Source organism: Avibacterium paragallinarum, from assembly GCF_900450705.1.
GTDB classification, from domain to species: domain Bacteria; phylum Pseudomonadota; class Gammaproteobacteria; order Enterobacterales; family Pasteurellaceae; genus Avibacterium; species Avibacterium paragallinarum.
This window is the reverse complement of record NZ_UGHK01000002.1, coordinates 1,484,654-1,713,511: the sequence shown is the minus strand read 5'-3', so window position 1 is coordinate 1,713,511 and position 228,858 is coordinate 1,484,654. Positions and strand designations below refer to the sequence as shown.

Annotated in this window: 240 protein-coding genes, 7 tRNA genes and 9 pseudogenes (2 of these 256 only partly in view); 178 read left to right on the top strand and 78 right to left on the bottom strand. The window is 40.8% G+C overall.

Annotated features, from left to right (window positions below; translation table 11 throughout):
• The 8 genes from hflC to srmB form a co-directional block, all read right to left on the bottom strand.
• A protein-coding gene (hflC, locus tag DXZ23_RS13395) for a protease modulator HflC (protein WP_017805135.1) crosses the window boundary here: on the bottom strand, nt 1-554 show its 5' portion. The gene continues 334 nt to the left of window position 1, outside the view; the window shows 554 of its 888 coding nt (coding positions 1-554); its start codon is at nt 552-554; its stop codon lies off the left edge, out of view.
• Entirely contained in the window at nt 554-1,798 is a 1,245-nt protein-coding gene (gene hflK, locus DXZ23_RS13390; protein WP_103846712.1) for an FtsH protease activity modulator HflK, read from the bottom strand. The genes hflC and hflK overlap by 1 nt, the downstream gene beginning before the upstream one ends.
• Nucleotides 1,799-1,843: 45 nt before the next feature.
• The gene (locus DXZ23_RS13385; protein WP_017805137.1) at nt 1,844-2,578 is read right to left on the bottom strand and encodes a 4'-phosphopantetheinyl transferase family protein; all 735 of its coding nucleotides are present in this window, start codon (nt 2,576-2,578) and stop codon (nt 1,844-1,846) included.
• A gap of 39 nt (nt 2,579-2,617) precedes the next feature.
• Nucleotides 2,618-2,872, bottom strand: a complete 255-nt coding sequence (locus DXZ23_RS13380) for a hypothetical protein (RefSeq protein ID WP_017805138.1) — start codon at nt 2,870-2,872, stop codon at nt 2,618-2,620.
• 68 nt (nt 2,873-2,940) lie between these two features.
• Nucleotides 2,941-4,824: a molecular chaperone HtpG gene (htpG, locus tag DXZ23_RS13375; RefSeq protein ID WP_021723894.1), complete on the bottom strand. Its 1,884-nt coding sequence runs from the start codon at nt 4,822-4,824 to the stop codon at nt 2,941-2,943.
• 144 nt (nt 4,825-4,968) lie between these two features.
• A protein-coding gene (locus DXZ23_RS13370; RefSeq protein ID WP_114995542.1) for an IS3 family transposase occupies nt 4,969-6,308 on the bottom strand; the annotation gives its coding sequence in 2 pieces (ribosomal slippage) (nt 4,969-5,858 and nt 5,858-6,308; 1,341 coding nt in all).
• A gap of 65 nt (nt 6,309-6,373) precedes the next feature.
• Nucleotides 6,374-7,489: an aspartate-semialdehyde dehydrogenase gene (gene asd, locus DXZ23_RS13365; protein WP_017805142.1), complete on the bottom strand. Its 1,116-nt coding sequence runs from the start codon at nt 7,487-7,489 to the stop codon at nt 6,374-6,376.
• Between the two features lie 231 nt (nt 7,490-7,720).
• Complete coding sequence (gene srmB / locus DXZ23_RS13360) at nt 7,721-9,037, bottom strand: ATP-dependent RNA helicase SrmB (RefSeq protein ID WP_017805143.1); 1,317 nt, start codon at nt 9,035-9,037, stop codon at nt 7,721-7,723.
• A gap of 82 nt (nt 9,038-9,119) precedes the next feature.
• Here srmB and DXZ23_RS13355 point away from each other — a divergent pair, with 82 nt between their 5' ends.
• A complete protein-coding gene (locus DXZ23_RS13355) occupies nt 9,120-9,833 on the top strand; it encodes a tRNA1(Val) (adenine(37)-N6)-methyltransferase (protein ID WP_017805144.1) in 714 nt (237 codons plus the stop codon).
• A gap of 37 nt (nt 9,834-9,870) precedes the next feature.
• Here the strand turns inward: DXZ23_RS13355 and DXZ23_RS13350 are convergent, their stop codons facing one another.
• From DXZ23_RS13350 to suhB, 3 genes are all read right to left on the bottom strand, one after another.
• Entirely contained in the window at nt 9,871-10,788 is a 918-nt protein-coding gene (locus DXZ23_RS13350) for a Dyp-type peroxidase (protein WP_017805145.1), read from the bottom strand.
• Between the two features lie 31 nt (nt 10,789-10,819).
• Nucleotides 10,820-11,638 (bottom strand): Cof-type HAD-IIB family hydrolase, encoded by an 819-nt coding sequence (locus DXZ23_RS13345; protein ID WP_017805146.1) that lies wholly within the window; start codon nt 11,636-11,638, stop codon nt 10,820-10,822.
• Between the two features lie 268 nt (nt 11,639-11,906).
• Nucleotides 11,907-12,713: an inositol-1-monophosphatase gene (suhB, locus tag DXZ23_RS13340; protein WP_035695630.1), complete on the bottom strand. Its 807-nt coding sequence runs from the start codon at nt 12,711-12,713 to the stop codon at nt 11,907-11,909.
• A 173-nt stretch (nt 12,714-12,886) separates the two neighbouring features.
• On the opposite strand from suhB, the gene trmJ reads away from it, so the two are divergent.
• The 12 genes from trmJ (at nt 12,887) to DXZ23_RS13280 (ending at nt 25,197) form a co-directional block, all read left to right on the top strand.
• Nucleotides 12,887-13,633 (top strand): tRNA (cytosine(32)/uridine(32)-2'-O)-methyltransferase TrmJ, encoded by a 747-nt coding sequence (gene trmJ, locus DXZ23_RS13335; RefSeq protein ID WP_017805149.1) that lies wholly within the window; start codon nt 12,887-12,889, stop codon nt 13,631-13,633.
• Nucleotides 13,634-13,685: 52 nt separating this feature from the next.
• Nucleotides 13,686-14,147 (top strand): Fe-S cluster assembly transcriptional regulator IscR, encoded by a 462-nt coding sequence (gene iscR / locus DXZ23_RS13330; protein ID WP_017805150.1) that lies wholly within the window; start codon nt 13,686-13,688, stop codon nt 14,145-14,147.
• Between the two features lie 67 nt (nt 14,148-14,214).
• A complete protein-coding gene (locus DXZ23_RS13325) occupies nt 14,215-15,429 on the top strand; it encodes an IscS subfamily cysteine desulfurase (protein WP_017805151.1) in 1,215 nt (404 codons plus the stop codon).
• 21 nt (nt 15,430-15,450) lie between these two features.
• Nucleotides 15,451-15,834: a Fe-S cluster assembly scaffold IscU gene (gene iscU / locus DXZ23_RS13320; RefSeq protein WP_017805152.1), complete on the top strand. Its 384-nt coding sequence runs from the start codon at nt 15,451-15,453 to the stop codon at nt 15,832-15,834.
• A gap of 62 nt (nt 15,835-15,896) precedes the next feature.
• Complete coding sequence (gene iscA / locus DXZ23_RS13315; protein WP_017805153.1) at nt 15,897-16,220, top strand: iron-sulfur cluster assembly protein IscA; 324 nt, start codon at nt 15,897-15,899, stop codon at nt 16,218-16,220.
• Between the two features lie 12 nt (nt 16,221-16,232).
• The gene (hscB, locus tag DXZ23_RS13310) at nt 16,233-16,751 is read left to right on the top strand and encodes a Fe-S protein assembly co-chaperone HscB (RefSeq protein ID WP_017805154.1); all 519 of its coding nucleotides are present in this window, start codon (nt 16,233-16,235) and stop codon (nt 16,749-16,751) included.
• Nucleotides 16,752-16,762: 11 nt separating this feature from the next.
• A complete protein-coding gene (gene hscA / locus DXZ23_RS13305; RefSeq protein WP_017805155.1) occupies nt 16,763-18,628 on the top strand; it encodes a Fe-S protein assembly chaperone HscA in 1,866 nt (621 codons plus the stop codon).
• A gap of 5 nt (nt 18,629-18,633) precedes the next feature.
• On the top strand, nt 18,634-18,972 hold the full coding sequence (fdx, locus tag DXZ23_RS13300) for an ISC system 2Fe-2S type ferredoxin (RefSeq protein WP_017805156.1): 339 nt from the start codon (nt 18,634-18,636) through the stop codon (nt 18,970-18,972).
• A 193-nt stretch (nt 18,973-19,165) separates the two neighbouring features.
• Nucleotides 19,166-21,442 carry a bifunctional glutamate--cysteine ligase GshA/glutathione synthetase GshB gene (gshAB, locus tag DXZ23_RS13295; RefSeq protein WP_017805157.1) on the top strand — a complete coding sequence of 759 codons (2,277 nt, stop codon included), beginning with the start codon at nt 19,166-19,168 and terminating at the stop codon, nt 21,440-21,442.
• Nucleotides 21,443-21,640: 198 nt separating this feature from the next.
• Nucleotides 21,641-23,554, top strand: coding sequence for an HsdM family class I SAM-dependent methyltransferase (locus tag DXZ23_RS13290; protein ID WP_017805158.1), 1,914 nt, complete (start codon nt 21,641-21,643; stop codon nt 23,552-23,554).
• Nucleotides 23,555-23,558: 4 nt separating this feature from the next.
• Nucleotides 23,559-24,677, top strand: coding sequence for a restriction endonuclease subunit S (locus DXZ23_RS13285; RefSeq protein WP_114995540.1), 1,119 nt, complete (start codon nt 23,559-23,561; stop codon nt 24,675-24,677).
• Nucleotides 24,637-25,197 carry a restriction endonuclease subunit S gene (locus DXZ23_RS13280; RefSeq protein WP_114995538.1) on the top strand — a complete coding sequence of 187 codons (561 nt, stop codon included), beginning with the start codon at nt 24,637-24,639 and terminating at the stop codon, nt 25,195-25,197. The genes DXZ23_RS13285 and DXZ23_RS13280 overlap by 41 nt, the downstream gene beginning before the upstream one ends.
• 78 nt (nt 25,198-25,275) lie before the next feature.
• Here DXZ23_RS13280 and DXZ23_RS13275 read toward each other — a convergent pair whose 3' ends face one another.
• From DXZ23_RS13275 to DXZ23_RS13260, 4 genes are all read right to left on the bottom strand, one after another.
• Nucleotides 25,276-25,656: a hypothetical protein gene (locus DXZ23_RS13275; RefSeq protein WP_017805161.1), complete on the bottom strand. Its 381-nt coding sequence runs from the start codon at nt 25,654-25,656 to the stop codon at nt 25,276-25,278.
• 73 nt (nt 25,657-25,729) lie between these two features.
• Nucleotides 25,730-26,560 (bottom strand): PTS mannose transporter subunit IID, encoded by an 831-nt coding sequence (manZ, locus tag DXZ23_RS13270; RefSeq protein WP_017805162.1) that lies wholly within the window; start codon nt 26,558-26,560, stop codon nt 25,730-25,732.
• Nucleotides 26,561-26,575: 15 nt separating this feature from the next.
• Complete coding sequence (locus DXZ23_RS13265; RefSeq protein WP_017805163.1) at nt 26,576-27,373, bottom strand: PTS mannose/fructose/sorbose transporter subunit IIC; 798 nt, start codon at nt 27,371-27,373, stop codon at nt 26,576-26,578.
• 16 nt (nt 27,374-27,389) lie between these two features.
• Nucleotides 27,390-28,364 (bottom strand): mannose/fructose/sorbose PTS transporter subunit IIB, encoded by a 975-nt coding sequence (locus DXZ23_RS13260; RefSeq protein WP_017805164.1) that lies wholly within the window; start codon nt 28,362-28,364, stop codon nt 27,390-27,392.
• 241 nt (nt 28,365-28,605) lie between these two features.
• Between DXZ23_RS13260 and DXZ23_RS13255 the strand changes: the two are divergent.
• Together DXZ23_RS13255 and DXZ23_RS13250 are read left to right on the top strand one after the other, a co-directional pair.
• Nucleotides 28,606-29,386 (top strand): annotated as a pseudogene (locus DXZ23_RS13255) (Cof-type HAD-IIB family hydrolase).
• A 102-nt stretch (nt 29,387-29,488) separates the two neighbouring features.
• Nucleotides 29,489-30,244, top strand: coding sequence for a glycosyltransferase family 2 protein (locus DXZ23_RS13250; RefSeq protein WP_017805165.1), 756 nt, complete (start codon nt 29,489-29,491; stop codon nt 30,242-30,244).
• A gap of 58 nt (nt 30,245-30,302) precedes the next feature.
• On the opposite strand, the gene DXZ23_RS13245 is transcribed toward DXZ23_RS13250, so the two are convergent.
• Nucleotides 30,303-31,322 carry a glycosyltransferase family 9 protein gene (locus DXZ23_RS13245; RefSeq protein ID WP_017805166.1) on the bottom strand — a complete coding sequence of 340 codons (1,020 nt, stop codon included), beginning with the start codon at nt 31,320-31,322 and terminating at the stop codon, nt 30,303-30,305.
• A 234-nt stretch (nt 31,323-31,556) separates the two neighbouring features.
• Between DXZ23_RS13245 and rpsP the strand changes: the two genes are divergently transcribed.
• The 5 genes from rpsP to DXZ23_RS13220 all read left to right on the top strand — a co-directional run bounded on the left by rpsP (nt 31,557) and on the right by DXZ23_RS13220 (nt 35,792).
• The gene (rpsP, locus tag DXZ23_RS13240; RefSeq protein ID WP_017805167.1) at nt 31,557-31,805 is read left to right on the top strand and encodes a 30S ribosomal protein S16; all 249 of its coding nucleotides are present in this window, start codon (nt 31,557-31,559) and stop codon (nt 31,803-31,805) included.
• 31 nt (nt 31,806-31,836) lie between these two features.
• Nucleotides 31,837-32,364 carry a ribosome maturation factor RimM gene (gene rimM / locus DXZ23_RS13235; RefSeq protein WP_017805168.1) on the top strand — a complete coding sequence of 176 codons (528 nt, stop codon included), beginning with the start codon at nt 31,837-31,839 and terminating at the stop codon, nt 32,362-32,364.
• Nucleotides 32,365-32,426: 62 nt separating this feature from the next.
• A complete protein-coding gene (gene trmD, locus DXZ23_RS13230) occupies nt 32,427-33,179 on the top strand; it encodes a tRNA (guanosine(37)-N1)-methyltransferase TrmD (protein ID WP_017805169.1) in 753 nt (250 codons plus the stop codon).
• A gap of 65 nt (nt 33,180-33,244) precedes the next feature.
• On the top strand, nt 33,245-33,595 hold the full coding sequence (gene rplS, locus DXZ23_RS13225) for a 50S ribosomal protein L19 (RefSeq protein ID WP_017805170.1): 351 nt from the start codon (nt 33,245-33,247) through the stop codon (nt 33,593-33,595).
• A gap of 250 nt (nt 33,596-33,845) precedes the next feature.
• On the top strand, nt 33,846-35,792 hold the full coding sequence (locus DXZ23_RS13220; protein WP_017805171.1) for an LTA synthase family protein: 1,947 nt from the start codon (nt 33,846-33,848) through the stop codon (nt 35,790-35,792).
• Nucleotides 35,793-36,067: 275 nt separating this feature from the next.
• On the opposite strand, the gene sodA is transcribed toward DXZ23_RS13220, so the two are convergent.
• Complete coding sequence (sodA, locus tag DXZ23_RS13215) at nt 36,068-36,694, bottom strand: superoxide dismutase [Mn] (protein ID WP_017805172.1); 627 nt, start codon at nt 36,692-36,694, stop codon at nt 36,068-36,070.
• Nucleotides 36,695-36,850: 156 nt separating this feature from the next.
• Between sodA and DXZ23_RS13210 the strand changes: the two are divergent.
• Together DXZ23_RS13210 and pnuC are read left to right on the top strand one after the other, a co-directional pair.
• Nucleotides 36,851-37,501 (top strand): annotated as a pseudogene (locus tag DXZ23_RS13210) (IS1595-like element ISHpa1 family transposase).
• 111 nt (nt 37,502-37,612) lie between these two features.
• Nucleotides 37,613-38,293, top strand: a complete 681-nt coding sequence (pnuC, locus tag DXZ23_RS13205) for a nicotinamide riboside transporter PnuC (protein WP_017805174.1) — start codon at nt 37,613-37,615, stop codon at nt 38,291-38,293.
• Nucleotides 38,294-38,395: 102 nt separating this feature from the next.
• Here the strand turns inward: pnuC and DXZ23_RS13200 are convergent, their stop codons facing one another.
• Entirely contained in the window at nt 38,396-39,532 is a 1,137-nt protein-coding gene (locus DXZ23_RS13200) for a Gfo/Idh/MocA family protein (protein WP_017805175.1), read from the bottom strand.
• 60 nt (nt 39,533-39,592) lie between these two features.
• A complete protein-coding gene (locus DXZ23_RS13195; RefSeq protein WP_021723879.1) occupies nt 39,593-41,101 on the bottom strand; it encodes a CoA-acylating methylmalonate-semialdehyde dehydrogenase in 1,509 nt (502 codons plus the stop codon).
• 233 nt (nt 41,102-41,334) lie between these two features.
• Here DXZ23_RS13195 and iolB point away from each other — a divergent pair, with 233 nt between their 5' ends.
• On the top strand, nt 41,335-42,174 hold the full coding sequence (gene iolB, locus DXZ23_RS13190) for a 5-deoxy-glucuronate isomerase (protein ID WP_017805177.1): 840 nt from the start codon (nt 41,335-41,337) through the stop codon (nt 42,172-42,174).
• Nucleotides 42,175-42,258: 84 nt separating this feature from the next.
• On the opposite strand, the gene DXZ23_RS13185 is transcribed toward iolB, so the two are convergent.
• Complete coding sequence (locus tag DXZ23_RS13185; protein ID WP_238544394.1) at nt 42,259-43,239, bottom strand: ROK family protein; 981 nt, start codon at nt 43,237-43,239, stop codon at nt 42,259-42,261.
• 182 nt (nt 43,240-43,421) lie between these two features.
• The gene (tpiA, locus tag DXZ23_RS13180) at nt 43,422-44,189 is read right to left on the bottom strand and encodes a triose-phosphate isomerase (protein ID WP_017805179.1); all 768 of its coding nucleotides are present in this window, start codon (nt 44,187-44,189) and stop codon (nt 43,422-43,424) included.
• A 167-nt stretch (nt 44,190-44,356) separates the two neighbouring features.
• Between tpiA and DXZ23_RS13175 the strand changes: the two genes are divergently transcribed.
• The 6 genes from DXZ23_RS13175 (at nt 44,357) to DXZ23_RS13150 (ending at nt 53,160) form a co-directional block, all read left to right on the top strand.
• Nucleotides 44,357-44,791, top strand: coding sequence for a GNAT family N-acetyltransferase (locus DXZ23_RS13175; protein ID WP_017805180.1), 435 nt, complete (start codon nt 44,357-44,359; stop codon nt 44,789-44,791).
• A gap of 181 nt (nt 44,792-44,972) precedes the next feature.
• Nucleotides 44,973-46,010, top strand: a complete 1,038-nt coding sequence (locus tag DXZ23_RS13170; protein WP_147277877.1) for a putative outer membrane beta-barrel protein — start codon at nt 44,973-44,975, stop codon at nt 46,008-46,010.
• 23 nt (nt 46,011-46,033) lie between these two features.
• Nucleotides 46,034-48,163: an autotransporter outer membrane beta-barrel domain-containing protein gene (locus tag DXZ23_RS13165; RefSeq protein WP_017805182.1), complete on the top strand. Its 2,130-nt coding sequence runs from the start codon at nt 46,034-46,036 to the stop codon at nt 48,161-48,163.
• 11 nt (nt 48,164-48,174) lie between these two features.
• Nucleotides 48,175-51,273, top strand: coding sequence for a chondroitinase family polysaccharide lyase (locus tag DXZ23_RS13160; protein WP_017805183.1), 3,099 nt, complete (start codon nt 48,175-48,177; stop codon nt 51,271-51,273).
• A gap of 146 nt (nt 51,274-51,419) precedes the next feature.
• Entirely contained in the window at nt 51,420-52,571 is a 1,152-nt protein-coding gene (locus DXZ23_RS13155; RefSeq protein ID WP_017805184.1) for a hypothetical protein, read from the top strand.
• Nucleotides 52,519-53,160 carry an autotransporter outer membrane beta-barrel domain-containing protein gene (locus DXZ23_RS13150; RefSeq protein WP_081603106.1) on the top strand — a complete coding sequence of 214 codons (642 nt, stop codon included), beginning with the start codon at nt 52,519-52,521 and terminating at the stop codon, nt 53,158-53,160. The genes DXZ23_RS13155 and DXZ23_RS13150 overlap by 53 nt, the downstream gene beginning before the upstream one ends.
• Nucleotides 53,161-53,245: 85 nt before the next feature.
• Here DXZ23_RS13150 and fucP read toward each other — a convergent pair whose 3' ends face one another.
• The 7 genes from fucP to deoC form a co-directional block, all read right to left on the bottom strand.
• On the bottom strand, nt 53,246-54,532 hold the full coding sequence (gene fucP, locus DXZ23_RS13145) for an L-fucose:H+ symporter permease (protein WP_017805186.1): 1,287 nt from the start codon (nt 54,530-54,532) through the stop codon (nt 53,246-53,248).
• Between the two features lie 76 nt (nt 54,533-54,608).
• On the bottom strand, nt 54,609-55,256 hold the full coding sequence (gene fucA, locus DXZ23_RS13140) for an L-fuculose-phosphate aldolase (RefSeq protein WP_017805187.1): 648 nt from the start codon (nt 55,254-55,256) through the stop codon (nt 54,609-54,611).
• A gap of 16 nt (nt 55,257-55,272) precedes the next feature.
• The gene (fucU, locus tag DXZ23_RS13135; protein WP_017805188.1) at nt 55,273-55,731 is read right to left on the bottom strand and encodes an L-fucose mutarotase; all 459 of its coding nucleotides are present in this window, start codon (nt 55,729-55,731) and stop codon (nt 55,273-55,275) included.
• A 12-nt stretch (nt 55,732-55,743) separates the two neighbouring features.
• Nucleotides 55,744-57,201: an L-fuculokinase gene (gene fucK / locus DXZ23_RS13130; protein WP_021723874.1), complete on the bottom strand. Its 1,458-nt coding sequence runs from the start codon at nt 57,199-57,201 to the stop codon at nt 55,744-55,746.
• Between the two features lie 51 nt (nt 57,202-57,252).
• The gene (gene fucI / locus DXZ23_RS13125) at nt 57,253-59,019 is read right to left on the bottom strand and encodes an L-fucose isomerase (RefSeq protein WP_017805190.1); all 1,767 of its coding nucleotides are present in this window, start codon (nt 59,017-59,019) and stop codon (nt 57,253-57,255) included.
• Between the two features lie 384 nt (nt 59,020-59,403).
• A complete protein-coding gene (locus DXZ23_RS13120; RefSeq protein WP_017805191.1) occupies nt 59,404-60,153 on the bottom strand; it encodes a DeoR/GlpR family DNA-binding transcription regulator in 750 nt (249 codons plus the stop codon).
• Between the two features lie 43 nt (nt 60,154-60,196).
• Nucleotides 60,197-60,871 carry a deoxyribose-phosphate aldolase gene (gene deoC / locus DXZ23_RS13115; protein WP_017805192.1) on the bottom strand — a complete coding sequence of 225 codons (675 nt, stop codon included), beginning with the start codon at nt 60,869-60,871 and terminating at the stop codon, nt 60,197-60,199.
• Nucleotides 60,872-61,008: 137 nt separating this feature from the next.
• On the opposite strand from deoC, the gene rfaD reads away from it, so the two are divergent.
• The 3 genes from rfaD to rfaC all read left to right on the top strand — a co-directional run bounded on the left by rfaD (nt 61,009) and on the right by rfaC (nt 64,165).
• Complete coding sequence (gene rfaD / locus DXZ23_RS13110; protein ID WP_017805193.1) at nt 61,009-61,932, top strand: ADP-glyceromanno-heptose 6-epimerase; 924 nt, start codon at nt 61,009-61,011, stop codon at nt 61,930-61,932.
• A gap of 204 nt (nt 61,933-62,136) precedes the next feature.
• Nucleotides 62,137-63,183, top strand: a complete 1,047-nt coding sequence (gene waaF, locus DXZ23_RS13105) for a lipopolysaccharide heptosyltransferase II (RefSeq protein WP_017805194.1) — start codon at nt 62,137-62,139, stop codon at nt 63,181-63,183.
• 19 nt (nt 63,184-63,202) lie between these two features.
• Nucleotides 63,203-64,165 (top strand): lipopolysaccharide heptosyltransferase RfaC, encoded by a 963-nt coding sequence (gene rfaC / locus DXZ23_RS13100; protein ID WP_017805195.1) that lies wholly within the window; start codon nt 63,203-63,205, stop codon nt 64,163-64,165.
• On the opposite strand, the gene murQ is transcribed toward rfaC, so the two are convergent.
• The 4 genes from murQ to tsaD form a co-directional block, all read right to left on the bottom strand.
• The gene (gene murQ / locus DXZ23_RS13095; protein WP_017805196.1) at nt 64,162-65,079 is read right to left on the bottom strand and encodes an N-acetylmuramic acid 6-phosphate etherase; all 918 of its coding nucleotides are present in this window, start codon (nt 65,077-65,079) and stop codon (nt 64,162-64,164) included. The genes rfaC and murQ overlap by 4 nt on opposite strands.
• Before the next feature lie 264 nt (nt 65,080-65,343).
• Nucleotides 65,344-65,925 (bottom strand): thymidine kinase, encoded by a 582-nt coding sequence (locus DXZ23_RS13090; protein ID WP_017805197.1) that lies wholly within the window; start codon nt 65,923-65,925, stop codon nt 65,344-65,346.
• Nucleotides 65,926-65,938: 13 nt separating this feature from the next.
• Nucleotides 65,939-66,172: a hypothetical protein gene (locus DXZ23_RS13085; protein ID WP_017805198.1), complete on the bottom strand. Its 234-nt coding sequence runs from the start codon at nt 66,170-66,172 to the stop codon at nt 65,939-65,941.
• 12 nt (nt 66,173-66,184) lie between these two features.
• Nucleotides 66,185-67,219 carry a tRNA (adenosine(37)-N6)-threonylcarbamoyltransferase complex transferase subunit TsaD gene (tsaD, locus tag DXZ23_RS13080; RefSeq protein ID WP_017805199.1) on the bottom strand — a complete coding sequence of 345 codons (1,035 nt, stop codon included), beginning with the start codon at nt 67,217-67,219 and terminating at the stop codon, nt 66,185-66,187.
• 252 nt (nt 67,220-67,471) lie between these two features.
• On the opposite strand from tsaD, the gene rpsU reads away from it, so the two are divergent.
• From rpsU to DXZ23_RS13060, 4 genes are all read left to right on the top strand, one after another.
• A complete protein-coding gene (gene rpsU / locus DXZ23_RS13075; protein WP_017805200.1) occupies nt 67,472-67,687 on the top strand; it encodes a 30S ribosomal protein S21 in 216 nt (71 codons plus the stop codon).
• Between the two features lie 164 nt (nt 67,688-67,851).
• Nucleotides 67,852-69,612: a DNA primase gene (gene dnaG, locus DXZ23_RS13070; RefSeq protein WP_017805201.1), complete on the top strand. Its 1,761-nt coding sequence runs from the start codon at nt 67,852-67,854 to the stop codon at nt 69,610-69,612.
• An 80-nt stretch (nt 69,613-69,692) separates the two neighbouring features.
• Nucleotides 69,693-71,555, top strand: a complete 1,863-nt coding sequence (gene rpoD / locus DXZ23_RS13065; protein WP_026138433.1) for an RNA polymerase sigma factor RpoD — start codon at nt 69,693-69,695, stop codon at nt 71,553-71,555.
• Between the two features lie 114 nt (nt 71,556-71,669).
• Nucleotides 71,670-71,745, top strand: a tRNA-Ile gene (locus tag DXZ23_RS13060).
• A 65-nt stretch (nt 71,746-71,810) separates the two neighbouring features.
• Here DXZ23_RS13060 and DXZ23_RS13055 read toward each other — a convergent pair.
• The 9 genes from DXZ23_RS13055 to DXZ23_RS13015 form a co-directional block, all read right to left on the bottom strand.
• The gene (locus DXZ23_RS13055) at nt 71,811-74,129 is read right to left on the bottom strand and encodes an autotransporter domain-containing protein (protein ID WP_017805203.1); all 2,319 of its coding nucleotides are present in this window, start codon (nt 74,127-74,129) and stop codon (nt 71,811-71,813) included.
• Between the two features lie 354 nt (nt 74,130-74,483).
• Entirely contained in the window at nt 74,484-74,768 is a 285-nt protein-coding gene (locus tag DXZ23_RS13050; protein ID WP_017805204.1) for a YfcZ/YiiS family protein, read from the bottom strand.
• Nucleotides 74,769-74,872: 104 nt separating this feature from the next.
• Nucleotides 74,873-76,327 (bottom strand): decarboxylating NADP(+)-dependent phosphogluconate dehydrogenase, encoded by a 1,455-nt coding sequence (gnd, locus tag DXZ23_RS13045; protein ID WP_021723867.1) that lies wholly within the window; start codon nt 76,325-76,327, stop codon nt 74,873-74,875.
• A gap of 50 nt (nt 76,328-76,377) precedes the next feature.
• Nucleotides 76,378-76,689 carry a nucleotidyltransferase family protein gene (locus tag DXZ23_RS13040; protein ID WP_017805205.1) on the bottom strand — a complete coding sequence of 104 codons (312 nt, stop codon included), beginning with the start codon at nt 76,687-76,689 and terminating at the stop codon, nt 76,378-76,380.
• Entirely contained in the window at nt 76,682-77,116 is a 435-nt protein-coding gene (locus tag DXZ23_RS13035) for a nucleotidyltransferase substrate binding protein (protein ID WP_021723865.1), read from the bottom strand. Before DXZ23_RS13035 ends, DXZ23_RS13040 begins: the two co-directional genes overlap by 8 nt.
• 47 nt (nt 77,117-77,163) lie before the next feature.
• Entirely contained in the window at nt 77,164-77,862 is a 699-nt protein-coding gene (pgl, locus tag DXZ23_RS13030) for a 6-phosphogluconolactonase (protein ID WP_017805207.1), read from the bottom strand.
• A gap of 69 nt (nt 77,863-77,931) precedes the next feature.
• On the bottom strand, nt 77,932-79,425 hold the full coding sequence (gene zwf / locus DXZ23_RS13025) for a glucose-6-phosphate dehydrogenase (RefSeq protein ID WP_017805208.1): 1,494 nt from the start codon (nt 79,423-79,425) through the stop codon (nt 77,932-77,934).
• Between the two features lie 72 nt (nt 79,426-79,497).
• A complete protein-coding gene (cysQ, locus tag DXZ23_RS13020; protein ID WP_017805209.1) occupies nt 79,498-80,304 on the bottom strand; it encodes a 3'(2'),5'-bisphosphate nucleotidase CysQ in 807 nt (268 codons plus the stop codon).
• Nucleotides 80,305-80,581: 277 nt separating this feature from the next.
• A complete protein-coding gene (locus DXZ23_RS13015; RefSeq protein WP_021723863.1) occupies nt 80,582-82,606 on the bottom strand; it encodes an OPT family oligopeptide transporter in 2,025 nt (674 codons plus the stop codon).
• A gap of 139 nt (nt 82,607-82,745) precedes the next feature.
• On the opposite strand from DXZ23_RS13015, the gene hslR reads away from it, so the two are divergent.
• The 3 genes and pseudogenes from hslR to hslO all read left to right on the top strand — a co-directional run bounded on the left by hslR (nt 82,746) and on the right by hslO (nt 84,909).
• Nucleotides 82,746-83,168: a ribosome-associated heat shock protein Hsp15 gene (gene hslR, locus DXZ23_RS13010; protein ID WP_017805211.1), complete on the top strand. Its 423-nt coding sequence runs from the start codon at nt 82,746-82,748 to the stop codon at nt 83,166-83,168.
• Between the two features lie 34 nt (nt 83,169-83,202).
• Nucleotides 83,203-83,853, top strand: a pseudogene (locus DXZ23_RS13005) (IS1595-like element ISHpa1 family transposase).
• 186 nt (nt 83,854-84,039) lie between these two features.
• Nucleotides 84,040-84,909 (top strand): Hsp33 family molecular chaperone HslO, encoded by an 870-nt coding sequence (gene hslO / locus DXZ23_RS13000; RefSeq protein WP_017805212.1) that lies wholly within the window; start codon nt 84,040-84,042, stop codon nt 84,907-84,909.
• 50 nt (nt 84,910-84,959) lie between these two features.
• Here the strand turns inward: hslO and DXZ23_RS12995 are convergent, their stop codons facing one another.
• On the bottom strand, nt 84,960-85,946 hold the full coding sequence (locus DXZ23_RS12995; RefSeq protein ID WP_017805213.1) for a LacI family DNA-binding transcriptional regulator: 987 nt from the start codon (nt 85,944-85,946) through the stop codon (nt 84,960-84,962).
• Nucleotides 85,946-86,500 carry a D-lyxose/D-mannose family sugar isomerase gene (locus DXZ23_RS12990; RefSeq protein WP_021723862.1) on the bottom strand — a complete coding sequence of 185 codons (555 nt, stop codon included), beginning with the start codon at nt 86,498-86,500 and terminating at the stop codon, nt 85,946-85,948. The genes DXZ23_RS12995 and DXZ23_RS12990 overlap by 1 nt, the downstream gene beginning before the upstream one ends.
• A 217-nt stretch (nt 86,501-86,717) precedes the next feature.
• Here DXZ23_RS12990 and DXZ23_RS12985 point away from each other — a divergent pair, with 217 nt between their 5' ends.
• The 25 genes from DXZ23_RS12985 to DXZ23_RS12870 all read left to right on the top strand — a co-directional run bounded on the left by DXZ23_RS12985 (nt 86,718) and on the right by DXZ23_RS12870 (nt 104,960).
• Entirely contained in the window at nt 86,718-87,749 is a 1,032-nt protein-coding gene (locus tag DXZ23_RS12985; RefSeq protein WP_017805215.1) for an NAD(P)-dependent alcohol dehydrogenase, read from the top strand.
• Between the two features lie 10 nt (nt 87,750-87,759).
• Nucleotides 87,760-89,265 carry a xylulokinase gene (gene xylB / locus DXZ23_RS12980; RefSeq protein ID WP_207219577.1) on the top strand — a complete coding sequence of 502 codons (1,506 nt, stop codon included), beginning with the start codon at nt 87,760-87,762 and terminating at the stop codon, nt 89,263-89,265.
• Nucleotides 89,265-90,755 carry a sugar ABC transporter ATP-binding protein gene (locus DXZ23_RS12975; protein WP_017805217.1) on the top strand — a complete coding sequence of 497 codons (1,491 nt, stop codon included), beginning with the start codon at nt 89,265-89,267 and terminating at the stop codon, nt 90,753-90,755. Before xylB ends, DXZ23_RS12975 begins: the two co-directional genes overlap by 1 nt.
• Nucleotides 90,756-90,767: 12 nt before the next feature.
• A complete protein-coding gene (locus DXZ23_RS12970; RefSeq protein ID WP_017805218.1) occupies nt 90,768-91,781 on the top strand; it encodes an ABC transporter permease in 1,014 nt (337 codons plus the stop codon).
• A gap of 26 nt (nt 91,782-91,807) precedes the next feature.
• A complete protein-coding gene (locus DXZ23_RS12965) occupies nt 91,808-92,803 on the top strand; it encodes a substrate-binding domain-containing protein (RefSeq protein ID WP_017805219.1) in 996 nt (331 codons plus the stop codon).
• A 232-nt stretch (nt 92,804-93,035) separates the two neighbouring features.
• Nucleotides 93,036-94,652: a phosphoenolpyruvate carboxykinase (ATP) gene (pckA, locus tag DXZ23_RS12960; protein WP_021723860.1), complete on the top strand. Its 1,617-nt coding sequence runs from the start codon at nt 93,036-93,038 to the stop codon at nt 94,650-94,652.
• A 195-nt stretch (nt 94,653-94,847) separates the two neighbouring features.
• Nucleotides 94,848-95,165, top strand: coding sequence for a met regulon transcriptional regulator MetJ (metJ, locus tag DXZ23_RS12955; RefSeq protein WP_017805221.1), 318 nt, complete (start codon nt 94,848-94,850; stop codon nt 95,163-95,165).
• 244 nt (nt 95,166-95,409) lie between these two features.
• Nucleotides 95,410-95,721 carry a 30S ribosomal protein S10 gene (gene rpsJ, locus DXZ23_RS12950; protein WP_001181005.1) on the top strand — a complete coding sequence of 104 codons (312 nt, stop codon included), beginning with the start codon at nt 95,410-95,412 and terminating at the stop codon, nt 95,719-95,721.
• A 17-nt stretch (nt 95,722-95,738) separates the two neighbouring features.
• Nucleotides 95,739-96,368 carry a 50S ribosomal protein L3 gene (gene rplC / locus DXZ23_RS12945; protein ID WP_017805223.1) on the top strand — a complete coding sequence of 210 codons (630 nt, stop codon included), beginning with the start codon at nt 95,739-95,741 and terminating at the stop codon, nt 96,366-96,368.
• A 15-nt stretch (nt 96,369-96,383) separates the two neighbouring features.
• Nucleotides 96,384-96,986: a 50S ribosomal protein L4 gene (gene rplD / locus DXZ23_RS12940; protein ID WP_017805224.1), complete on the top strand. Its 603-nt coding sequence runs from the start codon at nt 96,384-96,386 to the stop codon at nt 96,984-96,986.
• Nucleotides 96,983-97,285 carry a 50S ribosomal protein L23 gene (rplW, locus tag DXZ23_RS12935; RefSeq protein WP_017805225.1) on the top strand — a complete coding sequence of 101 codons (303 nt, stop codon included), beginning with the start codon at nt 96,983-96,985 and terminating at the stop codon, nt 97,283-97,285. Before rplD ends, rplW begins: the two co-directional genes overlap by 4 nt.
• Before the next feature lie 21 nt (nt 97,286-97,306).
• On the top strand, nt 97,307-98,128 hold the full coding sequence (gene rplB, locus DXZ23_RS12930; RefSeq protein ID WP_017805226.1) for a 50S ribosomal protein L2: 822 nt from the start codon (nt 97,307-97,309) through the stop codon (nt 98,126-98,128).
• A gap of 26 nt (nt 98,129-98,154) precedes the next feature.
• Entirely contained in the window at nt 98,155-98,430 is a 276-nt protein-coding gene (rpsS, locus tag DXZ23_RS12925; RefSeq protein WP_005539416.1) for a 30S ribosomal protein S19, read from the top strand.
• Nucleotides 98,431-98,440: 10 nt separating this feature from the next.
• The gene (gene rplV / locus DXZ23_RS12920) at nt 98,441-98,773 is read left to right on the top strand and encodes a 50S ribosomal protein L22 (protein WP_017805227.1); all 333 of its coding nucleotides are present in this window, start codon (nt 98,441-98,443) and stop codon (nt 98,771-98,773) included.
• Nucleotides 98,774-98,791: 18 nt separating this feature from the next.
• Nucleotides 98,792-99,496 (top strand): 30S ribosomal protein S3, encoded by a 705-nt coding sequence (gene rpsC / locus DXZ23_RS12915; protein WP_017805228.1) that lies wholly within the window; start codon nt 98,792-98,794, stop codon nt 99,494-99,496.
• A 13-nt stretch (nt 99,497-99,509) separates the two neighbouring features.
• Nucleotides 99,510-99,920, top strand: coding sequence for a 50S ribosomal protein L16 (rplP, locus tag DXZ23_RS12910; RefSeq protein WP_017805229.1), 411 nt, complete (start codon nt 99,510-99,512; stop codon nt 99,918-99,920).
• Nucleotides 99,920-100,111: a 50S ribosomal protein L29 gene (rpmC, locus tag DXZ23_RS12905; RefSeq protein WP_017805230.1), complete on the top strand. Its 192-nt coding sequence runs from the start codon at nt 99,920-99,922 to the stop codon at nt 100,109-100,111. Before rplP ends, rpmC begins: the two co-directional genes overlap by 1 nt.
• Nucleotides 100,111-100,365 carry a 30S ribosomal protein S17 gene (rpsQ, locus tag DXZ23_RS12900; RefSeq protein WP_017805231.1) on the top strand — a complete coding sequence of 85 codons (255 nt, stop codon included), beginning with the start codon at nt 100,111-100,113 and terminating at the stop codon, nt 100,363-100,365. Before rpmC ends, rpsQ begins: the two co-directional genes overlap by 1 nt.
• A 120-nt stretch (nt 100,366-100,485) precedes the next feature.
• Nucleotides 100,486-100,580, top strand: a tRNA-Sec gene (locus tag DXZ23_RS15555).
• 305 nt (nt 100,581-100,885) lie between these two features.
• The gene (locus tag DXZ23_RS12895) at nt 100,886-102,136 is read left to right on the top strand and encodes a tyrosine-type recombinase/integrase (RefSeq protein WP_017805232.1); all 1,251 of its coding nucleotides are present in this window, start codon (nt 100,886-100,888) and stop codon (nt 102,134-102,136) included.
• Between the two features lie 348 nt (nt 102,137-102,484).
• Nucleotides 102,485-102,697 (top strand): BrnA antitoxin family protein, encoded by a 213-nt coding sequence (locus DXZ23_RS12890; protein WP_017805233.1) that lies wholly within the window; start codon nt 102,485-102,487, stop codon nt 102,695-102,697.
• 424 nt (nt 102,698-103,121) lie between these two features.
• Entirely contained in the window at nt 103,122-103,421 is a 300-nt protein-coding gene (locus tag DXZ23_RS12885; protein WP_017805234.1) for a type II toxin-antitoxin system HigB family toxin, read from the top strand.
• Between the two features lie 11 nt (nt 103,422-103,432).
• Nucleotides 103,433-103,792, top strand: a complete 360-nt coding sequence (locus tag DXZ23_RS12880) for a helix-turn-helix domain-containing protein (protein ID WP_017805235.1) — start codon at nt 103,433-103,435, stop codon at nt 103,790-103,792.
• 168 nt (nt 103,793-103,960) lie between these two features.
• Nucleotides 103,961-104,590 (top strand): Panacea domain-containing protein, encoded by a 630-nt coding sequence (locus DXZ23_RS12875; RefSeq protein ID WP_103846720.1) that lies wholly within the window; start codon nt 103,961-103,963, stop codon nt 104,588-104,590.
• Nucleotides 104,583-104,960: a hypothetical protein gene (locus DXZ23_RS12870; RefSeq protein WP_017805237.1), complete on the top strand. Its 378-nt coding sequence runs from the start codon at nt 104,583-104,585 to the stop codon at nt 104,958-104,960. The genes DXZ23_RS12875 and DXZ23_RS12870 overlap by 8 nt, the downstream gene beginning before the upstream one ends.
• A 34-nt stretch (nt 104,961-104,994) precedes the next feature.
• On the opposite strand, the gene DXZ23_RS12865 is transcribed toward DXZ23_RS12870, so the two are convergent.
• Nucleotides 104,995-105,210 (bottom strand): hypothetical protein, encoded by a 216-nt coding sequence (locus tag DXZ23_RS12865; protein ID WP_017805238.1) that lies wholly within the window; start codon nt 105,208-105,210, stop codon nt 104,995-104,997.
• A 468-nt stretch (nt 105,211-105,678) separates the two neighbouring features.
• Between DXZ23_RS12865 and DXZ23_RS12860 the strand changes: the two genes are divergently transcribed.
• From DXZ23_RS12860 to DXZ23_RS12785, 16 genes and pseudogenes are all read left to right on the top strand, one after another.
• Nucleotides 105,679-107,010 carry a Fic family protein gene (locus DXZ23_RS12860; RefSeq protein ID WP_017805239.1) on the top strand — a complete coding sequence of 444 codons (1,332 nt, stop codon included), beginning with the start codon at nt 105,679-105,681 and terminating at the stop codon, nt 107,008-107,010.
• 220 nt (nt 107,011-107,230) lie between these two features.
• A complete protein-coding gene (locus DXZ23_RS12855) occupies nt 107,231-108,331 on the top strand; it encodes an AAA family ATPase (RefSeq protein ID WP_017805240.1) in 1,101 nt (366 codons plus the stop codon).
• A 134-nt stretch (nt 108,332-108,465) separates the two neighbouring features.
• Nucleotides 108,466-108,723: a hypothetical protein gene (locus DXZ23_RS12850; RefSeq protein ID WP_017805241.1), complete on the top strand. Its 258-nt coding sequence runs from the start codon at nt 108,466-108,468 to the stop codon at nt 108,721-108,723.
• 11 nt (nt 108,724-108,734) lie between these two features.
• A complete protein-coding gene (locus DXZ23_RS12845) occupies nt 108,735-109,661 on the top strand; it encodes a hypothetical protein (RefSeq protein ID WP_017805242.1) in 927 nt (308 codons plus the stop codon).
• 194 nt (nt 109,662-109,855) lie between these two features.
• Nucleotides 109,856-110,038: a helix-turn-helix transcriptional regulator gene (locus DXZ23_RS12840; protein WP_017805243.1), complete on the top strand. Its 183-nt coding sequence runs from the start codon at nt 109,856-109,858 to the stop codon at nt 110,036-110,038.
• A gap of 62 nt (nt 110,039-110,100) precedes the next feature.
• A complete protein-coding gene (locus DXZ23_RS12835) occupies nt 110,101-110,343 on the top strand; it encodes a helix-turn-helix domain-containing protein (RefSeq protein WP_017805244.1) in 243 nt (80 codons plus the stop codon).
• A 4-nt stretch (nt 110,344-110,347) separates the two neighbouring features.
• A complete protein-coding gene (locus tag DXZ23_RS12830; RefSeq protein WP_017805245.1) occupies nt 110,348-110,734 on the top strand; it encodes a hypothetical protein in 387 nt (128 codons plus the stop codon).
• A gap of 2 nt (nt 110,735-110,736) precedes the next feature.
• Nucleotides 110,737-111,405 carry a Rha family transcriptional regulator gene (locus tag DXZ23_RS12825; RefSeq protein ID WP_017805246.1) on the top strand — a complete coding sequence of 223 codons (669 nt, stop codon included), beginning with the start codon at nt 110,737-110,739 and terminating at the stop codon, nt 111,403-111,405.
• 9 nt (nt 111,406-111,414) lie between these two features.
• The gene (locus DXZ23_RS12820) at nt 111,415-111,717 is read left to right on the top strand and encodes a hypothetical protein (protein WP_017805247.1); all 303 of its coding nucleotides are present in this window, start codon (nt 111,415-111,417) and stop codon (nt 111,715-111,717) included.
• Entirely contained in the window at nt 111,714-111,998 is a 285-nt protein-coding gene (locus DXZ23_RS12815; RefSeq protein ID WP_017805248.1) for a hypothetical protein, read from the top strand. The genes DXZ23_RS12820 and DXZ23_RS12815 overlap by 4 nt, the downstream gene beginning before the upstream one ends.
• Nucleotides 111,995-112,726 (top strand): phage antirepressor Ant, encoded by a 732-nt coding sequence (locus DXZ23_RS12810; protein ID WP_017805249.1) that lies wholly within the window; start codon nt 111,995-111,997, stop codon nt 112,724-112,726. The genes DXZ23_RS12815 and DXZ23_RS12810 overlap by 4 nt, the downstream gene beginning before the upstream one ends.
• A 138-nt stretch (nt 112,727-112,864) precedes the next feature.
• Entirely contained in the window at nt 112,865-113,056 is a 192-nt protein-coding gene (locus DXZ23_RS12805) for a hypothetical protein (protein ID WP_017805250.1), read from the top strand.
• Nucleotides 113,057-113,075: 19 nt separating this feature from the next.
• Nucleotides 113,076-113,612: pseudogene (locus DXZ23_RS12800) on the top strand (terminase small subunit).
• A gap of 218 nt (nt 113,613-113,830) precedes the next feature.
• Nucleotides 113,831-114,229, top strand: a complete 399-nt coding sequence (locus DXZ23_RS12795; protein ID WP_017805253.1) for a hypothetical protein — start codon at nt 113,831-113,833, stop codon at nt 114,227-114,229.
• Nucleotides 114,230-114,276: 47 nt separating this feature from the next.
• On the top strand, nt 114,277-115,374 hold the full coding sequence (locus DXZ23_RS12790) for a hypothetical protein (RefSeq protein WP_021723850.1): 1,098 nt from the start codon (nt 114,277-114,279) through the stop codon (nt 115,372-115,374).
• 322 nt (nt 115,375-115,696) lie between these two features.
• Complete coding sequence (locus DXZ23_RS12785; RefSeq protein WP_081603107.1) at nt 115,697-116,044, top strand: ash family protein; 348 nt, start codon at nt 115,697-115,699, stop codon at nt 116,042-116,044.
• Here DXZ23_RS12785 and DXZ23_RS12780 read toward each other — a convergent pair.
• Nucleotides 116,045-116,695, bottom strand: a pseudogene (locus DXZ23_RS12780) (IS1595-like element ISHpa1 family transposase).
• Nucleotides 116,696-116,726: 31 nt separating this feature from the next.
• Between DXZ23_RS12780 and DXZ23_RS12775 the strand changes: the two are divergent.
• From DXZ23_RS12775 to DXZ23_RS16230, 8 genes and pseudogenes are all read left to right on the top strand, one after another.
• Nucleotides 116,727-117,272 (top strand): ash family protein, encoded by a 546-nt coding sequence (locus DXZ23_RS12775; protein ID WP_017805257.1) that lies wholly within the window; start codon nt 116,727-116,729, stop codon nt 117,270-117,272.
• The gene (locus DXZ23_RS16020) at nt 117,265-117,648 is read left to right on the top strand and encodes a hypothetical protein (protein ID WP_017805258.1); all 384 of its coding nucleotides are present in this window, start codon (nt 117,265-117,267) and stop codon (nt 117,646-117,648) included. The genes DXZ23_RS12775 and DXZ23_RS16020 overlap by 8 nt, the downstream gene beginning before the upstream one ends.
• Nucleotides 117,641-117,871: a hypothetical protein gene (locus DXZ23_RS12765; RefSeq protein ID WP_017805259.1), complete on the top strand. Its 231-nt coding sequence runs from the start codon at nt 117,641-117,643 to the stop codon at nt 117,869-117,871. The genes DXZ23_RS16020 and DXZ23_RS12765 overlap by 8 nt, the downstream gene beginning before the upstream one ends.
• On the top strand, nt 117,871-118,221 hold the full coding sequence (locus tag DXZ23_RS12760; protein ID WP_017805260.1) for a hypothetical protein: 351 nt from the start codon (nt 117,871-117,873) through the stop codon (nt 118,219-118,221). The genes DXZ23_RS12765 and DXZ23_RS12760 overlap by 1 nt, the downstream gene beginning before the upstream one ends.
• Complete coding sequence (locus tag DXZ23_RS12755) at nt 118,218-118,640, top strand: hypothetical protein (protein ID WP_017805261.1); 423 nt, start codon at nt 118,218-118,220, stop codon at nt 118,638-118,640. The genes DXZ23_RS12760 and DXZ23_RS12755 overlap by 4 nt, the downstream gene beginning before the upstream one ends.
• Nucleotides 118,624-120,849 (top strand): DUF927 domain-containing protein, encoded by a 2,226-nt coding sequence (locus DXZ23_RS12750; RefSeq protein ID WP_017805262.1) that lies wholly within the window; start codon nt 118,624-118,626, stop codon nt 120,847-120,849. The genes DXZ23_RS12755 and DXZ23_RS12750 overlap by 17 nt, the downstream gene beginning before the upstream one ends.
• 456 nt (nt 120,850-121,305) lie before the next feature.
• The gene (locus tag DXZ23_RS12740; RefSeq protein WP_017805263.1) at nt 121,306-121,701 is read left to right on the top strand and encodes a helix-turn-helix domain-containing protein; all 396 of its coding nucleotides are present in this window, start codon (nt 121,306-121,308) and stop codon (nt 121,699-121,701) included.
• Nucleotides 121,702-122,837: 1,136 nt separating this feature from the next.
• Nucleotides 122,838-123,379 (top strand): annotated as a pseudogene (locus DXZ23_RS16230) (tyrosine-type recombinase/integrase); the annotation flags it as partial.
• A gap of 30 nt (nt 123,380-123,409) precedes the next feature.
• Here DXZ23_RS16230 and yidC read toward each other — a convergent pair.
• Genes yidC through rpmH form a run of 4 tightly spaced genes read right to left on the bottom strand, consistent with a single transcriptional unit; the run spans nt 123,410 to nt 125,755 of the window.
• A complete protein-coding gene (yidC, locus tag DXZ23_RS12730) occupies nt 123,410-125,023 on the bottom strand; it encodes a membrane protein insertase YidC (protein ID WP_017805264.1) in 1,614 nt (537 codons plus the stop codon).
• Nucleotides 125,023-125,283, bottom strand: a complete 261-nt coding sequence (gene yidD, locus DXZ23_RS12725) for a membrane protein insertion efficiency factor YidD (protein WP_081603108.1) — start codon at nt 125,281-125,283, stop codon at nt 125,023-125,025. Before yidD ends, yidC begins: the two co-directional genes overlap by 1 nt.
• Nucleotides 125,247-125,606: a ribonuclease P protein component gene (rnpA, locus tag DXZ23_RS12720; protein ID WP_017805265.1), complete on the bottom strand. Its 360-nt coding sequence runs from the start codon at nt 125,604-125,606 to the stop codon at nt 125,247-125,249. Before rnpA ends, yidD begins: the two co-directional genes overlap by 37 nt.
• Before the next feature lie 14 nt (nt 125,607-125,620).
• Nucleotides 125,621-125,755: a 50S ribosomal protein L34 gene (rpmH, locus tag DXZ23_RS12715; RefSeq protein WP_005539760.1), complete on the bottom strand. Its 135-nt coding sequence runs from the start codon at nt 125,753-125,755 to the stop codon at nt 125,621-125,623.
• Nucleotides 125,756-126,108: 353 nt separating this feature from the next.
• Between rpmH and dnaA the strand changes: the two genes are divergently transcribed.
• From dnaA to recF, 3 genes are read left to right on the top strand one after another with little or no spacing between them, the layout of a single operon-like run.
• On the top strand, nt 126,109-127,479 hold the full coding sequence (gene dnaA, locus DXZ23_RS12710; protein ID WP_035659531.1) for a chromosomal replication initiator protein DnaA: 1,371 nt from the start codon (nt 126,109-126,111) through the stop codon (nt 127,477-127,479).
• An 11-nt stretch (nt 127,480-127,490) separates the two neighbouring features.
• Nucleotides 127,491-128,591, top strand: coding sequence for a DNA polymerase III subunit beta (gene dnaN, locus DXZ23_RS12705; RefSeq protein ID WP_017805267.1), 1,101 nt, complete (start codon nt 127,491-127,493; stop codon nt 128,589-128,591).
• A gap of 11 nt (nt 128,592-128,602) precedes the next feature.
• Complete coding sequence (recF, locus tag DXZ23_RS12700; protein WP_017805268.1) at nt 128,603-129,679, top strand: DNA replication/repair protein RecF; 1,077 nt, start codon at nt 128,603-128,605, stop codon at nt 129,677-129,679.
• Between the two features lie 13 nt (nt 129,680-129,692).
• On the opposite strand, the gene DXZ23_RS12695 is transcribed toward recF, so the two are convergent.
• Nucleotides 129,693-130,385, bottom strand: coding sequence for a 7-cyano-7-deazaguanine/7-aminomethyl-7-deazaguanine transporter (locus tag DXZ23_RS12695; RefSeq protein WP_021723842.1), 693 nt, complete (start codon nt 130,383-130,385; stop codon nt 129,693-129,695).
• A 243-nt stretch (nt 130,386-130,628) separates the two neighbouring features.
• Here DXZ23_RS12695 and recO point away from each other — a divergent pair, with 243 nt between their 5' ends.
• The 4 genes from recO (at nt 130,629) to DXZ23_RS12675 (ending at nt 135,354) form a co-directional block, all read left to right on the top strand.
• On the top strand, nt 130,629-131,339 hold the full coding sequence (gene recO / locus DXZ23_RS12690; RefSeq protein WP_035659534.1) for a DNA repair protein RecO: 711 nt from the start codon (nt 130,629-130,631) through the stop codon (nt 131,337-131,339).
• Between the two features lie 3 nt (nt 131,340-131,342).
• Entirely contained in the window at nt 131,343-132,656 is a 1,314-nt protein-coding gene (rlmD, locus tag DXZ23_RS12685; RefSeq protein WP_017805270.1) for a 23S rRNA (uracil(1939)-C(5))-methyltransferase RlmD, read from the top strand.
• Between the two features lie 13 nt (nt 132,657-132,669).
• Nucleotides 132,670-134,901, top strand: a complete 2,232-nt coding sequence (gene relA, locus DXZ23_RS12680; RefSeq protein WP_021723838.1) for a GTP diphosphokinase — start codon at nt 132,670-132,672, stop codon at nt 134,899-134,901.
• 96 nt (nt 134,902-134,997) lie between these two features.
• Nucleotides 134,998-135,354, top strand: coding sequence for a diacylglycerol kinase (locus DXZ23_RS12675; RefSeq protein ID WP_026138439.1), 357 nt, complete (start codon nt 134,998-135,000; stop codon nt 135,352-135,354).
• A 141-nt stretch (nt 135,355-135,495) separates the two neighbouring features.
• Here the strand turns inward: DXZ23_RS12675 and DXZ23_RS12670 are convergent, their stop codons facing one another.
• The 3 genes from DXZ23_RS12670 to folB form a co-directional block, all read right to left on the bottom strand.
• Nucleotides 135,496-136,464: an asparaginase gene (locus DXZ23_RS12670; protein WP_021723837.1), complete on the bottom strand. Its 969-nt coding sequence runs from the start codon at nt 136,462-136,464 to the stop codon at nt 135,496-135,498.
• Nucleotides 136,465-136,653: 189 nt separating this feature from the next.
• Entirely contained in the window at nt 136,654-137,547 is an 894-nt protein-coding gene (locus DXZ23_RS12665; protein ID WP_017805275.1) for a DMT family transporter, read from the bottom strand.
• The gene (gene folB, locus DXZ23_RS12660; protein WP_017805276.1) at nt 137,544-137,900 is read right to left on the bottom strand and encodes a dihydroneopterin aldolase; all 357 of its coding nucleotides are present in this window, start codon (nt 137,898-137,900) and stop codon (nt 137,544-137,546) included. Before folB ends, DXZ23_RS12665 begins: the two co-directional genes overlap by 4 nt.
• A gap of 98 nt (nt 137,901-137,998) precedes the next feature.
• On the opposite strand from folB, the gene plsY reads away from it, so the two are divergent.
• Nucleotides 137,999-138,601, top strand: coding sequence for a glycerol-3-phosphate 1-O-acyltransferase PlsY (plsY, locus tag DXZ23_RS12655; protein ID WP_017805277.1), 603 nt, complete (start codon nt 137,999-138,001; stop codon nt 138,599-138,601).
• A gap of 250 nt (nt 138,602-138,851) precedes the next feature.
• On the opposite strand, the gene def is transcribed toward plsY, so the two are convergent.
• From def to DXZ23_RS12640, 3 genes are all read right to left on the bottom strand, one after another.
• Nucleotides 138,852-139,358 carry a peptide deformylase gene (gene def / locus DXZ23_RS12650; protein WP_017805278.1) on the bottom strand — a complete coding sequence of 169 codons (507 nt, stop codon included), beginning with the start codon at nt 139,356-139,358 and terminating at the stop codon, nt 138,852-138,854.
• 360 nt (nt 139,359-139,718) lie between these two features.
• Nucleotides 139,719-140,201, bottom strand: a complete 483-nt coding sequence (locus DXZ23_RS12645; protein ID WP_017805279.1) for a DUF5384 family protein — start codon at nt 140,199-140,201, stop codon at nt 139,719-139,721.
• Nucleotides 140,202-140,213: 12 nt separating this feature from the next.
• Complete coding sequence (locus DXZ23_RS12640; RefSeq protein WP_051185293.1) at nt 140,214-140,711, bottom strand: hypothetical protein; 498 nt, start codon at nt 140,709-140,711, stop codon at nt 140,214-140,216.
• Between the two features lie 320 nt (nt 140,712-141,031).
• Between DXZ23_RS12640 and iolD the strand changes: the two genes are divergently transcribed.
• The 3 genes from iolD to iolG are packed head-to-tail and all read left to right on the top strand — an operon-like array spanning nt 141,032 to nt 144,906.
• Nucleotides 141,032-142,972 (top strand): 3D-(3,5/4)-trihydroxycyclohexane-1,2-dione acylhydrolase (decyclizing), encoded by a 1,941-nt coding sequence (gene iolD / locus DXZ23_RS12635; protein WP_017805281.1) that lies wholly within the window; start codon nt 141,032-141,034, stop codon nt 142,970-142,972.
• Between the two features lie 28 nt (nt 142,973-143,000).
• Nucleotides 143,001-143,897 (top strand): myo-inosose-2 dehydratase, encoded by an 897-nt coding sequence (iolE, locus tag DXZ23_RS12630; protein ID WP_017805282.1) that lies wholly within the window; start codon nt 143,001-143,003, stop codon nt 143,895-143,897.
• A gap of 1 nt (nt 143,898) precedes the next feature.
• Nucleotides 143,899-144,906 (top strand): inositol 2-dehydrogenase, encoded by a 1,008-nt coding sequence (gene iolG / locus DXZ23_RS12625; protein WP_017805283.1) that lies wholly within the window; start codon nt 143,899-143,901, stop codon nt 144,904-144,906.
• A gap of 120 nt (nt 144,907-145,026) precedes the next feature.
• Here iolG and DXZ23_RS12620 read toward each other — a convergent pair whose 3' ends face one another.
• From DXZ23_RS12620 to DXZ23_RS12575, 10 genes are all read right to left on the bottom strand, one after another.
• Nucleotides 145,027-145,923: a pirin family protein gene (locus DXZ23_RS12620; protein WP_017805284.1), complete on the bottom strand. Its 897-nt coding sequence runs from the start codon at nt 145,921-145,923 to the stop codon at nt 145,027-145,029.
• A gap of 29 nt (nt 145,924-145,952) precedes the next feature.
• Entirely contained in the window at nt 145,953-146,489 is a 537-nt protein-coding gene (locus DXZ23_RS12615) for an NADPH-dependent FMN reductase (RefSeq protein ID WP_017805285.1), read from the bottom strand.
• A gap of 147 nt (nt 146,490-146,636) precedes the next feature.
• Nucleotides 146,637-150,530, bottom strand: coding sequence for a phosphoribosylformylglycinamidine synthase (gene purL / locus DXZ23_RS12610; protein ID WP_017805286.1), 3,894 nt, complete (start codon nt 150,528-150,530; stop codon nt 146,637-146,639).
• 391 nt (nt 150,531-150,921) lie between these two features.
• Nucleotides 150,922-152,028, bottom strand: a complete 1,107-nt coding sequence (gene proB, locus DXZ23_RS12605) for a glutamate 5-kinase (RefSeq protein ID WP_017805287.1) — start codon at nt 152,026-152,028, stop codon at nt 150,922-150,924.
• Nucleotides 152,029-152,322: 294 nt separating this feature from the next.
• Nucleotides 152,323-153,312, bottom strand: coding sequence for a glycosyltransferase family 2 protein (locus DXZ23_RS12600; RefSeq protein WP_017805288.1), 990 nt, complete (start codon nt 153,310-153,312; stop codon nt 152,323-152,325).
• 21 nt (nt 153,313-153,333) lie between these two features.
• Nucleotides 153,334-154,575: an O-antigen ligase family protein gene (locus tag DXZ23_RS12595; protein WP_017805289.1), complete on the bottom strand. Its 1,242-nt coding sequence runs from the start codon at nt 154,573-154,575 to the stop codon at nt 153,334-153,336.
• A gap of 43 nt (nt 154,576-154,618) precedes the next feature.
• Nucleotides 154,619-155,233 carry a YfgM family protein gene (locus DXZ23_RS12590; protein ID WP_017805290.1) on the bottom strand — a complete coding sequence of 205 codons (615 nt, stop codon included), beginning with the start codon at nt 155,231-155,233 and terminating at the stop codon, nt 154,619-154,621.
• A 9-nt stretch (nt 155,234-155,242) separates the two neighbouring features.
• Complete coding sequence (gene hisS / locus DXZ23_RS12585) at nt 155,243-156,514, bottom strand: histidine--tRNA ligase (RefSeq protein WP_017805291.1); 1,272 nt, start codon at nt 156,512-156,514, stop codon at nt 155,243-155,245.
• Nucleotides 156,515-156,524: 10 nt separating this feature from the next.
• On the bottom strand, nt 156,525-157,631 hold the full coding sequence (gene ispG / locus DXZ23_RS12580; RefSeq protein WP_017805292.1) for a flavodoxin-dependent (E)-4-hydroxy-3-methylbut-2-enyl-diphosphate synthase: 1,107 nt from the start codon (nt 157,629-157,631) through the stop codon (nt 156,525-156,527).
• Between the two features lie 15 nt (nt 157,632-157,646).
• A complete protein-coding gene (locus DXZ23_RS12575) occupies nt 157,647-158,597 on the bottom strand; it encodes a RodZ domain-containing protein (protein ID WP_017805293.1) in 951 nt (316 codons plus the stop codon).
• 277 nt (nt 158,598-158,874) lie between these two features.
• Here DXZ23_RS12575 and DXZ23_RS12570 point away from each other — a divergent pair, with 277 nt between their 5' ends.
• The 10 genes from DXZ23_RS12570 (at nt 158,875) to dprA (ending at nt 168,474) form a co-directional block, all read left to right on the top strand.
• Entirely contained in the window at nt 158,875-160,728 is a 1,854-nt protein-coding gene (locus DXZ23_RS12570) for an SLC13 family permease (protein WP_017805294.1), read from the top strand.
• A gap of 9 nt (nt 160,729-160,737) precedes the next feature.
• Complete coding sequence (locus DXZ23_RS12565) at nt 160,738-161,406, top strand: CDP-alcohol phosphatidyltransferase family protein (RefSeq protein ID WP_017805295.1); 669 nt, start codon at nt 160,738-160,740, stop codon at nt 161,404-161,406.
• 46 nt (nt 161,407-161,452) lie between these two features.
• Entirely contained in the window at nt 161,453-162,082 is a 630-nt protein-coding gene (locus DXZ23_RS12560) for a lysophospholipid acyltransferase family protein (RefSeq protein WP_017805296.1), read from the top strand.
• Between the two features lies 1 nt (nt 162,083).
• Entirely contained in the window at nt 162,084-163,013 is a 930-nt protein-coding gene (locus DXZ23_RS12555; protein WP_017805297.1) for a phosphatidate cytidylyltransferase, read from the top strand.
• 18 nt (nt 163,014-163,031) lie between these two features.
• Entirely contained in the window at nt 163,032-163,610 is a 579-nt protein-coding gene (mog, locus tag DXZ23_RS12550) for a molybdopterin adenylyltransferase (protein ID WP_017805298.1), read from the top strand.
• 28 nt (nt 163,611-163,638) lie between these two features.
• Nucleotides 163,639-163,977, top strand: coding sequence for a nitrogen regulatory protein P-II (gene glnB, locus DXZ23_RS12545; protein ID WP_017805299.1), 339 nt, complete (start codon nt 163,639-163,641; stop codon nt 163,975-163,977).
• A 2-nt stretch (nt 163,978-163,979) separates the two neighbouring features.
• The gene (locus tag DXZ23_RS12540; protein WP_017805300.1) at nt 163,980-165,032 is read left to right on the top strand and encodes an AI-2E family transporter; all 1,053 of its coding nucleotides are present in this window, start codon (nt 163,980-163,982) and stop codon (nt 165,030-165,032) included.
• 451 nt (nt 165,033-165,483) lie between these two features.
• Nucleotides 165,484-166,653, top strand: coding sequence for a dual-specificity RNA methyltransferase RlmN (rlmN, locus tag DXZ23_RS12535; protein ID WP_017805301.1), 1,170 nt, complete (start codon nt 165,484-165,486; stop codon nt 166,651-166,653).
• Nucleotides 166,654-166,686: 33 nt separating this feature from the next.
• Nucleotides 166,687-167,229 carry a type IV pilus biogenesis/stability protein PilW gene (gene pilW, locus DXZ23_RS12530; RefSeq protein WP_017805302.1) on the top strand — a complete coding sequence of 181 codons (543 nt, stop codon included), beginning with the start codon at nt 166,687-166,689 and terminating at the stop codon, nt 167,227-167,229.
• A gap of 144 nt (nt 167,230-167,373) precedes the next feature.
• Complete coding sequence (gene dprA / locus DXZ23_RS12525) at nt 167,374-168,474, top strand: DNA-processing protein DprA (protein ID WP_017805303.1); 1,101 nt, start codon at nt 167,374-167,376, stop codon at nt 168,472-168,474.
• Here dprA and rsmD read toward each other — a convergent pair.
• Complete coding sequence (gene rsmD, locus DXZ23_RS12520) at nt 168,471-169,079, bottom strand: 16S rRNA (guanine(966)-N(2))-methyltransferase RsmD (RefSeq protein WP_017805304.1); 609 nt, start codon at nt 169,077-169,079, stop codon at nt 168,471-168,473. The two genes, dprA and rsmD, sit on opposite strands and share 4 nt — an antisense overlap.
• Nucleotides 169,080-169,234: 155 nt before the next feature.
• On the opposite strand from rsmD, the gene ftsY reads away from it, so the two are divergent.
• Together ftsY and DXZ23_RS12510 are read left to right on the top strand one after the other, a co-directional pair.
• Nucleotides 169,235-170,728, top strand: a complete 1,494-nt coding sequence (gene ftsY / locus DXZ23_RS12515) for a signal recognition particle-docking protein FtsY (protein WP_021723822.1) — start codon at nt 169,235-169,237, stop codon at nt 170,726-170,728.
• A 501-nt stretch (nt 170,729-171,229) separates the two neighbouring features.
• Nucleotides 171,230-171,880: pseudogene (locus DXZ23_RS12510) on the top strand (IS1595-like element ISHpa1 family transposase).
• A 177-nt stretch (nt 171,881-172,057) separates the two neighbouring features.
• Here the strand turns inward: DXZ23_RS12510 and DXZ23_RS15550 are convergent.
• On the bottom strand, nt 172,058-172,201 hold the full coding sequence (locus DXZ23_RS15550) for a hypothetical protein (protein WP_017807492.1): 144 nt from the start codon (nt 172,199-172,201) through the stop codon (nt 172,058-172,060).
• A 108-nt stretch (nt 172,202-172,309) separates the two neighbouring features.
• Nucleotides 172,310-172,498, bottom strand: a complete 189-nt coding sequence (locus DXZ23_RS12505) for a ribbon-helix-helix protein, CopG family (RefSeq protein WP_021723821.1) — start codon at nt 172,496-172,498, stop codon at nt 172,310-172,312.
• Nucleotides 172,499-172,874: 376 nt separating this feature from the next.
• On the opposite strand from DXZ23_RS12505, the gene DXZ23_RS12500 reads away from it, so the two are divergent.
• The 19 genes from DXZ23_RS12500 (at nt 172,875) to DXZ23_RS12405 (ending at nt 183,948) form a co-directional block, all read left to right on the top strand.
• Nucleotides 172,875-173,369, top strand: coding sequence for a hypothetical protein (locus tag DXZ23_RS12500; protein WP_021723820.1), 495 nt, complete (start codon nt 172,875-172,877; stop codon nt 173,367-173,369).
• 315 nt (nt 173,370-173,684) lie between these two features.
• A complete protein-coding gene (locus DXZ23_RS12495) occupies nt 173,685-174,359 on the top strand; it encodes a P22AR C-terminal domain-containing protein (protein WP_051185297.1) in 675 nt (224 codons plus the stop codon).
• 91 nt (nt 174,360-174,450) lie between these two features.
• Nucleotides 174,451-174,789, top strand: a complete 339-nt coding sequence (locus tag DXZ23_RS12490) for a hypothetical protein (protein WP_035688048.1) — start codon at nt 174,451-174,453, stop codon at nt 174,787-174,789.
• Nucleotides 174,790-175,008: 219 nt separating this feature from the next.
• A complete protein-coding gene (locus tag DXZ23_RS12480; protein ID WP_130261476.1) occupies nt 175,009-175,284 on the top strand; it encodes a hypothetical protein in 276 nt (91 codons plus the stop codon).
• Nucleotides 175,274-175,909, top strand: coding sequence for a hypothetical protein (locus tag DXZ23_RS12475; protein WP_114995533.1), 636 nt, complete (start codon nt 175,274-175,276; stop codon nt 175,907-175,909). The genes DXZ23_RS12480 and DXZ23_RS12475 overlap by 11 nt, the downstream gene beginning before the upstream one ends.
• On the top strand, nt 175,878-176,159 hold the full coding sequence (locus DXZ23_RS12470) for a hypothetical protein (RefSeq protein ID WP_017806852.1): 282 nt from the start codon (nt 175,878-175,880) through the stop codon (nt 176,157-176,159). The genes DXZ23_RS12475 and DXZ23_RS12470 overlap by 32 nt, the downstream gene beginning before the upstream one ends.
• A complete protein-coding gene (locus DXZ23_RS12465; protein ID WP_017806851.1) occupies nt 176,156-177,169 on the top strand; it encodes a recombinase RecT in 1,014 nt (337 codons plus the stop codon). Before DXZ23_RS12470 ends, DXZ23_RS12465 begins: the two co-directional genes overlap by 4 nt.
• A gap of 2 nt (nt 177,170-177,171) precedes the next feature.
• The gene (locus DXZ23_RS12460) at nt 177,172-177,819 is read left to right on the top strand and encodes a translocation protein TolB precursor (RefSeq protein ID WP_017806850.1); all 648 of its coding nucleotides are present in this window, start codon (nt 177,172-177,174) and stop codon (nt 177,817-177,819) included.
• Nucleotides 177,820-178,299, top strand: a complete 480-nt coding sequence (ssb, locus tag DXZ23_RS12455) for a single-stranded DNA-binding protein (RefSeq protein WP_017806849.1) — start codon at nt 177,820-177,822, stop codon at nt 178,297-178,299.
• Between the two features lie 155 nt (nt 178,300-178,454).
• The gene (locus DXZ23_RS12450; protein WP_021723812.1) at nt 178,455-178,772 is read left to right on the top strand and encodes a hypothetical protein; all 318 of its coding nucleotides are present in this window, start codon (nt 178,455-178,457) and stop codon (nt 178,770-178,772) included.
• Entirely contained in the window at nt 178,769-179,164 is a 396-nt protein-coding gene (locus DXZ23_RS12445; protein WP_051185287.1) for a hypothetical protein, read from the top strand. Before DXZ23_RS12450 ends, DXZ23_RS12445 begins: the two co-directional genes overlap by 4 nt.
• A gap of 54 nt (nt 179,165-179,218) precedes the next feature.
• Nucleotides 179,219-179,476, top strand: a complete 258-nt coding sequence (locus DXZ23_RS12440) for a hypothetical protein (protein ID WP_017806845.1) — start codon at nt 179,219-179,221, stop codon at nt 179,474-179,476.
• On the top strand, nt 179,466-179,810 hold the full coding sequence (locus tag DXZ23_RS12435; protein ID WP_017807489.1) for a hypothetical protein: 345 nt from the start codon (nt 179,466-179,468) through the stop codon (nt 179,808-179,810). Before DXZ23_RS12440 ends, DXZ23_RS12435 begins: the two co-directional genes overlap by 11 nt.
• 1 nt (nt 179,811) lies before the next feature.
• Complete coding sequence (locus DXZ23_RS12430) at nt 179,812-180,129, top strand: Y16D family protein (protein ID WP_017807488.1); 318 nt, start codon at nt 179,812-179,814, stop codon at nt 180,127-180,129.
• 14 nt (nt 180,130-180,143) lie between these two features.
• The gene (locus DXZ23_RS12425) at nt 180,144-180,869 is read left to right on the top strand and encodes an HP1-YO09 family phage-derived protein (RefSeq protein ID WP_021723810.1); all 726 of its coding nucleotides are present in this window, start codon (nt 180,144-180,146) and stop codon (nt 180,867-180,869) included.
• Nucleotides 180,870-181,214: 345 nt separating this feature from the next.
• Complete coding sequence (locus tag DXZ23_RS12420; protein WP_021723809.1) at nt 181,215-181,862, top strand: P22AR C-terminal domain-containing protein; 648 nt, start codon at nt 181,215-181,217, stop codon at nt 181,860-181,862.
• A gap of 242 nt (nt 181,863-182,104) precedes the next feature.
• Complete coding sequence (locus DXZ23_RS12415) at nt 182,105-182,701, top strand: N-6 DNA methylase (protein ID WP_017806842.1); 597 nt, start codon at nt 182,105-182,107, stop codon at nt 182,699-182,701.
• A 30-nt stretch (nt 182,702-182,731) separates the two neighbouring features.
• Complete coding sequence (locus DXZ23_RS12410) at nt 182,732-183,055, top strand: helix-turn-helix domain-containing protein (RefSeq protein ID WP_081603153.1); 324 nt, start codon at nt 182,732-182,734, stop codon at nt 183,053-183,055.
• On the top strand, nt 182,941-183,948 hold the full coding sequence (locus DXZ23_RS12405) for a tyrosine-type recombinase/integrase (protein WP_502243674.1): 1,008 nt from the start codon (nt 182,941-182,943) through the stop codon (nt 183,946-183,948). Before DXZ23_RS12410 ends, DXZ23_RS12405 begins: the two co-directional genes overlap by 115 nt.
• A 49-nt stretch (nt 183,949-183,997) precedes the next feature.
• Here DXZ23_RS12405 and DXZ23_RS12400 read toward each other — a convergent pair.
• Nucleotides 183,998-184,073: transfer RNA gene (locus tag DXZ23_RS12400), tRNA-Ala, on the bottom strand.
• Nucleotides 184,074-184,153: 80 nt separating this feature from the next.
• Nucleotides 184,154-185,596, bottom strand: a complete 1,443-nt coding sequence (gltX, locus tag DXZ23_RS12395) for a glutamate--tRNA ligase (protein ID WP_017806841.1) — start codon at nt 185,594-185,596, stop codon at nt 184,154-184,156.
• Between the two features lie 169 nt (nt 185,597-185,765).
• Between gltX and DXZ23_RS12390 the strand changes: the two genes are divergently transcribed.
• The 9 genes from DXZ23_RS12390 (at nt 185,766) to glyS (ending at nt 193,047) form a co-directional block, all read left to right on the top strand.
• A tRNA-Val gene (locus tag DXZ23_RS12390) sits at nt 185,766-185,841 on the top strand.
• Between the two features lie 39 nt (nt 185,842-185,880).
• Nucleotides 185,881-185,956: transfer RNA gene (locus tag DXZ23_RS12385), tRNA-Val, on the top strand.
• A 69-nt stretch (nt 185,957-186,025) separates the two neighbouring features.
• Nucleotides 186,026-186,101: transfer RNA gene (locus tag DXZ23_RS12380), tRNA-Val, on the top strand.
• 193 nt (nt 186,102-186,294) lie between these two features.
• Nucleotides 186,295-187,203 carry a glycine--tRNA ligase subunit alpha gene (glyQ, locus tag DXZ23_RS12375; RefSeq protein WP_017806840.1) on the top strand — a complete coding sequence of 303 codons (909 nt, stop codon included), beginning with the start codon at nt 186,295-186,297 and terminating at the stop codon, nt 187,201-187,203.
• Between the two features lie 32 nt (nt 187,204-187,235).
• Nucleotides 187,236-187,907: a hypothetical protein gene (locus DXZ23_RS12370; RefSeq protein WP_021723806.1), complete on the top strand. Its 672-nt coding sequence runs from the start codon at nt 187,236-187,238 to the stop codon at nt 187,905-187,907.
• A gap of 28 nt (nt 187,908-187,935) precedes the next feature.
• On the top strand, nt 187,936-188,199 hold the full coding sequence (locus DXZ23_RS12365) for a hypothetical protein (RefSeq protein WP_017806837.1): 264 nt from the start codon (nt 187,936-187,938) through the stop codon (nt 188,197-188,199).
• Nucleotides 188,200-188,214: 15 nt separating this feature from the next.
• A complete protein-coding gene (locus tag DXZ23_RS12360; RefSeq protein ID WP_017806836.1) occupies nt 188,215-188,838 on the top strand; it encodes a glutathione S-transferase N-terminal domain-containing protein in 624 nt (207 codons plus the stop codon).
• Nucleotides 188,839-189,089: 251 nt separating this feature from the next.
• A complete protein-coding gene (locus DXZ23_RS12355) occupies nt 189,090-190,955 on the top strand; it encodes an ATP-binding protein (RefSeq protein WP_017806835.1) in 1,866 nt (621 codons plus the stop codon).
• A 28-nt stretch (nt 190,956-190,983) separates the two neighbouring features.
• On the top strand, nt 190,984-193,047 hold the full coding sequence (gene glyS, locus DXZ23_RS12350) for a glycine--tRNA ligase subunit beta (protein WP_017806834.1): 2,064 nt from the start codon (nt 190,984-190,986) through the stop codon (nt 193,045-193,047).
• A 118-nt stretch (nt 193,048-193,165) separates the two neighbouring features.
• Here the strand turns inward: glyS and DXZ23_RS12345 are convergent, their stop codons facing one another.
• On the bottom strand, nt 193,166-193,594 hold the full coding sequence (locus tag DXZ23_RS12345) for an RrF2 family transcriptional regulator (RefSeq protein ID WP_017806833.1): 429 nt from the start codon (nt 193,592-193,594) through the stop codon (nt 193,166-193,168).
• Nucleotides 193,595-193,732: 138 nt separating this feature from the next.
• Between DXZ23_RS12345 and hmpA the strand changes: the two genes are divergently transcribed.
• The gene (gene hmpA / locus DXZ23_RS12340) at nt 193,733-194,932 is read left to right on the top strand and encodes an NO-inducible flavohemoprotein (RefSeq protein WP_021723803.1); all 1,200 of its coding nucleotides are present in this window, start codon (nt 193,733-193,735) and stop codon (nt 194,930-194,932) included.
• A 243-nt stretch (nt 194,933-195,175) separates the two neighbouring features.
• On the opposite strand, the pseudogene DXZ23_RS12335 reads toward hmpA, so the two are convergent.
• Together DXZ23_RS12335 and DXZ23_RS12330 are read right to left on the bottom strand one after the other, a co-directional pair.
• A pseudogene (locus tag DXZ23_RS12335) lies at nt 195,176-195,835 on the bottom strand (IS1595 family transposase).
• A 266-nt stretch (nt 195,836-196,101) separates the two neighbouring features.
• Nucleotides 196,102-198,651: a penicillin-binding protein 1A gene (locus DXZ23_RS12330; protein ID WP_021723802.1), complete on the bottom strand. Its 2,550-nt coding sequence runs from the start codon at nt 198,649-198,651 to the stop codon at nt 196,102-196,104.
• Between the two features lie 158 nt (nt 198,652-198,809).
• On the opposite strand from DXZ23_RS12330, the gene DXZ23_RS12325 reads away from it, so the two are divergent.
• The 8 genes from DXZ23_RS12325 (at nt 198,810) to DXZ23_RS12290 (ending at nt 205,085) form a co-directional block, all read left to right on the top strand.
• A complete protein-coding gene (locus tag DXZ23_RS12325) occupies nt 198,810-199,577 on the top strand; it encodes a type IV pilus biogenesis protein PilM (RefSeq protein WP_017806831.1) in 768 nt (255 codons plus the stop codon).
• 29 nt (nt 199,578-199,606) lie between these two features.
• A complete protein-coding gene (locus DXZ23_RS12320; protein WP_017806830.1) occupies nt 199,607-200,119 on the top strand; it encodes a PilN domain-containing protein in 513 nt (170 codons plus the stop codon).
• The gene (locus DXZ23_RS12315) at nt 200,106-200,633 is read left to right on the top strand and encodes a hypothetical protein (RefSeq protein WP_017806829.1); all 528 of its coding nucleotides are present in this window, start codon (nt 200,106-200,108) and stop codon (nt 200,631-200,633) included. Before DXZ23_RS12320 ends, DXZ23_RS12315 begins: the two co-directional genes overlap by 14 nt.
• Nucleotides 200,633-200,992 (top strand): hypothetical protein, encoded by a 360-nt coding sequence (locus DXZ23_RS12310; protein WP_017806828.1) that lies wholly within the window; start codon nt 200,633-200,635, stop codon nt 200,990-200,992. The genes DXZ23_RS12315 and DXZ23_RS12310 overlap by 1 nt, the downstream gene beginning before the upstream one ends.
• An 8-nt stretch (nt 200,993-201,000) precedes the next feature.
• A complete protein-coding gene (locus DXZ23_RS12305) occupies nt 201,001-202,323 on the top strand; it encodes a type IV pilus secretin PilQ (protein ID WP_017806827.1) in 1,323 nt (440 codons plus the stop codon).
• Between the two features lie 200 nt (nt 202,324-202,523).
• Nucleotides 202,524-203,084: a shikimate kinase AroK gene (aroK, locus tag DXZ23_RS12300; protein ID WP_277986766.1), complete on the top strand. Its 561-nt coding sequence runs from the start codon at nt 202,524-202,526 to the stop codon at nt 203,082-203,084.
• Between the two features lie 16 nt (nt 203,085-203,100).
• Nucleotides 203,101-204,189 (top strand): 3-dehydroquinate synthase, encoded by a 1,089-nt coding sequence (aroB, locus tag DXZ23_RS12295; protein WP_021723800.1) that lies wholly within the window; start codon nt 203,101-203,103, stop codon nt 204,187-204,189.
• 5 nt (nt 204,190-204,194) lie between these two features.
• Nucleotides 204,195-205,085 carry a Dam family site-specific DNA-(adenine-N6)-methyltransferase gene (locus DXZ23_RS12290; RefSeq protein WP_017806825.1) on the top strand — a complete coding sequence of 297 codons (891 nt, stop codon included), beginning with the start codon at nt 204,195-204,197 and terminating at the stop codon, nt 205,083-205,085.
• On the opposite strand, the gene DXZ23_RS12285 is transcribed toward DXZ23_RS12290, so the two are convergent.
• A complete protein-coding gene (locus DXZ23_RS12285) occupies nt 205,057-205,362 on the bottom strand; it encodes a DciA family protein (RefSeq protein WP_026138578.1) in 306 nt (101 codons plus the stop codon). The genes DXZ23_RS12290 and DXZ23_RS12285 overlap by 29 nt on opposite strands.
• A gap of 104 nt (nt 205,363-205,466) precedes the next feature.
• Between DXZ23_RS12285 and secM the strand changes: the two genes are divergently transcribed.
• From secM to mfd, 4 genes are all read left to right on the top strand, one after another.
• Entirely contained in the window at nt 205,467-205,778 is a 312-nt protein-coding gene (gene secM / locus DXZ23_RS12280) for a secA translation cis-regulator SecM (protein ID WP_026138577.1), read from the top strand.
• Between the two features lie 88 nt (nt 205,779-205,866).
• Entirely contained in the window at nt 205,867-208,572 is a 2,706-nt protein-coding gene (gene secA / locus DXZ23_RS12275) for a preprotein translocase subunit SecA (RefSeq protein WP_017806822.1), read from the top strand.
• 74 nt (nt 208,573-208,646) lie between these two features.
• On the top strand, nt 208,647-209,042 hold the full coding sequence (gene mutT, locus DXZ23_RS12270; protein ID WP_017806821.1) for an 8-oxo-dGTP diphosphatase MutT: 396 nt from the start codon (nt 208,647-208,649) through the stop codon (nt 209,040-209,042).
• 46 nt (nt 209,043-209,088) lie between these two features.
• Nucleotides 209,089-212,526 carry a transcription-repair coupling factor gene (gene mfd / locus DXZ23_RS12265; RefSeq protein ID WP_017806820.1) on the top strand — a complete coding sequence of 1,146 codons (3,438 nt, stop codon included), beginning with the start codon at nt 209,089-209,091 and terminating at the stop codon, nt 212,524-212,526.
• A 21-nt stretch (nt 212,527-212,547) separates the two neighbouring features.
• On the opposite strand, the gene DXZ23_RS15545 is transcribed toward mfd, so the two are convergent.
• Complete coding sequence (locus tag DXZ23_RS15545; RefSeq protein WP_158528924.1) at nt 212,548-212,712, bottom strand: hypothetical protein; 165 nt, start codon at nt 212,710-212,712, stop codon at nt 212,548-212,550.
• A 71-nt stretch (nt 212,713-212,783) separates the two neighbouring features.
• Here DXZ23_RS15545 and lpcA point away from each other — a divergent pair, with 71 nt between their 5' ends.
• From lpcA to groL, 6 genes are all read left to right on the top strand, one after another.
• Nucleotides 212,784-213,365: a D-sedoheptulose 7-phosphate isomerase gene (gene lpcA / locus DXZ23_RS12260; RefSeq protein ID WP_017806819.1), complete on the top strand. Its 582-nt coding sequence runs from the start codon at nt 212,784-212,786 to the stop codon at nt 213,363-213,365.
• An 89-nt stretch (nt 213,366-213,454) separates the two neighbouring features.
• Nucleotides 213,455-214,861 carry a membrane-bound lytic murein transglycosylase MltF gene (gene mltF, locus DXZ23_RS12255; protein WP_021723798.1) on the top strand — a complete coding sequence of 469 codons (1,407 nt, stop codon included), beginning with the start codon at nt 213,455-213,457 and terminating at the stop codon, nt 214,859-214,861.
• Between the two features lie 61 nt (nt 214,862-214,922).
• Complete coding sequence (locus DXZ23_RS16225; protein ID WP_168977192.1) at nt 214,923-215,081, top strand: hypothetical protein; 159 nt, start codon at nt 214,923-214,925, stop codon at nt 215,079-215,081.
• 347 nt (nt 215,082-215,428) lie between these two features.
• Nucleotides 215,429-215,518: transfer RNA gene (locus DXZ23_RS12250), tRNA-Ser, on the top strand.
• Nucleotides 215,519-215,971: 453 nt separating this feature from the next.
• The gene (locus DXZ23_RS12245; protein WP_017806817.1) at nt 215,972-216,262 is read left to right on the top strand and encodes a co-chaperone GroES; all 291 of its coding nucleotides are present in this window, start codon (nt 215,972-215,974) and stop codon (nt 216,260-216,262) included.
• 78 nt (nt 216,263-216,340) lie between these two features.
• Complete coding sequence (gene groL, locus DXZ23_RS12240) at nt 216,341-217,984, top strand: chaperonin GroEL (RefSeq protein WP_017806816.1); 1,644 nt, start codon at nt 216,341-216,343, stop codon at nt 217,982-217,984.
• A 713-nt stretch (nt 217,985-218,697) separates the two neighbouring features.
• Here the strand turns inward: groL and DXZ23_RS12230 are convergent.
• Nucleotides 218,698-219,225 (bottom strand): helix-turn-helix domain-containing protein, encoded by a 528-nt coding sequence (locus DXZ23_RS12230; protein WP_017806815.1) that lies wholly within the window; start codon nt 219,223-219,225, stop codon nt 218,698-218,700.
• Nucleotides 219,226-219,360: 135 nt separating this feature from the next.
• Between DXZ23_RS12230 and DXZ23_RS12225 the strand changes: the two genes are divergently transcribed.
• The 20 genes from DXZ23_RS12225 to DXZ23_RS12140 all read left to right on the top strand — a co-directional run bounded on the left by DXZ23_RS12225 (nt 219,361) and on the right by DXZ23_RS12140 (nt 228,344).
• Complete coding sequence (locus DXZ23_RS12225) at nt 219,361-219,549, top strand: helix-turn-helix domain-containing protein (protein ID WP_017806814.1); 189 nt, start codon at nt 219,361-219,363, stop codon at nt 219,547-219,549.
• Nucleotides 219,550-219,557: 8 nt separating this feature from the next.
• The gene (locus DXZ23_RS12220; RefSeq protein WP_035695902.1) at nt 219,558-221,540 is read left to right on the top strand and encodes a Mu transposase C-terminal domain-containing protein; all 1,983 of its coding nucleotides are present in this window, start codon (nt 219,558-219,560) and stop codon (nt 221,538-221,540) included.
• Between the two features lie 3 nt (nt 221,541-221,543).
• The gene (locus DXZ23_RS12215; RefSeq protein WP_017805659.1) at nt 221,544-222,419 is read left to right on the top strand and encodes an AAA family ATPase; all 876 of its coding nucleotides are present in this window, start codon (nt 221,544-221,546) and stop codon (nt 222,417-222,419) included.
• A gap of 7 nt (nt 222,420-222,426) precedes the next feature.
• Nucleotides 222,427-222,720 (top strand): hypothetical protein, encoded by a 294-nt coding sequence (locus tag DXZ23_RS12210; RefSeq protein ID WP_123797017.1) that lies wholly within the window; start codon nt 222,427-222,429, stop codon nt 222,718-222,720.
• A gap of 19 nt (nt 222,721-222,739) precedes the next feature.
• The gene (locus DXZ23_RS12205) at nt 222,740-222,955 is read left to right on the top strand and encodes a Kil protein family (protein WP_021724467.1); all 216 of its coding nucleotides are present in this window, start codon (nt 222,740-222,742) and stop codon (nt 222,953-222,955) included.
• 8 nt (nt 222,956-222,963) lie between these two features.
• Nucleotides 222,964-223,158 (top strand): helix-turn-helix domain-containing protein, encoded by a 195-nt coding sequence (locus DXZ23_RS12200; protein ID WP_017805656.1) that lies wholly within the window; start codon nt 222,964-222,966, stop codon nt 223,156-223,158.
• Nucleotides 223,155-223,355, top strand: coding sequence for a hypothetical protein (locus DXZ23_RS12195; protein WP_017805655.1), 201 nt, complete (start codon nt 223,155-223,157; stop codon nt 223,353-223,355). The genes DXZ23_RS12200 and DXZ23_RS12195 overlap by 4 nt, the downstream gene beginning before the upstream one ends.
• A 9-nt stretch (nt 223,356-223,364) precedes the next feature.
• Complete coding sequence (locus DXZ23_RS12190; protein WP_017805654.1) at nt 223,365-223,985, top strand: DUF3164 family protein; 621 nt, start codon at nt 223,365-223,367, stop codon at nt 223,983-223,985.
• Nucleotides 223,986-224,164: 179 nt separating this feature from the next.
• The gene (locus DXZ23_RS12185; protein ID WP_017806858.1) at nt 224,165-224,365 is read left to right on the top strand and encodes an ANR family transcriptional regulator; all 201 of its coding nucleotides are present in this window, start codon (nt 224,165-224,167) and stop codon (nt 224,363-224,365) included.
• Nucleotides 224,355-224,522, top strand: a complete 168-nt coding sequence (locus DXZ23_RS15540) for a hypothetical protein (RefSeq protein WP_172457183.1) — start codon at nt 224,355-224,357, stop codon at nt 224,520-224,522. The genes DXZ23_RS12185 and DXZ23_RS15540 overlap by 11 nt, the downstream gene beginning before the upstream one ends.
• Entirely contained in the window at nt 224,519-224,686 is a 168-nt protein-coding gene (locus DXZ23_RS15535; RefSeq protein ID WP_165381627.1) for a hypothetical protein, read from the top strand. The genes DXZ23_RS15540 and DXZ23_RS15535 overlap by 4 nt, the downstream gene beginning before the upstream one ends.
• 2 nt (nt 224,687-224,688) lie before the next feature.
• Complete coding sequence (locus DXZ23_RS12180) at nt 224,689-225,000, top strand: hypothetical protein (RefSeq protein WP_017806810.1); 312 nt, start codon at nt 224,689-224,691, stop codon at nt 224,998-225,000.
• Nucleotides 224,997-225,236 (top strand): hypothetical protein, encoded by a 240-nt coding sequence (locus DXZ23_RS12175; protein ID WP_017806809.1) that lies wholly within the window; start codon nt 224,997-224,999, stop codon nt 225,234-225,236. Before DXZ23_RS12180 ends, DXZ23_RS12175 begins: the two co-directional genes overlap by 4 nt.
• An 18-nt stretch (nt 225,237-225,254) precedes the next feature.
• Nucleotides 225,255-225,575, top strand: coding sequence for a hypothetical protein (locus tag DXZ23_RS12170; RefSeq protein WP_017806808.1), 321 nt, complete (start codon nt 225,255-225,257; stop codon nt 225,573-225,575).
• 73 nt (nt 225,576-225,648) lie between these two features.
• Entirely contained in the window at nt 225,649-226,137 is a 489-nt protein-coding gene (locus DXZ23_RS12165; RefSeq protein WP_017806807.1) for an HI_1489 N-terminal domain-containing protein, read from the top strand.
• Nucleotides 226,127-226,498, top strand: a complete 372-nt coding sequence (locus DXZ23_RS12160; protein ID WP_017806806.1) for a hypothetical protein — start codon at nt 226,127-226,129, stop codon at nt 226,496-226,498. Before DXZ23_RS12165 ends, DXZ23_RS12160 begins: the two co-directional genes overlap by 11 nt.
• Complete coding sequence (locus tag DXZ23_RS12155; protein ID WP_017806805.1) at nt 226,488-226,895, top strand: gp16 family protein; 408 nt, start codon at nt 226,488-226,490, stop codon at nt 226,893-226,895. Before DXZ23_RS12160 ends, DXZ23_RS12155 begins: the two co-directional genes overlap by 11 nt.
• Before the next feature lie 306 nt (nt 226,896-227,201).
• Nucleotides 227,202-227,876 carry an antA/AntB antirepressor family protein gene (locus tag DXZ23_RS12150; protein ID WP_021724228.1) on the top strand — a complete coding sequence of 225 codons (675 nt, stop codon included), beginning with the start codon at nt 227,202-227,204 and terminating at the stop codon, nt 227,874-227,876.
• On the top strand, nt 227,863-228,069 hold the full coding sequence (locus DXZ23_RS12145; RefSeq protein WP_017807587.1) for a hypothetical protein: 207 nt from the start codon (nt 227,863-227,865) through the stop codon (nt 228,067-228,069). Before DXZ23_RS12150 ends, DXZ23_RS12145 begins: the two co-directional genes overlap by 14 nt.
• Before the next feature lie 53 nt (nt 228,070-228,122).
• The gene (locus DXZ23_RS12140) at nt 228,123-228,344 is read left to right on the top strand and encodes a hypothetical protein (RefSeq protein WP_017807588.1); all 222 of its coding nucleotides are present in this window, start codon (nt 228,123-228,125) and stop codon (nt 228,342-228,344) included.
• On the opposite strand, the pseudogene DXZ23_RS12135 reads toward DXZ23_RS12140, so the two are convergent.
• Nucleotides 228,341-228,858: pseudogene (locus DXZ23_RS12135) on the bottom strand (IS1595-like element ISHpa1 family transposase); it runs 133 nt beyond the window's last position. The gene DXZ23_RS12140 and the pseudogene DXZ23_RS12135 overlap by 4 nt on opposite strands.

The window sequence follows — 228,858 nt, the reverse complement described above, 5'->3', positions numbered from 1 at the left end:
GAGGACACTTCATCAGGCAAGTTGATTTGTTTTACCCGAACATCAACCACTTCAATCCCTAGCTCTGAGGTGCTATCTTGCCCAGTATTCAAGGCTTTTCTCGCCCCAACCATCAGCTCGCCACGCGTGCCAGACACAATGTCTTTAATAGTGCGAGAACCCACTTCAGAACGTAAGCGGTCGTTTACTTTACGACGTAATAAATTCGAGGCTTGGGTGTAATCGCCACCGCCCGTTGCAGTGAAGAAGCGTCCAAAATCGCTGATCCGCCATTTCACATAAGAATCCACCAAGAGATCTTTTTTCTCAACGGTTACAAAGCGATCTGGTGCGCCGTCTAGCGTGCGAATACGTGCGTCTAGCACTTTCATTGAGTCAATGAATGGGATTTTGAAGTGCAAACCCGGTTCGTACACCACCACTTTATTCTCCACATCACGGTGAACCTTGCCAAAACGCAACATTATGCCGCGTGAACCCTCATTCACCACCACAAGGCTTGAGTAAATCACCAAAATAGCGATCAGCAAAATAGGGGTTAAAATTTTACGCATTAGTTAAATCTCCCTTGACGATTTTCTGATGATTCCAAATAACTCTCGCTCGCAGTTTTATTGCCAGAACTGCGGTTGTCAGAAAAAACGGCTTTATTATTGACCGCACTTTGATTTGGCGATGAGCTGGTTTGCCCCGCTTTCGCCGCGTTATTTTGCGAAAGTATTTTATCTAACGGCAATACGCTCAAATTATTTCCATTACTATCCAACAAGACTTTCGGCGTGTTCGACATCACTTTTTCCATTGTTTGAATGTATAAACGCTCACGCAACAGTTGCGGGGCAGCTTTAAACTCAGGTAAGAGTTGTTGGAAACGCTCCACTTCCCCTTTCGCATTTAACACCACTTGCTCTTTATAAGCAGTGGCTTCTTCAATGATGCGTTGTGCGTTCCCCCGTGCAATCGGCTCTTGCTCGCGGGCATAGGCTTCGGCTTCACGGATATAACGTTGCTCATCTTCTTGGGCTTTGATCGCATCATCAAAGGCGGCTTTCACTTCTTCTGGTGGACGTGCAGATTGGAAGTTCACATCAAGCACTTCTAACCCCATATCATAAGGCTGGATAATGCTATTCAAGGCTTTCCAAGTGTCTTCACGCACAATAGAACGTCCTGTGGTTAAAATGTCGTCCATAGACATATGGCCGATCACATAACGCAACGCACTGTCGGTGGCTTGGTTTAAGCTGTCATCGGCATTGGTAACGCTGAACAAGTATTTCGCGGGATCACTCACGCGATATTGTACGGTCATTTCCACTTTCACCATATTTTCATCGCGGGTGAGCATTGCCCCTTGGGTTTTCAGCTCTTTCACTTGTTCCACATTCACGGGGATCATTTTATCTACAAAAGTCGGTTTCCAGTTCAACCCAGGTTGCACGATTTTTTCTAGCTCGCCGAAACGCAACACCACGCCACGCTCTGCTTCTTTCACCGTGTAAAAACCGCTCACACCCCAAATAATCGCCCCAATCACCGCAGCAATAGGGAGCAGTTTGCCAAAGCCCATTGATAGCCCTTTGCCGCCATTGTGATTGCCACCGTTTTGGCTTCCACCGAGCTTTTTCAATAGGTTACTGAACACTTCCTCAAGGTCTGGGGGCGTTTGTTCTTTCTTCTTTGCGGGATCATTCCATTGATGATTAGGATCGGATTTGTTACCAGCCTGATTGCTGTTACTCCCTGGCTTTGCCCAAGGATCTTGATCTGAGCCGTTAAAGGACATTTTATTCTCCATTTGTTAAAAGATAGTTACCAGTCTAAACAAAATAGCGAATGAAGTCTAGGGCAGTTTTACCACTTTGTGGTAGGTTTGATAGGATATTTTTTGTCGCAATTGGCTGGGTTGCAAGGCTTCGCCATTCCAGCAAAAAGTGTGATTTGGCTCAAGGCGGTCATTAGCGAAGCAAGCCAGATAAAAAGGCAATTCTGCGGTGAAGAATGCTTCGCCCTGTGGTGCGTGGAGGGTGTGCAAACGGTATTCATCGGCGAGATGCTCCACTTCCGATAATTTCGCAATGCCCACGCCCTGTGATTTCAACAAGGCTTCGCGTAAGCACCAAATTTGATAGAACGCTGTTTTCTTATCAGGCTGTTGGCTGAACCATTGCTGTTCTTGTGGGGAAGCAAAATGGGCGAGCAAGGCGGTATAGTCCCGTTCTCGCTGTGGAAATTCGATGTCAATTCCCACCGCACTTTCTTTTGTGCCTTCCCCGACTTTCAAGATCACGGCTACCCACTCGCCAGAATGACTGAGATTAAAATCAATATTCGGTGTTGCAAAGTGCGGTCGTTGCGTTGAGCTGTATTGGATGTCCGCTAAAAGTGCGGTAGGAATTTTCGCCATTTTTGCTAATTGCCATAATAGAAAATGTGCCACCCAACGACAGCAATAACGTTGTTGCAAACGCGGTTGAGCGGGCGGGGCTTGACGCAATTTTTCCGTTAATAATTCAGCGGGAAGATGTGGGAAAGGGTAAGACTGTTGGCTATTTCCCCACGCAATAAAAATACTCATTCGGATATGACTCTGTCTTTGGATTACGCGGGGAAAGCCCTATTGCAGAAAACGGGTTAAACGTGAGCGGCAAAACTGTTCTTGTTTTTCTAAAGAACGTCCTGTAAATTCTTTTTGATATTGAAAAAAATCTTGTTGCAATGCTTGCAATTTTTCCGCTGGTAAGCTAGCAGTGGCAACATTTACGTCTAAAATCTGAAAATACGTTTGGCAGCTATTCGCCAATTTCGGCTGATTAACCACTGAGCTACACGCCGATAACAATAAGCTGATGACGACAATAAATTTTTTCATACCCTTCCTTCTTTGAATAAAAAATAAGCGTTGCCCACAGACAACGCTTTCTATTCTAACTGAATTTATTAAGATAACAACTCATTTACACGCTTAATAAAGGCGGTTGGGTTTTCTAAGGAACCTCGCTCTGCTAACATCGCCTGCTCCAACAGAAGCTCAATCCAGTTGGCAAACTGATCTTCATCTGCCATATCTGCCACTTTTTTCACCAATGGGTGGTTTGGATTGAGTTCAAAGGTGTATTTCACCTCAGGCACAGGCTGTCCGCTCATCGCGAATAATTTCGCCATTTGCGTAGTCATTTGATCGTTATCCGTTGAAACCACCGCTGGTGTATCCGTTAAACGATGAGTTAAACGCACTGCTTTCACTCGCTCACCGAGCAAACTGCTTACGCGTTCAATGAATGAGCCAAAGGCTTCATCTTGTGCTTTTTGCTCTTCTTCCGCTTCTTTGTCCGCTAAGTCGCCTAAATCTAGATCGGACTTGGTGATAGGCTGCAATGGTTTGCCATCAAATTCGCTGAGATAGCTCAACATCCATTCATCAATACGATCAGAAAGCAACAATACCTCGATACCTTTCTTATTAAATAGCTCTAAGTGCGGACTGTTTTTCGCCGCAATGTAGCTGTCTGCGGTGATGTAATAAATAGCTTTTTGCCCCTCTTTCATTCGTGCCACATAGTCTGCCAATGAAACGGTTTGTTCACTGCTGTCCGTATGAGTTGAGGCGAAACGATACAAGCCCGCAATTTGTTCACGGTTCGCGAAATCTTCTCCAACGCCCTCTTTCAACGCCAAGCCAAATTCTTTCCAGAATTGTAAATATTGCTCTGGATTGTCTTTGGCTAATTTTTCCAACATTTGCAACGAACGTTTGGTTAAGGCTTTACGCAACGCCGCAGTAACTTTGTTATCTTGCAAAATTTCACGCGAAACATTGAGCGGTAAATCATTGCTATCAATTAAACCACGCATAAAACGCAGATAATTCGGCATAAACTGCTCGGCATCGTCCATAATAAACACGCGTTGCACATAGAGTTTTAAGCCTTTTTTGTGATCGCGGTTAAACAGATCCCAAGGGGCTTTTGACGGTACATAAAGCAAGCTGGTATATTCTTGATTTCCTTCCACTTTATTGTGTGCCCACAGTAGCGGATCAGCAAAATCGTGGCTTAAATGTTTGTAAAACTCTTTATATTCTTCATCAGAAATTTCGCCTTTTGAACGCGTCCACAGGGCTTGGGCTTTATTAATTTTTTCCCATTTCACGCCTGTTTCTTTGCCCTCATCATCGTATTCCTTGCTCAAAATTTCTACTGGCAAGCCAATATGATCGGAATATTTGCTGATGATTTCACGCAAACGCCACGCGTTGGCAAATTCTTTTTCCTCATCACGCAAATGCAAGGTGATTTCTGTACCACGATCTTTCTTCTCAATATCGGCTACGGTATATTCACCATCGCCATTAGATTCCCACAACACGCCTTGATCGGCTGGCACACCAGCCGCACGGGTTTTCACCGTAACTTTATCCGCCACAATAAAAGCGGAATAAAAGCCCACCCCAAACTGCCCGATAAGATGGCTGTCTTTCGCTTGCTCCGCCCCAAGTGCGGTCAAAAATTCTTTTGTTCCTGATTTCGCAATCGTCCCTAAATGATCGATCACCTGCTCACGCGTCATACCAATGCCATTATCACTGATGGTGATTGTGCCTTTTTCTTCATCAAAACTGATGCGAACTTTTAAATCCCCATCACCCTCATACAATTCAGGGACAGAAAGGGCTTTAAAACGTAATTTATCAGCTGCGTCAGAAGCATTAGAAATTAGCTCACGCAAAAAGATTTCTTTGTTGGAATAAAGGGAATGGATCATTAATTGAAGCAACTGCTTTACTTCAGACTGAAAACCACGGGTTTCTTGATTTTTGTTCATATTCTTGTCCTCTTAATTTAGATGAAATGTTATATAGGAATTAAATTTGAAATTTCAACAGAGGAAAAACGCATTATTAAATAAAAATGCAAATTTTTTTCATAAAAAAAGTGCGGTTGAATGATCTGCCCCCAAAAAGTTAGACTATATTCTAATTTCATTCAAGGACTGAGTTCTGTATTCCACAGGGCTTAGTCCTTTGAGCTTCACTTGAATACGCTCATTGTTGTAGTAATGAATGTACTCGTGAATCACTTTTTCAAGCTGTTCAAAGGTTTCAAACCGCTTGCCAAAGTAACATTCCGTCTTCAATCGCCCGAAAAATCTTTCCATCGCACCATTATCAAGGCAATTGCCTTTTCTCGACATACTTTGCGTAATACCGTGTTTTTTCAATATCTCTCGATAACCCATCATTTGATACTGCCACCCTTGGTCGGAATGCAGTATCGGTTTTTCCCCCGCTAATCGGTTCACCGCCTGGGTCAACATTCTGGTTATCTGCTCAAAATTCGGACTTCTCGCCACATCATAAGCAATAATTTCGTTATTAAACAAGTCTTTAATCGGCGATAAATACACTTTGCCTTCCGCACATTTGAACTCGGTGATATCCGTTACCCACTTCTCATTCGGCATCGTTGCCGTAAAATCCCGTTGCAACAGATTATCGGCAATGTGTCCCACTTTGCCTTGGTAAGAACGATATTTTTTCTGCTTACTTTTTCCTTTTAACCCCAAACGTTGCATTATCGCTTGCCCCCTTTTGTGGTTGATAATCAAGTATTTCCTTAATTCCAAGGTAATTCGACGATAACCATAATTTTCGTCATTTTTGCGATAAATTTCCTCTATTTTCTGTGAAATCGCTACATTTTTATCCGACTTTGGCTTGAGATGATAAAAGAACGAACTGCGTGCCAATCCGATTAGCCTGAGTAACAATTCCAACGGGAAACGCGAGCGTAAGGCATTTACGATGACGGCTTTTTCTGCATTTTTTGTTGGTTGAGTTCCTGCAACTTTTTTAGCATTGCATTCTCCGCTTCTAATTCCAAAATTCGGTAACGCAAGCGTTCTTCTTCTGTTTTGGGCGTTGGTGGCATTTTAGGTGAGTTGAGTTTCATACTTGGACGACCTTTAGGTTTGAGTAATAACCCATCTATACCTTGTTTTTCAAAGCGTTGCAACCATTGACTAATTATCCCTGAACTGGGGATATCAAAGCGAAAGCAGGCGGCTTCAGCGGAGCACTGGCCTTTTTTGATAGCTTGAATAACCTTTAATTTAAACTCAACAGAATAACATCGTTTTTTACCTAACACAGCTAATCCATTGATTCCATTATGATTAAATTTCGCAATCCAACGTGCTAACGTGCTTTGGGGAAGCTGAAAATACTGGCGAGTAAGCGAACGGTTTTTTCCATTTTGATGATAAAAGTCGAGCACTTGTTGTTTGAAACGTTGAGTATATTTAGTCATAAAAAATCTGCACCTTAATCAGTTGGTTATTTAGTCCAACTTTTGGGGTGCAGATCACTTTTTTATTATGCGGTTAATTGTTTTAAAATACGGCGTACTGGCTCAGCCGCACCCCACAATAATTGATCACCTACAGTAAAGGCTGCGAGATATTCAGGTCCCATCGCTAATTTGCGTAAACGCCCTACTGGCACGCTTAATGTGCCTGTTACTTTAGCAGGCGTTAATTCACGTAAGGTGGTTTCTTTATCATTTGGAATCACTTTCACCCATTCGTTGTGAGAAGCCAAAATTTGCTCAATTTCGTCTAATGGTAAATCTTTTTTCAACTTAATAGTGAAAGCTTGGCTGTGGCAACGTAATGCACCGATACGCACGCATAAACCGTCCACTGGGATTGGATTGTCGCTTAAACCTAAAATTTTGTTGGTTTCTGCGTAGCCTTTCCGTTCCTCTTTGGTTTGCCCTGTTTCTGGCAATAATTTGTCAATCCAAGGGATTAAGCTACCAGCAAGTGGGGTGCCAAAGTTATCGATTGGGAAAGAAGCATCACGCATTTTTGCTGTTACTTTGCGTTCAATGTCTAAAATTGATGAGGCAGGGTTGCTCAATTCAGCGTTTACAGACGCTTCCAATTCGCCCATTTGCACCAATAATTCACGCATATTTTTCGCACCTGCACCTGATGCGGCTTGGTAAGTTGCAACGGACACCCATTCCACTAAATCACGCTCAAATAAGCCACCCAATGCCATTAACATTAAGCTAACGGTGCAGTTACCGCCAACGAAGGTTTTCACGCCATTTTTTAGCCCTTCGCTAATCACATTTTGGTTTACGGGGTCAAGCACGATGATCGCGTCTTTATCCATACGCAATGCAGAAGCAGCATCTATCCAATAGCCATTCCAGCCTGTGGCTTTTAATTTTGGATAGACTTCGTTGGTGTAATCACCACCTTGACAGGTAACGATAATATCTAATTTTTGTAATTCAGCGATGTCAAAGGCATCTTTTAACACGCCAGCATCTTTACCAGCAAATACAGGCGCTTTTTGACCTGCTTGTGAAGTGGTGAAAAAGATAGGGTTGATGTTAGCGAAATCATTTTCTTGTTGCATACGATCCATTAGCACTGAGCCAACCATTCCACGCCAACCGATAAAACCTACGTTTTGCATAAATTTTTCCTTATAGATAATGTTGTGTTGAAAAGAGAATACTGGTGAAATGAGGTGAGCAATTTTATGATTAATGATGCTCACTTGCTAGCTCATTACACCAACTATTCGCAAAGGATTTATTACGTTAAATCGTAGGAAAAAACCTACAAGATAGCTTCTCCAAAAGCAAGCCTTTTTCTAAAAAAAGTTGAGTGATATTGATCTTTTTATAAAAATAGGATATTTCATCTACAATTTATTCTTTGGTTGGCGACGTTTTCCAATATTTTTTTGATCTTTATGACGTAGTTTAGCTTTTTTCTGTTGTTCATTTTTTTTCTTATCATCGCGTATTTTTTTGAGACGAGCTTTTTGCTTTTTACTCACTTTTTTTACTTCACCGTCTTTAGGGGCTTTTGTTCTTGGTTCTAAGCCTTCAATAATGCGAGGTTTAAGCAATTCCTCAGTATAACGCTTAATTTTGCCGAGCAGTTTATAATCGTGGGCTTCTACGAAAGACACCGCCACCCCTTTTTTGCCAGCGCGGGCGGTGCGTCCGATGCGGTGTAAATAAGTGTCTGCGCTGTAAGGCAAATCCATATTCATCACGTGGCTGATGTCATCAATATCAATCCCACGCGCCGCCACATCGGTGGCAACTAGCACGGTTACCACACCGTTTTTGAGTTTATCAATAGCATTATTGCGTTGCGTTTGTGCCATTTCCCCTTCTAAATAGGTACTGCGAATGCCACGTTTACGCAAGATGTCGGAAAGCTCTCGCACGGTTTCACGGCGGCGAACGAAAATGATGCCCTTGCTCACCTTTTCCTGCTCAATAAAACGAGCGAGCAATTTCACTTTATGCTCATCGCTGTCTGCGTGATAGTACCATTGTTGGATTTTTTTACGCTCACGGCGACTTGGCTCTGCATCAATTTGCACAGGGTCATTGAGTAATCGCCCTGCAAAATCCATTAGCAATTCCCCTTCCAATGTGGCAGAAAACAGCAAGGTCTGTTTACGCCAGCGCGTTTCGGCAGCGATTTTTTCCGCATCTTGCCCAAAGCCCATTTGCAGCATACGATCCGCTTCGTCAAAAATCAGAATTTCTACCGCGCGACAATCAAAATTTTCTTCTTGAATATATTGCAGCAAACGCCCCGGCGTGGCGACCACTAAATCTTGGTTGCTGTTAAACACTTCACCGTGGTTTTGATAGGCCACACCGCCTGTGATGGTGGTAATATCAAGGTTGGTAAATTGCGCTAATTGCTCCGCTTGCTCCGCCACTTGCATCGCTAACTCACGGGTTGGGGTGAGAACCAACACTCTTGGCGTACCGAGTTTACGGCGTGGATTATCTAGCAAATGTTGCAAGGCAGGCAATAAGAAAGCGGCGGTTTTCCCCGTACCCGTTGGGGCTGAACCTAGCACATCTCGCTCCGCCATTGCCGCTGGAATGCTTTCCAACTGAATGGCGGTGGGGCGTTGGTAGCCTTTTTTCGCTAAGGCTTTTAATAATTCTGGGGCGAGATCCAATTCTTCAAATTGTGCTAAGTTCATATTTATTGTTACTATTAGGAAAAAATTAGTGCAGATTATACCGCACTTTGAGGGCAAAGTGCGGTCAATTTTTGGGAAGTTTATGGCAAAGAAAAATCAAGGCTTTCACTTTAAGCAGTTTCAGGTTAATCATCATCGCTGTGCGATGAAAGTGGGAACAGATGGCATTTTGCTTGGCGCTTGGGCAGATATTCAAGGGGCAAAAAACCTTTTGGATCTCGGCACTGGCACGAGGTTAATTGCGTTAATGTTGGCACAACGCACGGCACAAGATTGCCATATTAGTGCGGTAGAACTTGATAATGCCGCGGCAGAACAGGCGCAAGAAAATATTCAGGCTTCCCCTTGGGCTGAGAAAATCTCGCTATATCAAATGGACATCGAAAAATTCGCACAAAATCCACCGCACTTTTTTGATTTAATTGTGGCTAATCCGCCCTATTTTGAACCTGCACAGGCTTGCAAAAACGCACAACGTGATCTGGCGCGCTATACCCTTGAACAAAGCCATAATGACTGGCTCAATGTGGCAGCACAATGCTTAAATGAACAGGGTAAAATTCAATTTATCCTGCCTTATGAAGCTGGAAAAATCTTGCAAAAAACCACCGCACTTTATTGCACGGAGCAATGCGATGTGATCACAAAAATTGGCAAGCCACCACAACGAATGTTACTCACTTTTCGTAAACTAGCTGAACCTATGCAATATTCACAACTGATTATTTATGACGAAAATAATCAATATCACCCTGACTTTGTGGCACTGACGAAAGGGTTTTATTTGAAGTTTTGAATAAAAAACCTAGCACAAACGTGCTAGGTTGGAGAGATTACTCCGCAAATTCGTCCAACATATCTAAGGTTGGGACGAAGAAAAGCGTGCCGGTGCGGGTGCGGCTGAAATCAAGCAAGCGGTCGTAATTGCCTGCTGGATTGCCGATAAACATATTATTTAACATTGCTTGCACGGTGCTAAAGGTGTTGGAATAGGCAATGAAATAAGTTCCCACTTCGCCGTTAGCAGAAAATGGCATATTGTCGCGAATGACTTTACGATCATCGCCCACATTGGCTAAGGCACTGTGGCTGTTAGCTGGCTTGGTGTCGTCGTCCATTTCAATGTCATCTGCTTTAGAGCGGCCGAACACTTTTTCTTGCTCGCTTAATGGCAGCGCGCGCCACGCTTGCATATCGTGAACATATTTTTGTACGAATAAATAGCTACCGCCTTGGTAAGCTGGGTCTTCTTCCCCTACAGTACCGAATAAGATGCGGTCTTCTGGATCGTGCGGATTTTCTGTGCCGTCCACAAAGCCAAGAATACTGCGTCCGTCCCAGTAGCGGAAGCCTTGAATATCCACCACACATTTTGCCACATCGTGTAATACATCGGTGATGTTTTGTGCAATATCAAAGCAGTAGCTTGGTTGATCGCAACGGATATGGAAATGCAAATCGCCACGGGTTGCCACAGCAGTATATTTTGCCCCTTTAATTGGCTCAAAAGGGGCAAGCTCTTTTGGCAACGGCTGTGGTAAATCAAGGCGTAACCACGCATCGTGTCCAATGCCCATTACTACGCTGGCTTTGGCATCAGGAAAACGGGTTTTTGCTGAGTTATTAAGATTGCCAATTAATCCGCAAAGTTGTTGGAATACGGGTTTTACGTCGATATTATCGTGAAAATTCCACACCATAAAAATGGTGTTTTTGTTTGGTTCATCAAGAACATTTTGTAAAGCAGCCATAATATTTCCTTTCTATTTGTTGAGAGTGTGTTTATTTGTTATCTATAAGTTTTGATTTTATAAGAAAATTATAAATACCATCTTCCTCTATACGATCGGTAATGTGAGAGGCGACCTTTTTCAATGAGGTATGTCCATTTCCCATTGCAACGCCAACACCTACTGAATTTAACATTTCTATATCGTTAAGACCATCACCAAAAGCCATAACATTTTCCATTGTTAAACCTAAGTGATGAATAATTGCTTTAATTCCTCTGGCTTTTGAGCCTTCAGAATCAAAAATATCTACGGAGTTAGGATGCCAGCGTACAGTTTTTAAATTATCTAAGATATGTGCATTCTCAATAAGGTTATCTTGAGTATTAGAATAGAATGCTAAAATTTGGAAGACTTCATTGTTTTTAAAATAATCTTTTTCTACGTGATAATTCGTTGTAATGGGATCGAGAGCTTCTTTTAACTCAGATGTAATGTCTGATACACAAATTTTATTATTCGATACAAAAGCATAAACAATGTTATTTTTTTCAAGAAAATGCGTTAAATTTTGTATTTTTGCTGTAGAAATGGGATGTTTTTCAATGAGTTGATTTTGATATTCGACATATTGCCCATTCATTGTAATAAAAGTATTAAGGTTTTCTAACTTTATAAGTTTATTAATTTTTTCTGGGAAACTACAGCGGGCTCTTCCTGTTGCTATACCAACTAATATATTGTTTTCTCGGAGTTTTTTTATCGCAAGTTGGGTGCTTTCGGGAAGATAATTCGTATTTTTTGAAAATAGCGTTTCGTCAATATCAAAAAATACGGCTTTTATCTGTTGTTGATAGTTTGGGATAGACATTTAATTGCCTCGCATTCATATTCTTATGTTATAAAAAGTTAAATAATTTCTTGTATAGATTAATTGAATTTACTATGAGCTAAGCTATCTTCATTTTTCCAGTTTATCATACCTGACTATCTACTACAGCCACAATGTTTTTATGATGAGAGAATCAAAGCCTCTCTGAATGGTTTTTTATACTTTTAGATATGGCTTAAAGTAAAATAGGCAAGCAATTAGCTCACCTACGTTCCAATTTAGTAATTAAACGATAAAAGGTTTTTATTTAACGAGAAATATCTAAACAAGGCTGAATTTTATTTAGCATTTCTTTCACTAAACGTGCAGGAGCGGCGACCACGTTGCCTGAAGTTAAATAGCTGTGTCCGCCTTCAAAATCAGTGACTAAACAACCTGCTTCGCGGGCGATAAGATCACCTGCTGCAATATCCCAAGCTTTCACGCCCATTTCAAAGTAGCCATCAACACGGTTGGCTGCCACATAGCACATATCTAACGCTGCTGAACCTGTGCGGCGGAAATCAGCGACACCCCCTTCACTCACTAAGGTGTTCATAATAGCAAATTGGGTTGGCATTGCGGTTGTTTTTTTGAATGGGAAACCAGTGGCTAAGATTATGCCTTGTAATTCACGCTTGATGTTTTCTGCACGCAGGCGAAGCTCGTTAATTTTCGCACCCTGTCCGCGTGATGCGGTGAACAGTTCGTTGCGGATAGGATCATACACCACGCCCACTTCTGTTCTGCCTTTCACACGAACGGCAATAGACACAGCAAAGTGCGGTAACCCTTTCACGAAGTTTGTCGTACCATCTAGTGGATCAATCACCCATTGTACATCACTATCTTTGCCCTCTAATGCCCCACTTTCTTCGGTAATAATCGTATGGTCGGGGTAGGCTTTTCTAATCACATCGATAATCGCCGCTTCTGAGGCTTTATCAATATTAGTAACAAAATCATTGGTACTTTTTGCGACAGTTTGAATATCATCACGGCGTTCATAGCCTTTAACAATAATATTGCCCGCTTTTCGTGCCGCACGAATAGCGATATTTAACATTGGATTCATATTTCCACCAGATTTTAAAGAACATCATTTAAGGGCGGGAATTATAGTGATTTTTTAAGCAAAAAGCGAGAAAAACCCTGTTAGGCGTGAAAAATTTTCCTATTTCTGACCGCACCTTGTGGGTATTGTGTTAGAATATCCACAATTTATAGTCAGTTAATTTAGAAGATAAGATGTTAGATCGTTTTCGCATTGTGCTAATCGAAACTTCTCACAGTGGAAATATCGGTTCAGCCGCACGAGCAATGAAAACAATGGGGCTAAATCGGCTCTATTTGGTTTCACCAAAACAAGGCATTGATGAGCAGGCACTTGCCCTTGCCGCGGGGGCGGATGATGTGGTGAACAATGCGGTAATCGTAGAAAGTTTTGATGAAGCGGTAGCAGATTGCGAATTAGTTATCGGCACAAGCGCCCGTTTACGCCATTTGCAAAATACTTTGCTTGAGCCGCGTGCCTGTGCGGAAAAAGCGATGAGCTACGCGACGGCACAACGTCAAGTTGCTATCGTTTTCGGGCGTGAACGTATTGGGTTAACCAACGATGAATTATTAAAATGCCACTATCATTTAACCATTCCTGCTAATCCTGATTATTCTTCGCTGAACTTAGCAATGGCAGTGCAATTGATATGCTATGAATTGCGGATGGCTTGGTTGGAAGAACATAAAAAAGACGTGGATTTATCACTTTCATCAATAGAAAGCACCTATCCAACTGCACAGGAATTAGAATACTTTTTTACCCATACAGAACTCCTCTATCAGCAACTAGGATTTATTCAAAATCAAGGTGTTATGCAAAAATTAAGACGTTTATATCTGCGTGCCGAAGTGGAAAAAAATGAATTAAATATCCTACGCGGAATGCTAAGTGCGGTAGAAAAAAAGTTCGGATCTGAGCGTGGAATAGTTGACTAATTTAGATGGTTATGTAAGATAGCCCCATTATTTTTTGACAAGGAAAAGGAAGATGAAATTAACATCAAAAGGGCGTTATGCGGTTACTGCGATTTTAGACATTGCATTAAACGCGGAAAATGGCCCCGTTAGCCTCGCCGATATTTCGGAAAGACAACATATTTCCCTTTCCTATTTAGAGCAATTATTCGCCAAGCTCCGCCGCCACGGTTTAGTTAAAAGTGTACGAGGACCGGGTGGGGGTTATCAGCTTGGGCAACCCAGCAGTCAAATTTCCATTGCGATGATCATTGCCGCCGTGAATGAAAATATCACCGTTACCCGTTGCCTTGGCCAAGCAGATTGCAAAGGTGGCAAAGAATGTTTGACCCACTCTTTATGGGAAGAACTAAGCAATCGAATTGAAGATTTTCTAAATGAGATCACTATTGCCGAGCTTGTTGAAAAACATCATAAACGGCATCATCGCCATAAAGATTTCGACAATTTAGTGATGCTGAATGACAAACTATAACGCAAGATTTGCCGCTGATGGCAATCAAAGTGCGGTATAAATTTTATGTATTTTTTAGGAGTGTAGAATGAAATTACCTATTTATTTGGATTATGCGGCAACTTGCCCTGTGGACGAGCGTGTCGCGAAAAAAATGATGGAATTTTTAACCATCGAAGGCACCTTTGGGAACCCCGCGTCCCGTTCTCATAAATTCGGCTGGCAAGCAGAAGAAGCCGTTGATGTGGCGCGTAATCACATTGCGGATTTAATCGGTGCGGATAGCCGTGAAATCGTGTTTACGTCAGGCGCAACAGAAGCCGACAACCTTGCCATTAAAGGGGCTGCCCATTTTTATCAAACCAAAGGCAAACACATTATCACTTGCAAAACCGAGCATAAAGCGGTGTTGGATACTTGCCGTCAATTAGACCGTGAAGGCTTTGAAGTTACCTACTTAACACCAAAATCAGACGGTTTAATCAACTTAGAAGAATTAAAAAATGCAATGCGTGATGACACCATTTTAGTGTCGATTATGCACGTGAATAATGAAATCGGCGTGATCCAAGATATTAAAGCCATTGGCGATCTATGCCGTGAACGCAAAATTATTTTCCACACTGATGCCACCCAAAGCGTAGGTAAATTACCGATCAATTTAGCGGAACTGAACGTGGATTTAATGTCAATGTCGAGCCACAAACTTTACGGGCCAAAAGGTATCGGGGCATTATATGTTCGCCGTAAACCGCGTGTGCGTTTAGAAGCGATCATTCACGGTGGTGGCCACGAACGTGGTATGCGTTCAGGTACATTGCCTGTTCACCAAATCGTGGGAATGGGCGAAGCCTATCGCATTTGTAAAGAAGAAATGGCAACTGAAATGCCACGCTTAAAAGCATTGCGTGATCGTTTGTATAACGGCTTAAAAGATATTGAAGAAACCTATGTGAACGGTTCAATGGAACACCGTGTGGACAACAACCTAAACATCAGCTTCAACTATGTGGAAGGTGAAAGTTTAATGATGGCATTGCGTGATATTGCTGTTTCATCAGGTTCAGCTTGTACTTCAGCCAGCCTTGAGCCGTCTTATGTGTTGCGTGCTTTAGGATTAAACGATGAGCTTGCACACAGCTCAATCCGCTTTACTGTGGGACGTTACACCACTGAAGAAGAAATTGATTACACCATCAATCTGGTGAAAGGTGCGGTGGAAAAATTAAGAGCATTATCGCCATTATGGGATATGTTCAAAGAAGGCATTGATCTTAACTCCATTGAGTGGACTCACCATTAATTTAGCAAAAGGAACAAAAAAATGGCATATAGCGAAAAAGTAATTGATCATTATGAAAACCCTCGCAACGTGGGTTCGTTTGACAAAAAAGATCCCACCGTTGGCAGCGGAATGGTGGGTGCGCCTGCTTGTGGCGATGTAATGCAACTGCAAATCAAAGTAAACGATGACGGCATTATTGAAGATGCCAAATTCAAAACTTACGGCTGCGGTTCAGCCATTGCTTCAAGCTCACTTATCACTGAATGGGTGAAAGGCAAATCTCTTGATGAAGCCCAAGCCATCAAAAATAGCCAAATTGCGGAAGAATTAGAGTTGCCGCCAGTGAAAGTGCATTGCTCAATTTTGGCAGAAGATGCCATTAAAGCCGCCATCACCGACTACAAAGCCAAACGCGGCGAATAATTTAGGCAAATAAAAGTGCGGTAAAAGCTGACCGCACTTTTCATCATTTTGTGGAGAAAGTTATGGGCGTAACATTAACAGAAAGTGCAGCCAATCGGGTGAAAACCTTTTTAGCCAATCGTGGAAAAGGTATTGGTTTACGGTTAGGTATCAAAACTTCAGGCTGTTCAGGCTTAGCTTATGTTCTTGAATTTGTCGATACTCTCAACGAAGACGATCAGGTGTTTGAAGATCACGGTGTAAAAGTGATCGTTGATGCCAAAAGTTTAGTTTATCTCGAGGGAACGCAGTTGGATTTCGTCAAAGAAGGATTAAATGAAGGCTTTAAATTCAGCAATCCGAACGTTAAAGATGAATGTGGCTGTGGCGAAAGTTTCAACGTTTAAGAGAAGCCAGCAATGAATAATCCTTTTGCACTCTTTGATTTGCCTGTGGCATTTTCTCTCGATCAAGCCCAACTGAATACCCGTTATTTGGCATTGCAAAAATCTTTGCACCCCGATAATTTTGCTCATCGTTCCACACAAGAACAGCGTTTGGCAATGCAAAAATCGGCGGAAGTGAACGATGCCTTGCAGATCTTAAAAGATCCTATCGCCCGTGCTGACTGCATTATCGCCCTCCATTTGGGCAACCAAAATGGGGAAGAAAAAACCAATCAGGATATGGCATTTCTAATGCAACAAATGCAATGGCGAGAGCAACTTGAAGACATCGAGCAAGCCCAAAACACCACCGAGCTTGAAGCCTTTCGCGATGAGATCGAACAACATCAGCGTGAAATTCTGGCTCAATTAAGCACCGCACTTTCCGATCAAAATTGGGAACAGGCACAACAGCTCACCGATCGACTGCGTTTTATCAAAAAATTATTGCTTGAAGTGGAACGCATTGAAGATAACTTAATGGATTTTTAAAGAGAAAGAGAATGGCATTATTACAAATTGCTGAGCCGGGGCAAAGTGCCGCACCGCACCAACATAAATTAGCCGTAGGAATTGATCTTGGCACGACCAATTCACTGGTTGCCACCGTACGAAGCGGAATGGCAGAAATTTTGCTTGACGAAAAAGAGCGTGCCTTAACCCCCTCTATCGTGCATTTTCCCGCCAATCAGCCTGTTATCGTAGGTTATGAAGCGGGGGAACTTGCTAGCCTTGATCCACAAAATACTATTATTTCGGTGAAACGTTTAATCGGGCGATCCTTAGCAGATGTGCAACATCGCTACCCGAATTTGCCCTACCGCTTTCAGCAAAGTGAAAACGGCTTACCCGTGTTTGAAACCGCACAGGGGTTGCGTAGCCCCATTGAAGTTTCAAGCGAAATTCTGAAAAAACTGACCGCACTTGCAGAAAAACGTCTTGGCGGTGAATTACAAGGGGCGGTGATTACCGTTCCCGCTTACTTTGACGATGCTCAACGCCAAAGCACCAAAGATGCGGCAGCCCTCGCGGGCTTAAACGTGTTGCGTTTACTCAACGAACCCACTGCCGCTGCTATTGCTTATGGCTTGGATAGCGAACAAGAGGGCGTGATCGCGGTGTATGATTTGGGCGGCGGCACGTTCGATATTTCCATTTTGCGTTTATCCAAAGGTGTGTTTGAAGTGCTGGCAACAGGCGGCGATACCGCACTGGGTGGTGATGATTTCGATCATTTGCTTGCTGATTGGATCGTGGCACAGTCTGGTATTAGTCCACAAAACGATCAGCAAACTCGCGAGCTTTGGCAGTTAGCAAAACAGGCAAAAACCCATTTATCTGATGAGCCAAGTACGGCTATTCAATATCAAAATTGGCAAGGGGAACTCAGTCGTGATGAATTTAATCAGCTGATTGAGCCGTTGCTCAAACGCTCTTTAATGGCGTGTCGCCGTGCCTTAAAAGACGCAGGCATCAGCCCGCAAGAGGTGCGAGAAGTGGTGATGGTTGGCGGCTCAACCCGTGTGCCGTTTGTGCGTGAAAAAGTGGGCGAATTTTTCCAACGTGAGCCATTAACCTCTATCGATCCCGATAAAGTGGTGGCACTGGGGGCAGCAATTCAAGCGGATATTTTAGTCGGCAATAAGCCTGATAGCGAAATGTTGCTACTTGATGTAATTCCGCTCTCTTTAGGCATTGAAACAATGGGCGGTTTGGTGGAAAAAATCATTCCACGCAACACCACAATCCCTGTGGCAAGAGCGCAAGAATTTACCACCTTTAAAGACGGGCAAACCGCGATGAGCGTGCATATCGTACAAGGGGAGCGTGAAATGGTGGCAGATTGTCGTTCGCTCGCTCGTTTCACCTTGCGAGGCATTCCCCCAATGGCAGCAGGGGCAGCACATATTCGCGTTACCTATCAAGTGGACGCGGACGGTCTGCTTAGCGTTACTGCAATGGAAAAATCTACGGGTGTGCAATCTTCCATTCAGGTGAAGCCGTCCTATGGCTTGAGCGATGAAGAAATTGCCGCGATGCTAAAAGCCTCAATGGAAAACGCCAAAGAAGACATTCAAGCGCGTTTATTAGCGGAACAGCGCGTGGAAGCAACCCGTGTGATTGAAAGCGTGCATTCTGCCTTGCAACAGGACGAAAGTCTGCTGAATGATGAAGAATTAAGTGCGGTGAAAAATGCGTTAATTTCGCTGCAAGAATTAGTACAACAAGAAGATAGCCTTGCCATTAAGCAAGGCATTAAAGCCTTGGATCGTGCCACGCAAGAATTTGCCGCACGCCGTATGGATAAATCCATCAGAACGGCACTTTCAGGGCATTCTATTGATGAAATTGAGAATTTTAAGGAATAGTGATTATGGCTAAAGTGATTTTTTTACCTCACGAAACCCTTTGTCCGGAAGGAATGGTGGTGGACGCTGCCGAAGGGGATAATTTATTAGATGTGGCATTAGATGCAGGCATCGAAATTGAACACGCTTGCGATAAATCCTGTGCTTGCACCACTTGCCACGTGATTATTCGCGAAGGCTTTGATAGTTTAAATGAAAGCAGCGAAGCGGAAGACGATATGCTAGATAAGGCTTGGGGCTTAGAAGTAGATAGCCGTTTAAGCTGCCAATGCCAAATTGGTAATGAAGATCTTGTGGTGGAAATTCCAAAATACAGCTTAAACCATGCAAGAGAAGAGCATTAAGCATCGCTAAGCAAAAACTAACTAAGGTTCTAATTGGGGCGGAGTAAAATCCGCCTATCTATTTTATGGTGAAATATGTCGTGATTTGTTTAAGATCAAATCGCTATAACTCATAAAGATTTAGTTTTTGCCTTTTTAGTAATGAGCTTAGATAATAGTCAGCATTGTCCTGACCTTGAATAGAAGGAAAAATATGAAAATCCAACAAACCATTAAGCAAAACCATCTTGGGCTGTTATTCCAACAAGGCTCATTTGGGATTGAAAAAGAGAGCCAGCGTGTACACGCAGACGGTTCTATCGTAACCACTGAACACCCTAAGGTTTTTGGCAATCGATCGTATCACCCTTATATTCAAACGGATTTTGCTGAAAGCCAAGTGGAAATGATCACCCCGCCACAGCATAAATTGGAAGATAGCCTGCGTTGGCTTTCTGCCATTCATCAAGTGGTGTTACGTTCCATTCCTGAAGATGAATATTTGTTTCCGCTAAGTATGCCAGCAGGGTTGCCGCCTGAAGATAAAATTCAGGTCGCTCAATTAGATAACCCCGAAGATGTGGCATATCGTGAGCATTTGGTGAAATCTTACGGCAAAAATAAGCAAATGGTGAGTGGCATTCACTACAACTTCCAGCTTGATCCTGAATTTATTCAGGCCCTGTTTAAGTTGCAAGACAAAGAACAAAGTGCGGTCAGATTTCAGAACGATTTATACCTCAAAATGGCGAAAAATTTCCTTCGCTATCAATGGGTTCTGCTCTATCTACTAGCAGCTACGCCAACGGTGCAAGATAATTATTTCAAACAAGGCAACCCATTAAAAGCGGGGCAATATGTGCGAAGCCTGCGTTCGAGCCAATATGGCTATGTGAATGCTCCTGAAATCAAAGTGTCTTTCGACAGCATTGAGCAATATGTAGAAAGCCTTGAGCATTGGGTAAACAGCGGAAAGCTGATCGCCGAAAAAGAGTTTTATTCCAATGTGCGTTTGCGTGGTGCGAAAAAAGCTCGCGAATTGCTCAACAACGGTATTCAATATTTAGAGTTTCGCTTGTTCGATCTTAACCCGTTCGAGCAATACGGTATCACCCTCAGCGATGCGAAATTTATCCATTATTTCGTCTTATTAATGATTTGGCTTGATGAAACAGTGGATCAAAATGGTGTGGAACTCGGTAAAGCCAGATTGGCTGAAGTGGCATTAGAAAATCCGCTTTCACCAACCCAATATCGCCAAGAGGGAGAAGCCCTGCTCCATCAACTGCTTGCAATGTTGGAAGAAATTCACGCACCGCAAGAAATCAGTGAAATCGTGCAGCAAAAATTACAACAGTTTGCTGATCCGGCTTTAACCCTTGGCGGACGTTTAGTGCAAGCCATTGAAAAAGCGGGCGATTATCAACGCTTAGGGGCGAAGTTAGCACAACAATATAAAGCTAATGCTTTTGAGCGTTTTTATGCATTGGAAGCCTTCGATAATATGGAATTATCCACCCAAGCGTTATTGTTTGATTTGATCCAAAAAGGGATCAAAACGGAAATTTTGGACGAGCAAGATCAGTTCCTTTGCTTGCAAGTGGGCGATCATATTGAGTATGTGAAAAACGGCAATATGACCTCAAAAGACAGCTACATTTCACCATTAATTATGGAAAACAAAGTGGTAACCAAAAAAGTGTTGCACAAAGCAGGCTTTAACGTGCCACAGAGTATGGAATTTACCTCCGCCGAACAAGCGGTGGCGAACTACGGTTTATTTGAAGGGCGTGCGGTGGTAATTAAACCCAAATCCACCAATTACGGCTTAGGCATTACTATTTTCCAACAAGGCGTCAGCAACCGTGAAGATTTTGCCAAAGCCATTGAAATTGCTTTCCGTGAAGATAAAGAAGTGATGGTGGAAGATTATTTAAGTGGTACGGAATATCGTTTCTTTGTGTTGGGTGAAGAAACACTTGCCGTATTATTGCGTGTGTCAGCGAATGTGGTGGGTGATGGCAAACACAGCGTTGCAGAATTAGTCGCGGCAAAAAACGATCACCCATTGCGTGGCGACGGCAGCCGTACCCCACTGAAAAAAATCGCTCTTGGCGATATTGAAAAACTCCAGCTCAAAGAGCAAGGTTTAACCGTGGACAGCATTCCCGATGCGGGGCGTATCGTGCAACTGCGTGCCAATTCAAACATCAGCACAGGCGGCGATAGTATTGATATGACAGATGAAATGCACCCGAGCTATAAAGCCCTCGCGGTGGGCATCACCAAAGCAATGGGGGCTGCGGTGTGTGGCGTGGATCTCATCATTCCAGATCTCCACAAACCTGCTGAACCAAGCCTACAATCTTGGGGCGTGATCGAAGCCAACTTTAATCCAATGATGATGATGCACATTTTCCCTTACTCAGGAAAATCACGCCGTCTCACTTTGGACGTGATTAAAATGTTATTCCCAGAATTACCAAACTAAAAGTGCGGTGCTTTTTTCTAAATTTTAATAAAAATAGGCTTAAATTTTTTAAGCCTATTATTTTATCCTCTAATTAGCTAAGTTAATTACACTTTTAGAAATTATCCTTGCTTATATCAATTCTTGAAACTTGCTATTCCTAATAATCACTATACAATCACTACATTCTTATCACTCTAAATACTTCCAAATTGAAAAATGGCAAAAAAAGAAATAAAAACAGATTTATGGGTTCATAGTCAGCTTACAGAAGCAGGATTAAACCTATCAGCACAAGGCAGTGAAATCAAAGAGATTGATGATGCCTTAAAAACCGCTTCAAAATCAAGGACAGGCAATGTCGGTTATCCAGAGTTTTGTGGTGTTGTAAAAGATTTTTTAATCGTGATTGAAGATAAAGCAGACATCGCAAAGCATAGCAAAAAAGACGAAAATGGCTTAATCGCGCAAGATACAGCAAGTATTAAAGATTATGCGGTTAATGGTGCCTTGCATTATGGCTTACACCTTGCCAAACATACCAGCTATAAAAAAATTATTGCTATTGGGGTTTCTGGTGATGAAAAACGCCACAAAATTACACCGCTCTTTATTAATGAATGTGGCGAATATAAAGAACTAGAAAATTTAGAAACCTTTACTTTGTTTAGTGCAGATAATATTGATGAATATTATTTTAGAAATATTTTAAAAGAACCCACTAATGAAGATAAGACTACCGAAGAAATATTAAAAGATGCTAAGCAGCTGCACGAAGATTTACGCAACTACGGCAGTATTCAAGATAAAGATAAGCCACTCATTGTTTCAGGGATTTTACTTGCTTTAAGAGAAATTGATTTTAAAAACTTCTCACTTGATAACTTAAATGGAGATGATTTAGTTACTGATGGTGATAAAATTTATAAAGCGATACAAGATAATTTAAATCGCGCCCAAGTTCAGCCAGAAGTTAAAAAAGATAAGTTACTCAGTCAATTTTCAGTCATTAAAGATACAAAAGTGATTAATGAAATCAATGAAAATCTGGGAAAAACCCCACTTAAACATTACGCAGAATTTATTGATAAACATATTTATCACAATATTAAATATATTCAGTCTGCAGAAGATTATTTAGGGCGTTTTTACGGCGAATTTATGTCTTACTCGGGTGGTGATGGGCAAACCTTAGGCATTGTTTTAACACCAAAGCATATTGTAGAACTTTTTTGTGATTTAGCAGATTTGAAGCCACAAGATAAGGTCTTTGATCCTTGCTGCGGCACAGGTGGCTTTTTAATTGCCGCCATGCACCATATGCTACAGCAAGCAGACAGTGACGCACAGAAACGAAAAATCAAAAAAGAACAATTACATGGCATTGAATTACAGCCTTATATGTTCACCATCGCCACAACCAATATGATTTTACGCGGTGATGGAAAGAGTAATTTAGAGCAAGAGGACTTCATTAAACAAAATCCTGCACAGCTACAACTTAAAGGCTGTAATGTCGGAATGATGAATCCACCTTATTCACAAGGCTCAAAAACCAATCCTAATCTTTATGAAATTGCCTTTACTGAACAATTATTAGATAGCATTGTAGAAGATGGAAAAGCTATCGTAATTGTTCCTCAATCTTCTATGACAGGCAAAAGCAAAGAAGAGCAGGCAATAAAAACTAATATCTTAAAAAATCATACTTTAGAAGGTGTTATTACTCTTAATAAAAATACTTTTTATGGAGTGGGTACTAATCCTTGTATTGCAATTTTTACTACAGGCGTTCCACATAATAAAGATAAAATTGTGAAATTTATCAATTTTGAAAATGATGGTTTTGAAGTACAAAAGCATATTGGCTTGGTAGAAACCCCTTATGCTAAAGATAAAAAGAGCCATCTTTTAGATGTATGGTTTGATCGCATTGAAGCAGAAAATAAATTCTGTGTAAAAACTACCATTGAAGCCGAAGATGAATGGCTGCATTCTTTTTATTATTTCAATGATGAAATCCCTAGTGAAGTAGATTTTGAGAAAACCATTGCGGATTATCTCACTTTTGAAGTAAATATGATTACCCATGGGCGAGGATATTTATTTGGCTTAAAAGAAAATGAGGAATAATAAAATGGCAAAGTTAAAATTAACGGATAGAGAGTGGGCTAGCTTCTTTATTGGTGGTGAAAATGGAATTTTTAATATAGAAGCAACTCAAAGTGGAATTGATAAGAACAAATTAAAAACAGCCAAAGATGGAAAAACACCTTATATCACAAGAAGTGAGACAGATAATGGTATAAATCTATTTGTTCCTGATGAACAAATGAGAAAATATAAAAAAGACGATGGTAATGTTATTACTATTGGATTAGATACTCAAACAGTGTTTTATCAAAAAAATAGTTTCTGGACGGGGCAAAATATTCAAATATTGAAAAATGATAATTTGAATTACTGGGTCGCAATGTTTCTTATTCCGTTATTAAAAATACAAATGGAAAAATTTTCTTGGGGAGGGAATGGTGCTACATTAGGCAGGCTAAATAGAACCCAAATAATGCTTCCAATCTATTCAGATTATCAACCAGACTGGCAATTTATGGAAGACTATATAAAGCAAAAAGAGGAAGAGAAAATAAAACAGCTTATTGATTACTATACCCAACAAGCGACCGACATTCTAATACAAACGGCTTCCATTACCGATAGAGAATGGAAAGCCTTTCCTTTTAATGAAATTTTTGAAGAAATTCAAAGGGGAAAACGCCTAACAAAAAGTAATCAAATAGAGGGAGATATTCCCTATATTTCTTCATCAGCAACACAAAATGGCGTAGACAATTTTATTAGTAATGAAAAAAATGTCAGGAAATTTGGAAATTGTTTAACTATCGCGAATAGTGGCAGTGTAGGCGCTACCTTTTTTCATCATTATCAATTTATTGCTAGTGACCATGTTACTGAATTAAAACTTGAACGACCTAATAAATATGTTTATCTCTTTTTAGCAAGTATCATTAAAAGATTAGAAGAAAAATACTCTTTCAATCGCGAAATTAATGATAAACGCATTCAGCGAGAAAAAATATTATTGCCCATAAATGATAATACCGAGCCCGACTGGCAATTTATGGAAGATTTTATACGTCAGTTAGAAAAAAATAAGATTGAAACCATATTAAAATACTATAACACTATGATAAATAATGAAAAATCCGAGCGGGGGGGGGGTGGCACACCTTCTTAAAGATTACAAGTGGTCTGCGTTTAAAATTTCTGATATATGTGAGATTTTTTCAGGTGTTCGCTTAACTAAACAAGATATGAATGAAGGGGAAACCCCTTTTATTGGTGCAAGCGATTCTAATAATGGGGTAACCGCTTTTATTAATAACCATAATGCTAGTGTGGATAGCGATGTTTTAGGGGTAAATTATAATGGTAGTGTGGTAGAAAATTTCTATCACCCCTATCAAGCTTTATTTTCAGATGATGTAAAACGCGTAAAAATCAAGAACTATCAGGGTAAATATGCTTATTTATTTTTAAAAACTGCCATTTTAAAACAGAAGAAAAAGTATCAATATGGTTATAAATTTAATGCCACTAGAATGGCTAAACAAAAAATTCTACTTCCAGTAAATCATCTAAATCAACCAGATTGGGAAGGAATGGAAATTTATATGCAACGATTGGAATTACAAAAAATTACCCAATATATAAAAAGTTTGCATAATCCTAAATCAAGAATTTTGACAAATAACTAAAAGCGCGGTACTTTTTTTCTAAATTTTAATAAAAATAGGCTTAAAAATTTAAGCCTATTTTTTATACTTGAAATAATTTTATTGGCGCTTTGCTAAGGCTGAAGTGGCGTATTGTTGCAATGCGTTTAATTCTTGCTTTCCTTTTTCCGATAACACTTTATTATCTTGTAAAATTTGGCTTGAACGGGCGACAATAAATTCTAAATAGGTTTTATTGCCCAGTTTTTCAAATTGTTCTTTGGCAAAATACATATCGGCAAAATCTTTATTAATTTGTGAAAGTAATAATTTTTGTCCGACTAATATCATCAGAGCAATCACAAGGGCAATCACCGTGCCGTAGCCTTTGGTTGGATAGTAGGCAATTCCGCCAATAATAAAAAGTGCAGTAATTAATTTGGAGCTATTTTTTAAGTACCCTTCACTTTCGGGGGCTTTGATCAGATCTTTAAACTTCATTAAATATTCCTTCTTTTGCTCTCTTGCCAACTGATAATAAAAAAGCGGTTTATTCACTAAACCGCCCGATAAATTAAGCTAAGATACCAAAATAATATCCTACGATGCCAACACCGAATAAGGCAAAAATAATGTACATTGCGTTCACTTTTTTCTGTAATAAGTACATACACAAGAAAGTTAAACCTAATGCGGCAAGCCCCGGAAGCAATTCATTTAACACGCTTTGTACTGTTGTTACCACTTCTTGCCCTTGCGAGTTGACATAGCGCGAGAGTTCAAGTGGAATATTGATGGTTGTCCATTTGGATACCAGCGCCCCCATTACAAATAACCCCAAAATAGAGGCCCCTTGGGTTAATTTTTGTAAGCGACCACCGCCCATATCTTGCACGATTTCCGTGCCTTTTGCATAACCATAATGGAAACCATACCAACGGGTTAAAGCACGGAAAATGTTAATGCCGATAAAGAATAGCAATGGCCCTAATAGGCTTCCGCTAATGGCTAACCCTGCCCCTAAGGCTGCAAGAACGGGGCGTAATGTTCCCCAGAAAATTGGATCGCCAACGCCAGCTAATGGCCCCATTAACCCCACTTTTACACCACTAATCGCCGCATCATCAATGTCTGTCGCACCGTTAGCACGCTCTTGCTCCATTGCAGCGGTTACACCAATGATTGATGATGCAACCCAAGGCTGGGTATTAAAAAATTCAAGGTGGCGTTTTAATGCATCGGCTTGATCTTCTTTTTTGCTATATAAGCGTTTGATTGCGGGGATCATCGATACACAAAAACCCATTGCTTGCATACGCTCAAAGTTAAATGAGCCTAATAAAAATGTCGAACGCCAGTAAGTGCTACGAATATCGGCTTTCGTTAATTGTTTTTTCTCTGACATAATCAATTCCTTCTCTTATAGACCTTCAAGTTCATCATCGGCAAGTTCTTTTTTCGCACTTGCAGCAGGCAAGGTTGCCTGATTAAAACGTGGGTTTAATTGAATATAAATTAATGCTAAACAAGCCCCTAATAAACCTAAGCCAACAAGGTTATAGTTAGAGAATGAAGCAATCACAAAGCCCACGAAGAAGAACGGCATTAATGCGCCAGCACGCATCATATTAATCACCATTGCATAACCCACAACCACGATGAAGCCCCCTGCAATTTGCAAGCCACGAGTTACCACTTCAGGAATCGCATTTAAAGCTGTGGTTACGGTATCTGTGCCTGCCACTAATGCCACGAAGAAAGTTGGAATAGCCACCCTTAACGCTTGTAAGGCTAGTCCTGAAAAATGGCACAATTCAATACCTCTGAAATTCGCCTGTTTAGCAAAATCATTGGCTTTATGTTGTAAGAAAATCGTGAGGGTTCGTACAAAAATGGTTAGCACCTGCCCTGCCGCTGCCACAGGAATAGCGATAGCGATCGCCGTGCCTTTATCTTGCCCACCTTTGATCACCAAAATAGCTGCGATCACCGAGGCTAAGGCTGCATCAGGCGCCATTGCTGCCCCAACGTTCATCCAGCCAAGGGCAAGCATTTCAAGCGTACCGCCAATAATAATGCCAGAAGTAATATCACCTAGCACTAAACCAATCAGCGTACAAGCCACTAGTGGACGGTGAGTTTGTCTTTCATCTAACACGCTCCCCATACCGCAAATCGCAGCAACAAGGGTTACGAGGATAATTTCCATCGTTGTCATAAATAAGTCCTCTTAATTAAAATTTTAATGCGTCAAGTTTTTGTTTGGTTAATGGCTCTTTCGGACTGCTTGCTACTTGTTGCAAGCTCAGATCAACCCCTAAATCTAATAATTTGCGGAAGGCTTCCACATCTTGTTGATTAACCGTAACCGCTTGTGAAAGCTGTTGATTGCCTTCTTTATAAGTCATACCGCCTACATTCACTTTATCCACTTTCACGCCCCCTTCAATTAGGCGAACAATATCTGTTGGATTGGTTACTAGCCACAGAATATTCTTCCCTGCGTATTTCGGATTGTGGTAAACCTTAATGGCTTTTTCTACGGGGATCACATAGGATTTCAAATGTTCTGGCGCAACTTGCAAGAGCAAATCACGGCGGATTGGATCTTCAGACACTTCATCACTCACCGCAAAAATCGCTTCGCACTTCACCGCTTTTGCCCAAGAGGTCGCCACCTGACCGTGGATTAAACGGCTATCAATGCGTAATAAAGAAATATTCATATTTCCAGTAAGTGCGGTGCTTTTTTCTGAGGTTTTTGGTGTTTCTGAAGTGGTAGCCTGAACGGGTGCTGCCTGTTTTGTTGTGCTTTTCTCAGGCTGGAACGAACGCACTGCCGCCACGCCCACTTCTTTTGCCGTACTCACTAATTCTGCGAGAGAAGCGTCGTCTTTAGCATCTAACACTTCAAGCAACATTGGCAAATTCACCCCCGTTACAATATCTGTATTTTCCCCACGCATTGTGGCAACACGGCTTGCCGCGTTATAAGGGCTACCACCAAATAAATCCACCAAAAATAAAACAGGTTCATTCTCTGGTAATTGGGCAATAATCGCCTGATATTTCTCAACTAAATGCTCACCACCCTCACCCGGTAAAAAGGTTACAACGTGGGTATTTTCATCTTCGCCGTAAACCATTGCCGCTGAATTTACCAGTTCTTCTGAAAATTTACCGTGCGTTGCAACAATAATATGGGTCATATAACCTCCAAATTTGTTTGAAAAAACGTTTCAGCAAAATAAGTAAAGCAATGCAATCGATTGCAATGCTAAGAAAGTGTAATCCTAATTTTTTGTAGATTAAACGTCTTTTTGCTGAAAATATGATCTGTATCATAAAAAGAAACAAAGGAAATTAGCAGGAATTTTTCGAACCTTTACTTTTCACGGTGGGATTCTTAGAATGAAAAATACAAATGGGCTAGATAAAGGCGTAAATCGAATGGCATATAAAATGGTTTTCTCAGATATGGACGGTACATTACTCAATAGCCAACATCAAATTACCCCCGCAACGGTGCAGTCCATACAACGCATTATGCAAAAAGGCATTCCTTTTATTCCTGTTTCCGCTCGCCCTCCTTACGCCATTTTGCCTTAGTATGGAACAACTTCATAATGAAAATGAGATTATCTGTTATAGTGGTGCATTAATTTTGGACAAAAATCTCACCGCACTTTATTCCATCACCTTAGAAAATACGCTTTTGCCTCAGCTGGAGCAGATCTTAGCCCACCACCCTACGCTTTCAGTGAGCTATTATTCTCATCTTGATTGGTTTACCACAGATTTAGACAGTCATTGGATTAAGCAAGAAAGCGAAATCACAGGGCTAACAGCAAAAGAAAAACCGCAATATTTAAGCAATGTACACAAAATCTTATTAATGGGAGAAGCGACACAGATTGAGCAAATTGAACCTTTGCTCAAACAACAATTTCCACAGCTTTCTATCCACCGTTCCAAAAAAGAATATTTAGAAATAATGAATAAAGCGGCGACCAAAGCTAATGCCATTCAATTTATGGCACAGCGAGCAGCCGTAGATAAAGCAGACATTATTGCCTTTGGTGATAATTTTAATGATCTTGATATGTTGGAATATGTGGGCTTAGGCATTGCAATGGGAAATTCGCCAGAGGAAATTAAACGCATTGCTAAACAAATCACTGTAAGTAATGACAAAGATGGAATCGCTTTTTCCTTAAATAAACTTTTTTAAATGCTAAGCAATAGCTATTATTTCAATGTTGCTATACTAGCTTTTTTTCCATTAACAATGTATAAAAATATAATAAAAAACCTATGTAATAAGGACGGTATTATGCCAACACTAAGTGTCGCGATGATTGTTAAAAATGAGAGCCAATATTTAGCTCAATGTTTAGACAGCGTGAAAGATTGGGTTGATGAAATTGTTATTTTGGATTCGGGCAGTACCGATAATACAAAAGAAATCGCTTTGCAATATGGGGCAAAATTTTATCAACATACCGATTGGCAAGGCTTTGGCAAACAACGCCAACTTGCCCAGCAATATGTTACGTCTGATTATGTGTTATGGCTAGACGCTGATGAGCGGGTAACCGATGAGTTACGGGAAAATATTCAGCAAGCGGTGGCAAACAATTTGCCTAATGTAGTGTATGATATTCCACGCATTAGTGAAGTGTTCGGACGTTTAATTCGTCATTCAGGCTGGTATCCCGATTATGTCGTACGCCTCTACTCAACCCAATATGCGGGCTACAATGATGCCTTAGTTCACGAAAAAGTGGTGTATCCAGCTAATACAAAAGTAGAAAAATTGTCGGGTAACTTGCTGCATTATCCTTATAAAAATTTGCATCATTACTTGGTGAAATCGGCTAACTATGCACAAGCTTGGGCAGAACAACGACAAAGACAAGGAAAAAAAGCCTCGCTGTTACAAGGTGTTACCCACGCCATAGGCTGTTTTGTCAAAATGTACTTGGTAAAAGCGGGCTTCTTAGACGGCAAACAAGGATTTCTGTTGGCGGTGTTGTCGGCTCATTCCACCTTTGTCAAATATGCGGATTTGTGGATCAGAACAAAGTAAAAATAAATAAAGTGCGGTATAAAAAACACCGATTTTTCTGACTGCACTTTACTTGAGCTTAACGCCACTGTTCGCGAATAAAATCTTGAATTTGCGGGAAGATTTGTGCGATTTGAATAGTCGTAAGCGTTTTCTCTTCATTTTGTGGACAAAATGCCAAATGGCGTGCGGGGTCGTTAATCGGCTGCCAGCGTAACGGTGTTGCGGAGCGGTGGCTCGGGTAAAAGCCAATGGTTGGTACATTCAATGCTCCGCAAATATGCAGTGGGCCTGTTGAACCCGCAATAAAGAGATCCGCACAAGCTAAAGAGGCGGTGAAATCTGCTAAACCCTCATTTTTATCATAAATCACCACGCGTTCATTATTGACAAGCTGGGCGAGTTGCTGAGCTTTTTCGCTTTCATTTGGCCCCGCGGTCAAAATAATATCCGCCTGAAATTGTTGCAACAATGAGGTGATCAACTCGGCATATTGGGCTAAAGAGAGATTATTGGCGGAGCCACCTGTACCACTATGTACAAAAATCCACTTTTTATTTTCTGCGATGCCTAGCTGGGTTTTCAATTTGTTTTTTTGGGCTAGCAAGGTTTCTTGCGGAAAGGTTAAATAAGGCGGTTGAGGCTCAATAATCTGCCACTGCTGATCGCGTAAAAACGCACGGGCTAAATCCAAATTATATTCAAATTCAGGTTTCAAGGAACGCGAACGGCGTTGGGTTAGGCGATGATTATAGGCGATTTGAGCGAATTTAGTGGCTGGGGCAAGGCGGTATTTGATACCACTTAGCCACACTAATTTTGCATTATGCCAATTTGAGAAGAAGCTAATCACGCCATCAAAATGTTGGGCTTTGATCGCTTGTAAAACCTGCTTAAATTGGGCTTTACTTTTTTTATCTTGCACATCAATGATGATCTTATCAATATCAGGGCAAAGCTGTGCCATTGGTGCGGTATATTGTGGAACCAGTGCGGTTATGTGGAGTTGTGGATTGGCTTTTTTTAATAATGCCAATGCGGGGAAAATCAGGACGAAATCGCCTAATTTATCATTGCGAATAACGAGTAATTTTTGCATAGTAATTCTGTGGCTGTGCTGAAAAATACGAATGGGGCATTGTAACAAAGAAGTGCGTGGGTTGTCGCTAATTTATCCGCCTTTCGTGTAAAAGTGCGGTGATATTTTCTTGCATTTTTTGCAAATAAGAGTACAATCCACAGGCTTTTTGTCTATATATACAGAGAAAAAAGTAAGCATTCCCACTCCTTCGATGTGGGTTTTCTTTTCGTAATTATTAATTAGAGGAAGGTTATGGTAACCATTCGTTTATCTCGTGGCGGTTCTAAAAAACGCCCATTTTACCAAATTGTAGTTGCTGACAGCCGTTGCCCACGCGATGGTCGTTTTATTGAGCGTGTTGGCTTTTTCAACCCATTAGCCGCTGGTAAAGCTGAGCGTCTTCGTATCGATCTTGAGCGTGTTAATGCTTGGGTTGAAAAAGGGGCGAGTTTATCTGATCGCGTAACTTCTTTGGTAAAAGAAGCGAAAAAAGCTGCATAATTGCAGATTTTGAGATTTATAGGTGAATAAAATGACGCAACAAAGAATCGAAGTGGTTGGCAAATTAGGCTCGACATATGGTATTCGCGGTTGGTTACGCATTTATTCATCAACAGAACAAGCGGAAAGCATTTTTGATTATCAGCCTTGGTTTTTAAAAATCAAAGGACAATGGCAACCCACTGAGCTTGAAAGCTGGAAACATCATAATCACGAACTGATCGTTAAATTGAAAAATATTGATGATCGTGAGATAGCACAAACCCTCACCAATGTTGAAATTGGGGTGGATTTATCTGTATTCCCTGAACTTGAAGATGGGGATTATTATTGGCACGATTTAATTGGCTGCCAAGTGGTGAATCTGCAAGGTTACAATATGGGAACGGTGGCGGAAATGATGGAGACGGGCTCAAATGATGTGCTGGTTGTGCGGGCGAGTCAAAAAGATGCTTTCGGCAAACAAGAGCGGTTAATTCCGTTTTTGTATGAACAAGTAGTTAAAAGAGTAGATCTCACCACCAAGACTATTGAAGTGGATTGGGACGCTGGTTTCTAAACTCAGGCATACAGTAAGCTTTAGGCTGTAGCATTTCGAGCCTACAAATTAGGAAAATAACAATGTGGATTGGTCTTGTTTCATTGTTCCCCGAAATGTTTAAAGCGATTACAGAGTATGGGGTAACAGGCAGAGCCGTAAAACAAAATCTCTTGCAAATACAGTGTTGGAATCCGCGTGATTTCACCACGGATAAACATAAAACCGTTGATGATCGCCCTTATGGCGGCGGGCCTGGAATGTTAATGATGGTGCAACCATTGCGTGAGGCAATCCAAGCGGCTAAAACGGCAGCAGGAGAAAGGGCAAAGGTAATTTATCTTTCTCCACAAGGACGGAAACTCGATCAATGCGGCGTAACAGAGCTGGCAAAAAATCAGAAATTGATTTTCGTCTGCGGGCGTTATGAAGGCATTGATGAGCGAGTAATCCAAACTGAAATTGATGAAGAATGGTCAGTGGGTGATTACGTTCTTACGGGGGGAGAGCTGCCAGCAATGACATTAATTGATGCCGTTGCAAGGTTTATTCCAAGAGTGCTAGGCAAGCAAGCCTCTGCAGAAGAAGATTCTTTTGCTGACGGTTTATTAGATTGCCCGCACTATACTCGGCCAGAGGTGCTAGACGGAATGTCAGTGCCTGCGGTGTTGATGTCGGGTAACCACGCAGAAATTCGTAAATGGCGGTTAAAACAATCGCTATTAAGAACGTGGTTAAGACGCCCTGAGCTATTGGAAAGCCTAGCTCTGACTGACGAACAACGGAAACTGCTGGCGCAAGTCAAACTTGAACAGCAAGCAAATAAAGTTGATTAGTTGATTGCGAGTTTAACCATTCGCAAAATCATCAGTTAATACTAGGATCTTAGAAGGATTACACAATGAGTAACATCATTAAACAAATTGAACAAGAACAATTAAAACAAAACGTACCTAGCTTCCGCCCAGGTGATACTTTAGAAGTTAAAGTATGGGTTGTTGAAGGTAGTAAACGTCGTCTGCAAGCATTCGAAGGCGTGGTTATTGCAATTCGTAACCGTGGCTTGCACAGTGCATTCACTTTACGTAAAATTTCTAACGGTGTAGGCGTTGAGCGTGTATTCCAAACTCACTCACCAGTTATCGACAGCATCGCCGTGAAACGTAAAGGTGCAGTGCGTAAAGCGAAACTTTACTACTTACGCGAACGTTCAGGTAAATCTGCACGTATTAAAGAGCGTCTTGGTGATTAATTCTCTTTCTGTCTAAGAGAATGAAATGAAGAGGGCTGGTAGCAAAATGAAGCAAACCAGTCCTTTTTTATATTCGATGGCATTACTGTTTGAGTTAAAAATAATTTTCTGTTACTTCATTGTTGCTATGCCATCTACATCTAGTACTTGTTGCCTTATTTTAAATTTACGCAATGATAAATCGTGTAGGACAGAACTTTTATTTGTCAAAACTAGTCTAATAAGCATATTCAATTAATGTAGAACCTCTATGAATTTTTTAAGATCCTCTTTTAGTTTTTTATCCCCTATTTTTAGTTTTTTCTTGGCAAATCTTGCTTTATTATCAGTAAGCCGTTTATTACTTGCTATTTGGCAAAATGAACGAATTTCTGCCGTAAATGGATGGGTATCGCTTTTTCTACAAGGAATTAGAATTGATATTGTAAGTTTATGTTGGTTGTTTTCCGTACCAATTTTACTGACTTGTTTTTTTGCCAATAAAACCAGTTTGGGAACGGCGGTAAATCATTTTGTCCGCGTCTGGCTTGTTGCAAGTACGGTATTTATTCTATTTATGGAATTTGCTACACCCGCATTTATTGAGACCTATGATTTCCGCCCAAACCGCTTGTTTGTGGAATATTTAGTTAATCCAAAAGAAGTGTTCACAATGTTGGCAAACGGGCATCTTGTGGCATTAATTTTAACCCCAATTCTGACCGCACTTTCTGTTTATGGCGTGTGGAAATTCTCTGCTCATTTATGGGACGATTTAGTGTACCCTCAGTGGCAATGGCGACCTGTGATTTTCTTGGTCGTCGGGCTACTGACCTTTATTGGTGCACGTTCTAGTTTTCAACATCGTGGCATTAACCCAGCAATGGTAGCGTTTTCCTCTGATCCATTGGTTAATTCTTTAGTATTAAACTCGGGTTATTCTGTTATCTTTGCGATTCAACAGTTTAAAGATGAAAGTAACTCCTCAGAAATTTATGGCAAGATGCCTCTTGAAGAAGTGGTGGAAACCTTGAAACAGGTGCGTGGTCGCCCTGAGAGCGATTATATTTCTGCGGATTTCCCAACGCTCACACACAACAAGCCAACCTATAACGGAAAGCCAAAAAATTTGGTGATTATTTTGGAAGAAAGTTTAGGTGCACAATTTATTGGTACACTAGGCGGCAAACCGCTTTCCCCGCATTTTGACGAGCTTGCTAAACAAGGCTGGTTATTTGAAAATCTCTATGCCACAGGTACACGTTCCGTTCGCGGAATAGAAGCGGTTACTGCAGGTTTCACGCCAACACCTGCTCGCTCAGTGGTGAAATTGGCAGGAGCACAAAATGGCTTTTTTACCATTGCATCTTTGCTCGGACAACAAGGTTATCACACTTCCTTTATTTATGGTGGGGAAAAACATTTTGATAATATGGCTAGCTTTTTCTACGGCAATGGTTTCCAAAAAATTATCGATCAATCTGAATATAAAGAACCAAAATTTACGGGAACTTGGGGAGTGAGCGATGAAGATTTATTTGATAAAGCCAACGCGGAATTTACCGAATTACACCGCACTGGTCAGCCTTTCTTCAGTCTTGTGTTTACTTCAAGCAACCACGATCCATTTGAGTTTCCTGATGGCAAGATTGATCTTTATGAGCAGCCAAAACAAACCCGCAATAATGCGGCGAAATATGCGGATCACGCATTAGGACATTTTTTCCAATTAGCGAAAAATTCAGATTATTGGAAAGACACAGTTTTTCTTGTGATTGCAGATCACGATTCCCGCGTGGGAGGTGCATCGCTTGTGCCAATTAAACATTTCCATATCCCAGCATTAATTTTAGGCGAAGGTATTGAACCACGCCGTGATAACCGCTTGGTAAGCCAAATTGATATGCCAACCACCTTGCTTTCCTTGATTGGAGTAGGTGGCGACTATCCAATGTTAGGTTATGATTTAACCCAGCCAGTCGATCCAAACCGTGCATTAATGCAATTTGACCGCACAATGGCATTCCGCCGTGGTGATGATGTCGCCATTTTACAACAAGGGCAGCCCGTACAAGGTTTCCACTATGATGAAAAAAGTGGGCAGCTTACTCCAAATGATATTGCACCATCATTACAAAAAGAAGCTTTAGCTTATGCTTTATGGGGTAGCTATGCCTATAAACAAAAATTGTTTCAGGGGAAAAAGTCAAAAGAGTGATGTAAATTTATAGGAAGCCAATAGATGGATATTGCGATTTCTAACTAAATGTTAGTGAGTGTTCGTGAGTAATGAAGTATAGTTTATTACCAATTTTTCATACCGCTCTATTATGGAACGGTATGACTTTTAATGAATAAAAGTATCTTCAAGCAAATAACGATATAAATATCAATTTATATACCGTTTATTTTCGTACTCAAAATAATAAGGATTACTATCCCGAAAGAAAAAATCCCGCTTTATTAAGCGAGATTTTTTCTTAAATTAGTAAATTAAAGATTCACTTTTTTTTCAAAACGCTCTGCGGCGTAATCCCAGTTTACTACGTTCCTGAATTCTTTAATGTAGTCTGGGCGACGGTTTTGGAATTTTAAGTAGTAAGCGTGTTCCCAAACATCTAAACCGAAAATTGGGTAGCCTTCGCAACCTGCGATTTCTTTACCCATTAATGGGCTGTCTTGGTTTGCAGTGGAAACTACTTCTAATTTACCGTTGTTTAACACTAACCACGCCCAGCCAGAACCGAAACGGGTTGCTGCAGCTTTTTCAAATTCTGCTTGGAATGCTTCCACAGAACCGAAATCACGGATAATGGCGTCTTTTAACGCGCCTTGTAAGGTAGTGCCTTTTTTCAAGCTTTTCCAGAACAAGCTATGATTAACGTGGCCACCAGCATTGTTGCGTAAACCTGTGCGTTTATCTGCTGGCACTTCTGCTAACTTGGTGATTAACTCACCCGGGCAAAGCTCAGCAAATTGCGGTAACGTTTCTAAAATGGCGTTGGCGTTGTTCACATAAGCTTGGTGATGTTTGCTGTAGTGAATTTCCATTGTTTGTGCATCGAAATGTGGTTCTAATGCATCGTAGGCATAGCCTAGTTCAGGTAGAGTGTAAGCCATAAAATTTTCCTTCTTAAAATAATCATTAGGTACTAAATTCTTGTGTATTCTAGCAAGAAACTTGATTAAGATCATTAAAAGTTTAAATTTCTAGCGAAAAATAAAGGGGCTGTCCTAGATAACAACTAAAAAATCTATTTAGGTTAGAATGAACCAATGAGAAAAAGTCGTCTAAGTCAGCACAAACAAAATAAACTCATTGAGCTATTTGTTGCAGGTGTTACTGCAAGGACAGCAGCAGAGTTAGTCAATGTAAACAAAACGACTGCCGCATATTACTTTCATCGTTTATGCCAACTCATCTATCAAAACAGCCTTCACTTAGAGATGTTTGAAGGTGAAATTGAAGCCGATGAAAGTTATTTTGGCGGTGCTCGCAAAGGCAAACGTGGTCGTGGTGCGGCAGGGAAAATTGCGGTATTCGGGCTTCTCAAGCGCAATGGCAAGGTTTATACCGTTGCGGTTCCAAATACGCAATCTGCCACCTTGTTACCCATTATTCGGGAGCAGGTAAAGCCTGATAGTATTGTTTACACCGATAATTATCGTAGTTATGACGTGCTTGATGTGAGTGAATTTAGTCATTTTCGTATCAATCACAGCACACATTTTGCTGAAAATCATAACCACATTAACGGAATTGAGAATTTTTGAAGCCAAGCAAAACGCCATTTACGCAAATTTAATGGTATCCCAAAAGCGCATTTTGAGCTTTATTTAAAGGAATGTGAATGGCGTTTTAATTACAGCAACATAAAAAGTCAAATTTCTATTTTAAAACAATTGGTTAAAGGGAGTTTAGTCTAGTTATCTAGGACAGCCCCAATTATAAAATAAAATGTAGCTTATCCTTGACTTTGGGGAAGTGCGGTGTAAAAATCGCAAGGTTTTTTCATCTAACCTATTAAGGATAATGTAATGAATCTTTCACAAACACTTAAAAATGAATTTTTTGGCGGCTGGAAACCCTTTGAAGTGGTATGGCTTTTCCTCTTTATCGCGGCACAAGTTTTCGCCTATGTGCAATCTCCCGTGTCTTGGCTAGAAGCATTGGCAGGCATTTCAGGCATTTTATGCGTTGTTTTTGTCGGCAAAGGAAAAATCAGTAACTACTTATTCGGCTTGATTTTTGCTTATAGCTATTTTTATGTTTCTCTCGACAACAAATTCTATGGCGAAATGACTACCACCCTTTATGTTTACATCCCCGCACAATTTATCGGTTATTTCTTGTGGAAAGAAAATATGCGTAACAATGTGGCACAAAGCGAAACTGTCATTGCGAAATTCCTCACCGCTAAAGGCTGGACAACCTTAATTGCCCTTGTATCATTGGGCTCTATCGCGTTCATCAGTATTCTTAAAACCACTGACGGCAATTCCATCGGGCTTGATGGCGTTACCACCGTGCTGGTTATCGCCGCTCAACTACTGATGATCTTGCGTTACAGCGAACAGTGGATTTTATGGATCATCATCAACATTCTTTCCGTGATCCTTTGGGCTGAAACCCCAGCGATGTATTTAATGTACGGTGCTTATTTGCTTAACTCCTTATATGGGTATTATAACTGGTCGAAATTGGCGAAAAATGCGTAAAAAAACGACCGCACTTAGTAAAATAAAAAACTTGGCTAGATTGCCAAGTTTTTTTATTGATGGAACAACTGTAAGTTGATTTTAACGTAACGAGCCGCAATGTTATGCAACTTCTTCAACATCAACCCAACGTTTTTCTTGGTAAGATTTTGCAATCGCATCAAGAACACGGGAAACTTTAAAGCCTTCTTCAAAATCGGGATACATTGGCGTGTCGTTTGCAATGCCATTAATCAAATCACGAATTTCCACCGTTTTTTGATCATTAAAACCAATTCCGTGTCCAGCACTGACACAAAAATGTTTGTAATCTGGGTGAAGCGGACCCGTAAGCAAGGTTTTAAATCCTTGTCGTGTGGGATCATCAGTATGTAAGTAGAGCTTTAATTCTGCCATTCGTTCTTGGGTGTAACTGATCGTCCCTTTCGTCCCCGTAATCACGTAACTTAATCCCATTTTTCGCCCGCAAGCAATACGAGAGGTTTCAATTGTTCCCATACAACCATTTGCAAAACGTACCATTGCAGTGGCTTGATCTTCATTTTCTACGGGCAGTTGTTCTGATAAATTTTGCGGATTTGGACGGGTCTTAATTACGGTTTGCATATCGCCAATCACCGTTTTAATTTCGCTTCCTACCAAGTATTGCGACATTTGAACAATATGAGCAGCAAGATCACCTAACGCCCCTAAGCCAGCTTTTTCCTTGATACAATGCCAATTCCGCGGCGTATTAGGATTAGCTAAATAATCTTCATTATGTGTGCCATAAAAATGCACAATTTCACCGATTTCTCCACGCTCAATAATTTCTTTAGCAAGTTGTGTGGTGGGGTTTTTGATGTAATTAAATCCCACAAGGGTTTTTACGCCCGCCTTTTTCGCGGCTTGAAACATTAATTTTGCCTCTTCAGCCGTTAAAGCCAGCGGTTTTTCTGAATAAACGTGTTTGCCTTGTCCAATTGCAGCTAATGCAATTTCTTTATGTAGAAAGTTTGGCGTACAAATATCTACTACATCAATATCGGGATCTTGCACCACATCACGCCAATCTCCTGTAGAACGCTTAAAGCCAAATTCTTTAGCTTTTTGGGCAGCTAACTCAGGTGTGATTTCTGCAAGATAATTGCATTCTAGCTCGGCTTCTAACGGAAAAACCGTTGGGGCTTGTGCATAAGCAATTGCGTGGCATCGTCCAATATAGCCCGTGCCGATTAATCCAATTTTTACTTTTTTCATTTCTTTTTCCTTATGCAAGAAAAAAGAGATTTCCATCACGAAAATCTCTTTTATTTTTTATTATAAGGTTGGCATACTGAATGCGGCTTGAGAATCCATATTTTGTTCTGGCCAACGTGTTGTTACCGTTTTCATTTTAGTATAAAAACGCACACCATCTGGACCATATACATTTAATGCCCCAAATGCCGAATCTTTCCACCCACCAAAACAGTGGAACGCCATTGGCACAGGGATTGGAATATTCACCCCAACCATTCCTGCTTGTACACGGTAGGAAAATTCTCTTGCGGCAGCTCCGCTATTGGTGAAAATCGCCGCACCATTACCAAATTGGTGGTCATTGATTAAACGCATTGCATCTTCAAAATTTTTCGCACGAACAATACCAAGTACAGGACCAAAAATTTCTTCTTTGTAAATCACCATATCTTCAGTAACGTGATCAAATAACGTACCTCCGATAAAGAAACCCTCTTCATAGCCAGCTGGTTTTTTATTACGTCCATCCACGACTAAAGTAGCACCCTCTTCCACACCTTTATCAATATATTTCGTGACATTGTTTAAGTGTTGTTGGGTAATGAGCGGTCCAAAATCCATTTCTTTTTCGCCTTCTTTTGGAATACCTGGTCCATAACGTAAGGCTTCTACTTTTGGTTTTAACGCAGCTACTAATTTATCCGCGGTTTCATCATCAATGGTTACTGCAATCGGTAATGCCATACAACGCTCACCCGCTGCACCAAATGCAGCACCGAGTAAGGCATCGGCAGTGGAATTAATATCCACATCAGGCATTACTAAACCGTGATTTTTTGCCGCACCAAGTGCTTGTACACGTTTACCATATTCCGATCCTACTTTATGTACATATTCTGCAGCAGTGGTTGAACCAACAAAGCTGACCGCTTTAACGCGAGGATCGCGAAGTAAAATTTCATTATCGTGACGATCGCCATGCACTACATTAAACACACCATCTGGCAAACCTGCTTCTTTTAATAATTCAGCAAGACGAATAGAAAGTGAAGGGTCAGTTTTCGCAGGCTTCAAAATAAAGGTATTTCCGCAAGCTAATGCAACAGGGAACATCCACATTGGGACCATTGCGGGGAAGTTAAACGGCGTGATCCCAACACAAACCCCCAAAGGTTGCATTGTCGAATGAATATCAATGCCCCGCCCTGCTTGCTCTGAAAATTCGCCCTTAAGTAAATGCGGAATACCACAAGCAAACTCTACCACTTCTAAACCGCGAGCTAATTCTCCACAAGAATCAGAGTAAACTTTGCCGTGTTCCTCTGTAATTAGGCGAGCTAAACTATCCCAATCACGTTGCAGTAATTCTTTAAATTTAAATAATATTCTTGCTCGACGTAATGGCGAAGTTGCTGCCCATTCAGGAAAAGCACGTTGTGCCACATCAACAGCTTCTAGCACTTCTGCTTCAGTACTCATACTCACTTGGCGAATTTGTTTTCCTGTTGCGGGGTTAAAAATTGGCCATACTTTTTCGCCTTTACTTTCAACAAGTTTTCCATTAATAAAATTTAAAACGGTTTCCATTCTTTGCTCCTTAACTTAAAAGTGAATCAATATCGGCTTATTGCGTAGATTTAAGTCTGCGTTAGCTTAGAATAATGAAATGGATTTTTCAATTCGCTTTTTCTTTTAATGAAATAATTATTTTATTTTTGTGATCTAGGTTGGATATTTGACAAATTTTTATGACAGAATTACGCCCGTTGATCTATGATTTGGATGAAAACTCACCTAATTATCTAAGATGAGAGGTTAATATGAGCTATTTATTATCGAAATCCGCAAAACAAAATCCAGCACCTAATGGCTTAGTGCAAAAAATCACACCTGAAAGTGCTGGTTGGGAATATGTTGGCTTTGAGTGCTATCATCTCCAATCCAATCAATCTTTATATTTTGATACAGAAGGCACGGAAGTTTGTTTTGTGGTTATCGCAGGAAAATGTACGTTTTCCACAAACGGACAAACATTTAAACATATCGGCAATCGCCAATCACCTTTTGACCGCATTCCGCCTTATTCTCTCTATGTTCCTCACCATCACCAAGTTGAAATTCAAGCCGAGACTTATTTGGAATTAGCGGTTTGTCGTGCACCTAGTGAAGGCAATTTACCTGTGCGTTTAATTACGCCTCAAGAAGTGGGCGTTGAGCAACGTGGGTTTGGTAATAATAAACGCCTTGTGCATAATATTCTGCCTGAAACAGAACCCGCTGATGCCTTATTAGTTGTGGAAGTATTTACTGATGAGGGCAACACCAGTTCATACCCAAGTCATAAACACGATCAAAAAAATAGCGAGATGGAAACTTATTTAGAAGAAACCTACTATCATCGCTTTGAGCTGGCACAAGGCTTTTGCTTACAACGTGTTTATACGGATGACCGCAGCTTAGATGAATGTATGGCGGTTTATGATGGTGATGTGGTTAAAGTGCCGAAAGGCTATCACCCCGTCGCGACGATTGCGGGTTATAATAATTATTACCTTAATGTGATGGCAGGTCCTGTACGCAAATGGCGGTTTACTTGGGAAAAAGATCACCAATGGATCAACAGCACAGACTACCAAAACAAATTTACGCACTTACGATAATTTATCAATGTATTGATCTTGGCTATAGCATTTTTCAGCCAAGTTCAATACCCATTCTTTGCAACATAAGCATAAAAAATTAAATCATCTTGCTTTTTCTTTGATTACTAATGCGGCTGCACCTTTCACACCTGCAGAATCAAGCAGTTGGCTTGGTTTGATTTGCAGATTTTGTAGGGATACGCCTAAGGCATAGTGCGGTAGGAATTTTTGTATTTTTTCGATGATGAAATCGGCGGATTTTGCAACTCCACCAGCCAGCACAATAAGTTCAGGGTTAAAAATATTAATCAGCACGCCTAAACCGTAAGTCAAATATTTTGCGAAACTATCCACCACTTGCAGTGCGAGATGATCGCCTTTTTTGGCGTATTCAAAAATATGATGTGCTTGTAGAGAATCTAAATCCGTGGAAAAACGTTGGAAAAACTCACCGCACTTTTGTTTATCCGTTTCAGGTGCGGAAAGACGTTTTTTGGCTTCCCGCACTAATCCCGGGGCGGAAGTATAAGTTTCCAAGCAGCCTGTTAAACCGCAGCCGCATTTCATTCCTTGTTCATTCACCATAATATGGCCAAATTCGCCCGCACAGCCGCCTGAACCAGACAACACCTTGCCGTTTAGCAAAATGCCTGAAGCAATGCCCGTGCCAATCGGCACAACAATGAGATTCGCCACGCCTTGTCCTGCACCGAATAAATGTTCTCCCAAGGTAATGGCTCGCACATCGTTTTCCACCACCACATTTTTATGAGAGATTTCTTCCATTAATTGCTTGGCATTGAAATCATTGCCCCAAGAAAAATTAGCCGCGATTTTAACGATCGCTTGATCCACCACAGGGCCTGGAATTCCCAAGCCGATGCCTGCTAATTGTGCTTCTGAAAGCTGATGTTGTGCAAGCAAATCCAAAATGGTCTGCCAAATGCGAGAAAAAGTGGATCTTGCCCCTTGCTGAGATAAAGTCGGAATGCTCTGTTCTGCAAGAATATTAAAATGGTTGTCTAAAATGCCGATTTTTGTATTTGTGCCGCCAATGTCCACGCCTGCGTAATATTTCATCATCAACTCTATTTATTTTGATAATCTTAAATTTCAACATAACTGATTTAGCCAACTCAGACTATGATAAATATCATAGTTTTGTCGTGATAAAGATCACAATTTAATAAAATAACAAGGGATTCACATTTAGAGATAAAAAAATCTGCTCATAATGAGCAGATTTTATAGGAATGGAACTAAAATTAGTTTTTCGCCGCAGCTGCCGCTTTCACGATCACCGCGAATGCTGGCGCTTTTAATGAAGCACCGCCTACTAATGCACCGTCAATGTCTGGCTGAGTGAATAATTCTGCGGCGTTTGCATCATTGACTGAGCCGCCGTATTGAATGATCACTTGATCTGCCACCGCTTGAGATTTCGCTGCGATATGGCCACGAATAAAGGCGTGAACCGCTTGTGCTTGCGCTGGAGTCGCTGATTTTCCTGTGCCGATTGCCCAGATTGGCTCATAAGCAATCACCGCACCATTGAACGCTTCTACGCCCAACGCATTGATGACCGCATCAATTTGGCGTGCGCACACTTCTTCTGTTTTACCCGCTTCGTTTTCTGCTTCAGATTCACCAATACATAACACAGGTACTAAGCCCGCTTCTTTCAGTGCGGCGAATTTTTTGGCAATAAATTCATCGCTTTCTTTATGATAAGTGCGACGTTCAGAATGCCCGATGATGATATATTTCGCACCAAAATCTTTTAACATTGCCGTTGAAATATCACCAGTGAACGCACCTTGTACGTTTACATCAACGTTTTGTGCGCCTAAGGCAATTTGGCTGCCTGCAAGTGCTGCTTCAGCTTCTGCTAAATACATCACTGGCGGTGCGATCGCCACATCACAACCGTTTACGCCGGCTAATTCCGCTTTTAAGCCTTCGATTAGCTCTTTGGTAAACGCTTTGCTACCGTTTAACTTCCAGTTACCCATAACTAAAGGACGACGTGCCATAATTTTTCTCCATAGTAATTAACAAAAAATAACCGCATTACTATATCAAATTTTTGCTCTGCATCCGTTGATTTTAGGCAAATTTGAAAAATTTTTTTGTGAAAAGATGATTATTTTGCATTAAAAAGCTACAATCTACTGTATAGATTTCACAAAAAATCATCAATATGAAAATTTTTAAAGCTGAACAATGGAATTTAGAGCTGTTGCTGCCCCTTTTTGAACAATATCGCCTTTCACAAGGAATGGCAGAAAATCCTGACCGCACCTTAACCTTTCTCACCAACCGTATTCGCTTTAGTGAAAGCATTTTTTTCCTTGCGGTAGACACTCAAAACCAAGCGCTTGGTTTTATTCAGCTTTATCCTCGCCTTTCATCCTTGCAACTGCAACGCTATTGGCAACTGACGGATATTTTTGTGCTGCCTCAACAAAATTCTACAGAAATTTACACCGCACTTATCGCCAAAGCGAAAGAATTTGTGCGTTATACGCAATCATCCCGTCTTGTTATTGAGCAACGTACACAGCAAGAAGATTGGCTTGAGATGGCGGGTTTTAGGGCGAATACGAAAAAACAAATTTTTGAATTACGTTTATAGCTATAGCATTTCTTCATCTCGTTCAGATCTTTCTCACTTCTCCTTCATAAATGCTTTGTCATACAAAGCATTCATTTTGTGATCTACTTCAAATAATCAAAATTTTGCTGTTTCAATTTCGTTTTTTTTTTGTGATTATAGTGAAATAGAGTTTCATATTTTTTTGTATTGTTTGGAGATTATGAGTATGAAAATGATAAAACCTCTCTTATTCGCCTCTACAGTTTCTGCATTTGCCTTACAAGTTCAAGCGGCAAATGTGAATGCTATTCTTAGCTGGGAGGATGTGCGTTATAACGATGAATATAATAAAACGGGTGATAATACGGGGCAGGCTCGCAATTATCACGGTTATCGTTTAGATACTACGATTTCACCGGATAATTCAAATTGGACGTTTAGTTTTGGTATTCGCCAAAATCGTTCTAAAGGCTATACACGAACTGTTAATGATACCAATCCCGCTTATAGCAGTGCTTCGTCTAAACCACAAATTGAACAGTTAATCGGGCAACGTGATTATCAACGTATGGATTTTGGCGTGGGTTATCGCTATCGTTTTTCTAATGGCTGGGTTCAGCCTTCAATTAATATTCGACAAGATAAAACGATCAATATCAATGGGAATAATGACACCTTTGATTTCTATAATATGGATATTACCTATAACTATAATATTACAGAGCAACTTGTTTGGAATGGGCGTTTTAAACCAGAACTGATTAAATATGAATATAAACGCAATAAAGCCAGTTCTAATAACTCGAAAGAGCAGCAGCTTCACCAACGTGCAACGCGTTTAGGTTATGAATTAGAACAAGGATTACGCTATCTCATTACGCCAAATTGGAATATGGAAATTGCGTATAATGATATTCGTAACCGTCGAGATGACAATGCCCAATGGGAAAATTCTACATTAACAGAAAGTAACCCTCAACTTCGCCTTTATATGACTTATAAAACCAACTTTGGTCTTACGCTTTCCCCTTATGTTCGTAAATCGCTCCTTGGAAAAATTAAAGTGAAAAATGAAAGCAGTGGTTCTGTAGAGAAACGCGATCTCACGCGTTATGCAATGCGTGTTCAATATCAAGTGAATAATAATTTCACTTTATTAGGGGAATTTTATCGGGAAAATGTGAAATTCACTAATAACCCAGATAAAGCAACGTCAAAACAAAATTACTTGCGTTTAGGTATGAGAGTTACGTTCTAATTTCTGTTTAATTGGAGGTTCAAATGAAAAAGCTACAACGATTACCTTTGGCTGTTTTAATCAGTATTGGACTATATGGAATACCAACAGAGAGTTTTGCTGCTTGTACAGCTTCAGGCAATACTATAACGATTGATAATAATGCATGTGAAATTAGTGCGACAGAGCCATCTGGTTTAACTACCTCGCAAACTGTTTCATTAAAATCTTCAAAGGATAAACAACAGCAAGGACAAATTAAGGTAAATACTGATCTCAGCGGTAGTAATAACGCTCTTATATTAGAAGATTCGTTAGGATTAAGGTACACCGTCCAAGTTGGTGAGAGTAAAGCCGTTACTATTCAAAGTGATGGAACTGCAATTCTTTATAATGGCTCTGAATTAAGGGCAAATGGTGATGGTATTAACATTAAAAATAGAAGTACCGTTAAGGGAACGAACTATTCTATCCAAGCCCCTAATTTAGCAAAAAATAATATGAAAATTACAGTAGATAATAGTACTGTAGAAGGAAACATTGCTATTAAGGAATTTGATAAGTCTGGTCACCAAATTGAGGTTAAAGGCGAAAGTACATTAAAAGGCGATATTAGCGGCATAACCAATATTAATGTAACGAGTGGCACATTAAATGTTAAAAGTGGGCAAACTGGAGCTAACTATAATAAAGCTTATCTTCAAATGAAAAAAGATACTAGCTTAAACCTTATTCTTGAAGATAAAAATGCTGATACACTTTTGACAACAGCTAAAATTATTTTTAATGATAATAGCACAGTGAAATTGACACTTGGCGAGAATGTTACCGCTGATGATATTGATGGTAAGCAACTTACATTATTGAAGATCACGGAGCAAGCTCAAAAAATACCGACCGCTGAAATCCATATTTTTAATAAAGATGGCACGGACATTACAGACACTTTAAAATCTAGCCGTGATTTACCTAAGCAAGACGATGAGTGGGTGGAATTAGTTGAGCAAGGCGGGAGTATCAAAAACCGTACCGAGGGGAATAATTTAGTCTTCGAATACAAAAAATCCAATGAAATTAAAATAAAGGAAAATAGTATTCAGAACTTCTTAGATAAGACTTCTGAACAATCTGATTTTATTGGTTATATTTTAAAAAATTCTATAGGGGTGGGTAATGAGGAGAGAGAAACATTTCTCAAACAATTCCCTAAAACGACTCAAATTGTTTCTTTATCCCGCCAATTCTTACCCGATTTAAGCGGTGCAGATATCCAATCGGCTTGGGTGTGGAGCGAGCAAATGCGAAGTCATATTGAACAACGCACTCTCGCCTATCGACACCAATTACCAAGCTATGAGCGTGAAGATGGGTGGAATCTTTGGGCAAGTTCTTCTTTTGCTAAAGGAAAAAATTCAACCGCTTATGACTATAGCTTAAATCGTTATGGTGTGCATATTGGTATGGATCGTCAAATTAATGATAAGGCATTGCTTGGATTTTCCTTTGGTGTAAATCGTAGTACGCTCAGTAACAGCAATGTGAATAAGAATCTAACTTATATTACATTTATGCCTTATATGGAATGGAAAGATGATTTTTATTTTGCTGAAGCTAATCTCATCGGCGGATCTTATTCTGTAGATAGTACGCGTTCTATTGGTAATACTACGGCAACAGGGGATTACTCAGGATTCCAAGTGGGCTATCAAGTTACAGGGGGAATCGATACTGAATTTAGAGGAGTATCTTTACGTCCATTTATGAGTTTGAAACAACAATGGTTCAGTAATTCAGGCTGGAAAGAAACAGGTTCACCATTTGCACTGGAATCTGATACTCAAACCTATAATGCTCGTCATATTGGTGCGGGGATTTCGCTCTGGAAACGCTTTGATTTAAGTATTGGGAAGTTTGTACCAAGCTTTGATCTGCAATATTACAAGCAATTTGGTTCATCTCAGCTAAATGGTCATTATCGTTTAGCTGGCGATACAACCACGCCGCAAGAGGGGATTTTGACGATGAATGCGGTGGGTGGAAATCAATTTACTACAAAATTTAATGCGAGTTTAGATATTACTGAAACGTTGAATGTATCAAGTTCATTGTCTTACAACAAATTTGGTAAATATAACGAAGCAGCATTTGGTGTAAGTTTAAGTAGCACATTCTAAGGAGTTGGGCAATGTTAGGAAAAATGAAAAAAAGCCGTCTTTCAGTCCTTGCACTTGCCCTGTCTGCGGCGTTGGCGGCAGGCAGTAGCATTGCAAAGGATACCAATGATCCCCATCAGATAATGCAAGCGAAAATAGAGCCTTTTGTAACTAGTGCGGTGTTAAAAGATTTCACCGTCGGTAAAGGCAGCCAGCTTTCGCTCAGTTCATTACGTTCTATTACGGGCAAAACTTCATTAGAATGGAATTGGCAATCAGGGAGTAGCATTGTTTTTCATCGTGATTATTATGTGCCGACAGATGCAGAATCTTTCCAAGCTTTAGGGCGGAAAGCGACGCCGCTCTTTTCATTTTTTATTTATAATGAAACGCCGATTGATGATTATTTAGTTGTTGATTTAGGACAAGGGGTAACAGCATATAATTCGGGCGATGCGGGCTTGCGTGTTAAGCTAAATTTTAAAGGGTGGCGTGCAATAGGGGTTTCACTCAATAATGATATGGAATACCGTGAAATGGCTGGAGCAGGCACAGCAGGTGGAACACAAGACGGTAGTGGCACGGGGGGCGATGGCCCTGCTTTTTCTCTCGCACGTGGTATTGGAAGCAACATTGATTCCGTTCGCTTTACTGCACCAAGTGCGGTTAAAAAAGGACGCTTTTTTATCGACCATATTATGCTTTCCGTTGATGATGCACGTTATCAGTGGTCTGATTATCACGTTAAAACTCGCATCACTGAGCCTGAGGTAAAATATAAATATTCACCACTTCCAAACGTTTCTTCGGCACAATTACACCAAGATCTTAATACGGTTGAACAGCGTTTTAAACAGTTTTTATTAACGGAAAATGATCCTCGCTTTAAAGAAAATATCGATTTCAAAGCTCTCCAAAAAATCTTTACTTCATTTAATATTCAAAAGAATGCTGATGGGGTAATTACGGGGCGGCATGTGCTTACAGGCAAACAGAAAAACCGTTATCAAGTTGGGCATATGCGTGCTGAGGATAAAAAATACTTTGATGAGTACATTGATTTAGCTGATTATTCAACCTTAATGTATAACATCAGTCTTGCCTATAATAAGAGCCATAATAATAAAGAACGCCAGCAGTTGGCAAAAATGTATGTGCTACTAAGTGAGCATCTTATCGATCAAGGGTTCTATAAGGGCAGTGGGTTAATTACTACGCACCACTGGGGGTATAGTTCAAGATGGTGGTATTTATCGGCATTTCTGATGAAAGATGTGCTTGCTGATGCAGGATTGCAATCTACCATTTATGATGCCCTTTTGTGGTATGCCAGAGAGTTTAAAGATAGTTTTGATATGGTACTGACGCCAGACAGCTCAGATTTGGATTACTACAATACCTTAGCTCGTCAGCATTTTGCGTTACTCTTTTTAGAGAACAATATTGAAGAACGTGGACGTTTAATCTCGTCATTTGCAAATTATATCTCAGGTTCACTTTCGCAAACGGTTCCAGGGACAAAAGACGGGTTGCGACCAGATGGCACAGCTTGGCGGCATAATGGGAATTATCCAGGCTATTCTTTCCCAGCATTTCCTAATATGGCAGCCTTAGCGTATTTATTTAGTGGCACTGCCTTTGCGTTGAAGGACGCTGCCTATCAAAATTTGAAAAAAGCGTTAGTTTCTGCTTGGATCTATAGTAATCCATATACGGGGATCGCGTTGGGCGGACGTCACCCTTTTAAAACGGAATCGCTTTATACAATCGTTGATGCTTATCGTTGGCTTGCTTTAGCCAATAACGGTAAGGTCGATACAGAATTAGCCAGTATTTATTTGACGATTAGTGGGAAAACCGCAAAACAAAGTGCGGTGATTTTTAATCAAGAAATTTTACCCGCTAAATTGCCTCAAGGCTTTTGGGCATTTAATGGTGGGGCATTTGGTATCCATCGCTTTAACGACAAAATGGTTACACTGAAAACCTATAACAGTAATGTATGGTCATCAGAAATCTATTTTGAAGAAAATCGTTATGGCCGTTATCAAAGTAATGGATCGGCACAAATTCTTTCGCATAAAAAACCTGATGAACAAGGCTTTATCGAAAATGGTTGGGATTGGAATAGATTGCCTGGTACAACAGCCATTCATCTTTCATTAGATAAACTGAATAGCCCGATTGTACACACATTAATGTTAAGAGGCGAAACACCTTATAATGGTACTTCTTCTTTATTGCAAAAATATGGAATGATGGCATCTCATTTATTGTCCCCATCAAGACTTCAACATTTTGACCCTAGTTTTACCGCGAAAAAAACCGTGCTTGCCGCAGATGATCATTTGATTATGGTAGGAACGGATATTCGTAGTGGAAATAACAATCAAAATGTGGAAACCACCTTGTTTCAGCTTTCTAATGTAAGTAGTGGTAATGCAATATTTAACGGAAAGAATGTAACAAGTGCGACACCGCAAAGTTTTAAAACTGGTGATTGGCTTATTGATGGTGATGGTAATGGCTATTTAATCACTAATGCCCCTCTCGGTTATGTGGTTAAACAGAAACAGCACTCTATACAGGGCGAACCTGATGTTCGCTATGTGGGAATGGAGCGGAAAAAAACAGAGGGCGTATTTAGTTCGGCGTGGCTGGATCACAGCAAGCAAGGGAATAATGCTGGTTATGAATACCTTGTGGTACTTGATGCGAATCCAAGCAAAATGCAGGTCTTAGCGAATGCGTTGAAAAAAGGTGAAAAACCTTATCATTTCCAAGCACAAAGCAATGCCCATATTGTGAAAGATAAACTTTCGGGGGTAAATGGCTATGCGTTCTATTCTTCGGGTAGCATTGACGATGATTTGGTAAGCTCGGTAAATATGCCTGCTATCGTAATGGCGAAACAGGAAGGCAACCAACTTACCCTCAGCGGTGTGACCACCAAGCTAAATATCGCCAATGAAAAACGCCCAAAACCTTTGTTGGTGAAAGTTAGCCTAAAAGATGCGTGGAAAGTGAAACAATCGAATCCTAACGTAAAAGTCACTACTTCAGCGACAAATACAGAGGTGGTTTTCAGCAGTTTCTTTGGGATTCCGCAAGAAGTTATTTTGCAGAAGTAATGTTTGAGAAATAATCCTTGAAAAATAAACCGCACTTTATAAAGTGCGGTTTATTTTATGGGCTGTTTTTGCTTAAGACTAATTCGGTATATAATGGATTGGACTTTAAAATAAAGTCTATCGATTAAGTCTGAAAGGAGTTTCTAATGAATATACATTCACTTTATAAAAAGCATAAAATATTTTTGTTTGTGACGGGTTTATTTGTTCCTGTTTCTTCTTTGGCGGTTAGTACGACATCAGATGGAACGCCTAAAGGTGAGTACAAGACGAAGATTAAAGGACGATATTTTCTTTCAGCAGGTACCTATGTTAATTTAGGTCGTAATACGTTATTACAACCTAAAGGAACTATTGAAGCTGGAATGGGGGTGAATGTTAACGGCAATCTCATGCTTGAAGATGATCCTGATAATCAAACTGGAGAAAGAGGCGGACTTTATGTAACACGTAAAAAAGCCACACCAATTACAATTAATGTTACAGGCAACTGGTTTGGCGAAAATGTAAAATCTGAGACTAATCCTACAACGCTTTATCTCGCTTCCCAATGGGAAACGGGTACGGATACAGAGACAAATACGGGTTTAATTTCAGATATGGTGACGATTGGGGGCAATGTATATGGTTATACTTTAGTTAAAGTAATAAAACCTCAAAGTAGTAACTATGAAGAACCCGATGCTTCTACAAACACCATTACCGACCTTAACAAAACCTTTTATGCTATTCAAGATGGTAAACCACTGATTACTATCGGTGGGAAGATCGAACATGAAAATTCTTTTTATGGTTTCCTTCCTTTAGCTGATGGAACACAAGTTCAGCTTGTGCCTTATGAAAAAGATGGCGTGAAAGGCTTTACTTGGGGATGGGTGAAAAATCCTAATAATGGTGGCACAGATAGTATTTCTGATGAAAATGCCACGATACGCACAAGTTATCATACACTACGTTTTGCGGCTAATGCACTTTCATCGTCTTGGCGTGAACGTGAAGGGGAAACTTATCGGATTAGTGAGTCTGAACAATGCCCTGTTTACCTCCGAATTCTCCACGCACGGCAAAAATTTAGCGATAATCAGCAATTAGAGGTTTCAAATAAAGTGTCGGGTATTGAAATGGGAATTGGCTTATCTCATAAGCCAGGCACAACAGCGAAAACCTACACAGAAGATACAAAACTGATTTTGGGTTATGCGAATTTTCATTCAATATCTTATGATAATGCGCATATTGCAATGAATATTCAACCCGCTGGGGGGGAGGTATGTACTCACTTCCAAACAAACGGGTGATACGCGGGGGAATTTAAAACAGTTTGGCTTTTCTCACACAGCTTATAACCCAAATACAGGAAATTATTTTGATACTGTGGTGCGTTATTTATGGGGAAATCTAAATAACTCAACAGAAAATAGCTCTGCTCGCACTCACGTTAAAGGTTGGGGAGCGTCTTTCGAAACAGGTACTATCCTTGTTCAAAACCGACATCTTGCCTTATTTAGTGATGTTCAACTCACTTATCAGCAACTTCATACCAACGGTTATAAAATGGATGTTGTTAATGTTGCCTCCAATGTTGATAGAAGTTTCATTGGACGACTAGCACTGCGTATTGCCCCTGCATTGCACACAGCACGAACACTTTCGCCTTATCTCACAGTGAATTTTTCTCACGAATTTTTACCAACACAAAAAATTGATTTCGGTGAGAAACGTTGGGATAGCACTTGGCAGAAAAATTGGATAACGCTGGGTGTTGGTGCGACGCATCAACTTAATCAAAATCTGTATTGGTATGGCTCTGTAGATTATGCCAAAAATTTAACCTCAAATTCTTCTTATTCGGTAAAAGGGAATTTAGGTATTGAATATCGATTTTAAGAGCAAAAATGACCGCACTTTATAACGTGCGGTCTAAACGCTATTGAAAGATCCCAAAATTGGGATCTTTTATTTCTTTAAGATATTATTCCAATACTTTCCACGTGCGATAACCATAAATTGCAATGGCGACAAAGCAGATAAGTGGGAGGACGAAAGAGGCATTTACTGCGGGCATTCCAAAAATTTCGCCTTGGTCAATAAGAATGCCTTGCAATGGTGGCATTAACGCACCGCCGACAATCGCCATTACCAAGCCCGCTGCGCCTAAAGTGGCTTCTTCTTTTAAGCCATAAAGTGCAATGCCGTAAATGGTTGGGAACATTAGGGACATAAAGGCTGAAGTGAGAATTAAGCAATATAACCCTCCCACGCCGTCAATAAAGATCACGCCAAGAATGCTGAAAAATCCACCTAAAGCAAACAGGAATAGCATTAATTCTGCTTTGAGATATTTCATAATGCTGGTGCTGATAAAACGGCTGACGATGAAAATACCCATTGCGATAATGTTATAGTTTTGGGCTTCCGCTTTGGTGAAGCCTAAGCGTTCGGCATATTGGATAATGAATGTCCAGCACATAATTTGTACACCCACATAGAACACTTGTGCAATCACCCCTTCGCGATATTTGGCTTTTGCAATTAAGCGATTGAAAGCTTCACGGAAAGAGAGTTTAGTGCCTTGTTCCATTTTGGTGGCGGGCATTTTGTATAAACCAATCACCAGCATTATGACCACGACAACCAACCCTACCACTAAATAAGGATTGCGGATAATTTCGAGATCGTGGGTACGCACGGCGGCTTTTTCGGCGGCGGATAAGGTGTTAAAAATCAAATCGCCTGCCGCATCACGTTTGTCTGATTCTAAATTGACTAACACAATTTGCGAGGCAACGAACATTCCCGTAATTGAGCCGAGCGGATTAAAAGATTGGGCTAAATTTAAACGGCGTGTGGCAGTTTGTGGATCGCCCATTGATAAAATATAAGGATTGGCAGTGGTTTCTAAGAACGCCAAGCCAAAGGTTAAGATATAGAGCGAGAATAAAAAGAAGGTAAATTGTTCATAGCGTGCGGCAGGATAGAATAAAAATGCACCGACTGCATAAAGGGCTAAACCCAGTAATACCCCCGATTTATAGTTATAACGGCTAACAAATAATGCGGCAGGAATTGCCATTGTGCCGTAACCACCATAGAAAGCAAACTGCACTAATGCCGCTTCTGAAGCAGGAATTTCCATTACTGTTTGGAATACGGCAACCATTGGGTTGGTGATGTCATTGGCAAATCCCCATAGTGCAAATAATGTCGTGATTAAAATGAAGGGGACGACAAATTGTTTTTCAAGAATTTTAGCACTCATAATGTTCTCCTTGTGTGAGAAACAAACTCATTGCATTTTCAAAACAACCGATAGAAAAATGAGCTTATTTAATTAACTATTCTTCAATACGTAATCCATAAGATTTAAATTTTTCTAACACTTCTGCCATTTGCGTTTCTGATAAAAGCGGAATGTCAAGGCCTGTTGCGAGCAATTTCATATACCACTGTGCCAATACTTCCACTTCGTGTGCGAGCCAAAGTGCTTTATCAAGATTTTGTTCTGCAGCAATTAAACCGTGATGAGCGAGTAAAATTGCTTTTGAGGTTTTAATGCCTTGTGCCACATATTCCGCCAATTGGTGTGTACCGAATGTGGCATAAGGGACACAAGGAATATGATCTGTCCCGCCAACAGCAATCATATAATGGAAAGGGGGAATGGGTTTTTCGAGAATTGAAACGGCAGCACAATTCACCGCGTGATTATGCACCACGGCATTAACATCAGAGCGAGCTTGATATACCGCTAAATGGAAATGCCATTCGCTGGAAGGTAATTTTCCTTTTTCATAATGGCCTTGTTTATCCACATAAACAATACTGTCTGATGTCATTTGTTCGTAAGGCGTTCCCGTGGGGGTAATTAACATTCCGTCTTGATAACGAACGCTAACGTTGCTGGCGGTGCCTTGATTTAAACCTAATCTCGTCATTTCAAGGCAAGTATCAATAATTTTTTGTGAGAGCTGTTGTCTGTTCATTTTTATTTCCTTACTACTATTGGATCGAAATCGGGGTAACCCCTTTTTTCAAAATAATATTGCCGTATTTGGCACATTCCCCTGTTACCACAATGGCATAGGCTTGCTTCGCACGCTCATAAAAATCAAAACGATCGATACGGCTTAATTTAGGCAAATTTTGCACCGCACTTTGGTTTTCTGATGCCTGTGCGATCGCATTGAGATAACGCATTTCTACGTTGGGATCGAGGCTGTCGCCACTGACCGCCTGCATCATAATGAGCGGGGCGTCCACATAAGCATCAAACTCAAACAACGGCGTGATGCCACTTAGCAAGGTGGCAATGCCAACACCGTCTGCTCGAAGCACGCGTGAATGCAGTTGATGAGCGGGAAAGTGAGCATCAGCGAGAACGATTTCATCGCCGTGCCCCATTTCGGCAAGGATTTTTAATAAGTCTGGTGAAAGACTGGGGTGAATACCTTTTAACATTGCAAATCCTCCCTATGTTGTTGGTAAAGCTGTTGATAAAGTGCGGTGTTGATTTGAAGGCAAAATTCGCTGTTTGCGGGGTTGCATTTGTTGTTGAGCTTGTACCACGTTGTCATACACACCAACGCCTGCGAGAGTAAACATCGCTGCTCCTAACACTGTACTTTCCGCTACGTCCACCACATCTATAGGCAGATTTAATACATCGGCACGAATCTGATTCCACAAGGCATTTTTAGAACCGCCACCGACACAAATTAGGCTTTCAGCGTTGAAATGGCTAACTTGTTGCAAAATGTCCAAACCCGCTTTCAGGCGATAGGCGAGATGTTCCAACACCGCACGATAAATTTCCCCTCGCTGACTGTGCATTGAAAGCCCCGAAATTTGCCCGAAGCCTTGCCCGTTATCCGCAGGGTTAAACTTGCCACTAAAGCGAATGCCTTGTGATCCCACGGGTGCAACCTCCGCCTCATTCATCATCGTGGTGTAATATTGTGCTGATCCTCTGACATCGGCAAAAAAGGTTTTTCCCACCCATTCCAACACGCCAGAACCGAGCCATTGCACCGCGGGATTAAAACAAAATGGCAGGGCATCAAATTCTGTGGTTAGCCCTTGAGCGATAAATTCAAAGCGGGGATTGGCTTGTTCGGTGCGAGCCATTAGGATTTCCCAAGTGCCAGAACTGAGAACGGGTTGATTAATGCCAGCCCCTGAACCAAATACCGCAAATTGGGTATCGTGTCCGCAGGAAATCACAGGGATTGGATTTAAGCCCAACTGCTGACAAAGTGCGGTGCTTAAATTGCCGATTTTTTCCCCTGCATTGACCATTGGCGGAAAATGCGAGGTTTGTAACCCCAGCACCTTCAGCACTTCGCTATCCCAAGTTTGGCTTTGCAGATCCGTCATCATTGATGTGCCTGCCATTGTGCGATCGGTGCTGAACACGCCCGTTAAACGCTGGGTAATCATTGAGGAAATGAACAGGAATTTGTCCATTTGTTGAAAAATGTCTGGCTCGTTTTCTTTCAACCACAGTAGCTTAAACAGCGTGTTGAAGCTATATTGTCCTATACCGTTGCGTTGATAGAGGGATTGCTCATCAAGGTAGTGCGACAGCCGTTCCATTACGGGAATGGTGCGAGGGCATTGCCACGAAATAATGGGATATAGCGGTTTGCCTTGTGCGTCAAAAGCCGTGCCGTCCACGCCAAAGGTGGTGACGCCAATGCCGACAACCTCCGCTAAAGAATGGGATTGTTTTAGCTGAGTTAAGGTTTGCTCGGCACAAAAGAGCAATTTTTGCCAGATTTCGTCCATATCCCAAATGTAAAAATGCGGATAGTGCGGATCGGGCTGGGTGCGATTGGGTTGGTGATGAGCGGCTAACATTTTTCCATTTTGATCTATCGCAATGGTGCGTAAATTGGTTGCCCCGCAATCAAAAATCAGTGCGATTGTCATAGAACCTCCTTAAAAGTGCGGTCAAAAAACACCGCACTTTTTTCTTCAGGATTATTTGTAAAGCGGTCCAAAGTTGGCACAAGCACGGTAATCTTGCCCTTCTTTGTCTTGTCCGAAGCCATTCCACGCACTTGGGCGGAAAATATTTTTCTCTTCCACATTGTGCATACACACAGGAATACGCAACATTGAAGCCAACGTGATGAGATCTGCACCGATATGCCCGTAAGTGGCGACGCAGTGGTTCGCACCCCAATTTGCCATTACGGAATACACATCGGTAAACGCCCCCGTTCCCGTTAAACGAGGCACAAACCAAGTGCAAGGCCAAGTTTCATTGGTGCGTTGCATTAGGGTTTGGTGAACCTCCTCAGGCAGATCAATCGACCAGCCTTCGGCAATTTGTAGTACTGGGCCAATGCCTCGAATGAGATTCAAGCGGTGCATTGTAAACGGCATTCCGCCTTTGGTGAGAAATTGTGAGGAATAGCCACCGCCACGGAAATACTCATATATAGCTGGACACCAGCGGGTGTTTTCTACACAGCGTTTGCCGTCTTCTTCGCTAACCTCCCAAACAGGTTTGATCACAGGATTGCCTTGTGCATCGGTATGTTGCCCTGTGCCGTCAAGTGCTGCCGATCCTGAATTGATCAAATGGATAAAACCGCTTTCAGGGCGGAAGCCAGTAGCACGCTCTACCGCTTCTTCACTCCAATAAGTACGAACATCGGCGAAGATTTGGGCTTGCCCTGTAAGCTGGTTGCCAAGTAGCATACATACGCCGTTGAGTGAGTCGTTTTCGGTGGCGAGGATATAAGGTGGACGCACGCCGTTCCAGTCATAAGTAGAGTTGAGGATCGCTTCCATAAAATCCCCATTTGGCATATGATCTGTCCAGTGGCGTTGCCCTTGGAAACCTGCGGCAATGGCATTATGCCCGAGGGCTTCTTCGCCATAATTCAAGGTGGCAAGTTTTTCATTGCCTACCATTAAATCACGGGTGATGATCGTCATTTTCACCACAGTTTCCCACAACTTCGCTTTTTGTTCAGGGCTGTCTTGCTGATCAGGATGGTTCACATCAACGCCTTCCTTGCAATAGTCTTTCACCCACTGTAATGCCAATGCCACTTCTTCCTCATCATAGATTTTGCGATCAAGACGGCGTTTGATTTCGCTCATATCCACATATTCATTCCGCATACCAAGATATTCTTGGAAGAATTGTTGATCCACGATTGAGCCTGCGATCCCCATCGACACTGAACCGATAGAAAGATAGGATTTGCCTCGAATGGTGGCAACGGTTAGTGCCGCACGGGCGAAGCGGAGCAGTTTTTCTTTGACATCCTCAGGAATGCGAGTGTCTTGAGCCTCTTGTACTTCCGTGCCATAAATGGAAAATGCCGGCAAGCCCATTTGTGAATGTCCTGCCAATGCAGCGGCAAGATAAACCGCCCCTGGGCGTTCTGTGCCGTTAAAGCCCCAAATCGCTTTTGGCATATGCGGATCCATATCAATGGTTTCCGAGCCATAGCACCAGCAAGGGGTTACAGTGATCACCGCCCCTACATTCTCTAGTTTAAATTTCTCCGCACAGGCGGCGGCTTCCGTTACGCCACCAATGCAACTATCCGCAATCACACATTCCACAAATGAGCCATCGGAATGGCGGATATGGCTTTCAAGCAACTGAGCGACCGATTTTGCCATCGCCATTGTTTGATCTTCTAACGATTCACGCACGCCCATACGGCGACCATTAATGGTTGGGCGGATACCGATTTTAATCGGTGAGGATTTGAATACAGTCATTTTGTTTCCCCCTTTCTTGGTTGAAAAATATCGTCGTTTGATTTCAAAATAATACGGCGTTAGTTTGCCTTGCTGTACTGCCTATAGAGCAAAGTTTTGTCTTACGTTGAATTGAAACGACTATATGGCAGATTTCAAACAGCATTTTGTTTTCTTCTTAGATTGAGCATATCAACGACAAAATAAGTGCTAGAAAAGCAAAATGGTTTGGTAATCGAAATTGCACTAGATTTATTTTTCAGTAGATGGGAAAAAATGAACAGCTTTTTAGAAATCTTATGTCATTTTTGCGAAAGAGATCACAAAAAATGCCCGATTTAGGGAAATTAAAATGCCCGTTTTTGGTTTTAAAAAAAAATCGGGCATTGAAACGAAAAAGTGCGGTCAAAAAGCAAGATGAATTTCTTGCTCTTTACAATAGTTTTGTAAACCTTCATTGGGGGCTTGATCGGTAAATAAAATATCCAGTTGAGAAAGCTCACCGAGTTTGATTAAATTTTTCCGCTCAAATTTAGAGCTATCAAGCAGTAAAAATTTCTGCCTAGAGGCGTCGATCATTTTGCGTTTAATGGACGCGTTCAGCTCGTTGGATTCCCAAATGCTGCCATTGCTATCAACGCCCGTACAAGAAAACACGCAAAGATCAATATGCAAGCGGAGCAATAATTGCTCAGAGAGCGGCCCATAAAAAGCGGCATATTTGGCAGAATAAACCCCGCCGGTGGCAATGGTTTTTACATTGGGTTTATTAACTAAGGCATTGATATTGTGCATAGAATTGGTTACCACGGTGCAAGGAATATCAGGAATAAGCTGAGCAAAATGCCAGCTACTGGAACTGGCATCAAGCCCGATCACCGCCCCTTCAAACACATATTCTACCGCTTGTTGTGCGATGTATTTTTTCGCTTCAGAATTTAACCGTTGTCTTGCTTGAAAGGAACGCCCAATGTCTTTAGACTGGCAACTCATCGCCCCGCCGTGAACGCGATGCAATAAGCCTTTTTGATTTAACGCTCGCAGATCACGGCGAATGGTTTCGACCGATACACCAAATTGCTCGGCGAGGGCATTGACATTCACTTTTCCAGACGCATTCACTAGCTGTAAAATTTGCGATGTTCTACTTGGCATTTTTCCTCCAAACGGTCAAAACAGGCATTAAACCCACAAAAATTTAATAGCCATTTCCTTGCACTTTCTCACCCTGTACAATAGCAACTCCCGCACTTACGCCTAATCGGGTTGCTCCTGCTTCAAGCATTGCCAGTGCGGTGGCAGTGTTGCGAATGCCGCCAGAGGCTTTTACCTCCACCGCATCGTCAACGGTTTGTTTCATCAAGGCGACATCTTCAACGGTTGCTCCGCCTTTATTAAACCCAGTGGAGGTTTTGACAAAGGCAACGCCCAGTTTTTTACAGATTTCGCAGGCTTTCACGATCTCTTCTTTGCTGAGCAGGCAGGTTTCTAAAATTACTTTTAGGGTTTTGCCTTGACAAGCGGTAAGCACTTCGGCGATGTCTTGCTCTACGGCTTTCCATTGTTGTGCTTTCACAAGTCCTAGGTTAATCACCATATCAATTTCATCAGCCCCTTGCTTAATGGCTTCTGAGGCTTCAAAGGCTTTGACACTGCTCAAATTCGCCCCAAGCGGAAAGCCAACAACGGTGCAAATTTTCACCGCACTTTGTGCGAGGGCTTGCTTGGCAAGGGGAATGTAGGCGGAATTAATGCACACGGAGCAAAATTGATGTGCCATCGCTTCTTGGCACAAGTTTAGAATATCTTGCGGGGTTTTCTCCGCCGTGAGGGCGGTGTGATCAATGTATTTCGCGATTTCTTTAGGTTGCATAGGCTCTCCTTAATCATCAGTCAATTTGGGCTATATCATAACCTAAAAGCGGGAACAGGGGCGAAATTTCTTTAGCCCTTACCGCGAAAATCCTTTAGAATAAGCCCCAATATTGACCGTCAAATGAGGATTGAAAAATGATTATTGTAACAGGTGGTGCTGGCTTTATTGGAAGCAACATTGTCAAAGCGTTGAACGAAATGGGACGCACAGATATTTTAGTGGTGGACGATTTAAAAGACGGCACGAAATTTGTGAACCTAGTGGATTTGGATATTGCGGATTATTGCGATAAAGATGATTTCATCGCGTCCATTATGGCTGGTGATGATTTAGGCGAGATTGATGTGATCTTCCACGAGGGGGCGTGTTCTGCCACCACGGAATGGGACGGCAAATTCGTGATGGAAAACAATTATGAATATTCCAAAGAGCTATTACATTATTGTTTAGATCGCCAAATTCCTTTCTACTATGCTTCCAGTGCCGCCACCTACGGCGACAGCGACACCTTTGTGGAAGCCCGTGAGTTTGAGAAACCGTTGAATGTGTATGGCTACTCAAAATTCTTGTTCGATGAATATGTGCGTAAGATTTTACCAGAGGCACAATCGCCCGTCTGCGGTTTCAAATATTTCAATGTGTACGGGCCAAGAGAGCAGCATAAAGGCAGTATGGCAAGCGTAGCATTCCACCTCAACAATCAAATTTTGAAAGGGGAAAACCCAAAACTGTTCGCTGGTAGCGAGCATTTCTTGCGTGATTTCGTTTATGTCGGCGATGTGGCAGCGGTAAATATTTGGTGCTGGCAACAGGGTATTTCGGGCATTCACAATTGCGGAACGGGCAAAGCGGAAAGTTTTGAAGCCGTGGCTCAAGCTGTCCTAAAATTCCACGGCAAAGGGCAAATTGAAACCATTCCATTCCCAGAACATTTAAAAAGCCGTTACCAAGAATACACCCAAGCGGATCTCACCAAACTGCGCGCCACGGGCTATGACAAGCCATTCAAAAACGTCGCCGAAGGCGTGGCGGAATATATGGCGTGGTTGAATAAATAACATAACTACGCAATTAAATCAGATGTAGGGGCGAACCTATGTGTTCGCCCAAAATAAACGGGATGAATCGTAAAAAATTAGCAAAAATCCCACCGCACTTTTATTTTTAACCAAATAGAAGAGTGCTGGAAAAGCGTGATTTTTAAGTGGGCATAGCGTTCCCCCGACAATTGATATAATTCACACATTAATGAGAACCGCAGAATGAACATCTTAATAATCGGCCCATCTTGGGTTGGCGATATGATGATGTCGCACAGTTTATACCAATGCTTAAAACAGCAATATCCAAATTGCCAAATTGATGTGCTTGCGCCAAATTGGTGTAAACCTTTGCTGGATAGAATGCCTGAGGTGCGTCAGGCTCTCACAATGCCGATTGGGCACGGTACCTTTGGTTTAAGCCAGCGTTATCAAATTGGAAAAACATTGCGAAATCAATATGATATGGCGATTGTATTGCCAAACTCGATCAAATCTGCGTTTATTCCTGTGTTTGCCAAAATTGCTCGCCGCCGTGGTTGGAAAGGGGAGAGCCGTTATTTTTTCCTTAATGATCTGCGGAAGAATAAAGCGGATTATCCAATGATGGTGCAGCGTTATGTGGCATTGGCATATGAAAAAAATGCTGTGCCGACTGCAAAGCAAATGAACATTCCTTACCCTTATCTACAAGTGAACGAGGCAGAAATCGAGCAAACCAAAAGCCATTTTCACGCTCAGCTTGATCAGGCGGAAAATCGCCCCGCGGTAGGGTTCGGCCCAGGGGCTGAATTTGGCCCTGCGAAGCGTTGGCCGCATTATCATTATGCGACGCTTGCTCAACATCTCATCGAACAAGGCTATAGCATTCGCATTTTTGGTTCGGCGAAAGATGAAGCCGTGGGGGAGGAAATCCGTGCGAGCTTGCCCGAACCTTTGCAGCCTTATTGCTTAAATTTAGCAGGGCAAACCACGCTCAATCAAGCGGTGGATTTAATCGCGGATTGTCAAGGCATTGTAACCAATGATAGTGGATTGATGCACGTTGCCTCTGCGGTACAGCGTCCGTTGGTGGCACTTTATGGCCCAACTAGCCCGCAATATACGCCACCGCTGGCAAAAGATGCGGTGATTATCCGCTTACAACAGGGCGGTTTAGAAAAAATCCGCAAAGGCAAAGACAGTGCGGAAGGCTATCATCAAAGCCTAATCGACATCACCCCTGCAATGGTAATGGAAAAATTGCACCAAATTTTGACCGCACTTTAAGGGGGCGAAAGAGGAAATTATGCGAATTTGCTTGGTGAAAACCTCTTCAATGGGTGATGTGATTCACGCGCTACCCGCATTGACGGACGCTCAAAAGGCATTTCCTGATTTGCAGGTGGATTGGGTGGTGGAAGAAAATTTCGCGGAAATTCCCACTTGGCATTCGGCGGTCAATCAGGTGATCCCCATCGCTATACGCCGTTGGAGTAAGCAATTATGGCAGGGGAAAACGTGGCAGGAATGGCGGGCTTATCGTCAATTATTGCAACAAAATCAATATGATGCAGTGATTGATGCACAAGGCTTGGTAAAAAGTGCTTTGTTCGCTGCTCGCCTTGCCAAAGGGGAAAAATATGGCTATGACAAACATTGTGCGAGAGAACCCCTTGCCGCGTGGTTTTATGATCATCGTTTTTCCATTGATTATCATCAGCACGCCGTTGAACGTATTCGTCAGTTATTTGCCCTCACACTTGGCTACCCCGTGCCGCAAACGCAGGGAGATTATGGTATTGCACATCATTTTTCTCAGTCGTTTTCTAGGCAAAAAATAAGCCCGCCTTATCTTGTCTTTATTCACGCCACCACGCGAGCGGATAAGCATTGGCGAAATGAAGAATGGAAAAAACTTGCCCGAGAAACGACCGCACTTGGCTTTGCCGTGCATTTGCCTTGGGGCAATAAAAAAGAAAAGCAATCCGCTGAGTGGATCGCTCAAGGCATTGAAAATGCAGTGGTTTTACCTAAGCTATCCCTCACCGAACTAGCCCAACATATCGCCAATGCCCAAGCAGTGGTTTCCGTAGATACAGGATTGGCACATCTCACCGCTGCGTTGGATAAACCTAATATCACGCTTTATGGCACGACCAACCCTGATTTAATCGGCACTTATGGGAAAAATCAGTTTCACTTGCAAGCCGCAACAATGGCACAGATTTCTGCCGAAGCGGTATTGCAACGCTTACGCCCTTTGCTTTAATTTGATTTCAACGCCCCTTGCAAACGACCTTTATTTTCGCTCAATAATTGCACCGCACTTGGATAATCCAGATCTGCCAGCAACATTAAGATGGCCACTTTGGCGTTATTGTGGGCGGCAGTGAGGGCTTGTTGGGCTTGTTCTGCAGTGCAATCGGTGGCTTGCATGACAATGCGAGTAGCACGAGCAACGAGTTTTTGATTGCTGGCTTGCACGTCCACCATTAAATTTTGGTAGCATTTGCCCATTAGCACAAAACTTGCGGTGGTGAGCATATTCAGCACCAATTTTTGTGCTGTGCCAGATTTTAAACGGCTTGAACCCGTCAGCACTTCCGCACCGACAACAGGAGTAATGGCAATATCCGCCACCTGAGTCATCGGTGAATTGGCGTTGCTAGCAATGGCGACCGTGGTTGCCCCTAAGGATTTCGCATAATCTAAACCGCCTAGCACATAAGGTGTACGACCACTGGCAGCAATACCAACTAAAATATCTTTCGTATTAAAATCAATGTCTTGCAAATTCTCCACCGCACTTTGTGGATTATCTTCTGCCCCTTCAATGGGGTGACGCAAAGCACGTTCGCCGCCCGCAATAATGCCTTTCACCATTTCGGGGCAAACGCCAAAAGTGGGCGGGCATTCTGACGCATCAAGCACGCCCAAACGCCCGCTTGTTCCCGCACCGAGATAAACCAGCCGACCGCCGTGCTGAAAGGCGTGGACGATTTTCTCCACCGCCGTGGCAATTTGTGGCAAGCATTTTTCGATAGCCAACGGCACGTTTTTGTCCTCCGCATTCATTAGTTGCACGATTTCTAAGGCAGAAAGCTCATCCAAATTCATTGAGTTTGGATTACGTTGTTCCGTGCTAAGTTGCGACAGTTGATTGAGTAATTGGTTGTCTTTCATTTTTTATCTCTTTAGTTTCAGCGAACCCATAGGAGCCTCTAGGGGAAGTGCGGTAAGAAAGTTGCCTATTTTTTCCTATAATTATTTTCAAAACATCTAAAGTGACTTGTTTTTTACCAACCTCAGATTATTTTGACATAATGCAAAAAGTATTTAGCTTTGAGGTTGGGAGAGTATCTACGAGTGATTGGATAATTTCGTCTTATGAAAATGTGATATCAAAGATATTCCAATAATAAAAGAGCGGTAAAAAATAACACTTTTTTACACTTTTTCGATCTTCTCTTTGTAATGCTGACGGCATACGGATACATAGTGGTTATTGCCGCCGATTTGAATTTGGCTGCCTTCTTTCACCACTTCGCCTTGGTCATTTAAACGCAAGACAAAATTGGCTTTGCGGCCGCAGTGGCAGATGGTTTTGAGTTCTTCCAGTTGATCCGCCCACGCCAGTAAATATTGGCTGCCTTCAAATAATTCTGCTTGAAAATCGGTGCGTAAGCCGTAGCACAGTACGGGGATATGCAATTTGTCCACGACATCGCTAAGTTGGTAAACCTGTGCTTTGGTGAGGAATTGGGCTTCATCGACCAAAATACAATGCAGCTTTTCTTGCTCCAAATGGTCAGCGATGTCAAGGAAGAGATCCGTTTCTTTGTGGAACAGTTTAGCTTGTTGGCTAATGCCGATCCTTGAGGTTACTTTGCCGACACCAAAGCGGTCGTCAATAGCTGCGGTGTAAACCAGCGTGTTCATTTGACGCTCGCGGTAGTTGTAGTCGGATTGTAGCAAGGTGGTGGACTTGCCCGCGTTCATTGTTGAATAATAAAAATACAGTTTTGCCATAATTAAAGTGCGGTTATTTTGTGAGCCATTTCCAGATGAAATAAAAAAGTAATGCGGTGAGCGACGGTAAAGCGGCGAGCATAAAAATGCCGACCGTTGTGCCTTGCCCCACCCATTCGCCCGCAAGGGTTAGGTAATCCACGATTTGCGATGAGGGGAGGGTAAATAAGGCAATGGCAATGAGGAGCAGCATTAAGGCACAGCCGATCCCTGCGGCACGAATGGCAGAAGAATGAGATTGTTGCATAATTTTTCCTTTTTAAATGTGAATTTCAGTTAAATCCGTCATTGCCCAACGGGGTTTCACTTCGATTTCTAGCGGTGAACTTTCCCCTTGTTTGAGGCGTAAAAAACCTGTGTAGGCAATCATTGCCCCGTTATCGGTGCAAAATTGCGGTTGTGGATAGAACACTTCGCCGCCCAGTTGTGTCATTAATTCGGCGAGAGATTGGCGTAGTTGCTGATTGGCACTTACGCCGCCCGCTATCACAAGGCGTTTAAAGCCCGTTTCTTTTAAGGCTCGGCGACATTTTATTGCAAGGGTTTCCACCACTGCTTGTTGGAATGCGTAGGCAATATCCGCTTTGGTTTGTGCGGTTAGTTCGCCCTCTTCTTTGATCGCTTGCTGAATGGTGTTGGCGGCAAAGGTTTTTAAGCCAGAGAAGCTGAAATCTAGCCCTGGGCGATCAGTCATTGGGCGTGGAAAGATAAAGCGATTTGGCGTGCCTTGTTGAGCAAGACGGGCTAAGGCTGCCCCTCCAGGGTAATCTAAACCAAGCAATTTTGCGGTTTTGTCGAAGGCTTCACCTGCCGCGTCGTCAATGCTTTCGCCCAACACTTCATAGCTGCCAACGCCATCAACACGGACAAGCTGAGTATGCCCGCCCGAAACCAATAAGGCGACAAAAGGAAAGTGCGGTGCGTTTTCTTCCAACATTGGGGCGAGCAAATGCCCCTCCATATGGTGTACGCCGATAGCTGGCACATTCCACGCATAAGCCAAAGAGCGAGCAATGGTTGAGCCAACCAATAATGCCCCCACCAAGCCTGGCCCGCAGGTGTAGGCGATACCATCGATGTCTTCAGGGCTGAGATTGGCTTCTTGCAATGCCGCTTGAATTAACGGCGTGGTTTTGCGGATATGATCGCGTGAGGCTAGCTCTGGCACAACGCCGCCGTAATCGGCGTGTAAGGCAATTTGGGTGTAAAGCTGGTTGGCGATTAAGCCTTTTTCTTCGTCATAAATCGCCACGCCCGTTTCATCACAGGAGGTTTCAATGCCTAAAATTCGCATTCTGTTCTCTACTCAAACTAAAAAATGTGGCGGAGATTTTACCCTGTTTAGCCCATTTTCACCAGTTACCGCCAAGATTATCCCCCTTTTCTCCCTAAATTTCTCGCTTTGTGAGGAAAAAAATCGGATCTTTTCTTTGCTTTTGCGATAAATTTAGATTAAAATTCCGACCCTTATTTATTTGAATAAGCCGTTTGATCGAAACGGTTACTAAATTTTGCAAAATATTAATCAATATTGAGGTGATGGCTTATGCCTGTAATTAAAGTTCGTGAAAATGAATCCTTTGACGTAGCATTACGTCGTTTTAAACGCTCTTGCGAAAAAGCAGGAATTTTAGCGGAAGTTCGTAGCCGTGAATTCTACGAAAAACCAACCACAATTCGTAAACGTGAAAACGCAACCCGTGCAAAACGCCACGCAAAACGTGTTGCTCGTGAAAATGCACGCAATGTACGTTTATACTAATTAAAAATTTTTTAATTAAACTCGAGTTAAGCAAGCCGTGAAACCTGTTGGAATCACGGTTTTGTTGTTTTAATCTCTCATCATCATTGCAAAAAAACACCACAAAAATACACCGCACTTTTGTGAAAGTGTGTAAGGGTTATCAAACAAAGCGAGGGAGCAAGATGGCAAATCATATTCCACGTTCATTTATTGATGATGTTTTAGCCAGAACCGATATTGTTGAGTTGATCAACTCACGCGTCAAACTGAAAAAAGCGGGGCGTGAATATCAGGCTTGTTGCCCATTTCATCACGAGAAAACCCCCTCCTTCACCGTTAGTCCGAAAAAGCAGTTTTACCATTGTTTTGGCTGCCACGCACACGGCAATGCGATCAGCTTTTTGATGGAATATGACAAACTTGAGTTTATTGAGGCGGTGGAAGAACTGGCAGCAATGCAGGGCTTAGAAATTCCTTACGAAAAATCACCGCACTTTAATGGCAAAGATCACAACACGCAGAGCAATTATCGGAGCAAAAAAGATCTGTTCCAATTAATGCAGGAAATCGCCCAGTTTTATCATCAGCAACTGCCCTCGCATCTGCCTGCTCAAGCTTATTTACAGCAACGCGGTTTGTCGGCAGAGGTGATCGATCGTTTTCAAATTGGCTTCGCCCCAAATCAATTTAATGCGGTGCTAAAACAATTTGGGCGTAATGCGGAAGAACGGCAGAAATTGTTTGATGTGGGAATGCTTTCCCGCAATGAAAAGCAGGACGTTTACGATCGCTTTCGTAACCGCGTGATGTTCCCCATTCGTGATCGGCGTGGACGCACTATCGCTTTTGGCGGACGGGTGCTGAATGATGAAAAGCCGAAGTATCTCAACTCGCCTGAAAGCCACACTTACCACAAAGGCAACCAGCTTTACGGGCTGTTTGAGGCGTTGCAGGTGAATGATAGCCCTGACACCTTGCTGATTGTGGAGGGCTATATGGACGTGGTGGCACTGGCACAATTCGGCATTGATTATGCGGTGGCTTCTCTAGGCACGGCGACCACGCCCGAGCAAATTCAGCTCGCGTTTCGCTCAACGGAACAGATCATTTGTTGTTATGATGCGGATCGTGCGGGGCGTGATGCGGCGTGGCGAGCCTTAGAAAATGCCTTGCCTTTCTTAGAAGATGGGCGGCAAATGAAGTTTATTTTTTTGCCTGACGGTGAAGATCCCGATACCTTCATTCGCCAATATGGCAAAGAGGGCTTTGAAAATTACATCAGCCAAGCTCAATCTCTGAGCGAATTTATGTTTTCCACCCTGAGTACGCAAGTGGATTTTTCTTCCAAAGAGGGGAAAACAAAACTGGCGGCGTTGGCTGTGCCGTTGATCAATCGTATTGCGGGCGAAATGCTCCGTTTATCCTTGCGGAAAACCTTAGCCCAGAAATTAGGGGTGTTTGATCAAACTCAGTTAGAACAGTTGATCCCAACCAAATTGGAAAATGCCACCACGCACAATCCACCGCCGATGAAAAAAACGCCAATGCGTTTGCTCATCGCCCTTTTGGTGCAAAACCCTGAGTTGAGCCAATTTGTGCCAAATCTAGAAGCATTAAAAACCTTGCAAGAGCCAGGCTTAAATTTGTTTGAAAAACTGACCGCACTTTGTCGCGAAAAGGTGGGCATCACCACAGGGCAAATTTTGGAATATTGGCGAGATACAGAACATTTTCGCCCCCTTGAAATTTTGGCGACGTGGGATCATTTAGTTGATGAGGAAAAAATCGGGGAAACTTTTCGCGAAACCTTAAAATTCTTCTTTCTTCAAGTGATCGATAAAAATATTGAGGGCTTGATCGCCAAAGAACGAACCGAGGGGCTTACCCCACAAGAAAAACACACGCTGGCTCAATTATTACAGAAAAAGCAGCAAAATAAATAGTTAATCAGTACCAACAGTGATAAAATCAAGCGTATTTTATCTTCCATAATTACACATCGAGGCGGATACATTATATGGATATGGAGCAAAATCCACAATCTCAGTTAAAATTGTTAATCGCACAGGGGAAAGAGCAAGGCTATTTAACCTATGCCGAAGTGAACGACCACTTGCCAGAAGAACTTGTTGATGCGGATCAGATCGAAGATATTATTCAGATGATCAATGATATGGGTATTCAAGTGCTGGAAACTGCACCTGATGCCGATGATTTGATGCTAAATGAAAATATTACCGATGAAGATGCAGTAGAAGAAGCGACTCAAGTATTATCAAGCGTAGAAGCAGAAATCGGGCGAACTACCGACCCTGTGCGTATGTATATGCGTGAAATGGGCAGTGTGGAGCTTTTAACCCGAGAAGGTGAAATTGATATTGCAAAGCGGATCGAAGAAGGAATTAATGAAGTTCAAACGGCGATTGCAGCTTACCCAGAAGCATTGAATGATTTACTTAGACAATATGCACTGGTTGAAGAAGGGGGAATGCGTCTGGCTGACATCATCACTGGATTTGTTGACCCTAACGCAGTAGTTGAAGAAACAACAGATGAAACTGATGTGCTGTCTGAGGACGATGAAGAAAGCGTGGTTTCTACCTCAATTGAAGAAGAGGAAGAAGACGAAGAAGGCGATGATAGTGGCACTTCCGATGATAGTGATACAGACAATGCGATTGATCCTGAAGTGGCACGGGAAAAATTTACCGCATTAAAAATGCAACATCAAAAAACCTTAGAGGCGATTGTTAAACACGGTCGTCATAAAAAACAAGCTCGCGATCAAATCCAAGTGTTGGCTGAGATTTTCACTCAATTCCGCTTAGTGCCGAAACAATTTGATGTGCTTGTGCTAGCAATGCGTAATATGATGAAGCGAGTTCGTCAGCAAGAACGCCATATTCAAAAAATGGCAGTTGATAATGCTAGAATGCCAAAAGGAATGTTTCAAAAAGAATTTATTGGGCACGAAACCAAAGAGGCTTGGTTAGACAAAGCTCTCAATGCAGGTAAAGGCTGGTCAGAAAAATTAGCTCAATATGAAGTACAAATTCGCCAATCTATCGAAAATTTGATTCAAATTGAACAAGAAACAGGGCTAACTATCGCACAAATTCGCGATATTTGTGATGCGGTTTCACAAGGGGAATTAAAAGCTCGCCGTGCGAAAAAAGAAATGGTTGAGGCGAACTTGCGTTTGGTGATTTCTATTGCGAAAAAATATACCAACCGCGGTTTGCAATTCTTAGATTTGATCCAAGAAGGGAATATTGGATTGATGAAAGCGGTGGATAAATTTGAATATCGCCGTGGATATAAATTCTCCACCTATGCCACTTGGTGGATTCGTCAAGCAATTACCCGTTCAATTGCCGACCAAGCAAGAACCATTCGTATCCCAGTGCATATGATTGAAACGATTAATAAGTTGAATCGTATTTCTCGTCAAATGTTGCAAGAAATGGGACGCGAAGCCTCGCCTGAAGAGCTGGCGGAAAGAATGGGAATGCCTGAGGAAAAAATCCGTAAAGTCCTCAAAATCGCCAAAGAGCCGATTTCAATGGAAACCCCAATCGGTGATGACGACGATTCCCATTTAGGCGATTTTATTGAAGATAACACCCTTGAATTACCGTTAGATTCAGCTACGGTACAAAGCCTAAAAGCGGCTACCCACGAAGTCCTAGAAGGTTTAACCCCACGCGAGGCGAAGGTGCTAAGAATGCGTTTTGGGATTGATATGAACACCGACCATACACTTGAAGAGGTAGGTAAACAATTTGATGTAACTCGTGAACGTATCCGTCAAATTGAAGCTAAAGCTTTGCGTAAATTACGCCACCCAAGTCGCTCAGAAACCCTGCGGAGTTTCTTAGACGAATAGTTATCATAAAAAAGCTCGGTTAAATGATCGGGCTTTTTTGTTCAAATTTAAATCGTATAAATTTACTAATTCTAGACTTTGTAAATTTATTTCACTATAATCAACTTCGTTTTAGCCCCCATAGCTCAGCGGTCAGAGCAGACGACTCATAATCGTTTGGTCGCTGGTTCAATCCCAGCTGGGGGCACCACTTTTCCACTTAGTTAGTTTTCAAATTTTACTCACCTTAGTATTTTTTTAAAAATAGCATTTCTCTCAAAATAAATAGCTGATATTTGTTGCTAGGTATATTTCTTTCCAATGATGTTTACCGAAATGGTATGCTGTTCTTAATTGAATATTCCAATGTTTTGAAGGACTATTTGTTAACATTAATGCGAATTCTTTAGTATTTTTTCCACCTGCAATTTTATAATTTTTATTTTCTGAAGTAAGGTATGAATTATTAAACTTGTGAAACCAGTTAAATTCTAAATATGATTGAAGATTTAATGTTTGAATGACGTAGTTTAATTTTATACCTAATCTATTTTTTAGCTGATTTTTATGTTTTATCTCTTTTATCCATAAAGGCATCTTTAAATGAGAGTAAATCAGTTGCTCCTCTATTTGAATATTTAGTGCATTATTTAAGATAGGGTAATGAATTCCATATTCTAGAGAAAATTGTATATTTTTGCTTTTATAGTGAGTATTTTCCTCATTAGTAGAAAGCTTATGAGTAAATTGATTCATCACTAAGTAACTATCAAAATAGTGATTTTCTTTCAAATAATTGGCATATAAACCTAATCCAAGTCCAGTAGTTTTTATAGTTGTAATAGTTTCATTAAATACTTTACTTTTTTGTGAGCCTATATTCAAAATCAATCCAAAATTTATACCATAATTTTTTCCGTTATAGTGGAGTAATTGATTGGCCATTTGTAAAGTATTTTTGTTCGTATTAATATGTCCTTCGGCTTGCTCAATAGAGTAATGTCCTTGCTTATTTGTATACATTACCCGAAATTTCTGTTTGGGTGTATTAATTAGAGAAAGATAACGATCCGAGAATTTGAAAAAGAATAGATTCTGATTTGCATCTAAATTAGCAAGATGACTAAGTATATGGGCTGGTATTATGCTGTCTTGAATCAAATACCAATTATTCCCCGTATTTTCATTAACTAATTTAAGGCGGTATTTATTTTTCCTACACGGAGAAAGATAGAAACTATCATTTGTTGACTTACTTGTTTGAATGAGTTTTAAAGGGGATTTTAAGGTAGAGTTTGGTGGTGTCTTTAAAATAATACTTGTTGTTCCGCGAGCGTCTCCTCGAATAATCATTCGACTTTGATCTGTATAATTGATGATAGGAATATCTATTTCGATGTTTCCATTTTCACCCGTATAATGCCCACTGATTTCAAGAGCGGAATTGTTATTAAGTTCAGATTGTTTTAGAACTAATGTTCCTTGGTTAATTAAATTTCCTTCTAAGGTAGTATTTCTATAAGTAATCAAGTTTGCTGATGAATGAACAGTGATATCTTTAAATTGCCAATTTTTTGCGGTTAATTCCCAGCTTCCATAAATATCTAAATATTCAAAGTTATTATATTTATCAGAAGATAACACTTTGTTTTGATCAAATAATATTAATCGGGAACTATCGCTTTGAATATTAATATTTCCTGTTATTTCATTTTCATCACTTAACAGTATAGTGATAGTAGAAGCGGTTGCACTTAGGTTTCCCTCGAGTTTTCCTTTTTGTAAGTCGATATTCGAAACTCCCTGTGAGGTTAGGATAACGTCACTTTTGATTTTGCCGATATTTTTAAAATCTAACTTATTCTGAGCTATTATATTGATATTTTGACCGGATATATTCCCTTTATTCTCAAATTTAATATTCTCACCCCTTAAATTTAATGCGGTAGCTTTGCCAATAATTTCTCCTCCTTCTAAATTTAGAAAAATCATATTTTTTGCTGACTGTGCATAGATTGCTCCGTTGAAATTATGGCTTTCGATATGCCCACTATTGTTAAAGATGACTGTGTCAGATGCCAAGATATTTATTGGTGCAGGGGAATGTTCGGTATTGATAATTTGGCCTGTATTCTGCAAAAAGAAATTACTACTTCTGCTCCAAATACCATATTCATTATAATGTGTACCTTTATTTAATAATGTCCCCATATTTTCAATATATACTAAGCCAGTGGTAGGCTTCCAAAAACCAGAAAAAATATTCGAGCGGCTTGATAAATGTCCAGAGTTTCTGATGCGTATGTTTTTTATGGGGGCATTCGAATAGATAATGTACTCTCTATGATCAATGGTGGCTGAGTTAGTATAGCTTGTACTTTTATCAGCTACTGTTCCAGCTCGTTTAGGAGAATCTACCGTGCTAATGATTTCTTGATCATAATGAATAGCATTTTCCATTCTTTTGAGTTCTTGTATTTTTTCAAGAATTTCTTCATCAAGCGAAGAGGCATGCAGTGAGTAAGGCGTTAACAAGAGTAAGCTTAGAGAAATAGCAAGAGAAGCATAGAAAATAAATTTATCTTGAATGTACATAATGATATCTCCTTAAGATAATTTCAATAATTACCAATTTGGAGGTATTGCATTGGTATATGATGAATTTAGCATTCAATTCAATTCAATTCAATTTAATTCAATTGGCTATTTCTAGAACAATAGTCGTTTAAGTTTAAAATAAAACAAGGGGAATTTACATACGGTATTGAAGTAATCCAGCGTTATTGCTATTTATTGTGAGATTGCCTTGTTTTATTTTAAACTTAAACGACTATAGTTGATCATAAAACAATCAATGAATTGTAGGTAGGTAGGATAAATAGAGAAGGGTACAAAGCTTGAGCAAGAAAAACCGCCTTGGCTTTAACTAACCTAAGGCGGTTTAGAAAATTAACGTAACCCTAGCTCAAAGATCAATGATTCAGCTTGGCAGCTAAAGGTGAAATCAGCAGTGAGGAGGAAGCCCTGTTCTACAGGTGTAATTTGAGACTGAATTTCACAAGGCTCTGTTGCCGCATTTTGGGCTTTTTCGCTAAATTGTGCTAAAGCAGTTTGTGCTTCTGCTTCTGTGGCATAAACACGTTCAACGTGGCTGGTGCAGTTGCTGTTGTCGATAATGGTGCCAACATCAAAGGTGTTGCAGCCTACGCATTCTACGGGATTCTCTTTTTTCATTTTATGACTCCTATTTTTTATAAATGGAAAAAGTGCGAAATTTTACACCGCACTTTATTTTATGCAAAAAGAGCGATAGGCAGCCCCATCGCTCGTCATATTAATTATACATCATAAGTGGTTGATGCAGTGTTACCGCCGCGTCCTGTCCAGTTTGTATGGAAGAACTCACCGCGTGGTTTGTCTTTGCGTTCATAAGTGTGTGCACCGAAGTAATCACGCTGTGCTTGTAGCAAGTTGGCTGGTAAGTCAGCGGAAGTGTAACCATCTAAGAAAGTGATTGCAGATGCCATACAAGGCATTGGGATACCCACTTCGATAGATTTTGCGACCACTTTACGCCAGTCGCCTAAAGCATTTTCTAAGATGTTTTTGAAGTATGGATCTGAGCCTAAGAAAATCAGATCTGTGTTGGCTTCATAGGCATCACGAATATTACCTAAGAAACGGCTACGAATGATACAACCTTCACGCCATAATAAGGCCGTTGCGCCGTAGTTAATGTTCCAACCGAAGTTTTCTGAGGCCTCACGGATCAGCATAAAGCCTTGTGCGTATGAAATAATTTTTGATGCAAGCAGGGCTTTGCGTACCGCTTCGATCCAAACTTGTTTATCGCCTTCCACTGGTTGAATGGTTTTGTGGAATAATTTTGCTGCGGCAACACGTTGATCTTTAAATGAAGACACGCAACGGGCAAACACAGATTCGGTGATTAAGGTTAATGGAATACCAAAATCAAGAGCGTTGATCCCCGTCCATTTACCTGTGCCTTTTTGTCCTGCGGTGTCTAAGATTTTTTCTACTAATGGCTCGCCATCGGCATCTTTATAACCAAGAATATCGGTGGTGATGTCGATTAAATAGCTATCCAGCTCGGTTTTTTTCCATTCAGCGAAGATTTTTTGCATTTCGTCATAGCTTAAGCCTAAGCCGTCTTTTAAGAATTGATAGGCTTCGCAGATAAGTTGCATATCGCCGTATTCAATGCCGTTATGCACCATTTTCACGAAATGGCCCGCACCTTCTTGACCAACCCAATCACAGCAAGGTTCGCCTTTGTCTGTTTTGGCAGAGATCGCTTGTAGGATAGGTTTTACATAAGGCCAAGCTTCTGCGTTACCGCCTGGCATAATAGAAGGCCCGTGGCGCGCGCCTTCTTCACCGCCAGATACGCCAGCACCCACAAAGCGAATGCCTTTTTCCGCTAATTCTTCCACGCGACGGTTGGTGTCTGGATAGTTTGAGTTGCCGCCATCAATGATGATGTCGCCCTCTTCTAAATAAGGCAGTAAGGCGTTGATGAATTGATCCACCACTTCGCCCGCGCGCACCATTAGCATAACTTTGCGAGGTTTTTCTAATTTGTTTGCCAGATCTTCTAAGGAATAAGCACCGATAATATTTGTGCCTTTCGCTGGCCCTTCTAAGAACTCGTCCACTTTTGATGTGGTACGGTTATACGCCACCACTTTAAAGCCGTGGTCGTTCATATTTAAAATTAAGTTTTGTCCCATTACCGCTAAACCGATAACGCCGATATCGCCTTTTTGACTCATAACTTTACTTTCTCCTGTTTCGTTATAATCTGTTGCTTTGCCTTTTTAGGCTAGGTTGATGAAATCTGTTGTTGAATCACAACAGATTTCTGCAAAATAATTTGCTGAAATTCTGCTGATGTTGCCGCCCAATCCACAATATCCACTTGCCAAGGTAAATCACTTTCTGAAAACGCATTTTCGACTTCGCATAGCGTTCTTAAAGAAAGGGGCTGTGTTGTCATTACCACCAAATCAAGATCTGAAAAAGGGCGAGCCGTGCCTTTTACTCTTGAGCCAAAAGCACGCACTTCATATTCACCCAAATAAGTGCGGAGGATTTTTTCCACAATTTCAAGATGTTGGGGTTGAATATCAATCATCGTTATTACGCTGTTGTAATTGGCTAAGCAAGTTTCTGGCAGAAGCTAGAAAGCCGATCATTTGCTCATAAATTTCCTGAGCCTTATTTTGATCATAAGTGTGCGAGGTGATGTTTCGCATTTTACGATAGAGCAGCCAATCTTCCACTTGCTCAATCAAGCCTGCTTTGGCACTCAAACGCAAAATATCACGGAAATCTGCACTGTCAATTTCATCGGGAGCTTCGGCAATCAGCTTTAATTGGCGTTTCATCATCTTAATGCTTAGCTCATAAACAAATTCAAATTTTTGAATACAGCCCGCGATAAGGGTGTCTTGCACAATGTTTTCTTGTGCTGCGAACCATTGTTTATCCGCCAGTTTGGCTAAGGTCATTTCAAGTGAGTGAAACGCTTTTTCTAACGCTGAGAGATCAAGTTGCTCCATTTGTTTTCCCAATAAAAATTTCCTAAAAAATCACCGCACTTTATATCTTACAACAACTTCGCAGCGTCTTTATCCAAATACCATTCCGTTACGCCATTTTTTGCTTTGATTTTCGCCGCGGGGTAAGGCAGATTTTCCGCAGGGGTACTTTGGATTTCTTTTAAAATTTCCGCTTTTGCCGCACCGGTTACCAAATAGGTAATGCGTTTAGCTTGCTCAAGTAATTTAGCCGTTTTGGAAATTCGCACTTGTCCTGTTTCTGGGTGTTTGGCAATCACCGCTAAATTCTCGTCATCAAAATTGGTTTGATGTGGGAATAATGAGGCGGTATGCCCGTCTGCCCCCATTCCTAAAATAATCCAATCAAACTCGCCGTTCGGCACGACTTCTGCCAGTTCATTTTGGAAGCGCACGAGTTCCTGCTCCACAGGGGCTTCCCCACGAATGCGGTGAATGTTTTCCGCAGGAATAGCAATATGATCGAACAATAACTTTTGCACTTCGCCATAGTTGCTTTCAGGCTCAGAGGGATCAACCATTCGATCATCGCCCCACCAAAAATGCAGGTTTTGCCATTGAATGGCTTGGTTGTATGGGGCTGCTGCCAAGGTTTTAAACAAGAGTTTTGGCGTGCTGCCGCCTGAAAGGGAAATATGCACGGGGCGACCCTCAAGGCTGTATTGTTTAAGCTCGTCAGCGATTTTTTCTACCGCACATTGTGCATTGTCAAAAATAACGGTGTTCATTGTATTCTCCAAAATTTTCCCACTGCTCCCCGCCACGAAGAGCAATGGGAGTAATGATGAGAAACGGGGTTAAACTTTTTTCTTCATTAAACCGCTCGGTTTACGCCAAACTCGTCCTGTGCGGGCAATGAGTTTGTCTGCTTCTGTCGGCCCCCAAGTTCCCGCTTCGTATTCATAAATACGACCGCGTTCTGCTTTGTAATCTAAAATTGGCTGCACAAATTTCCAGCAGGCGTGTACGGTGTCCGTACGCGCAAAGAGGGTGGCATCACCTTTCATTGCGTCTAGCAACAAGCGATCGTACGCACTTAATAAACTTGGTTGAGCCAAATCTGCGTAGCGGAAATCCATTGACACTTCTTTGGCTTCAAAGCCTGCACCCGGTTTTTTCAAACCGAATCGCATTGAAATGCCCTCGTCAGGCTGAATGCGGATAATTAATTTATTTTCAGGTGCGTTTTGGCTAAACACCGGGTGTGGCGTGGTTTTGAAATGGATCACCACTTCCGTAACTCGTGCAGGCAAGCGTTTTCCGCTACGAACATAAAACGGCACACCTGCCCAACGCCAGTTGTCGATTTCGCAACGCAACGCCAAATAGGTTTCGGTGGTAGAATCAGGCGGCACGCCTTTTTCTTCAAGGTAGCCTTTCACTTCTTTGCCATCAATAAAACCACGGGTGTATTGACCTAGCACTAAGTTATTTTTCACATCTTCTTCGCTTAATGGGTGTAGGCAGTGCAACACTTTCGCCACTTCATCACGCATAGAATCCGCATTAATAATCGCAGGGGGTTCCATTGCAATCATCGCCAACACTTGCAAGAGGTGGTTTTGGAACATATCACGCATCGCACCAGAGCCATCATAATAGCCACCACGTTCTTCCACGCCGAGTTGCTCCGCCCCAGTGATTTCCACATAATCAATAAAATTGCGGTTCCATAACGGTTCAAACAAGCCATTAGAAAAACGCAATACGAGCAAATTTTGCACCGTTTCTTTGCCGAGATAATGGTCGATACGGTAAATTTGATGCTCTTCAAAGAAGCGGTGAATTTGAATATCTAAGGTTTTCGCGGTTTTGATGTCGTAACCAAATGGTTTTTCTACGATCAAACGTTTCCAGCCGTATTCTTCCGTATTCAGCCCGTGAGCGGCAAGGCATTCAGGGATCACGCCATATAAACTTGGCGGGGTGGACATATAATAAAGCGTGTTGCCAGCGGTTTGATATTTATCGTGTAATTCATCAAGGCGTGGCACGAGTTTGCCGTAGTCGGCAGCGTCAGAGGTGTTTAAGGCTTGATAGTAAAGATGGCTACAAAATTCATCAAGTTGCTCACCGCTTGCTTTTTCGCTTTTGACTAGTGCTTGACGCATTTTTTCGCGAAATTCTTCGTCTGTCATCACCGTTCTTGCCACCCCAAGCACGGAAAAATGTTGGTCTAAACGGCCTAATTTATACAAATTGTAAAGGGCGGGGATTAATTTGCGGTGCGTGAGATCGCCCGATGCCCCAAAAATCACGATACAATTTCGTTCTGCATTCAGATTATTCATAATGTTCCTACATCTGTTAAAAATTGTTGCTCAATAATATGCCTAAATAGGCGAAATTACCAATAGTTCTGATTAATTAAATTGAAAGACATCGTGCCAGTTTCGCTGACGATTTGCCACCATCACGAAATCAGGATTGACTAAGGTTTCCCGCTGATTATAAGTGAGTGGCTGGAAATGGCGATCAAAAATACCACCGCCCATTTCCGCTAAAATAATTTCTGCCGCTGCCGTATCCCACTCGCCTGTTTCGCCTAACCGAACGTAACAATCCGCCGATCCCTCCGCCACTAACGCACTTTTAATCCCGCTTGAGCCGATGATATGGAAATCATAAGAAAAAACAGGGTTCAAAACAGACCGTACTTTCTTCGCAGCCGAGTGTGAACCAACAGCAATGCGGATCGGCTGTGTAAAATCAAGGGCTTGCGGTAAAAGTGCGGTGGTTTTATGCGAGGTTTTTTTATACGCTCCGCCACCTTGCGTCGCGTAATACGTGCTTTGCGATTGCGGGGAATGAATCACCCCAAGCACAGGGCGGTTGTGATGCACCAAGGCAATCAACACCGAAAAATTGTCCGTGCGATTAAGAAATTGCTGCGTGCCGTCCAACGGATCAACCAGCCAATAAGTCTGCCATTGTTGACGTTCAGCAAAAGTCATCTTGCAACTTTCTTCTGACAACACGGGAAGCCGAGGGGTAAGTGTGGTCAGTTTTTCGATCAAAAATTGGCTCACAAACAAATCTGCTTCCGTTACGGGCGTATTGTCCGCCTTGAGTTCCGACTGAAGATTTTTGCTATAAAAATGATTGAGGTGATCGCCTGCCTGTTCGGCAAGCATTAATACCGATTGCAACAAAGAAGAATGAAGTAACACAACAGCGACCTAAACAATGAAACCATAGGGAGAGTATAACAAAGGGGCTAGCAAAGGGCAAAAGTGGGGGAGGGCAGTCTATAGTGGCTTGACCTTATGATGGCGGCGTATGTGATACGCCCCAGCAGTTGGTTGAATAATTCTTGTTTTATAAAAATAAAAAAAATAGTGCGGTGCTTTTTAACGCTATTTTTTCTTAATTTTCTCAATACAAAAATAACGGTAAAAAACACCGCACTTTCGTTTTACTTTCAACATTCAAAGTGCGGTGGGATTTTTATGTATTTTTCGCACGTAGGACGCGCAGGGCGTAGATGATCACGCCGAGAATGAAAACGGCTAATCCGAGCCATTCTGCGGTGCTGTCCCAGTTTTCTAATGAAAGTGCAAGCGGTGCATCTGAACCGCCAGAAGTAACAGAAGCGGCGATGATAAAGGCGAGAATCACGCCAATTAAGCTTTCCCCCACAATCAAACCTGCGGCGAATAAGGTGCCGTAGCGTTCTGCTTTTTTCTTCACATCATTAAGATTTTTACCGTTGCGTTGTGCATAAGCCATTAAGTGTCGGTTGATAAACCAAGCTAGCACCGCACCAATGACGATAGGCATATTTACAACTGGAGGTAAATAAATCCCCATTCCTACAGCGAGGGCAGGCAGGGCAAAGCGATTTTGGCTGGCTTTTTTCAATAGCGTATCAATGATGATGAGGGCTAAGCCTAATCCGATCCCCATAAAGATATAACGCCATTCTAAATTGCTCGAGAAAATGCCCGTTGCGATGGTAGTCATTAAAGTGGCTTGTGGGGCGGAAAGGGCTTGGCTTGGATCCATATCCGCACGTGGTAATGCCCCTGTGAAGCCGTAGGCGTGGTAGAGAATTTCTAGCACGGGGGCGATGACGAACGCACCTACCACACAGCCGATAATTAATGCCACTTGTTGACGCCAAGGGGTGGCTTGCACCAACAACCCAGTTTTGAGATCTTGCAGGTTGTCGTTAGAAATCGCCGCAGTGGTGATGACGATTGAGCCAGTAAAAATGGTCAATGCAGTGAGAAATTTCATTCCCTCTGGCGAGTCGATTAAGCCCGTCATTTTACCGAGTAAGAATAAGGTGAGGGAAGTGATGACCACGGAAATAATCCCAATACCTGAGATTGGGCTAGATGATGATCCCACAAGCCCTGCCATATAACCACAGGCTGCGGCAACGAAAAAGCCGATAAACACCGCTAAGAAGGTACACACAATAACAAATAATAAGGCATATTCTGTGGCAATCGGTGCTTGTGCAATGAAGTGGTGAAGTGCCACCATAATCAAGGCGATTGCGGCGATTGTAATATAAATCATTGATTTAGGGGATAAATCAAGTTGTGTGCGATCATTGGTTTGTGCGGAAGGATCTTTTAACGCACGGAAAGATTGTGCCATTCCTTGGATCATCGGTTTCATTAACACCAGCAATGTCCAAATTGCCGCAATGCCGATGGTTCCCACACCTATAAAACGCACTTTGCTTTTCCAAATACCCATCGCATAGCCCACCATATCCGCGTCCACAGGCATTGATGAGGTGCTGGTGAAATAAGGTACAGCAACGCCCCAAGTGAGGAAAATTCCCACTAAAATGGCGATACCGCCCACAATTCCTACTAAATAACCAGCACCTAATAAGGCGAGGGAGAAGCCCATAGGCACTTGGAAAACGGCATTTCCCCCTTTAAACCACAGACTTGCACCATCGGCAATCAAGCGTAATCCATTGGTAGCAAAGCTCACCACGGCGGCAATTACACCACCTGCTGCGATCTCTTTAATGCCGCTATCGCCTTTTCCTTCTTCGTGGTTGCCCGCTTTGAGAATTTCTGCAGCGGCAACGCCTTCTGGATAAGGTAAATCACTTTTCGCCACCATCACTTGGCGTAATGGCACGGTGAAAATCACCCCTAAAATCCCCCCAGCAGCACAAATTAATAAGGTTTGCCAGAAAGGGAAATCTTGCCAATATCCCATCATCAACAATCCTGGGATGACGAAAATCACTGAAGAAAGCGTACCTGCAGCTGAGGCTTGGGTTTGTACCATATTATTTTCTAAGATATTTGAACCTGAAAACATTTTCAGCACCGCCATTGATATTACTGCGGCAGGGATTGATGAGGCGAACGTCAGCCCCACTTTTAGCCCAAGATAAACATTTGATGCGGTGAAAATCACCGTAATTAACGCCCCTAAGAACATTCCGCGAAAGGTTAGCTCTTTTAAACTGGGCGAATTTGGCATTGGTGTTTGCATAATTTTCCTCAATTTAGTTATGAAAATGTTTTATTCTATCTGAATTTTATTAGTTCGGATCAAATTTTTGTCTAAATCTTGTCTTATGGCATAAAATACGGAAAAAACACCGCACTTTAAAAATAAGGGGAAAAGCAAAATGGCAAAAAATTCTGCAAAGCAACGGGATAATCAAGAAGATAACGAGGTTCGTTTAGACAAATGGCTGTGGGCGGCACGTTTTTATAAAACTCGCACCATTGCGAAAGAAATGATTGACGGCGGTAAGGTGCATTATAACAATCAGCGTACCAAGCCGAATAAAACCGTGGAAGTGGGGGCATTGATTAAATTACGCCAAGGCAATGAGGAAAAAGAAGTGCAAGTGCTTGCCCTTTCCAACCAACGCCGAGGCGCACCAGAAGCGCAACTGTTGTATCAAGAAACGGCGCAAAGTGTGGAGAAACGAGAAAAGTTAGCACTGGCGCGTAAAAACAATGCCCTTTCAATGCCAAATCCTGAACGCCGTCCAAATAAAAAAGAGCGGCGAGATTTGCTTAAGTTTAGGGGCTGTCCTAGATAACAACTAAAAAATCTATTTAGGTTAGAATGAACCAATGAGAAAAAGTCGTCTAAGTCAGCACAAACAAAATAAACTCATTGAGCTATTTGTTGCAGGTGTTACTGCAAGGACAGCAGCAGAGTTAGTCAATGTAAACAAAACGACTGCCGCATATTACTTTCATCGTTTACGCCAACTCATCTATCAAAACAGCCTTCACTTAGAGATGTTTGAAGGTGAAATTGAAGCCGATGAAAGTTATTTTGGCGGTGCTCGCAAAGGCAAACGTGGTCGTGGTGCGGCAGGGAAAATTGCGGTATTCGGGCTTCTCAAGCGCAATGGCAAGGTTTATACCGTTGCGGTTCCAAATACGCAATCTGCCACCTTGTTACCCATTATTCGGGAGCAGGTAAAGCCTGATAGTATTGTTTACACCGATAATTATCGTAGTTATGACGTGCTTGATGTGAGTGAATTTAGTCATTTTCGTATCAATCACAGCACACATTTTGCTGAAAATCATAACCACATTAACGGAATTGAGAATTTTTGAAGCCAAGCAAAACGCCATTTACGCAAATTTAATGGTATCCCAAAAGCGCATTTTGAGCTTTATTTAAAGGAATGTGAATGGCGTTTTAATTACAGCAACATAAAAAGTCAAATTTCTATTTTAAAACAATTGGTTAAAGGGAGTTTAGTCTAGTTATCTAGGACAGCCCCTAAGTTTAAATATCAGGATTGATCTTGTGATCGGCAAAATCGTCCCAATATTAAGCCCATTGCCAAGTTGAGTGTGAGCATCGTGGGGAGCATATTCCTAAAGGTGAAATCTATTCTTTTCTTAATGCACTCAGCAAATGGTACAACCTAAAGATTTATTGAGGACAAAATGACATATCAAGCAGACAACGACAAACTTTACCGTTATCTATTTAAAAACCGTGCTGTACGCGGTGAATGGGTACGCTTAAACCAAAGTTTTAAAGACACCTTAAACACTCATCATTATCCGAAAGTGGTGCAAAATTTATTGGGCGAAATGATGGTGGCGACCAGTCTTTTAACCGCAACGCTAAAATTTAACGGCAGCATTACCGTGCAAATTCAAGGGGACGGCCCGCTCTCTTTGGCTTTAGTGAATGGTTCAGACGATCAAAAAATGCGTGCGTTGGCACGTTTGCAAGGCGAAGTGCGTGATGAAATGAGCCTAAGCGAGCTTATCGGCAAAGGCGTGTTGGTCATCACCATTACACCTAATGAGGGTGAACGTTATCAAGGGGTTATCAGCCTTGACAAGCCGACAATCACGGAATGTTTAGAAGATTATTTTGTGCGTTCAGAGCAGTTGCAAACCCAGCTTATTATCCGTACTGGTGAATTTAATGGTGAGCCTGTAGCAGCGGGAATGTTATTGCAAGTGATGCCTGATGGCGTGGGCGAAGAGGGGGATTTTGAACACCTTGCTACCCTCACCGCTACCGTGAAAGACGAGGAAATTTTCGGGCTAACTGCGGAAGAAATGCTTTATCGTTTATATCACGAAGAAACCGTAGAAATTTACCCTGCTCAGCAAGTTAGCTTTTTCTGTGGCTGCTCACCAGAGCGTTCGGGCGGGGCATTATTGCTCTTGCCAGAGGCAGAAATTGACGAAATCCTCGCTGAACACAACGGCAGCATTGATATGCAATGCGAATGTTGTGGAACGCATTATTTCTTTAATAAAGAAGCCATTGAAAAATTGCGAAATGTAGCGGAATAAGACGGTGGAATAAGGAAAAAAGCACGAATTGGGTTCGTGCTTTTTCTTTTTTACAAACAAACATCACCGCGGATAATAATCCTTGAGGGCTTTTCATTTGATGACAGCGTTCGCATTGCAAGCTGGATTGCCTGATAGGCGATTTCATAGAGATTGTGCGAAATGCAAGGAATATGAAAACCAAAGACTTCCGCGTAAGGCACATTATCAATGCTAAAAAGATCGAAATCTTTTTTGAAAACTAATTGTTTTTCAATACAGGCTTTTAAGATCCCGAGTGAAATTTGGTTGTTTAAGCCTAAAAAAGCTAAAGGGCGGTGGTTTTTTTCTAAATAATTTTTGGCGACGGTATAGGCTTCGTCCATAAAAAAATCGGCGTGCGACAGGCTTAATTTTTTATCGGCGGATAAGGTGGAGATGAAGCCCGAAATTCGCTCCGAAGACACTCTTGATGAGGCAGGCCCTGCAATGACGACAATATCCTCATAGGCACTTTGGTTAAAATAATTTGCGGCTTCTACACCACAATGGAGGTTGTCGATATAAATGCCGTTGTATTTTCCATCGCCAATTTCGCGATCTAATAGGATCACGGGAATATTGAGTTCGTCAAGTTGTTGCAAGTAGCTTGGCTGATAATGACGATCGGAGGAAATGGTTGATAAAATAATGGCATCTGCCCCATATTCGATCAATTTTTGGATCGATTGTTGCTCAATTTGAGCCGATTCATAGGAATCAAACATCAAAATATCATAGTTCAATTCTACGGAAATTTTCGTCATTAACTGGGCTAAACGACCAAAAAAGGGATTTTGCATATTGGGATTGATGATCCCAATGAGTTTATTGTGTTTACGCACATTGTTACTGTGCGGGGAAAAATACCCCATTTTTTGTGCAGCACTCAGGATTTTGTTTCTTGTTTCAGGTTTTACTTTGCTTGGATTAGACAAGGTGCGTGAAACCGTGATCTTGCTTACCCCGCAAGCCAAGGCGATATGCTCTAATTTAACCTTTTTATGATTTGTTGCCATTAACTTATTCTAATAACCTCTGGATCGGTGAAAATATCAAATTCATCACGGCTTTCACTTGAATATTCCGCAATAATTGCACCTTGATCACCCGCTTGAAACCAATGTTTGGTATTCGGTGGAATGGTGAATTGATCGCCTGCTTTTAAGATTAAGCCTTGCTTTGCAGTGTACCATTTTTTTCGATGTTCTGGCGGCAAAATTTGTTTGCAAAGTGCGGTCAGATTTTGAGGCATATTTTGTTGAGCTTCGACGAATAAATACACTTCACCGAATAAACAACGGAATGTTTCTTGCTTACCGATGCTGCCTTCAAAAGGCGGGTGGCGGTGTTCAGGGCAGTTTTGCTGAGGGAAAAGCACCAATAATTTAGCACAATAACGCACGTTATTGACTAAGGTGATAAGCTGTAAGCCAATTTTCTCCCACTCATTCAAAGCAAAATCGGTAACCTCAACATTTGCCCTATCCTTTTCTGATAACGCAATATGTTGTGCTTGTAAAAATGCAATGGTGCGTTCTTGTGCTTTTTGTTTTTCATATTGATTCATCATTTTCTCCCTCGCGGTGCGTTGCTGATCTCATTGTTACTATAGCGAATTTCTGCCAAAAATTTTTTGTGAATGTTTAGATTTGTGAGATCGATCACGTACAAAATCATTTTTATGATATATCATTTCATTAAATGATAATAAATTATCATAAAAAGATAATCTTTATGTCATCTTTTCCTTAACCCAACCTTAATCAATCTTAAAAAGGAGCATAGAAATGAAAGCACTCTACTTAGATAACGGCAAATTAGCTATTCGTGATAAAAATGATGATCTTGTTTTAGGTGATGATGATGTGGAAATCAAGATCCATACGGTGGGGATTTGTGGGAGTGATGTACATTATTACCAGCACGGTCGCATCGGGCCTTTTGTGGTGAAAGCATCAATGGTGCTAGGACATGAAGCGTCAGGCATTGTTACGGCGATAGGAAAAAACGTTCGTCATTTACGCATTGGCGATCGCGTTTGTATGGAACTGGGCATTCCGAATTTGGCTTCTCATCAATCCCGTTCGGGGTTTTATAACTTAGATCCTGAAGTACGTTTTTGGGCGACACCGCCAGTTGATGGTTGCCTTTGTGAAAAAGTGATCCACCCCGCTGCCTTTACGTTCAAGCTGCCTGATAACGTGAGTTTCCGCGAGGGGGCGATGGTTGAGCCACTGGCGATTGGAATGCAATCTGCCACGAAAGCAGGCATTAAACCAGGGGATATTGCCTTAGTGATCGGGGCTGGAACGATCGGCGTGCTGACCGCATTATCTGCCTTAGCGGGGGGCTGTGCTGAAGTCATTATTTGTGATGTGGTTGATGAAAAACTTCAAGTTGCCAAACATTATCAAAGGCTGCACCCAGTGAATAGCCGAACAGGGGATTTACTGGTGAAAGTGAATGAGCTAACCAATGAAATGGGGGTTGATGTGTTGTTTGAATGTAGTGGTGCGGCAGCAGCGATTGCGGAATTAACACAGTATATGGCACCAGGTGCAACAGCGGTTTTGGTAGGAATGCCAATTACCCCTGCCCCAATAGACATTGTTTCCGCTCAAGCGAAAGAGATCACGTTTAAAACGATTTTCCGCTACGTCAATATGTATCCCCGTACTATTCGGCTTCTTGCTTCGGGAAAATTGGATCTCACGCCGTTGATCTCCGCAGTGTATAAATTCCCTCAATCCATTGAAGCCTTTGAGCGAGCAGCGTCGGCGAATCCAAATGACATCAAATTAATGATCGAAATGGAGTAACACAATGGCAATTTACGCAGGCATTGATTGTGGAACACAAAGCACGAAAGTGCTGCTCATTGATACGGAGAAAGGTTGCATTTTGGCAGAAGGAAATGCACCGCATCATCTCATCAGTGAAGCAACAGGTAAGCGAGAGCAACAGCCGCAATGGTGGATTGATGCCTTAGTCATCGCATTCAAGCAAGCGATAGCAAAGTGCGGTATTAATTCACAGCAAATTTCGGGTATGAGTGTTTCTGGGCAACAGCACGGCTTCGTGCCGTTGGATAGGGCGGGTAAGGGGCTACACCCCGCAAAACTTTGGTGTGATACGGAAACTGTGCAAGAAAATCAAGAACTCGTGCGGCAGCTTGGCGGCGAAAAGGCTTGCTTGGAGGCGATTGGCTTGAATTTGGCAACGGGTTACATGGCATCAAAAATTTTGTGGTTTAAAAAATACTATCCTGAGTTATATCAACAACTTGCCTGCGTATTATTACCACACAACTATATTAATTATTGGCTTACAGGCATTCAAAAAATGGAGTTCGGCGATGCCTCGGGAACGGGATTATTCGATATTGTTGAACGCCGTTGGAATACGCAGATCCTTAATCGGATTGATGACTCGGGGATTTTGCAACGGGCTTTACCGCCACTCAGTGAAAACACGCCTATTTTAGGCGTAGTTACCCCCGAAGTGGCGAAATTGCTTGATTTATCCCCCTCGACATTTGTCGCTAATGGCAGTGGGGACAATATGATGAGTGCGATCGGCACAGGCAATATTCAAGCGGGCATTATTACAATGAGTTTAGGCACATCGGGAACACTTTTTGCTTATTCGGACACGCCAATTCGCCCCGCATCAAAACTCATTGCCAATTTCTGTTCAGCAAATGGCGGGTGGCTGCCGTTGATTTGTACGATGAATATCACCTCTGCCACAAGCCATATTCAAAAGTGTTTGAAGCAAGATTTAACCTTGTTTAATCAGGCTTTAGCAAAAAGTGAGATCGGGGCGAATGGCATTGTGATTTTGCCTTTCTTCAACGGGGAACGCGTGCCAGATTTGCCCCAAGCGAAAGCCAGTATCCATAATTTAGATAGTTCAAATTTCACTGATGAAAATTTGTGCCGAGCGATTGTTGAAAGTGCAACCTATACATTGCGTTATGGCTTGGATTTATTCCGCCAAGCGGGGATACAGCCTCGTCAAATTCGCCTGATCGGTGGGGGAGCGAAAAGCCATCATTGGCGGCAGATTGTGGCTGATGTAACAAATTGCGAGGTGATTACCTTAAAACATCAAGAAGCTGCTGCATTAGGGGCCGCAATTCAAGCGGCTTGGGCGGAGCGGGCAACACAGCTATCTAAAGCAGAGGCGGACGCAGCTCTTCGCTCATTGTGTGAGCAATTTGTTGTGCTTGAAGAAGAAAATACGCATTTCCCACAGCCTGAAAATGTGCGGCACTATGCCAAGTTCTATCAAGATTACCTTGATGTGTTAAATAAAATGTATGCGGAGGCTTGATGATGGCAGAGCAAAATCTTTTAGAAGTCAAAGGGTTAAAAAAAGCGTTTGGTGATGTCATCGCCTTAAAAGACGCGAGGTTTACACTGAAAAAGGGCTCAATTCACGCCCTATGCGGTGGCAATGGGGCGGGGAAATCCACTTTTCTCAGCTTGCTAATGGGATTTATCCAGCCTGATGAAGGAGAGATTTTAATTAAAGGCAAGGCTTTTCATTTCTCTCACCCGAAACAAGCGATCGACGCGGGCATTGCGATTGTGCAACAAGAATTAAGTGTGATCCCCGATCTTTCCGTCGCGGAAAATATTTATTTAGGCAGTGAACCAAGAAAAATGGGCTTTATTGATTTCAAAACCTTGCATAAAAAGACCCGCACTTTATTAGACAGCCTTGGCTTTACGGATATTTCTGAAAGCGAAAAAATGCGAAATCTCAGCGTTGCCGAACAGCAATTGGTGGAAATTGCGAAAGCGTTATCTCACGCCAATGCGGAAATTATTATTTTAGATGAACCGACTTCCGCGATCAGCGAAGAAGATACGCAAAAACTTTTTTCGGCAATTCGTCATTTAACCCATCAAGGAAAAGGCATTATTTATGTTTCGCATCGTTTATCTGAAATTTTAACCATTGCGGATAGTTACACCATATTTAGAGATGGTTGTTATATCACGCAAGGAAAAATCGCAGAAATAACAAGAGAAATGTTAATTAAACATATTATCGGCTCAGAATTAAACGAGGAATTTGCGAAATATAATCAACCAGAGAAAAGCCTTTTATTTGAAGCGAAAAATATTTGTTGGAAGGATAAATTACATAATATCAGCTTCCAATTACATAAAGGTGAAATTCTCGGAATTTATGGTTTGGTGGATTCGGGGAGGAGTGAATTGTTTGATTTAATTTTTGGTATCCATTACCCCGACGAGGGGGAATTTTATTTACACCAGCATTTATTATCGAACCATTCACCAAAGCAAGCGATCGAAGCAGGTATTGCCTATGTTACGGAAGATCGGCGTGATACGGGGCTGATTCTTTGTCGTTCAATTAATGAGAATATCAATATTACCCATTGGTCAGCCTTAACGAAATATGCCTTTATTAAAGAGCGGTTAGGAAATGCCAGTGCAGAGGAAATGATAAAAAAATTTAATATTAAAACGTCTAACGCACAGCAAAAAGTCATTAATTTAAGTGGAGGTAATCAACAAAAAGTGATTTTAGGCAAATGGGCATTAACCAATCCAGATTTAATGTTATTAGATGAACCCACAAGAGGGATTGATATTGGTGCGAAAAAAGAAATTTATCATTTTATGTCGCAATTTGCTCAGCAAGGAAAAGGCATTTTGCTGGTTTCTTCAGAACTTTCCGAAATTATTAGAATGAGCGACAGAATATTAGTTTTCAAAGAGGGAAAAATCAATGGCATTTTAACCCGAAATGAATTTTCGCAGACGAAATTAATGCAATTAGCTTCATAATTGGAGGACGCAATGCGTAATCACGTTTTTTATACCCAAAAAATAAAACCGCACTTTGAGCAATATGGCATCATTTTTGCCTTTATTTTTCTTTGTTTAACCATTGCGGTAGCGGGCGAAATTGCCGTTGCCAATGGAGCTTGGACGGATAATTATTTTCTCAGTCAAAATAATGCCCTGATTATTTTGCGTCAAGTGTCAATTAACGGCATTTTAGCCATAGGAATGACTTTCGTCATTATTACGGCTGGCGTGGATCTTTCCGTTGGGGCAGTATTAGCCCTCGCTGGCATTTTAGCGGCACGTTTCGCGACATCAGGGAGCTTATTAATTGGTGATGTACAAAATGGGTTTTGGTTGCCGATTTTTGTTGCCCTCGCCATTGGTGCGATTTGCGGTTTTATTAATGGCACAGTCATTGCCCGTTTCAATTTACAGCCTTTTATCGTTACGATGGGAATGCTTTCTGTAGCAAGGGGATTAACGCTTCTTTCCACGAATGGCAACCCAGTTTCTCAGCTCAACAATGATTTCCGTTGGCTCGGCAATGGGTATCTTTTTGACACGATTCCCATTCCTGTCGTCATTTTCCTTGTGATCTTTATTCTCGCTTGGGTTGTGTTAAATAAAATGCCCTTTGGACGTTATGTCTATGCCGTGGGTGGTAATGAAAAAAGCACAAGAACATCAGGGATCAATGTCATTCAAATTAAAGTTGCCGTTTATACCTTATGTGGTGTTCTCGCCGCAATCGCAGGGTTAATTCTGACCGCAAGAACAGGTTCAGCCCAAACTAATGCGGGAAATGCTTATGAGCTTGATGCCATTGCCGCGGTGGTGATTGGCGGAACGAGTATGATCGGCGGTGTGGGTACATTAATGGGAACATTTTTCGGCATTCTAATCATCGGAGTTTTAAACAACGGATTAGATTTGCTCGGTGTGCAATCTTATTATCAACAATTAATTAAAGGGATCTTAATTGTTGGTGCGGTAATGCTTGATCCCTCTCGTAAACGTCGTTAATTCACAACATTATGAGGTATTTAACTATGAAATATCACAAACTCTTTTTAGCAATGAGTACATTAGCCGTTGCAACGACAACTTATGCAACTCAACCTGTCAAAATCGCCATTTTAATGTATGGAATGAAAGCCGAATTTGTGCAATTAATGGAAAAATCTGCCAAAGAACACCCTGCCGTGCAACAAGGGCCGGCTAAATTAACCATTTACGATGGTCGCTATGATCCCCTTGTGCAGAATAACCAAGCTGAAACAGCAATCCAAACTAAAACAGATGCCATTATTATCAACCCGATGGATTTTGAAGCCAATATTGATGTGGTTACGATGGCGAATAATGCCAAGATCCCTGTGATTGTAACCAATGCTCGCTTGAACACGGATAAAATGACCAGTGAAGTAGTTTCTGATGACGTTGAAGGAGGTTATTTAGAAGCCAAAGCCGTACTTGAAAAAATGGGCTGTAAAGGTAATGTGGTGATTATTGAAGGTCCTAAAGGTGGCTCGGGAGAAATTCAACGCGGGCAAGGCAATGAAAAAGCGATCGCAGAATGTGGGGCGGGCAATATCAAAATTTTAGAAAGAAAAACAGCGAATTGGTCGCGTTCTGAAGCGATTTCCCTAATGGAAAACTGGTTACAAAAGCATAAAGGTAAAATTAATGGCATTATTGCTCAAAATGATGAAATGGCATTAGGAGCAATCGAAGCGATTCAAAGTGCGGGGTTAAATGTGAACGATTTTGCGATTGCTGGCGTTGATGGCATTACTGACGCCATTTATGCCGTGAAAGCGGGAAAAATGACCTCTATTTTACAAGATGCGAGAGGGCAAATTCAGGGTTCGATTGATGTCGCGATGAAAGCGGTTTTAGGCGAAAAATATCAGCCAATGTCGGATATTTGGCAGCAATATCAGGCAGATCTAGATTGGAATGGCGGCAATGCTAAACGCTACAACATTCCTTGGACAAAAATCACAGCAGAAAATGCCGATGAATTGTTAAATCGCAGAAAGTAACCTAATACTTTTAAGATAAAAACCTGCTAACACGAAGAAGTTTAAGGCAGGTTTTTTTTAATGAAATCAACAAGGGCATTCGAGCTTTTTTGATTTAGGTCATAAGTGAGAATGATTTTGCTTGAACAACAAAAATTTTTCCAATTTTGCGATCCAGCTAACATTTTTCCTTCTGCATTTAACGTAGAATAGATAATAATCTATTTAAATTAAACATTAATTGAGGTGTTTTATGACTGATGTAACTAAATTAGTAGCAGAACTCGGTGAATTAGGGATCTACGATGTGAAAGAAGTGGTTTATAACCCAAGTTATGAGCAACTTTTTATCGAAGAAACTAAGGAAGGTTTGGAAGGCTTTGAGAAAGGAACGGTTACCCAATCTGGTGCGGTTGCGGTAGATACAGGGATTTTCACCGGGCGTTCTCCGAAAGATAAATACATCGTATTAGATGAGAAGACCAAAGATACCGTGTGGTGGACAAGCGATGCGGCGAAAAACGATAACAAACCGATGAACCAAGCCACTTGGCAAAGTCTAAAAGATTTGGTTACCAAACAACTTTCAGGCAAACGTCTATTTGTGGTGGACGCATTCTGTGGTGCAAATCCAGATACTCGTTTAGCGGTGAGAATTGTTACTGAAGTGGCGTGGCAAGCTCACTTTGTAACCAATATGTTTATCCGTCCGTCAGCGGCAGAATTAGAAAACTTCAAACCTGATTTTGTGGTAATGAATGGTTCAAAAGTAACCAATCCAAATTGGAAAGAACAAGGCTTAAATTCTGAAAACTTTGTGGCGTTTAACATCACAGAAGGTATTCAATTAATCGGTGGTACTTGGTACGGCGGTGAAATGAAAAAAGGTATGTTCTCAATGATGAACTATTTCCTTCCGCTTAAAGGTATTGCGTCAATGCACTGTTCTGCTAACGTGGGTGAAGATGGCGATGTTGCGGTGTTCTTCGGTTTATCAGGTACTGGTAAAACCACCCTTTCAACGGATCCAAAACGCCAATTAATTGGTGATGATGAACACGGTTGGGACGATGACGGGGTATTTAACTACGAAGGTGGTTGCTATGCGAAAACCATTAAACTTTCAGAAGAAAGCGAGCCGGATATTTATCGTGCGATTAAACGTGATGCCTTGTTAGAAAATGTGGTGGTGCGTTCTGATGGTTCAGTGGATTATGATGATGGCTCAAAAACGGAAAATACTCGCGTTTCTTACCCAATCTATCACATTGAAAACATTGTAAAACCAGTTTCTAAAGCAGGCCACGCGAAAAAAGTGATCTTCTTAACTGCTGATGCGTTCGGTGTGTTACCGCCAGTGGCAAAATTAACGCCAGAGCAAACGAAATACTACTTCTTATCTGGTTTCACCGCAAAATTAGCGGGAACAGAACGTGGTATCACTGAGCCAACGCCAACTTTCTCAGCCTGTTTTGGTGCAGCATTCTTATCACTTCACCCAACGCAATATGCGGAAGTGTTAGTGAAACGTATGGAAGCCGCGGGTGCAGAAGCCTATCTTGTGAATACAGGTTGGAATGGCACAGGTAAACGTATCTCAATTAAAGATACCCGTGGCATTATTGACGCAATTTTAGATGGCTCAATTGATAAAGCGGAAATGTCCGAATTACCAATCTTCAACTTAGCCATTCCAAAAGCCTTGCCGAGCGTTGATCCAGCGATTTTAGATCCGCGTGATACCTATGTAGACAAGGCACAATGGCAAGCAAAAGCGGAAGACTTAGCAAACCGCTTTGTGAAAAACTTTGAAAAATATGCCACAAATGAAGAAGGCAAAGCCTTAATCGCAGCAGGGCCAAAAGCATAATGGCATAAAAAAACATCACTAAAATCCGACCGCACTTTAATTGGGACGTAAAAGGGAAATAAAAGTGCGGTCGTTTTTTTCGCTGTTTTTTATCGTCGTTGTCTGGCTATCTAGAAGTCTTAATGTCTAGATTGTGATCTGTTTGATTTTTCATTAGAATAAGCACAATTTTTGTGGAGAATTAAGGGATAACTTATGGCGAATTGGGACGGAAAATATATCAGCCCTTATGCTGAACACGGAAAAAAAAGTGAGCAAGTTAAAAAGATTACGGTATCCATTCCCATTAAAGTGTTGGAAATTTTGACTAATGAGCGGACTAGACGGCAGATCAAAAATTTACGCCACGCGACAAATAGCGAGCTACTTTGTGAAGCGTTTTTACACGCGTTTACAGGGCAGCCCTTGCCGACAGATTTTGATTTGTTGAAAGAACGCCACGATGAAATTCCAGAACAGGCGAAAGAAGTGATGCGTGAGTTGGGGATTAATCCAGAGGAGTGGGAATATTAAATCGCCATTTTGTTGAAACGGTTGTTGCAATCGTTGAGGATTTTCAGTATAATCCACAGGCTTTTTTAACGAAGCCCTTTAATGTAATCATTTATTAAAGGCGTGTTACAGATTTTGTAATACATAAAATGTTCCCGATTGGGGGACTATAATATTAGGTTACTGCACTTCCCTTTCAATGAAGTTTATGAAAGGTGATGGTGTCAGTTTTATTTTAGCTAAAATTTATTGGAGCTCTGGTCTAATGCAGAACCAAAGAATCCGTATCCGCTTAAAAGCATTTGATCATCGTTTGATCGATCAATCTACTGCGGAGATCGTAGAAACAGCTAAACGTACTGGTGCACAAGTTCGTGGTCCAATTCCTTTACCAACGCGTAAAGAGCGTTTTACCGTGTTGATTTCTCCACACGTTAATAAAGACGCACGTGATCAATACGAAATTCGTACACACAAACGTTTAGTAGATATCGTAGAACCAACAGAAAAAACTGTTGATGCATTAATGCGTTTAGATTTGGCTGCCGGCGTTGACGTGCAGATCAGCCTAGGTTAATTTAAGAGGTTATGACAATGATTGGTTTAGTCGGTCGTAAAGTGGGTATGACGCGTATCTTCAATGAAGATGGTGTGTCAGTTCCCGTTACTGTTATCGAAATCCAAGCAAACCGTGTAACTCAAGTTAAAACTCTTGAAAACGATGGCTATACTGCAATTCAAGTTACTACAGGTTCTAAAAAAGCGAGCCGTGTAACTAAGCCTGAAGCAGGTCATTTCGTGAAAGCAGGTGTTGAAGCTGGTCGCGGTTTATGGGAATTTCGTACAACTGAAGGTGAAGAATTCACTTTAGGTCAAGAAATTAATGTTGACATCTTTGCTGATGTTAAGAAAGTTGATGTTACTGGTACATCTAAAGGTGAAGGTTTCCAAGGTGGTGTTAAACGTTGGAATTTCCGTACTCAAGATGCAACTCACGGTAACTCTTTATCACATCGTGTGCTTGGTTCTATTGGTCAAAACCAAACTCCAGGTCGTGTGTTTAAAGGCAAAAAAATGGCTGGACACTTAGGTGCTGAGCGTGTAACCGTTCAATCACTTGAAGTTGTTCGTGTGGATGCTGAGCGTAATTTATTATTAGTTAAAGGTTCTGTACCTGGTGCAACTAATAGTGATGTTATCGTGAAACCAGCAGTTAAAGCATAAGTCAGGAGATAGATGATGGAATTACAAGTAGTAGGTGCAAACGTACTAACTGTTTCTGAAACTACCTTCGGACGTGAGTTTAATGAAGCGTTAATCCACCAAGTAGTTGTTGCTTATGCAGCAGGTGCTCGTCAAGGTTCTCGTGCACAAAAAACTCGTGCTGAAGTGTCTGGTTCAGGTAAAAAACCTTGGCGTCAAAAAGGTACAGGTCGTGCACGTGCTGGTGATATTAAATCACCAATTTGGCGTTCTGGTGGTGTAACTTTCGCAGCAAAACCACAAGATCACAGCCAAAAAGTGAACAAAAAAATGTACCGTGGTGCAATCAAGAGCATTCTATCCGAGCTTGTTCGTCAAGATCGTTTAGTGGTTGTTGAAAAATTTGAAATTGACGCACCAAAAACCAAAGTTTTAGTTCAAAAATTAAAAGATATGGCGTTAACAGACGCTTTAATTATCACTGTAAGCTTAGATGAGAATTTATTCTTAGCAGCACGCAACTTATACAAAATTGATGTGCGTGATGTACAAGGTATTGATCCAGTAAGCTTAATCGCTTTTGATAAAGTGGTTATGACTGTTGATGCAGTGAAACAAATTGAGGAGATGTTAGCATGATTCAACAAGAACGTTTGCTAAAAGTGTTAAAAGCACCTTACGTCTCTGAGAAAGCAACAAATAACGCTGAGAAGTCAAATACCATCGTTTTCAAAGTCGCTTTAGATGCCAACAAAGCTGAAATTGCAAAAGCTGTTGCAGAATTATTTGAAGTGAAAGTTGATTCTGTTCGTACTGTTGTTGTTAAAGGTAAAACTAAACGTCGTGGTACGAAGATGGGACATCGCAGTGACTGGAAAAAAGCTTATGTAACTCTTCAAGAAGGTCAATCACTTGACTTCGTTGAAGGTGCAGAGTAATTACGGAGGAGAAAGAAATAAATGGCTATCGTAAAATGTAAGCCGACCTCCGCTGGTCGTCGTCACGTTGTTAAAATCGTAAACCCTGAATTACATAAAGGGAAACCTTACGCACCGTTGTTAGATACAAAATCTAAAACTGGTGGTCGTAATAATTTAGGACGTATCACTACTCGCCATATTGGTGGTGGTCACAAACAACATTACCGTTTAATCGATTTCAAACGTAACAAGTTAGATATCCCAGCGGTTGTTGAGCGTCTTGAATATGATCCAAATCGCAGTGCAAATATCGCTTTAGTGCTTTATAAAGACGGTGAACGCCGTTATATCTTAGCACCTAAAGGTTTAAGTGCAGGCGATCAAATCCAAGCAGGCGTAAATGCACCAATTAAAGTTGGTAATGCGTTACCAATGCGTAATATTCCTGTTGGTTCAACTGTACATAACGTTGAATTAAAACCTGGTAAAGGCGGGCAAATTGCTCGTTCTGCAGGTAGCTATGTACAAATTATTGCTCGTGAAGGAAATTATGTAACCTTACGTCTTCGCTCAGGTGAAATGCGTAAAGTTCTAGCTGAATGTTCTGCCACCATCGGTGAAGTAGGCAATTCAGAGCATATGCTTCGCGTTCTTGGTAAAGCAGGTGCTAACCGCTGGAGAGGCGTACGCCCAACAGTTCGTGGTACTGCAATGAACCCTGTTGATCACCCACACGGTGGTGGTGAAGGTCGTAACTTCGGTAAACACCCTGTTACACCTTGGGGCGTTCAAACCAAAGGTAAGAAAACTCGCCACAACAAACGTACTGATAAATATATCGTACGTCGTCGTGGTAAATAATATTCATTAAATAAAGAGGATTAGCCATGCCACGTTCTCTCAAGAAGGGTCCTTTCCTTGACCTACACTTGTTGAAGAAGGTAGAGAAGGCGGTGGAAAGCGGGGATAAAAAACCAATTAAAACTTGGTCCCGTCGTTCAATGATCATTCCGTCAATGATCGGATTGACCATCGCAGTCCATAATGGTCGTCAGCACGTTCCAGTTTATGTATCGGACGAAATGATTGGTCATAAACTCGGTGAATTTGCACCGACTCGTACTTACCGCGGACACGCTGCGGATAAGAAAGCTAAGAAGTAAGGGGTAAAAGATGGAAACTATCGCAAAACATCGTTACGCTCGCACTTCAGCGCAAAAAGCTCGCTTAGTTGCGGATTTAATCCGTGGTAAAAAAGTAGATCAAGCGTTAGAAATTTTAACTTTCACTAACAAAAAAGCGGCATCGCTTGTTAAGAAAGTGCTTGAGTCTGCGATTGCCAATGCAGAGCATAATGATGGTGCAGATATCGATGATCTTAAAGTGACTAAGATTTTCGTAGATGAAGGTCCTAGTATGAAACGTGTTATGCCACGTGCTAAAGGTCGTGCAGATCGTATTTTAAAACGTACAAGCCACATCACAGTGGTTGTGTCAGATCGTTAATTTAGTAGAGGAATAGCAATGGGTCAAAAAGTCCATCCAAATGGTATTCGCCTAGGTATTGTTAAGCCTTGGAGCTCTACTTGGTTTGCGAATACACAAGATTTCGCGTCTAACTTAGATGGCGATTTCAAAGTACGTCAATTCTTGAAAAAAGAATTAGCGAATGCTTCAGTTTCACGCATCACAATTGAGCGTCCAGCAAAAAGCATTCGTGTAACAATTCACACAGCTCGCCCAGGTATCGTTATCGGTAAAAAAGGCGAAGATGTTGAAAAATTGCGTAACGCTGTTGCGGCAATCGCGGGTGTTCCAGCACAAATCAACATTGCTGAAGTGAAAAAACCTGAATTAGACGCAAAATTAGTTGCAGATAGCATCGCTTCTCAACTTGAACGCCGTGTAATGTTCCGCCGTGCAATGAAAAAAGCCGTGCAGAACGCAATGCGTTTAGGTGCTAAAGGTATCAAAGTTGAAGTAAGTGGTCGTTTAGGTGGTGCAGAGATTGCTCGCTCAGAATGGTATCGTGAAGGTCGCGTACCATTGCATACACTGCGTGCGGACATCGATTATAACACTGCAGAAGCACATACAACATACGGCGTAATCGGCGTTAAAGTATGGATCTTCAAAGGTGAAATTCTTGGTGGAATGGCTGCAATTGCACAACAACCAGAACAACAACCTGCTGCGCCTAAAAAGCCGCGTGGTAAAGGTCGTAAGTAAGGAGAATTGCTAAATGTTGCAACCAAAACGTACAAAATTCCGTAAAGTCCAAAAAGGTCGTAATCGTGGAATTGCAGGTGGTACAGAAGTTAGCTTCGGTACCTTCGGTTTGAAAGCAGTTGGTCGTGGTCGTTTAACCGCTCGCCAAATTGAGGCGGCTCGTCGTGCAATGACACGTGCGATTAAACGTCAAGGTAAAATCTGGATTCGTGTATTCCCAGATAAACCAATTACTGAAAAACCATTAGAGGTCCGTATGGGTAAAGGTAAAGGTAACGTTGAATACTGGGTAGCTTTAATCCAGCCGGGTAAAGTACTTTATGAAATGGATGGTGTGTCTGAAGAAATTGCAAGAAACGCATTTGCACTTGCAGCGGCGAAATTGCCAATTAAGACCACATTCGTAACTAAAACGGTGATGTAATGAAAGCTCAAGAACTACGTACAAAAACTGTTGAAGAGCTGAATGCTGAATTGGTTAACTTGTTAGGTGAGCAATTCAAATTGCGTATGCAAGCAGCCACCGGTCAGCTTCAACAAACCCATCAGTTAAAACAAGTGCGTCGTAGTATTGCACAAGTGAAAACTGTATTAACCGAAAAGGCAGGTGAGTAATGACTGATAATATTCGTAGCGTACAAGGTAAAGTTGTTAGCGATAAAATGGATAAATCTTTTGTTGTTGCTATTGAACGTAAGGTAAAACATCCGTTATACGGTAAATTTATCCGTCGTACAACAAAACTACATGTACACGATGAAAACAACGAAGCGAAATTAGGTGATGTCGTAGAAGTTCGCGAATGTCGCCCAATTTCAAAAACTAAGTCTTGGACTTTAGTTCGTGTTGTAGAAAAAGCTGTAATCTAACTTTAGTTATTGCTTTAAAAATAAAAGAAGAGCCGATGGCAAATGCCATTGGCTTTTTGAAATTAGATGGATAATAAGATATTGTCTAATTTACTATATAATAAGTCTTTACACTTATAGGGAAGACAGACGTTTCCGGTGAAACGGTAGGACTTCAAATCCTGTTAAGGTTGCCAGCAATCTTGGGTGGGTTCAACTCCCACTGTCTTCCGCCAATCCACTGCTCTACACGTTTCTACATAAATCCTACTGCTTCAAAAATCCTTGTAAAATCTAGCCTTTGGCGATATGGTATGCGTCTGATTGCGTCTTCGTAAATCTCTGTAACGCAATATAATTGTACCAAGAATTGTACCAAGATTTTAAAATTCCGCTACGTTACTCCCAAAGGTAATGATTTAGGCAATAAAAATCTTGGTACAATTATCCAAAAAGCCATTTATTTTTAGATAGTTACATTATGCTGCTAGGTGGCGGATTGGTTGTTTTTTCTTGGTACAATTTTTTAAAGGTTGATACTATGGCAAGAAAAACACAGCAACTAACAGACACACAGATTAGAAAAGCGAAAGCTGACAATAAAGAAATTACCTTAAGCGATGGTAACGGGCTTTTTATTGTGGTGGCATTGTCCCAGTCTAAGATATGGCATTTTAAATATACTAATCCACGTACTAAGAAGCGAACCAAAAAGACTATAGGACGTTACCCCACTATCACACTTGCACAAGCACGGGCTAAGCGTGATGAATATCAATTCTTATTAGCACAAGGCATCGATCCAAAAGACTATGAGCAACAGCAAAGCCAGCAACAAGCCAATGCGTTAAATAACACCTTTGAGAAAGTGGCGTTAAACTGGTTTGAAGACAGGAAGCTGAAGCCCGATTTTTCAGAACGTACCGCACAAGATACGTGGAAGCGGTTTAAACGCCATATCTTCCCGACGTTGGGCAATCACCCCATACAAGCGATCACGCCTTTAATGGCAATCAATGCCCTTAAACCCTTGGAATTGGCGGGCAAATACACAGAGTTATCCAAGGTGGTCACTAAGATTAACGAAGTGATGACTTATGCACTTCACCGTGGGATTATCCCCACTAATAACCTTGCTAAGATTGGCAAAGAGTTCACCAAGCCGACACCGCAAGGAATGAACACCATAGAGCCGCAAGAGCTAGAGAGCTTTATAACAGCATTTTACCAAGCTAAAGAAAACAATCACTTTAGTCCGCTTTCGTTCTATGCGGTGCTATTAGTGCTTTTGACAGGCGGGCGACCGTCAGAGATAGCGGGGGCGAAGTGGGAAGATATAGATTTCAGTGAGAACCTTTGGACGTATCACGTGCAGAAAGGCAATAAGAACTTAAAGGGCGGGCGGTTGCATATTGTTACCCTATCACGGCAAGCGGTGGCGGTATTGCGAAAAATGCGGGAAATTAGTACCGCACTTAATCTAAGTAGTGATTTTGTCTTTCCTAGTGTTACAGCGAAATCGGGGCATATTACAATCGAGGCAATGCGAAAGGCAATAATTAAAACCTTAGGCAAAGGGAAGCTAACCACGCACGGAATAAGGCATTTGATTAGCACTTCTTTGAATGAGCGTGATTACAATGCGGATTGGATAGAGAAAGCCTTATCGCATAAGGGAAAAGACCGCATAAGGGACATTTACAATAAAGCGAAGTATTTAGAGCAGCGGGCGGAAATGTTACAAGATTGGGGCGATTATGTGGAAAGCCTCGCCCCTAAGCCCTTTGTTTAATTCCCCCACAAAAAACCTTTAAAGCCGATCTAATGATTGGCTTTTTTTTGTTCGTTTTTTGCCAATAAAATTTTTTTACATGTGCGAGAAAAAAACGTAGACGCATAGACGCATAGATGCACTTAGAAGAAATACAATAATATCAATAACTTATAAAATAGGGTGCGTCTACTGCGTCTATAAAAGGGGCTTTGCGTCTACGGGATTTGCTGGAAATGGTGGAAATTTAGGCGAAATAGGCATAGTGTACAAGTAAGAAAAGGTTATTTTGTGGGTTGATTTTTGATTGATTGTAAATATAGTGTATTTATGCCGCTAAGTAAGAAGAAAGCCAATACAGAGGAAAAGATGAAAAATGAATATGACTTCAGCCAAGGGATTAAAAACCCTTATGCGCGTAATTTGAAAGAAAAAAAGGTGGTTACGATAAGAATTGAAGACGATACCATCGCTTATTTTAAAAGCCTTTCAGACGATACGGGCTTACCTTATCAGACACTAATCAACTTGTATCTAAAAGATTGTGTAGAGCAAAAACGCAAGCCAAAAATAGCGTGGTGATTTTACCGCACTTCTCAATGTTTGGGGTATGTTCAATTTTGGGCATACCCCTTTGATTCCTTTCGACACCTCTCGACATCATTCCAAAGATAAATCCCTGTGGTGGAAATAGCGAAAATCCGCAATAGGCGGGGCATAGTAGGCTTTTTCTGTTTTATTGGATAATTCCAAAGCCTAAAAGATGATGATGCTTAGAAATGCGAAAAATTGCCGAAAACCGCAAGCCCGTAGCCCCGTGGAAAGCCTACCCCGTCAGGAGTACCTTTTGCATAGGTAGGGTGGTGGAATAGTTCACGGAAACAGAACCAATTACCGCCATAGAAACCCTATGAGATTGCTATTACAGTTTTTCTACCCTTTTTTAAAATAACTATTGAAATAGTCCCAGTATGGGATATAATCAAATGAAAACTTGAGGGAAGAAATGCGAATTATCTCAACAGCGAAATTAATCGCTTACTATCAAAAGCACCCAGAAACAGAACAGCCATTAAAAGCGTGGATTGCAGAAGCGAAAAAAGCGAATTGGCAAAGCGTTCACGATATAAAGGCACAATATCGTAATGCGAGCATTTTAAAAAATCGCCGCGTTGTTTTTAACATTAAAGGCAATGAATATCGCTTAATTGTGGCGATCGCTTTTCAAATGGGTGCAATTTACATCAAATTCATAGGCACACATAAAGAATATGACAATATCAAAGCGGATAGCGTTGAACCATAAGGAGGGAAGAAATGAATATCAAACCAATAAAAACAGAAGCCGATTATCAAGCGGCGTTACGCAATATAGAGCCTTATTTTGATTTAGAGCAAATGACAGAAGAACAGCAAGATTATTTTGAAATAATGCTTGCTTTGATTGAGGCTTACGAGGCGAAGCACTACCCAATAGAACCGCCCGATCCAATAGAGGCGATTAAGTTTAGAATGGAGCAGCAAGGGCTAGAAATTAAAGACTTAGGCGAGATTATCGGTAAACCTAATCGCGTTTATGAGATTTTCAATAAAACCAGACCTTTAACCCTGAATATGATTAGAAATATCAATAAAAAAATGGGGATTAGTGCGGATATTCTGATCCACCAATACTAAAACCGCGTTTACTGATTAGAAAGCCTTGCCTTTTGGTGAGGCTTTTTATTTCATAGATTGACACAGCGAGAAACACGCAGATACACTAAGGGCATTAAATTAATTGCCTTTCGTTGTTATTTAGGTAGAATGGCAGTTGATTTAATTCAAACAAGCGGGGGGGGGAATATGTTTAAAATGGTTTTTGATGGCGAAAAAGCACTAGAAACATTACTTTATATTGCCAACCGTTGCCCGATTAAAGATATTTATCATATTATTAAAATACAGTTTTTTGCGGATAGAAAGCATTTAGAGAGAAATGGGCGTTTTATTACAGGCGATAGTTATATCGCAATGAAAAATGGACCAGTAGCAAGCAATGCCTATAATTTTTTGAAAGCGGCAAGAGGTGAATCAATTTATTTGCCGCCTAAAATGATTGAAGCGATTAGAGCCGCTTTAGAGGTCAAAGAATTTAGCGTTAAGACAAAGCGAAGCGAGAATAGCGATTATTTGAGTCAGAGCGATATAGCTTGCTTAGATGAAGCTATTGCAGAGAATGGCAACCTTTCTTTTGCTGAATTAAATAGCAAATCGCACGATCGCTTATGGCAAGAAGCCAATCGCAATGATGAAATTTGCCTTGATGCCTTTATTGAGCATAGTCAAAACAGCGAACAACTAAAAAGCTATTCTGAGGTGTTTAACTTTGATTTAGAAAGAATGGAACGCCATTTAAAAGCTGAAGCGGTAACCTTGCCGAATAATATCACAACAGCAAGCAATATAAAAAAATGGTTAAGTGCAAATGGCTAAGTTTAAAATTAGTTTTGGACGGTTATTTTTAAAAGAATTTCAGCACTTTCCTGAGGAAGATAAAGACAAAATCGCGGCGTTCGTCGCTCATATAAAAGAGAATGGATTTATTGCACTAGAGGGGCTTAATAAAAAATCAAATGATGTAGACAAAAACGATCCGAAGTTTTTAGAAAAAGTAAGTTATGCAAATACGCATAATTTATGGCATTACCATATAGGAATAAAGCAATACAACACGCGAAAAACGTACGGGGAAAGGACATCAGAATATGTTTTACACTATCAGTTATTAGGTGATGAAATCCGTATCATTGACTATTCACCGCACCCACCTTTTAATTTACCTAGTCAGAAATATTTAAAATAAACGCCTATAACAGGCGTTTTTATTCTTTGATTTTCTATAATTCTTTTGAGAATTTTTCACACATTATAGAAATTGCTTTAGTGCGGCTTACGCCTAATTTTTCTGCGATTTCCGCCAATTGGTCGGCGGTTTCTTTGGGTAATACAAAGCCAACTTTTACGACAAGCCCCGCTTCTCGTTGTCTTTTGTTCCATTCTGCCGCTGTTTTTGCTCTGAGTTTTTTACTATGTTCAGTCATTGCGTTTGCCATTTTTTACCTCTTTTAAATGTTGTTTAAGTTGATTTCTAACTTAATGCGGTTTATAGTAGGAACTGCCTAGCGACCAGCCCGTCGCTAGGACTTAAGTTATCAACTAGTAAGCATAATTGCTGATTACTAGTAAGATAACTAGAATGATGATTTGGTAAGTTTTCATCTTCTAGTTCCTATTGTATGCCCCACTCTGAACAGCGTGGGGTTTGCTGTATCTAGCCCTTGCTAGATGGTTTATATTATATATATTATAAGTAATATAAATCAACTATTCCACCACTTTTTTTAGTAAAAAAATCTCTTTTCACGCCTGAAATAATTGTTTAAAAAAACAGCCTTTGTCTTGTGGCGGAATGGTGAAAGTGCGGTTAGTTTTGTGATGTATTTTTACTACGTTCAAAATAGACAAAAAAACGTTTTTATGATTAACTAAACGCAATCTTAAAATTTTGAGCTTGTTTTATTATGAAAATATCAAAACCTAAACCAATAGAGGAGCTATTTAACCGCTCTTGGGATAAATCGCAAATTCTATCACTTGGAAAATATAAGCCGACCGACGAAAAGGGGCGATATTTACACTGGCATAAAATAAAATATAAATATGCCAGGGAAGCAGAACTTGCGTGGCTTGGCACAAAATTGAGTAGAGCCGCACTGCTTTCACCTTTGCAAATAGGATCAGAGGTATTTTCTTATGCTACCCCTAAATCTTTACTGTCTTTGTTGCATTTCATAGATAAAACAACGGGCGGAAGCATTGGAGCAAGCAATTTAGCAGGACTAGGCAAAGTAGAACAAAGTGCATTTTTATTGAAGTCTTTGATTATGGAAGAGGCGATTAGTTCCGCACAGCTAGAAGGGGCTTCAACAACGCGAAAGGTTGCAAAAGAGATGTTAAGGAGCGAGAGAAAGCCAAAAACGAAAGATGAGATTATGATTGTGAATAATTATCTTTTAATGAAAGAGGCGTTAGCGTTAAAAGATAGCCCGCTCACACCTGAAATGATTTTAGCAATGCACCGCACCGCGACAAATAACGCAATAGAAAATAATGCCGTATCAGGGCAATTCAGATCCGATGATGAGATTCATATTGCGGATTATGATGGCAATATTATTCACCAACCACCGAAGCACACGGAAATATCTGAATTAATTCAAGCATTATGCGATTTTGCCAATACGTCGCATAGTGGTGAAAGTGGCGATTTTATTCACCCCGTGATTAAGGCGATTATTCTTCATTTTCTTATTGGATATATTCATCCTTTTGGCGATGGAAACGGGAGAACGGCAAGAGCTATTTTTTATTGGTATATGCTAAAAAGTGGCTATTGGCTTTTTGAATATGTATCAATTAGTAGATTGCTTAAGGTTGCCCCGGCAAAATACGCAAGGGCGTTTATTTATACTGAAACTGATGATTTAGATATGACTTATTTTATTTATCATCAGGCGGAAACTATCAAGCGGGCAATTTTAGAATTAGAGAGTTATATTAATAACAAACAACGGAATTTCAAAGCATTTAGCGGGGCAATTGTCGCATTTACTACAAAAAAACAAGTTAAATTCAATAGAAGACAAATTCAAATCTTGCAGAAAGCTGTAAAGGAAAGCGGAGCAATATTTACCGCTAAAGAGGTAAGTAATGAACTAGGCATTTCAGAAAATACCGCAAGAAGTGATTTAAATGCATTGCTTAACTTTGAATTATTGGGGGTAATAAAAAGCGGAAGAGCAATTTTTTACATTGCCCCGAATGATTTAATTGAGAGATTAAAGGGGGATTAGTGCGGATATTCTGATCCACCAATACTAAAACCGCATTTACTGATTAGAAAGCCTTGCCTTTTGGTGAGGCTTTTTTATTTACTGGACAAAACCACAGTTTTTTGCTAAATTTTGACCCATTGAGAGGCAATCAGACACAGCGAGAAACAAAATATACAGAATTATATTAGCGATGTATAATTATACTCTTTGAGTATAATTTTGTATAAAAATGCTATCTATGAACGATCCGCTTTATTTTCCAAGAACAGAGCTTGCTAGCCGTCTTTTAACCAGCTTGAAAGATGGGATTATGCACGCTTTGACCTTGTTCGCACCGCGTCGAATGGGTAAAACACAATTTCTATTAAATGATATTAAGCCAATGGCGGAAGAAATGGGCTTTAATGTGTTTTATTTTAGCTTTATGGAAAAATCAGAAGGTGAAATTAAAAAGGCGTTTAATGCTCAATTATTGCAGTTTTTGGCGGACGTAACGAGCGGAGCGAATAAGTTTACTCAAGCACTTAAGCAATTAAAAAGCGTTGATGTGCTAGGCGTTGGCATTGAGTTAGAAAACCCTAAAACGGCGTTATCTGTTACCGCTGTAGGATTGATTAACGAATTGGCGGAAAAATCGAAAAAGCCGATTTTAATGTTGCTTGATGAAGTGCAAGAGCTGGCACGGGAGAAAGGGAATAACGACTTTATTCAATCCTTGCGGACGGGGCTAGATATTAATCAAAGTAAAATCAAAGTGATTTTCACGGGGAGCAGTACGAACGGTTTACGCTTAATGTTTAATGACAATAAAGCCCCGTTTTTTCACTTTGCCCACGCTATCGACTTCCCACACCTTGGCAAGGCGTTTACTGATTTTTTAGCCGATGTTTATCACGCACGAACAGGCAAGCAGATTAATAAAGCCGATTTCTATCGGTTTTTTGAACATTTTCATTTTACGCCGCTATATATGCGTTCAATTGCTCAGGATATGATTATCAACCCCGATTTAACGCTAGAACAGGCGGCACAATATCGCTTGTCACAAATGGCGGAATTAAGCGAAACACGCCAAGAATGGGGCAAATTAAGCCTATTAGAACGCGAAATTTTAAAATTGATTGCGGGCGGAAATTCAACCCCTTACAAGAAAGCAACACGGGAGCTTTTAGCCCGAAAAATTGGCGTTGATGAAGTCAGCACAAGCACTATTCAAGGGCAAATTAGAAAGCTAGAGAAAAAAGAGTTAGTTACAAGAGATATTAGCAAGGCAATAAAAATCAATAACCCGCATTTTTTAACGTGGGTAAAAGAAAATTGCGTTGATGAAAATCAGTAATTCACTTTTTCTTAATAACTAAAATCAAGTGCAACTAGATACGGCGTAATTAACCGCATTGAAAAGAAAGTAACCCTATTTGCTTTTCTGTTGCACTTCCACCAACAAATAGGGCAACGCATAGGGGCGTTTTTATGGGTGAAGCCTCAGATATTCAAAACCAATTTATTTCTATTGAAGAGCTTATAGAATGGGCTTTACCTTTTAATGGAAACGATAGAGAAAAAGCACTTAGGGACTTAATTAGAACCTTACACACAGATTGCTATCTTTATGAAAAAATATCTGGAATAAAACCGAGAATAATCAAATCAACCGAACCGGCTTTATTAAAAGCTCTTGATATAAGGTTAAAAGACTACTTAGAAAGTATTGATGATATTCCATTTTGAACGGGGACGTTATGGATTTAAGAAATAATCTTTTAATTAAAAAAGCAGATATTGAAAAAGCGTTAGGAGTTGCCATAAAAAAGAAAGTTATCGTTCAAGGTGATTTAAAGCCGTATTTACCAAGAAAAACGCTTAATTTTTATGAGTGTATCGCATTATTTCAAGGCATTTCGCCAGCTAATTATGTGAGTTCTAATGATATAAATTTTTACCCGATGCTTCACACCTTGGAAGAAAAAATATTAGACGGAGAACTGGCAAATTCAGAAATACACGCGTTTGATGAGTTTAATGGCATTTTTGAGGCAAGCATTGATAGAAAGAGCGCAGAAATATTTGCTCTAAAATATGGCTATGAATGGCCATTACCTAGTTTGCAAAGTATTGCGTCTACTGAAAGAAAAGATAAAAGTTCTTCTAATCAGCGACATCAAGATGAAACAAGAATAGCGGAGCTAGAAAAGCAAAATTTATGTTTAGAAGCGGAGAATATAAAACTCGAAGAAAACCTTAGAGAAACATTAGTTAGATTAAGGCAACTTGAACAGATAGCAGAAAAAGCAAGAGAGCTTAAACAATCAGAAAAAACTCAAATTTTTCAACTTGATCAAAGCGCAATAATAAAAAATAAAGATAATTACATTAAAGAACTAGAAGCTCAAATTAAACAGCTTCAACAGAATAAAAATCCATTAAACCAAACCATAGCTAATCAAGACAGTAGAATAAGCCAAGCCAAAAGAGACTTATTCTCATTGTTAGTGATGAATTGTTATCCTAACTATCAAAGCAGAAATGCACTTTTTGAGGCTCTCAATGCTGATTTAAGAGAAAAAGGGATAAGGCAGGCAGATATTCAATATCCAACTTTTGATCGGTTAATTGATGAAAAGTTAAGGATAAACAACAAATCACCATTCCCACCCAAACAGAAATAGCCTTTTCAAACAAGCCCCTAAGATTTTCAAATTAGGGGCTTTTTCTTTTTAATTAAGCTTTATTTAAAAACGAATTTTTAATTTAAAAATCAACTAATTGAAGCAAATTTCCACCTTTTCCATAATCCCCACCAAGCCCAAGACTTACGAGGGTGAACCCAGAACCATATCACTATCACACTAAAGGGGAAGTTATGGAAAATCAACCAATCGAAAAACTCTACACACAAAAAGAACTCACTGATTTAGGCATTGGCTCACGCTCAACCGTCGATCGCCTTGTTCGTGCAGGCAAATTAAAACGGGTAAAAATTGGCACTGCGAGCCGATACCCTGAAAGTAGCGTAAAAGCTTATCTTGCAAGCCTTAGCGAGTAATTCAGCTAATAATTTTCCTTTTTTATGGACTCCAATTATTCAAAGTAAACTTAGGAGAAATAATGCAACTCACCAACACCAGCCGCCAATCGCAACAAATCGCGATTATTCAGCGATTAAAAAAAGGCTCTTGTTCTACACTGGAATTTAGAGCAATGGGCATTTGTAGCCCAGCCCCGCGAATTATGGAACTACGGGAGAAAGGTTACGACATTTCCACCAGCAAGCAAGACGAAATCGATCACGCAGGCGTAAAGCACAAAGGGATTGCCGTTTATACCTTACATTCAGCACCACAGGATTAACACAATGACCACACCAGAAACCAAAGCAAAAATCAAATTAGGCGAAATCAAAGGACTTATTACACAGATTAAACAATTAGCTAACGCTGGTGGAAACAGTGCCGTATCTATCACGGAGAACGGCAAATCAAAACCCGTCAGCCGCACGGGGATTTTTAAATCCATCAATACTATTGCCGCGTTGGCTGAAATTGAAGCCCAAGAACTGGCGGAAAATATCGAGCAGGCTAAAACCCTGCTAGAAATCGCTATCAATCAAGGCGGACAAGTTACCAACAAAGACGGCAAGCCGCTCACAAGTGAAGAGCTGTTAGAGCGGGCATTTGATGACCTTAGTGAGGCACAAACACAGCTAGAAAGCCTAATAGACCTCAACAAAGGGAACGCATAACGATGACCGAACAACAGTTAGAAAATGCCGTTTTTGCCAAATTATTTCATAAAGAAACGGTAGCAATGACAGACAGCCGAAAAGTGGCTTATTACTTTGGTAAACAGCACAAGAATATTTTAAAACGCTTAGAAAATCTAAATTGTTCAGCGGAATTTAACCGGCTCAATTTTAAGCCTGTTAAATACACCGACAGCAAAGGCGAAAAAAGACCAATGTACTTAATGACCCAAGACGGTTTTACCTTGCTAGTAATGGGATTTACTGGCAAGAAAGCAATGCAATTTAAAGAGGCCTACATTAAAAAATTCAACCAGATGAAAAGTTGGATTACATCACGGGCGAACCTGAAATACGACCAACGCCGACTTAATAACGCAATCAAATTCAGTCTTGAGCAACGCGGCAAAGATGACCCGCACGCCTACAGCCGTGAAAATAACCTTGTTTATTGCGTTGCGTTAGGAATGAGCAAAAAGAAATGGTTAGCAATGCGGGGATTACCTGAAACCGCTGATATCCGCCAATTTCTCAATGAACAAGAATTAGAGCTAATAGATGAGCTACTTTCTGAAAATGCGGTAATGATAAAACTAAGGCTTTCCTATGCGAGCCGAAAAACGCAACTACAAAACACCGCACTTTATCACTTAAGAAAACAAGCGGCATAAGGGGAAACAATGACAACGCGAAACCCTATCACCCTTGCGGATATTGAAATTCAGCTTTCAGTGTTGGCACAAATGGCAAAAGCCCCCACCGAAAACCCGCGACTATTGCTGTCTTTCTTGGCGGAAAGACTGGCACACACGAAGCGGAATATACAAAAAATCACGCAAGAAATGACCGCACTTTGTGGCGGAAAGGTTGGCGGAGGTTGTGGCGGAAATCTTACCACCACCAACACACAAGAAAACAGACAAGACAGCGGAGGATTTCCACCACCGCCGAAACATCAACCCAAATGGAGCGTTACCCGATGAAATGCCGTATTGCAAAAATGGCGTTATTAGATACCGCCATAGCACACTATTTAGAAAAACGCCCGCTACTGCGATTTATGAGCCTTTTTGATGATAACGAGCCTTACCCCTTGCTTGACGTGGTTGAGCTTCTCAGTGAGCGAATTAAGGGGCAAGAAGCGGAATTTAAGAAGCTACCTAGTGAAGGGCTTGAATGGGCAATCGCAAAAAATAAAAACCAACTGGCGAAATTATTCAAAGCCTACAAAAACGAATTAACCCAATGGGAGGCACCACAATGACAACGAACACCGCAACCACAAACGCACTGAATTTATTACTTGAGCCGATGAAATGCCAATTTCAGCATAAAGAAATCCATTGCGTAAACTCTCGCAATTTACATCACGCCTTAGGCTCAAAGCAAGAATATTCAACGTGGATCAAAAAACGCATTAAGCAATGCCAATTTATCGAAGGGCAAGATTTTATTGTACAAAATTCCACCATTGAATTGACAAAATTATCAAACCAAAAAGGCGGAAACACCCGAAGCAAAGATTACATCATCACTTTTGATATAGCCAAACACCTTTGCTTATTGGAGAAAAACGAAATCGGGCGAGCAATCCGCCAGCACTTTATTGAGGCAGAAAAGCAACTTGCACAGATTGCCCCTAACCTACACCGCAACACTGTAGAGCGAACCCAAGCACGACTTGCAACAATCGACCACAATCGAGCAATGACAGACGCAATTAAGGACTATTATCAACGACAAGGCAAAGCCCTGAAACCCTATCACTTCAGCAATGAACAAGCAATGCTAGATAGTCTTGTTATTGGCGAAAACCTTCACCACTGGAAAGAAAGAACAGGCGTGGCAAATGTGCGAGAGAGTTTCACCACAAAACAGCTGAGCTTGCTCAAGTTATTGCAACAAACAAATACAACCTTGCTTGTTTTAGATATGCCATTTAGCCAACGCAAAAGCCATCTAACCCGCTTGATTGAGCGAGAGGCGAAATAGCACGAGTGGCGGAATTTTGCACGGGGGGAACGTCATTCACACACAAGAAATAGAAAAAATTGTGCAGGTATTGAAAACACGCACAAGCAACCCGCCAAAAAATCGAACTGGCGGAAAGCCTGAAAAGGAAACAAGGCAATGCAACAAAACGGCATTATTAAATTTATCAGCAAGTTATTAGCAATCGTACAAATCGGGGGAAATATGAGCGAACAAGGAGCAGACCAAGCAGGGCAAACCATATCTGCAGGCATTAAGTTTTTTTTATGTTGTGGCGGATTGGCTTTATTAGCGGTTGCCCTTTCTTTTGGGTATTACCTGATTAAATAACCAATAAAGAGGCAGAACAATGACCGAAAAACTCACGCCAAAACAAGAAAAATTTTGTCAATTATATCTTGAGTTAGGCAACGCAAGCGAAGCCTATAGGTAGGCTTACAACGCGGAAAAAATGAAGCCTGAAACCATTAATACCAAAGCAAGCGAATTATTGCATAACGGTAAGATCGCGGAAAGGGTAAGCGAACTTAGGCAATTACATCAAGAACGGCATTGCCTAACAGTGGATAAGATTATTTTTGACCTACAAGACTATTTAGCGGTTTGCACGGGCAAAAAGCCGATAATCACAACAACGGTAATTAAAAACGCCCAAGAGGGAACCGCCAAGGCCGTAAACGTTGAAGCCTTTATTTTTGAACCCGCAGGAGCAAATAAAGCCCTTGAGCTACTTGGCAAGCATTTAGGAATGTTCAGCCAAAAAGTGGAGGTATCGGGCGAACTTCAGACAACGGAACGGGAAGATCTTGATTTTTCAGGCTTAACACTTGATGAACTGGAAGAACTTGAAAGGCTGCTAGAGAAAGGGGAACAGAAAGGCGGATAAATGCACGCCTATTAATGCGTGTTTTTTTATGCGTAGCACAAACCAAACGAAACCAGCAAAGCAAAAAAAACGCCCTCAAAGCGAGAGCAAGAACAATGATTAACTTTAACTTTTAGGAAAAAAATAATGAAAACTCAAACCAATTATAGTCAAAATATGAATTTTGTTCATCAAAATTTTAAACGTTATCAAGCCTATTTTAGAGCAAATATTAGTTTATGTTAAAATATTTACAATATTCAAATACTCACGGGAGCATTTCTATGATTGTAAAAGGCAATAAGCATCATATTGTCAAAAGCGGTAGATACTCCGCAAAACTTACTGACGTTAAGACCATTCAGAGCGGATATGGTGAAAGAATAGCATTCATCTTTGAAATTATTGGGGGAATATATCAAGGCGTTAAATTAGCCCGAACTTGTACCCCAATACTAAAGCCTAACAGCAACTTAACTGAGATCATCCAAAGTCTAAACCACAAACCACTTTCAGCAGAGCAAATTTATGACGGTATTGACGTCTCTCAATTTCAAGGCAATGAATATCAGATTAGAGTTACGCAACGAGAAAGCAAAAACGGCTTTTACTACAGCCACATTGAACAAATAATCTAGTTGGTAGCTACACTTTTAACATCACCAAAAAGCAAAGGCTAAAAGGTATGAAGAAAAAGACAAAGAATAATAGTCAGTATTTCCAAGCTGATTTTTCTCTATTGAAATCTATTGCAAGTAAAGGCGATTTTAGGCTTCTATCTGCTATGCTTGTATTAAATCGTTTTGCTAACGGCATTCCCAAAACCCCAAAAGAACAACCTTTCAGTATTACCTATGCAGGAGCGAAAGCAATTAGCGAGCATCTAAATTGTCGCTGGGAAACTGGCAAACAACTTCAGACTGAACTTTTCTTAAATGGTTATATTTCTAGGTTAAAACAGGCACAAAGAACATTATTTAAAATCAACTACACGGCACTAAACATTAATTTACCCGTTGCATTTGTCGATAGTATCAATCAAGTTGATTCTGTTATATATCGTATAAATCACGCTGAAAACATTACAGAAAGCGAAAAACTAAATATCTTAATGCTACTACTAACTTTTTATAAAAACCTCTCTATGAGTGAATTAGGGGGCTTTAATGGCGTATTTCAAGAGTGGGATATAGAAAAAACGCATTTTGATACGACTGATGCACTAATAAGGCTTTCTGCTTCTAACACGAATGAACAGAAAGCCTATAATTCATTTATTCAAGATTTTTTACCCTCACAAGACGCCGTTATCACTCAAGAAAATAGTGAGCTATTTTGGGAAACGATCTCACAATTAAAACAACTAGGATTAATTTATGAGGTGATCGTATTGCTAGAAAAGCAACACACCAAACAACGGCCCAAGCTGATATTTACGATAAGGATTAACGACTATCACGCAGACAATGCTGATTTCTCGTATGTTAGTTCGGCAATGGACAGCAGTATTGCTTACTACGGTAACAAGGATTTTAACTATGATGTAGATGAATTGTACGATGAAGAAATTAGCCTGAATAACAGCACCATAGGCAGCAAAGCAATCCGCCTAGTTATCCCTTACACCCCAGATAAACAATATGAAATTTTAACAATCTATCGCCCTCGCTTCCGTTTTAGCCGTCCTGATATTGCACGTTGGCAAAAAATGGAAGAAGAAAATATCTGGCATTTTATTGATGAAGTAGATAAATCTTTGCAGTGCGAACGCGAAAAGAATTGACCTGATTTGATGATTATTAGATAAAAATCTCCACCCAAAAAAGGGGCTGAGTTAAGAGGTTTTTTATCTGTTCTAAATAACCATAAAAAACCAGTGGGAAGACATATAAGTAGAACGTAAATATATACGTAGATCGTAAATATATAAGTAGAGCGTAGAATATAAGTAGAACGATTGTCAGAAAAAATTTTTTCTGACCATCAGAGCTACACACAAAAAAATTAAGATGAATAATTTGTACATTCTAGAAATGTGTAGATCGTTTTCTGATGAAAAAATCAAAAAAATGTGAACAAGATCACTTTACAAATTATCATTACAGATTTATGCTTTAAACACTGTAGCAAAATCTACAGTCAGCCGTGGAAAGCTGAATAATGTATCACTGGCGAACAGTAGCACGCCATTAAACCGTGCTTTTTTTGTTCGTAATGTTCGCACACCTAAAGAAAATGCCTTAGGCGTTTTTCTCTCTATGGTAGGGCGTAATAGGCAACCCTTAGAGGTTGGCTGCTTACCAGTGAAGGCAGTTTTCCACCCTGTTACGTTCTACCGCCAAACCGTGGAAAGTTTAGCGGTAACTTCTAAAAATTTATTCACTGGAGTTACAGCAATGAAACACCGAATTTCTTCACCCGTTCACCTTAATATTAGGGGCTGTCCTAGATAACTAGACTAAACTCCCTTTAACCAATTGTTTTAAAATAGAAATTTGACTTTTTATGTTGCTGTAATTAAAACGCCATTCACATTCCTTTAAATAAAGCTCAAAATGCGCTTTTGGGATACCATTAAATTTGCGTAAATGGCGTTTTGCTTGGCTTCAAAAATTCTCAATTCCGTTAATGTGGTTATGATTTTCAGCAAAATGTGTGCTGTGATTGATACGAAAATGACTAAATTCACTCACATCAAGCACGTCATAACTACGATAATTATCGGTGTAAACAATACTATCAGGCTTTACCTGCTCCCGAATAATGGGTAACAAGGTGGCAGATTGCGTATTTGGAACCGCAACGGTATAAACCTTGCCATTGCGCTTGAGAAGCCCGAATACCGCAATTTTCCCTGCCGCACCACGACCACGTTTGCCTTTGCGAGCACCGCCAAAATAACTTTCATCGGCTTCAATTTCACCTTCAAACATCTCTAAGTGAAGGCTGTTTTGATAGATGAGTTGGCGTAAACGATGAAAGTAATATGCGGCAGTCGTTTTGTTTACATTGACTAACTCTGCTGCTGTCCTTGCAGTAACACCTGCAACAAATAGCTCAATGAGTTTATTTTGTTTGTGCTGACTTAGACGACTTTTTCTCATTGGTTCATTCTAACCTAAATAGATTTTTTAGTTGTTATCTAGGACAGCCCCTAATATTAATACAATTCATTCTATCGGTTTAGAATATGAATATTTTTCAAGTGCAACCGAAGCAAATTTATCGTATTTTAATACCGCACTTTCAAACAGTGCCGAGCCTCGAAACTCGAACGATAAAACATTGGCGTATAGTAACACGCCTATTAATGCGTGTTTTTTTATGCGTAGCACAAACACACCCAAAGAACGCCTAAAAATGGCGTGTTCTTCTATGGTAGCGTGTTATGGGAAAGGTTTCGCCCTTTGCTGTGTTCCAATGTTCGCAGTTTTCGAGCCCGTAACACGTTACCGCCCAAAAGCCTCGAAACTTCAAGCGGTAACTTCTAAAATTATTAACATTGGAGTTACAGCAATGCTTTATCTATTCAAAGCCGTGAGCCGTTCAGACTTACGCAATACCAAAAAACATTTTTCCTTATTCCCACGCTATACCGTTCGCATAAATGCCGACAGTATCGAGCAAGCCACCGCACAAGTCGCCCCGTTTTTTGTGATCTTGGAGGTGAAAAATGCGTAATCTTACCTTGACCCCTAACGTAGTAAATTGTAGTATTGCGGACACTACTACATACAACGGAAACCGCACCCGTAAGACTTGCGGATTTTTTACACCTCAAATTCATATCCAAGGGCTACTAACCCTATCAGATAATGCCGAATTTGTGGCAAGGTCTATACGCCGAACTAAGGCGGAGTTTATCCGCACGAATAAGGTGAGCCGTTTGTATGCGGTAGTTGAAGCCTTGCCACACCTATTACAGGTTGGCAAATCATTTACTAAAACATACAAGAGAACATCCACAATGAAAACTATCACAAAACCCACCGCACTTATGGCGGGCGTTTGCCCTATTGCGTTCACTTCAGCTATGGCGGAGGTGAACAATGCCTAATTCAATCACCCTACAAGCGTTCAAGCAAGAGCAAATGCTAGCCCGCTTTTCTGAAGTGGAGAGCCTGATTTATCTTTTAAAGCACTATATCGAAAACAGCTACGGAGAAACAGATTTAACCCTAGTGCATAGCTTTAATTTACTGGCGGAAGGGGTATTAATGGATTTATACCAAGCGATTACACTTGATCAAGGTTTAACGGACGACGAGGGGGTGGAATAATGACTAAACCAACCTTAACAATTAGCCATTTCCCACAATGGAAACGCCAAGGGGAGCTAATCAAACAGGCTAACCGCAAATGTTTTGAGCAATTCCCCGACGACTTCCACCACAAGAAGCAAATGAAAAAAGAAAGCCAAATGTTGGCGGAGGGATTAATTCAGGGGCGTGAATTGTTGCTTGAGCTTATCAACAGCCAAGAACTTAACCCAACCCAGCAAGCGAAGAATAACGCCTTTAAGCGAAGCAGTAAATTTTTAATCGGGCTACTAATGGGCGTGATTGCTGATGTAGAAGCCCTTGAATTGGAACGAATGGAAGCCGAGAAACTGGCGGAGGGTAACAAATGAAAACGAATGAAAAACGCAATTTAGCCGGCTTTACTGAAACAGAATTACAAGCCTTAGGCATTAACCACGAGAATTTTATTCACGGCACAAATAGCCCCGAATTTCCCTATATTGCCGCCGTGTTTGAAGCCGTGGCGGAAGAGCTGGAACATATCGCAAACACTTGCCCCAATGCCGCGATTCAGTTCGCCAAAGAAGCGAACGCAATTATTAAAAAATTGCGTGAACTTTCACCCACCCCACCAACAACAGACATTGAGGAATTGGCGGAACAATACAGCGGGGAGGAAATCGCCCGCCGTTTACTTGGTTGCACGGTTTGTCATTTTCTTTCATCACAGCTTACAAGAATGGAAGCACAAATAATCGCCCAATTAGAAACACAAATGCACGGGGGCGAGAATGAAAAAATGCACTAAAAACGCACCGCACTTAAAAGAGGCGTGGAATAAAAACGCCTTTGAATTGCTGATTTTGGCGGGTTCTCGTGCGTGGGAGGCGTGGAACAAGGGCAAGGGCATAGAATGGCAAAATATCGCCGACGCGTTGCAAATTGAGCCATTTAACACGCAAGGGGGAGCAATCCACCGCTACGATCAAAAGCCCGTGATTTTAGGCAATAACCAGCTGGAGGAAATCGGCCAGTACCGCATAGCCTCACCCGATCAACGCTATATCAAAATCATACAATGCGGGGAACTTTCACAACAGGAAATCACCGCACTTTGCTTAAACCTTGCCACCACCACGAAAGCGGAAAGCGTAGGCTTGTATGATTGCGTCACGCTCACACTAAACCAAAACTTAAATAAAGACATCAATCTTTACCGTGAAATGCAAAAAGCCCCAGAAACCGCTGAAATTATTGCACAGGTGGCACAAGGTGAGGCGAAAGACCAAAAGCAAGGCAATTTATCGCCTTACATTGAGAAACGCACAGAAAACGGCAAAAGCGGCTTATTTCAAATTATGCCAAAGCTAGACAAAGACACGGGCGAAATTATCGAGCGTGTGCAGTGGCTTTCTGATGTAGTGGACGTGGTAGGTATTGGACGCAGTGAAAGCGAAAGTTATTTAGTATTACAGTGGCAGCTTGAGGGAAGTGAGCAAAAGGTTGTGGAAGCTCTACCGCTGGGCGATATTGGCGAGCGTGAGGGCTGGCGGACGTTAAAAAATCGCGGCTTAAAAGTCACCTCAAATTCAACGCTTAAAAACGAATTAGCGGATTATTTACAAACCACGGGCGACCGTAAACTATGGACAATAACCAATCTCACAGGTTGGCAGAATGGGGCGTATTTATTGCCAAATGGTGAAGCCATTGGCGAGCCTAAGCACCCCGTTTTATTCCGCTCACAATCCGCAGGCTTTGCAGGCTACCAAGTCAAAGGCACGTTAGAAAGCTGGCAGAATGAAATCGGGCAATATGTAAAGGGCAATCCAACAATGATGTTGGGCGTGGCTTGTGCATTATCTGCCCCGCTTATTCATTTGCTGGACGCTGATAGCTTTGGTGTGCATATTTTTGGCGGATCAACAAGTGGAAAAACCACCACTGCCAACATTGCCGCCAGTGTTTACGGGCACCCCGAAATCACGCGGGTAAGCTGGAACGCCACTGCATTAGGCTTAAGCAATGAAGCAGCCGCACGCAATGACGGCTTTCTAGTGATGGATGAAATAGGACAAGGGGCAAACAAAAAACACGCAGAGCAAACCGCCTACACGCTGTTTAATGGTATTGGCAAAATACAAGGGGCAAAAGATGGCGGAAATCGTGAAGTGAACCGCTGGCGAATAATGGCATTTTCTACCGGTGAAGTAGATTTAGAAAATTACCTTGCTCAAGCTGGCATAAAAACCAACGCGGGGCAGTTGGTTCGTTTGTTGAATATTCCTATCACGCCCGCTAAACAATTCCACCACTTCAAAGACGGTAAAAACCACGCAGACCACCTAAACCAAGCGAGTAAAAAGCACTATGGGACAATAGGGCGGGAGTGGATAACGTGGCTAACTGAAAACCAAGACACACTAGCAGGCGTTTACAGTACGATTAAAGACAAATGGCTGGCACGCTTACCACAAAAAGCCAGCCCACAAGTGCAGCGTGTAGCAAGCCGTTTTGCCGTGCTAGAAACAGCACTCACGCTTTCAAGCCATTTAACTCAATGGAAAGAGGCAGAATGTGGCGAAGCCTTGTTACATTGCTTTAACGAATGGGTTAGCGTCTATGGTTTAGACAGCCGAGAGAAAAAGCAAATCATTGCACAGGCGAACGGCTGGCTATTGCGGAATGGAGCAAGATTTGTTGAATATCCATTCAACCCAAACCAGCCCGAACCAAAAGATACGGCAGGTTATAAAGAGCTTGGCGAGAGTGTTTTAAACAAAGACGCCCGCTATTGGATATTTCCACAAGTTTATTTGCAAGATGTGATTGCGGGCTTTGATGAAAATATTGCGAATAAAGTGCTGGCGGACGCGGGTATGCTTTCCACCACCAACGCAAAGCATAAATCTTACAAATACAAGAAACCGCTACCACGTCCAATCGCAGGCAATAAAACCATCCGCTGCTATGTGCTGGCAGTGCTAGACGAAGAAGCGGAAGAAAGCGAAGAATAGCCCACGCTAGCAACCATATCCCCAAAAGAGCTAATAAAACGGCTCTTTTTTATTTCTCTATAGTGATTTCTTACAGAGTCAAAAATAACAAAGCCACGGTGCAAATATCTACAATCATCACCAAGAAGAAAGTGGATCTAATCATTAAATAAGTTCTTCTCGCTTTTGATAAGGTTTTATTTGAAAATATCTAATTATAATCTTATTATCTAATCAAAACATAAGAGAGATAATCAGCTGGCGGACTTCCCACAAGTAGAACTAGACATCAAAAAACTACAAGGATTTGAGAGACGTTTTAGGCTAAGGATTGGATTTTATCGCGTGCTATTTGATTGGATTGAGGGCGAGCCGAGAATAATCGAAATTTGTACCGTAGCTAAACGAGATGAACAAACCTATAACTAAAGCAAGCAAGGGCGAGAAAATCGCCCTACCAAGCACAGGAGCGAAAAAATGGCAGATTTACAATATATTCAAGACAGCAACGGGAAACCGCTTTTTGTGGTTGTTCCTTTCGATAAATTCCAAGAGATGGAACTATTAAGCCGTTTTGCAATTGAAAGCAAGGAAGAACAAGGGCAATATGAAGAAATCCAAGTAGAGACAGGGGAAAACGACAGCGAGGCGATCCCGAATGAAGTCGTTAATATTATGCTAGATGATGATGTTAGCCTTTTGGCTGCGTGGCGGATTTATCGCCGACTATCGCAAAGAGATGTAGCAGAACGCACAGGCCTAACGCAATCTGCTATTTCACAAGCAGAGCGAAAAGACAGCAAGCCACAGAAAAAAACACTTGAACGATTAGCGAATATTTACGATTGTAAAGCGATACAGCTTACACTTTAGCCGCGACCAACGCCCATAGCGGGCGTTTTTTGGCTCTATTTTGATAGATTTTAACTATTAATTTATCTCTAAAAATAACCTGACCAAAGGGGAAATTTTCGCCTAAATTATCTAATTTTCATCAAAAAACGCCTTAGTGTAGACACGGCATAGACACGCCAAAAACAACAATATTTAATTAAATCAATATGTTAAATAAAATCGCCGTGTCTACTGCGTCTAAGTGCGTCTAAGCTCCATAGACGCACTTTTTAGGGGTTAATCTATTGAAAATAAAGGAAATAATTTTTAAAAATCGGGGTGCGTCTATGCGTCTACGTTTTTTGCTTAAATAAATAAAAAAATATTTTTTTCGTAAATTTTAGATAAATGTAATTTATAGGTAAAATCTTTCAAAATGCCAATAAATAGCGTGAGTGATTTTTAACCACTAAAAGAACAGCATAATGAGATTTTTATTTCATAATGACGGCGACCATTTCTAAAATTTCCCTTATAGAAAATTCACTACTAGAAAACAACTCAAGAGAGCAGATCCACCACAGCGAAAAACATCACACAGAAAAGCCACTTTTCACGCAGCTATAAAACGCCCCTTATACGTCCCGAATAATTGCTCAAGAAATAGACTAAATAGCAAGTGACTTTGGATAATTGTACCAAGAATTGTACCAAGATTTAGTGTTGTTAATTTAAATGTTGTTATATATCAAATAATTAAAGTTATGATTCAACTCCCACTGTCTCCGCCAGTCCACTGTTCTACACGTTTCTACATAAATCCCACTGCTTCAAAAATCCTTGTAAAATCTAGCCTTTGGCGATATGGTATGCGTCTGATTGCGTCTGCGTAAATCTCTGTAACGCAATATAATTGTACTAGAAAATAGAAATTCTGTTGAATTACTCCGAAAAGTGCAAAGTTGATCGCTTTATTTTCTAGTACAATTAAGCAAAAAGCTGTTTATATTCATAGTGTTAGAGTAACATTTAATACTGATGATAGCTTGATTTTTTTCTAGTACAATTTCTTTTTAAAGATTAGTGCTATGGCAAGAAAAACACAGCAACTTAATGATAAACAAATAAAAAAGGCAAGAGCAGGGGAAAAGTGATTTTCCTTGATGGTAGCGGGCTTTATTCAATCGTTCTATCAAGTGAAAGCCGCAAACCAATTTAGCCTGCTTTCGTTCTATGCTGTGCTATTAGTGCTTCTAACAGGCGGGCGATCCTCTGAGATTACCGGGGCGAAGTGGCGGATATTGATTTTAGTCAAAACCTTTGGGTGTATCGCGTGCAGAAAGGGAATAAGAATTTAAAGGGCGGGGTCGGTTGCATATTGTTACGTTATCTCGTCAAGCGGTGGCGGTATTGCGAAAAATGCGGGAAATTAGTACCGCACTTAATCTAAGTAGTGATTTTGTCTTTCCTAGCGTTACGGCGAAATCAGGCCATATTACAATCTAGGCAATGAGAAAGGCGATAGTTAAAAACCCTTGGCAAGGGAAAGCTAACCACGCACGGGATAATACACTTAATTAGTACCTCTTTGAATGAGCGTGATTATAATGCGGATTGGATAGAGAAAGCCTTATCGTATAAGGGTGTAGAATTCAAGAAAGCGAAAGGATTTTTAAAAAGGATTGATTTTGATATCAATCCTTTTATAGTTGTTTGACTGGTTTAGTTTGAGTATGTGGTTATGACTCTATTTTTTACGAGAGTGTAACCCTTTTTTCTCTAATCCACGGTAGATCCATTGCTGTTGTGCGATGGTGATGAGGTTCGATACTAACCAGTATAAAACCAAGCCCGCAGGGAAGAAGAGGAAAAATACCGTGAAGATCACTGGCATAAATGTCATTACTTTTTGTTGCATTGGATCAGCAACTGGCGTTGGCGACATTTTTTGTAATAAGAACATTGATACGCCCATTAAGATTGGCAAGATGTAGTATGGATCTTGTGCCGATAAATCTTGAATCCAACCGAAGAATGGGGCGTGGCGTAATTCCACCGCTTCCATAAATGTCCAATATAAGGCGATGAAAATTGGCATTTGTAAGAGAATTGGTAAACAGCCACCGAGTGGATTTACTTTTTCTTCTTTATACAATTTCATCATTTCTTGGCTCATACGCTGACGATCTTCCCCATAACGCTCACGCATTTCTTGGATTTTCGGTTGTAGCATACGCATTTTTGCCATTGAAGTGTATTGTGCTTTGGTTAATGGGTAAAGGCAACCTTTCACCACAAGGGTTACGCAGATAATGGCAAGCCCCCAGTTTTTCACTAAATCGTGGATGTGGGTGAGCAACCAGAATAGCGGTTTTGCGATAAACCACGCCCAGCCGTAATCCACGGTGAGATCTAAATGATTCGCCACGTCTGCCATTTGGTTTTGCAATTTCGGTCCCGTCCATAATTTGCTAGTAATGGTTTCCGTTGCACCTACTGGAATGTCCACCACTGGCCCACGATAACCAATCGAGCCTAAATTACGGGCTTTATCCGTTGAAGTGTAAAGTTGGTGAGTGCTATCTTGATTTGGAATCCACGCTGAAACGAAGTAATGTTGTAACACCGCAACCCAGCCCGCTTTGGTTTGGATTGACAGATCTTTTTCTTCCATATCTTTGAAACTGTATTTTTTATAGTTGGTTTCAGAAGAAGAATACGCCCCGCCTGTGTAGGTTGGCATTGCCATACTGCCTGAGCTTTCCACTAAAGTATGGGTTAATTTCGCGTAAGGCTCTACTTCAATCGGCTGCCCGCTTTGGTTGGTGATTTCAAAGTTCACGCTCACATCGTATTCACCGCGTTTTAACACGAAAAGTTTGCGATAAGTTACGCCATCTTTTTCAAACACAAATGGTACAACAAGTTCATTTTGCCCGTCAGCCAATTTGAAATGATCGCCATCAACTTGATAATTGGCACGACCCGCTTTGGTGTCGATTCCATTGCGTCCAACTAAACCGCTCTGTGCCACATAAATATGTTCAGGGGTATCCTGTAATAACACAAAAGGCGTGTGGGAATGCAGGGTTTCGTCATAATTTAATAATTCAGAACGTACCACATCACCGCCGAGGGTATTCACTTTTAAACGGAATACATCATTTTCTAAGGTAATCACTTTACTTTGAGTAAGGTTAGCAAGGTCTGAATTTGATGCTAATTCACCTTGAGCTTGAGAGGTTTGCACTTGTTCAGTGGCAACAGGCTTCGGACTGTGATAATCCACTTGCCATTGCTGATAAACAAGAAAAGAAATAAAGAGTAGTGCGAGCACTAACAGGCTACGTCTTGAATCCATTATTTGTTCTCTTTGTTGTTATTAATCTTCGGTGGAACAGGATCGTATCCACCCGCGTGTAAAGGATGACATTTTAATATACGTTTTAACGTAAGCCAACCACCTTTTAACGCACCGTGCGTTTTTAATGCTTCAATACCGTAGCAAGAACAAGTTGGCGTAAATCGGCAGCGTGGGCCAATGAGCGGGCTGATGAAGAGTTGGTAAAATCGAATACACTTAATTAAGATTTTCGAGCCAAGCGAATGTGGCGTTGCCATAATTTATCCAATGAATTGAATATGTGCTGATTATCTAACCGCCCGATACCCTGTTTAACCACAATGACAAAATCATAATGCGGTAGATCGTGCTGTAATTGGCGAAAACGTTCACGGCATAAACGCTTAATGCGATTGCGATCGTGAGCACGTTTTAAATGCTTTTTGGCCACTGCTAAACCTAAACGTGGAATAGATTCCTGATTAGGACGGGCTAGAATAGTAATTTCAGGGGAACTCGCACGTTGCGGATCTTGGAAAACGTATTTGAATTGAGCGGGAGTTAGCAGACGTAACTCCCGAGAAAAGTTTAGCTTAATCACAGCGAAGGGCTGGATTATGCAGATAAACTTTTACGACCTTTAGCACGACGACGAGCTAAAACTTGACGGCCGTTTTTAGTTGCCATACGTGCACGGAAACCGTGAGTACGACTGCGTTTTAATACAGAGGGTTGGAATGTACGTTTCATAACTATAATCTACCTAAATCAACATTGTTTAATTATTGCCTTTGACATTTAGATAGCCAAAAACGAATTGAAACAAGGGTTACTAAAATAAAGAACGCAATTGTAATCACAAATTAAACGTTCGTCAAACCAAGAATAAGAAAAACGCTGAGAAAACCAGCATTCTCTTAATAAAAAGCATAAAAGCGGGCGAATTATACTGTTTTCCGTAAAAATCTCAAGGTCGCTTTTTCAATTTTTTTCATTCTTTTCTAAAGATCTTTCGCCCAGTTTATTGTAAAATTGGGCAAAATTATGACCGCACTTTTTTGTGGCGCAAAATCCCTTTAACTAAATTTAGCCAAATAATAACAATGAAAATGACGCTCACATCGCTTTGGCAGGATTGCCTTTCACAACTGCAAGATCAAGTTTCGCCCACGGACTTCAGCACGTGGTTACGCCCATTGCAAGCTGACATTCCGAGTGAAAACCAAATGGTATTATATGCCTCCAATGTGTTTGTCAAAAATTGGGTGGAAACCCATTATTTAGAGCTGATCACCAAGCTTAGCCAAAGTTTATCTGGCAATATTGATTTTTCAGTGAGAGTGCAAGAAGGCACGAAGCCCGCTAAGCTTGTGGAGAAAAAAAACGTTGTGCCACCACATTCGCCAATGCAAACGGAAAGCACCGCAAAGACGGAAGCCAAACAGCCCTATCGCTCCAATTTAAACACCAAGCATATTTTTGAAAACTTCGTAGAGGGGAAATCAAACCAGCTTGCTCGTGCTGTTGCACAAAAAGTCGCAATTAACCCAGGTGAGCAAAGTGCCAATCCGCTTTTTCTGTATGGCGGAACTGGTTTGGGGAAAACCCACTTATTACACGCGGTGGGCAATGGTATTTTGGCAGGCGAACCTGACGCACGGGTGATTTATATTCACGCCGAACGCTTTATGCAAGAATATATAAAAGCCTTGCAAGCGGATAAAATGGAAAACTTCAAAAAATTCTACCGCACTTTAGATGCGTTGCTGATTGATGACATTCAATTTTTCGCGGGGAAAGACGGCACGCAAGAAGAATTTTTCCATATTTTCAATTCCTTATTTGAAAGCAGTCGCCAAATTATTTTGACTTCCGATCGCTACCCGAAAGAAATCGAAAAAATTGAAGATCGGTTAAAATCCCGCTTTGGCTGGGGGCTGAGTGTCGCTATTGAACCGCCTGAGCTTGAAACCCGCGTTGCCATCTTATTGAAAAAAGCAGAAGAAAAACAAATGCTGTTGCCTGAAGAAGTGGCATTTTTTATCGGGCAAAAATTACGCACCAATGTGCGAGAATTGGAAGGGGCATTAAACCGTGTGCACGCCAATGCAGAATTTACGGGTAAAGCCATCACCATTGATTTTGTGCGGGAAACCCTGAAAGATATGTTGGCACTACAAGATAAATTGGTTACGGTAGAAAATATTCAAAAAGTGGTTGCCGAATACTATCGCATTAAGGTGGCTGATCTGAAATCGAAAAACCGTTCTCGCTCTGTGGCTCGCCCTCGTCAGCTTGCAATGGCATTATCAAAAGAGCTGACCAATCGCAGCCTGCCCGAAATTGGTAAAGCCTTTGGCGATCGCGATCACACCACTGTGCTACACGCTTGTCGCACCATCGTCACGCTACGCGAGCAAGATAACAATATTCAAGAAGATTGGTCGAATTTGATCCGAACTTTGTCAGCTTAAAGGACGAAACTATGCAATTTACTGTATCAAGAGAAAATCTGTTAAAACCATTACAACAAGTTTGCGGCGTGTTGAGCAATCGTCCAAACATTCCCGTGCTAAGCAACGTGTTACTCCATATTGAGGGGCAATCTTTAACCATTACGGGAACGGATTTGGAAGTGGAACTCTCCACCCAAGCCCAACTTAGCCAAGTGGATCAGGACGGACGTTTCACGATCCCCGCGAAAAAATTTCTTGATATTTGTCGTAGTTTTCCTGATGACGCGGATATTACCGTCAGCTTTGAAGAAGATCGTGCCTTAGTGCGTTGCGGTCGCAGTAAATTTAATTTAACCACCCTGCCAGCGGAAGAATACCCAAATCTGGCGGACTGGCAATCGGAAGTGGAATTTACCCTCGCCCAAGCCACTTTACGCCGTTTAATTGATGCCACTCAGTTTTCAATGGCGAACCAAGATGCCCGCTATTTCCTGAATGGAATGAAATTTGAAACGGAAGGCAATTTGCTCCGCACGGTTGCCACAGACGGACACCGCCTAGCGGTTTGCACTATTCCCCTTGAACAAGAATTGCAAACTCATTCAGTTATTGTACCGCGTAAAGGAGTGCTTGAATTAGTGCGATTACTCGAAAGCAGTGATCTGCCTGCCAAAGTGCAAATCGGAACGAATAATCTCCGCATTGATCTTGGCAATATTATCTTCACCTCGAAGCTGATTGACGGGCGTTTTCCTGATTACCGCCGTGTTCTCCCTCGCAATGCCCAACGGATTATGATGGGCAACTGGGATACCCTCAAGCAAGCCTTTGCACGAGCAGCGATTTTATCCAATGACAAAGTACGTACGGTGCGTTTACAACTGGCAGAAAATCAGCTCACCATCACCGCAACCAACACAGAACAAGAGGTTGCCGAAGAAATTATTGATGTGGATTACAACGGCGAAGCAATGGAAGTGGGCTTCAACGTCAGTTACTTGCTTGATGTGCTGAACGCCTTAAAATGCAAACAAGTGCGTGTTCGTCTCACCGATGCCACCTCAAGTTGCTTAATTGAAGACGTGGATGACAACACAGCGGAATACGTCATTATGCCAATGCGTCTATAACCTTAAACCTTATGGCAATTTCCCGTTTACTGGTCGAAAATTTTCGCAATTTAACCGCCGTGGATCTGGAGTTTGACCACGGCTTTAACTTTTTGGTCGGCAATAACGGCAGCGGCAAAACTAGCCTGCTGGAAGCCATTTTTTATCTCGCACACGGACGCTCTTTTAAAAGTGCGGTGGCAAATCGCATCATTTCTTATGAACAGCCTCATTTTACCCTGTATGGGCGAATCCAAGAGCAAAATCATCAATGGTCTGTGGGCTTGCAAAAACACCGCCAAGGCAACACCCAAGTAAAAATCAACGGTGAAGAAGCAAAGAAAATCGCCGATCTCGCTCATTTATTGCCGATGCAAATCATCACCCCAGAGGGGCTGACTTTGCTCAATGGCGGGCCAAGCTATCGCCGAGCTTTTTTAGATTGGGGATTATTTCATCATCATAGCCATTTTCACCCTGTTTGGAGCCAGCTCAACCGCCTGCTTAAACAGCGTAATGCTGCCCTTTCGCAAGCCTACCACTATGAACAGATTTACATTTGGGACAAAGAACTGATTCATCTCGCCGAACAAGTGAGCCAATGGCGTGCTGAATATGCCGAAGCCCTCCGCCCCGAAATCGAACGCACCTGCCAGCTTTTCTTGCCTGAATTAGAAATCAGCGTCAGCTTTCATCAAGGCTGGGACAAAAATAGCGATTATGGCGAATTATTACGCCAAAATTTAGAGCGAGATCGTACCATTGGCTATACGGTATCAGGACCACAAAAAGCCGATTTTCGCTTTAAAGCCAATGGCTTACCTGTAGAAGATGTGCTTTCACGCGGGCAATTAAAACTGCTAATGTGTGCCTTACGCTTGGCGCAAGGAGAACATTTAATGCAACAAAAAAACCGCCATTGTATTTTTTTGATCGATGATTTTGCTTCTGAATTAGACAAAAGCAAACGGGCGTTACTCGCCGAACGCCTGCAACAAAGTGGCTCGCAAGTCTTTGTCAGTGCCATCACCCACAATCAACTCCAAGAAATGCAACCGCAAAATCACCGCACGTTCAGCGTTCATCAAGGTAAATTGAGTGAAATTTAGTCAATTCCATATTTTATGCTCTTTTCAGCTGTTGTAATCTCTGTAGAATCATATTGAGAATTACGCCGTATGTAGGCACAAAGAATATCATTCCAATGCATAGTTTGAATAAGTAATCTACTAAGCCAATCACTAACCAATGTTTTGCCATAAACGGATCGCTACTTGCATAGAACGCCACAGCGAAGAAAATATAGGTATCTGCCATTGAGCCTAAGATCATTGAACTACTCGGTGCTATCCACCATATTTTTAATTGACGCAATCGGTTGAATACTAATACATCAAGTAATTGTCCAAAGGTATAAGCTAAGAAGCTGGCAATTGCGATACGGAAAACAAAAACATTGAAATTCAGTAATGTAGCAAACCCTTGATATTGACTATCAGAAAACAGAGTGGAAATTAGGTAACTAATAATCAGTGCAGGAAACATCACAACAAAGATAATCAAACGTGCTTCTTTTGCACCAAAAATTCTCACTATAAGATCTGTTGCCAAGAAAATAAATGGGAAAGTTAGGGTTCCCCAAGTGCTATGGAAAGAAAAATCTTGACTGCCAATAAGATGGAGAGGAAGCCGTATTTCGAAAGGAAGATGTACTAAATAATTACTAGAAGCAATAATCAAAATATGAAATAGACTCAGTAAAATAAGAGCATATTGTTTTTGTTGAGCGTTAAAGCTCGGTGCGAGAGTTTTCATTGTTGTACCTTTTTATTTTATTAAAATTTGGGGTAAGGGAACCCAAATTAATGATGAAGTTAGAAATATATTCTTACTTTGAATAAAGGGGCGGATCATACTTATTTTTTTAATAAGTTCAAGAAAAAAGCATTAAAAATAAGTGGTGGGGTGGTGGTACTTAATGCCATTTTATTATAAGAATATAAAAAATCTGTTAAAATAGTGCTGTTTTGAGATAGCGTTTAAACTAAGGGTATATTTATCGAAAACTGGCAACGTGGTTTTGTTTTGCATCGCAGAGCATATAGCGAAACAAGCTTATTGGTGGATTTGTTTACGGAAGATACGGGGCGTTTAACGGTGCTTGCCAAAGGGGCGAGAACAAAACGTTCTGCGTGGAAAAGTATTTTGCAGCCGTTTACGCCGTTGCTGTTGCGTTGGGCAGGACGAGGGGAACTGAAAACCCTCACCAAAGCTGAGGCGGCGTCGCTTACTTTGCCAATGCCGCCTGTCGCACTTTATAGCGGTTTCTATGTGAATGAGTTATTAATGCGATTATTAGCACAGGAAACGCCTTATCCGGATATTTTCCAAGATTATTTAAAATGTCTTATGGGGTTGGCAAGTGTGTCAGAGGCTGTTGAACCTAGCTTACGCACTTTTGAATTTCAATTACTTACCGCAATGGGCTATGGCATTGATTTTTGTCACTGTGCGGGTTCAGGTGAGCCTGTTGATGAAAATATGACCTATCGTTACCGTGAAGAAAAAGGTTTTATTGCTTCTTTAATTAAGGATAATCTCACTTTTTATGGCAGAGAACTGTTGGCGTTTGAGCGGCGAGAATTTCGCGATCAGGCTGTATTGCAAGCGGCTAAGCGATTTATTCGTATAGCCTTGAAGCCTTATTTAGGCAGTAAGCCATTGAAAAGCCGAGAATTATTCACTCAACATATTTTGTATCAGAAATAACCTATGGCATTACTTTATCCCCCTAAAAAAGTGGAAAAAAAGCACCGCACTTTTACCGCTCAAGTGCAAGATTTGGATTATCAAGGGCTAGGTGTGGCGAAAATTCAAGGCAAAACGTGGTTTATTGAAAATGCTTTGCCTGGTGAACAGGTTCAAGTGCAGGTGTTGGAAGAAAAGCGTCAGTATGGCAAAGCGATCGTAAAAGAATGGTTGAAGACTAGCCCAAAACGAGAGAACCCAGCCTGTATTTATTATGAAAAATGTGGGGGGTGCCAAACTCAGCATATTCCGTTGGATATGCAACGTGATACCAAAGAACGAGCGTTATTTCAGCGATTAAGTAAATTGCAAGCTGACCCCATTGCGTTAATGCCCCGAATTGTTGGAGAACAATGGCATTATCGCCGTCGTTTGCGTTTGAGTATTCACTGGGATAAAAAGAAAGGCTTGCTTATAGGCTTTCGGCAAAAAAATTCGCAACTTATTGAGCCAGTGCAATCTTGCCTAGTGATAGAAAAACCATTGAATGATTTGTTGCCAAAAATAACCGCACTTTTACAGAACTGGTCTAGTCCAAAAAATTTAGGGCATATCGAATTGGTGCGAGCTAGCAATGGGATCGCGTTATTGTTGCGTTATCAAAAAAATCTGGCAGAAAAAGACCGCACTTTGTTATGCCATTTTGCAAAACAAGAAAATCTCATGCTCTTTGTGCAAGATGATGAACGTATTTATCAACTTTATGGTGAAAGCCCTTATTATGACTTGAAGAACGGATTAAGATTGCATTTTGACATTCGCGATTTTATTCAGATTAATCCGCGATTAAATCAAGCAATGATTGACACCGCACTGGATTGGCTCACATTGACTAAGCAAGATCGGGTGTTGGATTTATTTTGTGGAATGGGAAATTTTACTTTGCCAATGAGTTCTTCCGCGAAACAAGTTGTCGGTGTGGAAGGCGTGGCAGAAATGGTGAAGAAAGCAACACAAAATGCGGAACGAAATGGCTGTGAAAATGTCGAATTTTATCAGGGTGATTTGGCACAATCTTTCGTTGATCAGCCGTGGGCGGCGTACCCTTTTAATAAAGTTTTGCTCGATCCTCCACGCACTGGAGCGGCGTTTGCTATCCCATTTTTGTGCGAATTAAAAGCAGAAAAAATATTGTATGTGTCTTGCAATCCTGCTACTTTGGTGAGAGATGCTCAAATGCTATTACAAACAGGCTATCAATTAACAAAAGTGGCGATGATCGATATGTTCCCTAATACAGGGCATTTAGAGAGCATTAGTCTATTTGAACGGAAATAAATAGGAAGGCGTTATGGTTGCTGTTCGAGGTTCTCATCTACTTAACCCAGAAGATTTTGTGATTGAACAATGGAGCGAAAGTCTGAAATTGTCTCCAGATTTAGCACAAAAATTAGTCCAAATTTGGCATTATTCGCAAGAGAAAATCCAACAGAACCAAAATTTGGCTGAAAATTCACAGTGGCATTGTTCATTATCCTCTGGCGTAGAGATGGCAGAAATTTTGCATAGTTTGAATATGGATAGTGAAAGTCTGATTACCGCAATGATTTACCCTGTGGTAAGCCATAATATTGTTGCATTGGAACAAATCAGTGAGGATTTCGGCACAGAGATTAGTAAATTGGTGAAAGGTGTAATGGAAATGGATAACATTCGCCAACTCAATGCAAGCCATTCCGCAAATGCCTTACAAGTGGATAATGTTCGTCGAATGTTATTGGCGATGGTTGATGATTTCCGTTGCGTTATCATTAAATTGGCAGAACGTATCGCTTTTTTACGAGATGCAGAGAATTGCTGTTCTGAAGAAGAGAAAGTGCTTGCGGCAAAAGAATGTTCTAATATTTACGCACCATTGGCAAATCGTTTAGGTATCGGGCAACTTAAATGGGAGCTGGAAGACTATTGTTTTCGCTATTTACATCCTGAACAATACCGTATGATTGCTAAATTATTGAAAGAGCGTCGTTTAGATCGGGAACAATATATTGCTGATTTTGTCGCGGAATTAACCCAATATTTGCAAGAAAGCATTAAACAGGTAGAAGTTTATGGTCGCCCTAAGCATATTTATAGTATCTGGCGGAAAATGCAGAAAAAGCATTTAGAATTTAGTGATTTATATGATGTACGAGCAGTACGCGTGATTGTGCAAAAATTGCAAGATTGCTATTCCGCTCTGGGGATTGTGCATACGCATTTTAAGCATTTACCGAAAGAATTTGATGATTATGTCGCGAACCCGAAACCCAATGGTTATCAATCCATTCATACCGTCGTTTTGGGCAAAGGGGGAAAGCCTATTGAAGTGCAAATCCGTACCCAACAAATGCACGATGATGCGGAACTAGGGGTGGCAGCACATTGGAAATATAAAGAAGGGGTAACAGGGCGTTCAGCCTATGAAGATAAAATTGCGTGGTTACGTAAATTATTAGCATGGCAAGATGATATTACGGATTCTAGCGAAGTGATTGCCGAATTGCGTAGCCAAGTGTTTGATGATCGCGTTTATGTGTTTACACCGAAAGGGGAAGTGATCGATCTACCGACAGGCTCAACACCGCTGGATTTTGCTTATGCGATTCATAGTGAGATCGGGCATCGTTGTATTGGGGCAAAAGTAGGGGGGCGGATTGTCCCTTTCACCTATCAACTACAAATGGGTGATCAAATTGAAATTATTACGCAAAAAACACCGAACCCAAGCCGAGATTGGCTTAATCCGAATTTAGGCTTCACTAACACCAGCAAAGCCAGAGCAAAAATTGCAGCTTGGTTTAAAAAATTAGACCGAGATAAAAATATCCCAGCGGGTAAAGAGTTATTAGAAAATGAAATTGCCCGTTTAGGCATTACACTCAAGCAGGTGGAACAATATGCTTTACCTCGTTATAATCTGAAAAATGTAGAGGATCTCTATGCGGGGATTGGCGGTGGAGATATTCGTGTCAATCAGCTTATTAACTTCCTACAAAGTAAGTTAATTAAAACCTCGCCACAGGAAACGGATGAACAAATTCTACGCCACGTTGCACAGAAAAGTGCGGTAAATTCTCAGCATAAAAATGAATCCAAAGATTATGTGATCGTGGAAGGGGTGGGCAACCTGATGCACCACATTGCTCGTTGCTGTCAGCCGATTCCTGGTGATGATATTGTGGGATACATTACGATGGGACGAGGGATCTCTATTCACCGCAGTGATTGCGAACAATTTCTAGAATTGCAAAATAGTCATCCTGAACGGGTCGTGGAATCGATTTGGGGTGAAAGTTATGCTAATGGTTTCCGCATTGGTATTCGCATTATTGCCAGCGATCGTCATGGTTTGTTACGCGATATTACTACCGTGTTAGCTAATGAAAAAATTAGTGTGCTAGGTGTTTCTAGCCGTACGGATATAAAAAAGCAAATTGCTACAATGGATATGGATATTGAGTTAAATAATGTGCAAATGCTGAGTAAAATCTTGGCTCGTTTAGCAAAATTAGATGATGTGATCGAAGCAAAACGTTTATAAGAAAAAATAAGTGCGGTGGTTTTTTTGTGTAATTTTGTTGCGATTAAAGCAAAAAAATTGAGTTATAACATTCAATCAGTTAATAAGGAAAGAAAATTGGAAAAAACAACGGGCTTGACCCATTTAATCAAATCTACAGGCTATTCATTAAAAGGGCTAAAAAGTGCATTTAAAAATGAGGCAGCATTTCGTCATGAAGTGGCGTTATCCTGTATTTTGATTCCCCTCGCATTTTTCTTAGCAAATAACAAAATAGAATTAATCTTGATGATTGGTTCCGTATTGTTGGTGCTAGTGGTGGAATTACTCAATAGTGCTGTTGAGGCAGTAGTAGATCGCGTTGGTAAAGAATACCACGAACTTTCAGGTCGGGCGAAAGATCTGGGGTCTGCAGCAGTGTTTGTCGCATTAATTATTGTAGGAATCGTTTGGGGAAGCGCCCTATTTTTGTAACTTTAACTAACATCGGCACAAGTAAAGAGCTAGATAATACAGTAGAGAACGATTATTACTGTATTATCTCTATAATATTGTATTTATATAGGACTATTATGATCGGGTTTCATAAAAAGTGTTATGTGGATTGTACGGTTATTATCCTTCCATATAAGTTTTAAGATCCTCACCTTGCAGACCTGCATTCAGTGCAATCAGTAATTTTAGGCGAGCTTTGGGCACATTCAACTCTTTCACGAACATTACGCCTTGCTCTTGTAAATTTAGCCCTCCGCCTTCGTAACCATAGACTGGTTCTGCAATACCGTTAAAGCAACGTGAAACTAATGCAATAGGAATATTCTGTTTAATTAAACGCGATAACCCTTGCATCGCTTTAGGGGGCATATTACCCGCACCTAAGGCTTCAATGATCACTCCATCTAATTGTTGTAAATCTAATTGTTCAAATAACCAGTTATCCATTCCAGCATAAATCTTAATGATGGGTACATTGCCATTCACTTTTTTTAGCGAATCTAGCATAAAACGCTGACGGGGTTCAGCTGCTTTAAAAAAGAGAATATCTTTTTTCATAATGATCCCTAAGGGGCCATGAGTAGGCGTCTGAAAAGTGGAAACGTTGGTAGTATGAGTTTTAGTAACGTATTTAGCTGCATGAATTTCATCATTCATAACTACTAAAATACCTTTATCAGCACTTTTCTCGTGGCTAGCTACGCGTAAAGCAGAAAGATAATTATAGATACCATCACTGCCTAATTCATTGGTTGAACGCATTGCACCTGTAAGAACAATAGGTATCTGAGGTAACTGTATTGTATCTAAAAAATATGCGGTTTCTTCTAGCGTATCCGTCCCATGAGTAATTACAATACCATCATAGTTTCTGCCGTCTTGATTAATTTTTTGTCCCAAAGTAAACATATTATCAACCGTCATATGAGGACTAGGTAAGTTAAAAAAATCAACAGATTGCACCATAATATCTTGTAAATCAAAGGAAACTTTTATCATTGGATTGGCTGTACTTGGTGCTACTTTACCATTACTATCGGTATGCATTGAAATAGTACCACCAGTGTGGAGAACGAGAAGTTTTTTCATATAATTATAGGTCTTGAGATAAAAATACTAGCTTTAAAGATTTTAATTTGGGAATTGCATTTGTGCTATCATCAAAATTGATCATTTCAATTCTAAAACTCAATGGGTTGTATTCTGTCATAACTTCAACTTTTTATCTAGAGCAGCGATTTTTAAGAGCGGTTGGAAAACATTTAAGTTATAGTGTTTTTAGTTTCGTTGATTACACATCATCAAACCCAAGATAATCAATACGCCGCTGATGAGATGATATGGATAGAGGGTTTCACCTAAAACGCTGATCCCGAGTAGGGCGGCAAATAACGGCGTTACATTGGTGAAAACCGCACCTTTCGCGCCGCCCACAAGGCTTATACCGTAATTCCAAAAGGCGTAAGATAAAATTGACGGTCCGATAACCAAATAGCCAATCATTGCCCAATGGCTCGTAGAGATTTGGCTCATAATCGGCTCGCTGGCGGTTAAAGCTTTCCATAGAAAAACAGGGCTAAAGCATAGCATTGCAATGGCAACAAGCAAAGTAAGCATCACGGCGTTGGGTAAGTCTGTTGGGCGTAGGCGGATAATGCAGCAATACACCGCCCAGCTCAATGCCGAACCAATCGCCCATAAATCCCCTTTATTCACATTAAACTGTAGTAAGGTTTGCGGATCGCCTTGGCTTAATAAACATAATACACCAAAGAAACTTACCACTGCCCCTGCAAGCATTAAAGGGCGAATTTTATCCCCGAAAACAAGACGATTAAGCAATAATACCGCAATCGGCACAACCGCAAGATAAATGCTCGCATTCAGGGCAGTGGTGCTTTGCAAGCCTTGATAAAGAAACAGCGGAAAGATGACGATGCCGAGTAAAGAAAGTGCGGTCAGAATTTTCCAGGTTTTTTTGATGATGGGAAGGAAAGGGAGCGTGCGTTTGGCAAATAAAACCAGCAAAATAAGTGCGGCGGGAAACCAGCGTAAATAGGTTAGCACAATGGGATCAACCTCACGGCTGAGCATTTTGCCGAAAATATAATTGCCACCCCAAAATAAGGTGGCTAAAATCAGGCAAAAATAGCCATAATGCTGTTTGTTCATCTTGTACCACGTTCCACAATAATCCCCACATTGCGTGCTTGTGCCACCGCTTTTGGCTTACTCAATTTGATTTTGAGCCAGCTTAGCCCATATTTTTGTTCAAGTTGTTCAGCGACTTCATACGCTACACGTTCAATGAGGAAAAAGGGTTTAGATTGCACATAATGGATAATAAATTCGCTCACTTCCGCATAATTGAGGCAGTAGGCAACATCATCGGTTTGGGCGGCTTGACGACAATCCCACGCCATTTCCACATCAAAAATCAATTTTTGTTTGATTTGTTGCTCCCAATCATACACGCCGATTTGAGCGAAAACGACCAGTTCTTCAATAAAAATGCGATCCTTCATAAAATCCTTCTTGGTGTCAAATTCTATTAGGCTTATGCTATCAAGTTTATGTACAATAGACGAACAAATTTTTCATTTGATCAGTCAGGTAGGTAAAAATGAGCCTTTTCGCCCTTTTTTATATGCTCTTTGCATATTTACTCGGTTCTATTTCCAGTGCCATTTTAATTTGTCGCCTCGCGGGCTTGCCTGATCCCCGCAATGCGGGTTCACATAACCCCGGTGCAACCAATGTATTGCGTATTGGCGGGCGTTGGGCAGCGTTAGCGGTGCTGGTTTTAGATGTGTTAAAAGGAATGCTCCCAGTGTGGGCGGGATATTACCTCGGCTTAACCCAATTTGAACTTGGAATGGTGGCATTAGGTGCGTGTCTAGGGCATATCTTCCCCATTTTCTTTAAATTTAAAGGAGGAAAAGGAGTCGCCACTGCTTTCGGTGCAATTGCCCCGATTGGCTGGGGAGTAGATGCTTGGATGCTCGGTACTTGGCTTGCGGTGTTTTTGCTCACAGGCTATTCCTCTCTCAGTGCAGTTATCGCCGCGATTACTATTCCTTTTTACGTCTGGTGGTACAAACCTGAATTTACTTTCCCCGTTGCTTTGGTTTGCTGTTTGCTCGTTTACCGTCACCACGACAATATCCAGCGTTTATGGCGAGGGCAGGAAGATAAAATTTGGAAGAAATTAAAGAAAAAACGTTAAATTTAAACTTTGTAAAGGCAATTATCGTTGTTTAAGTTTAAATAAAGCATAATATGGCTCTCTCAGATCGAGAAATAATATTTTGAAATTACAAGTTGCTACAAAAACATAGAAAGTCTATTTATCTTATTTTATTGAAAATATGTAGGGAGATGAGTTAAGACTCCATACATTGAGAAAAAGTGAGAACTTCAAGGTTTTATCGTAGTCCATTGTAATATAGCCCCTTGAAAGGGGCTGTAAGGGAGAATTATTTGCCGAGTTGTTTTTTTAATTTAATCAATTTATCTTTCATTCTTTGACGTTTTAGCGGAGAAAGATAGTCAGCAAAAACAATACCATTTAAATGGTCAATTTCGTGTTGAATACAAATAGCAAGCAGATCATCAGCATCAAGAATAAAGGCTTTTCCATTTTTATCTAGTGCCTCTACGCGTAGTTTTTCTTTTCGAGGAACAAATCCACGAAGACCCGGAAGTGATAGACACCCTTCTTCAATTCCAGTCTCCCCTGAACTTTCAATGATCTTAGGATTAATCAGTACAATTTGGTTTTCTTTTGTTCCTTCAATATCAATAACAATTACACGGCGGTGTACATTTACTTGGGTTGCAGCAAGCCCAATTCCTTGCTCTTTATACATCGTTTCAAACATATCATCGATGAGCTGGTGTAATTCTTGATCAAATGTATTTACTGGTTGAGCTACAATTTTTAGACGATCATCAGGGTAAATTAATATTTCACGTAATGCCATAAATTTATGGTTCCTTTATTAACTTAAAATTATAGTGTAACGATTTTAGATAAAAACACCAAGAGGAATACCCGTATTTTAAATTAAAAAAGTTGCATTATTTTTATCGAAGAGAGTTATTTGCGAAAATATAATTTGAATAAGGTAGGTATATTATTATAGGAACATATTTACCATAAGGTGATTATTAATAACCCTGGCTTAAAATTTAAATGTTAAATGAAATTAGGGCAGTATTGGATTAAACTAATACCACCCTACAGCATTTCAATTTTCTTACAAGGGATTAATATAGCTCAAGAGTACTACACAACCCCTTATTAGGATTTCAATCATATGATCAGAAAAATAAACTAAAGTTTATTTAAACCAACCTGATTCTTTTTTTACTCTAGCTTCACCTTCTTTATTCATTAATGATTCGGCTCCTCTAGAAATACTGCGATTAGCATCAGCTTCAGATTGAATAACATCTGTTCTTGCGGCTTCACGTTTTAATTCTTGTTCAATGAAATCATCTTCACGTTCAACTCGTTTTTGCTGACGTTTAAGGGCTAAACGGCGTTCTTCTAAATCTAACTTACGGTTTTCATCTTCATAAGCCTGATCTCTCTGTTTATCCTTAAGATACTCTTGATATGCCCGTTCTTTTTGACGAGCAACTTCTGCAGCTTTTGCTGCTGCCCGCTCTCGAGCTTTCTTCGCTGCTGCTGCTTCGGCACGTTTCCCCTCGGCTTCTGCTGCCGCAACAGTAGCTAATTCACTACTTAAATCAGCTTGCACAAAATTCGTCGTTAAAAGACCAGCACTAAGTACGCTACAAATTAATATAGTTTTTTTCATTTGTATAGCTCCCTATTTTTCCACTGGACATTCAGCATTTGGTTGAATGCGAGTTTCATTAGCCTTAGTTGTAATTAATAATGCAATACCTGGCTTAAATTGGCATTTTTTACCGGCTTGAGTTGAGGTATAAATTTTTGTCCCTTGTTTATAGGTTAAGCTTACCCCTTCAATGACGACTTTATCTTTTACCATAGCTCCAGAGACACCACCTAAAGTAGCTCCAGCGACACCACCACCAACCGCACCAGCTGTATTGTATTGATAACCGACAACAGCCCCAGCTACAGCACCTAAAAGAGAGCCTGCGGTTTTTGCAATTTCTTTATTTTTATGGTTATCTACTGCAACTTTTGCTGGAAGAACTGCGATAATTTTAACGGTTTTTGCTTCTTGACGACTATTTAGCTGAGTTGTGTCATACACATCTGCCCCCAAAGAATCTGCATCTACTGCACAGCCAGTAAGTAAAGCGGATATAGCCAAAGGTGTAATGAACAATTTTTTCACTTGGTACCTCAAAATAAGAATAATTAAATAAAAACTAAATTTAGATACCTTGAAACGGGCATCTATTCAGGGCTCTATTGTATCATAAGAGATATACAATTAAGTAAGAGATAAATGTACGATTTTATTTTAGGTCTGTAATAAAGTGGGAACATTGTCGTTGCTTATTACATAATATATCTAACTTTCCTACCTCAGAATATTTTCAAAATTTGATCTCTGCCACAAAAATGAAATTTATTTTTCATTTTTATTTTATTTGAAATAAAGATGTGATTATATAGCATCAAACAATGCGTTAAGGTAACGAGGAGAGAAAGATGAAGACAATTCGACTAACAGTTGCACAAGCCTTAGTAAAATTTCTAGATAATCAATATGTAGAATTTGATGGCAAGGTTACGAAGTTTATTGAAGGGATCTTCGGTATCTTTGGACACGGCAATGTATTAGGACTTGGTCAAGCACTTGAACAAAATGCGGGAGAATTAATCGTCCGTCAAGGGCGGAATGAGCAAGGTATGGCTCACGTTGCGATTGGTTTTGCGAAACAAAAATTACGAAAACAGATTTATGCTTGCACCTCTTCTGTCGGACCCGGGGCGGCTAATATGATTACAGCTGCGGCAAGCGCAACGGCAAATCGCATTCCTTTGCTATTACTGCTCGGTGATGTATTTGCAACACGTCAGCCTGATCCCGTATTGCAACAAATTGAACAACCTTATGATCTCAGTATTAGCACCAATGATGCTTTCCGTGCGGTGAGTAAATATTGGGATCGCATTAACCGCCCAGAACAATTAATGACCGCTTGTATTAATGCAATGCGAGTGCTGACTGATCCTGCGGAAACGGGAGCAGTAACGTTGGCTTTACCGCAAGATGTGCAGGCTGAAGCCTATGATTTTCCTGAATATTTTTTACAGAAACGCATTCATCGTATTGAACGTACTTTGCCTACTGAAGCAATGTTACAAGATGCGTTAGCCTTAATTCAATCCAAGAAAAAACCGTTAATTATTTGTGGCGGCGGCGTGCGTTATTCAGAAGCAGCAGAGCAACTCAAAGCCTTTGCGGAACGTTATCATATTCCGTTTGCGGAAACGCAGGCAGGAAAAAGTGCGGTGCTTTCTTCTCATTATTTGAATGTGGGTGGCGTGGGTGAAACGGGCTGTTTGAGTGCCAATTTACTCGCCAAAGAAGCTGACCTAATTATCGGCATTGGCACAAGATATACGGATTTCACCACCTCCTCGAAATGGATTTTTCAGCACCCAGAGGTGAACTATCTCAATATTAATGTTTCGCGTTTTGATGCCTATAAATTAGATGGCGTACAAATTACCGCCGACGCGAAAAAAACCTTAGAAAATCTGACCGCACTTTTATCTTCGACCCATTATCAAACTGCGTGGGGAGAACAAATTACACAGGTAAAACAACAGTTTGAAGCAGAGCGGGAGCGTCTTTATCACCTTTCTTATACGGAAAAGGATTTCGTTCCCGAAGTGGACGACCGCTTAAATCGTGAAGCGGTTTTCAATGAATTTATCCAGCTAACCCATTCACGCTTAACCCAAAGCCGAGTGCTTGGCATTTTGAACGAACAGCTTGGTGAAAATGATGTGATTGTGGGTGCTGCAGGCAGCTTGCCGGGGGATTTACAGCGAGTATGGCAATCTAAAGGAGAAAATACTTATCACCTAGAATACGGCTATTCTTGTATGGGCTATGAAGTGAATGCCGCACTTGGGGTGAAACTCGCCCAGCCAGAGCGGGAAGTTTATGCACTGTTGGGGGATGGCTCTTATATGATGTTGCATTCAGAGCTAGTTACCTCAATCCAAGAACGCAAAAAAATTAATGTAGTGCTGTTTGATAATATGACCAACGGTTGTATTAATAATCTTCAAATTGGACATGGTATGGACAGTTTTGCTACGGAATTTCGTTTTAGAAATGCGGAAACGCAGCAGCTTAATGGGGATTTTGTTCCCGTTGATTTTGCGATGAATGCGGCATCTTATGGTTGTAAAACCTATCGAGTTACCAACGAAGAAGAACTCATTGCGGCGTTAGAGGATGCCAAAAAGCAATCTGTTTCAACCTTAATTGATGTAAAAGTGTTGCCAAAAACAATGGTGCATTCTTACGGTAGTTGGTGGCACGTTGGAGTGGCTGAGGTTTCAGAAAAAGAATGGGTTCAGCAAGCCTATGAAAATGCGGTAAAACACATTGATGAAGCGAGACGTTATTGATTATTCATTGCTTAATGAGGAAAAAATGATGAAAACTGAAAATGTAAAATTAGGGATTGCCCCTATCGGTTGGACCAATGATGATCTTCCTGAATTAGGGGCTGAGAATACGTTTGAGCAATGCGTGAGTGAGATGGCATTAGCTGGCTATACGGGCTATGAGGTTGGCAATAAGTATCCTCGTGATGTGGCATTGTTGAAACATAAACTCAGCGTTCGTGGCATTGAAATCTGCAATGCGTGGTTTAGTACCTTTTTTGTTGATGGCAAAAAAGAGCAAACCTTGCAAGATTTTATTAAACATCGGGACTTTTTGCACGCAATGGGGGCAAAAGTGATTGGTTGTTCAGAGCAAAGCCGAAGCATTCAAGGGCAGCCGAAAGCCATCTTTAAGGAAAAAACCGTTTTCACCGATGAAGAATGGCAATTATTAGCCGAAGGCTATAATGAATTGGCAAACTTAGCTGCCGAAAAAGGTATGCGGGTGTGTTTACATCACCATATGGGAACAGGTATTCAAACGCCAGAAGAAATCGATCGTTATATGCAAGTGGTGAATGATGATGTTTATTTGCTGTTTGATTCTGGACATTTGTATTATTCCGAAGGGTCGCAACAGGCAATGTTGGCGGTGCTAGAAAAATACATCGATCGCATTATTCACGTTCACTTAAAAGATGTGCGAGATGAGGTGGTGGAAGAAGTGCGGTCAAAAAATTTGAGTTTTTTAGAAGGCGTGAAAAAAGGCACGTTTACCGTTCCGGGTGATGGCGTAATTGATTTCAAACCGATTTTTGAGATTTTAGATAAGCATAATTACCAAGGTTGGATGGTTGTTGAGGCAGAACAAGATCCTGCGATTGCCAATCCATTTGAATATGCTGTGAAAGGTCGTCAATATATTAAAGAGGTTGCGGGGGTGTAAAATGATTAAAGTTGGCATTATTGGTGCAGGTCGTATTGGTCGAGTGCATTCAGAAAGTATCACAAAATATGTGAAAGGGGCGGAGATTAAAGCCATCTCTGATATTCGAGTCACAGAGGAACTTGAGCAATGGGCAAAAGAAATGGGCATTTCCAATGTCTATGATGATTACCAAAAAATTCTGCAAGATCCTGAAATTGATGCTGTACTCGTTTGTTCTTCCACCAATACTCACGCCTCAATTTCGATTGAGGCAGCACAAGCAGGGAAGCATATTTTCTGTGAAAAACCGATTGATGCGAATGTTGATCGAATTAAAACTGTGCTAGCCGAAGTCGAAAAAGCAGGGGTTAAATTCCAAGTGGGCTTCAACCGCCGTTTTGATCATAATTTTAAAGCGATCAAACAACGTGTCGTAGCCGGTGATATTGGTGAGCCACATTTGATTCGTGTTACCTCAAGAGATCCCGCCGCACCGCCGATTGACTATGTGAAAGTTTCAGGCGGAATGTTCTTTGATATGACCATTCACGATTTTGATATGATCCGCTATCTTTCAGGCAGTGAAGTTACCGAAGTCTATGCGGTGGGTGGCGTATTAGTTGATCCTGCCATTGGTGAGGCGGGTGATATTGATACCGCTGTGATTACCCTAAAATTAGCAAACGGTGCGATTGGGGTGATTGATAATAGCTGTAAAGCCGTTTATGGTTATGATCAACGTGCTGAAGTTTTTGGTTCAAAAGGGGCGGTACAAACCCGTAATGATACCGATTCTACCGCAATTTATTCCTGTGAAGCGGGCGTTATTGCAGAAAAACCAAAATATTTCTTCTTAGAACGCTATATGCAATCTTTTGCTGATGAAATGGCGTGCTTCGTTGATGCAGTCGTAAATGATAAGCCAACTTTAGTGAATGGCAATGATGGCTTACAACCTGTACTTATTGCGATTGCAGCGAAGAAATCCTTAGACGAGAAACGACCTGTTAAGCTTAGCGAAATTTAACTATTTTTAATTAGTGTTAGATGTTCTATCATAGGTTTGTTTCATCTTACTATCAAGGTTTAGCTCCAAAGCTAAACCTTTCATGATTGGTGCCTTATATTGTGAAATAAATATGCTTGATTAAATTAATCTCGCAGGAATTTCTGGAGCAACGAGGCGATGAAGCCTTGTACCTTCCAGATCAATATGTCCAAAGCGAGAATGCCCATTATTCCAATCTGCTACAGCTTGACGTAATGCCTCTTGACTGTCTGCCACAAAATTCCACCACACTAAGGTTTTATGTGCTAACGGCTCTCCGCCTAACAACATAATATGGCTGCCTGCTTCACCTTTAATTTTGAATTCGTGAGCTTGACAATCCGTTAGGCTAACCAGTTGATCTTGTTGGTAAACTAGTCCTTCAATTTCTACTTCACCTTTCAGTACTAGTACGCCATATTCAAAGTTTGGCTGTTGTTCTATGTTGATCGTTTGTGCTTGTTGAAATTGAATATCTACGCCAACTAACGGACTATATTGCTGAGTTGGTGCGGTTCTACCTTGATAGCTACCTGTGGTTAAAATGTAATTCACGCCATTTTCTTGCCATTCAGGTAATTTAGGATAATGTTGAAAATTTGGTTCAATCTCTTGATCCATTGGGAGTGCAATCCAAAGCTGTACTGCGTGAAGGTGATGCACGCCTTCTGGAGTTTGTTCTGTATGGCTAATACCACGCTGATTGCCTGTGCCAGCGGTCATTAAATTTACTTGTTTTGGCTTAATTAATTGACGATAACCAAGGCTGTCTTGGTGCCACACTTCGCCTTCTAACATCCAAGTAAATGTCTGCAAATTACAATGTGGATGTGCCCCAACTTGCAATCCTTCATTATCGTCAGTAAATTCTGATGGTCCTGCGTGGTCAAGAAAACACCACGCGCCAATGGTGCGTTTACCCGCTTGTGGTAGCAAGCGTGCGACAGGAATTCCGCCTACATCTTTAGTAATCGCATTTAATTTATCTACGCTCATTTTTTCTCCTTATGCTTTAATTCGTTGCTTTATGCTTTCGCCCATTGAATAAAAGTTTGTGCAAACTTACTTAAGAAACCCGCAGTGCGTTCATCAGCTACTTCCCCTTGTTCATTCAATGCTTGATTGGCTTTGCTTAAAAAGACTTCTGCGGTTGTCAGTACATTCGCACCAATACTTTGTAAACTTTGGCGAATTTGCAAGCCAGAATTAATTCCACCATAAGCCCCCGGTGAAGCAGTAACAATCGCCACTTTCTTGCCCAGCCATAAATTTTGACCGTAAGGACGAGAAGCAATATCAATGATATTTTTGATGGCGGCAGGCATTGCACGGTTATGCTCTGGGCTAACGATTAGCACAGCATCGGCATTTTTGATTTGCTCACGCACGCGATCATATTCTGGTACGTTCACCTGATCGCGATCTTGGGTATAAAGAGGCAAATCATCAATGCGGACTTCGGTTACTTTTACGTCTGCAGGAAATTGTGAAACAATATAATTGGCTACGCTGCGGTTAATGGATTTTTTGCTTAAACTGCCGATAATCAGTGCAATGTTCATTATTTATACCTCAAAATGTTAGGGGAAATTTCAGCCAATTATAAATCCCCACGAAATCCCAAACAATCGGCATTTTAGAAATGATCTTTTTCTCGATCAGAAAAAATGCGGTGAAAAATCACCGCACTTTGTTTTTCCTAAGTATGATTATTTCAGTGCCACCCTTGCATTTCTAAACAATCGCATCCACGCACCGTCTTCTGTCCAATCATCGGGGTACCACGAATTGGAAACTGCACGGTAAACACGCTCAGGGTGTGGCATCATAATAGCAACACGTCCGTTGCGGTTAGCAAGAGCGGTGATGCCGTCCACTGAACCGTTTGGGTTGGCTGGGTATTGGGTGGTTGGCTTGAGATCATTGTCGATATATTGAGCGATGATCAAATTTTGTTGGCGGAGTTGCTCAAGCTGGTGATCGTTTTTAAATTCGATCCGCCCCTCTCCGTGCGAAACCGCGATTGGCATATGAGATCCTGCCATTCCGTCAAACCATAAAGACGCTGTATCATTGATGCGAACCATCGCTGTGCGTGCTTCAAAACGTTCTGATTGGTTACGCACAAAACGTGGCCAGGCTTCTGTTCCCGGGATAATTTCAGCCAAATTCGCTAACATTTGACAACCATTACATACCCCTAAGGCAAGGGGGTTTTCACGCTCAAAGAAGGTGGCAAATTGATCACGAAGTGCGGTGTTAAATAGGATAGATTTTGCCCAGCCGCCGCCAGCACCTAGCACATCACCATAAGAGAAACCACCACAAGCAACAAGGGCTTGGAAGTCTTTTAAGTGATGGCGTTGCTGTTGTAAATCACTCATATGCACATCAATGGCATCAAAACCTGCGCGGTCAAAGGCGGCCGCCATTTCATAATGGCTGTTCACCCCTTGCTCGCGTAAAATAGCAATGCGAGGTCGCACGCCTTTAGCAATGTAAGGGGCGGCAATGTCTTCATTGACATCATAAGTTAAAGACACGGAGAAGCCTTTATCATTTGGATTTTTCTTCGCAGCAAACTCTTGATCGGCACATTCTGGGTTATCGCGTAAGGCTTGCATTTTGTGCGTTAGCTCAGCCCAAATGCCACGCAATTCAGAACGGGCTTCTTTTAATACCACTTTTGTGCCACGGGTGATTTCAAATTGGTCGTCTTGGCTTACTGTGCCGAGTTCTTTCAACAGCGGTAGCACGCTATTTTGTTCAAAAATATGGCGAACAGCGTTGAGATCGCTTTCTTTCACTTGGATCACAGCACCAAGTTCTTCATTAAACAGCACGGCAAGATCGTTATCGCCTAAGGCACTGATGTCCACCAATAATCCGCAATGCCCCGCAAATGCCATTTCGGCAAGGGTGATGATTAAGCCACCATCGGATCGGTCGTGGTAGGCGAGCAATTTTTGTTCATTCACCAGTTGTTGCATTGCATTGAAGAAGCCTTTCAGACTTTCCACATTCACTACATCTGCGGGTTTATCACCTAATTGTTTATAAACCTGTGCCAATGCCGTTGCACCTAAGCGATTTTTGCCCTCACCTAAATCAATCAATAATAAACGGCTGCTGCCTTTATCGGTGCGAAGCTGTGGGGTTACGGTTTTGCGAACATCTTCCACTCGAGCAAAAGCACTGATCACCAAAGAAAGTGGGGCAGTAACGGATTTTTGCTCGCCATTTTCCTGCCAAGTGGTTTTCATCGACATCGAATCTTTCCCCACAGGAATGGTTAAACCTAACTGCGGGCAAAGCTCTTCACCAACGGCTTTGACCGCTTCATATAGCCCGGCGTCTTCACCATTATGCCCTGCGGCAGACATCCAGTTTGCAGAAAGTTTGATGCGTTTAATATCGCCAATGTTTGTGGCAGCAATATTGGTTAGGCTTTCCGCAACTGCTAAGCGTGCGGAGGCAGCGAAATCTAACAATGCCACAGGTGCACGCTCGCCCATTGCCATTGCTTCGCCGTGATAGCTGTCTAAAGAGGTGGTAGTAACCGCACAATCCGCTACGGGGATTTGCCACGGGCCAACCATTTGATCCCGTGCCACCATTCCCGTTACGGAACGATCGCCAATGGTGATTAAGAAGGTTTTTTCAGCCACCACAGGCAGGCGTAAAACACGGTATAACGCTTCTTTGAGCTGAATTTGAGATTGATCTACGGCAGGATTATTCACTTGTGCTGATGCCACATCGCGGGTCATTTTTGGTGTTTTTCCTAATAACACATTCATTGGCAGATCGATAGGATCGTTGGCAAAATGATCATCGTGCAAGGTGAGATGTTCTTGTTCTGTGGCTTCACCGATTATGGCAAATGGCGCACGTTCACGCTGACAAAGTTGCTCAAATAAGGCTAATTTATCTGGTGCAACAGCCAGTACATAGCGTTCTTGCGATTCGTTACACCAAATTTCCAACGGCGACATTCCTTTTTCATCACATAAAATATCACGCAACTCAAAGCGTCCGCCACGTCCGCCGTCGTGTACTAGTTCAGGCATTGCATTAGAAAGCCCACCAGCCCCCACATCGTGGATAAATAAAATCGGGTTGTCATCGCCCATTTGCCAACAGCGATCGATAACTTCTTGGCAACGGCGTTCCATTTCAGGGTTATCACGTTGCACGGAGGCAAAATCAAGATCCTCTTTGGATTTGCCTGATGTCATTGAAGAAGCCGCCCCACCGCCTAAACCGATGTTCATCGCAGGGCCGCCAAGCACGATCAATTTCGCCCCCACAGGGATTTCCCCTTTTTGCACGTGTTCGGCACGGATATTCCCAATTCCGCCTGCTAGCATAATAGGCTTGTGATAGCCACGCACTTCTTCACCATTGAAACTGTTCACTTTTTCTTCATAAGTACGGAAATAACCAAGCAAGGCTGGGCGACCAAATTCATTATTAAATGCCGCACCGCCTAATGGGGCTTCAAGCATAATATCTAGGGCTGAAGCGATACGGTTTGGCTTAGATAATGGATTTTCCCAAGGTTGCTCAAAATCAGGAATCAGCAAGTTAGAAACGGAAAAGCCCACCAAACCCGCTTTCGGTTTTGCCCCTCGCCCTGTTGCCCCTTCATCACGGATTTCCCCGCCTGAACCTGTGGCAGCCCCTGGGAAAGGGGAAATGGCGGTTGGGTGGTTGTGCGTTTCCACTTTCATTAGAATATGCGCATCTTCGTTATGATAGCGATATTGTCCATCTTGATCAGGGAAAAAGCGTCCAACCTTTGAACCTTCCATTACCGCTGCGTTATCTTTATAAGCAGAAAGCACATAATCAGGCGTTTTTTCAAAGGTATTTTTGATCATTTTGAACAGGGATTTTTCTTGTTTTTCGCCGTCAATGATCCAATCTGCATTAAAAATTTTGTGGCGACAATGCTCAGAGTTGGCTTGGGCAAACATATAGAGTTCCACATCCGTTGGATTACGTCCAAGTGCGGTGAAATTTTCCAGCAAATAATCAATTTCATCTTCTGCCAACGCTAAACCCAATTCCACATTGGCTTGTTCTAGGGCTTGGCGACCGCCGTTTAAAATATCTACTCGGGTAAAGGCTTTCGGGGCTTGATGTTGGAATAAGATTTCTGCTTCTTGTGGCGTGCGGATCACCGTTTCCATCATTCGATCGTAAATATGGCTTGTAAGTGCCGATTGCTCTTGCGGGCTGAGTTCGCGGGATAATTCAAAATAAAAGGCTAGACCTCGCTCTAAACGCAGCACTTTGTCTAAACCGCAGTTGTGTGCAATGTCCGTGGCTTTTGATGACCAAGAAGAAATCGTGCCTACACGTGGAATCACGATAAAACATTCACCTTGCGGTTCGTGTTGTGCCAAGGTTGGTCCATAATGCAATAACTGGGTTAATTCTTGCTCTTCAAGAGCATTCAGCGCTTCGCTTAGCTCGGCAAAATGCACATATTCGGCATAACAGGATTTAACGGGAAGCTGAGCTTGTTGGAAGCGAAGAGAAAGTTGATTTAAACGGAAGGGAGAAAGGGCTGGTGAGCCACGAAAAATCTGCAACATAGACTTTACCATTGGTTAGATTAATGAAAACGGGGTTATTATAAAGGAATTTTTATTAAAACGAAAACGTTTGCGTAAGTGTTCAATGTCTTCTGAAGCTATTTTCTAGCAAATTAATATATCAATATCCATTGTACATTCTACGTTCAACAAAGTAGTAAGTTAGAAGCGATAAAAAATGCGTTTTAATAATCTAACTGCAATGCATAAAAAAGAAGTGTTCATCAATGTAATTTATTATTGAGTTTTTGCACAATAAAAATTAGATAATGCACACTTCCTATAAAGATTTTCCCTGACTGAATATGAATAAATAATGGTTTTGCATACATAACTGTACACAAGCAAGGATAAGCTATCAGTAGCTTGATGATAATTTAAGAATTAAAAATCACAGCACCACCATATCATCACGATGAATCGCCACTGAGCCATATTCATAACCGAGAATTAGCTCAATATCTTGGGATTTTTTGCCTTTGATTAACTGCAAGGCATCGCTGTTATAGCGAGGAATACCAAGGGCGATGATTTTTCCGTTCGGCTGTTGAATTTTAACTACTTCACCGCGAGAAAAACGCCCTTCGATATTTAAAATACCAGCTGGTAATAAAGATTTATGTTGAATTAGCACCGCACTTGTTGCCCCCTCGTCAATGGTAATTGTGCCAGCGGAAGGGGCAGCGAAAAGCCATTGTTTACGGCTTTCAAGACGGTCGGTTTGCACCCTAAATTTTGTGCCGATGTTTTCGCCATAAGCTAAATCCACAATCACATTTTCTCGATTGCCTGGGGCAATGATGGTTTCAACTCCTGAACGGGTAGCAACATCGGCGGCGATAACTTTGGTGGACATTCCGCCTGTGCCAAGTGTCGTGCCGCTGCCGCCTGCGATTTGGCGAATGTCATCGGTGATTTTTTCTACCACAGAAAGCAATTTTGCGTGGGGATTTTTTCTCGGATCGCTGTCAAATAAGCCTTGTTGATCCGTCAGCAAATAAAGCTGTTCTGCCTGTGCTAAGATCGCCACTAATGCGGATAGATTATCGTTGTCGCCCACTTTGATTTCCGCTGTCGCCACTGCATCATTTTCATTAATCACGGGGATGATACCGTTATCTAACAAGGCGTTAAGGGTGTCGCGGGCGTTGAGGAAACGTTCGCGATCTTCAATATCGGCTCGACTGAGTAAAATTTGCCCAATATGAATATCATAAATGGAAAAAAGCTGTTCCCACGTTTGAATCAGTTGGCTTTGCCCCACTGCTGCCAACAGTTGTTTTGAGGCGATGGTAGGGGGTAAGGTTGGGTGATTGAGATAATCTCTCCCCGCCGCCATTGCCCCAGAGGTAACAATAATTATGCGAAAACCAGCTTGATGCAATTGGGTGATTTGTCGCACAATTTCCATCATATGCGGACGATGAAGTTTCGTTGTTCCTTGCGTGAGGGTGCTTGTTCCAAACTTGACGACAATGGTTTTCTTTTGTGCTTTCATTCTTAATTTATCCTTATTCTCGATCGCCTAGAAATTATCATTAAATCCAAAAAAATGAATTAAATTTCCACCGCACTTTCTATTATTTAAAATAAATTTCTCACTACGTTCATTACAAAATGATCTAATTTTGAAAGTGTAAAAGAGAAATGTAACTATTTAATTATTAGCATAATACTGTTTTACATTGCATTAAAGTATTATTTATAGGGTATCTATCTTATTTTTGTACTAAACAAAAATTAAGTATAATTTTAATGTGTTGCTAAGGGGAAAAAGGGTATTTCTTACAAATTACACTAATTTCTTTTGTTTGTATTTCTTGTATGAAAAAACAATGAATCGTTTCTTCATATCGTTAGTTATTGAAAGAAAATATTTTGATAAATAGAAAATAAATTTAGCTTTGTTTTTTATCGTGGTTTGAAGGTAAGTATAAATTTCCACGAAAGAGCATTCTAGAAAGTATTCGATAAGCCTATTATCTTGAGAGGTAATTTCATTCTTGAATTGCTTTTGATAGGTCAATAGATAGGTTTGAGCAAGGGAAAGTTGCTTAATTTTAAGGCTGATGCTATTACCTTCGTGAGTGCTAGATAAAGGATTGAAATGATAAATATAAAACACGTTATCTATAAATGAAAAACTGTTTGTTTCCATTAACATAGCCATATAAATAAGCAAATCTTCGGCAAGAATAAATTTACGATTAATAAAAGCCAATTTTTTGATTGCGGTTTTCAAACAGGTTGCATTGTACAGTTTTCCAGCGGCGGACCAATTTATGATATTTCGATTTTGTAGTAGAGCCGTTAAGAGGGCATTATGTGATTGAATATTGGTGAAATCTGTGATTTCTTGAGAAGAAGTTAAATAAGGTAAGGCTTCTTCTACCCCCCCCCCTATCATTTTTGGAGATTGTAAACAATTTTTTTTTAAATATTGAAACATAACAATATCTGATTTAGGGTGAGAAAATAAAGAAGCTAAGGCATCCTTTGTTAACTCATCATCGGAATCTAAAAAAAGGATATATTCTCCGGTAGCAGCTTCTATACCCGTTTTTCTAGCCCAAAAAGTTCCCATATTCTTAGGATGTTTGAATAATTTTATACGCGGCTCAGATGCCATATAGCTTTCAATAATCGATGAAGTATTATCCGTTGAGCCATCATCTATAAAGATAGCTTCAAAATTCTGGTATGTTTGGTTTAAGCAGGATGTCAATGATACCAAAATATGATGTTCAGCTTGATAAAACGGAATAATAATCGAAAATTTCATTTTGTTTTCCTTAGAGCATATTTATGAATGCTTTTTCTCCTGTACTTTAATTGCTGCGTAAAAAATAATAACTGAAAGAAAATAAAAGGTATTTCCTGAATTATGTGCGAAGAAGCCTTGAGATAAATTATAGCACATTGTGGAAATAATATGTACCGTTCCACATAAAGCTAAACATCGTATTTCTAGGTTAGTTTGTCTTATTAATCGGCACCCAAAATAACTTAGAGGAATAAGAAAAATGGTTAATAACCCAATTAATCCGATGATTCCGCGTTTTGCGGTTTCATCAATAAATTGATTATGGTTATGATAGAATTCTGCAGAATGTTTACTGATAATTCCGTTTTCAGCCAACTTTTCTTTTTTACTTTTTAAGCCTTCATTTCCCCATCCTAAAATAGGTTTTTCTTTAATAGCGATCCAAGCACCTTTCCACATATCAAAGCGATAGCCAAGGGAAGTATCCGAATCATTCTTATAGAAATATCTAGTAATTTGGTCTTGGGTGGTCATTATGCGATCTCTTAAGCGTCCACCATCTGTTAAGTTAAATAGATAACCAGAAATAATAAATACACCTAACATAAGGGGAATAAAATATTTAGGTATAAATTTACGATATATAATCAAGATAAAAGGGATAATAATAGGCAATACAATCCATCCTCCCCTAGCTGTGGATAAAATACTTCCAAATATTCCCATTAGACTACCTAGAAAACAAAATAAGGCTAATAGTTTATGACCTTTACTAAGGCTATATAACATCATACAAATTGAAAATATTCCCAACGACATAGAAATATCGCCACCCTGAATTAATTGAACATGCTTAAATGCTCCCCAATCTCCAAGGTAAAAGCACTGATAACAGGCAACACATCCAGCTAAAATAGCTGACATAGGAATGCTATATAATAATGTCTTAAATCTTAATTTATAATGAATTAATAAAAGCAGTACCGGTAAATAGAGTATGATTCTACTAGGTTTATCTAAATCTTTTAGTTTATCTTGATGTAAAATAACAGTAAGTAATATTATTACGAAATATACTAGATAGCTTAGAACTAATATTTTGTGTTCTTTCTCAGTAAAAAAATCTATTTGTTTTCTCTTTAAAAATACAAATACAATAGCACTAATAATTAATAGTGTGGGTGCAAGGTTATAACTTCTTGAGAAAAGAAGGAATAGCAAAAAATACAAAGCGATAGTGAAATTAATAAATAAATCACCCCAGTTTTTGTTTTTTTCCATAAGTTAACCTATATATTTTAGACACATCAATAAAAATCATATCTTAATAATTATTTAATCTTACTCGGAATGATTCGATCATTGTAGAGTCTGCCTTTTTTAAACCCTCTTGAAAAGTCGTTTTGGCTTCCTCTTTTTCTCCAAGTGCAAATTGAATATCGCCTTTTAATAATAAGACTGAACTGTCCCAGCTACTATTACTTTTAATAGAATTTAAAGTTTGCATCGCATCATTAAATTTTTTTAACTGAAATTGAACTAACGCTAAACGTAATGAAACAAGAGATTGTAATATATCATCATCAGAATTTAGCAGAGCTTGCTTAAGTAGGTTTTCTGCCTGAGAAAAATCTTGATTTTGAACAGAAACCGCCGTGGTATCTAATAAAGTAAATACAGCATAAGCAGTTTTACTATTGCTTTGTACAAATTGTTCTATGTCCTGAATTTTTCCTTTATCCTCTTGGAATTGTTGTACAATTTGTTCATATTGGAGAGAACGTTGCTGGCTCTGTGCGATTTGATGAGATTGCCAATAACGCCAGCCGAATACTCCCGCGAAAGCTAAAACAAAAATGGCGATGACCATTTTACCGTTTTCTTTCCACCAGTTTTTAATTTCGTTCAGTTCTTGTTCTTCTTCAATGGTATAAGCCATAGTTTTTCCTTACTCAAATACAGTTTTTAAAAAATCGATCACGTTGGTTTGTGCGATAGTTTGCTGCTCACCGCCCTGTAAATCTTTCACCACTACTTGTTGGTTTTGCACTTCACTTTCACCAATGACAAGGGCAACTTTCGCTCCTACTTTGTCTGCACGCTTAAATTGTTTTTTGAAATTACCGCCGCTGCAGTGGGTCATTGTGCGTAAGTGCGGTAGGTTTGTACGCAGTTTTTCTGCTAATTGGAACGCGGTCAATGTCGTGCCTTCACCTTGATAAACCAAATAAATATCCACCGCTCTTGGTAAATGAATTTGGCTATTCACTTCTTGAACTAGCAAGATTAAGCGTTCTAACCCCATCGCGAAGCCCACACCTGTTGTGGCGTGTCCACCAAGTTGTTCGACTAAGCTGTCATAACGCCCACCGCCGCACACCGTGCCTTGGGCACCCAGTGCGGTCGTAACCCATTCAAAAACGGTTTTGTTGTAATAATCCAAGCCTCGCACCAGTTTAGGATTAACTTCATAAGCAATCCCCATTTCATCAAGCAAGGTGCAAAGCTGGGCGAAATGCTCGCGACTTTCTTCATCAAGGTAATCTAATAATTTAGGTGCGTCGTTTAGCACTTGTTGCAGGGCTTGATTTTTGCTGTCTAAAATCCGTAATGGATTTTTTTCTAAGCGTTCTTTTTCTTCTTCACTAAGTAAATCAATGTGCTGTTGTAAAAAAGCAACGAGTGCCGAACGATAATTTTTTCGTGCTTCTAAAGAGCCGATAGAATTGAGTTGTAAGCTAACGTGTTGATCGATACCAAGTTCTTTCCACAAGCGAGCCGTTAATAAAATGAGTTCCGCATCAATTTCTGGATTGGCGATCCCAAACACTTCCACGCCTGCCTGATGAAACTGGCGATAACGCCCTTTTTGCGGACGTTCGTGGCGGAACATTGGCCCGAGATACCACAAACGTTGCTCATTATTATAGATCCAGCCGTGTTCAATCGCCGCACGCACACAGCCCGCTGTTCCTTCAGGGCGGAGGGTAAGCTGTTCATCATTATCCCAAAAGGTGTACATTTCTTTAGAAACCACATCGGTAACTTCACCGATAGCACGTGCAAAAAGTGGGGTGCTTTCCACAATCGGCATACGTACTTCAGAATAACCATAACTTTGTAAAACATTACGAACCTTGCTTTCCACCCATTGCCACAACGGGCTTTCAGTTGGAGAACAATCATTCATTCCACGAATTGCTTGAATTGTTTTCGCCACAATATTTTCCTTAAATAATTCGATTTTTTGGATCTTGTTGTGCCACTTTAGCACGAATCTTTGCTTCTAATTGATTGATTAGATCTTCATTATCAAAACGTTCTTTTTGGCGTTCGCCATCAACATAATAACCGCTTTTCTTGTTGCCACCCGTAACACCAAGATCTGATACCAGTGCTTCGCCCGGCCCATTCACCACACAGCCAATAATGGAAACGTCCATTGGAGTGATAATATCTTCAAGGCGTTGTTCAAGGGCGTTCACTGTGCCGATCACATCAAATTCTTGACGGGAACAGGTTGGGCAAGCAATGAAATTAATCCCTCGAGAGCGGATACGCAAGGATTTCAAAATATCAAAGCCCACTTTAATTTCTTCTACAGGATCAGCGGCTAAAGAAACGCGTAAGGTGTCACCAATTCCTTCAGCGAGCAACATTCCAAGCCCCACTGCAGATTTCACCGCCCCCGCTCTTGCACCACCTGCTTCGGTAATGCCTAAATGCAACGGCTGTTTGATCGCTTTTGCCAATAAACGGTAACTTTCTACCGCAAGAAACACATCTGAGGCTTTCACGCTCACTTTAAACTGATCGAAATTAAGCCGATCCAAAATTTCAACGTGGCGTAAGGCACTTTCGAGCAAGGCTTCAGGCGTTGGCTCACCAAATTTTTCTTGAATATCACGCTCCAATGATCCCGCATTAACCCCAATACGAATAGGAATATTCTTATCTTTGGCACAATCCACCACGGCACGAATGCGATCTTCACGCCCAATATTACCGGGATTAATACGCAAACAATCCACGCCGTATTCCGCCACTTTCAAAGCAATACGATAATCAAAATGAATATCCGCCACTAATGGCACATTCACTTGTTGCTTGATTAATTTAAACGCTTCTGCTGCATCCATTGTGGGTACAGAAACCCGCACAATATCCGCCCCAACACGTTCAAGGGCTTTAATTTGTGCCACTGTAGCTTCCACGTCTGTGGTGCGGGTGTTGGTCATAGATTGCACGGCTATCGGCGAGTCGCCCCCCACAGGCACATTGCCGACATAAATTTTTGTCGATTCACGACGTTTAATACTGGGTTTAAATGATGACATTCTGTTACTCTTTGCTTACTGCAATTTAAATTTCGCTACTCGACCATCAACTTTTAATGGATAGTCTTCTCCTTTATAAATGATTTCAACATTGCTTGGAGCACCAATGGTTAAATCATAGATAGTATTTTCATTAAAAATTAACTCATCCCCTTTATTATATAATTTTTGAGCTAATACTTGATGATGCTCGTTTTTTACGCTAATCCAACAATTTGATTCAGTTACTTTAATCTGTAATATTGGGGTATTTGATGCATTAGGACTATTCACTATCTTTTCATTATTTAAAATTTCTTTATGAGCGGTTGGTATCTCTGCAATTTTAGTACTAACGATGGATTCCACATCAGGTTTGGAAGATAAAATAACTTCATTGGAATGTTTATTTTCCTCAATATCGTCGATAGCTAGTTGTTTTACAGCTTGAGCTTCTTCTATTGTTTCTAATTTAGGAAGCTCAGGTACTTTGCTTTCTAATTTGACGGATGTATTTTTTTGATTCCCAACATATTCTTGCACTAAATGATCACGTTCAATATTTGATTTTTGATAATTTTCCCACCACCAGAGTACACTTAAAATCAGCAGAATAGCTGCAATAATAAAGGAAATACAAGTTATTGAATAATTGTGTGAATTATGCTGATTTATTGCTTTATTTGCTCTTGCTCCTCGAGATAAATCATTTACTGTCGTTTCAGCAAGAGAAGCAATAACAGGTTCCCAAGTTTCTGAAGGTAAACGTAAAAATTTTGCGTAATTACGAATATATCCTTTCATATAAGTCGCTGAAATAGTACGATGGGTAAATTCATCATTTTCAAGACATTGTAAAATCGAAAGACGTAAATTGATCTGTTTAGATACTTCTTCCAAAGATAAATTCAACGCATTTCTAGAGTGAAAAAATAATTTTCCTAAACTTGGTTGGTTAATCTCTTTATCCTCATTTAAGGTGGTCATAATAAATTCTCTTCAGGCATTCAGTGCTAAAATAAAAGCTACATTTTTATCATGATTCTATATGTTAAAAATCCTTTAAAGTTTAAAGTTGTCTACACCTTTTTGCAACTATTTATCAGGAAAATCTTTGATGTAAAAAGACAAAATTGAAGATAACTATTTATAATATTAGGGTGATATACTTGGGACAACGAGTGATGAGGTAAGTCCGTTATTAAGGAATAATGATATGATAGTTCCAATCACTTCAACTACCTACATAATAGGGGAGTAATCGATGCCTTTATCATTAATAGCTAATATTCCTTTACTTACAGTTGTTATTTTTCTTGCTATTGCGGTGTTCTGTTTTATTCGTAACAAAATCCGAATGGACGTCATCGCCCTGTTGGTCATGCTCGCTTTCTGTGTGAGTGGGATCTTGAGCGTGCAGGAAGTCTTTGCAGGCTTCAGCGATCCGAATATTATTTTGATTGCCTTGCTGTTTATTGTGGGGGAAGCCTTGGTGCGCACGGGCGTGGCGTATCAAGTGAGTGAATGGCTGATGAAAGCGGCGAAAAATAGCGAAACCCGTGTGCTGATTTTGGTGATGCTAGCGGTAACGGGTTTGGGATCCTTTATGAGTTCCGTAGGGATTGTGGCGATTTTTATTCCTGTGGTATTGGTGATTTGCCGCCAAATGCACATTTCGCCAAGACGTCTGATGATGCCGTTGAGTATGGCTGGGCTAATCAGCGGTATGATGACCTTAATCGCCACTGCGCCAAACTTGGTGATTAACGCGGAATTAATCAATCTCACTAAACAGCGTTTTGATTTCTTTTCTTTCACGCCTATTGGTATTGTGATTTTGTTACTGGGCATTGTCTATATGTTGGTGGCTCGCCGCTGGTTAGGGCAAGCGGAAAATGAACAAAGCGAGAGCGTGAATCGTCATTCCATTCAAGATCTGATTGAAGATTATCAATTACAAGCACGCACCAAACGCTTTGTGGTGCGAGCAGGATCGGATTTTATCGGACAGCCCTTGGAAGCCTTGCATCTGCGTTCTAATTATGCCTTGAACGTGCTGGCAATTGAGCGTTGGAAGCGTTTTCGCCCAAGATTTCTGGCGGAGTCTTTAGGGAAAATTGAAATTCGTGAAAAAGATATTCTGCTGATTGATTGTGCTGATCCTGAATTAGAGATTAATGCATTTTGCCAACAACATCAGCTTGAGCCAACGGAATTGCGTCCTTACCACTTTGAGCAACAAGCCAAGTTTATGGGAATGGTGGAAATCACGCCAATTCCTGAAGGGGATTATCTCGGCAAAACAGTGGCAGAAATTGGCTTTCGTTCACGTTTTGGGTTAAATGTGGTGGGCATTAAGCGTAATAATGAGATTTTGACAGGGAGTTTGATTGAACAGCCATTAAAGATTGGCGATTTGCTGTTGGTGGTGGGATCGTGGAAATTGATCCAAGCAATGCGTAATAAAACAAAAGCCTTTTTCGTACTCGATTATCCTGCGGAAATTGAACGTGCTGCGCCCGCGCAAAGCCAAGCGCCTTATGCCATTTTGTCCATTGTAACGATGGTGGCATTAATGGTAACAGGCGTTGTGCCGAACGTGGTTGCTGCACTAATCGCCTGTTTAATGCTAGCGAAATTCCGCTGTGTTGATGCGAAAAGTGCTTATGCGTCCATTCATTGGTCGAGCTTAATTTTAATTGTGGGAATGATGCCATTTTCCACCGCACTACAAAAAACAGGCGGGATTAATTTAATCGTAGAATTTATGATTAACACCGTAGGGGGAATGGGTAAACATTGGATTTTAATCAGCTTGTTTACCCTGACTGCGGTGATTGGCTTATTTATTTCTAACACCGCCACTGCGATTTTAATGGCACCCATAGCCATCACAATGGCACAGCATTTGCAGCTTTCCCCATTGCCTTTCGCAATGGCGGTGGCGATTGCTTCGTCCGCCGCTTTTATGACGCCGATTTCTTCGCCAGTAAACACAATGGTACTGGGCGCAGGGAATTATAAATTTGGCGATTTCGTCAAAATTGGCGTGCCTTTTACTTTACTGGTTATGTTGGCAACGGTGTTTCTTGTTCCAGTATTCTTTCCGTTTAAATAAGGAGAAATAATGAGTATTTACGATTTAAAACCGAAGTTTCAAAATTTACTGCGTCCAACGGTGGTGAAGTTAGAACGCAAAGGCGTTACGGCGAACCAAGTTACACTTGCCGCTTGTGGAATTTCAGTTATTTTAGGCTTATTTTTGACCGCACTTTCTGCGGTGCATTGGCTGTTTATTTTAATTCCTATTTGGCTTTTTGTGCGAATGGCGCTTAATGCCATTGACGGAATGTTAGCGCGAGAATTTCAGCAAAAATCGCGTTTAGGCGGTTATCTTAATGAAATTACCGATATGGTTTCTGATGCGGCGTTGTATCTGCCTTTTGCTTTTATTGCCCCTTTTGATCCCCTTGTTATCGGGCTGATTATTTGGCTCGCCGCCTTAACGGAGTTTTGTGGCGTGTTAGGGCAAGTGCAAGGGCAAGGGCAAACACGCCGTTATGACGGGCCTTTTGGTAAAAGTGATCGTGCCCTTTTGTTTGGATTCTTTGGGCTACTTTATACCTTTATGCCGATTTTGCCGAGTTGCTTTTATGGACTGGCTTGGTCTGTGGTGTTGATGCTAATGTTGACTTGCGTGAAACGCGTGAAGTCAGGGCTGGCGGAAAGCAAGGCTTTAGATCAGAATGTTGAAAATCACGCAGAAAACCGCACAGACAATGAAAGTGCGGTGTAATTTTCCGCAGAAAATGCTACGCAACAAAAATCAGAGGAGAATGAAAATGCTCGCTAAACTGGTTGATTTTCTTTTATGTCGTTTTACCTCTTTTATTACCGGTGTTCGTCCGGCGAAAAATATCGCCCTGCTTTCCGCAGATAAGCCAAGGCTTTATTACGCCAATCACAACAGCCACGGAGATTTTATTTTATTCTGGGTGTCTTTGCCTTATGAAGTGCGTAAGAAAACCCGTCCTGTGGCAGGTGCGGATTATTGGACGAAAGGCAAAATTCGCCGTTTTCTTGCGGAAAAAGTGTTTAATATGCTGCTGATCGAGCGCGGCGGCAATGATCCTAAAGTCGTAACAGAACAAATTAGCCAAGCGCTACAAGAAAATTCGTTGATTATTTTCCCCGAAGGCACAAGAAAAACCAATGATGATCTTGCCCTCCAGCCCTTTAAAAGTGGTTTATATTATTTAGCCAAAGCCAATCCTAATGTGGATCTTGTGCCAGTTTGGATCAGCAATACTCATAATTTATTGCCGAAAGGCTTTATTCTGCCAATTCCCTTGCTGTGTGATCTATATTTGGGCGAGCCGATTCATTGGCAGCCGCAAGAAGATAAAACGCAATTTCTAGTGCGAGCAGAGCAGGCCTTGCTTAATCTTAATCCGAAACATCAAGGAGCATAAAATGGAAATGTGGAATTTATTTTGGGGATTAATTTGCACCTTGCTATTGGCATCGGGCATTGGTTATGCACTGAAATGGAAAGTAGGTTTTTCCACGCCCCATTCGGTGATAGACAACCTAAACGCACGCATTAATGCGTGGTGGGTGATGATTTTAATTATTTTCGCCGCTGCCTATCTCGGTTTTTATAGCGTATTGGGCTTATTTTTTATCGTTTCTTTTATGGCGTTACGGGAATTTTTATCGCTGATTGAAATTCGCCGTGGCGATCATCTCGCGTTAGTGGCCTGCTTTTATTTCATATTGCCTTTGCAATATTATTTTGTCGCGGTGGATTGGTTTAGTATGTTCAGCATTTTCATTCCTGTTTATGCGTTCCTATTTTTACCGATTTTATCCGCATTGCTAGGCGACACGGCACATTTTTTAGATCGTTCAAGCAAAGTGCAATGGGCGGTGATGATAGCCGTATTCTGTATTTCGCATATTCCTGCCATTCTCACCCTAAATATTGCAGGATTTGAAGGCAAAAGTTTATTATTAATGATCTTTTTGATCCTTATTGTGCAGGCAAGTGATGTGTTGCAATATGTATGGGGAAAATTATTCGGTAAACATAAAATTGCGCCAACTTTATCTCCGTCCAAAACCGTAGAAGGTTTTGTCGGCGGTGTGCTGAGTGCTTCAGCGTTAGGCGGATTGCTTTCTTGGTTAACGCCATTTAGCGCCGTACAAGCTACCTTAATTAGCTTGGTTATTTGTTTAATGGGCTTTTTAGGTGGGCTGGTGATGTCAGCAATGAAACGCAGTATGGGCGTGAAAGATTGGGGCAATATGATAAGTGGACACGGTGGAATGTTAGATCGTATGGATAGCCTATGCTTTGCCGCACCGATTTTCTTCCATATTGTGAGATATTATTGGATTTAATAAAAAACAGAGGAAAAAATGACCGCACTTTTAAAAATTGGCTTAGTTTCCGTATCGGATCGTGCCTCGCAAGGCGTGTATGAAGATCAAGGTATCCCCGAATTACAAAAATGGCTGGAGCAAGCCTTGGTTGATCCTTTTGAAGTGGAAAGCCGTTTAATCCCCGATGAACAGCCGATCATTGAGCAAACCTTGTGCGAATTAGTGGACGTTCATCATTGCCATCTTGTTTTAACTACAGGTGGCACGGGGCCAGCCAAGCGTGATGTCACCCCTGATGCCACCCTTGCTGTGGCAGATCGAGAAATGCCAGGTTTTGGTGAACAAATGCGTCAAGTGAGTTTGCATTTTGTGCCAACAGCGATTTTATCGCGTCAAGTGGGGGTTATCCGCAAAAATAGTCTAATTTTAAACTTACCAGGGCAACCAAAGGCGATCAAAGAAACCCTTGAGGGGGTGAAAGACGAGCAAGGCAAGGTGCTGGTGAAAGGCATTTTTGCCGCCGTGCCTTATTGCCTACAACTGATTGACGGCATTTATATTGACACCAACCCCGAAATTATCGCCAGTTTCCGACCGAAATCGGCAAGACGCTAACCCAAATGCTAACTAAGCGAGGTAAAAAATGAAAAAAATCGAAGCCATTATTAAACCCTTCAAACTTGATGATGTGCGTGAATCCCTGTCAGACATCGGCATCACGGGAATGACCGTTACCGAAGTGCGTGGCTTTGGTCGTCAAAAAGGGCATACGGAACTTTATCGCGGAGCGGAATATATGGTGGATTTCCTGCCAAAAGTCAAAATGGAAATTGTGATACCTGATGAGCTGGTGGAGCAATGTATTCAAGCCATTATGGACGCAGCTCAAACGGGCAAAATCGGCGATGGAAAAATCTTCGTTTATGATGTGGAACGCGTGATCCGAATCCGCACAGGCGAAGAAAACGAGGAAGCAGTTTAAGAATGGATAAACGTTTATCGCTAAGCCAATTATTAATGGCAATGTCTGCCCTTGTGATTATCTTCGCAGGGGTGAAACTTGCCAGCGAAATTGTCGTCCCGTTCCTACTTTCCTTGTTCATTGCCATTATTTGCTCGCCTGTGGTGAAGTTTATGACAGAGCGTAAACTTCACCATTGGCTCGCTCTCACCTTGCTCTTTTTGATGATCCTGACGGTGTTTTTCTTCCTCGCCAGCCTCATTAATAGCACCGCACGGGAATTTACCCAGTCGATCCCGCAATATCGCCTATTGCTTTCGCAACGCTTAAATGATCTTGCCGCGATCACACAGGGCTTGCATTTACCGCTGGACAATCTGCGTCAGCAAATTATGCAACATTTTGATCCCGCAATGATAATGAATGTCGCCAGTGGGTTTTTGCTCAGCTTTTCGGGCGTGGTAACCAACGTTTTCGTACTGTTTCTAGTGGTGCTGTTTATGCTGTTAGAAGCCCCAACGGCAAAGCATAAATTCGCCGTTACATTCAGCAAACCGAACCAAGTGGCACAGTACGAGGGCTACATCGACCGCATTTTGCAAGGGGTGATGGATTATCTCGGCGTGAAAACCCTTACCAGCCTTTTGACAGGCTTTGGCGTGTTCATTCTGCTGAAAATTTTCGGCGTACAATACGCAATTTTATGGGCAACGCTTAGCTTTTTGTTGAATTATGTGCCAAATATCGGCTCAATTATCGCCGCCATTCCCATTATTGTCCAAGCCTTATTGCTGAATGGCTTTTTCACCGGCATAGGCGTAACCGTTGGGGTTATCAGCCTAAATATGATTATCGGCAACGTGCTAGAACCTAAAATGATGGGCAAAACCCTCGGGCTTTCCACCCTCGTGGTGTTCCTCTCTCTCTTATTTTGGGGCTGGTTGCTCGGCTCGGTGGGAATGTTCCTCTCCGTTCCTCTTACAATGGTACTCAAAATCGCCCTTGAAGCCAGCCCGGATACGGTGAAGTATGCCGCATTGCTTGGTGAAATCCAACAAACTAAAGAGCAAATATAGTTGCTTTTATTAAAAAACATAGCAGAAAAAAGTGGTAAGTTTTTTTATGAAATTTGTATAAGAATGAGTTTTAACTTTTCTAAAGTTAGTATGAAATGAAAAATAGGCGAATATTGAATTCGCCTTTTTATTATATTGTTTTATGTAAGTTAATCACCAGTGAGAAACTTTCAAAAATCCTACCGCACTTTGTTTTTTTGAATCTTATGTGTTTTCTAAAATTTTTGCGATCGCTATCGCAAAGAAAGTGCGGTGGTTTTTTCTTTTATTTTTCTTTTAGCTAAAATGGCATTCAAATTAGGTTGAAATTGCTGGCTTAATCAAGCATAACTCTGTATAATCGCAACGCATTTTTTTAGCGGTAGAAATTTTTAATTTATAGTGTATTAGCTTTTACAAGCAAGATAAAAAACAGCTATATCAGTGCCGTAATGTGTAATAACGAGGCTTTATGTTACAACAAAATACAATCCAGCAAGAGGGCGTGGTGCCTTCAACAGAACCTAAGAAAAAAGTAAATCTAATGAATTTAACACGCCAGCAGATGCGTGAGTTTTTCCAAGAATTGGGAGAGAAACCCTTTCGAGCGGATCAATTAGTCAAATGGATTTACCATTTTGGTGAAGATAACTTTGACAATATGACCAATATTAACAAAAAGTTACGCGAAAAATTAAAAGCGGTGGCGGAGATCAAAGCCCCTGAAGTGGCAGTGGAACAGCGGTCTGCAGATGGTACGATTAAATGGGCAATGCAAGTGGGCGATCAGCAGGTGGAAACGGTGTATATTCCTGAAGCGGATCGGGCGACTTTGTGCGTGTCTTCTCAAGTGGGCTGTGCCTTGGCTTGCACATTCTGTTCTACCGCCCAGCAAGGATTTAACCGTAATTTAACTGTTGCTGAAATTATCGGGCAAGTGTGGCGAGCGTCAAAAATTATTGGTAATTTTGGCGTAACGGGCGTGCGACCGATTACCAATGTGGTGATGATGGGAATGGGCGAGCCATTGTTAAACGTGGCAAACGTTGTGCCGGCAATGGAAATTATGCTTGATGATTTTGCTTATGGGCTGTCTAAACGCCGTGTTACCCTTTCCACCTCAGGTGTTGTGCCTGCGTTGGACAAACTGAGTGAAATGATCGATGTGGCATTGGCGATTTCGTTGCACGCCCCTAACGATGAATTGCGTGATGAAATCGTGCCGCTAAATAAGAAATACAACATTAAGATGTTGATGGATTCGGTAAACCGTTATTTATCCGTTTCCAACGCCAATCACGGCAAGGTTACGATTGAATATGTGATGTTAGATCACGTCAATGACAGCGTAGAACACGCACATCAATTGGCTGAGGTGTTAAAAAATACCCCTTGTAAGATCAACCTGATCCCGTGGAATCCGTTCCCTGAAGCCCCTTATGCGAAGAGTTCAAATACACGAATTGATCGCTTCCAAAAAACGTTGATGGAATATGGTTTTACCGTGATTGTGCGTAAAACCCGAGGTGATGATATTGATGCTGCCTGCGGACAGCTTGCAGGCGATGTGATTGACCGCACTAAACGCACGGCACAGAAAAAGCGTTTTGGACAATCCATTAATGCAGTAGAAGTTCACTAGAACCCGAGCAATCAAAAAATAAGGAGAGAAAAAATGAAAATTTATCAATGTATCTTAAGCATTCTTTTTTCTCTCTTTCTCGTAGCCTGTGTTTCCACTCCCTTAAATAAGCAAGACTTTGATAAGCAGCAAGCCGCAAAGGCGAGAGTGGAGCTTGGCATTGGCTATCTTGAGCAAAATGAACTTGGGCTGGCGAAGCAAAATTTAGATAAAGCCTTGGCTTATGCCCCGAATTATTATTTAGTGCATTCAGCGTTGGCATATTTTTATCAGCTTCAAGGGGAGAATACTCGTGCGGAAAATGCGTATTTGAAAGCCCTAAAACTCGACGATAAACAAGGCGATGTATTTAATAATTATGCCGTCTTTTTGTGCAAACAAGGACAATTCGAACAGGCTTATCTACGATTTGAACAAGCTCTCGCCACACCTAATTATTATCAGCAAGCGGATACTTACGAGAATATTGTACTTTGTGCGTTAGCGGAGAAAAATGCAATACGTTATGAAAAATATAAAGGCTTGCTGGAGAAACTAGATCCTAAAAGAAATCAAAAGACAAATGTTATTCATTAAATACCTTATTTTAAAATAGTATAGGTATTTCTCTAAGATTGGTTAAATTTTGCGATCTTTCTCGCAAAACTAAAATAAAAGAATATATTCAATTCAACGACGATTTTAAGATATAGTCAAATTTGTTCAAGGCTTAAAATATCGATGATAACCAATGAGATGTTACTCCGTTTGCTCCAAATTCCTAAACTTGGAGCAAATACTATTCAAAAAATACTGGGTGAAATTAGTCTTACACAGCTTTTAGATTATGATGAATACGCGTTTAAACAGATTGGTTGGTCAGAAAAGCAAATTCAACGTTGGTTTTACCCAGAACGAAAATTCATCGACCCAGCATTAGAATGGGCGGAAAGTGCGGGTAATTTTTTGCTTAATTTTACCGATGAAGATTACCCTTATTTGCTGAAGCAAATTCCCTCCGCCCCGCCGATTTTATTTTTGCAAGGAAATTTGACCGCACTTTCTCAACCACAAATTGCAATAGTAGGTAGCCGTTATTGCTCGAATTATGGGGAATATTGGGCGAAGTATTTTGCTTCAGAGCTGAGTCTTGCGGGCTTTGCGATAACCAGTGGGCTAGCTTTAGGGATCGACGGATTTTGTCATCAAGCTGTGGTGGATATTCAAGGGCAAACGCTGGCAGTGCTTGGAAGTGGGTTGGATAAGGTGTATCCTGCAAAACATCGCCGTTTGGCTGAGCAAATTATTGAGCATAACGGCACATTGATTTCCGAATTTCTCCCCGCACAACCGCCCGTTGCGGAGAATTTCCCACGTCGAAACCGTATTATTAGCGGGCTTTCGCTTGGCACGCTAATTATTGAAGCCACCGAGCGGAGCGGTTCACTCATTACGGCTCGTTATGCGTTGGAGCAAAACCGTGAGATCTTTGCCTTGCCGGGCAATATTCAAAATGGCTTTAGTGAGGGCTGTCATAAGCTCATCAAGCAAGGGGCGACATTAGTGGAGAGCGTGACGGATATTTTAGAAAATATCCCACATTATCAGTATGTTACGCCGAATTATACCGAACAAAAATCGCCATCGTCGGCGAACGAGCTGCTAACTTCAGAGCCACCAAGTTATCCCGAACTTTACGCTCAATTAAGCCACATTCCCATTAGCCTTGATGAACTTTCAGCCCGTTTGTCATTGCCGATTGATGTCTTATTAACCCAATTATTAAGTTTAGAATTGCAACAATTAGCGGTTTGTGAAAATGGGCTGTATCGGCGAAGTTAGCGTTCGCTTTGCTGATATAAGCAATAACTCACTTGCCCTGTGGCCTTTTCTTTTAATAATTGCCAATGGGCGGGTATCGTCAGGGTTTTATTTTTTTCCGTTTCCACATAAATTAACGCCTCTGGCTTGAGCCAGTGATATTGCACCAACACGTCAATGGCTTGCTGTGCCAAATCAAAATGAAAGGGCGGATCGAGAAAAACCAAATCAAATTGGGGGCTAGGTGGCATTTGTTGCAAATATTGCAAACTATTTTGATTAATCACTTGCCCTTGCAGCGGTGAACATTTTAATTGTTGCAGATTTTTGCTTAGCTGGTTTGCTACCTGCTTATTTAGCTCTAAAAAAATCACCTGATTTGCTTGACGTGAAAGAGCCTCCAGCCCGAGCGAACCACTGCCCGCAAAGCAATCTAAACAATTTGCCCCCACAATATAGGGCATTAGCCAGTTGAACAGGGTTTCTTTCACGCGATCGCCCGTTGGTCGTAAGCCCTCAGCATTCAAAACGGGTAATTTTCGACCACGCCAAAGCCCCGCAATAATGCGGACTTCGCCTTTTGCTAATGACACATTGCTTGTGCGTTGCGTTGGATTTTTTTTCATAGGGATTTGCCAAATTATGATAGACTATGCAAACTTTTCACTGAACATTATGCCGTGTTTTCAGCCGATTTTATCAGTAATCAAATAAAAAAGAGGGGCATAGTGTAGTATAAAATGCAAAAAATCAGTAATGTTTTCATCATAGTGAGTAATATATGGCAGAAAAAAATAAAAAAGGCGGATTTTGGTCTTGGTTTGGCTTAGGTAAAAAGGAAGAAGAAGCGGTAGAGCCTAGTTTATTGCAAGAAAATGCGGAAGAAAGCAACGTTTCACAAACAGAAATCCCCTCAGAACAAAGTGCGGTGGAAAATTCACAAGGTTTTGAGCAAGAAACGGAATGCGTAACGCAAACCGACATCACGCCAGAGCAAAGTGCGGTAGAAAATCCGCAAGATTTTGAGCAAGAAACGGAAAGCGTAACGCAAACCGATATCACGCCAGAGCAAAGTGCGGTAGAAAACCCGCAAGGTTTTGAGCAAGAAACGGAAACTCTAACGCAAGCTGAAATTTCCTCAGAGCAAAGTGCGGTAGAAAATCCGCAAGGTTTTGTGCAAGAAACGGAAACTCTAACGCAAATCGAAATCACGCCAGAGCAAAGTGCGGTGGAAAATCCGCAAGGTTTTGAGCAAGAAACGGAAAGCCTAACGCAAACCGACATCACGCCAGAGCAAAGTGAAGCAGAAAATCTACAATCTGCAGAACAAGAAAAACCAAGTAAAGGGGGCTTTTTCAGTCGATTAGTGAAAGGGCTAATTCGCACAAAACAGAATATCGGTTCGGGCTTTTTGAGCTTATTTTCAGGTAAGAAAATTGATGATGATCTTTTTGAAGAGCTGGAAGAACAGTTATTGATCGCCGATATTGGAATGCCGACAACAACCAAGATTATCAATAATTTAACTCAACACGCCAGCCGCAAACAGCTAAAAGAAGCAGATTTGTTGTATCAACAGCTTAAAGCGGAGCTTGCGGACATTATCAAACCCGTTGCACAACCGCTGCAAATTGATAGCAGCAAAAAGCCTTATGTGATTTTGATGGTGGGCGTAAATGGCGTGGGCAAAACCACCACCATTGGAAAATTGGCTCGTCAATTCCAAATGCAAGGCAAATCGGTGATGTTAGCCGCTGGGGATACTTTCCGTGCCGCCGCCGTAGAACAGCTACAAGTGTGGGGGGAACGCAATCATATTCCCGTTATCGCTCAAAACACGGGGGCGGATTCTGCTTCCGTGATTTATGACGCAATGCAATCAGCCGCGGCGAGAAATATTGACATTTTAATCGCCGATACCGCAGGGCGTTTGCAAAATAAAAATAACTTAATGGACGAGCTGAAAAAAATCGTGCGAGTGATGAAAAAATACGATGAAACCGCACCGCACGAAATTATGCTGACCCTTGACGCGGGTACAGGGCAAAACGCCATTAGCCAAGCGAAATTATTCCACGAAGCCGTAGGGCTAACGGGCATTAGCTTAACGAAGCTCGACGGCACAGCAAAAGGCGGGGTGATTTTCGCCATCGCAGATCAATTTAAATTGCCGATTCGCTATATTGGTATCGGTGAAAAAATTGAAGACCTCCGCCCATTCCAGGCGGAAGAATTTATTGAGGCTTTATTTAGTAAAGAATTGGAAACTCAATAGCTGAGAAGATAAAATTTTGTTTAGGGCGAGCGGAATAGTTCGCCCTTTTTTATTAGCCTGTTGTTTTTGTTTGGGTGAATAGTTTTTTCTTCGGTAGCTATAACGGATTTCGCTCGTTGAGCGACTTACTTTCTTTTGCGTTCCCAAAGGAAGTAAGCAAAGAAAAGGGAACCCGACTAAATTGCTTTTCCTCATTTCAATAAAATTTTCTTAACGAAAAATAAGCCTGATGTTCGCTTTGCTCTCGCTCGGCGTTACGGCTCTCAAAAATTTTATCTTCATTCGGGCAATTTACACGGGGGAATGGGGTATTTACATTTAAAAGTGCGGTGGGATTTGGGATCTATTTTGTGAGAGATAAATGAAAAAAACACCGCTAGAAAGCACCGCTCTTTTCATTATCTCGGATAAATTTTTAGAAATTTTGGGTGGGTAGCTGATATTTTTTTAGGGGCTGTCCTAGATAACAACTAAAAAATCTATTTAGGTTAGAATGAACCAATGAGAAAAAGTCGTCTAAGTCAGCACAAACAAAATAAACTCATTGAGCTATTTGTTGCAGGTGTTACTGCAAGGACAGCAGCAGAGTTAGTCAATGTAAACAAAACGACTGCCGCATATTACTTTCATCGTTTATGCCAACTCATCTATCAAAACAGCCTTCACTTAGAGATGTTTGAAGGTGAAATTGAAGCCGATGAAAGTTATTTTGGCGGTGCTCGCAAAGGCAAACGTGGTCGTGGTGCGGCAGGGAAAATTGCGGTATTCGGGCTTCTCAAGCGCAATGGCAAGGTTTATACCGTTGCGGTTCCAAATACGCAATCTGCCACCTTGTTACCCATTATTCGGGAGCAGGTAAAGCCTGATAGTATTGTTTACACCGATAATTATCGTAGTTATGACGTGCTTGATGTGAGTGAATTTAGTCATTTTCGTATCAATCACAGCACACATTTTGCTGAAAATCATAACCACATTAACGGAATTGAGAATTTTTGAAGCCAAGCAAAACGCCATTTACGCAAATTTAATGGTATCCCAAAAGCGCATTTTGAGCTTTATTTAAAGGAATGTGAATGGCGTTTTAATTACAGCAACATAAAAAGTCAAATTTCTATTTTAAAACAATTGGTTAAAGGGAGTTTAGTCTAGTTATCTAGGACAGCCCCTAAAAATAAACTGGGCATATTAAGGCGATATGAATTACATAATGCAAACCAGTATATTATTCAATTACTTCATCTTAATAATGAATATCGCCGCCACACTGACAAAGCAATAATGTTATCGTTTAGTATACCTGTTGCAACGGCTCTTATTGTTGGCATATCAGCCTAAGATTGGCTTTCCTTTAGGTCTTGGCTTATCTGCACTATCACCAATAAAAACAGGTTCAGGTTTTCTATAAACAGTTTGTGTTGGTTTAGTGGGAGCTGGCTGTGGTTTTGATTGAGATGATTTTTGATTAGACATAACAAATCCTAATTTATAAGTTGTGGTAACAAGTAAGGCGAGTTTTGCTGTTCTCGTTAAAAAACAGAGTTAACAAACCGCCCTACTTCGGATTAAAACAACGGTAAATTAATAATTCCAAATCATCTCTTCAATTAGGGCGGTTTTGGATTTCCCGGTGCGTTCACTGAGTTCTGCTAAGCGTGAAATGGTTTCTTCTTTCAACTTAAAACCAACCAAACGCACACCGCGTTTTTTATCGCTTTTTTCTTGCTGTTCTTGACGCGTTAAACCTGACTTAGGACGACCACGAGACATATTAACCTCTTGCATTTAATGAATTAACGGTTTATAGTAGGAGCCATTGGGGGACACTTCCACATATCCCCCGCAGGTTTATCCTAGAATGCTGGCATTGCCACCATTAGCAGGATAATTAGGATTGCGAGCTTCAAACACATATCCTAACTCCTTTTTTGATGCCCGATTTCAGTCGGGCTTCTCATTTTTAGAACCATTCCAAAAACAAGATTATTGTAGTTTATACTTCATAAATAAGCAAGATTTATTTAGTATTTACTAATTATTTTTTATTTGACACCGCCCAAACTTCAGATTAAGATAACCGCACTTCCAAGCCGTTTTTTAACGGCTTTTTTTGTACCTTAAAATGATAAAAAATAGGAGAGCACTAATGATTACATATCAAGATCTGTGCAAACAGCACCAACAATTCAACCATATTTTGATTGAACGTCGCGCGATATTAAGAGAACAAATTCGGCAATTACGTTTAGCTTTAGCAATGGATTTAGGGCTAACAGAAAAATATTATAAAAAACAACTTAACGACCCAAGCCCAACAGAACCTTACGTCAGAGTAACCGATAGCGATGGAGCCCCAACTGAGTCACATCAACTTAAAGCAGAATATGATGAATTACATAATCCAAGCATTACTTTTGGTTTATCTTTAGCGCTCGAAGAAAGTGCAATAACCTACCCGAAGAAGCCTGTTAGATTGGTTATTACAGCCTATTATCTTTCAGAAAATACCATAAGATTTGTTTTTCCGAATATTGACGACACACCAGCTTTCGGAATTAATATTGATGATGACAAGCAAAGTAAGTTTTCAGTAGTTATTGAGGCTTATAAACAACTTGTTATGAAAACTTTTACAATCTAATTGACAACCACCGCCCTTTGATCTAGGATATACCCACTTTCAAACGAAAGTCGGGATTTGCAACCTGAACTATGAGAGCGGTGAAAAGGATAGACGCTCAAAGCGTCTTTTTTTATAGCCGAAAACTAGCCTAATCAAACCTTTGAAAGGCAACGTCAAATTGACGTACCCTTTCAAAGTAGTCAATGATGAGCTAGATGGAGGGATCGAAAGATCCGCCGTTTCTCGTAGCGGTATTGCAAACTCTGTCTAGTTCATCGCCAACGATTTGCAACGTTAGTGATGGTTTTAAAACTTAAACTACGAGAAATCAAAATGACTACATTAACATTTCAAAACAAAACTCTTTCGGTTATTAATCAAAAAAATCAAATTTGGTTGTCCACTTTGGAAATTGGTGAGGCTTTGGGTTATTCACGCTTTGATAGTGTAACAAAGATCTATGAACGCCACGCTGACGAATTTACCCCAAATATGACCGCACTGATTAATATGCAAACCAACGGCGGAATGCAGAAAGTGCGAATTTTCAGCTTGCGTGGTGCTCACCTAATCGGAATGCTTTCACACACCAAAGTTGCTAAAGATTTTCGTAAGTGGGTGCTGGATATTCTCGATCAAGAAGTAGAGCGACAAAAACCAAAACAACTTGCTTTGCCAGAACCCGAAAAGAAATATCCTTTCGAGCATAGCGAAAAAGAGCTACAAAATTTAGCGTGGGATTGGTTCGCCCTTTTCAAATGTGTGGAATTTACCAAAGACATTGTGCCAGCATTAGATGCCATTCAATCCAAATTTGCCCCACAAGCACGGAGTATCGTCTCCGAATATGGCTCTATGCTTCGCCATCATCAATCGCTAATTCAAAAGCTCACCGCCCAATTTGAAATCGAAACTTGGGGCGATGAAAATTGGAATAGAGTACTGCAGACTATTCGGGATAACGAAATTCTTAACCCAAGAAAACGACTCCCACACCACAATTTCTAAAATTTAACCAAAACCGACCGCACTTCCCTGTGAACCGTGTGGCGGTTTTCTACACCCTAAATTCAGCAAATTGCACAAAAAGGAAACAAAAATGAAACAGCGTGGTTATGAAACATTGGTGGCAGATTACGTTAAATCAAAATTAGGTGAAAACATCACCACAAGTCAGATTGCAACGCAATATGGTGAGGTTAGCCTTTATCACAACAATAAACTGTATATCGTAGTGTTTGATAATCCAACCACCCTACAGATAGACGACATTAATCGCCAACTCTTCGCAGTACATTTCACGCATGAGCTAATTTATCGAACGGGACGAAAACTACTGACCTTTGAAACCCAACGCTTACTAAAACCAGAAGTAAGTTATTTACTCAGACATCTAAAACAGATGGAGAAGAACAATGCCAATTTATCGCGTACATAGCAGTGCTTACCACGATGGCTCAACTAAAGGATTTCGCCACGACATTAAACATAAACGGCACGACTGTTTTCGTGGTGATGTGAGGATATTTCAAATCATTGATGGATATCCACATCAAATCTCACGGAAGCGAAAACGTTTTACAAATAAAGAAGAGGCTTATCAATGGGCAAAGCAATTTGCTCAAACCATCACAAAGCAATTAAAAAGGAAACAAAAATGCACGACCTCATCAAACACACAATACAAACCCTACTCTTTCTTGTTGCCATTATCACCGTGCTAAGCCTTGCTGATGCCTACGCACAAACAGCGGAAGATTACTACGCAATGCAAGGTTTCAGCACTGAACAACTCGCCGAAATGGAACGCCAAGCCAACCTTGAGTGGCAACAAGAACAAGGCGACTTACCGCCCAATTTAACCGTTGAGGCTGAAAAATACCTCAAAAATTACACCGCACTTTTGCAAGAGGAAATAAACAATGGCAAGTAAAAAACGCAAGTATCTTTACAAACTCATTCAAGACCCTGTTTCATTTTATTGGCACGGTGAATGTTGGATTGATGACAAATTATGGAAGGCCACATTAAAAATGGTGAATCAAAAAGTGGCAATCAACCGTCTAAATAAAATTATTGATAGCTACAACTTACAACATTCAGGAGCGGTGAAAACCTCAACGGTTATTCCAAACTTCGACCTTGAAAAAACTTCTCCTTATCAAGTTATTCTGCCCGCAATGCCAGATGACAAATGGAAAACTGCCACACCAAAGCCCCAAAATACGCGTGAGTTGTCCGTTATTCCAATGCGAAAAGAAGAACCCACACAGACAAAGGAAGCCAAAATGAACACCGAAAGCCCACAAGAAATCCAAACCGTAACGATTAAAACCCAACGTAAAAAAGTCACGCCACGCAAGCCGTTTACGCCTTATGGCTTGAATGGTTATCTCGTGGACAAAAACGGCAAAGTACGGCTAATGCTTGACCGCAAAGCCAACGCCCAAACTATTACGCTTGAACCTGAAATGTTCGCAATGCTTGCGGATATGGTCAAGGCGACACAAGCACAGGAGAGGAACAATGAGTTACCTACAAATCGCACAAACCTATGATCGCAAAAGCGACCGATTGTTAGAAGCCCATTACGCTGAAGATGGCTTTGAAGAACGGTTACAAGCAGAAATCCAACGCATTGACGAGCAAATCAGAAAGGGCGATGAAACGCTCTTTGACGAGTTCACCCAAACCCTGTGCGACAACGATTTATTTTGGCTTGCCGTAGGAAGCGGGGCGGATTACCTCCCCTACCGACAACAAGCCATCGAGAAATTAGCCAAGCAACGATTAGGAGAACGACAATGACTAACCAAATCACGCAACCACAAAAACCCAAAAGCCCCCCAACATTAAAACAACTTTTTCAATCACCACTAATAAAACAAAAAGTACAAGAACTAGTGGGGAAAAATGCAAGCACCTTTGCCACAAGTGTTATACAAATTGCAAACAGTAATGCAATGTTAAAGACGGCAAAGCCAGAGAGTATTTTTAATGCCGCTTGTATGGCAGCAACGCTAAATTTACCCCTACAAAATGGCTTAGGTTTTGCCTATCTCGTCCCTTTTCGCACAAAAAGAAAAGTGCCTTTAGTTGATACCGAAGGTAACGTAATACTTGATAGAGATGGTAAGCCAAGAACGAAAGAAGAATATGTCATAGAAGCCCAATTCCAAATTGGCTACAAAGGCTTTATTCAGCTTGCACAGCGTAGTGGACAATTTAAACGCCTTGTTGCTCTGCCTGTTTACAAAAAACAACTGGTCAAAAAAGATTTTATCAACGGCTTTGAATTTGACTGGGAGCAAGAGCCTGAAGAAGGCGAATTGCCGATTGGCTATTATGCCTACTTTAAATTGGTGAATGATTTTTCTGCCGAGCTTTATATGACCCACGAGGAAATCGAAAAGCACGCGAAAAAATATAGCCAAACCTACCGCACTTATCTTGAAAAGAAAGCCAAAGGACAATGGGCAAGCAGTGTATGGGCAGACAATTTTGAAAGTATGGCATTGAAAACCGTGATGAAACTGCTGCTTTCAAAACAAGCGCCACTCTCCGTAGAAATGCAAAATGCGGTACTTGCGGATCAATCCGTTATCAAGGACAGCGAAAATGGCGAATTTGATTACCCTGATAACAATATTGATGACGCTGAAATTGTAACGATGAATGTCAGCCAAGAAACCTTTGAACAATGCAAACAAAATATTCTCAATCGAGAAACCACTTTGCAAGCACTCTGTGATAGCGGTTTTAAATTCTCACCAGAGCAATATGCACAATTGGAAGCGTTGGAAAATAACAGGGAATAGCTATGTACCAAATGAAAGCTAGATGTTCAATGCTACACCGCTTGCTACCAGAACCTAAAGCAAAATCAGAAACCATTTCTGCCACCGCAAAAAGTGCAGTGCGAGAAATCGCCAAATTTGATTTGTTCGGTTATCAAGCCTTTGACGGCAATAAGTACACCGAAAAAGGCAATGAGCTGGAAGATCAAGCCATCCGCCTAAGTGGTTTAAAGCGTGGGCTAGCACTCAAGAAAAACACAGAGCGCCGAGAAAATGATTGGATTACGGGCGAGTGTGATATTTATGTTCCAAGCCGAAAACTTATTATTGATACAAAATGTTCGTGGGATATTGGTACTCACCCATTTTTTATTGATGAAGCGACCGAAAAAGCTAAAAAGGCGGGCTATGACATCCAAATGCAAGGCTATATGTGGCTTTGGGATTGCGAAGAAGCTCAAATTGATTTTTGCCTTTTGCCAACCCCTGAAACATTAATTCCAACTTGGCAAGATCCCGCAAAATTTGTCGATTTAGTCAAACAAATCCCACAACATAAGCGAATTACAACCGTAACGATTAAACGAGATGAAAAGCTCATCGAAAAAATCAAACAAAAGGTCGAAGTCGCCCAAAATTATTATCAGCAACTTATTATGGAGGCAACGTAAATGGCAGGCATAAACAAAGCCATCATCGTCGGCAATTTAGGCAACGATCCAGAAATCCGCACAATGCAAAATGGCGATCAGGTTGCAACAATCAGCGTGGCAACCTCAGAAAGCTGGACTGATAAGCAAACAGGCGAACGGCGAGAACTCACCGAATGGCACAGAATTGTACTTTATCGGCGGTTAGCGGAAATTGCAGGGCAATACTTGCATAAAGGCTCAAAAGTATATGTTGAAGGACGCATCAGAACCCGAAAATGGCAAGACCAACAAGGCATTGAACGTTACACCACCGAAATTCAAGGCGACAGCTTGCAGATGTTAGATAGCCGCCAAGATGGACAAAGTGCACAAACAAACGCACCACCGCGTCAAACGCAATCAACAAAATCCAATGCTTATGCTAACGCTAAAAGTGGCAACTACACGCCACCAGCGCAGAATAATGGTGATGAGCTAGATGATGATATTCCGTTCTGAGTTGTCTAGACAATTTAAACAATATCTAAACGATTTTAGACAATTAAAAACATATTTAGCATTTAAAATCAAATAGATAGTATTGTTTAAATTAGACGATTCCTGATTATTTTTAGACGATAGCCCTCAAATGAGGGCTTTTTTATGAGGCAAAAATGAACACAGACCTACTCAACGAACGGGCCAAAACGCACGGCGATTTTATCAGCGGTGCAGAAACCTTTTATCACCTGATGAAACCGATTATTGAAAGCCAGCTTTTTGAACGCAACAAAGTCAAAGCCTATGCCGCCACAATGATTGCCGCCAAACTCACCCGTATTTGCAACGGTGATGAAACCTTCCCCGACCACTGGGACGACATTATCGGCTATGCTCAATTAGCCACTGGTAAGCAATTTGAGCCAACTGGGACAGTAAGCCTGCCTTTTGCTCAAGATATTCATCCAGACTTAGGAGGAGAAAACATATGATTATCGAAATACCAACAACAAAACAAGTTAATATCAAATATATAAAACTAGTAATCCCTGTTAGATATGACGACGAAGATATCCCTTATAATTTTCCGTTGCGCGATGGTGATCAATGGTGCGGAATAATTGATTTAGATACATCTAAAATTGAAAACTGGCCAGAAAACCATCCCGCAAAAATGAATATGAAAATCTGTGATGAGGGAGAATATTATTTACTAGATGAAAATAAAAATGTTATTAGCTCACTGATTAATAATTATATTCCTGATTGTTTACCTAATGATTATGGCGATTATATTGATTTACATATTGATGAAGCGGGTAAGGTTACCAATATGCCTAACAAATTAATATTTGATCAGTTCTTTGGTGGTTGCAGTGAATGATCAATAAAATTTAACCGCTAAATAGCGGTTTTTTATTGGAGAAAAGGAAAGCGTATGAAGATTATAAAACGATTAGCTGAACGAGTGCTTAGAGATGATTTTATTTACCTCGAAAGAAAAGTTGCAGAAAAAGTTAGTGAATTAAGTAAAGAATATCAGAAGATAATTGAAGAGCGAGATAAAACTATTGTTGGCTTGCGAACAATTATCGAAAATCAAAAAGCAGATATTCTTAAATTAAGAAAGAAAGTAAAAAAAAGACCGTATTTTAAGCAAAAAAACATAACAAGGAGAATAAACAATGACTTTTAAAATTGACTCTGGTTGGTTTTTATTAGCTTTACTTTTAATTGCAACAGCACTTGTCATTTTAACCATTAATTCCGTAGGTATAGGCAAGGCTTATATTACTCAAGCAAATGCTGGTGAGAGTAATCTCGGTCTTATTTTTGCTTGGTCTTATTATGTGATCGCCTTTGTTTTTGATTACTTAACGAGATTATTTGGTTGGCTTGCTATTCTGTTTTTTTGTGCCTCGATATTTGGGTATCGAATAGAAATCAGTTCGCATAATTCAGAAAAAGAAATGCAAGAGGCTCACCAAAAACACGCAGAACATTCAACAGGGAAACAAATGGAGAAATAAAATGCACCCAGAACTGATTGTATGTGCGGCGATTAAATTCATAGAACGCACTCAAAAAGAGATTGACCTAAATCGAAAAGGCACAGAATTTATCGTTCCGATGGTTAGACATTATTCTCCTGATGGACAAGATGTTTTAGATAGCCTTTATCCTATTTATGAAAATAAAGAATTAGAAGAAATTGAACAAGGTTTTCTTACTAATAAAAGTCGGTTTGTAAATAGAAAAGAAGCCTTAGCAATCGCTAAAGCTAATAATCAAATTAAATTTGATATTGGTTATGAACCAGATGAATTATATTCTGAAATGTTATATTAGAAAGGAAAATTAAAATGAAACCATTTGATTTAGAAAAAGCCTTAGCAGGCGAGCCAGTTAAATTAAAAAATGGATATAAAGCATTTATTAAACTGGATTTAAACAGTGAAGCTAAAAATATAGATAAATCTTATATTGGGTTATTAGATTTATTCGGATATTACACACACGAAAATATTATTATCCCTTGTAGATGGTATTCAGATACTCTGAATGCGAGTACAGACGAAGCAGGATTAACTATTGCGGGAATGTGGGAAGATCCGAAACGTTATGTGAACGGTATCGAAGTTCCTGAACCAGTAACGTTAAATACTTGGGAAAATGGTAGAACATACTGGTATGTAAGGTTTACCGCACCTGAATGTGTGCAAGATGATCCATTTTATAAATACAATGAAAGAGATGAGCGAATGATTTCACAAGGGTTAGTTTTTAAAACTAAGAAAGGTGCTGAAGCAATGATGAAAGCATTGTTAAATTATAACGTAGAGTATAAAAATGATGATAACGCCTATGCTAATAATGGTTGGATTGATATAAATAAACAACTCCCACCACTAGGAACCAAAGTGATTGGTAGATGTGTTATAGATGGTAAAGTGTTAATACTTATTATTGTAAAAAAGCTTGTCGGTAGTGAGTATTGGTTTTCACCCGTTAATATTTACGGTACATTTGATGATAAAGCGGTTGATGTCACGCACTGGCAGCCACTACCAAAACTACCACAAGCCTAACCTAGCAAGTTAGGCTTTTTATTTGACACCGCCCAAACTTCAGGCTAACATATCCTCACTTTCAAACGAAAGTCGGGATTGGCGTCCTGAATTATTACGGTGCGGTTAAGAATAACAGTCGCACAAAGCGGCTTTTTTTATAGCCGAAAATCAGAAAATCAAACCTTCCAAAAGGCACCCTCGAATTGAGGTACCCTTTCAAAGTAGTCAATGATGAGCTGATTGAGGGGATCGAAAGATCCACCGTTTACACCGTAAGACGGCACGCCAACCTTGATCAGTTCATCACCAGTAATTGGCGTTGCTTGTGATGAGTTTTTAAAACTTAAATTACGGTAAACAAAAATGACTACATTAATTTTCAAAAATACTACTATTTCGGCAATTAATCAAAACAACCAAGTTTGGTTATCTATTTCAGATATTGGCAAAGCATTAGGATATTCAAATCCATTAAAAGGCATTGGCAATCTCTACAACGCACATCAAGACGAATTTACCCCAAATATGACCGCACTTATTAATATGCAAACCAACGGCGGAATACAAAAAGTGCGAATTTTCAGCTTGCGTGGTTGCCACCTAATCGGAATGCTTTCCCACACTAAAGTTGCCAAAGAGTTTAGAAAATGGGTGCTGGATATTCTCGATCAAGAAGTAGAGCGACAAAAACCAAAACAACTCGCCTTGCCTGAACCAGAGAAAAAATACACCTTTGAATTTACCGAGTACGAACTCGAACAACTCGCTTGGCTTTGGTTCAGCCACAAAAGAATGAACACCTTACTTGCTGACCTTTACGAACCGCTCAATGCACTTGGGTCAACTTTCAGCGGCAGCGTGTACAGCCACGCTCACGAATATCACCGCCACCACGAGGAAAGCCAAGCCACAATGCAACGCCTGATTGAGCCGTTCAAACGCTCCACCAAGCTCAACTGGCAACGAGTGATACCAAAAATCACCCCAGCAAGAAATTATCTCGATTTCTAAAATTTAACCAAAACCGACCGCACTTCACTTTGAACCGTGTGGCGGTTTTGCTTATCTCAAATTCAGCAAAAAGGTGAAAATATGTTCAGAATTTTAATGATTATCGGCTTGTTGTGGTGTGCGTTCGAACTTGATTTGAGGGCTGACTGCGATGGGCATTATTGCGGAACAGCCACAGATTTAATCACAAAAAATTAACTCAACCCAAGCCTACGTTGTAGGCTTTTTTATTAGGAAACCCTATGGAAAAACTCACCAAATCCAAAGCGAGGGTAAGAGACTTTGGCGAGGTGTACACACCTCAAAAACTGGTGCAAAAAATGACCGCACTTTTACCCGAAGAGAGCTTTGAGCCTGAAAAGAAAATCCTCGAACCCAGCTGTGGCACGGGGAATTTTTTATATGACATACTCAACCGCAAGCTATGTAAAATCCTCGTAGGTCCAAAGCACCCTTATTACAAAGTGCTGAATATGTATCAAGCACTAGCGAGCGTTTACGGCGTAGATATTCAACTTGATAACGTGATTGAATGCCAATCTCGCCTCAAATCCCTATTTTACGAACGCCTCGCAATGCTGCACGTTAAGCCCTTTGACTATTTTGTCGATCACGTCTTAATTAACAACATCAGACTAGGAAACGCCCTTGAGGACGCATTCACCTTTATTGATGTCGAGATCGTTTTCAAAGATCGTGATATAGGTATTAAGGTAGAGAAAGATAGCTTTTTGCTTAGCGAATATGAATGCCATTTGCAACAGAACACCTCTCAACTCCAAGCCGTGCGATTGCTGGCATTTGAAGATGAGATAGGGATTACCAGAAATGCAACCTAAGGCTAAAAAGCCTATTTTATTGGAGGGAATATGGAGTTTATAAATACAGAAAAAGCTGCAAAGCTCCTTAATATGCATCCAGCAACAGTGAGAGAAAGAGCGAAAAAGAAAGAAATACCCGCTTATAAAATTGGTAAGTATTGGAGGTTTGATCCTAAAGAGCTTGAGTTTTTTGTAAAAAATAGTCAAAATCGCCCCGAACAAGAGATGGGGCATAAGGAGAATTTATGTCGCGTCAAATCATCTCCCTCAAGAAAAGAGGGGAAATCTGGCATTACTCGTACACCTCACCAACGTGTGAGCGGGTACGCCGAAGCTCTCGGACTACCGATAAAACCCAAGCAATGCAATTAGCCTCGAAAGAATATAATGAATGTTGGCGAGTATTTAAACTTGGTGAACGTCCAGAATATTCTTGGCAAGAGGCGGTTATGCAATGGCTTGAAGAAAAGCCGAAACGTAAACAAGATCGCAATATGATTTATGGATTACGTTGGCTAGATCAGTATCTTGGAAATAAAATATTAAATGAGATCGACCGTAATCTGATTAAATTTATCCAATCTGAAAAAGCAAAAGAGGGGGTTAAAAATAGGACTATTAACGCTATTTTGCAACAAATTAGAGTGATACTCAGAGCGGCAGTTGAATGGGATTGGCTAGATAAATGCCCCGCAATAAAACTCTTGCCCGAACCTAAGCGACGCATTCGCTGGCTGACGGAAAGCGAAGAAATGCGGTTAATGCAAGAATTGCCAGAGCATTTAAAAGCCATTGTACAATTTGCGATTTTAACTGGGTTAAGAATGTCGAATATAACGCAATTAAAATGGTCGCAAATTGATTTGCCGAAAAAACTTGCTTGGGTAAATTCAGACGAGTCAAAGACGGGAAATAGCATAGGAATTCCACTCAATGACAAAGCAATCGAAGTTATTGTAGCACAGTTTGGTAAACACAAAGAAAACGTATTTACTTATAAAGGGAAGCCTGTAAGGATTGCAAATACAAAAGCATTCCGTAATGCTTTAAGTCGCGCAGGCATAAAGGATTTCAGATTCCACGACTTAAGGCATACTTGGGCTACAAGGCATATTATGTCTGGAACACCTTTATATGTATTACAAGAACTTGGCGGCTGGAGCAAAACAGATACTGTCCGAAAATATGCACATCTATCTGTTGAGCATTTACATAGCCACGTTAACAATGTTCAGCTTTTTGACACAAAATTGGCACAACACTAGATATAAAAAAATCTTATCAACGATAAACTATTGATAAGATTAAGAAATTTGGTGGAGATAATCGGGATCGAACCGACGACCTCTTGAATGCCATTCAAGCGCTCTCCCAACTGAGCTATATCCCCGTAAATATGGCGTTTATGATAATAATCTGAATGAATGCTGTCAATATTAAATTCACAACATTCATTCACTAGCTTAAATATTAAGCGGCTTGCGATTTAATAAACGCAATGGCTTTTTGAATGCGTGCTAAAGTGCGTTTGCGTCCAATGCCGACAAGGGTTACGTCCATTGAGGGGGATTGTCCAGAGCCAGTTACGGCAACACGCAATGGCATTCCCACTTTCCCCATTCCTACGCCAAGTTCTTCGGCGGCTTGTTCAATAGCTTGGTGGATGGGTTCTGCTGTCCATTGAGAAAGTGCGGTCAGTTTTTCATACACTTTTTCTAAGGCTTCTACGGCGGTAGATTTGAAATGTTTGTTCACCGCACTTTCTTCAAAATGCTCAACGTCTTCAAAGAAGTAGCGGCTGGAGGCTGCCATTTCTTTGAGGGTTTTGCAACGTTCTCTTAGCATCACCACAATATCCGTTAATGGTGGGCCGTTGTGCGTATCAATGCCTTGATGTTGATAGTGCCATTTTAGATGCTCAGCGACATATTCTAGCGGGAGTTCACGGATATAATGATGGTTGAGCCATAATAATTTTTCCGTGTTGAACGCACTTGCGGATTTACTCACTTGGGTGAGTTCAAAGAGTTTGATCATTTCTTCGACGGAGAAAATTTCTTGGTCGCCGTGTCCCCAGCCTAGACGCACTAAATAATTCAGTAAAGCTTCAGGCAAGAAACCGCCGTCGCGATATTGCATTACACTCACCGCACCGTGGCGTTTAGACAATTTCTGTCCGTCATCACCTAGGATCATTGAAACGTGTGCATAGGTTGGAATTGGCACATTTAACGCCTTCAAAATGTTAATTTGGCGTGGGGTATTATTGATATGGTCTTCGCCGCGTACAACGTGTGTAATACCCATATCCCAGTCATCAATCACCACGCAGAAGTTATATGTTGGTGAACCATCAGTACGGCGGATAATTAAATCATCAAGCTCACTGTTGCTGATCTCAATGCGTCCACGCACGGCATCATCAAATACCACGGAACCTTCTTGTGGGTTTTTGAAACGCACAACGTGAGGGGCATCAGGATTTTCAGGCGCGTGATGTAAGCAATAGCCATCATAACGCGGTTTTTCTTTGTTTTTTTCTTGTTCGTTGCGTAAGTTTTCTAAACGTTCTTTACTGCAATAACAACGGTAAGCTAAGCCTTGCTCAAGCATTTGATCGATCACTTGATTATAGCGATTGAAACGTTTGGTTTGATAATAAGGCCCGTGTTCCCAAGCTAAATTCAGCCATTCCATTCCTTCCAAAATGGCTTGAGTGGCTTCTGGGGTTGAACGTTCTAAATCCGTATCTTCAATGCGTAAAACAAATTCACCTTGGTTATGTTTAGCAAATAACCAAGAATACAGGGCAGTTCTTGCACCGCCAACGTGTAAATAGCCTGTTGGGCTTGGTGCAAAACGCGTGCGGACTTTTACCGCAGGATCTAAATTAAATAAGGGTTCAGCTTTCATTTTATAACCTTTGTGCATAATAAAAGTAAATCGGCGATATTGTACTATGAGTTGAACAAATTCACGATAAAAAACGTAAGTTATGCCTATTTTTAAGGCACTTAAACCAAAAAGACGAAAAATGTATTGACTGTCTGCGAGGAATATTTATAATGCGACCCACAACGCAGGGCGATTAGCTCAGTTGGGAGAGCACCTCCCTTACAAGGAGGGGGTCACTGGTTCGAGACCGGTATCGCCCACCACTTTTTTAAGGACTTGCGTTGTAATGCTTAAACTAACGTGGGCGATTAGCTCAGTTGGGAGAGCACCTCCCTTACAAGGAGGGGGTCACTGGTTCGAGACCGGTATCGCCCACCACGCTTAGTTTGAGTTCCCTTTTTAACTTTTCACAAAGTTAAATCCGATAGCTAGAAATAGCATTCTATCGGGCGATTAGCTCAGTTGGGAGAGCACCTCCCTTACAAGGAGGGGGTCACTGGTTCGAGACCGGTATCGCCCACCACTATTATAACAAAATCACCTTTTAGGTTATATCAAACGTTCGAGTAGCTTTCAGTAGGCTATACATAGAGTATTTGAATTTATTTTATAGTAACCTGATTTATCAAACTATATTCCATTCGGAACTAGGATAATTTTCCATAATCCAGTACAATAACCCCATTTCATTCACTTAATTTAACGAAAATCTAGCTATGAGTACAAAATTTAACGTGAAAACCTTTCAAGGAATGATCCTTGCTTTACAAGAGTATTGGGCGAATCAAGGTTGTTGTATTGTTCAGCCTTTTGATATGGAAGTGGGAGCGGGAACTTCTCACCCAATGACAGCTTTGCGTGCTATTGGGCCTGAGCCAATGGCGTTTGCTTATGTGCAGCCATCACGCCGTCCAACCGATGGTCGATATGGCGAAAACCCAAACCGTTTACAACATTATTACCAATTCCAAGTGGTGATTAAACCTTCCCCAGATAATATTCAGGAACTTTATCTTGGCTCGCTCAAAATGCTTGGCTTTGATCCCACCCAACACGATATTCGCTTCGTGGAAGATAACTGGGAAAACCCAACGCTAGGCGCGTGGGGCTTAGGTTGGGAAGTGTGGCTAAATGGTATGGAAGTTACGCAGTTCACTTATTTCCAACAAGTGGGCGGCTTGGAATGTAAGCCCGTTACAGGTGAAGTAACTTACGGCTTGGAACGCTTGGCGATGTATATTCAAGGCGTGGATAGCGTGTATGACTTAGTTTGGTCAGACGGCCCTCTTGGCAAAACCACCTACGGCGATGTGTTCCACCAAAACGAAGTAGAACAATCCACGTACAACTTTGAATACGCCGATATTGATTTCTTATTCAAAGCCTTTGAGCAATATGAAAAAGAAGCACAAGAGTTATTAGCCCTAGAAAAACCATTGCCACTTCCTGCCTACGAACGCATTTTAAAAGCCGCACATAGCTTTAACTTGTTAGATGCTCGCAAAGCCATTTCTGTAACCGAACGCCAACGCTATATTTTGCGTATCCGTGCGTTAACTAAAGGTGTGGCAGAGGCGTATTATGCTAGCCGTGAAGCTTTAGGGTTTCCGGGGTGTAAAAAATAAAATCATTATAAATGAAATGATGAGGAGCTTGTATGTTAGTTAAAAAATTTTCAATCCCGTTATTAGCAGCTTTAATCTTATCTGCTTGTACGCAAATGGAGCGTTTTTCAACCGATAAAATTTTGCCTGATGCTCAGGGAACTAACACCGCTAACTTAAAGTTGACGACAAGTGTAAATCAGGTTTTTATTATTCCAAATTCAACCTGTATTTCATTATCTGACTCTGTTGTTGCTTTAAATAATCAATATCCAAAGCGTACTACGGAAGGTTGGACATTATGGAATGGCTGGTCAAAAGTGCCTTTTGAAGAAAATAAGGGTAAAACAATTGGAATGCACTCTTTATCATTAGATGATTTAGCCAAAAAATATAACTTCTATAATAAAACCTATATTTCTAATGAATATAAATTAGAGGCGGGTCAGCCTTATGTTATCTTTATGAAAAAAAGTGGAGAGCATATTCACTTGCTTGTTGATTCTGCGGAAAATGAATTTGCCTTTGGTTTAGTGTTTACGCCTGAGAAAAATAAAAATTATCAACTTATCGCAGATAAAACATCTCAAACTTTTACAACTTGGACGAGTGCAACAACAGCAAATAATAGTATAACCGATCACTTTTTATTTTATCTTCTAGATATTGATAGCAACCCACCTGAATTAATTAAGATTCAGCGTGCATATGGCTGTAAAAAATAAGTGCGGTCAATTTTTGAGGTGTTTTTTTATGAATAAACCGATTTTATTTTTCGCAGAAACCTGTCCTGACACCGCCCCTTTTGTGGCAGAGTTGAAACGCTTAAATGTGGATTACGAGTCAGTAGCAATTCTGTCTTCATTAGCCAATTTTAAACAATTTCTGCGTTTGCGTGATAAGTCAGCGGTGTTTGATAACGCCAAAGCAAATGGCTATGCGGGTATCCCCGCGTTATTATTGCCAAATGAGCAAGTGATCCTAAATGTCGATCAACTCAAAGATATTTTAGGCTAACATTAAGGTGGAAAAATGAAACTCTGGCATTCTAATACAAGCCCCTATGTTCGCAAGGTGATGGCGGTGATCAAGTATCATCAACTTGGTGATCAAATACAATTACAGACAATCCAATCGTCTTTTGATCCTCATTCGCCACATAACCAAGACAACCCGCTAGGTCGTGTTCCCACGTTACAACTGGATAATGGCGAATGGCTATATAACAGCCACGTTATTTGTGAATATCTCGATCATTTGGGTTCACAAAATCAGCCAGAGCGTCATTTATTGCCACGCAATAGCCAGCGTTGGAAAGTGTTGCAACTGCACGCCTTAACGGACGGCATTATGGAAAATACGTTGCCAATCATTTCGGAACGTTTACTTCGCCCTGAAAATGAATGGTGGACGGCTCGTCATAAGCAATTAACAGAACGTAATCTTCGTAGTTTTCAAGAATTGGAACGTTATCTTGCCCAATTTGGTGATGAACTCAATTTAGGCACGATCGCAGCAGTTTGCCTGATTGATTGGTATGTTTTACGCGGTGAAAAGCTCGGTATAAACCTTAATGAAATTGCACCGCACTTAGTAGAGTGGGCGATTAGGATGAATAAGAAGTATATGGAGCTACGGAAAACTCAGCCTAAATAATATGTGAAATCTGAAAGATTTTGATAAAGAAATAGGAAAAAGGTATGTCTAAAGTTTGGATGATAAGAAGTAAGGTTTATTCCTTATATGACCGTATTGATAGGGGATATCCTCGACTAGAGCTAATACAAGGCTTTTATCAGGAGATAAATACTATCTAGATGAAGTATCTGTTGACGGGCGTGAAGGTGTGAGTCAAATAGAGAGGAAAAGATTTTGGGTTATTTCCTACAAGTAATATAGGTAAAACGATGAAAATTAATCTTAAGACAGCGGTATCAAGGTTATTTCCTAATCATTCTTTTGAAATGATTTATATTGAAGCAATTGCAAATGCTCTTGATGCAAATGCGACGGATATAACTATTGATATTAACTATAAAGAGGGTAAATTTAACTCTTTTAAAATTATTGATAATGGAGTGGGTATTGATGAAGCAAGGTATCAAAGGTTTTCGAACCTGATGGACGCACAAGATGCATCTCATAAAGGACAGGGACGATTAGTTTATTTGCATTATTTTGATTGTATCAAATTTGAGAGTACTTATAGAAAAGAGAATGGCTTAGAAAGAATAATTTTTGATTTTACCTATAGCTTTGATGATTCTATGTATCAGAAGAATAGAATTTCTTCTGGTAATACTGGAACATATATTTCATTTCATAAGTTCTCTAAAGAAAGATTAGGTAGTAAAGAAAGTATAGCTTCAACAAATATTAAAGAAAATATTTTATCTGAATTTCTACCAGCGTTTCATAAAATGAAGGAAACTGGAAAAAATATTAAGATTAATATAAATACTAACATAGATGGTAACTTTTCTTATGAACGGATATCCATAGAAGATATTCCAAAATTTGAATGTATAGAGATAGAGTCGCATTACTTAAATAATATAAGTCCAAGATTATCTGAAAAATTAGCTTCCGATCTATTTAGAGAACCTTTATCTTTATTCTATTATATTGAAAAAACTTCAAGGAAAACATCTATTGTAACTTCATTTGCTATTGATAATAGAGCAACTAAAGTCTCTATTGTTGATAAAGAAAATTATGTAGATGGTTTTAATGCTGTATTTTTTCTATATTCAAAATGTTTTGATGGACAAGTTAATCCTACACGGCAAGAGTTAACAATTGATAAAAATGATCTGAAAGAAATAAAAAAAATATTTAAGAGTAAAATAAAAGATATTTTTAAAGAAAAAGTACCTAATTTTTGTAAATACCAAGAAAAACAAAGGAAAGATCTTAAAAACAAATATCCACATTTAACAGGTTATATCTCAGAAGATGATGTTGGATTTAGCTCTAAAAAAGATATACTTTATAGTGCCAGAGATAAGTTTTTTGAGGATCAGAAAGATATTTTAGAAAAAGAAAATCTTACTAATGATGATTATAAGAAAGCATTGGAGCTTTCATCAAGAAACCTTGCTGAATATATAATTTTTAGACAGAAACAAGTTGAAAAATTAAAATCTCTCAAAGGAGATGAGTTAGAAAAAGAGATTCATGATGTTATTTGTCCTAGAAAAGATAAGTCTGATAAAAATAATCTTAATATTTTCAGAAACAATGCTTGGATATTAGATGACCGATTTATGTCGTTTTATCGTTCATCTAGTGATATTACTTTAAAGAGAATATCTCAGCTAAATAAAGAATTTTTTGAAGTTGAATCACCTTCAGAGGAAAGGCCAGATTTTTTACTGTTATTTTCAAAGCCACAAGATGAAAATCTAAAAGGTGAGATCGATATTGTGATATTTGAGTTCAAAAAACTGAATTCAAATAAACATGAAAAACTTAAAGCGTCTTCAGAACTAGTTGAGTATGCAAGTGAGATAAAAGATTTAATAAATGAAGAGATTGCCGTGGGGAAAATATGGTTATATGCATTAGTTGATATTGACGATAAATTTAAAAGAACACTTCGAAATCAAGATTATAAATCTAGGTTCTCTATTCAAGGTGAAGTATGGTATAGATACTACAATGAATTAGGATTAGAAGTGTCTTATTTAGATTTTAATGCCTTAATTTCTGATGCAAATGCAAGAAATGAAACTTTTATTAGGATATTGAAAGACAATTTTTATAATGATTAAGAAAATAATATTTCACGAGAAAATCAACATGACAAAAACCTTCCTCGCCGAGATCGGCACTGAAGAGCTACCACCGAAAGCTCTGAAAAAATTAGCGGTGGCATTTAAAGACAATGTTGAGCAAGAGCTTATTCAAGCGGGTTTGGCGTTTGATACGGTTGAATGGTTTGCTAGCCCTCGCCGTTTAGCGGTGAAAGTGTTGGGGTTGGTAGAAGCACAACCGAGCAAAGAAGTGGAAAAACGTGGGCCTGCGGTTGCGGCAGCGTTTGACGCGGAGGGCAAGCCAACCAAAGCGGCAGAGGGCTGGGCGAGAGACTGTGGTATCAGCGTGGATCAAGCGGAGCGTTTGGTAACGGACAAAGGCGAATGGCTGGTGCATCGTGCCGTGATTGAGGGGCAGCCGACCAAAAATCTTCTGCTTGGCACTATCAGCAATGCCCTTGCGAAATTGCCAATTCCAAAAACAATGCGTTGGGGCGATAAAAGTGAGCAATTCGTCCGCCCTGTGCATACGGTAACGTTGCTGTTTGGCGATGAGCTGATTGAGGGCGACATTCTTGGCGTGGCGAGTGGTAGAACGATTCGTGGACACCGTTTCTTAGGTGAACAAGAATTTACCATTGAAAATGCCGATCAATATCCTGAGATTTTGGAGCAAAAAGGCAGCGTGATCGCCGATTTTGAGCGCCGTAAAGCGATTATTTTGGAAAATTCTCAACAAAAAGCCACCGCACTTGGCGGTGTGGCGGATATTGAAGAAAATCTGCTTGATGAAGTGACCGCATTGGTGGAGTTTCCAAATGTGCTAACGGCGAAGTTTGAAGAGCGTTTCCTTGCTGTGCCTGCGGAAGCCTTGGTTTACACAATGAAAGGCGATCAAAAATATTTCCCGATTTACGATAAAAACGGAAAATTATTACCGCACTTTATTTTCGTATCCAATATTAATCCGCAAGATCCCACGGCGATTATTGAAGGAAACGAAAAAGTGGTGCGTCCACGTTTAACGGACGCAGAATTTTTCTTCAAAACCGATTTAAAACAGCGTTTAGAAGACAACTTGCCACGCCTCAAAACCGTGTTATTCCAGCAACAACTCGGCACGCTATTTGATAAAACGGAGCGTATCGAAAAACTCAGTGGAAAAATTGCCGCACAAATTGGGGCGGACGTGGCGAAAGCCGAGCGTGCGGGCTTGCTGTCAAAATGCGATTTAATGACCAATATGGTGTTTGAATTTACTGACACGCAAGGCGTAATGGGAATGCACTATGCTCGCCACGACGGGGAAGATGAAGAAGTGGCAGTGGCATTGAATGAGCAATATATGCCACGTTTTGCGGGCGATGAATTGCCACATTCATTGGTTGCTTGTTCGGTGGCATTGGCGGATAAATTGGATACGCTAACGGGAATTTTCGGCATCGGTCAGCACCCGAAAGGGGATAAAGATCCGTTTGCTTTACGCCGTGCTGCATTAGGTGTGTTGCGTATCATCGTAGAGAAAAAATTGCCACTTGATTTAACGGATTTAGTGAAAAAATCCACCGCACTTTTTGGCGATAAATTAACAAACAGCAATGTGGTTGATGATGTGGTGGACTTTATGCTTGGTCGCTTCCGTGCGTGGTATCAAGAAGAAGGCATTGCGGTAGATGTCATTCAAGCGGTGCAGGCTCGCCGCCCTACTCGCCCAGCTGATTTTGATGCGCGTGTGCGTGCGGTGGCACATTTCCGTACCCTTGATGCAGCAGAAGCCTTAGCCGCTGCGAATAAGCGTGTGAGCAATATTTTAGCCAAAGCAGAAGACGAGATTGGTGAGATCCATTTAGATCGTTGTGTCGAGCCTGAAGAAAAAGCCTTGGCGGAAAGCGTGCTAGCGTTACAAAGCGAAGTACAACCGCTGATTGCCAAAGGCGACTATGTGGCGGTGTTGGATAAACTCGCCAACTTACGCCAACCGGTGGATAATTTCTTTGAGAAAGTGATGGTAAACGCGGAAGATCCACAACTTCGCCAAAACCGCTTAGCGATTTTGAAAACTTTACAAGGATTATTCTTGCAAGTGGCGGATATTTCCTTATTGCAATAGTTTCTCTTTTTAAGCCTAGCCCCGTTCTGCAAAGTGCGGGGCTTTTTTTGTAAATTTTTCTGAAAAAAGCACCGCACTTTAAATAATCTAGACACAAGATTTTCGCTACTTATTGAAATTACAGATAAGAAATAAAATTAATCCTGTCTTGTGAATGATTGCTAATGACTTTTCGCAATGGGTATTGGTTAAGATTTTGGTAAAACTGCTCGAGGGCATTGTCCAACAAATGCTTTAATTGGCATTGTGGTTGTAATCCACATTTAGGAGAAACGCAGTTTACCAACGGCTCATTGCCTTGAAAGGTGCGTAGCATCTCGCCTAAAGGCAAATCTAATGTGCTTTCCGCCAAACGAATACCGCCGCCTTTGCCACGACTGGTAATCAGCCATTGTTGTTTCGCCATAAAATGGACGATTTTGACCAGATGATTTTGTGAAAGGTGAAGCTGCTTGGCAAGGCTCGCGATTGTGTGCGTGCATTCCTGCTGACGCGCAAGATAGATCAGCACACGAAAACCATAATCAGTAAATTTATTAATTTGCATTGCAACTCCTTGGGTGGTGTATTGTAGTCTATTTCACCACTTCTCGCTAGATTATGGATTATTGATAAATTATTGCTTGCCAGCCTAGTATTAAAAATGTATTTTAAATACATCTTTAATAAACTAAAAGGACTTTCTATGTCATTAACAGCAAATCAAATTGAATTAGTGAAAGCCACAGTGCCAGTGCTACGCGAAAACGGTGTTGCGCTCACTTCTTATTTTTATAACAGAATGCTCACCAATCACCCTGAATTAAAACAAGTGTTTAACCTTGGACACCAACGCAGCGGTGCGCAAGCGCGTTCTTTAGCGAATGCGGTATTAGCTTATGCGGAAAATATTGAAAATCCAGCCGTGCTATTGCCAGCCGTTGAATTAATGGCGCATAAACACGTCAGTCTTGATATTCAAGCCCCTGATTATGCCATTGTGGGCAACAACTTACTTCATTCGATTAGTGAAGTATTGCAAATTTCAATGGACGATCCATTAATTGAAGCCTGGACCGCCGCCTACAATCAATTAGCGGATATTTTGATTAGCACAGAAAAAGCCATTTATGACGAACATCAGCAAACTAAAGGTAGCTGGTTAGGCTGGCGTAAATTCAAAATTGCTAAGAAAGTGGAAGAAAGCAGTGAAATTACCTCTTTCTATTTGCAGCCTGTTGATGGCGGTGATTTGCCAACTTATAAAGCAGGGCAATATATCTCGGTGCGTGTTTTCGTTCCAGAATTAGGCTTAAAACAGCCGCGTCAATATACCCTTTCTGATAATCCAAAATCAGACTATTTACGCATTTCAGTTAAACGTGAAGATCCAAAAGGTGAGCTAGCAGGCGGCTGGGTTTCTACCACCTTGCACGGGTTAAATGAGGGTGATGAAATTGAAGCCACTGCGCCAACAGGCAACTTCTTCTTAATTGATAGCCAAAAACCAAATGTGTTTATCAGTGGTGGCGTGGGCTTAACTCCTATGATTGCAATGCTTAACCAGTTAGTAGAACAAAATGTGCCTTCGCCTGTGAGCTTTATCCACGCTTGTCGTAATGCCGATGTACACGCAATGAAAGCGCACGTTGATGGGGTAAAAGCGCAATATCCAAATGTTAGCACCTTTACCGTTTATGAAGTGGAAGATGCGCAAGCAGATGCCACAGGGCGTTTAGATTTAAGCCAAATTCCAACCGCACTTTTACCGAAAGACGCGGATTACTACCTATGTGGCCCAATGGCATTTATGCAAGCACAGTATAAATCTTTAGTAGATTTAGGTGTGCCAGCAGAGCAGATCCATCTTGAGGCATTTAATACAGGTGGCGTTAAATTGGATTAATGCTTTCGCGCTAATATAAGAAAACAGGGTGGAATGGAATATTCAGCCCTGTTTTTAGTGAAACGTTAAGCCTGTTAGGTATGGCTTTAAAAAGTTTAACTCAACGAGAGAAAATTCTCACTATATATAGTAAATGCCATTGATAACCCAAATTCAAAATATGAAAAGCAAGTTATGGTAAGCAAATTCAATAATGATAGAAGCTTACCACATAATAAATGAAGGGGCTGTAGTAGATTAGCCCTAAATTTCACACCATTTTCGCAATATTTTTAACTGCTCTTTTGGTGTCCCAAAGTTAAACCGAAATTCACATTCCTTCAAGAATAAAGGAAAGTTTTTTCGGTTAATTCCATTATATTTTCGCAGTATCCGCTTCGCCTGATTCCAAAAATTTTCAATGCCATTAATATGATTTTGTTTCACCGCAAATAGCTCGGAATGATTGATTCATTCGTGGTGAAATTCACTCACATCAAGCGCATCATAACTGCGATAAGTGTCCGTATAAACCCAGCTATCAGGCTTGATTTTTCTTTTAATAACAGGGAGTAATGTTTCACTCTTGGTGTTTTCAACCACAACAGTAAATACCTTTCCTTGTCGTTTTAGTAACCCAAAAACAGCAACTTTTCCAGCCGCTCCTCGTCCTCGTCCTCGTTTTCCCTTTCGATGACCACCAAAATAGCTTTCGTCTAGTTCAATTTCCCCCTCAAAAATCTCGTTAACTTCAAGGGATAAATGATAGCCAATCACAAGCCTGATTTTATGGTAGAACAAAGCGGCTGTATTCGGTTGAATATCTAGCAAATTTGCTGCCGTTCTTGCAGTAACTTCTGCGATAAAAAACTCCAGCAGTTTTTTCTGTATAGATTTCTTTAATTTACAATATGTTATCTTCATTTTTGTAGTATAGCATTGTTGCTAATCTACTACAGCCCCAAGATATATTATTGCCTTCTGAATATGCTTATCAAACTATAAATTCATTTAAAGATTTTTTTACTGGCGTGCAAAGAGATAAACGGAAGAGTTTGATTAGTAGAATTGTTAAATTTATTTTGAAGCACTAATTTTTTATTAGCGGTTTTTTACTGTTTATTTTAAAAGCTAAGATATTGTTTTTATATCTTAGCTTTTTATTATAAAGAGTTATTAGTTATGTTTAATTAAAATAACTCTTGAGGTGCCGAAGTATCGATGTTTTCACTTTCTGGCGAGGAGAGTTCTGCTGGAATATAATATCCTCTTTCTTCTATATAGGTTTTCTTTGGTTCGGTGTCTTTGATGAAATACTCTTTTTTCCCTCCTTCTTTTGCTAGGAGACCTGAAGAGGTATCTATGTTCCTTTCTACAATATTTGGAGGAATAGGTAAGTTTCGTATAGGAATATTTTGTAATGCAATTTTCATATAATTAATCCAAGCTGGCATTGCTGTTTGTGCTCCTGCTTCTCCTCTCCCTAGATCTCGTTTATTATCATCAAATCCCACATAGATAGTTGTTGTTATATTGGCTCCAAAACCGGCATACCAAGCGACTTTAGCATTATTAGTTGTACCAGTTTTCCCACCAATATCTTGTCGTTTAATTTGTTGTGCCATTCTCCAGCTTGTTCCTTGCCAATTTAAACCAGGTTCTCCATAAATTGCTGTATTTAATGCACTACGGATTAAAAAGGCGAGTTCACCACTAATTATTCTAGGAGCATATTGTGTTTGCGTGTTGTCTGTTTTAGCTTCGGCCCTAAAATCTAGGGTATCCTCATCGAGTATTTGCGATTTAAGATCTAATTCCGGAATGAGATCTGTTTGCTCGTTGAGTTCTTCTGTACTAGATGAATAGTCTGGGTTAACTAACTCGATATTTTTAAAGCCATCTAGTTTTTCAGTTTCACCATAAATTGTTGGGATATCATCACAGCTTATACAAGCTATTTTAGGAGAAGCTATAAATATTTCCTTTCCTGAATTATCCAGTATTTTTTCAATTAAATAAGGATTGATTAAAAAGCCTCCGTTGTCAAATACTGCATAAGCTCTTGCCATTTCAAGAGGCGTGAATGAAGCTGCTCCTAAGGCTAATGCCTCACTAGCAAAATATTGATCGCGTTTAAAGCCAAAACGTTGCAGAAAGTCTGCTGTAAAATCGATCCCAGCCATTTGAATGGCTCGAATTGCAATCATATTTTTTGATAGACCTAGCCCTACGCGTAAACGCATAGGACCATCAAATTTATTTGGCGAATTTTTGGGAGTCCAAGGCTTTTGTCCCGCTTTTTGAATAATTATGGGAGCATCTGGTAATACACTGGATAATGTTAATCCTTTTTCAAGTGCTGCGGCATAAATAAAAGGTTTAATGGAGGAACCAACCTGTACAAGTGATTGTGTTGCTCTATTAAATTTACTTAGATCAAAACTGAATCCTCCAACAATCGCTTTAATTGCACCATTATCGCTATTTAATGATACTAATGCTGAATTTGCTTCAGGAATTTGTGACAGTACCCATTTCCCATTGTCGTCTTGTCGTAGCCAAATTTGTTCTCCTACAGTAGGTTGTTTTTTTCCTGCCCAACGTACTGATGAGGGTGGAAGCGTATAGTTATGCCCGTTACTTAATAGCACTTTTATTTCGGCTTTATTTTTTTCTATGACTACGGCAGGTACTAAAGGCGAAACATCTGGTAGTTTTTTTAACTCATCAATGATTTTTTCATTATTCCAAGGATCAGAGTTAGGCTCCCATAATGTTGTTCCACCACGATACCCGTGTCTCATATCATAAGTAAGTAGATTATTCCTTAGTGCTTTTTGTGCAGCTTCTTGGTCAGTAGAAAGTATAGTTGTATAAACTTTATATCCACTAGTATAAGCATTTTCTTCTCCAAAACGTTTAACCATTTCTTGGCGAACCATTTCGGTAACATAATCTGCTCTAAAATCTAACTGTGTTCCGTGATATTGGGCAATAATAGGTTCTTTTAGAGCTTGCTCATATTCTTTTGGACCAATATATTTCATTTCTAACATTCTATTTAGTACGATATTACGTCTTGCCGTAGCTCGTTTTAAAGAATAAATAGGATTCATTGTTGATGGAGCTTTAGGGAGTCCCGCAATTACAGCGATTTCTGATAATGTAAGTTGGTCAAGAGGTTTTCCAAAGTATGTTTTAGCGGCAGCTGCGACTCCATAGGCACGGTAGCCTAAATAGATTTTATTTAAATATAGCTCTAATATTTCATTTTTACTCAAGGTATTCTCAATTTCTATTGCTAGGATAGCTTCCTTGGCTTTACGGATGAGGCTTTTTTCTGGTGTTAGGAAAAAGTTTTTTGCAAGTTGCTGGGTAATTGTACTTGCACCTTGAGAGGCCCCTCCTTTTGTGATTGCAATAGTAATCGCACGCATTATTCCAATAGGATCTAATCCGTGATGTTCATAAAAGCGACTATCTTCTGTTGCAATAACGGCCTCAATCAGTTTTGAAGGGATTTGATTCAGCGGTACTGGAATTCGTCTTTGTTCTCCAATTTCTCCAATAAGTTTTCCATCAGCAGTATAAATTTGCATAGGCTGTTGTAACTCTACTGTTTTTAAGGAGTTTACATCAGGTAAGTCAGATTTCAGTTGAAAGTAAAAAATAGCAGCTATGGTGAAACCCAAAATACTGACAGTGAGTAGGCTACTGAAAATTAATTTTGCGATCCGCATCGAAAAATTCTCTCTTAGTTCGTGAAATGTTACATAAAATCAGAAAAACTTAAAACTCAAGGAGTTTAGGTTTGTACTTCCTTAATGTGTAAGTATAAAGAGTCATTAAAAAAATCTAAAGCTAAATATATCGAGAAAACGGAAGATTAGGAAAAATAATGTTAAAAATAAAAAGTTCTTGTAAGAAACAGCTGCAAATTGGTGTCTGGAAAGGTATCAGAACTTATGATTTTGTCTGGTTTGATGAGGAAAATCGTCCTCGCTTTTGTGTAATTGAGAATGATATTTCGTTTGAGCGTTTGAAACCTAATTTGTTAGTTGGTGAATGTAATTATTCATTAAAAACTTTGAAATTTGTGGCATCTATTACATCGCAATATACTTGGGTAAAAACATTGTTGCTTCCTCATTCTCTAACTATTTCTGAATATGAACAGCAATGCCGTTTCTTATTGTCTCAAGAATTACCTATTATTATCGATGATATTTGGTTTGATTATCAAGTAGAACAGCTAAAAGAAGGTGTTAAATTAACTGTGTATGCGGTTAAAAAAAAGATAGCCGAAGATTATCTTAAGATATATCAGCCTTTATCTATTCAAGTTTTAGATTGTATCTCAAATACTGTAATTAGAGCGTTTCATTATTTTATTGATTATAAAATAGAGAAAAAATCACTGTTTTTTTATCAAGATGAAGTCTATGTGTTTATTATTAATCCTAATACAAATCAAATCCAAACTATACATAAAACAAAGATTTCACTTACCACTTTGTATGAGAAATTTTGTCAACGTTATTCATTTGATTGTGATCAAGTTTATTATTATTCTTCGTTAAATAATACACAAGAATATTCTCCAGATTGGATTAGAATAAATACAGATATTCCATTTATAGCATTAGGAAATGCATTATGGAAGTAATTATTTCTAATAATATAAAGGAGTAGATAGTGGGCGTAAATTTATTACCTTGGAGACAAAAGCAATATTATGAGAACTTAAGGAGGTTTATTTTTATTCTTATTGTTTGTTTATTATTTGAAGGGGGATTAATTATAATAACATCTGATATATATCAAAATGAACAACATATATTACAAAATAATAATGAGAGATATCAATCTATTTTACAGGATATTCAACAGGTTAAAGAAAAAATTTCATTATTGCGTAAAGATCATAGATATCAGGATGAAGAATATGTATTAGAAAACACTGAAATTAAGAATTTTTTGTCTTTTTTACATAGCTTACCTTTAGAGCAAGGCGAGTTAACCTCAATTAATCTAACGAAGAGAAATCTCATTTTGAAAGGAGAAGTTATATCACAAGAAGAATTTATAGCTTTGCAAAAAACACTGATGAATAGTAATCTCTTTAAATATAGTAAGTTAACAAAATTTGAGCCAAAAGGCACACGAATTTTTTTTGAGTTTAATTTTAATAATAATGGATATGAATAATAAGTTTTTTGAGAATAGAAATAATTTAATAGGAAGATTTTTTAACTTGAGAAGAGGAAAGCAATATCTTATTTTATTATTTATATTATTAATACCTTTTTGTTTTATTTTTATAGAGTATCAAAAGGTATATTGGGATAATATTCAACTAAGTTTGCAAATTAAGCAGGAAGAGGAAGAATTACTTTTTCAGAAACGTATATTAAATAGCTTACAGCAAGCAACACAAAAAGCGTTTACGCCTGAAGTAACTAATAATATTTCTAAAGTTAACGAAAGTTTAGAATACCTTTTATCTAACTTGCAAGTTAAGAATAGTCAATGGAGCTTATATCAAGATCCTTACATTGATCTTCAGTTGATGGGGAATTTTACCGAATTGACAGATTTTTTGACAGAATTTTTATATGAAAATCCTCAAATGTATTTATTACACTTTATTATTTATAAGGATATTAATAAAACTCTTACAGCAGAATTTAAGTTTAAATTAATAATTGATGAGGTTAAATAATGAAAAAGCTAATTCTATTTTTATTTTTTGTTAGTTATACAGTATTCGGTCAAGATCCTTTTGATAGAACTAGACGAGGTATCAAGAGTGATACATCTACAATCAATAATAGTTATTCTTGTTCTTCCAGTCATCGTATTTTTGCAGAAAATACAGCATTTCAGCTGCTAAAATTGATTGGAGTTATTGAATTTAAAAATGAAAAAAATGTTATGTTTCTCGATCAAGAGAAAAAAATTATGATGTTAAGAGTAAATGATATTTTCACCCAAGAAAAATTACGGATTGAGGAAATATCCTTAAGTAAGGTAAAAATATTTGATTGTATTCAATCTAAGATTATGTATTTAGATGTATAGGAGAAATAATGAAGTTACCAAATATAATAAAGAATATTCTTTTATTTTTTCTTATTCTATCCTATCCATTTAGACAGGTTAATGCAAGTGACGAAAATAATACATTCTCTGTTCATTTAAAGCAAGCTCCATTAGTAGATACTGTACAATATTTAGCTGGGTATCAAAAAATCAATTTAGTCATAGATGATGAATTGTCTGGTTCAATATCTTTGCAATTGCAAAATACAACATTACTTCAATTATTAAAATCTATCGCTGAAATAAAACATTTGCGGTTTTGGGAAAATAATGGGATATATTATTTAAGTCAGTCGCAAGCAACTAATCAAGAAAATGTAGTGTTAAATTCATCAACAGACATAGCAACATCAGCAGATATGTTAATAACTTCAATAAAGTTGCACTATGCCAAAGCATCCGAGGTAATGAAAGCCCTCACTTCAGGGAATGGATCTTTATTAACAGCAAATGGAAGTATAAGTTTTGATGAACGCAATAATTTACTCATTATCCAAGATGAAGCTAAAAAAATAAAACAAATTAGGAAATTGGTAGCGGATATGGATAAACCTATTCAGCAAATTATTATTGAAGCTCGTATTGTCACAATTAGCGATGAAAGTTTAAAAGAATTGGGCGTTAGATGGGGAATTTTTTCTCCCTCAGATATAAGCCATAGCGTTTCTGGAAGCTTAAATGCAAATGGATTCTCAAATATTACGGATAATCTAAATATTAATTTTGCGACGAGTTCAAATCCTGCAGGTTCGGTAGCTTTGCAAGTAGCTAAAATTAATGGAAGGTTATTAGATTTAGAGTTGACAGCATTAGAAAGAGAAAATAACGTTGAAATTATTGCGAGTCCACGATTATTGACTACGAATAAGAAAAGTGCAAGTATCAAGCAAGGTACAGAAATCCCCTATGTAGTGAATAATGGAAAAAATGATACGCAGTCTATTGAATTCCGAGAAGCTGTACTTGGGCTTGAAGTTACACCTCATTTATTAAAGCATAACGGTATTTTACTTGATCTTGTTGTTAGCCAGAATGCACCTGGAGGACGGGTATCTTATGGAGAAAATGAGGTGATTTCTATTGATAAACAGGAAATTAATACGCAAGTCTTTGCACAAGACGGCGAAACAATTGTATTGGGCGGAATTTTCCACGATACGATTACTAAAGCACTTGATAAAGTACCAATTTTAGGAGACATACCTGGAATAAAAAGGCTATTTAGTAAGGAAGTCGAGAGACATCAAAAGAGGGAACTCGTTATTTTTGTTACACCACGCTTAATTCGTAGTGGTACAGTAGAGGAATGATATAGTGAGATGGATGTAGTAAGGCATTCAACAAAAGTATATTATTTTTGAATATTTTACAGAAATCTCGCAAATAAATCTCTTTGAAGGTTGAAATCGGTGGGCATTTATTGCGATAATCGCACTTATTTTTTGGGTGATCTTTTAACAACCATAATGAAGATTTGTGGTTGTCTTTTTATTTATCGGAAAGATCAATAATTTTAAATTTTGTTAAAGAAGAACAACGAAAAATGGCAGAAAAACGTAATATTTTCTTAGTTGGTCCAATGGGAGCTGGGAAAAGCACAATTGGTCGTCAGTTAGCACAATTATTGGGAATGGATTTTATTGATACCGATGCTGAAATTGAACAGCGTGCGGGGGCGGATATCAGCTGGATCTTTGATGTGGAGGGAGAAGAAGGCTTCCGTAAACGTGAAGAGCGTATTATTAATGAATTAACGCAGAAACAGGGTATCGTGCTTTCCACTGGCGGTGGTGCGGTGATGTCGAAAGAAAACCGTAATCATCTTTCTGCTCGCGGTATTGTGATTTACCTTGAAACCACAGTAGATAAGCAGTTTGAACGGACACAGCGTGATAAAAAACGCCCGTTATTGCAAGATGTGGAAGATCCGCGTCAAGTGCTTGAAGAATTGTCGAAAATCCGCAATCCACTTTATCAAGAAGTGGCAGATATTACCTTGCCAACCGATGCTCAAAGTGCAAAGGTAATGGCAAATCAAATTGTTGATTTAATTGAGAATATCAACGGTTAATTAAAAAGGAAAAACAATGTTGTGCGTAAATGTTGAATTAAAAGATCGTCGTTATCCTATTTATATTGGTGCGGGATTGCTTTTTCAGCCCGATGTGTATCCCCTTAACGCGGGCGATAAGGGGATGATCGTAACCAATCCAACGATTGCACAACATTACCTTGCTCCTGTAAGTGAAACCCTTGCTCAATTAGGCTGCCTTGTCGATCACGTATTGCTGCCTGACGGTGAGCAATACAAAAATTTGGATTCCCTAAACCTAATTTTTACCGCACTTTTAGAAAAAAAACACGGTCGCGATACCACCATTATCGCATTAGGTGGCGGGGTAATTGGTGATGTGGCAGGTTACGCGGCGGCAAGTTATCAACGTGGTGTGCGTTTTATCCAAATTCCAACCACATTGCTTGCACAAGTAGATTCCTCTGTGGGCGGTAAAACAGCGGTGAATCACCCGTTGGGTAAAAATATGATTGGGGCGTTTTATCAGCCTTGTACGGTGATTGTTGATACGCTCACCTTAAACACCTTGCCAAAACGTGAAGTCAATGCGGGCTTGGCAGAAGTGATTAAATACGGGGCGATTTTGGATTATTCTTTCTTTGAATGGCTTGAACAGCACATTGATGAATTGGTTGCTCTTGAGCAAGCTCCGTTACAGCAATGTATCGCTCGTTGTTGTCAAATCAAAGCCGATGTAGTCGTCCGCGATGAAACAGAAAAAGGCGATCGTGCCTTATTGAATTTAGGGCATACTTTCGGACACGCCATTGAAACCCATTTAGGCTATGGCAAATGGTTGCACGGTGAGGCAGTGGCTGCGGGGTCAATGATGGCTGCGGCACTGTCTGAAATGCTGGGTGATTTGTCTGTGCAAGAAGTTGGGCGTTTGGAAAAACTCTTCGCTCGTGCCAATTTGCCGACAGTTTCCCCTGATACAATGCGGCCTGAAGATTACCTACCGCATATGATGCGTGATAAAAAAGTGCTAGCTGGCAAATTACGCCTTGTTTTACTGAAATCTTTAGGGCAAGCCTATGTTGCTAGTGATAGCGATAAAGATCTTGTGCTTGCTGCCATTGCTCGTTGCACGCAAATTGACTAATCTCAATGTCCCCTAATGCTACAATTTTCCCTCAACAAAAATACCGCCCTTTTTTAAAATGGGCGGGTGGGAAATTTCGCCTTACAGATCAAATCAATAAATTGTTTCCGAAGAAAAAACAATGTCTTATTGAACCTTTTGTGGGAGCGGGAGCGGTTTTTCTTAATAGTCAATTTGAGCGGTATATTTTGGTCGATATTAATGCTGATTTGATTAATCTCTTTAATACAGTAAAACAAGATGTCAATTTGTATATTGAGGCCGCAAAAAGTGTCTTTTTTCACCCTCAGGCAAATACCGCTGAGTATTATTATGCCCGCCGAACCCAGTTCAATCAATCCACCAACAACTTTGAACGCTCGGTTTTATTTTTATATTTAAACCGCTTTGGTTTCAATGGATTATGTCGCTATAACAGCCAAAATGAATTTAATGTGCCTTTTGGAAGCTATAAAACCCATTATTTTCCAGAAGCTGAACTACGCTATTTTTCCTATAAAGCACAAAGTGCGGTGTTTATTTGTGCTGATTTTCACGAGGCTTTCAAATTCGCCGATGAAAACTCGGTGATTTATTGCGATCCGCCTTATGCCCCCCTCAAACAGGAAACCAATTTCACCAGCTATTCAGGCAATGAATTTTCTTTAGCTCATCAGCAAACTTTGGCGGAATTGGCACAGCGTACGGCAAATGAACAGCAAATTTCAGTGCTGATTTCCAATCACGACACCAAATTCACTCGCCAAATTTATCAAGGGGCGAAAATTAAACGCTTAAAAGTGCAACGCTCCATTAGTCAAGCGTCTCATAAACGGATTAAAGTCAATGAGCTGATTGCCACGTTTAACGGCAAAAATTCGCCTGTGCTTAGCGAAGCAAGGCAGGATTCACTTTAAAATTTAGTTGCTGAATCTGCGGTTGGAATTGCTGAATTTGAGCTAATAATTCTTGTTGTTTGAATAATAGCCCTTGTCGTACCATTGCATTGGCAACTTCAATAACAAGGCTATTTTTAGCGATATTGGCAACCCGATAAAACCCTTTAAACTGGCTAGGAAATAACCGCTCTAACTGTTCATTTAACTGCTGTAACAAAATGCCTTTTTGCATAATTTTGCCAAGGCTCGAATTTTCTAGCACATCTTGCACATTCGTGGGTTTACTGTATCGCATTGCTTGTTTTCTGCTTTTTTGACCTAATATTACGGATATGAAAAAGACATTGTAGTGATTTTCCGTTACAATAACAGCAATTTTTACTTTAACCTCAGCGAAAAATGATTTCATCGAAAAGCCCCCAGCATTTTTGGTCGCAACTCATACTCAGTATGATTGCAATCTTTGCCTTGCCTCAAGCACAGGGCTTAAACAATGCAAACTTTGCTGATGAAAATTATGTGAAACAGTCGCGTCAGCTCGCTATTCAGCAGAGCCAACAACAAAGCCAGCAGAAACAGCAAATTCAATCGCAGTTTGTCTTAAATAACAGGCAAATCCCTGCGGTAAAAATTCGACTAAAAAACATACCGCACTTTTTATCAACCCTAAACGCTCACGCCATTATCATTCGGGCAGGGCCTTTCGCCTAACCCCATTCATCGGCAGAAAATGCCCCCTCTTCTCAGTTTCAGGCGAGCCTGAAATAATGTATAACTTATTAGTATTGAAAGAAAAAATATGTTTGGAACAATTTTTACAAAAATTTTTGGCAGTCGTAATGACCGCATTTTACGCCGTTTAAATAAACAAGTGGTAAAAATCAACAAAATGGAAGCCGAGTTTGAGGCCTTGAGCGATGAACAGCTACAAAGCAAAACGGCAGAGTTTCGTGAGCGTCTGAAAAACGGAGAACGCCTTGATAACCTGTTACCAGAGGCCTTCGCCACAGTGCGAGAAGCGAGCAAACGTGTACTGGGTATGCGTCATTTTGACGTGCAACTTATCGGCGGAATGGTGCTAAACAACCGTTGCATCGCTGAAATGCGGACGGGGGAAGGGAAAACCTTAACCGCCACCCTACCTTGTTATCTCAATGCCTTAACGGGCAAAGGGGTTCACGTGGTTACGGTGAATGATTACCTTGCACGCCGCGATGCGGAAATTAACCGCCCGCTCTTTGAATTTTTAGGAATGACCGTCGGCGTGAATATTCCAGGGCTTTCTGGCGAAGAAAAACGAGCCGCCTATGCCGCCGACATTACTTATGCCACAAACAGCGAGCTGGGTTTCGATTATCTGCGTGATAACCTTGCACATTCTGCACAAGATCGCTTCCAAAAAGAATTATATTACGCATTGGTCGATGAAGTGGATTCCATTTTGATCGATGAAGCAAGAACGCCATTGATCATTTCAGGGCCTGCGGAAGACAGCTCTGAACTGTATATCGCGGTGGATAAATTAATTCCTCATTTAATCAAACAAGATAAAGAGGACACGGAAGAATACCAAGGCGATGGCGATTACACGCTGGATCTGAAAACCAAGCAGGCTTACCTCACCGAACGGGGGCAAGAAAAAATTGAGCAACTGCTCATTCAACAAGGGTTAATGCAAGAAAGCGAATCCCTGTATTCTCCAGCCAAAATCAGCTTATTACATCACGTTAATTCGGCATTGCGGGCACATACCTTATTTGAGCGTGATGTGGATTACATCGTGAAAGACGGTGAGATCGTGATCGTTGATGAGCATACGGGACGTACAATGGCAGGCCGCCGCTGGTCTGACGGCTTGCACCAAGCCATTGAAGCTAAAGAGGGCGTGCAAATTCAAAATGAAAACCAAACTGTCGCTTCCATCACCTATCAAAACTATTTCCGTTTATATGAAAAACTGGCGGGAATGACCGGAACGGCAGATACAGAAGCCTTTGAATTTCAACAAATTTATGGTTTAGAAACCATTGTGATCCCAACCAATCGCCCGATGATTCGCGATGATCGCACGGATTTAATGTTTGAAAATGAGCAATACAAATTTGAAGCGATCATTGAAGAAATCAAAGATTGCATTGCACGCAACCAACCTGTGTTAGTGGGAACGGCGTCAATTGAAAAATCAGAATTGCTTTCCCAACTGCTCACCCAAGCGGGCATCAAACATAATGTGTTAAATGCAAAATTCCACGCCCAAGAGGCGGAAATTATCGCAAATGCGGGCTACCCGGGGGCAGTTACCATCGCAACCAATATGGCAGGTCGCGGTACTGACATCGTACTCGGCGGTAACTGGAAAGCAGAAGTGGCAAAATTGGATAACCCAAGTGAAGCCCAAATTGAAGAAATCAAAGCCAAATGGCAGGAACGCCAAGATATTGTGAAACAAGCGGGCGGCTTGCACATTATCGGCACAGAACGCCACGAATCTCGCCGTATTGATAACCAGCTTCGCGGGCGTTCAGGTCGTCAAGGTGACCCAGGTTCATCACGCTTCTACTTATCTTTAGACGATGCCTTAATGCGAATTTACCTCAACGAGGGTAAATTGAATATGATGCGTAAAGCCTTCAGCACACCGGGTGAAGCAATGGAATCCAAATTGCTCACCAAAGTGATTGCCTCCGCTCAAGCCAAAGTGGAAGCCCATAACTTTGACGGGCGTAAAAATCTGCTCGAATTTGACGATGTTGCCAATGATCAACGCCACGCCATTTACGAGCAACGTAACGCGTTATTAGACAATGATGAAATTTCCGAAACCATCAATGTAATTCGTCAAGATGTCTTTAATCGTGTGATTGATCAGTATATTCCACCGCACTCACTGGAAGAAATGTGGGATATTCTAGGGCTAGAATTACGTTTACAACAAGACTTCGCATTAAATCTTCCGCTCGCTCAGTGGCTTGAGGAAAATAACACGCTCCACGAAGAAGCCTTGCGTGAACGGATTATTCAAGCTGCGGAAGAAGAATATCAACGTAAAGAAGCACTGGTTGGCAAAGAGCCAATGCAACACTTTGAAAAAGGCGTGATGTTACAAACCCTTGATGAGCTTTGGAAAGAGCATTTAGCGGCGATGGATCACTTGCGTCGCGGGATTCACCTCCGTGGTTACGCACAAAAAGATCCAAAACAAGAGTACAAAAAAGAATCTTTCCAAATGTTTACGGATATGTTGGAAGCCTTAAAACTCAGCGTCATTACCACGCTGAGTCGCGTACAAATTCGCACTCAAGAAGAAATTGAGCAAGCGGAAAAATTACAGCAAGAAATCGCGGCTCGCGAGCAGGCTCAAATGCAATATAACAATGCGAAAAATGAAGGTGAGGGAGAGGATTTAGACAATCCTTCTCGTAAAATTGGACGCAACGAGCCTTGCCCTTGCGGCTCTGGCAAAAAATACAAACATTGCCACGGCAGCCGTGCTAAACAAGTCTAATTCACGCAATCGATAAAGAGCGGTCGAAATTTGACCCTATTTTTCACCGCTCTTTTCGTCATAGGGGAAACAAAATGAGCAAACCCATCATACAAGTTGCGGCGGGTATTATTCGTAACGAATTTGGGCAAATTTATCTCACTCAACGCCTTGAGGGGCAGGATTTTGCCCAATCGTTAGAATTTCCTGGAGGCAAAGTGGATAAAGGGGAAACGCCAGAACAAGCGTTGGCACGAGAGTTGGAAGAGGAAATCGGCATTCATCTGCTCAATGCAACATTGTTTGAGCGTTTTGTCTTTGAATACCCAACCAAAATTATTCAATTCCATTTTTATCTTGTAGAACAATGGGTTGGAGAACCTTTTGGTCGCGAGGGGCAAGAAGGAATGTGGATCGCTCAGTCTGAACTTGATGCTAGCCAATTCCCTCCAGCAAATGCGAAACTTATTCAGCGTTTATTAGCGGAATGAGATAATTATTTATGTAAGAATATATAGCAAAACACCGCACTTTATGATGTACTTCGATATCAATCTCCCAACCCAATCCAATGATCACAAAATTTTAGCCAATGTGATTGCAGGTAGCGATACCTTAGCCCTTGCAGAAATTGCACAGAGCCATCAAGGACTTACCGTAGTTGTAACGCCAGACACGCGAAGTGCGGTGCGTTTATCTAAGGTTTTGGCAGAATTCGTTGCACAGCCTGTTACCTTTTTCCCCGATTGGGAAACCTTGCCTTATGACAGTTTTTCGCCACATCAAGATATTATTTCTTCACGGCTCAGTGCGTTATTCCATTTGCAAAATGCAAAAAACGGCATTTTTATTTTACCGATCAGCACGTTAATGCAAAAAGTTTGCCCGCCTGAGTATTTGCAACACAACGTTTTGCTGATTAAAAAAGGCGATCGCATTGTGATTAATGATTTCCGCTTAAAGCTAGAAAATGCAGGTTATCGTGCGGTGGAACAGGTGTTGGAACACGGTGAATATGCGGTGCGTGGTGCGTTGCTAGATTTGTTCCCAATGGGAAGTGCGGTGCCTTTTCGCTTAGATTTTTTTGATGATGAAATTGATAGCATTCGCACTTTTGATGTGGATACGCAACGCACGCTGGAGGAAATTCCCTCAATTCGGTTGTTGCCCGCCCAAGAGTTCCCCACTGATCACAAAGGTATTGAATTTTTCCGCACCAAATTCCGTGAAACCTTTGGCGAAATTCGCCGTGATCCTGAGCATATTTATCAACAAGTGAGCAAAGGCACGCTCGTGGCTGGGATTGAGTATTGGCAACCGCTGTTTTTTGAACAAATGGCCACCTTATTTGATTATTTGCCTGAACAAACGCTATTTGTGGATTTTGAGAGTAACCAGCAACAAGGTGAGCGTTTTTATCAAGATTGTGAACAGCGTTATGAAAGCCGCCGTGTTGATCCTATGCGTCCTTTATTACCGCCAGATCAGCTTTGGTTGCCCATTGACCAAATAAATCATCAGCTCAAACATTTTCCTAAAATCACCTTGAAAGCGGAGAGAGTGGCGCGTGCTTCTGTGCGTCAGCAAAATTTGCCCGTTCAGCCATTGCCAGATTTAAGCCTAAAATTGCAACAAAAAGAACCGCTCTTACCTTTGCAACAATTTATGGCGCAGTTTAATGGCGATATTGTCTTTTGCGTGGAAACAGAAGGGCGGCGAGAAACTTTGCTGGATTTGCTCAGTCCGTTGAAATTAAGACCAAAACAAATCGCACATCTTTCAGATCTGCAAGAAAAGCAAAATTTACTCATTTGTAGCCAAGATCGCGGTTTTATTGTGGAGAAAGGGGCGGATTCCCTTGCGTTGATTACGGAAACAGAATTGCTCGGCGAACGTGTACAGCAACGTAGTCGCGATCGACAAAAATCCGTCAATCCTGATACTTTAATCCGACATTTAGCAGAGCTGAAAATTGGTCAGCCAGTGGTGCATTTAGATCACGGCGTAGGGCGTTATGCGGGACTGGTTACCTTAGAAAATGCAGGCATCACTTCCGAATTTTTGTTACTCGACTATGCCAACGATGCCAAGTTGTATGTGCCAGTTAGCTCATTGCATTTGATCAGTCGCTATGTAGGTGGCTCGGAAGAAACTGCCCCCTTGCATAAACTGGGTAGCGATGCGTGGGCGAAAAGTCGGCAAAAAGCGGCGGAAAAAATTCGCGATGTGGCAGCGGAATTGCTTGATGTGTATGCCTTGCGAGAGTCGCAAAAAGGTTTTGCTTTTCATTATGATCGCGATGAATTTATGCAGTTTTCTGCCACTTTCCCTTTTGAGGAAACCCTGGATCAAATGACCGCGATTAACGCTGTGATTTCCGATATGTGTCAGCCCAAAGCGATGGATCGTCTAGTTTGCGGTGATGTGGGATTTGGTAAAACAGAAGTGGCAATGCGTGCCGCATTTTTGGCGGTGATGAACCATAAACAAGTGGCGGTGCTTGTGCCGACCACGCTTCTTGCCCAGCAACATTATGAAAACTTTAAAGATCGCTTTGCCAACTTGCCCGTGAATGTGGAAGTGTTGTCGCGTTTCAAAACGGCGAAGGAGCAGAAAGCAGTGCTAGCGGATTTAGCGGACGGCAAAATTGATATTTTGATTGGCACGCATAAACTCATTCAGCCTGAGGTGAAATTTAAGGATTTGGGCTTGCTGATTATTGATGAAGAACACCGTTTCGGCGTGCGTCAGAAAGAAAAAATCAAGCAGTTGCGTGCCAATGTGGACATTTTAACCCTCACCGCAACGCCAATCCCGCGAACGCTCAATATGGCGATGAATGGCATTCGGGATCTGTCGATTATTTCTACGCCACCCGCTCGCCGTTTGACGATTAAAACCTTCGTGCGACAAGCAGACGACTTAATCATTCGTGAAGCCATTTTGCGTGAAATTTTGCGTGGCGGGCAGGTGTATTATTTACATAATGATGTGGCGAGTATCGAAAATTGTACCGAAAAACTGGCCGCACTTGTGCCTGAAGCCCGCATCATTATCGGACACGGGCAAATGCGAGAGCGGGAATTGGAGCGGGTGATGTCGGATTTTTATCATCAACGCTACAATGTGCTGGTTTGCACGACTATTATTGAAACGGGGATTGACGTGCCAACTGCGAATACCATTATTATTGAACGGGCGGATCGCTTTGGCTTAGCACAGCTACACCAATTGCGTGGGCGAGTGGGGCGTTCGCATCATCAAGCCTATGCCTATTTGCTCACCCCGCCACCGAAAGCGATGAGCAAAGATGCGTTAAAACGCCTTGAGGCGTTGGAAAGTTTGGATAATCTCGGGGCAGGCTTTATGTTGGCAACGCAAGATTTAGAAATTCGCGGAGCGGGCGAATTATTGGGTGATGAACAAAGCGGACAAATTGAAAGCATTGGTTTCTCGCTATATATGGAGCTGTTAGAAAGTGCAGTGCGTGCCTTGCGGGAAGGGCGTGAGCCATCCCTTGATGAACTCACGCAACGCCAAGTAGAGATTGATTTACGCATTCCCGCCTTATTACCAGAGGATTATTTAGGCGATGTGAATATGCGTCTTGGCTTTTATAAACGCATTGCGGGGGCAGAAAGTGAGCAAGAGCTTGAAGAATTAAAAGTGGAACTCATTGATCGTTTTGGTTTGTTGCCAACGCCAGCCAAAAACTTATTACGCATTGCACAGCTCCGCTTACAAGCCAAGCCATTACAAATCATTCGTATTGAAGCCACCGCACAGGGAGGATTTATCCAGTTTTCACCCAAAGCAAGTCTTGATCCAACAAAATTCTTGCAACTTATTCAGCAATCGCCAGCAGTGTATCGCTTTGACGGACCAACGAAATTTAGGTTTCATCGGGATTTAACTGAAAGCAAAGTGCGGTTAGATTTTGTGGCAGAATTGCTCCGTACTTTGCGGGCTGAATAAAAACTCAAGTAAAATAAGGCGTTATGGCGAATAATTGGTTGTGATGTTGCCTCGCGGTATGCCTTGTACTGGCAGTGACACCAAGCCTTGCAATCGGTATCGCAGGGAGGCAACGCGGGCTTCGCTGGAAATCTGACAACGACCTAATGAATTAATGCCTAAATCGTGGTAGATTAACGCCACCATTTAGACGGGTTTCGATGCGTGAAATAATGCACTACGCTTAACCTCTAACAACAATACTCACGGAGAAAAAAATGTATTTAGATCAAATTAAAGCCGAACTGGTTGAAGCACAAGATGTTCTTAACAAATTTATTAGCGATGAAAAAAATATCGAATTAATTCAACAAGCTGCATTGTTAATTGCCGATAGCTTTAAACAAGGCGGAAAAGTGCTGTCTTGCGGTAATGGCGGCTCGCATTGTGATGCGATGCACTTCGCTGAAGAATTAACAGGGCGTTACCGCGAAAATCGCCCTGGCTATCCTGCCATTGCGATTTCAGATGTCAGCCATTTGAGCTGTGTGAGTAATGATTTCGGTTATGAATATGTCTTTTCCCGTTATGTGGAAGCTGTAGGGCAAAAAGGCGACGTGCTATTTGGATTATCCACCTCGGGCAACTCAAAAAATATTCTCAATGCGATTAAAGCGGCGAAAGACAAAGGAATGAAAGTGATTGCAATGACAGGCAAAGACGGTGGTCAAATGGCAGGGCTTGCTGATGTGGAAATCCGCGTGCCACATTTCCGCTATGCGGATCGTATTCAAGAGATCCACATCAAAGTGATCCACATTCTAATGATGTTGATCGAATTTGAAATGGCAAAAGCCTAAAAGTGCGGTCGGATTTTTAAGTGTTTTATGATTTTACAAAGGACGATAATGCACATTAAACCATTGTTTCTTAAAGATAAAGAGGTAAATTGAAAGGCTTATTTTTGCATATTGTTACCGCGATTGCCTTGTTGCTTTGGGCGATTGATATGGTTTTCCCTTGGCAGCGGATAATGCAGTCGGAGGAAAATCCCTATGCGGTAATTCAATCAAGGGGCAAGCTGGTGGTTGGAACGCTGAATAATCCCATTTCCTATTTTATAGGGAATGACGGGGCTTCAGGCTTTGATTATGAGCTGGCAAAGGCTTTCGCCGATTATCTTGGGGCAGAGTTAGAAATCCAAGCAATGGAGAACGCCGAACAGCTTTTTACCGCTTTGTCGGCGGGGAAAATTGATGTTGCGGCGGCGAATTTGTTGTATCCCCCCGACCGCTTAACGCATTTTCAAATAGGTCCCGCCTATTATTCCGCTTCTTGGCAACTGGTCTATCGTAAAGGCAACCCCCGCCCTGCAACGTTAGCGAACTTAACGGGAAAGTTGGTGATTAGCAAAGGGGAAGCACTGAATCATTTACTCTCTCAATTTAAAGTTGATGTGCCTGAATTGGCTTGGCAAGTTGCGGAGCAAAGCCCCGAAGAGCTGTTATTACAAGTCGCAGAGGGGAAAATTGATTACACCATTGCCAATTCGGTGGACATTGCAATGTTACAGCAGATTAAGCCCCAGATCAGTGTGGCTTTTGATGTTACCGATGAAGCCACGATCCATTGGTATTTGGCGGAAAGTAGTTATAGCGAGTTGCAAGCTGCTTTGCTTGAGTTTATGAACAATGCCATTGAAACGGGGATAATGGCACGCATTGAAGAAAAATATTTTAATCATCTGGCACAGTTTGATTATGTGGATACCCGATCTTATTTAAACGCGATTGAAACTACCTTACCGAAGTATGAAAAGCTTTTTGAAAAATATAAAGGCGAACTTGATTGGCGTTTGCTTGCAGCGGTCGCTTACCAAGAATCCCATTGGAATCCAGAGGCAACATCGCCAACAGGCGTTAGAGGGATGATGATGCTAACTAAAGCGACAGCAGATAGAATGAAAATAACGAACCGTGTAGATGTAGAACAAAGTATCAAAGCGGGTTCAGAATATTTACATTTGCTACTCGCTCAAATACCCGAAACGGTTCATCAAGAAGACCGTATTTGGTTTGCGTTGGCTGCATATAATATGGGGTTAGGTCATTTAATTGATGTTCGTCGTTTAACTAAAGAATTGGGCGGCGATCCCGATAATTGGCTTGATGTGAAGAAAAATTTACCGTTATTAGCGGAAAAACGTTATTACACTCATCTTAAATATGGCTATGCGCGGGGTTATGAAGCATTGCAATATGTGGAGAATATTCGTCGCTATATGAATAGCATTGTGAATTATCATCGTATCCAGCAAAATAAGGAAGAGAAAGGTCCAACTTCTCCAGCAGAATAGTGAATAATTTACAGAAAGATTTTCTCTTATTTAATAAGTTTAAATAAAGGTAGAGGATACTATGGCAGTAAAAAGAAAGACTTTTTTGAAGAAGAAAAACAATAAATTATTTCGATTATCACAAGTTCGAGCTTTAAGATTAAAGCGGTTAAAGCAACGTAAATTTCGCCTTGCAGAGCGTCATTCTTTACAGTTTGTTGTGCAGGATATTTGTTGTTAGATGCCCGTTAAAAATCTCCTATATTTTAGAGCATAATGTTTTTATAAAGTGATAAACCTTTGCTGTTCTGGTGAAATGGTTCCATTTCATTTATGCCTACTTATAAGTAGGTTTGGGAAGTGAATTATTTGGCTATGTTACTAGTTTTGCTGCCGTATGGAGTTTAGTACTTCATTTTGGAGAATTTTTGAAAGAAAGGATTTGAGGGATTGAATACCATTTGGCGATATTCTAATGATCTGCCGTAGGTTTACTATAGCTTCTCTATGCAGCTTTTAGGGGATAAATAGAAAAAATACTTGACGAACTTTCCATAAATCTTTATATTCACGCCCTGATTCTTAAATGGTGAGATGTCCGAGTGGTTGAAGGAGCACGCCTGGAAAGCGTGTATGTGCGAAAGTGCATCGGGGGTTCGAATCCCCCTCTCACCGCCAGAGCTTAGTTTTTATCATTTCTTTTTGTTCTTGGCGAAATGAGCTCGTTTTTGTTAGTTTCTACTTACAAAAACGGATTTTTTGAAATTTTAGGGGGCATTTCTTGAAATTTTTCAATTAAATCAAGAGCTAACAAAATGACTAAAATTAACCAAACTTTCATTAATAAACTAAAATTAACTTTGATAAATTAGGATTAAAAGAATTGCACGAAAATTAAACGAACATTTAGGGAGAATCTAAATAACAAATTTTTTATCTACAAAGAAAAAAGAAATAAGTCGTTAGAAAAATAAATACCAGATCTTGTCCAGAATATAGACTTGCTGAGTCATAGAATATTCAATTTTGCTTTTATAAAAAATTTTTTATTTCTCTCTTGAAAGTAAAAAATCTTCCCCTATATTAGGAATACTTTTTGTTTTAACCCCTCAACTTAAGAAGGAAATTACAATGAATATTCGTCCATTACACGATCGTGTGATCATCAAACGTGAAGAAGTGGAAACCCTTTCCGCTGGTGGTATTGTTTTAACAGGTTCAGCAGCAACCAAATCAACCCGTGCTAAAGTGCTTGCGGTGGGCAAAGGTCGCATTTTAGAAAACGGCACAGTATTGCCTTTAGATGTGAAAGTGGGCGACACCATTATCTTCAATGATGGCTATGGCGTGAAAGCAGAAAAAATTGATGGCGAAGAAGTGTTAATCATTTCTGAAAGCGATATTTTAGCTATCGTAGAATAATCCCAAATCAATCATCAAAAAGTGCGGTTATTTTTCACCGCACTTTTAGCAAAATTAATTATTAAGAAGGAATAAAAAATGGCAGCAAAAGACGTTAAATTTGGTAATGATGCTCGCGTAAAAATGCTTAACGGTGTAAACATTCTTGCAGACGCAGTGAAAGTAACCCTTGGGCCAAAAGGGCGTAATGTGATTTTAGACAAAGCCTTTGGTGCACCAACCATCACCAAAGACGGCGTGTCTGTGGCGCGTGAAATCGAATTAGAAGATAAATTCGAAAATATGGGTGCACAAATGGTGAAAGAGGTTGCCTCTAAAGCCAATGATGCAGCGGGTGATGGCACAACCACCGCAACTGTGCTTGCACAAGCTATCGTAAACGAAGGCTTAAAAGCGGTTGCGGCAGGTATGAACCCAATGGATTTAAAACGCGGTATCGACAAAGCCGTAAGTGCAGTCGTGGCGGAGTTAAAAAACCTCTCTAAACCGTGCGAAAGCTCAAAAGAAATCGAACAAGTCGGCACAATTTCAGCCAACTCAGACAACGTAGTGGGTAAATTAATCGCCGAAGCAATGGAAAAAGTGGGCAAAGAAGGTGTGATCACCGTAGAAGACGGCACAGGTTTAGAAGATGAATTGGCAGTGGTTGAAGGTATGCAATTCGATCGTGGTTACCTTTCACCTTACTTCATCAACAAACCAGAATCTGCAACCGTAGAATTTGACAACCCATTCATTCTTTTAGTGGACAAAAAAATCTCTAACATTCGTGAATTATTGCCAGTGTTAGAAGCCGTTGCGAAAGCGAGCAAACCATTGTTAATCATCGCGGAAGATGTGGAAGGCGAAGCCCTTGCCACCCTTGTGGTGAACACAATGCGTGGTATCGTGAAAGTAGCAGCGGTGAAAGCTCCTGGCTTTGGTGATCGCCGTAAAGCAATGTTGCAAGATATTGCGATTTTAACTGCGGGTACAGTGATTTCTGAAGAAATCGGAATGGAGCTAGAAAAAGCGACCTTAGAAGATTTAGGCCAAGCAAAACGCGTGGTTATCAACAAAGACAACACCACCATTATTGATGGCGTGGGCGAAGAAGCGCAAATCAAAGGTCGTGTGGCACAAATTCGTCAGCAAATCGAAGAAAGTACTTCAGATTACGACAAAGAAAAATTACAAGAACGCGTGGCAAAATTAGCGGGCGGCGTGGCTGTAATTAAAGTGGGTGCGGCGACCGAAGTAGAAATGAAAGAGAAAAAAGACCGCGTTGAAGATGCCTTACACGCAACTCGTGCAGCGGTGGAGGAAGGTATCGTAGCCGGTGGTGGTGTTGCCTTAATCCGTGCGGCAACCAAAGTGGCAGCCAGCTTAAAAGGTGACAACGAAGAGCAAAATGTGGGTATTAAACTTGCCTTGCGTGCAATGGAAGCCCCGTTACGCCAAATCGTTACCAACGCTGGGGAAGAAGCCTCTGTGGTAGCAAGTGCGGTGAAATCTGGCGAAGGAAACTTCGGTTACAACGCTGGTTCTGAGCAATATGGCGATATGCTTGAAATGGGTATCTTAGATCCAACAAAAGTAACCCGCTCAGCCCTTCAATTCGCCGCTTCTATCGCTGGATTAATGATTACCACCGAAGCAATGGTTACCGAAATTCCAAAAGAAGATAAAGCCGACCTAGGTGCTGGAATGGGCGGTATGGGAGCAATGGGCGGAATGATGTAATTCATTCCAAACCTCCATTTTTAAAGTGCGGTGGAAATTCCTTATGTTTTTTTACCGTAATCCCCACAATCTTGATTGTGGGGATTTTTTATGGCTGTTAATGTATTTATGGGGTAGTAACAATATTTGCATAAAGTAAAGGAAAAAAATTTGGGGTAAAAAATTGCGGGAGGGCTTGTGGTTATTGGGATTGTTACGGTTGGGGCGTTGGTTTTATGCAAAATAAGAAAATGGGCAGAAATGGTGGAAAATGGGTAAAAATTGGATTATTTTTTGCATAAAAGTGATCGGGTTTTAGGTAGCTTTTGAAAGATGTTTAAAACAAGTTTAAAAAATCTAAAAATGACAATAAAGACTAGGCAAGGCGATTTCAGGTGAAATCGCCTTTATTTTTTGGTTAAATTTATGGTCTTTGATGCGTTTAGGTGAAATCTGGCTTATTTTTGTGAGGATTATGCCTAAAAATCACGATAGCCACGCACTACTTGCCCAATAACGATAAGGCTATTTGCTTCTTCTGCTTCCAGCTTTAATAGGCGGTATGTTGGGTTATCGCTGATTAGCTCTACTCCATCATAGGTTAGCTATGTTTTTTCTCACTTTATCATCTGTGAGAACTACACAGTAAATTTATTTAACTGTGTAGTTAGTGCCAATTTCTTATAAAGTAAACAGAATACATAAATGATAATATAATCAATATGTTGTAAACTTTATGTGTTTTTCTCAGGATTTCTTTTTGTGTAGTCTAATAACTCTTTTTCTGTGTATTCAGCTAAACGCATATTAGCGATAGAATGCTTGCAGCACATTTTAGCTGTTTCAGAGATTAATTGCCTACCTTGGGTATCGCTTCTTCTAAAATTTGCCAATAACTTTATCTCATCCATATTCAATAAAACTGGATTTATTGCATCAGAAGGCGTGATTAGTGAAGGCGAAATTGTTTTAGAGTAATCATCCATATCTATTTCAGTTGCTTTATCTTTAATAGCATTCACAAGCTCTTCGTTATTGGCGTTATTCGTTTCTCTCACCCCAGATAGTATATAGTTAATATCCACTTTTAAATCTGGGCGTTCAAGTTCTAATAATCTTAAAGCATTTTCAGGAAATACACCTCGACGTTTTCTTTCAGCAAAAGCACTTTTTGACATCTTTAAAAGTTCAGCTACTTCTTTATCCATCGTTAGCGATAGTTCAGTTTTTAATCGATTGGCGATATCTGTGAAATTTTTCATAAAAACCTCTTGAAATTCATAAAAATCACATTTAATATGAACTCAGTAAACAATAATGAGCTTTATGATTTCATATTAATTCGTATTGTTCTTATTTTAGTTCAAAATGTATTTTTAGTCCATAGAGGAGTTTGTATGAGAAAAAGAACAAGAGATGAAGCTAAGAACTGGTTCAGGGAAATGAATGTAACTCAATCAGAATGGGGGCGAAGAAATGGTTATAGCGCTAATGAAATTAGCCGAGTATTGACAGGAAAATCAAAATGTCTTTATGGAAGAGAGCGAGAAATTGCGATTAAGCTCAATATCGCGTTAGAAAGTTAGAGGCTCATATGTGTGAACTAAAGCCATATTACTCTGCACAAGAGTTGATATGTTTACGTCTATCAGTCTTACCAACGACCAAAAAAGCAGTCATAGATAAAGCCAAACGTGAAAACTGGCAGTCTCGTAAACGTGTTGGTCGTGGCGGTGGTCTGGAATATGCCCTTTCTTCTTTGCCACAGGATGTACAGGACGCAATCAGGGATAAATTTGCCACATCGGTGGTGGTAGCTAAGCCAAAAAAATTACCTGTAATGCGATCGGTTGTGCTAACTGAGCTGACCGAAAAACAACGCCAAGCGGCGGAAGCAAGAATGGCGTTGGTGGCGTATGTGCTGAAGTTGGAAGAAGTGCAACCCCGTTATAAAGCAGTGAAGTTTTTTTGCCAACAGGCTAAACAACATTTGTTATCACCTGAATTAATGCAATTAGTGGCTAAGGCGAATAACAAAAAAGGTGAAAGCCGTGTGATTGGTGAACGCACCTTAAATCAATGGGTGTTGGATTATGAAAAAGCGACCACCCCAGAAGAGCGTTTAAAAGCCCTTGCACCGATGCAACGGGTAGCTAAAAAAGCGGAAGAAATTAGCTGGTTGCCTGATTTTTTAGCGGAATATCGCCAAACCAACGGCATTAATGTGGCAGAAGCCTATGGCTATTTTGCTCAACATTGGCGAGAGCGTTTTGCGGATCAGCCATTAATGCTTGAAATGTTGCCAAGCCTTGATCGTGTTAGACGGGCGCTTGCCAAACTGCCCCGCCACATTAAGGAAATTGGGCGTAAAACAGGTGCTGAATTGCGTGCGTTGAAGACTTATGTGAAACGGGATTGGTCGAAATTGTTGGTGAATGATGTGTGGGTGGGTGATGGACACAGTATGAAAATGAAAGTAGCTCACCCTGATCACGGTCGCCCTTTTATCCCTGAAATCACGCTGATTATGGACGCCCCTTGTCGTTACATTGTGGGCTGGTCGGCAAGCCTTTCAGAAAATGCCCTTGCGGTGGCAGATGCGTTACGCAATGGCATTGAACAGCACGGTATCCCCGCGATTTATTATTCGGATAACGGGGGCGGTGAGAAAAACTGGCTACTTGATGGGGATATTACTGGAATGTTGCCCCGCTTAGGTATCAATCACCAAACAGGGATACCGGGCAACCCACAAGGGCGTGGGATTATTGAGCGGGTACACCAAACGATTTTATATCGCATTGCACGCCAATTTGAAACTTATCACGGCAGCGGTGCCGATAGGGAAACGGTGAGAAAGGTTAGCACAGGTGTTATCTCCCTTGAAAAAGCCTTGCGAAAAAACACCGCACTTGAAGATTTAACGCCGAAACAACGTGGTGCTATGGGTAAGTTACCCAGTTGGAATCAGTTTTTAGATGCGGTGCAAGCGGGCATTGATTGGTACAACAATGAGCATAAACACAGTGAAATTGGTTATGTAACGCCTGCAACAAAACGCCGTGAGTTAATGGCAAAAATGGGTGAGGAAAATCTGCTTTACCTCACCCCAGTTGAAGCCAGGGATTTATTCCGCCCTGCGGTAGAACGCACACCAGAGCGTGGTTGGGTACGATTATTTAATAACTACTACTTTAGTCAGAAGTTATTAGATGTTGATGGGCAAAAAGTGCAAGTTGCCTTTGACATCCACGACCCAAGCAAGGTGATAGTGCGTAAATTAGACGGTGTGTTTGTGTGTTATGCAGAACTTGATGGCAATAAACGTGATGCATTCCCAATGAGTTTTGTGGAGAAAACGAGAAAAGAACGTCATCAACGCAGGGCAAAACTCAAACAAGAACAACTTGATGAAATTAATGCTGAACTTAACCCTGTTATCACCATTGAACACAAAGAAAGTGCGGATTGGTTACATCAATTACGCATCAATCAACAAAACGAATGGGAAGAGACAGAAGAAATCGCCGTATTTCCAAGCGAAATGAAACGTCAATTAAAAAGAAAGGTAGGTTAAACAATGAAAGAACAATTACAACGCTATATGCAGACACACGGGCTAACGCAAGGGCAAATTGCAAAAGCCATTGGGAAATCCATTACCACCGTCAGCCAGTATTTAAAAGGCAATTATAACGGGAAAACCGATGAAATTGATGATGCGGTAGCTCGTTTGTTGCAACGTGAAAAAGATAAGGTGGTGGAACGCCGTTTTAACAGTGAATTTGTGGAAACTTATGCGGCTCAACGTTGCTTAGATGCTATTTACACCGCTCACGCTGAAGGAGAAATCGTGGTGATTGTCGGGGCAGCGGGGTTAGGTAAAACGCAAGCCTTAAAGCATTACGTCTCTCAAAACCCTGAAACCTTATTTATTGAGGTAAACCCAAGTTTTAATCCCAAAGTGTTATTAAAAAAATTGTGTCGGCAGGCGGGGTTAAGCGAAAACGGCGTAAATTATGAACTCTTTGATCGCATTACAGAAAAACTCGGAGAAGGACGCTTAATTGTGGTGGATGAGGCAGAGTTATTAAACACAAAATGCTTGGAGTATTTACGCCGCATTCACGATTTAACGGGGTGTGGATTGGTGATGGCAGGAATGCCGAAATTAATTGTTAATTTAAAGGGTGTTTATGGCGATCTTGCTCAACTTTATAGCCGTTCTGGTGTGCTTTGTGATTTACAAAATGCCTTAGAAAAAGAGGACATTGATATGCTTGCCGAACAGGGGTTAGGAACAGGTGAATTTAACGACTTACTTTACAAAGTAAGCAAAGGCAACGCCAGACGTTTAAACAAATTAATGCGAGGGGTGATCCGCGTGGCAGAAATGCACGGCAAACCGATTAGCGAGGCACTGATTAACCGTTATGCGGAAATGTTGATTAATTAAGGGGGCAATGATGAGAGTTGATGTTACATACGAAAAAAAAGTGTATCAACGCTGGAATGATCAGCGACTGGCGGGGTTAAAAGAGTTTAATGTGCGAAAAGGTGTTGTTGCTTTTAAAAGAGGTCGAAAACACTTTGATTTTTCGGTCGCTTTGGCTGTTGTAGGTAATCCAGATTGTAGCAAAGCTGACATAGATAATAGCTCTAGGGTTGTGATGAGTTTTGAAAAGGGATGTTTTAGGGATAGAAGAAGTTGGTATGTAGCTTACTGGTATTTAAGAATGTTTATTAACAATAGGTAGTGATTTAAGGAGAAAGAAAATGGCAAGAGCCGACATTATTGATACCGCGTATTTACTCCGTCGCGAAGGGGTGGAGATTGTGAAATCGAAAGATGGACGTTTTCCGAGTTTTTTAATTTTACGCCCAAGTAAACGCCTAATGGCATCCGCTACACAGATTGTAGAAAAGATCAATGGGCAACGTCGTGAGCGGTTTATCACGAAAGTGGGAAATTGTACGGTGTACTGGTTTTGAGGTGAGTAATGGCAAAGTCTCTTGATATTTACGCCGTCTATGAGGGTGAGGATAACTTAGGAGACGGCACTGCGGAACAGTTAGCAAAGCAATTTAACTTAAGTAAAACCACGATTTATCGCTACGCTAAGTTGGGCGATAAAGCAAGCAAAAAGAAACGTTTGATTGTGATCAAAATTGATAAAGAGGAAAAAACCAAATGAAAAAAATCGCCGTAATTTGTACCGCACTTTTGTTGGCTGGGTGTGATGCACAAACCCAAGCCAAGTTTAACGAAGTGCGAATTGCTGAAATCTGTAAAAGTGGCGTGGTGTATTTGGTTGTTAATAACGGCGGCATCACCCCCAAAATCAACGGCAATTATGACGTTTATACCTGTAATCAATCAGCTAACCCATAGGAGAAAACAATGAGTAAAACCGTAATTGAAGGCAAAACCTACTGGCGAGATGCCAAAGGCAACCTTACCCCCGAAGAGCTGGTAAAAGAGATCGACCAAGCACGCCACGCCTTAGTGTGCGAGTGGGTGGAAAAAGCCAAAGCCTTAAACCTTGAGATGAGCCGCTTTAAAGGTGGGATTTTTGGTGATATTCAGGCTTTCATCGAACTGTCCGCCGAAAAGTACAACGCCAAACTGGGCGGCAACAAAGGCAACGTTACGCTATTTAGCTATGACGGCAAATACAAAATCGTGCGAGCGATTAGCGATCATTTGCAATTTGATGAACGCATTCAGGCGGCTAAGGCGTTAATTGATGAGTGCCTTAGCGAATGGTCGGAAGGCTCTCGCCCAGAGCTAAAAACCTTGATTGAACGTGCTTTTGATGTGGATAAAGAAGGCAATCTCAACACAGGGAGAATTTTAGGCTTACGCCGTGTTGAAATCACCGACCCACGTTGGCTCAATGCAATGCAAGCCATTAGCGAAAGTGTGCAAGTAGTCAGCTCTAAAGCCTATGTGCGAGTTTATGAGCGTGTGGGTGATAGCGATCAATATCAGCCGATTAGTTTGGATATGGCGGGGGTGTAAATGGACGATGTGATTGTAATGCTGGGGTATTTTGTCTTAATGGGGTGGCTAATGTATAAATCAATTTAAAACCCTTTTCAACGCTCTTTTAATCTCCCCCAGCCCCCTCTTTACAAAAGAGGGGGAAGAGAAGGAAGGGCGTTTATAAAGTGTTTTAACCATCAAAACAGGAGCAAAAAATGGCAAAACAAACCTTTAAAGATGCGGCGGAAATTGCCGCAGAAATCGAAAAAGCGGGCGATTACCGCAATGCGGCGAGGTTGTGGGGAGTAGCGGCAACTTTGGCAAATAAAATGGAAAACCAACAATGGTGCGAAAACCGAGCAGATTTTTGTCGCCGAGTAGCAACAAGACCGTTTAAGGGGGCAGATGATGAATAAATATCTTGTCAGAGTTTATGGAATGGTTGAAATCACCGTAGAAGCCGAAAGCATTGAGCAGGCGGCGGAAAAATGTGATTTAAACACCTTAGACCTGAATAAATTGCCTCATCAGATTACGGAAATTGACGAGGTTGTGGAGGTTGAAGAGCTATGACAACGCAAAAGCAAAGTGAACTTGCACTCAAGCTGGATATGATGATCGGACAGCTTCAACAAGCAGTCAGAGCGATTAATACGGGCAACTATATTGCGGCGGGGGTGTATATGGAAATGGTGCAAAACCAACTGCCAAAGGCGAGATGGCAGGTAAGGGGGTAAAGATGATTGACGAAAAAGTCCGAATGACAATCGAAATAGAAATGGAACGCCACCAGCTTGAACAGCTAGAAATATCAAGCAAAACGGACGTTTTAGGTGGCAATATTGTTCGGCTTGATTGGGAAGGTGGAGTATTTGACGAGGTTGATGCCTATCGTACTTTATTTGACACAATAGATCCGAATTTAATGATGCTCCTTTTTGATAACCTAGACAATGAGGATTTTGTTAATGAATTACAACTTGCCATTAAACGAGCCATTACGCCAGTTATCAAAGATAAACGTAAAGCAATTTTGGAGAGTGAAAAATGAACGCGTTAGTAATGTATCGTGGCAAAGAATATAGCGTCCCTAACTGGGTAAATTATATCGCCACTGATCCAACAGGTGAGGTGTATGGGTTTAAAGATAGACCAACCCCTAAATTACCCTCTGATGATCTTGGTTATGTCGGGTGCTTGACTTTTGGGTGGGATTTAAGCAAGTGCCAGTTTATTCGGTTGAGTGCTTGTAAAGATTGGTTGCACTCTTTGTGTGAAGTTAGATGAAAGAAATAAGGGATAAAAATGAAAGAATATGAATACATACTGCTAGATTGCGATGAAGACGCCAGCAAAGAAGATGTACTAAAAAGTCTTGAAGGTAAAACATGGGAGCGTTTTGAGAGCGATTACAGTTGCCTTGATACTATTGCCGAAGAAATTTTAAAAGAAAATCATTTAGAATGGGAGATTTATGACGAAGAAGCTGATGGTGTCTGCCTTGCTGTAAAAAAAGCCAATAGTGAAGACTTTGAGGTTTATTATGTACAACCTAGGTATTCATTTACTCCAAGGAGCAACCTTATGTTTGATACTGATGATTTTAAAGATGAAAGTGTTACTTAAAACCCATTTACCGCCCTTTGTACCCAGAGGGCGGAATAATGTGTTTTAACCCCGTTTTAAAAGGAGTTTAAAAATGAAATGTAAATGCCCTGCGTGCGGGGCGGTGTTGTCGCTAGATGTGTTGTTACAGCACGACCAAGCAAGCCAAGCGGTGATGAACGCGTTATCGCTCAATGGCGAGTTTGGGCGGTTGGCGGTGCAGTATTTAGCTCTATTCCGCCCTGAAAAATCCGCACTCACAATGGATCGCTTAGCGAAACTACTCAGTGAATTGGTTGATGAGGTGCAACGCGGGCAATTTAGCCGTAATGGGCAGGTTTATTCTGCCCCCATTGAATGTTGGATTGATGGCTTAACCATTGTATTAAACAGTCGCCACCATATCAAACGCCCGCTTACCTCACACGGTTATTTGTATGAGGTGATGACTAAGTGGCAAGCCAAAAATAGCCATCACAATATGATGAACGGGCAAAGTAATCCGCCTGCCACTGCCCCACAATTCGGCAGCAAAACAGGCAAAGCCTTACAAAATTTAGCGGAGTTTGCCAATGGCAGATGAAAAATGGCTAAAACGAACCGTAGCTCAAGGGTTGGGAAAATTGGTGGTGTTACGCCTTGCCAACCAACCGCCCGAAGAGATGATCAAAGCCACGGCGGAAGTGTGGGTGCAGGTGATTTTAAGCCAACGCCTTTATGGCGGCTGGCAAGAGAAAGAAGATAAATGGCGAATTGAGCAGGCATTTATGCGGTTATGTGCGGAATGTGAGCGTTTTCCGGCCCCGAAAATGCTGTTAGACCGCTTACCCAATCGCAAAGTGATGGAATTACCCAAGCCCGAACCGCAACCGCTCACACCCGAGCGAAAAGCGAAAATTAAAGCCATACTAAACGAATGGCGAGGAGCGTTAAATGCAAAATGAAAATTACCGCAAAAACCTGATTGCCAAAGTGCATATTGGTAAAAGTCAGTTAAAAATGGACGAAGAAACCTACCGCACTTTTTTAATGAACGCCGTAAATAAAACCAGTTGCAAAGCAATGACCAACGCCGAGCTTAATCAAGTGTTGGATTTAATGGCACAACGTGGGGCAAAAGTGCGGTCGAATTTTTGGGGAAATCGCCCAAGTCCAGCTAAAGCGAAAAAGCCGTACCTTGCCAAAATTACCGCATTACTTGCTAAGCATAACCTTACACCGCAGTATGCTGACACGATTGGCAAAAAAGCCTTTGGTATTGAATTTATTGACTGGCTTGCTGTGTGGCAATTAAAAAAGGTGATCCAAATGTTGTCGGTGTATGACAACAAGAAAAAATAACAAAACATTTTGCATAAAATCGCTTTTGGGGCTTGACGCAAGGGGAAAAAAAAGTTAATTTTGCGATCAAGCTTCCAAAAAAAGCGACAGTACGGCTAGTGCAACCGTTATTTGTGCTATTTTTTTATCTGCAATTTGAGCATCAGAACGCCCAAGTGCGGTGAAAAAATGAAAACTTTTTAATCAATGGTCGAGAGTGCGAGGAATACAATACCGCAAGGGAATAACTCCGCTGTTTACTGTACAGTTTTTGGCTCTCGACCGCCCTACCAAAAATAGGGTTTCCACAAAAAGGAAAAATACAGTATGACAAATTTACCTATCAATGCCTTTACTGGCACTATCAATAATCAACCTACCCTTTTAATTAATGCTCGTGATCTTCATAAAGTATTGCAGGTCAGAACTCGTTTTGATATTTGGATTAATCGCCGTTTAGAAGATAATCTCTTTTTAGAAAATGTTGATTTTTTGAACGTGATCAAATCTGAACGTGTTAAAACTGGGGTATGGGGAAGTCGTGAAATGGAAGTGAAAGACTACCACCTAACCATCGACACCGCCAAACATCTTTGCTTAATGGAACATAGCGAAATCGGCTATCAAATCCGTCAGCAATTTATCGAAGACGATAACAAAATGCGTGCCTTAATTCCGCAATTAAACGCGGAGTTGAACGAAGCGAAACGGCAACTTCTCAGCATTCCTACTTTTTTACGCCAAAACCCGCAAGAATTAGGCGTGCTTTTAACCAATGCCCGCAAAGCCTTATTTGTCGCGCACCCAGAATGTGAAAAAATTGTGCTGTATCGTGAAATGGGACTCAACAACAGCGAAATCGCCAAATTGTTAGACTTAGGCAAAACTGCTCTTGAAAATCGCTTGCGTAAACTCTTTGATTTAGGGCTGCTACAACGCCGTCAAACACAGAACACACAATTAGCGTTATTTAGTCAAGGAGGCAACAATGAACAAGTTTAATCAATTTGACAAAATCGAAGATGTTCGCCGCGTGGCAGAGGGGTTAAAAAGCCTGCAACATCTGCTAGAAATTGTGGATAATACTGCCGATCAAATTAGTTTAGATCAGCTTGCTTGCCTAATTGGGGCGTTAGCGTTTAAATTAAATTGTGATGTAGATCAGATGTTGGCAATTTTACACTCGACAGAGTAAGCAATATTTAATAAATTAAAGGCTCGTTTAGAGCCTTTTTTAATGGAGAAAATATGAAAAAATTAATGCTTGCAATGCTATGTAGCATGCTTTCATTGTCTGTTTTTGCAATGACAGATGAAGCAAAAAATGAATTAACAAAAGCATTGCGAGGGGATTATCAAACCTTAAGAAATGTAGCTTATTCGATGAAAAGTGGTATAAGGGGACATGACAAAAATCCAATAACGGCGTGTGCATTACGCAAAATTATTGGGGCTGTCCTAGATAACTAGACTAAACTCCCTTTAACCAATTGTTTTAAAATAGAAATTTGACTTTTTATGTTGCTGTAATTAAAACGCCATTCACATTCCTTTAAATAAAGCTCAAAATGCGCTTTTGGGATACCATTAAATTTGCGTAAATGGCGTTTTGCTTGGCTTCAAAAATTCTCAATTCCGTTAATGTGGTTATGATTTTCAGCAAAATGTGTGCTGTGATTGATACGAAAATGACTAAATTCACTCACATCAAGCACGTCATAACTACGATAATTATCGGTGTAAACAATACTATCAGGCTTTACCTGCTCCCGAATAATGGGTAACAAGGTGGCAGATTGCGTATTTGGAACCGCAACGGTATAAACCTTGCCATTGCGCTTGAGAAGCCCGAATACCGCAATTTTCCCTGCCGCACCACGACCACGTTTGCCTTTGCGAGCACCGCCAAAATAACTTTCATCGGCTTCAATTTCACCTTCAAACATCTCTAAGTGAAGGCTGTTTTGATAGATGAGTTGGCGTA

Excerpts from the sequence above, each read along its gene's own strand:
- hslO (WP_017805212.1), top strand. The coding sequence starts at position 84,040 with ATGACATATCAAGCAGACAACGACAAACTTTACCGTTATCTATTTAAA.
- DXZ23_RS12985 (WP_017805215.1), top strand. The coding sequence starts at position 86,718 with ATGAAAGCACTCTACTTAGATAACGGCAAATTAGCTATTCGTGATAAA.
- yidC (WP_017805264.1), bottom strand. The coding sequence starts at position 125,023 with ATGGATTCAAGACGTAGCCTGTTAGTGCTCGCACTACTCTTTATTTCT.
- DXZ23_RS12245 (WP_017806817.1), top strand. The coding sequence starts at position 215,972 with ATGAATATTCGTCCATTACACGATCGTGTGATCATCAAACGTGAAGAA.
- hmpA (WP_021723803.1), top strand. The coding sequence starts at position 193,733 with ATGTCATTAACAGCAAATCAAATTGAATTAGTGAAAGCCACAGTGCCA.
- DXZ23_RS12885 (WP_017805234.1), top strand. The coding sequence starts at position 103,122 with ATGCGAATTATCTCAACAGCGAAATTAATCGCTTACTATCAAAAGCAC.
- DXZ23_RS12570 (WP_017805294.1), top strand. The coding sequence starts at position 158,875 with ATGCCTTTATCATTAATAGCTAATATTCCTTTACTTACAGTTGTTATT.
- asd (WP_017805142.1), bottom strand. The coding sequence starts at position 7,489 with ATGCAAAACGTAGGTTTTATCGGTTGGCGTGGAATGGTTGGCTCAGTG.
- hslR (WP_017805211.1), top strand. The coding sequence starts at position 82,746 with ATGGCAAAAAATTCTGCAAAGCAACGGGATAATCAAGAAGATAACGAG.
- DXZ23_RS12425 (WP_021723810.1), top strand. The coding sequence starts at position 180,144 with ATGAAACCATTTGATTTAGAAAAAGCCTTAGCAGGCGAGCCAGTTAAA.
- DXZ23_RS12695 (WP_021723842.1), bottom strand. The coding sequence starts at position 130,385 with ATGAAAACTCTCGCACCGAGCTTTAACGCTCAACAAAAACAATATGCT.
- DXZ23_RS12315 (WP_017806829.1), top strand. The coding sequence starts at position 200,106 with ATGGATATGAATAATAAGTTTTTTGAGAATAGAAATAATTTAATAGGA.
- DXZ23_RS12370 (WP_021723806.1), top strand. The coding sequence starts at position 187,236 with ATGTTAGTTAAAAAATTTTCAATCCCGTTATTAGCAGCTTTAATCTTA.
- rpsC (WP_017805228.1), top strand. The coding sequence starts at position 98,792 with ATGGGTCAAAAAGTCCATCCAAATGGTATTCGCCTAGGTATTGTTAAG.
- DXZ23_RS13165 (WP_017805182.1), top strand. The coding sequence starts at position 46,034 with ATGAAAAAGCTACAACGATTACCTTTGGCTGTTTTAATCAGTATTGGA.
- iscU (WP_017805152.1), top strand. The coding sequence starts at position 15,451 with ATGGCATATAGCGAAAAAGTAATTGATCATTATGAAAACCCTCGCAAC.
- yidD (WP_081603108.1), bottom strand. The coding sequence starts at position 125,283 with ATGGCAACGCCACATTCGCTTGGCTCGAAAATCTTAATTAAGTGTATT.
- DXZ23_RS13040 (WP_017805205.1), bottom strand. The coding sequence starts at position 76,689 with ATGATTGATATTCAACCCCAACATCTTGAAATTGTGGAAAAAATCCTC.
- mutT (WP_017806821.1), top strand. The coding sequence starts at position 208,647 with ATGAGCAAACCCATCATACAAGTTGCGGCGGGTATTATTCGTAACGAA.
- DXZ23_RS12755 (WP_017805261.1), top strand. The coding sequence starts at position 118,218 with ATGAAAACGAATGAAAAACGCAATTTAGCCGGCTTTACTGAAACAGAA.
- dnaG (WP_017805201.1), top strand. The coding sequence starts at position 67,852 with ATGGCAAATCATATTCCACGTTCATTTATTGATGATGTTTTAGCCAGA.
- DXZ23_RS13120 (WP_017805191.1), bottom strand. The coding sequence starts at position 60,153 with ATGCCAAGTAGAACATCGCAAATTTTACAGCTAGTGAATGCGTCTGGA.
- DXZ23_RS12155 (WP_017806805.1), top strand. The coding sequence starts at position 226,488 with ATGCAAAATGAAAATTACCGCAAAAACCTGATTGCCAAAGTGCATATT.
- DXZ23_RS12450 (WP_021723812.1), top strand. The coding sequence starts at position 178,455 with ATGAACACAGACCTACTCAACGAACGGGCCAAAACGCACGGCGATTTT.
- rplB (WP_017805226.1), top strand. The coding sequence starts at position 97,307 with ATGGCTATCGTAAAATGTAAGCCGACCTCCGCTGGTCGTCGTCACGTT.
- DXZ23_RS12555 (WP_017805297.1), top strand. The coding sequence starts at position 162,084 with ATGGAAATGTGGAATTTATTTTGGGGATTAATTTGCACCTTGCTATTG.
- DXZ23_RS12875 (WP_103846720.1), top strand. The coding sequence starts at position 103,961 with ATGTTTAAAATGGTTTTTGATGGCGAAAAAGCACTAGAAACATTACTT.
- sodA (WP_017805172.1), bottom strand. The coding sequence starts at position 36,694 with ATGGCTTACACTCTACCTGAACTAGGCTATGCCTACGATGCATTAGAA.
- suhB (WP_035695630.1), bottom strand. The coding sequence starts at position 12,713 with ATGAATCCAATGTTAAATATCGCTATTCGTGCGGCACGAAAAGCGGGC.
- rpoD (WP_026138433.1), top strand. The coding sequence starts at position 69,693 with ATGGAGCAAAATCCACAATCTCAGTTAAAATTGTTAATCGCACAGGGG.
- secA (WP_017806822.1), top strand. The coding sequence starts at position 205,867 with ATGTTTGGAACAATTTTTACAAAAATTTTTGGCAGTCGTAATGACCGC.
- relA (WP_021723838.1), top strand. The coding sequence starts at position 132,670 with ATGGTTGCTGTTCGAGGTTCTCATCTACTTAACCCAGAAGATTTTGTG.
- dprA (WP_017805303.1), top strand. The coding sequence starts at position 167,374 with ATGATAACCAATGAGATGTTACTCCGTTTGCTCCAAATTCCTAAACTT.
- gshAB (WP_017805157.1), top strand. The coding sequence starts at position 19,166 with ATGAAAATCCAACAAACCATTAAGCAAAACCATCTTGGGCTGTTATTC.
- DXZ23_RS12500 (WP_021723820.1), top strand. The coding sequence starts at position 172,875 with ATGATTACATATCAAGATCTGTGCAAACAGCACCAACAATTCAACCAT.
- DXZ23_RS12360 (WP_017806836.1), top strand. The coding sequence starts at position 188,215 with ATGAAACTCTGGCATTCTAATACAAGCCCCTATGTTCGCAAGGTGATG.
- DXZ23_RS12670 (WP_021723837.1), bottom strand. The coding sequence starts at position 136,464 with ATGAAAAAACTTCTCGTTCTCCACACTGGTGGTACTATTTCAATGCAT.
- glnB (WP_017805299.1), top strand. The coding sequence starts at position 163,639 with ATGAAAAAAATCGAAGCCATTATTAAACCCTTCAAACTTGATGATGTG.
- DXZ23_RS12305 (WP_017806827.1), top strand. The coding sequence starts at position 201,001 with ATGAAGTTACCAAATATAATAAAGAATATTCTTTTATTTTTTCTTATT.
- rplV (WP_017805227.1), top strand. The coding sequence starts at position 98,441 with ATGGAAACTATCGCAAAACATCGTTACGCTCGCACTTCAGCGCAAAAA.
- fucI (WP_017805190.1), bottom strand. The coding sequence starts at position 59,019 with ATGACTGTATTCAAATCCTCACCGATTAAAATCGGTATCCGCCCAACC.
- rplW (WP_017805225.1), top strand. The coding sequence starts at position 96,983 with ATGATTCAACAAGAACGTTTGCTAAAAGTGTTAAAAGCACCTTACGTC.
- rpsP (WP_017805167.1), top strand. The coding sequence starts at position 31,557 with ATGGTAACCATTCGTTTATCTCGTGGCGGTTCTAAAAAACGCCCATTT.
- DXZ23_RS12565 (WP_017805295.1), top strand. The coding sequence starts at position 160,738 with ATGAGTATTTACGATTTAAAACCGAAGTTTCAAAATTTACTGCGTCCA.
- groL (WP_017806816.1), top strand. The coding sequence starts at position 216,341 with ATGGCAGCAAAAGACGTTAAATTTGGTAATGATGCTCGCGTAAAAATG.
- DXZ23_RS12150 (WP_021724228.1), top strand. The coding sequence starts at position 227,202 with ATGACAAATTTACCTATCAATGCCTTTACTGGCACTATCAATAATCAA.
- DXZ23_RS12840 (WP_017805243.1), top strand. The coding sequence starts at position 109,856 with ATGGAAAATCAACCAATCGAAAAACTCTACACACAAAAAGAACTCACT.
- DXZ23_RS12465 (WP_017806851.1), top strand. The coding sequence starts at position 176,156 with ATGACTAACCAAATCACGCAACCACAAAAACCCAAAAGCCCCCCAACA.
- DXZ23_RS12825 (WP_017805246.1), top strand. The coding sequence starts at position 110,737 with ATGACCGAACAACAGTTAGAAAATGCCGTTTTTGCCAAATTATTTCAT.
- DXZ23_RS13220 (WP_017805171.1), top strand. The coding sequence starts at position 33,846 with ATGAATTTTTTAAGATCCTCTTTTAGTTTTTTATCCCCTATTTTTAGT.
- rsmD (WP_017805304.1), bottom strand. The coding sequence starts at position 169,079 with ATGAAAAAAAATCCAACGCAACGCACAAGCAATGTGTCATTAGCAAAA.
- DXZ23_RS13355 (WP_017805144.1), top strand. The coding sequence starts at position 9,120 with ATGGCAAAGAAAAATCAAGGCTTTCACTTTAAGCAGTTTCAGGTTAAT.
- DXZ23_RS13195 (WP_021723879.1), bottom strand. The coding sequence starts at position 41,101 with ATGGAAACCGTTTTAAATTTTATTAATGGAAAACTTGTTGAAAGTAAA.
- fdx (WP_017805156.1), top strand. The coding sequence starts at position 18,634 with ATGGCTAAAGTGATTTTTTTACCTCACGAAACCCTTTGTCCGGAAGGA.
- DXZ23_RS12865 (WP_017805238.1), bottom strand. The coding sequence starts at position 105,210 with ATGGCAAACGCAATGACTGAACATAGTAAAAAACTCAGAGCAAAAACA.
- DXZ23_RS12835 (WP_017805244.1), top strand. The coding sequence starts at position 110,101 with ATGCAACTCACCAACACCAGCCGCCAATCGCAACAAATCGCGATTATT.
- rlmD (WP_017805270.1), top strand. The coding sequence starts at position 131,343 with ATGGCATTACTTTATCCCCCTAAAAAAGTGGAAAAAAAGCACCGCACT.
- rpmH (WP_005539760.1), bottom strand. The coding sequence starts at position 125,755 with ATGAAACGTACATTCCAACCCTCTGTATTAAAACGCAGTCGTACTCAC.
- DXZ23_RS13015 (WP_021723863.1), bottom strand. The coding sequence starts at position 82,606 with ATGCAAACACCAATGCCAAATTCGCCCAGTTTAAAAGAGCTAACCTTT.
- DXZ23_RS13325 (WP_017805151.1), top strand. The coding sequence starts at position 14,215 with ATGAAATTACCTATTTATTTGGATTATGCGGCAACTTGCCCTGTGGAC.
- DXZ23_RS12540 (WP_017805300.1), top strand. The coding sequence starts at position 163,980 with ATGGATAAACGTTTATCGCTAAGCCAATTATTAATGGCAATGTCTGCC.
- zwf (WP_017805208.1), bottom strand. The coding sequence starts at position 79,425 with ATGAATAATCTGAATGCAGAACGAAATTGTATCGTGATTTTTGGGGCA.
- DXZ23_RS12880 (WP_017805235.1), top strand. The coding sequence starts at position 103,433 with ATGAATATCAAACCAATAAAAACAGAAGCCGATTATCAAGCGGCGTTA.
- DXZ23_RS12965 (WP_017805219.1), top strand. The coding sequence starts at position 91,808 with ATGAAATATCACAAACTCTTTTTAGCAATGAGTACATTAGCCGTTGCA.
- DXZ23_RS12995 (WP_017805213.1), bottom strand. The coding sequence starts at position 85,946 with ATGGCAACAAATCATAAAAAGGTTAAATTAGAGCATATCGCCTTGGCT.
- DXZ23_RS12615 (WP_017805285.1), bottom strand. The coding sequence starts at position 146,489 with ATGAACATTGCACTGATTATCGGCAGTTTAAGCAAAAAATCCATTAAC.
- DXZ23_RS12415 (WP_017806842.1), top strand. The coding sequence starts at position 182,105 with ATGGAAAAACTCACCAAATCCAAAGCGAGGGTAAGAGACTTTGGCGAG.
- rplC (WP_017805223.1), top strand. The coding sequence starts at position 95,739 with ATGATTGGTTTAGTCGGTCGTAAAGTGGGTATGACGCGTATCTTCAAT.
- DXZ23_RS12430 (WP_017807488.1), top strand. The coding sequence starts at position 179,812 with ATGCACCCAGAACTGATTGTATGTGCGGCGATTAAATTCATAGAACGC.
- rfaC (WP_017805195.1), top strand. The coding sequence starts at position 63,203 with ATGCGAATTTGCTTGGTGAAAACCTCTTCAATGGGTGATGTGATTCAC.
- fucK (WP_021723874.1), bottom strand. The coding sequence starts at position 57,201 with ATGACAATCGCACTGATTTTTGATTGCGGGGCAACCAATTTACGCACC.
- DXZ23_RS13090 (WP_017805197.1), bottom strand. The coding sequence starts at position 65,925 with ATGGCAAAACTGTATTTTTATTATTCAACAATGAACGCGGGCAAGTCC.
- DXZ23_RS13250 (WP_017805165.1), top strand. The coding sequence starts at position 29,489 with ATGCCAACACTAAGTGTCGCGATGATTGTTAAAAATGAGAGCCAATAT.
- DXZ23_RS16225 (WP_168977192.1), top strand. The coding sequence starts at position 214,923 with ATGGCAGTAAAAAGAAAGACTTTTTTGAAGAAGAAAAACAATAAATTA.
- DXZ23_RS12975 (WP_017805217.1), top strand. The coding sequence starts at position 89,265 with ATGATGGCAGAGCAAAATCTTTTAGAAGTCAAAGGGTTAAAAAAAGCG.
- DXZ23_RS13385 (WP_017805137.1), bottom strand. The coding sequence starts at position 2,578 with ATGAGTATTTTTATTGCGTGGGGAAATAGCCAACAGTCTTACCCTTTC.
- DXZ23_RS12795 (WP_017805253.1), top strand. The coding sequence starts at position 113,831 with ATGTTAAAATATTTACAATATTCAAATACTCACGGGAGCATTTCTATG.
- DXZ23_RS12740 (WP_017805263.1), top strand. The coding sequence starts at position 121,306 with ATGGCAGATTTACAATATATTCAAGACAGCAACGGGAAACCGCTTTTT.
- deoC (WP_017805192.1), bottom strand. The coding sequence starts at position 60,871 with ATGCAACCTAAAGAAATCGCGAAATACATTGATCACACCGCCCTCACG.
- DXZ23_RS12790 (WP_021723850.1), top strand. The coding sequence starts at position 114,277 with ATGAAGAAAAAGACAAAGAATAATAGTCAGTATTTCCAAGCTGATTTT.
- DXZ23_RS12215 (WP_017805659.1), top strand. The coding sequence starts at position 221,544 with ATGAAAGAACAATTACAACGCTATATGCAGACACACGGGCTAACGCAA.
- DXZ23_RS12470 (WP_017806852.1), top strand. The coding sequence starts at position 175,878 with ATGAGTTACCTACAAATCGCACAAACCTATGATCGCAAAAGCGACCGA.
- DXZ23_RS12220 (WP_035695902.1), top strand. The coding sequence starts at position 219,558 with ATGTGTGAACTAAAGCCATATTACTCTGCACAAGAGTTGATATGTTTA.
- htpG (WP_021723894.1), bottom strand. The coding sequence starts at position 4,824 with ATGAACAAAAATCAAGAAACCCGTGGTTTTCAGTCTGAAGTAAAGCAG.
- DXZ23_RS13245 (WP_017805166.1), bottom strand. The coding sequence starts at position 31,322 with ATGCAAAAATTACTCGTTATTCGCAATGATAAATTAGGCGATTTCGTC.
- DXZ23_RS15545 (WP_158528924.1), bottom strand. The coding sequence starts at position 212,712 with ATGGTGGCGTTAATCTACCACGATTTAGGCATTAATTCATTAGGTCGT.
- DXZ23_RS12490 (WP_035688048.1), top strand. The coding sequence starts at position 174,451 with ATGAAACAGCGTGGTTATGAAACATTGGTGGCAGATTACGTTAAATCA.
- DXZ23_RS12870 (WP_017805237.1), top strand. The coding sequence starts at position 104,583 with ATGGCTAAGTTTAAAATTAGTTTTGGACGGTTATTTTTAAAAGAATTT.
- DXZ23_RS12830 (WP_017805245.1), top strand. The coding sequence starts at position 110,348 with ATGACCACACCAGAAACCAAAGCAAAAATCAAATTAGGCGAAATCAAA.
- DXZ23_RS12435 (WP_017807489.1), top strand. The coding sequence starts at position 179,466 with ATGACTTTTAAAATTGACTCTGGTTGGTTTTTATTAGCTTTACTTTTA.
- DXZ23_RS12845 (WP_017805242.1), top strand. The coding sequence starts at position 108,735 with ATGGATTTAAGAAATAATCTTTTAATTAAAAAAGCAGATATTGAAAAA.
- DXZ23_RS12365 (WP_017806837.1), top strand. The coding sequence starts at position 187,936 with ATGAATAAACCGATTTTATTTTTCGCAGAAACCTGTCCTGACACCGCC.
- DXZ23_RS12505 (WP_021723821.1), bottom strand. The coding sequence starts at position 172,498 with ATGTCTCGTGGTCGTCCTAAGTCAGGTTTAACGCGTCAAGAACAGCAA.
- iolD (WP_017805281.1), top strand. The coding sequence starts at position 141,032 with ATGAAGACAATTCGACTAACAGTTGCACAAGCCTTAGTAAAATTTCTA.
- proB (WP_017805287.1), bottom strand. The coding sequence starts at position 152,028 with ATGAAAGCACAAAAGAAAACCATTGTCGTCAAGTTTGGAACAAGCACC.
- DXZ23_RS12210 (WP_123797017.1), top strand. The coding sequence starts at position 222,427 with ATGATGAGAGTTGATGTTACATACGAAAAAAAAGTGTATCAACGCTGG.
- rfaD (WP_017805193.1), top strand. The coding sequence starts at position 61,009 with ATGATTATTGTAACAGGTGGTGCTGGCTTTATTGGAAGCAACATTGTC.
- DXZ23_RS12970 (WP_017805218.1), top strand. The coding sequence starts at position 90,768 with ATGCGTAATCACGTTTTTTATACCCAAAAAATAAAACCGCACTTTGAG.
- DXZ23_RS12475 (WP_114995533.1), top strand. The coding sequence starts at position 175,274 with ATGGCAAGTAAAAAACGCAAGTATCTTTACAAACTCATTCAAGACCCT.
- DXZ23_RS12145 (WP_017807587.1), top strand. The coding sequence starts at position 227,863 with ATGAACAAGTTTAATCAATTTGACAAAATCGAAGATGTTCGCCGCGTG.
- hscB (WP_017805154.1), top strand. The coding sequence starts at position 16,233 with ATGAATAATCCTTTTGCACTCTTTGATTTGCCTGTGGCATTTTCTCTC.
- DXZ23_RS12285 (WP_026138578.1), bottom strand. The coding sequence starts at position 205,362 with ATGCGATACAGTAAACCCACGAATGTGCAAGATGTGCTAGAAAATTCG.
- hflK (WP_103846712.1), bottom strand. The coding sequence starts at position 1,798 with ATGGAGAATAAAATGTCCTTTAACGGCTCAGATCAAGATCCTTGGGCA.
- hscA (WP_017805155.1), top strand. The coding sequence starts at position 16,763 with ATGGCATTATTACAAATTGCTGAGCCGGGGCAAAGTGCCGCACCGCAC.
- DXZ23_RS12820 (WP_017805247.1), top strand. The coding sequence starts at position 111,415 with ATGACAACGCGAAACCCTATCACCCTTGCGGATATTGAAATTCAGCTT.
- DXZ23_RS13260 (WP_017805164.1), bottom strand. The coding sequence starts at position 28,364 with ATGACCCATATTATTGTTGCAACGCACGGTAAATTTTCAGAAGAACTG.
- DXZ23_RS13160 (WP_017805183.1), top strand. The coding sequence starts at position 48,175 with ATGTTAGGAAAAATGAAAAAAAGCCGTCTTTCAGTCCTTGCACTTGCC.
- iolE (WP_017805282.1), top strand. The coding sequence starts at position 143,001 with ATGAAAACTGAAAATGTAAAATTAGGGATTGCCCCTATCGGTTGGACC.
- trmJ (WP_017805149.1), top strand. The coding sequence starts at position 12,887 with ATGTTAGATCGTTTTCGCATTGTGCTAATCGAAACTTCTCACAGTGGA.
- DXZ23_RS12895 (WP_017805232.1), top strand. The coding sequence starts at position 100,886 with ATGGCAAGAAAAACACAGCAACTAACAGACACACAGATTAGAAAAGCG.
- DXZ23_RS12440 (WP_017806845.1), top strand. The coding sequence starts at position 179,219 with ATGAAGATTATAAAACGATTAGCTGAACGAGTGCTTAGAGATGATTTT.
- trmD (WP_017805169.1), top strand. The coding sequence starts at position 32,427 with ATGTGGATTGGTCTTGTTTCATTGTTCCCCGAAATGTTTAAAGCGATT.
- recF (WP_017805268.1), top strand. The coding sequence starts at position 128,603 with ATGGCAATTTCCCGTTTACTGGTCGAAAATTTTCGCAATTTAACCGCC.
- ispG (WP_017805292.1), bottom strand. The coding sequence starts at position 157,631 with ATGTCATCATTTAAACCCAGTATTAAACGTCGTGAATCGACAAAAATT.
- DXZ23_RS12325 (WP_017806831.1), top strand. The coding sequence starts at position 198,810 with ATGTTAAAAATAAAAAGTTCTTGTAAGAAACAGCTGCAAATTGGTGTC.
- DXZ23_RS15535 (WP_165381627.1), top strand. The coding sequence starts at position 224,519 with ATGACAACGCAAAAGCAAAGTGAACTTGCACTCAAGCTGGATATGATG.
- DXZ23_RS12330 (WP_021723802.1), bottom strand. The coding sequence starts at position 198,651 with ATGCGGATCGCAAAATTAATTTTCAGTAGCCTACTCACTGTCAGTATT.
- DXZ23_RS13285 (WP_114995540.1), top strand. The coding sequence starts at position 23,559 with ATGGCAAAGTTAAAATTAACGGATAGAGAGTGGGCTAGCTTCTTTATT.
- DXZ23_RS13085 (WP_017805198.1), bottom strand. The coding sequence starts at position 66,172 with ATGCAACAATCTCATTCTTCTGCCATTCGTGCCGCAGGGATCGGCTGT.
- aroB (WP_021723800.1), top strand. The coding sequence starts at position 203,101 with ATGTTGTGCGTAAATGTTGAATTAAAAGATCGTCGTTATCCTATTTAT.
- srmB (WP_017805143.1), bottom strand. The coding sequence starts at position 9,037 with ATGAACTTAGCACAATTTGAAGAATTGGATCTCGCCCCAGAATTATTA.
- DXZ23_RS12620 (WP_017805284.1), bottom strand. The coding sequence starts at position 145,923 with ATGAGCGTAGATAAATTAAATGCGATTACTAAAGATGTAGGCGGAATT.
- DXZ23_RS13265 (WP_017805163.1), bottom strand. The coding sequence starts at position 27,373 with ATGACAACGATGGAAATTATCCTCGTAACCCTTGTTGCTGCGATTTGC.
- DXZ23_RS12190 (WP_017805654.1), top strand. The coding sequence starts at position 223,365 with ATGAGTAAAACCGTAATTGAAGGCAAAACCTACTGGCGAGATGCCAAA.
- DXZ23_RS12290 (WP_017806825.1), top strand. The coding sequence starts at position 204,195 with ATGTCCCCTAATGCTACAATTTTCCCTCAACAAAAATACCGCCCTTTT.
- pilW (WP_017805302.1), top strand. The coding sequence starts at position 166,687 with ATGAAAATTTATCAATGTATCTTAAGCATTCTTTTTTCTCTCTTTCTC.
- fucA (WP_017805187.1), bottom strand. The coding sequence starts at position 55,256 with ATGAACAGACAACAGCTCTCACAAAAAATTATTGATACTTGCCTTGAA.
- DXZ23_RS13280 (WP_114995538.1), top strand. The coding sequence starts at position 24,637 with ATGAAAAATCCGAGCGGGGGGGGGGTGGCACACCTTCTTAAAGATTAC.
- DXZ23_RS12860 (WP_017805239.1), top strand. The coding sequence starts at position 105,679 with ATGAAAATATCAAAACCTAAACCAATAGAGGAGCTATTTAACCGCTCT.
- rpsS (WP_005539416.1), top strand. The coding sequence starts at position 98,155 with ATGCCACGTTCTCTCAAGAAGGGTCCTTTCCTTGACCTACACTTGTTG.
- DXZ23_RS13380 (WP_017805138.1), bottom strand. The coding sequence starts at position 2,872 with ATGAAAAAATTTATTGTCGTCATCAGCTTATTGTTATCGGCGTGTAGC.
- DXZ23_RS12810 (WP_017805249.1), top strand. The coding sequence starts at position 111,995 with ATGACAACGAACACCGCAACCACAAACGCACTGAATTTATTACTTGAG.
- DXZ23_RS12200 (WP_017805656.1), top strand. The coding sequence starts at position 222,964 with ATGGCAAAGTCTCTTGATATTTACGCCGTCTATGAGGGTGAGGATAAC.
- DXZ23_RS13200 (WP_017805175.1), bottom strand. The coding sequence starts at position 39,532 with ATGAAAAAAGTAAAAATTGGATTAATCGGCACGGGCTATATTGGACGA.
- DXZ23_RS12165 (WP_017806807.1), top strand. The coding sequence starts at position 225,649 with ATGAAATGTAAATGCCCTGCGTGCGGGGCGGTGTTGTCGCTAGATGTG.
- fucU (WP_017805188.1), bottom strand. The coding sequence starts at position 55,731 with ATGTTAAAAGGTATTCACCCCAGTCTTTCACCAGACTTATTAAAAATC.
- DXZ23_RS12185 (WP_017806858.1), top strand. The coding sequence starts at position 224,165 with ATGGCAAAACAAACCTTTAAAGATGCGGCGGAAATTGCCGCAGAAATC.
- DXZ23_RS16020 (WP_017805258.1), top strand. The coding sequence starts at position 117,265 with ATGCGTAATCTTACCTTGACCCCTAACGTAGTAAATTGTAGTATTGCG.
- DXZ23_RS13345 (WP_017805146.1), bottom strand. The coding sequence starts at position 11,638 with ATGTCTATCCCAAACTATCAACAACAGATAAAAGCCGTATTTTTTGAT.
- rpsU (WP_017805200.1), top strand. The coding sequence starts at position 67,472 with ATGCCTGTAATTAAAGTTCGTGAAAATGAATCCTTTGACGTAGCATTA.
- dnaN (WP_017805267.1), top strand. The coding sequence starts at position 127,491 with ATGCAATTTACTGTATCAAGAGAAAATCTGTTAAAACCATTACAACAA.
- folB (WP_017805276.1), bottom strand. The coding sequence starts at position 137,900 with ATGAAGGATCGCATTTTTATTGAAGAACTGGTCGTTTTCGCTCAAATC.
- DXZ23_RS12855 (WP_017805240.1), top strand. The coding sequence starts at position 107,231 with ATGAACGATCCGCTTTATTTTCCAAGAACAGAGCTTGCTAGCCGTCTT.
- glyQ (WP_017806840.1), top strand. The coding sequence starts at position 186,295 with ATGAGTACAAAATTTAACGTGAAAACCTTTCAAGGAATGATCCTTGCT.
- DXZ23_RS12175 (WP_017806809.1), top strand. The coding sequence starts at position 224,997 with ATGAACGCGTTAGTAATGTATCGTGGCAAAGAATATAGCGTCCCTAAC.
- DXZ23_RS12850 (WP_017805241.1), top strand. The coding sequence starts at position 108,466 with ATGGGTGAAGCCTCAGATATTCAAAACCAATTTATTTCTATTGAAGAG.
- DXZ23_RS12480 (WP_130261476.1), top strand. The coding sequence starts at position 175,009 with ATGCACGACCTCATCAAACACACAATACAAACCCTACTCTTTCTTGTT.
- dnaA (WP_035659531.1), top strand. The coding sequence starts at position 126,109 with ATGAAAATGACGCTCACATCGCTTTGGCAGGATTGCCTTTCACAACTG.
- tsaD (WP_017805199.1), bottom strand. The coding sequence starts at position 67,219 with ATGCGAATTTTAGGCATTGAAACCTCCTGTGATGAAACGGGCGTGGCG.
- DXZ23_RS13175 (WP_017805180.1), top strand. The coding sequence starts at position 44,357 with ATGAAAATTTTTAAAGCTGAACAATGGAATTTAGAGCTGTTGCTGCCC.
- DXZ23_RS12345 (WP_017806833.1), bottom strand. The coding sequence starts at position 193,594 with ATGCAAATTAATAAATTTACTGATTATGGTTTTCGTGTGCTGATCTAT.
- rpsJ (WP_001181005.1), top strand. The coding sequence starts at position 95,410 with ATGCAGAACCAAAGAATCCGTATCCGCTTAAAAGCATTTGATCATCGT.
- iscR (WP_017805150.1), top strand. The coding sequence starts at position 13,686 with ATGAAATTAACATCAAAAGGGCGTTATGCGGTTACTGCGATTTTAGAC.
- DXZ23_RS12230 (WP_017806815.1), bottom strand. The coding sequence starts at position 219,225 with ATGAAAAATTTCACAGATATCGCCAATCGATTAAAAACTGAACTATCG.
- gnd (WP_021723867.1), bottom strand. The coding sequence starts at position 76,327 with ATGAGTCAAAAAGGCGATATCGGCGTTATCGGTTTAGCGGTAATGGGA.
- pgl (WP_017805207.1), bottom strand. The coding sequence starts at position 77,862 with ATGAACACCGTTATTTTTGACAATGCACAATGTGCGGTAGAAAAAATC.
- tpiA (WP_017805179.1), bottom strand. The coding sequence starts at position 44,189 with ATGGCACGTCGTCCTTTAGTTATGGGTAACTGGAAGTTAAACGGTAGC.
- waaF (WP_017805194.1), top strand. The coding sequence starts at position 62,137 with ATGAACATCTTAATAATCGGCCCATCTTGGGTTGGCGATATGATGATG.
- murQ (WP_017805196.1), bottom strand. The coding sequence starts at position 65,079 with ATGAAAGACAACCAATTACTCAATCAACTGTCGCAACTTAGCACGGAA.
- rpsQ (WP_017805231.1), top strand. The coding sequence starts at position 100,111 with ATGACTGATAATATTCGTAGCGTACAAGGTAAAGTTGTTAGCGATAAA.
- iolG (WP_017805283.1), top strand. The coding sequence starts at position 143,899 with ATGATTAAAGTTGGCATTATTGGTGCAGGTCGTATTGGTCGAGTGCAT.
- purL (WP_017805286.1), bottom strand. The coding sequence starts at position 150,530 with ATGTTGCAGATTTTTCGTGGCTCACCAGCCCTTTCTCCCTTCCGTTTA.
- DXZ23_RS15540 (WP_172457183.1), top strand. The coding sequence starts at position 224,355 with ATGATGAATAAATATCTTGTCAGAGTTTATGGAATGGTTGAAATCACC.
- DXZ23_RS12805 (WP_017805250.1), top strand. The coding sequence starts at position 112,865 with ATGCAACAAAACGGCATTATTAAATTTATCAGCAAGTTATTAGCAATC.
- DXZ23_RS12410 (WP_081603153.1), top strand. The coding sequence starts at position 182,732 with ATGGAGTTTATAAATACAGAAAAAGCTGCAAAGCTCCTTAATATGCAT.
- gltX (WP_017806841.1), bottom strand. The coding sequence starts at position 185,596 with ATGAAAGCTGAACCCTTATTTAATTTAGATCCTGCGGTAAAAGTCCGC.
- DXZ23_RS12140 (WP_017807588.1), top strand. The coding sequence starts at position 228,123 with ATGAAAAAATTAATGCTTGCAATGCTATGTAGCATGCTTTCATTGTCT.
- pckA (WP_021723860.1), top strand. The coding sequence starts at position 93,036 with ATGACTGATGTAACTAAATTAGTAGCAGAACTCGGTGAATTAGGGATC.
- DXZ23_RS13290 (WP_017805158.1), top strand. The coding sequence starts at position 21,641 with ATGGCAAAAAAAGAAATAAAAACAGATTTATGGGTTCATAGTCAGCTT.
- DXZ23_RS13275 (WP_017805161.1), bottom strand. The coding sequence starts at position 25,656 with ATGAAGTTTAAAGATCTGATCAAAGCCCCCGAAAGTGAAGGGTACTTA.
- DXZ23_RS13185 (WP_238544394.1), bottom strand. The coding sequence starts at position 43,239 with ATGATGAAATATTACGCAGGCGTGGACATTGGCGGCACAAATACAAAA.
- DXZ23_RS12225 (WP_017806814.1), top strand. The coding sequence starts at position 219,361 with ATGAGAAAAAGAACAAGAGATGAAGCTAAGAACTGGTTCAGGGAAATG.
- DXZ23_RS12665 (WP_017805275.1), bottom strand. The coding sequence starts at position 137,547 with ATGAACAAACAGCATTATGGCTATTTTTGCCTGATTTTAGCCACCTTA.
- DXZ23_RS12600 (WP_017805288.1), bottom strand. The coding sequence starts at position 153,312 with ATGAAATTTTCGATTATTATTCCGTTTTATCAAGCTGAACATCATATT.
- fucP (WP_017805186.1), bottom strand. The coding sequence starts at position 54,532 with ATGAGTGCTAAAATTCTTGAAAAACAATTTGTCGTCCCCTTCATTTTA.
- DXZ23_RS12645 (WP_017805279.1), bottom strand. The coding sequence starts at position 140,201 with ATGAAAAAAACTATATTAATTTGTAGCGTACTTAGTGCTGGTCTTTTA.
- iolB (WP_017805177.1), top strand. The coding sequence starts at position 41,335 with ATGAGCTATTTATTATCGAAATCCGCAAAACAAAATCCAGCACCTAAT.
- DXZ23_RS12205 (WP_021724467.1), top strand. The coding sequence starts at position 222,740 with ATGGCAAGAGCCGACATTATTGATACCGCGTATTTACTCCGTCGCGAA.
- rplS (WP_017805170.1), top strand. The coding sequence starts at position 33,245 with ATGAGTAACATCATTAAACAAATTGAACAAGAACAATTAAAACAAAAC.
- DXZ23_RS13350 (WP_017805145.1), bottom strand. The coding sequence starts at position 10,788 with ATGGCTGCTTTACAAAATGTTCTTGATGAACCAAACAAAAACACCATT.
- metJ (WP_017805221.1), top strand. The coding sequence starts at position 94,848 with ATGGCGAATTGGGACGGAAAATATATCAGCCCTTATGCTGAACACGGA.
- DXZ23_RS12160 (WP_017806806.1), top strand. The coding sequence starts at position 226,127 with ATGGCAGATGAAAAATGGCTAAAACGAACCGTAGCTCAAGGGTTGGGA.
- DXZ23_RS13155 (WP_017805184.1), top strand. The coding sequence starts at position 51,420 with ATGAATATACATTCACTTTATAAAAAGCATAAAATATTTTTGTTTGTG.
- rimM (WP_017805168.1), top strand. The coding sequence starts at position 31,837 with ATGACGCAACAAAGAATCGAAGTGGTTGGCAAATTAGGCTCGACATAT.
- DXZ23_RS12445 (WP_051185287.1), top strand. The coding sequence starts at position 178,769 with ATGATTATCGAAATACCAACAACAAAACAAGTTAATATCAAATATATA.
- DXZ23_RS12815 (WP_017805248.1), top strand. The coding sequence starts at position 111,714 with ATGAAATGCCGTATTGCAAAAATGGCGTTATTAGATACCGCCATAGCA.
- DXZ23_RS12760 (WP_017805260.1), top strand. The coding sequence starts at position 117,871 with ATGACTAAACCAACCTTAACAATTAGCCATTTCCCACAATGGAAACGC.
- DXZ23_RS12195 (WP_017805655.1), top strand. The coding sequence starts at position 223,155 with ATGAAAAAAATCGCCGTAATTTGTACCGCACTTTTGTTGGCTGGGTGT.
- ssb (WP_017806849.1), top strand. The coding sequence starts at position 177,820 with ATGGCAGGCATAAACAAAGCCATCATCGTCGGCAATTTAGGCAACGAT.
- DXZ23_RS12495 (WP_051185297.1), top strand. The coding sequence starts at position 173,685 with ATGACTACATTAACATTTCAAAACAAAACTCTTTCGGTTATTAATCAA.
- iscA (WP_017805153.1), top strand. The coding sequence starts at position 15,897 with ATGGGCGTAACATTAACAGAAAGTGCAGCCAATCGGGTGAAAACCTTT.
- DXZ23_RS12180 (WP_017806810.1), top strand. The coding sequence starts at position 224,689 with ATGATTGACGAAAAAGTCCGAATGACAATCGAAATAGAAATGGAACGC.
- DXZ23_RS12460 (WP_017806850.1), top strand. The coding sequence starts at position 177,172 with ATGTACCAAATGAAAGCTAGATGTTCAATGCTACACCGCTTGCTACCA.
- manZ (WP_017805162.1), bottom strand. The coding sequence starts at position 26,560 with ATGTCAGAGAAAAAACAATTAACGAAAGCCGATATTCGTAGCACTTAC.
- DXZ23_RS12750 (WP_017805262.1), top strand. The coding sequence starts at position 118,624 with ATGAAAAAATGCACTAAAAACGCACCGCACTTAAAAGAGGCGTGGAAT.
- rplD (WP_017805224.1), top strand. The coding sequence starts at position 96,384 with ATGGAATTACAAGTAGTAGGTGCAAACGTACTAACTGTTTCTGAAACT.
- mog (WP_017805298.1), top strand. The coding sequence starts at position 163,032 with ATGACCGCACTTTTAAAAATTGGCTTAGTTTCCGTATCGGATCGTGCC.
- DXZ23_RS12560 (WP_017805296.1), top strand. The coding sequence starts at position 161,453 with ATGCTCGCTAAACTGGTTGATTTTCTTTTATGTCGTTTTACCTCTTTT.
- DXZ23_RS12575 (WP_017805293.1), bottom strand. The coding sequence starts at position 158,597 with ATGACCACCTTAAATGAGGATAAAGAGATTAACCAACCAAGTTTAGGA.
- DXZ23_RS12595 (WP_017805289.1), bottom strand. The coding sequence starts at position 154,575 with ATGGAAAAAAACAAAAACTGGGGTGATTTATTTATTAATTTCACTATC.
- glyS (WP_017806834.1), top strand. The coding sequence starts at position 190,984 with ATGACAAAAACCTTCCTCGCCGAGATCGGCACTGAAGAGCTACCACCG.
- rplP (WP_017805229.1), top strand. The coding sequence starts at position 99,510 with ATGTTGCAACCAAAACGTACAAAATTCCGTAAAGTCCAAAAAGGTCGT.
- DXZ23_RS12170 (WP_017806808.1), top strand. The coding sequence starts at position 225,255 with ATGAAAGAATATGAATACATACTGCTAGATTGCGATGAAGACGCCAGC.
- ftsY (WP_021723822.1), top strand. The coding sequence starts at position 169,235 with ATGGCAGAAAAAAATAAAAAAGGCGGATTTTGGTCTTGGTTTGGCTTA.
- rpmC (WP_017805230.1), top strand. The coding sequence starts at position 99,920 with ATGAAAGCTCAAGAACTACGTACAAAAACTGTTGAAGAGCTGAATGCT.
- DXZ23_RS12420 (WP_021723809.1), top strand. The coding sequence starts at position 181,215 with ATGACTACATTAATTTTCAAAAATACTACTATTTCGGCAATTAATCAA.
- lpcA (WP_017806819.1), top strand. The coding sequence starts at position 212,784 with ATGTATTTAGATCAAATTAAAGCCGAACTGGTTGAAGCACAAGATGTT.
- DXZ23_RS12890 (WP_017805233.1), top strand. The coding sequence starts at position 102,485 with ATGAAAAATGAATATGACTTCAGCCAAGGGATTAAAAACCCTTATGCG.
- DXZ23_RS12590 (WP_017805290.1), bottom strand. The coding sequence starts at position 155,233 with ATGGCTTATACCATTGAAGAAGAACAAGAACTGAACGAAATTAAAAAC.
- pnuC (WP_017805174.1), top strand. The coding sequence starts at position 37,613 with ATGAATCTTTCACAAACACTTAAAAATGAATTTTTTGGCGGCTGGAAA.
- DXZ23_RS12765 (WP_017805259.1), top strand. The coding sequence starts at position 117,641 with ATGCCTAATTCAATCACCCTACAAGCGTTCAAGCAAGAGCAAATGCTA.
- DXZ23_RS12990 (WP_021723862.1), bottom strand. The coding sequence starts at position 86,500 with ATGATGAATCAATATGAAAAACAAAAAGCACAAGAACGCACCATTGCA.
- DXZ23_RS13055 (WP_017805203.1), bottom strand. The coding sequence starts at position 74,129 with ATGTACATTCAAGATAAATTTATTTTCTATGCTTCTCTTGCTATTTCT.
- def (WP_017805278.1), bottom strand. The coding sequence starts at position 139,358 with ATGGCATTACGTGAAATATTAATTTACCCTGATGATCGTCTAAAAATT.
- plsY (WP_017805277.1), top strand. The coding sequence starts at position 137,999 with ATGAGCCTTTTCGCCCTTTTTTATATGCTCTTTGCATATTTACTCGGT.
- DXZ23_RS12355 (WP_017806835.1), top strand. The coding sequence starts at position 189,090 with ATGAAAATTAATCTTAAGACAGCGGTATCAAGGTTATTTCCTAATCAT.
- DXZ23_RS13035 (WP_021723865.1), bottom strand. The coding sequence starts at position 77,116 with ATGGAGCAACTTGATCTCTCAGCGTTAGAAAAAGCGTTTCACTCACTT.
- DXZ23_RS12310 (WP_017806828.1), top strand. The coding sequence starts at position 200,633 with ATGAAAAAGCTAATTCTATTTTTATTTTTTGTTAGTTATACAGTATTC.
- DXZ23_RS13170 (WP_147277877.1), top strand. The coding sequence starts at position 44,973 with ATGAGTATGAAAATGATAAAACCTCTCTTATTCGCCTCTACAGTTTCT.
- secM (WP_026138577.1), top strand. The coding sequence starts at position 205,467 with ATGATTTCATCGAAAAGCCCCCAGCATTTTTGGTCGCAACTCATACTC.
- DXZ23_RS13050 (WP_017805204.1), bottom strand. The coding sequence starts at position 74,768 with ATGAAAAAAGAGAATCCCGTAGAATGCGTAGGCTGCAACACCTTTGAT.
- DXZ23_RS15550 (WP_017807492.1), bottom strand. The coding sequence starts at position 172,201 with ATGTCTAATCAAAAATCATCTCAATCAAAACCACAGCCAGCTCCCACT.
- rlmN (WP_017805301.1), top strand. The coding sequence starts at position 165,484 with ATGTTACAACAAAATACAATCCAGCAAGAGGGCGTGGTGCCTTCAACA.
- mfd (WP_017806820.1), top strand. The coding sequence starts at position 209,089 with ATGTACTTCGATATCAATCTCCCAACCCAATCCAATGATCACAAAATT.